Below are 171,494 nucleotides of genomic sequence, written 5' to 3'. Positions count from 1 at the left end.
TCGGGGTGAGTATGGGGTCGAGCCGATCTGCCGGGTTCTGCCGATCGCCCCATCAACCTACCACGAGCGTGTCGCACAGCGCCGCGATCCGTCGCGCCTGTCACCACGCGCCCAGCGCGACGAAGCAATGAAGCCCGAGGTTCAGCGCGTGTTCGATGCCAACTTCAAGGTCTACGGGTATCGCAAGGTGTGGCGGCAGATGCAGCGCGAGGGCTTCGATATTGCCCGCTGCACGGTGGAACGGCTGATGCGTGAGCTGGGCCTGCAGGGCGTGATCCGGGGGAAGCCGGTGAAGACGACGATGAGCGACAAGGCAGCGCCATGTCCGCTCGATCAGGTCAACCGCCAGTTCCATGCACCGGCACCCAACATGCTGTGGGTCTCGGACTTCACCTACGTCGCGACGTGGTCCGGGTTCGTCTATGTCGCCTTCGTGATCGACGTTTACGCCCGCTATATCGTGGGCTGGCGGGTGAGCAGAACGGCGCATGCCAGCTTTGTACTCGATGCCCTGGAGCAGGCGATCCATGACCGACGGCCTGTTCACCGTGGCGGCCTGATCCACCACAGTGATCGTGGCAGCCAATATGTCTCGATCAAGTATACCGAGCGTCTTGCCGAAGCCGGGATCGAACCATCGGTCGGCAGTGTTGGCGACAGCTACGACAACGCCTTGGCCGAAACGATCAACGGCCTTTACAAGGCCGAGGTCATCCACCGCCGAGGTCCGTGGCGATCATTTGAAGCCGTGGAATACGCCACGCTCGAATGGGTCGACTGGTTCAACAACCGGCGCCTGCTCGCGCCCATCGGCAATATCCCGCCTGCCGAAGCTGAAGCACGATACTACGCCATGCTGGACGACACGCCCATGGCGGCATAATTTAAACCAAATGGCCTCCGGCAATCCCGGGGCGGTTCACCGCGATCTTTGACATCCATCCTTCAATGTCTCGCACAATCGCAAAGCGGCAGACTATCTCGACAACAAGCTCCTGCAACCAGTCGCGGTATCGCTGCATCTTATCTGCACTGTCTTGATGAAAGTCAGGCGAGTGAGAAATTTCGATATACGACGCTCCTTTGTCCTCGACCAAGCGATGACTGGGAATGGAATCAGGCTCGCCATCGGGCAGCACTACAATCCGAAACTTCTCTTTATGCGGTAGAACGTGACTTTCATCACTTGTGGCCATCAAGCTCTCAAGGCTGCCGAGTATGGTCTCAGCAATGCCTACCGATACCGGATCGGTGTGTGACTTGACCCGGATGTTGCAGCCAAGGACATTTGACTGAAACTCAACTTCGGCTTGATCCAGTAACATTGTTTCGCTTGGCATCTGGTCGCCGCCTGGAACATTGATCCAATTCTGTAGAAAGTCGTTAAGGTCCTTCTCTGTCTGCCCCTCCGGGCAATACCCCTCTTCAATCAGAGCTTGATGCTGACCCAAAGTGAACAGGGTCGCCATTCCCGGAATGACAAGATCGTATTCTTCAAAACTGTCGTGAAGTTGCGAAATGGCCCCAAGTTGCCCGACATCGAGATTCAGAAGCAGCAAGCCAAAAGCAACCTCGATAGATATCAGGTCTTCTTCAACTTGATCTGCAATCTCGCCCTCAGGTTGCAATGCGGCAAGAATGAATTTTGCCAGCATCAGCGTTGCTAGAGCCTGCGGCACACGACCCAACCGCAGCTCGGCCCAAGCCAACTGCTTGACGGCAATCCATGCTAGCCAGTCAATGTCTCCATCTTCGCGGAAGTCCATCATCGCATGGTCAAGCGCAACCAATGCACGATTCCTCGCCGCCCATCGCAAACCAACAATGCCGTAGGCACTGGCGCTTCCCAGCAAGGCTTCGGTCAATTCCTCGCGGTATTCCCGCTTCAATAATAACTCTTCTGCTCGTCCAAACCAACGAATAGCCTCATACGGATTTTCGAGTTCGAGCTTCTGAAATGCGCGCTTGATATTGGCCTGACCTGCCGCACCGTGGCTGCGCCTTTGACCAATCACATCGGTTAGCTCCGCAAATAGATTATCAAAGGCAGGGCTATCAACGACGCTGCCAAGCTCTCCTAAGACGCTTTCGAGCAGATCGACCGGGTAAGAGCCTAGGATTTCTGATGCTTTCAAAATTTCTGAAAAATCAGTCCAGCATTCGTCCAGAGCGTCGGTTGCATCCTGGTGCATTGCATCATGGGTTTTGATGAGGGTCAGATAGGTCTTTGCTTCCAACGCATTGTTTGGACGCGCCTCATTTTTTGCCAAAGGCTCAAGGATTGCGACCAGAGCGCGCCTCTTTTCGGCAATATTTACGCTTTCTGGTTTCAGCCTCCCATTGCTAATTGACGCAACCGTAAGGGAGTAGAGGGTATGGAGATGTTTAGCTTCGGAGCTTTGTTCTGTCCCAGCAAGCCTATCTTCTACTTCGTCGTACAACTTCAAGAATTTGGGCAAATCCTCGAACCACCAAAAGGCTGTCCAAGCATAGTGATATCTGAGTCGCATGGCTTGGGAAGTTGTGCCCAGCTCATCTGCAATCCGTATAGCTTGCTCGAAGCGAGCCTCAACTTCAGCCTGAGGTCGTTCCAACCCCCGCGCTAGAATGGCAGATCGGAAGCAATCAGACGCCAGTTGAAATCGAGCGCCGACATATCGTTCGGGATCGGATGTTTGCCTATCCAATTCAGTCAGTTCAGCCGACCTAGCAGCATCTCTTGGTCCGAATTTCTGGATCGTATCTGACTGAGCGCCTTCGATAGCTAAGGCCGAGATTGCCATGCCCAGGTGTCCATTTTCATAGACTTTTGCGACGATCCAGCTGCGATCAAGAATGACAACTCGAAATGGGTATTCTTCGGAAAGCTGATCTTGAAGCTTTGCCTTATCTTTCTCAGCAGCAAACTGGTTCGTTATGAAATAGACAAGATCATATTCGCGTCCTGTCCCCCCGATCTTTTTCACATCGGATTTTAGCTTTGGCTTCCAGTCCTTCTTCGCGCTGAATGCGAAGGCCCATCGCTCCCTGCCTGCTGATGGGTTGCCCACCCACCATCGCTCTGCAATCTCTGCGGCCACAGGATATGTTTCGGCGTCGGTTTTTCCGTCACCGCCCCCTGTAGGTCCGGTTTGGATTGTGAGGTTGGGGCAAAGTTCTTTCTCTGCCAGCTTTCGGCAAAAGTCCTCGAACTCATACTCTTGCTTGCGGGCAGTTAGCGTTTCCAGATGATACTCGAAACTTGCACGAGGGAACGCCGTCGATTGGTCAATTTCGGTGTCAGAAAATAAATAAGGTCGCTTCTGCCGCATAATTTCGCGCGGCGAAGGAATTGGGTTTAGTGGAGTTTCGGTGCTTTCGGCCATCACGAGCCAATATGGTGAAGGCTTTCCTTTTCAGCAACGGCTCGCCGACCGGCTTCAAATTTGAACCGGATCTTGCTGGGCAGAATGATTGCACTGCGAATCAGCTAGAGCGTTCCAATGGGGATCTGTGTAGGGAAGCCGAAGCACTTTTTGAGGTGGCCCATGGTCAGACTTTTCAATTCCGACAGAAGGACTTAGCTCGTTGACCGGAAATCCAGATTCCAGCCCGCATGGCGGAAGCTCGGCAATATTGGGCTTCCTGTATCAATTGCAGGCGACAGCGACACGCCTACTTGAAGCACGGATTGAACTGAAGCCCTCCGCTAATACGATCGACTCCATCCAAGCAATTCTAGAACCCAATTCCGGAGGTGATGCGATCATTGAGGGAGATGAGCGACACGCCATTCAATTCAAACTTCGCAACCGGCCAATAGATCTTGGCACATTTGCGGATGCGGTATTGCCAGACCTGTTTGGCGCGCACTGCGAACAGGTTTGCGATCGATACGAATTGCAAAGCACCCAGAGATTGACGAAGCCCGCAGCTGAGCTCAGTTCAATTCTCGCGTCTGGCGGAACGCCAACAACGGCAGTCGAGAAAAATTTTCAACGCGCAAGAAGTTCATGTCTAAAAGTCTTCATTGAACAAACGGGAAGCGACAGTGGATTTGACCAGTCGTTCCGTGTTTTTGCGAGCCGCTTGCTGGTCGCTGAGCCTATCGACGAAAACGAAATCTCTACCAAATTGGCGAGCCAACTGTTTCCAAGGCTGCCATACGGCAACCAGCTTGAAACGAAGCTGGACCAATTGACTGGCAACCTGATGAAGCGCGCTCGGCAGAACGATTGCGTTGTTTCAGGGAAAGTGATTGAAGAGATTTTGGGTCTGGCCAGCCTTACCGATGCGCAAGAGACGCTCAGGTTAGCGCTTGAAACTGCGTTGACCGCTCGTCAGTACGATCCTGCATTTGACGTGCGCGCGCCGCTTCCGGCATCGACAACTACTCACCTGGAGCTAGTTTCGGGATCGTCAGGAAACGGCAAGAGTTGGGCTCTTTACCGGCTAGCTCAAGAGGCACTTGAAAATCGCCAACCTGCGGTGCTCATTCGTGCCTCTGATCGGTCCGAACTGGAACGTGAGTTGAAGCGCTTGATCGCAATCGAAGCGCTTGATCACGAGAGTCCGATCGAACCACCTGCGCTCGGAAGGCTGTGGCGTCGCCGCCATGGTGACGACGCTTCTAATGTTCTCGTACTCTGGGAAGGATGTCAAAACCCTGAGGAACTCAAACAGCTATTCTACCAGAGCGGAATAGGTGAGGGCATTCGCGCTGTAGCGGAAGTTCCGCCGGAAGCTGATGCTGAGGTTTTTCGCGAGATTGGCATCGAGCCATTTCAAATCGGGGAATTTGGGGTCTCGGAGCTTTTCGAAGCCCTGAGTAGAAGGGGGGTAAATGCGGGTGCAGTTCCCTCTTCGATCCGACGGATGCTTCGTCATCCGGTCCTTTGCGGCATCTACGCCCAATTGGCGATTGAGGGCGACAAGTGGAATCCTTCAAACGAATATCTTGTCCTGAATAAATTCTGGGAAAGAGCACGACAAAAAGCGGGCCAGGCTGCGGGCGCTCGCCTTAAGGCTTTGGCCGAAAAAATGGTCGAGAAGGGGTCAAGAGAGGCAACGGACTCTGAGGTCCTTGCGCTTAGCTTTACAGATGAACAGCTTGGCAAACTGGCATCGTCTGGGTGGCTCGAGCATCTGTCTGGTAAATGGCGTTTTGCACATGATCGACTGCTAACTTGGGCGATTGCGGAATGGTTGGCGGAGAGGCTTTCGCGACCGAGTGCTGCGGTGGACGAAATCGCCAAGTCCATCGAAGAACTTCAAAACGATTCTCCCGAAGACCGCAATCGCCTCCATGGATTGGGCTTCTTGATGATGGACGTTTTGTGGCTGGCAACCTCTGAAGGCGTCCCGGCAGACAAGCTAGGCGAACTCATGGCGTTACTAGAGGAAGATCGGCTTCACCGATCATCTCAAAGTTTTTATCGCGATCTCTGCCCAACGCTTGGTTCGGGTATTGTCGAAGGTCTGCTTGCGCGTGCAGACCTATTGACAGACGATGAAGGCGAATGCGGGCATATCGGAAATATTGCCGCAGCTATCCGTGCGTTGACGCTTACAGATACCGAGAAGGCATCAATTATTCAGAGGCTTTCAAAGGGCGATGAGAACGCTTGGAGATTGCTGCTCCTATTAGGAAATAGATGGCCCTTGGAAGGTCAGCGCGAAAGGGTCTGGGAAGGGTTGGTGGAAGCCTACCGAACGCTTGGGTCGGAGCAGCGCAAGTTTTCAGAATTCGAGATTTTTCGCGACGCTGCCCTTTGCCTATGTCTTCTAGACCCTCACTGGTTGGAGAACAAGATTCTCTCCACAACTGACCCAAAAGAGCTTGGCATTGCGAGCAGCCTCTTGCGCGAAGTCTCACCGGTTCCTGATGAGCAGACGTGGTCATTGGTATCAAACCACCTGCTCGCGCACATGAGCTCTGACGATCACACCCAGATCATCGGATTTATTCGGCGAACCGAGGATAAAACCAAAATTCCCTTCCTCGTCGAACAGATCGAAGCTGGCTCTCATGGCGGACCCGACGCTCTGGTCGCCCTCGCGATGATCGACCCGTCCGCAGCCTTGGATATTATTGCGAGCAAACCGGTCTTGAAATATGCACCGCATGCTGGCCTCTGGCTTCAACGCGTCCTGGATCACTCGCCAGACCGTGGACGCAATCTCATAGACCAATGGCTCATGCACATCGATCCGACGGGCTGCATGCTGGCTTCACTTTGGGCAGCAGAACCGACAGGCGTCGGGTCCGAAACCGTTGCAATTCTCTTGCGATGTCTAGCTGCGGAAATGGTTCAAGAAGGCGGTGGCGACGAGCGCATCATACGTATCTTGCTGGGAGTACTTGGTAGTAGCAAAATTCGGCCCAGTACCGGAAACTCCTTCCGGTCATTTCATGGAAGTCGCTTGGCAAGCGAATTGCGCATTCGATTGGAAGCCCACGCTCACGGCGCTCGGAATCCGCTTGCCGAAAAAATGTGGAGCGTCTTGCTTCGTATTGATGGTGCCGACTTTGAAACGTATGTTTTGAACTTGCTTGACGGACCGGTCGAAGCTCGTGGGTATGGAGTTGGTTCTGCAATTTTTTCGCCTACACCTTCGGTCATTGATCGGCTAGAGCAGATGGCTCTGGATTGGTCATCGGATTATTCCCAGCAGATGCGAAAACCGATCTGGCGAGCTCTCGTCAGCATAGAGCCTCATAAATGGTATTCACGCATGTTGGCTTTGCTAAGCGCAAGCAGCGAGGTGGAGCGGTCACTTGGCGTCGAATTGTTCGACGATCTCGGCTACGTCGAAGATGCCTACGCTCTGGTAGATTGCGTCCGAATGTCGGAGGTCGGGGGAGACCTTGAGGCGCGAGCGATCAATCTTGCTGTGCATTACGACGTCAAGGATCCGCTTCTGCTTGAGCGGGCACTCCCAAGATTCCGGAAGGAGAAGGACTCAGAGGGCCATCTGGCTGCGTGCAACGTTCTTTTGCAGGAGCGAGGCACACCGGCGAGAGCAGAATTGGACAAATTCTTGATGGAGCTAACTACAAGAAACAGCTGGAATTCGACAGATATGGAGGTGCTCGCGATCCGCCTCCGACAAGACGATGTATCTGAAGAATTGCTTGAAGCTGCTGAACCCTTCATGCGTCGACCATCGTTCTTCGGCGAACGCATAATCGATCCATATTTAGAACGCGGGCATCAGGAGATTGAGGACATAGTGCTGGATCGTGCATTTGCGCCACCCCAAATGCTGACCAGTGAGCTACCGAATATGATCGAGGCATTGGCTCGCATCAACCTTTCGAAAGCTGAGCAAGCATTCGAACAGGCGTGGCTGGAAACGCCCAAACGTCAACGCTACCTGGTCCCCAGCTCTCGAAAGCTCGGAGCATCCGCCCTTCAAGCAATGCTGAGCAATCTCCCATCCAAAGATCATGGGCAGGATAGCGAAATTGCTTTCCGGTTGATGTGTATTGAATGTCGGCGACGACATGCGGAAGCTTTGCCGATGATAGCCACTCGCTACGGCACAGCCTCAAAGAGCGATCGCGAATTATTGGCTAAAGTGATTTCTTGGCTGCCTGATGCCAAGGCTGAATTGGAGAGGCTCGCCGCAAACGAAAATGATCCTGACGTTCGGGATTTGGTGGAAGGACTGCTGAATCTGCATTTGCAGCGCGCTGAAGCAGTGAATGCATATCGCGCTGATCCGGGTTCCGTTCCGAAGCTTCTTCATGTTTTGGAGATTGTCGACCCGGAGGTTCTTTTCCGCATGAGTGACGAATGGAGCATCACGGGGTTAATCCAATCGAGTGGCCAACAAACTGTTGTAGCAGAAGACGTGTTGGTTCGGCGGTTCAATAAGGTCGGCAAGACACGCTACAAAAAAGTTAGAATCAGACCGCGTATCCATAGCGATATAGAGCTGAGCCATTAACTTTCAGCTCTGACATACTCATTTTCCAATCTGAATATGGCAACTGACAGCATCAGTCGTGTTTTCTGCACGCTCACTGCAGTGTTCCAAGGCTTCGCGGTTCGCGTTTAGTATTCTGTGAGTTGCCATTAGCTCTTCGAAGCCCTCTGCATTCTGTGACCGAATCAACCGCATTCCCGCCTCTAGGATAGTTGGTTCACCCACAGCTTTGCGAGCCATCCGTTCGGGCCATTGCCAGCTTTCGGGCATGGCGCGGGCGACGGTGCCGGGAAGAATCGACCAAAGCAGGATACCGGCAGCCAGCCCGATGCCTGCAAAGCGCCAGGTCTGACGCTTCTGCTCGTTCTCGGTGCGGACGCGCCCCACAATTGCCGCAAGCCGGCCGGTTGCATGGTCGAGGTCTTTGCGTCCTTGCCGGAACAGGTCGCTGCTGTCGCGCAGCATGTCGAGCGAGGCGTGCTTGATCTGAACCGCGATGTCTTCCGGCGTCAGCTCGATGGCGGGCTTGTTGCCGATTGCGGTCAGCGTCTTGGAGACCTGTGCCAGCTGATCGGCCATCTGGCCGAGCGTTGCCGTGTAGTCCGGGATAACGATGTCGACTCGTTCCCTGGCCATGTTCTGGACCGTATGGCGCACCATCGCCATTTCGCCTTCGAGACGAGCGAAGGCTTCCGTTGCCGGATCGGACTCTTCCGCCGCGTCCAGTTCCGGTTTCGGCTGCGGTGCAGGCGGTTCCTCAACTTCCATGTCCAGTTGCACTTCTTCGATGTTGTCGTCTTCCATGTCGTTTCTCCTAGATGCCTATGTCGAAAGCGCGGGTGCGTTGGCGGGTGAGGGTTGCTGTGAGTTCATTGGCAATGCTGCGTTCGGGCTTCGGATCGATGCCGAGTTCGCGGGTCTTGCCGCGCAGCAGGCCTTCGACCTGCGGATCGCGTTCAAGCGACTTCGCCAGCTCGCTCTGCTTTTCCGACACGCGGGCTGCGCCTGCCCGGTCGCCTTGCCGCTCAAGCTGCTTGCGCGCCGCGCTCAGCCCCTGCCAATCGCCGACGAAGCGCTCGGATCGTAGCGCCGGATCGGTGCGCACGGCGGCCTCTTGGCTCATGGCGCGCACAGCTTCCTGGCCACGCCCTCCAGCGGCCTCTGCAATCAGCTCAGGACGCCGCTCCAGCGCCTTGGCGAGATCGGCCGCAGCATCGGGCCGGATCGCATCGAGCGCCTTTCCAGCCTTCTCCAGCGCATCCTTTTGGTGCGGGAGAACGGGCAAACCCTTGGCCAGCATCGTGCCGATATCGCCAAGCGCGCGGGCATAGCGTTCGACCGCGCGGCGCTGGTCGTTCTGCGTGCTTGCCTGTGTTGGAAGCGGTTCGAGCTGACGTGCCTGCGGTCGGAAGTTTCCGAAGATCGATTTGGCCTTCTCCGGCACCTGCCGAACCATCTCCACGATCCGCTCGCGGAAGCTGATGCCACGCAGTTCGGCGAAGGCCTGCTCGGGCTGGTAGTCACCCACCATGTCCTTGCCGCGTTCGCGGCTCAGCGTGCGGACAAGTTTCGACCGGTCGGCAAAGTCATCGTGCCCGTAGTGTAGAGCCAGACCGTCGCGATGGCGCGACATGGCGACATAAGTAGAATGGCTATCCATCCCCGGTGTGGCGAGCATATGCGTGCGGTCGACGGTCATGCCCTGCGCCTTGTGGATCGTGGCCGCGTAGCCATGATCGATGTGAGAATAATCCTTGGTGTCGAAGACAACCTCGCGGCCATCATCGGTGCGCACGGCCATGCTCTGCGCGCTGGCCATTTCGACCGTGCCAAGCGTCCCGTTCTTCACTCCAACCCCGCGCTCGTTGCGCAAGAAAATGATGCGGTCGCCGCTTGCAAACTGCCGCTCGCCGCGTGCCGTCTTGATCGTGGCATCTGCCCCAAGCTGCCCAGCCACGCGCATCTTTCCGCGTGCCATCAGGTTTAGCTCGCGCACCTCGTTATTGGTGTGGGTGAGGATGATCCGGCTATTGTCGGGATTGGCCTGCCGATCCTGATCCCAGCGCTCGATCAGTTCTGTTCGCGCGACCTCGCGGTTGTCGGCGGCATGGACCATGCCGCGCTCTTCATAGGTGCGGATCGCTTCGCCGATGCGTCCCGTTGCGAGCTGCCGGGTCGCATCCTGCTGCCATGCCGAAAGCTGACGGCGGACCTCGCTGATCTCAACCCCACCGTGACGCTCGTGGATTGCCCTGAAGGCTGCGCCTGCTTCGATGGCCTGCAATTGCTGCTGGTCGCCGACCAGAACCACCTTCGCTCCGGCCTTGGCGGCATGGGAGAGGACGCGCTCCATCTGGCGGGTGCCGACCATGCCTGCTTCGTCAATCACGAGCACATCGCGCGAAGTGAGTGGCTCGCGTCCTTTGCCCCATTGGTGCTCAAGGCTAGCGATGGTGCGCGATGCGATGCCGGAGCCGTTCTCCAGCCCCTCGGCGGCGATGCCGGAAAGGGCTGCACCGCGCACGTTGTAGCCCGCGTTTCCCCAAGCCTCGCGCGCCACGCCCAGCATCGCGCTTTTGCCGGTCCCGGCGTAGCCAATGACAACCGCAAGACCGCCCTTCTTCGTGACGTGTTCGATAGCAGATTTCTGCTCGCCGGACAGGACCAGGCCGCGCTTAGCAGCGCTGGCGAATGCTGCGTTCCGCTGAACGTCGTTGACCGCGTGACGGTCGCGCTGCGCCATCGTTTCGGCTGCGCGATGCAGGCGCTGTTCGGCCTCGATCATCGTCCGCGAAGTGAAGCGATCCTGCCCACGTCCATCCTTGCCAAGCGCGATTAGGTCGGAGGAACTGCGCACGGCATTGTAGGCCGCGTCGAACTGTTCCTTGCCGTCGCTGTGCCGGTGAACAAATGCGGCAAGTTCGCGCTTGGTGAAGGTGGCTTGCTGGTGCGTGATCGCGTCCAGCGCCAACGCTGGACTAGCAATAATCCGCGCGCCATTGCGTTGGGCAATGGCGCGGTGTTCCTCGATCCGCTCGGCTTCCAGCCCGCGACCGCCAGTGCGCGAGGCAGCGGGGCCGATCTTGTCTTGCGGCTCCAGCGCAATCCCTTGCGCCTCCAGGCTTCGATGATCGATCCGCGCGTCTATGTCGCGTTCCGCAAGCGCGCGGTTGACATGATCGGCCCAGCGCTCGCGCCATTGTTCGATCAGCGCGGTCTTGTTCCAGTCGCGGACCTTTGCGCCAAAGCCATCCTTCGTGACCTCACGCATGGTCAGCATGACATGCGCGTGCGGCTTGGCCTTGCCGTCTTCTCCGATATCCCAATGGACATTGAGATCGGCGATCATGCCTTTCTCGACGAACTCGGCTTTGACGAACTCGCGCGCCAGCCTGATGTTGTCTTTCTTCGACAATTCGCTTGGCAGGGCGAACTCGACTTCGCGGGATAGCTGGGCATCCTTGCGCTTCTCCGCAGCCTCGACCGCGTTCCACAAAGTGGCCCGGTCGGCGAAGGCTTCGGGCGCGCCTCTGGGCAGCATCACTTCGGAATGAAGAACGCCCGCCTTGTTTGTGAAATCATGGGTTCTGTCGATCCGCTCATCGTGCAGCCGCTCGCCTGCGCGATAGGCCGCTGCCGCCACGGCACTGCGTCCGCTCGACCGTCCGATGACCTTTGCGCTGAAGTGAAAGATTGCCATTTCGGCAATCCAGTTACACCGCAATCGCCACGTCGGCACGACGTATAAGCGCGCCCTCTCATGATAAAATCCTGATCGGGACTAGGCGGTATCACACTGTCCCGGCGACCTTACTGCATTGGATTACAAGCACGATTATCATGGCTCCATCACACCAACGATGGAGACAACACATGCGCAAGCCCCGCGATTTTGATTCGGAACTGAAGGCACTTGCCGACAAGGCGAAACAGCTAAAGGAACGCCGCGTGCGCGACCTGGGCGCGCTGGTCACGGCGACCGGTGCCGACGCGCTCGATGCCGATGTGTTGGCGGGCGCGCTGCTCGACGCGGCGACCAATACCGACAAAGCGACCGGGGAGGGCTGGCGCAAGCGCGGCGCAGCCTTCTTTCACGGCAAGTCATGCGACACTGCGAACGGACCTGGCCAGCAGCCGGAAGGCACTCTCCCGCTCGACGGCGGCGCGGCATCGGCTTGAGGCAGCGAAAGCACGAACCGACATGCGCGAGTGGCAGGTGAAACGACGCGAACGGACCCGACAACTGATCGAGCTTGGTGGGCTGGTCGCCAAGGCCGATCTGGTCGAACTGACCGACGATGATCGGGCTGCACTCTACGGCGCGTTCCTCACCGTCGCCGCCAAGCTGCGTGGGCCTGATGGTGCACAGGCGCTGGAGCTGTTCCGGCGCAAGGGAAAGCGGGCGTTCGAGGCTGAACAGCAGACTTGAATTGGACAAGCGTAGCGGGGGAACTTGATGGCTATCCATCTGCTGGCTGATGGCAGCTAAGCGCCATAAAATTCATTCATTCGCAGGCGTCGCATTTGACGCCAAGTGCTGTCGCTGATTATGCACGTCAAGCAAAGCTGTCCGAGTCCTCCGAGCGCAGCTTGAACACCAGCAGAAGCGCGTCGCGGGGATCGCCCTTGAACCAGTGCTCGTTCTTGGACACACGATCCAGCTTGCTCGCGTCGTAGACGAGCACACCGTCCGTCTCCAACAGGCCCTCCGTCAAGTCCCAGTCCTCGGGCTCTCCATCAGGAAGATAGTGCACGCGGTAGCCATTCGTTGTTAGCTCGGCGACATAAGCGTAAATAATGTCGGCAGGGCCTTTGCATGTCGGCGCGCGGTCATGCTCATAGTCATGACCAGTTGCGTTCCACATCGGGCTCGCCGCATCGCGATCGGTACCTGTCCGACGCACTAATTCGAGTCGGTTTGTTTCACCAATTGGCTTCATATCGGCGTCGACATCGCAAGTTACGAGCGCGAAATTTCGTATTATCAAAAGGCCTTCATGTCCAATCGCAGTCACTTCGTTGTGAAGAACGCGAGCGAAATCGCCCCAATCATCCAGCTCAACAACCTTGACTGACCCCACATGCATTCCTTCAAGTTTCTCACCGCTGGAGTTGCTGCATACTACCACCGCCTGGCTTGTCGGCGTTGCGACTTAGTCTCGACTACGAGGGGCTGGCTCGCGGCTCCTCAAACCTACCGTCCGATCAGGTTTCCGTCCTGTTCAATCAAGATGTAGACGAAGCAAGTTGCGCGAGCGGTATGCACTTTTCTCTCACTACGAACTGAGAGTGGCACTCTTCTGATGGCTGCATGTAGAGAATGTGGAGCGGTAAGTTTTGACCTGCGCACTGCATCTCCTTCTTGAGTTGCGCCAGCAGATCGCCGCCTGGGCCGACAATCAGAATATCAATGTCTTGGCCAAAACCGTTAAGGGTCGAGCCGAACATGTAAGCATCGAAATATTCCAGCGAGGTGCAGGTACCCAAGAGGTGAACCGCAATCTCGCTGGCCGTCATTAGGCCTTGCTCAGGCGATCCTTCAGCTCGTCCCATTTCATCACCTCGCATCCGAGTGCACGCCCTGCCTCGCTCGCCTCGGGCTGCGGCGTGCCGTTGGGATTGATGTTCCACACGATGTCGACCGGGCCGAACCGTTCCCAAAGCGTGCGAACCTCGTCGGCCGTTGGTTCATAGTCGGCGATCATGCCGATCCGAAACGTCGCTCCGCTCCGAAGCGTGACGCGGTGGATGCGATCGAACTCCCGATCTACCTCAGCCACACGACCATATTGCCGCAAAAGCCTGTCGGAAAACTTATAGACTTTGTGTGCTGCCGAGTTGGCATCTCCATCCAGAGCCGCTGAACCGAGCGTGCCAAAGTTGCCCCAGCCTACACGGTTCTGCTCGAGATACTGGATTGCCTCACCCTCCCAGACACATGTCGCCCTATAGCCGCAGAGGAAATCGAGCCCTGCGACCTGTTCACGATATTGGGCTGCCGTCGCCTGATTAACCGTCTCCACTGCCGTAATGGCCGCCAGAACGTCCGGTTGATCCTGGGTCATGATCCTAATAACCTCGCCGCGTACATGCTCCGCGGTAGAGCGCCCTGCCTTTGCGAAAGAGGCGAGCGCATATTTTATCTGCCAGTTCACGCGAACATGCCCTCCATTGAACCCGGGAAGCGAATGGCGCGGCCAGCAACGCCGCAGACGTGACGCTCCGATAAACCTCGCACATGCTCCTGATATTCAGCGAAGGTTCGGCGCTCATCCTCTGTGGCAAGCCCCAGGTTCGCTTCAATGATCGCCAGCGCACGGAAATGATTGGGCAGGATCACGCTTCTCACACGCTGCTCCCATGCCGCCGCCGCGCCTGACTCCGGATTATATTCGAATTCCGAGCCATGCTCTGGTGCGAACTTTTCCCAGATAGCCCGGTTTTCGGCCTGAATGTCGGCGATCGCCTCTCTCGCCTGTGCCCGATCTTCATACGCTTTAATCCCTTGTTTGAGCGCTAGCCGTGCATGATGATTAGCTTTCCAATCAAGCAGGGCATTGCGTGGATATGCCTCGGGATCCTTGTCGACCTTAGTATGGCAAGTCGGGCACAGCAGAATTAGGTTCTCGAACGTATCGGCATCGAAGTCATCGGCCGGTCGATCGTTATGGCGTGGCCCAGCGTCACCATGTGGGATGACATGGGCCATTTCAGCTATGTGTTTATCTCCACCCATTTCAGCGGGAAAAAGGGCTTCAAGGCAGTCTGGTTTCTGACAATACCCTGATGCAGCGGCGAAGAGGCGCAGTCGTGTCGCTGTTGGTATCGCCTTGCGATTTGCCATCCGTATCTAGTTCCTCTTTCGCATTAATGTCGCTCACCGTCAGGGCTAAGAACCTAGTGGGGTTATCGCAAGCTGATCCGACGGCTCAACGAAGGTCTTTGCCGCCTAGGCAAGAAAGGTTTCAAGCAGAAACAACCGGTAATAGTTTGGCGAGCTATTGGCGTGAATGGCCAGAGGTGCCGCCTTGTGAACTGCCACTATCCTAGAGTCTCCGATCCGCACCGGACGTTCGCCTATCTGCCCAGTTTAAGCCATTTCAGGCTACCAGGTTCGACAGCAGAAGAATCTTTCGCCTATGCAAATTGGGAAATCAGCAAGGATCGGGCTAGCGGCACATTCTCAACCGGACTCGCGCAAGATCGAGCAGCGTCGGCGGGGAAATCCGTCGTCGCCGTCGCAAATCAGCGCACGTCAGTCGCAGAATCGGGTCGAACGAAAAATTCTTTCGAGCCGAGGGCATTGGAGCGGTTTGTCCGCAAAAGTCCCAAATCGTCCATAGACGGTTCAAAGCGGGCAAATCGTTGAAGAAGTGCTCGAATATCAACTGAAACTGACACTTGTGCCCGCCAAGAAAGTTCTCATTATGTTCCGTAGAGGGGCTGCCAATGTCAATGTGAGAACGCCCAATGTCCAATACAGAACGCATCATTCGACTGAAGACCGTGCTCGACCGCACAGGTCTCTCCCGCTCCACAATCTATCGCAAGATCGCTGAAGGCACTTTCCCCTCGCAGGTGAAGATCAGCGTCCACGGAGCAGGATGGCATGAATCAGCCATCAATCGCTGGATCGCCGATCCCGCTCACTATCGTGAAGAGGAAGCGGCGGAATGAGCGGCCAACAATCCGTTGAGCCGATCTGCGTCAGGGTAAATGATGCTGCACGCATGATCGGCGTCGGGCGCACAAAGCTCTACGAGTTGATCTCCAGGGGCGAACTCGAAACGATCAAGATCGGCAAGGCAACGCGCATCACGACCGCCAGTTTGCATAGGCTGGTTGAGCGGCATCGGGCATTGAACTGACCAGGCCGACAACTCGCAAATGGACAGGGTCAGAACGTGTCATTATGTTGCAATTAGGCGCTCCGCGAACCACCCATTTATTCAGCTTTTTGACCAAAACGCTGAACCGAACCACCGTTAAATGAACGAAAATGTGGGGGAGAGTGTGGGGGAAGGCCTGCATTTGTTCCAAGAACAGGATTGATATCAAAGGGTTATTTTTCCGGTTCGATTCAAGCCCTGCCACCACTTCTTCATCGCAGTGACGAATGGCTTTACGGTGGGCGCGACCCGCACAAGCGCACTGGTTTACGTCCGCGCTATTGGTAGGCGGGCGAATCTCAGTTGTCGGATTTTCCGAGGGCGGGGCGGCAAATCTAATTATTGCCGTAATATTGCAGGTATATACGCTGGGCCAACACCATGTCGTTGCACGGTGGAGCGATAAAGTTCGTCAGGCGCGCCAGTGACGAACTATCGATCGGTTACCTGATGGCAAATTGCCGCAGGTAACCGGTCGGATAGAAATTACTCAGCAGCTTCGCTGGCAGCGTCGCTGGCCGGAGCCATCGAAGCGGCATCGCTCGCGGTGTCGCTGGCAACGTCGCTGGCAACAGCCGAAGCGGTGTCAACCGGAGCTTCTTCCTGCTTGCCGCAGGCCGAGAGAGTCAGGGCCAGAGCCAGGCCCGAAACAGCGAGAATCGACTTCTTCATTAGGTAATCCCCTTGTCTTCACTCGCACGCACAGGCTGCGAGGCGGCGACGGTTTGCCGCCAGTCGCACGATTTGTCGATTGCAAAATTCGCGATCAGACAACTCAAAATTGGCTGAAATTAGGAAAAAGCAAATAAAATCAATGCAGCGTGGATATGGGAATTTAGGCAAAAAAAAGACAGGCTTGCCCCAAAGGTGCCATTTTTCATCATAAGTGGTGCGATTGAATGACAGGTTTGAGGATTTGACGGGTGGATTCGCGATCACATAATCCGGCAGGTGAAGGGCCTTGCTCTAGAATTTTTGCAGGCCTAACCCTCGCGGTATGAACTGGACAAACCGACCTGTTATTGCAGCCACCGGGCTCTACACTCCGCCGGAAAGCATCTCGAACGCCGAACTTGTCGAGAGCTTCAATGAATATGTCGCTCGGTACAACGAAGCACATGCCGCCGCTATTGGCATGGGAGATATTGATCCGCTCCAGCCCAGTTCGGTTGAATTCATCGAAAAGGCGAGTGGGATCAAGGCCCGGCACGTGATCGACAAGGCTTCGATCCTCGACCCGGAGATTATGTGCCCTCGCATCGCGGAGCGCGATAACGATCAGCTTTCGATCATGGCGGAAATTGGCGTTAAGGCGGCGCAACAAGCGTTGGAGGCTGCAGGGCGAGCCCCGGCCGATGTCGATGCGGTGTTATGCGCTGCGTCCAATATGCAGCGCCCCTATCCGGCAATGGCGATTGAGATACAGCAGGCACTGGGTATCGACGGGTTCGGGTTCGATATGAATGTAGCCTGTTCGTCGGCGACGTTCGGCATCCAGACCGCTGCGGATTATGTCCGCGCGGGCAATGCACGCAGTGTTCTGGTGGTCAGCCCGGAAATTACCAGCGGGCATCTCAATTGGCGCGATCGGGACAGCCATTTCATTTTCGGCGATGTGGCGACGGCTGTTCTGGTGGAAGATGCGGCCATCGCACCGGTGAACCATTGGGAAATTCTTGGCACCAAGCTGAAAACGGTGTTTTCGAACAACATCCGCAACAACTTTGGCTTTCTCAACAGAGCCGCTCCTGAAACGGCATCTGATCCAGACAAGCTTTTCGTGCAGGAAGGGCGCAAGGTCTTCAAGGAAGTGGTTCCGATGGTTTCGGCATTGATCCTGGAAGAAGCGGAGCGCGTGCAGATCGATCCGCACTCGTTGCGCCGCCTCTGGTTGCATCAGGCCAATGCGGGGATGAATCGGTTAATCGCGCACCGCGTGCTGGGGCACGAAGCTGATGGCGATGAAAGCCCGACCGTGCTCGATACCTATGCAAATACGTCTAGCGCAGGATCGATTATCGCATTTCACAAACACAATTCCGACCTTGCTGGCGGAGATACCGGACTGATCTGTAGTTTCGGCGCGGGTTATTCCGTTGGGACGGTCTTTGTGAGAAAAACTGACTGATCGCAGGGCGGCGTTTGCGCCGGTTTCGCTTGTGACTGGCGCACGCACCGCCTAAGTGACATCGCATGGCCGGAGATATTCTCGACAATCAGGGCCGGGGTGAAGCAGGCTGGCAATGGCCCTCGATCCATCCCGAAGGACGCAAGTTCGCCCTCATTACCGCTGCCGCGAGTTTGGTGACTGCGTTTCTCGCCTGGGAAACGATCGCCTGGCCGATGGCGTTTTTGACATTGGGTGTGCTTGCCTTTTTCCGCGACCCTGAAAGGGTCGTGCCGCAGGATGACAAATATATTGTCTCCCCTGCCGATGGCATGGTGTCGCTGATCACTCAGGTGGAACCCCCAGCGGAACTGGTGGGTGACGATGGCAGCGGCACTACAGGGCTTCCCGCAGGCCCGGTCACGCGCGTGTCGATTTTCATGAGCGTTTTTGATGTCCACATTAACCGGGCACCGATTGGCGGCATTGTGCGGCGCGTGGTCTATATGCCAGGCAAGTTCATGAATGCCGACCTCGACAAGGCGAGTGAGGAGAACGAGCGGCAGCATCTTTTGATCGAGCGACCTGACGGCGTCAGTATTGGTTTTACGCAGATCGCTGGCTTGGTCGCACGGAGAATTGTACCGTTCGTGAAGCCGGGCGACATGATTGCCGTGGGGCAGCGTGTGGGCTTGATTCGGTTCGGTAGCCGGGTTGATGTATATCTTCCGGCCGGAACTTCACCTCGCGTTGTTTTGGGCCAAACCGTTATTGCGGGTGAAACTGTGCTTGCCGATATTGGTACTCAGCCGCTGATCGAGGGTGTCAGCCAGTAATGGGAGACGATCGTCCCCGCGTTGGCCCGAAGGCGGCTGAGGATGAAATGCCGCTGATGCGTGGGGGGCGGGCATCCGGTTTGGCTTTGCGTGCCGTTGTACCGAACGCCATCACCGCTGCCGCCCTGTGTTCAGGGCTTACCGGTATTCGTTTCGCAATCGCCGGGATGTGGAAGGAAGCGATTCTGGCGGTTCTCGTGGCGGGTCTGCTCGATGGGATCGACGGGCGCATCGCGCGCTTGCTCAAGGCGCAATCGCGCTTCGGCGCAGAACTGGACAGTCTGGCAGATTCGCTGAGTTTCGGCATGGCACCAGCGCTGATTCTATTTCTGTGGTCACTGGAAGACTTGCCGCGACTTGGGTGGTTTGCCAGCCTTGCATTCGCCATTTGCTGTGCACTGCGACTGGCCCGCTTCAACGCCATGATCGATGTCGATGAACAACCGCACAAATCGGCCGGCTTTCTAACAGGTGTGCCAGCGCCGGTTGGGGCAGGGCTGGCCTTTCTGCCGATATATTTATGGATGGCCACCGGTCTGGAGGATTTCCGTCACCCGGTGGCCGTGGCAGGATGGACAGCACTGATCGCCTTTTTGATGATTTCCAATTTGGCAACTTTGAGCTGGACTTCATTAAGGCCGCGGCGAAATGTGCGACTTGAAGTTATCGCAGTCGTCGGGATGGTATTTGCTGCCCTTCTGATGGAACCGTGGTGGACGCTGATTGCAATTTGCACCGGCTATCTCGTGTTGATGCCGTTCACGGTGTTCCGCTATGCCCGTATCAGGCGGCAGCGCGATGCTGAGTCTGCCGTATAACGCGTGTGCCGCGCCGAGCCATTCTTCCGGTATTTCCCATGATGGCCCGTACTGGTTTTGTGTTCTGATTGTTCAGGTCGATTTGAACCTGCTGTTCCAGTCGAACAATCGCAACCTGCCAGGCGTCTGCTGTCTTTAGTTCAGCATGCAAACGATGCCAGGCACTGCGCCCACGCAAAAACCCATCAATCAGGCTGATAGCGGCAAAAGTGGCCGATGCAGCAAACAGAATAGCGAGCAAGCTGGCGATCATGGCGTTTTTCCTTGCTGGTCCACAATGCTGCGGGTAGCCTGTGGATAACGTGTCGATAACAGAGCGAAATGGCTTTCGTTCCGCCGTTGTGGATATATGTTCCTGTTTTGTTCCAGTCGTCAAGCGATTTGAGCGACAGGCGTTCATTTTTTTACGACACAGTGAATGCGCGGCGAGAGGTGTCTCTCCCGCCGCGCTCAGAAAAATCACGCAAATAGAGGTCGTTGGGGCTAGTCGAGATAGTAGTCGATAGTAGTTACGACCCGAACTCGCTGATCCGGGCTGCTCGCGGTCTGGCCGGAACTGCCATATTCCTCGTCTCCACTGGGAGCTTCCCGACTCGAAACGGAGAAATATCCCTGCGTGGCGCTCTTGATTCCACCAACCGACGATCCCGAATCGCTGGCAAACTTTTCGGCTGCGCGACGGGCGTCCTTGGTTGCCTCTGCAATCATTTCGGGCTTAACCTTGTCGAGCTCGGTATATTCATAGCTGACGTTTACATCATCCACTACCAGCCCGCCCTGAGCCAGTTCGTCTTTGTTCGCCTGCACCGCCTGAACTTGTGCCACCTTTGAAGTGGTGAAGGAAATTGTGCGGCGAACCGTATATACTTTGCGGCCCGTATATTTCCCGTCACGATATTCGTCTGTAACAGAGATATTGGCGCTGCTCGGTTTGGTCATCGCGCCGTTGAATCCCTGCTTCGCCAGATATTTGCGAATAGTGGCGGAATCCCGGTCGACGGTGGAAAGAGCCTCTGACAGATCGTAAGCTGCTTCGGAATAATTGACCGACCATGATGCGCGGTTGGCTGTCACATTACGCTGGGCGACACCGCGGACAGTCACTTCCCGGTCTGCACGCTTCATCGCTACCATTCCTTTTGCCAGCGATACCGAGCCGATCGTTATGCCCCCTGCCAGCACCACGCTGGCACAGAGCAATGCGATCCGGTTGTTGTGGGCGATTGCCGAAAGGAATCCATTCGAAGTAGCCATTTAATTCTCCCTGCTATGGTGCGCGCGACCGCTGATCCTACCGAATCACACGGTGAGTTGTGCATTTATATCGATGAACCGATTATGACTGCCGTGACCGAATGTCGCCGTGGCTGCGGTATTTGTCAGAGACGTGAAGAGGGCTGGATTTTGCTCCAACATGGCGGTAAGGGCGCGCGGTCTTCTGGCAGTTCGATCGTTTTCTCGGTCGGGCAGGTCGGGAGCAAATCCACATGGAAGGCGCACATACCGGTGTCTGCAGCGGGCTCTCCGCACAGGTTCCAGCTTTCCAGAGGCACAACCGGAAAGGAAATGACCATGGCGGCTCCTACCGTCACCATGCAGCAACTGATCGAGGCCGGCGCACACTTCGGCCACCAGACCCACCGCTGGAATCCCCGCATGAAGCCGTATATTTTCGGCGCGCGGAACGGCGTTCACATTATCGACCTGTCGCAGACCGTGCCGCTCATGGCTCGTGCACTCGACTTCGTGCAGGACACCGTTCGTTCGGGCGGCAAGGTTCTGTTTGTCGGCACCAAGCGTCAGGCGCAGGAACCGATCGCACATGCAGCGCGCGCCAGTGGCCAGCACTTCGTGAATCACCGCTGGCTGGGCGGCATGCTCACCAACTGGAAGACGATTTCGCAGTCGATCAAACGCCTCAAAACTCTTGAAGAACAGCTTTCGGGCGATACGAGCGGCTTCACCAAGAAAGAAGTTCTTCAGCTTACCCGTGAACGGGACAAGCTGGAAATGTCTCTTGGCGGCATTCGCGACATGGGCGGCATTCCCGATGTCATGATCGTGATCGACGCCAACAAGGAAGATCTCGCGATCAAGGAAGCTGGCGTGCTCGGTATCCCGGTGATTGCCGTGCTCGACACCAACGTCGATCCGTCGGGTATCGCGTTCCCGGTTCCGGGCAACGACGATGCAAGCCGCGCTGTGCGCCTGTATTGCGATGCATTCGCTGAAGCTGCGACGGCGGGCAAGGGTGCGGCCGTGGCCGATTCGGGTGCCGATTTCGGCGCGATGGATACGCCCCCGGCAGAAGCCGCCGCAGAAGCGTAACACGCGCTTCCTATCGCGGAATTGAGGCGCCGGGCGGATCAAAATGGTCCGGCCCGGTGCTCGCTTTTGATTTGCAAAGAAGGAATTGAACATGGCTGCATTCACTGCCGCTGACGTGAAAGCCCTGCGCGAAAAGACCGGCGCGGGCATGATGGATGCCAAAAAGGCTCTCGAAGAAGCCAATGGCGACATCGAAGCTGCTGTCGACGCACTGCGCGCCAAGGGTCTTGCAACCGCTGCCAAGAAATCGAGCCGCACCGCTGCGGAAGGTCTCGTCGGCGTGGCGGTCGAAGGCACCAAGGGCGTTGCCGTCGAAGTCAACTCGGAAACCGACTTCGTCGCCAAGAACGACAAGTTCCAGGATTTCGTGCGTAAGACTACTCAGGTCGCTCTGGAACAGGCCAGCGACGATGTCGAAGCGCTGAAGGCTGCTGCTTACCCTGACGGTGGCACAGTCGCTGAAAAGCTGACTGACAATGTGGCGACCATCGGTGAAAACCAGCAGGTTCGTCGCATGAAGTCGGTTTCCGTCACCAGCGGCGTGATCGTGCCATACATCCATAACGCTGCGGGCGAAGGCCTGGGGAAGATCGGCGTTCTGGTCGCTCTGGAAAGCGAAGCGCCCGCCGATGTGCTTGAACCGCTCGGCAAGCAGTTGGCGATGCACATCGCTGCCGCTTTCCCGCAGGCGCTGGATGCTGACGGGCTCGACCCGGACGTGATCGGGCGTGAGCGCAAGATCGCTGCTGAAAAGGCTGCTGAAAGCGGCAAGCCTGCCGAAGTGCAGGAAAAGATGGTCGATGGCGCTATCAAGAAGTTCGCTAAGGAGAACGCTCTCCTCAGCCAGATCTTCGTGATGGATAACAAGACCGCTATCGCCGATGTTGTTGCCAAGGCGGGGAAGGATGCCGGTAGTGCGATCGTGCTCAAGGACTATGTCCGCTTCCAACTCGGTGAAGGCATCGAGAAGGAAGAGAGCGATTTCGCCGCTGAAGTGGCGGCCGCAGTCGCTGGCTGACCCTTTCAAGATATAATGTGTGGGCCGCTCGATTCTTCTGGATTGGGCGGCCTTCGCATTTGAGCTTTGTTTGAAGCCTTCTCCCTTGCCGCAAGAAGGTGCTGGCCTATAAGGGCGCACCGTTTACCCGATCATTCACGAGAACCTGGTTCCATGCCTCTTCCCAAGCTCAAGCGCGTCCTCCTCAAGCTTTCGGGCGAGGTGCTGATGGGCGATCAGCAATTTGGGATCGATCCTTCGTTTGTTAGTGAGTTGGCGAAAGAAGTGAAGGCGGCGAAGGAAACCGGGCTGGAAATCTGCCTCGTTATCGGTGGCGGCAATATTTTTCGCGGAATGGCCGGGGCTGCACAGGGTATGGATCGCGCGCAAGCCGATTATATGGGGATGCTTGCAACGGTGATGAATGCGCTCGCCATGCAGAGCGCCTTGGAGCAGCTTGGCGTACCCACTCGCGTGCAGTCGGCGATCCAGATGGATCAGGTTTGCGAGCCGGTGATCCGTCGTCGGGCGGAACGTCACCTCGAAAAAGGGCGTGTTGTTATATTTGCCGCCGGTGTCGGCGCGCCATATTTCACCACCGATTCCGGTGCGGCACTCCGCGCGGCAGAAATGCGTTGCGATGCATTGCTGAAGGGCACCAGTGTCGATGGGGTCTATAATTGCGATCCCAAGAAAGATCCCGAAGCAAAGCGTTTTGAAACTGTCGGTTATAGTAAGGTGCTGGCAGATAATCTTAAAGTCATGGATGCGTCCGCCGTTGCTTTGTGCCGCGACAATGGCATCCCGATCGTGGTGTTTTCGATCCGCGAGAAAGGCAACCTTGCGCGTGTGCTGCAAGGCAAGGGCGTTCAGACGATAGTGCAAGAGGAAGCCTGACAATGGCCAAGTACGATAAAGCCGATATCGAGCGCCGCATGAACGGCGCGGTGGAATCATTGAAAAGCGATCTGTCGGGCCTGCGAACCGGGCGCGCCAACGTGGCCCTGCTCGATCCTGTGGTGTGCGAAGTTTACGGCGCGATGATGCCGCTCAATCAGGTTGCGACCGTGTCTGCGCCGGAACCCCGGATGCTAAGCGTGCAGGTGTGGGACAGGTCAAACCTGACCGCGGTCGAGAAGGGTATTGCCCATGCCAACCTTGGGCTGAACCCGATGATCGACGGGCAAACTATTCGACTGCCAATTCCGGATCTGACGGAAGAGCGTCGCCGCGATCTTGCCAAGCTGGCGGGGCAATATGCCGAAAAAGCCAAAGTTGCGATCCGCAACGTTCGGCGCGATGGCATGGAGGCGCTCAAAGATGACGAAAAGAAAAAGGAAATCTCTGAGGACGAGCGCAAGCGGGCTGAAGAAGAGGTTCAGAAGCTGACTGACAAATATGTTGCAGAAACCGATGCGGCGGCCGCTAACAAGGAAAAGGAGATCATGACGCAGTGATTGCGGCATGATCTTCATCCAATGACCTCCGACCAGAAACCCGAAGCGCGCCACGTCGCCATCATTATGGATGGTAACGGGCGCTGGGCAAAACGTCGGCATCTGCCGCGCGCCATCGGGCACCAGCGCGGCGTGGAAGCGGTTCGCAAACTGGTTCGTTCGCTCAAAGACACTTCGGTCGAGTGTCTGACGCTGTATGCTTTCAGTTCCGAAAACTGGAAACGACCTGAAGAAGAGGTCGGTGATTTGATGAACCTGATGCGAAAGTTCATCAGATCGGACCTGCCCGAATTTCTCGCCAACGATGTCAGGCTGCATATTATCGGTGACTGGCGCGGTCTGGCACCCGACATCGTCGAAATGCTGGAAGATGCATTGGCGCGGACTGCAAACGGATCGCGCACATTGGCAGTGGCGCTCAATTATGGGTCGCAACAGGAAATCGCTCGCGCGGCAGCATTGGCGGCGGCTGAAGGTGAAATTACGACCGAGAGTATCGCGGCCCATCTCGATACCGCTCAACTCCCTCCGCTCGATCTGCTTATCCGGACGAGCGGAGAGGTCCGTCTCTCTAACTTCCTGTTATGGCAGTCGGCGTATGCTGAAATGATGTTCGTCGATACTCTTTGGCCGGACTTTACTCCGGAGGATTTGCGGCATGCGCTCGACGAATTTGCCGGGAGGGAGCGTCGATATGGCGGACGGTGAAGCGAATGCGGGCTCACAGGTAAAAAATGCCGACCTCGGAGCGCGGGTCGTTTCAGCCGTAGTGATGGTCGTCATTACCGGGATTGCCCTGATGCTGGGGGGCTGGGTCTGGCTGGTGTTCGTCGCATTGGTTGCGCTGGCCGCATTGTGGGAGTGGAACGGTCTGGTGAAAAGAGCCAGTTGGTCGCCCGCAAGCGAGGTGCTGTGGGTGTTCTTCGGTGTGATTTACATCGGCGTCGCCGCGCTGGGCATGGTGCAGCTTCGGGCCCTTTATCTGCCGATCTTCTTTGCGGCAGGCTTTATCGTGCCGATTATCGCAGTTGATGTCGGGGCTTATTTTATTGGCCGTGCGCTTGGCGGTCCGAAAATAGCGCCGCGGATTAGTCCATCAAAAACATGGGCAGGCTTGGCAGGCGGAATACTAGGGGCGTCGATTGTCTATCTGATCGTTGGCTATATCTGGCCCGATTCCTATTTCGTGAGTAGCGAAGGAATCTTCGGATGGAAAAGTGTGGTCGGCGCGATGATTCTCGGCACATTTGTCGCTGCGCTCGCCCAAGCGGGTGATTTTTTTGAAAGCTGGATGAAACGTCGCGCAGGGATGAAGGATTCCGGGCGTCTTATACCCGGCCACGGTGGTGTGTTAGATCGGATCGACGGGTTGATTGCTGTGTTCTTTGTGTTGACGATCACTCGGAATCTCCTGTGACTCGTTCGATTTCGATTCTGGGGGCAACGGGATCAATCGGCGCATCGACGCTGGATTTGCTTCGGCAGAATCGCGGTTCCTGGAAAGTTTCGGCATTGACGGCCAACAGCCGGGTTTCTGAACTTGCGGCACTGGCGCGCGAATTCGATGCGGATATCGCGATTGTTGCTGATGAGCTCCATCTCCCGCAACTGCGTGAAGCGCTTTCTGGAACAGGCATCGCCACTGCGGGTGGAATAGCGGCCTTGTGCGAGGCTGCTGCGCGACCGGTCGATATCACCGTGGCCGCTATTGTTGGATGTGCGGGGTTGGCACCGGTAATGGCAGCGGTTGAGCGCGGTGGGACAATCGCCCTTGCCAATAAGGAGGCATTGGTTTCTGCGGGCGACATCCTGATGCACGCGGTGGAGAGGTGCAGGGCCACTCTCTTGCCCACCGACAGTGAGCACAACGCCATTTTTCAGTGTCTGGTTGGCAATCGTCCTGACGATATACGATCAGTTACGCTGACTGCGAGCGGCGGCCCCTTCCGCACATGGAGCCACGATCAGCTAGCCACTGCCACGCGCGAGCAGGCTCTTCGTCATCCCAATTGGGACATGGGCGCGAAGATCACCATCGATTCGGCCACGATGATGAACAAAGGTCTCGAATTTATCGAGGCGTATCATTTGTTTCCGGTCGAGCTCGATCAGCTCCGCATATTGGTGCATCCGCAGAGCGTGATCCATTCGATGGTGGAATATCGCGACGGATCAACGCTCGCTCAGCTTGGGCCAAGCGATATGCGCGTACCAATCGCCAATTGTCTGGCTTGGCCTGGGCGGATGGATACACCGATGGCGCCACTCGATCTGGCTGCCATTGGGGAATTGAGCTTTTTCGCCCCGGATGAAGAGCGTTTTCCGGCGACAAGGCTGGCGCGCGAGGCGGCGCAATCGGGTGGTGCGGCGCCCGCCGTTCTCAATGCTGCGAATGAAGCAGCCGTTGCGGCTTTTCTTGCTGGCAAGATTGCGTTCAGCCAGATTGCCGTAGTAGTTGAAAAAACCTTGCAGCGCTCGATGCCTCGCGCGCCCACATCTCTGGAAGAAGTACTGGAGATCGATGGTAATGCGCGGGTATGGGCGAACGAGTTGATGGAGCACGTCTGAATTGATGTCTAGCCCGCCTTTCTGGCTCTATATCGTCGGTTTCCTGCTGCTGTTGGGGCCGCTGGTAACGGTTCATGAATTCGGTCATTATCTGGTGGCACGCTGGCTTGGCGTGAAGGCTGAGGTCTTCTCCGTTGGCTTTGGGCGGGAGATATTGGGATTTACTGATCGAAGCGGAACCCGTTGGCGGCTGTCATTATTGCCCCTCGGGGGTTATGTTCAGTTCAAAGGCGATATGAGTCCGGCGAGCATTCCCGATGCCCGGACATTGTCCGCGATGAGTCCCGATGAACGGAATGGTGCATTTCAGCTTGCTCCATTGCGGCATCGTGCATTGATTGTAGCTGCTGGGCCGATTACTAACCTGTTGGTAGCACTGGCGATATTTGCCGGATTCTTCATGGTTGTTGGGGAGCCGGTGCAAGCCGATCCAAGTCAGACGAATAAGGTTGAGCAATTCTCGCCGGAATCCGCTGCTCAGGCCGCCGGTGTGCGTGTGGGTGACAAGATTGTCAGCATCGATGGCGACGCTGTTGGTCAATTTCGCGATATCACTGACCGAGTGATGATGCATCCTGGAGAGAGTATTGTTCTGGGCGTCCGGCGCGATGGAGATCTGGTTCGGATCCCTGTCACAATCGCTGAAGCGGTTGTAACTGATCGGTTTGGCAATGAATCACGGATTGGTCGTCTGGGTATTTATTCCAGCCCGGTGACCTACCGACCGGTCAGTCCATTTGTAGCTGTCCGACTCGCTGTTAAAGAAAGTGCCAGCATGGTTGGCATGATGGTCACTGGGATTGGCCAGATTTTCACTGGACAGCGCTCTGTTCAGGAACTGGGCGGCCCGGTGAAGATGGCTAAATGGTCAGGCGAACAGCTAAGCCTTGGGCCACAGGCGTTTGTGGCGTTTGTGGCATTCGTCTCGCTTAATTTGGCATTCATCAACTTGTTGCCAATCCCTGCTCTCGACGGAGGGCATCTGGCATTCTACGCGGTTGAAGCAGTCCGTCGGAAGCCGGTGGACGCCCGAGGACAGGAAATGGCGTTTCGTGCCGGTGTTGCGCTGGTGCTCGCCTTGATGCTGTTCGTGACGATAAACGACCTGATCTCGCTTCCAATTTTCGGACGCTAGTAACTGGTCATGCAGGAGTATGCGCGGGTATAGGCTTGTTCCTTTGCTTGATCGAGAACGCGCTATCGGGCACAGGGCGGCGATACCTCGCTGTTCATCCGACGCAAGATTTCGGTGAAGCGGGGGCGGACTGGCCGCGCACAATTTTTATGACGGGAGTTCCACGTTGATGAGTGGACGGGAAGTGGCTGATTCTAAAGTTGGCTCAGGTTTCGGAAAGCTGGCGCTGGCTTTGATGTGTGGCACGGTGTTGGGCGGAATTCCCGCTGCGGCATACGCACAGGATGTGGGGGCGCAGGACGGCCCCTTGATCCCCGCTGATCAATCGACGCCCACGCAATCGATTACGGAGATTAATGTGGTGGGGGCCGAACGGCTCGAACCCAATACGATATTGTCATATATTCGTTTGCGTGTGGGACAGCCATATTCAGCGGCAGCAGCCGACCAGGCGTTGAAGGATCTGGCTGCAACCGAATTGTTCAGTGATTATTCCATTCAGAACAATAACGGTATCGTGACTATCAAGGTCACGGAAAACCCAGTCATCAACCGCATCATTCTTGAAGGCAACAAACGCATCAAGAACGACAAGATTTTGCCTGAAATCAAACTGGCGCCCCGGCAGATTTTCACGCGATCGAAAGTGCGTGCCGATGTGGCCCGTATCATCGAACTGTATAAGCGGCAGGGGCGCTTCGCAGCTTCGGTCGAACCGAAAATGGTGCAGTTGAGCCAGAATCGTGTCGACGTCGTTTTCGAGATCAACGAAGGGCCGAAGTCCAAGGTTCGCCAGATCAACATTATCGGCAACGAAGCGTTCTCCGATGGAGAGCTGCGCAGCGAAATGTTGACGAAGCAGACGCGCTTCACACGATTCTTTAGCTCTAAAACCAGCTACGATCCTGATCGTCTCGCTTTCGATCAACAGAAATTGCGCCAGTTCTATCTTACTGAAGGTTATGCGGATTTCCGGGTGGTTTCTGCCGTTGCAGAGCTAACTCCGGATAAGAAAGACTTTATCATCACATACGTGGTGGAAGAAGGAAAACGCTACAAGTTCGGCGATGTGAAGGTCGAAAGCCAATTGCGCGACTTTGATAGCGAAACCATGACCAAGCGTTTGCCGATGCATACCGGCGATTGGTATAACGCCAAACAAGTCGAAGATACGGTCGATCAGTTTTCGGAACTCGCCGGTACCTTCGGCTATGCCTTTGCCCAGATTGATCCGGAGTTTCGCCGCAATAAAGACGATCTGACGATGGACGTCACATACGTCATCAAAGAGGCACCTCGCGTTTATGTCGAACGGGTTGATGTCAACGGCAATACGCTGACTCAGGATAAAGTTGTGCGCCGCGAATTCCGCGTTGCGGAAGGCGATGCGTTCAACTCGTTGCAGGTCAAGCGTTCGGCTGCGCGTATCAAGTCGCTCGGATATTTTCAGGAAAATTTCGAGATTGATCAGAAGCAGGGAAGCGCTCCTGACAAAATTCTGCTCGAAGCTAACATTGAAGAACAGCCGACTGGACAGTTGCAGTTGTCGGCCGGCTTCTCGTCGATCGAGAGCTTTATCCTTGCCGCTTCGATTCAGCAGCGGAACTTCCGCGGGCGCGGCCAGACGGTGGGTGCCGGGGTCAACTGGTCGCGGTATTCACGCAGTGTCAACCTGAGTTTTACGGAACCTTATGTGTTTGATCGCAATATTTCGACTGGCATAAATATTTACAGAAAGGATTATAATAGCTTCAATTACCTTAGTAGTAATCGTAACACGACCTTTAAGCAGGCGACAACAGGCGCCTCGTTGCGGGTTGGTGTCCCTCTGACTGAATATATGTCGTTGGTTGGCAGCTATACGTTCAACTATGATGACGTTTCACTGGATGAAAATCGGTTCTTTACCGATCGGCAAAACCCACCTGCGTTCGAGTGCGATCCGCTGCTGGCAGGCCGTTATCTTTGTGAGGCACTAGGGACGCGTACGAGTTCCATCGTTGGCTTGACGTTGGGATACAATAACCTCGATAATGGCTATCGTCCCACACGCGGGACCAGTGTTTCGCTTACTGGTGAATATGCAGGGGTGGGCGGTTCGGTCCACTATGCTCGTGTTAGTGGTAAGGCGGCGCGTTACTGGCCTCTTGGCAGTGGTTTTATTTTCTCGCTCTCTGCTGAAGGTGGTGCAATCAAGGGACTGAACGGAGATGAGGTGAATCTGACCGACCGTTTCTTCCTTGGTGAACCTCAAATGCGCGGTTTCGATATTCGTGGCATTGGCCCGCGTGTGTTGCGCCAGCCGATTATTAGCGACGGTAATGGGGGGACGACGGTCGTTACGGATCGCGACAAGGTGTCCGATGATGCGCTGGGCGGTAATGCCTACTACATCGGGCGGGCCGAGTTGGAGATCCCGCTGGGTAGCGGTATGAAGGAAATGGGCCTGCGCCCCTCGATCTTCATGGATATCGGTGCGCTTTGGAGTGTGCGAACCCCGGCGTTGCAAAGCTGCGCCTATCCCGATGGATGTAGTTTCCCGGTGCGCGATTCCGAGGGCAATCAACTTTACCTCCAAACTATCACTAACGCTGACGGTACTAAAACTACGACGTCTGTGACTAGTCCGACGGCACCTGATGGATCACCCAATACGGCCCAAATGACGTCGCCTATTTCACCATTCCGCGAAGTCTTCCTTGGCAATTCATCTAGCCCGCGCATTTCAATCGGTATCGGTGTGAACTGGAATTCCCCCTTCGGTCCGCTGCGGATCGACCTCGCCAAAGTCCTGAGGAAGGTCGATGGCGACGATACCAAGACGTTCTCCTTCAATGTAGGAACTCAATTCTGATGAAAACTCTTCTCAAGCCTCTTCTCGCCATTGGCGTAGCCACTGCCGCAGTTGCCCCGATCGCCGCGGCACCTGCCGCTGCTGACACGATCAAAGGGATCGGTGTCGTCAGCCTGCCCGCCGTTGTTGCCAACTCGAATGCTTTCAAGACCGCTGAACAGCAGCGTGGCACCACATACAAAGCGCAGATCGATCAGGCTGAAGCGCGCCGCAAACAGATTGCCGATCAGCTGAACCCGCTGGTAACGAAGTTCAACACTGACCAGAAGGCGAACCCGAAGAATCCAGCTCTGGCGCAGCAGGCGCAGACCATCCAGCAGATCAATCAATCCGGTCAGCAGGAATTGCAGCAGCTTCTGGCTCCGGTCGCGCTGAGCCGTGCGTATGTGACCGAGCAGATTGAAGACAAGCTGGATCAGGCCGTGAAGAACGCCGCCTCGAAGAAAGGCGTTTCCCTGATCCTCGACCCAACTCAGGGTGCGATCATCTATGCCGATGGTGCTTACAATATCACGCAAGATGTGCTGAACGAACTCAACACCCTCCTGCCGACCGCACAACTCGTGCCGCCTCAGGGCTGGGTGCCGCGCGAAGTGCGTGAACAGCAGGCGCAGCAGCAGGCCGCACAGGGCCAGCAGCAGCAACAGCAGCCGGCCACTACGGGCCGTTAAGGGATCACGGGGCAGCACAATGAGTACTGAAATCGCGCCTGAAACCGCGAGCGAAACTGCTTTCGATATCCGCCGCGTCCTCAATGCGCTGCCTCATCGCTATCCTCTTCTGCTGGTCGATCGGGTAAGGTCGATCATTCTCGGCGAGGAAATTCACGCGGTGAAGGCGGTGAGTTTCAACGAGGAGTATTTCCAGGGGCACTTCCCTGGTCGGCCGATTATGCCAGGTGTGCTTCAGATTGAAGCGCTGGCGCAGGCTGCGGCGATTCTCGGAATAGAAACGCTTGAACTGGCAGGCACCGGGAAGCTGGTTTACTTCATGGGCGTCGATGGCGCGAAATTTCGGGCTCCTGTGGAACCGGGCTGCTTGCTGGATTTGAATGTTTCGTTCCTCCAGAAACGTAGCCGGGTCTATAAATTCAAAGGCATCGCCAGCGTTGAAGGAAAAACGACCTGTGAATGTGAATTCACAGCGATGATTGCCGATCCTCCCGAATGATAACGTTCGCCAGCGAAGGGCTTGCAAATTTGCAGTCTTGTCGTTAGGCGCCCGCTTTTCCCGCATACAGCGTGCCCGGTCGGAACCGGGCCCGAGCTAGCAAGGATTTATGCCATGAAGGCCGATACGCATCCCGACTACCACACGATCACCGTCAAGATGACTGACGGGACCGAGTTCCAGACCCGTTCGACGTGGGGCGCAGAGGGTGATACGCTCACGCTCGATATCGACCCGACCAGCCACCCGGCTTGGACCGGCGGGAAGCAGCAGATTCAGGAAGGCGGTCGTGTGGCGGCATTCAACAAGCGTTTTGGTGGCCTCAGCCTCAAGAAGTAACGCTTGCCAAAGTTTCAGTGGCCTTCGGGCTGCTGGGGAGGGCGGTCCGACGGGGCCGCCCTTTTCCGTTCAGCAGTTCATGCGATTGCATTCATGCATGGTCGATGCAGCGAGTTGCGATCGGGCGTGCTTGCAACCGGGCATGACTAATTGGTTCACCGCATACGGCGCACTTGCCATATGTGCCATTCTCGATCCGGGCGAGGGCAGCGCGCACCTGAGCGATTTCTTCGCGCAATATAGAATCGACACCTTCCAGCGCTTCATCATCCGACAGGTCCACGGCCTGTTCTTCTGAATCGGCGTCGAGTGGGTGGCGCAGATCGTCTTCGATATCGTCTACCCGGTTCAAGAGGACAACAAGACGATCTTCGAGTTGCGTTTTCAATTCGGCAATTTTGTTCACTTCTGCCTCCCTCGGGTTCGCTTTGGTTTTTGGCGCCGGCGGCGGACATCATCCTTGATGTGCATCAAGTTCAGAGCCACGGCTTCTCGCGATACCACTTCGTAATCACATACTTGGTGCCGGCGCGTACTTTCATCCCGTGATGTAAGGTATTGGGGTTGGGGCGCCCGTCGGCGCGTCGATTATTCCAGCACATCAATTTACCGGCTTCGGGCTGAACAGTCTTTTTGATCACGCCGAACCGTGTGCCGCCACCTGCCGTTACATCGTTGAGATAGACCATGAATGTCCAGGTCCGCTGTCCGGCGACGGCACAATATTTCTCCCAATCCGGTCCATTGGGTTCGAAGTAATCGGTGTGGGCTTTGAATTCCTGTCCCACTGCATAGCGTTGACCCTGCACAGGCTCCCCAAAGGCCGGATCGATAGCACTGAGAGAATACAGCCGCGATTCGAGATCTTGTACGGCAGCTTCGTCGGGGTCGAGATCGCACGTCTCGCTGGTTCGGAAATAATCATCGCCATTGGCATCTGCGATTGTGGAAGGGCGGCGATTGGCGTCGATCAGTTCAATCAGGCGATGGCAGAGCGGCAGTGGCAGAAAATCGCGCAACTGGAACAATTCCAGCTTGGGCGAGGGGATGATCTGGACGGGCGCGTTCGCTCGCAAAATTGTAGCAGAAGATTCGCCCTGAGCGGTCATCTGCGAAGGATAGAATAAACCATCAGGCGAAACAATCTTACGTGATGCGCGGCGTAGCGCAGTTTTTGCTTTCAAATCCGTTTCGCCTATGCAACAGGCGCACGCCCGTGCCGGAACCCGCTTGACGGGGCCGCGTACGGCTCTAAGTGGCCCGCTTTACGGCATTGGCCGGGGCATATGGCGATCGTAGCTCAGTTGGTTAGAGCGCCGGTTTGTGGTACCGGAGGTCGGGGGTTCGAGACCCCTCGATCGCCCCATTTCCCCCTCGTTGCCGGGCGCGTAGCAGCGCCAGATTTCTATGGCACGAGCAGGGGCCTGATATGACCGCTTTCTGGACCGAACCCGATTATGACGATCACGAGCTGGTGCAGCTTGTCCGCGATCGGAAGTCGGGGCTTACCGCCATTATTGCGCTGCACTCCACCCATCTTGGCCCCGCTGGCGGTGGAACGCGATTCTGGCATTATACCGAGCCGAAAGCCGCTTTGCGCGATGTTCTGCGGTTGAGCCGTGGAATGAGCTATAAGAACGCGATGGCTGGTCTGCCGATGGGCGGTGGCAAGGCCGTTATTCTGGCGGACGACGCGCGCACGAAGTCGCCCGATTTGATCGCTGCATTCGGTGACGCAGTTGATGCTCTGGGTGGTCGATACGTTACTGCCGAAGACGTGGGTATCACCGAAGCCGACATGGTGGCGGTGAGCAAGCGGACATCGTTCGTGTCGGGCCTTCCGGTCGGTGAAGGGCAGGCGGGTGGCGATCCCGGTCCATTCACGGCGATGGGCATCTACCTCGGCATCAAAGCCGCTGTGGCGCACAAGCTGGGCAAAGATAGCATAGCGGGCGTTCGCGTGGCATTGCAGGGCACCGGATCGGTTGGCGGCGGGGTTGCCCGTTTGCTGGCCGCCGATGGAGCCACGCTGGTGCTGGCGGATGTCGATGCCGCACGGGTGCGAGCCCTCGCCAATGAAATCGGGGCGGACACCGTTGCACCCGATGCGATCATGACCACGCCGTGCGACGTATTCAGCCCTAATGCTCTTGGGGCAATTCTCGATGAGGAGAGCATTGCGAAGCTCGATTGCCCGATCGTGGCGGGGGGCGCGAACAACCAGCTCGCGCGCGCGCATCACGGCGCGTTGCTGGCGGAGCGGGACATCCTCTATGCACCCGATTACGTCATCAACGGTGGCGGGATCATCTCAGTTGCGCTGGAATATTTCGCGCGGGTCGAAGGGCATGCGTGCGATGTGACCGAGGTCAATGCGCGAATCGCTCAAATTCCTGAGCGGCTGCGTGAAATCTGGCGGGAGAGCGAAAACAGCGGAGTTTCGTCCGATGTTGTTGCTGACCGCATGGCGCAAAAGCTGATCGGACGCTGATCCTGTGGCAGGGGGCGTAAGTGCCTCTTGTCGTTAGGGGCAGTGCCTGCCAAAGCATCCGTTCGAGGACAGACTTCATTCGATGCACGGCTTCGCCAATCCCAAGCGCTTCCTGACGATCGCGCGCCCGCTGACACCGGCCTTGCTGGTGCTCGGCTCGCTTTTGCTTTTCGGTTCACTGGCTTATGGTCTATTCGCCGCGCCGGCAGAGCGACTGCAGGGGGAGACGGTCCGCATCCTGTTCGTTCATGTTCCGGCGGCATGGCTGGGCATGGCGGGGTGGAGCGTGATCGCGATGGCCAGCATCGCCGAAATCGTCTGGCGCCATCCGCTGGCGGCCATTGCTGGTAGAGCCGCTGCGGTTCCTGGCGCAATGTTTACAGCTATTTGTCTGGCGACCGGCTCTCTTTGGGGGCGCCCTGCGTGGGGCACCTGGTGGGAGTGGGATGGGCGGTTGACGTCGATGCTGGTCCTTCTGTTCCTGTATTTTGGCTATATCGCTCTGGCGGGAGCGACCGCGCGGGAAGGCGTATCTAGCCGCATTTCCGCGATTTTCGGGATTGTAGGGGTCATCAACGTGCCGGTGATCCACTATTCGGTTCTGTGGTGGTATTCGATCCACCAACCGCCCAGTCTGAGCATGGGCAAGTCTGCGATGGCACCCGAATTCCTGTGGCCTCTGCTTGCCGCGACATTGGGGTTTTCGCTTATTTTTTCAGCAGTTGTGCTGATGCGGATGCGAGCCTTGCTCGCTGACGCGCAGGCTGAGGCGCGGTTGCGGCGCAAGGCGCTCGACAGCGACCGCAGGCCGACGCAAGGAGAGTGGTAATGCGTGCCGGACTGGATCCCTGGCCTTTCGTGATCGCATCGTATGCTCTTGCAATTATTGCGACTTTTGCGCTCGTGTGGTGGTCGTGGCGAGCTATGCGCCGGGCTGAGAAGCGGCGCGAGGAGGTACGGCGCAAATGACCGAGGGAGCCACTTCTCATCCGCTGAAAAAGGCGAAGCATCAACGACTTGCACTAGTTGTCGTGGCGGTTGTGGCATTGGTGGCGGCAGCCCTTATCGCCACCTGGGCGCTCCGCAATCAGGCCAGTTTCTTCTATGTTCCCAGTGAGATAGTGAGCGATCCGCCACCCGCGGGGCAGGCGGTTCGGCTGGGCGGAATGGTCGAGACGGGATCGCTGGTGACCAAGCCCGATGGTGTGACGATCGATTTCGTCGTGGGTGATGGCGATGCGAGAGTTCCGGTTGAATACAAGGGGATAGTGCCCGATCTTTTTCAGGAAGGGTCGGGCGTTGTCGCCGAAGGACGGATGCTGGCGAACGGAACGTTCAGGGCAGACACCCTGCTGGCCAAGCATGACGAAAACTATATTCCGCGTGAATTGCAGGATATGACCGCGGCGCAGAAGCAGGCGGCCATTGAAGAAACCACTAAATGAGTAAGGCATTCAAGTGATTGCAGAACTTGGCCTTGCCGCGCTCTGGCTCGCAGCCGCGCTGGCTGTGCTTCAACTCGTATTTGGCACCATCTTCACCTTCAAAAGTGCGGAGAAAGCCGAGTTTTCGCAGATAGTTAGGCCTGCAGCGGCGATGCAGGGCGTGTTATGTGCGCTTTCTTTCCTGATACTCACCTGGTTATTTGCCCGAACTGACCTGTCAGTGAAACTTGTGGCGATGAATTCGCATTCGATGAAGCCGATGATCTTCAAGATCGCCGGAACATGGGGCAACCATGAAGGATCGATGCTGCTGTGGGTCACGGTGATGGCAATGGCGGGTGCGCTGATCGCATTGATCGAGCGGCGGCTGCCCGAACGCACGATGATGGCGACGCTGGCGGCGCAGGCATTCGTGGGGCTGGGCTTTTATGCCTTCCTGCTGTTCAGTTCGAACCCGTTCGAACGACTGGACCCGCCCGCGCTGGAAGGGATGGGGCTGAACCCGCTGTTGCAGGACATCGGCCTCGCGTTCCATCCGCCGACGCTATATTTCGGATATGTCGGGCTGTCGGTCGCGTTCAGTTTCGCAGTGGGCGCGCTGCTGACCCGGCAGGTGACGCCGGACTTCGCCCGCGCGATGCGCCCGTGGGTCTTGGGAGCGTGGATTTTCCTGACAGTGGGGATCACCGCTGGGTCTTACTGGGCCTATTACGAACTGGGCTGGGGCGGCTGGTGGTTCTGGGATCCGGTCGAGAACGCCAGCCTGATGCCCTGGCTGGCGGCGACGGCATTGCTCCATTCAGTCAGCGTGCTGGCCGCGCGCGACGCATTGCGGGCGTGGACCATCATGCTGGGCGTGGTCGCTTTTTCGATGAGCATGGTGGGCACGTTCCTCGTCCGCTCAGGCATTCTCACCAGTGTTCATGCCTTCGCGGTCGATCCTGAACGTGGCAGCTTTCTGCTGGCTCTGCTGGCGATTTATATCGGCGGCGCGCTGCTGGTGTTCGCAGTGCGGGCGGGCAGCGTGACCGAAGGGGAGCGTTTCTCTCTCGTCAGCCGCGAAGGCGCGCTGGTGGTCAACAACGTGATGCTATCCGCCATTCTCGGCGTGGTCCTGCTCGGCACACTCTATCCGTTGCTGACTGAAGCGTTCGACGTGCGGGTTTCGGTGGGGCCACCGTATTTCAATCCGGTATCCGCGATTTTCGCGCTACCGATGCTGTTGGTGATGGCGGTCGGCCCGCTGCTGCGCTGGCGGCACGACAATGCGAAGCGGATCCGGCCCGAACTGATCCTGATCGCGGTGCTGGGTCTGGTGACACTGGCCGGGGTGGTCGCATTCGCGGGGATCGCTGTGTTGCCCACTCTGGGCATCGCGCTGGCGGTGGTGGTGATCGTGGCCAGTGTTATGCCGTTGCGCGGGCGCAAGCTGCGCCTGTTGCCGCTGGCGACATGGGGCATGGTGATCGCGCACCTGGGCATCGGCGTGTCACTGCTCGGCATGGCGAGCGAAACCGCCTTCACGCAGGAGAAGCTGGCAGCGGTGAAAGTGGGCGATACGACGCAAGTTGGCCCGTGGACGATCAAGCTGGACCGGATCGATCCGGTCGCGGGACCGAACTGGACCGCGCTGGAAGGGGTGCTGGAGGCCAGCTATCGCGGCGGTAAGCCGGTGATTATCGATCCGCAGTCCCGCAATTTCTGGTCCCCACCACAGGAAACCAATGAAAGCGCGCTGATTACCCGCTGGAACGGGCAGCTCTACGCCGTGCTGGGGCGCGAAGCGGGTGAAGGGCGCTGGCAGTTGCGGCTGTGGTGGAAACCGCTCGTCACGCTGATCTGGATCGGCGGGATGATGGTGGCACTGGGCGGCGCACTGGCGCTGATCGGCCGGGTCTATACCGATCTGCGGCGGCGGCGGGTGATGCGTAAGGCGGTCGAGCGCCGGTCGGAGGCGAGCGCATGAAGCACTGGCGCTATTTTCTGCCGCTGGCGGTGTTCGTCGCCTTCATCGGAGTTGCCGCATGGCAGCTAACCCGGCCGAGAGACGATTTCGTGCACAGCGCGATGATCGGCAAGGAAGTGCCCGCGTTCGATTTGCCCTCCGCTGTCGGGGACCGGCCCGGCCTGTCGACCGCCAACCTTAAAGATGGCAAGCCCAAGCTGCTGAATATCTGGGCCAGCTGGTGCATCCCCTGCGCGGCAGAGGCGCCGCAACTGGCGCGTTTGCAGGAAGCGGGGGCGACCATCGTAGGGGTGGCGATTCGCGACCGGCCTGAAGATGTCGCCGCGTTTCTGGACCGTTACGGTAATCCTTATGCCCGCATCGGGCGCGACGATCTGAGCAAAGTGCAGCTTTCCATCGGCAGTTCGGGTGTGCCTGAAACTTTCGTGGTCGATGGCAACGGGGTGATCCGGTATCAGCATATCGGAGACGTGCGCCCTGAAGATGTGAAGCTGCTGCTCAGCAAGCTGGAAGAGGCGAAACGATGATTCGCAAGCTGTCCGCGATTGTGCTTGCGCTGGTGCTGCTGGCTCATCTCGCGCCACTGGCACAGCCAGCGATGGCGCAGGACGATCTGCCACCCGCGCCCTATGCCTATCGCCAGCTCGACGATCCGGCGCAGGAGGCCAAGGCGCAGGCGCTGATGGAAACCTTGCGTTGCCTCAAGTGCCAGAGCCAGTCGATTGCCGATTCGGATGCCTCGATGGCAGGCGATATGCGGAGCGAAGTGCGCCAGCGCATCGCCGCCGGTGAAAGCCCGGAGGCGATTCGCCGCTGGCTGATGGACCGTTATGGCGATTACGTCAGCTATAAACCCGAAGTGAGCGAAACGACCTGGCCGCTGTTTGCCGGGCCGCTGATATTGTTGCTGATCGCTGCTGCGGTGCTGTGGCGGCGGCTGGGGGGCAAGCGCGGATGACTTACCTGCCGATCATATTGCTGGCGGTGCTGGCGCTGGGCTTTGCGATTGTCGTACTGCGCCTGCCGCGTTCGGCATGGACGCTGTTTGCCGCGGCGTTGGTGTTTGGGCTCGCGGGCTATGCTTTGCAGGGTTCGCCCGGTTTCGGCGGGTCGCCGCGCGCTGCCGTCGACGATCCCGACCAGACGGGCGGGGCACTGGTGGAAGCGCGCCGTTCGCTATTCGGGACGAACCCGCCCAGCAGCTATGTCACGATGGCCGATGGTTTTGCCCGTCAGGGGCAATTCACCACCGCGGCAGGCATTCTGCGATCGGGCGTCGATGCCGATCCGAAGGATACGGAGGCGTGGATCGCACTGGGCAATGCTCTGGTGCAACATGCCGACGGGCGACTGACCCCGGCGGCGCTCTATGCCTATGCTCAGGCACGCAAGCTGGAACCCGATAGTCCGGGGCCGGGATTTTTCCTTGGTGTGGCGATGATTCGCGGCGGCGATCTGGCCGATGCACGTGCGCTTTGGGCCGATATGATCGCACGGGCACCCGCCGATGCGGAATGGCGCGAACAGTTGCAACAAAGGCTCAATATGCTCGATGCATTGATTGCGCGGATGAACAGTGGAAAGCCGACGGAGTGATCCGGTCGAAAAATGCTGTCGAGTCGCTGCATTGCGGGCATATGGGAGTGGTGATAAGCGCCGCTCCTTTCGTCATGTATGCATGGCGCGCGGTTAACGGCGAAGGGGTATTACCCGCATGAGTCAGGCGGTCGCAGACAGCGAAGACGGCAGCGGCCAGAGCGGTGATCGTAAGGTCAGTGCCAAGGTCAAGCTGGCGGTCGGTGCTGTCGGTATCGTGTTCGGCGATATCGGCACCAGCCCGATTTACGCCTTTCGCGAAACATTCGTGGGGCCTCACCCGCTCACACTCGATACGCTGCACCTGCTGGGCGTCGTTAGCCTGATTTTCTGGGCGATGACATTCGTGGTGTCGTTGCAATACGTTACCGTGCTGATGCGCGCTGATAACAATGGGCAGGGCGGCACGCTGGCGCTGGTGGCGCTGATTTCGAACAAGCTGGGCCGGTCGAGTTATGGCTGGGTCGCGGTCATGCTGGGAGTGTTCGCGACTGCGCTGTTTTACGGCGATAGTATGATTACGCCTGCAATTTCGGTGCTGTCGGCGGTGGAAGGCCTGACCACGGTGGAGGCGCGGCTGGGCGAATTCGTCATTCCCATCGCGCTGACTTTGCTGATCGCGCTGTTCCTGCTGCAACGGCGCGGGACGACGACCATTGGCAAGCTGTTTTCGCCGGTGATGCTGACTTATTTCTCCGTGCTGGCGTTTCTTGGGATCATCCATATCGTCGATCATCCGGCCGTGCTCGCCGCGCTGAACCCGTGGTACGCCGTGCAGTTCTTTATGACCGACAAGACGCTGGGTTTCCTCGCGCTCGGTTCTGTGGTGCTGGCGGTGACGGGGGCGGAAGCGCTCTATACCGACATGGGGCACTTCGGACGCGGGCCGCTGCGGATCAGTTGGTTCGGCTTTGTCATGCCGTGCCTCCTGCTCAATTATTTCGGGCAGGCCGCGATGATCCTGAATATGGAAGCGGCTGCTGCGGCGGAAGCGATCAAGAACCCGTTCTTCGTGATGGCGCCCGATATGTATCGCCTGCCGCTCGTGCTGCTGGCGACCTGTGCGACGTTCATCGCCAGTCAGGCGGTGATTTCGGGGGCGTTCTCCGTCACGCAACAGGCGATCCAGCTTGGCTTCGTGCCGCGCCTCTCGATCCTGCACACCAGCGAAACCGAACATGGCCAGATCTACATCCCGTTCGTGAACTGGGTACTGATGGTCGCGGTCATCCTGCTGGTGCTGACGTTCCGCAACTCCTCCAACCTCGCCAGCGCTTATGGCATCGCGGTGACAGGGGCGATGCTGATCGATACCTGTCTGATGGCGGTGCTGTTCATCGCAGTGTGGAAATGGCGGTGGTGGATGGCGATCCCGATTGCCGGGGTGTTCTTCCTGGTGGATGGCGCTTTCTTCGGCGCGAACCTGCCCAAGGTGCCCGATGGCGGCTGGTTCCCCCTGCTGGTCGGCGCGATTGCCTTTACCTTCCTCACCACATGGGCGCGCGGGAGGAAGCTGATGCGCGAACGGATGAGCGAAGTGGCGCTGCCAATCGAAATCTTCGCCAAAAGCGCGCGCAATTCCGCCATCCGGGTTCCGGGCACGGCGATCTTCATGGCATCGAATACCGGCGGCGTGCCCAGCGCGCTGCTGCATAATATCAAACACAACAAAGTGCTGCACGAACGCGTGGTGATCCTGACCGTGCAGATTGCGGGCAAGCCTTTCGTCGATCCATCCAAGCGGATCGAAATCAACGAAGTGGGCGACGGCATCTTCCGCATGGTGATGCATTATGGCTTTATGGAAGAAACCGATGTGCCCGCCGCGCTGAAAGGGTGCGAGGCGTGCGGTGGCATGTTCGATATGATGCAGACCAGCTTCTTCCTCAGCCGACAGACGCTGCTGCCGTCGAAGAATCCGGGTATGTCCATCTGGCGGGAAAAGATTTTCGCATGGATGCTGCGTAATGCGGCGACGGCGATGGAATTCTTCCGCCTGCCGACCAATCGCGTGGTCGAACTGGGCAGTCAGGTCGAAATCTAGCTTTCCCGGTTGGCTTTCTCGCGCGGTGGAGAAGCGCGGGTTGTGCTTCCCAGCGGCAGAGGGGGCGGGGTTGCAGGCTGGTTTATAAACCGGGCAACGAAGCTGATACTCTCGTTTTCGTCACCCCGGCCTTGAGCCGGGGGCCCGCTTCTGCTCGCACCGCGCTGGACGAAAAGCTGGGCCCCGGATCAGGTCAGGGGCGACAGGTGAGGAGAATTGTGGTTCCAGTGTCAGTGGAGGGCAGGGCGCATCCAGTTGCGCCCCACATGGGGCATCAACCCACAGGCGGCGGGTTTTCTTCCTCTTCCATCACTCCTTCAGCGCCCAGACCATGCTTCAGCAGCATTGGGATCTGGCTGAACGTGAACAGGAACGTCAGCGGCATGAAGACCCACAGCTTGGCCCACAGCCAGTCGCCAAAGCTGAGGAAATGGACCAGCCCCTGATTGAGCGCGGCGAGGAACAGGAAGAACACCCCCCAGTTCCGGCTCAGCTTGAGCCAGCCCGCTTCGTCCAGCCCTTCGAATGCGGCTTCCAGCAGCCATTGCAGCAAGGCTTTGCCGCGCATCCATCCCGCGATGAGGACAAGGCCGAAAAATACGTAAAGTACCGTCGGTTTGATCTGCACATAGACCGGATCGCGCAACAGGATCGTCAGGCTGCCGAAACCGACGATCAGGACCGTCGACAGCATCAGCATTCGCGAAATCCGGCCAGTGAGCCATTTGGACAGCACCAGCGCCACGACCGCTGCAACGATGAAGGCAGCGGTGCTGTGGACCACAGCCAGCAACACGCCGACCATGTCTTCCTTATCTTCCGGAGCAAAATACCAATAGACCGAGAGGAACACCAGCAGCGGCCCGTAATCGACCGCGACGTTCAGCCAGCCCGAGGGCTTCTTTTCAGGTGGTTGGCCGGTCATCATGCCACTCCAGCAATGACCCGCGCGACCAGATCGGGATCGAACGGACGCAGGTCTTCCAGTTTTTCGCCAACGCCAATGGCGTGGATCGGCAGGCCGAACTGTTCGGCTGCAGCCACCAGCACACCGCCGCGCGCAGTGCCGTCGAGTTTAGTCATAATAAGTCCGGTTACACCGGCCACTTCCATGAATGTTTCAATCTGGTTCAATGCGTTTTGGCCGTTGGTGGCGTCGAGCACGAGGACAACGTCATGCGGCGCCTCTGCGTTCAGGCGGCCCAGCACGCGGCGAATTTTGGCCAGTTCGTCCATCAGTTCGCGCTTGTTCTGCAACCGGCCCGCGGTGTCGACGATCAGCGCGTCGATCCCCTGTTCGGTTGCGGCCTTCACACCGTCGAACACGATTGAAGCCGGATCGCCGCCTTCGGGCCCGCGAACGATTGGCGCACCGATGCGTTCGGCCCACGTGGCCAGCTGGCCAATGGCGGCCGCGCGGAACGTGTCGCCTGCCGCCAGCATCACGCCGTAATCGTCTTCCTGTAGCCAGTGCGCCAGCTTGGCGATCGTGGTGGTTTTGCCGCTGCCGTTGACGCCGATCACCAGAATGACTTGCGGGCGGGGGAAAGCGACGATCTCCAACGGTTTCGCCACCGGGCGCAGGATCGCGGCGATTTCTTCGGCCACCGCTTCGCGCAATTCCTGTTCGCTGATCGCCAGTCCGAAACGCTTTTCCGCCAGCCGATCGCGGATACGGCGCGCAGCGGCGGGGCCGAGATCGGATACGATCAGCGCATCTTCGACATCGTCCAGCGTCGCATCGTCGAGTTTGGCCGTGCCGACCACGCCGGTCAGGTTATTCGACAGCCGTTCGGATGTTTTGCGAAAACCGCCAAACACGCGCTCTGTCCACGAAGGGGAGCTGGGTTCGTTCATGCCAGAAGGCCTTCCTCAACCCGGGTGGGGGTGACGGTTGCGATTGTATCGGGTGCAGTGCCGTGTGGCACACGCACCCGGGCGAAGTCCGGCGCATGGCCGCATCCATCGCGTTCGGCAAGAACTTCTATGGATTTGCCGATCTTTGATGCAAGCCATTTACTGCGGATCAGACCAACTGTTTCGCGCAGTTTGGCCGCGCGTTCTTTTACCACCGCCCGTTCGACTTGCGGCATCCGCGCCGCAGGGGTGCCGGGGCGGGGGGAATAAGGAAAAATATGGCCGTGCACGATATTCAGTTCGCGCACGATGGATAGGTTGGCTGCATGATGAGCCGCCGTTTCGGTGGGGAAGCCAGCGATCAGATCCGCGCCGATGGCGATGTCCGGTCGCTGCGCCTTCAACCGTTCCACCAGAGCCACCGCATCGCGGCGCAAATGGCGGCGCTTCATCCGTTTCAGGATCAGATCGTCGCCGTGCTGCAACGACAGGTGCAGATGCGGCATCACGCGCGCCTCTTGCGCCAGCAGCTCTTCCAGCAGCGGATCGATCTCCACCCCATCGACCGAAGACAGGCGCAGGCGCAGGATTTGCGGAAAGGCATCGAGGATCGCCTGCACCAAAGTGCCAAGGCGGGGGGCATCGGGCAGATCGTGTCCCCAACTCGTCAGGTCCACCCCGGTCAGCACGACTTCGCGCGCGCCCGATGTCAGATCGTGTTCGATCAGGCGCAGGACTTGTGGAACGGCAAGAGACTGGCTTGGCCCGCGTCCCTGCGGGATGACGCAGAATGTGCAGGCATGATCGCAGCCGTTCTGCACTGCGATAAACGCGCGGCTGTGCTGGCGCGGGGTCGGTGCAGTGTCGGCGGGGGCATTCCATGCCCGCGCGTCGAGCTTGGCGGCATTGGCGATCAGGCCGTCCACCTCTGGCATGGCGGCAATCTGATCGCGCTCCACCTCTGCCGCGCAACCGGTCACGATCAGGCGGGCATCGGGCCGTTCGCGGCGCGCACGGCGGATCGCCTGACGTGTTTGCCGCACCGCTTCGCTGGTGACGGCGCAGGAATTGACGACCACTGTTTCACGCGGTTCGTTCGCCAGCAAGGCGCGGATGCGCTCGCTTTCCGAAAGATTCAGGCGGCAGCCAAGCGAGACGACTTCGACTGCGCTCATGCGTAGTCGGTCCATTCGAAACTGCCGATAAAGCTGGTGGTGGCAGGGCCGGTCATCAGAATGCGGCCTGCTTCGGTCCATTCGATGTCGAGTGGGCCGCCCGGCAAGGTAACTGTGACCTGCCGCCCGCTGACCAGCCCCCGGCGGATCGCCGCCACGGCGGTGGCACAGGCACCGGTGCCGCACGCGCGGGTCAGCCCGCTGCCGCGTTCCCACACCCGAAGATCGATCGACGCGGGGCCGGTGACTTGCGCGACGTTGACGTTGATCCGTTCGGGAAACAGCGCATCGCATTCGATTTCCGGTCCCAAACGCTCCAATGGGATCGCCGTGCCGTCTTCGACGAAGAAGATCACATGCGGATTGCCGACGTTCACGGCGCAGGGATTTTCGAGATTTTCCCACGCCACGGGCATAGTGAGTGTATCCATCGCATAGGCCAGCGGAATGGCATCCCACTCGAAACGGGGTGTGCCCATATCGATCCGGGCACCGTCACCCATTGGTTCCACCGCGATGATGCCGCCACCGGTTTCGACGCTGGCTTTGGAGCCATGCAGCAAGGCGACCGCTCGGCTGGCATTGCCGCAGGCTTCCACTTCGCCGCCGTCGGCATTGAAAATCCGCATTTGGAAATCGGCCACGTCGGATGGTTGAAGTACGATCAGCTGATCGCAACCGATGCCGGTACGCCGGTCGGAAATGGCCGCTGCGGTGGCCGGGCCGAGGGGTGGCAGGGCATCGATGCGCGCGTCGAGCACGACGAAGTCATTGCCCAGACCGTGCATCTTGGTGAAAGGAATACGCATGGTTGAGCGCGTTTATGCGCCCCTGCGCCGCCCGTCCAGTGGCACGGGTCACACGGCCCGACGATGTTCGCCTGTGCTGCTGTCGCTCTCGGCATCGTCGGGACGGTTCCTGGGCATCAGAAGGTTCTCGCGTTCAAGACGCTGATGTACGCTCGACGCGTCTTCAGGCTTCCCATACAGATAGCCCTGACCTTTGAGCCGCCCCATCGCTTTCAGGGTATTGAGAATGTTGGTATCCTCGATCCCTTCGGCAGTGATCGGCATTTCCAGCCCGTCACCCAGCGAAATGATCGCGCGAATGATCTTGGCGCTGGCATTCGCATCCTTCAGTTCGGTTACGAAGCTGCGATCGATCTTGATCCGGTCAAACGGCAGAGAGCGAAGCTGGGCCAAACTTGAATAGCCCGTGCCGAAATCGTCCAGACTGATGGTGACGCCCTGATTTTTCAGGCTGGTAATCATCGAGCGCACCACCCCGACATTTTCGTGCAGGCAGCTTTCGGTGATTTCGATATCGAGCCGCTGAGGCGGGAAGTTATGCTTAACCAACAACTTGAGAATGCGTTGGGAAAACCACGGATCGCGTAACTGCACCGGGGAGATGTTGACCGAAAGGGTCAGGCTGGGATCCCACGTTTTGGCATCCTGCAACGCCTGCTCGATGAGCGATTCACTCAGCGGGGAAATCAGGCCGATTTCCTCTGCAATCGGGATGAAGACGTCAGGCCGCACAAGCCCGAATGTCGGGGAATTCCAGCGCGCGAGCATTTCGAACCCGGCCAGCTTCCCGGTTTCCAGATCAATCTGCTGTTCGTAATACGGCACGAATTCGCCCGCGGTTATACCGTGGCGAATGCCGCCCTCCATCTCGCCACGAAACCGCAGTTCGGTTTCCATTACGGGCTCGAACCAGAAGTACCGGTTTTTGCCGTGTTTTTTGGCATGAAACATCGCAATATCGGCGTAGTGCAGCAGATCTGTCGCAGTGGCGGCAGTCTTGTGATGGGCCTGCGGGCCACTCGTGGCTGACAAACCGACCGAAACGGTGATCTCTAACGAGGCGCCTTCGTAATCGATTGGTTGCGCTGTGCGTTCGATCAGCAATGTCGCCATCTGATCGATCTGGTCGGGACTATTGGGATCGAACGGGACGACACATGCAAATTCATCCCCGCCGAGGCGGGCCACAAGGCCGTTGGGAGGAAGCAATGCCTCGATGCGCTTCGCTGTCGTCTGGAGCAGGAGATCGCCTGCCTTGTGCCCGTTGTAATCGTTGATCGATTTGAAGTTATCGAGATCGAGGACGATGAATGCCAGCGCCCGCCCTTCCGCAGCGGTGCTGGCCATCAATTCACTGGTTGCTTTGGCGATGGAGCGCCGGTTGAGTGTGCCTGTCAGCGGATCGATTTCTGCCAGGTGCAGGGCAAGCGTCTCAGCCTTACGGCGCTCTGAAATCTCGGCAGTCAGTTCCGAATATCGCCGCCATCCGAAAATGACCAAAGCGATATTGAGCAGGAGCGTCGACACCAGCATCGGATCGGGCGCTGTGCCCGCACCGTTCCATGAACGCATGACCTGTGGCAGGACCATGCCTCCTGTGGCGACAAACAAAATGATTGCCGATACCGCGATGCCCAGCGCGACCGGATCGCGTTCGGCGCTGGCCACTGTATTGGCCGGTTGATTGACGACCTGAGACATTTACTCCTTCCGGGGTGCAAAGTGCGACCCTCGCGTTGAGGTAGACCACCTATCGCTTATGTGTTTGAAAATAGTGTTAAGCGCCCGGAAAGCAGTTTCCTGCAGTCCGACGGTACGAATGATGGAAAGGAAATGAGCGTGGCCCGATACTGGCTGATGAAGTCCGAACCCGATGCCTACAGTTGGGACGATCTCGTTGCTGAGGGCGAAGGCACCTGGGACGGCGTTCGCAACCATCGTGCGAAAAACAACCTCGCCGCAATGGAAGTGGGCGACCGGGCATTTTTCTATCATTCGAACATCGGCAAAGAGATCGTCGGGATCGTCGAAATTTCCGTGGCCGGGATCACCGATCCGACCGATCCGGAGGGCAAATGGGCGGCTGTGAAAGTGAAGCCGGTGGAGAAACTGCCCAAGCCCGTGACGCTTAAACAGATCAAATCCGAACCAACGCTTGGCGAGACCGAACTGGTCCGTCTTTCGCGCCTGTCCGTGGCTGAGGTGCGGCCAGATGAGTGGGAGAAAATTCTTTCTATGGCAAGCGCTTAAAGCGGGAACTTGCCAATCGGTTTGCCCGTTGGTGAGGTGAAACGACGGCAATTGTGCTGTCGCCAGAACCAACGATGGAGGCACGCCATGGGCGAACTCAAGGACAAGGCAAAAGGCATTGCCAACGAAGCGATCGGTAACGTCAAACAGCAGAGCGGCAATCCCGACACCCGCGCCGAAGGTCGCGCTCAGGAACTGAAGGGCGAAGCCCAGCAGGTGAAGGGCGAAGTGAAGGGTGCGCTCGGCGACAAGGTCTGATTGCGCCTACAGATTTGGAAAGGGCCGCTCTGCAACAGGGCGGCCCTTTTTCTATGTCGCTGACCCTATGCCCTGGCCTTGGCGCGAAGCCCTGAAACGGTCGCACCGCTGGCAGCCAACTGCTCCACCTCGATAAGGCAATGCAGCAAGCGCACACCTTTGCGACCCGTTGCATCGATGAGAGCCGATCTGAATTCCTCTGTGGTTTCGACCCGCGCTGACCAGCAGCCAAAGGCATTTGCCAGAGCGGCAAAGTCGGGATTGACCAGTTTCGTGCCGGAAACGCGACCGGGGAACTCCCGCTCCTGATGCATACGGATCGTGCCGTATGCGCCGTTATCGACGAGGATCACCAGCATATCGCAGCCGTGCTGGACCGCGGTCGCCAGCTCCTGCCCGTTCATCAGGAAGTCGCCGTCGCCAGCCAGCGCAACCACAGTGCGTTCGGGGAAGCGGCGCGCGGCGGCAACGGCGGCTGGCACGCCATAGCCCATCGCCCCGGCAGTGGGGGCCAGTTGCGTGGGGAAGCCATCGTATCGCCAATACCGATGCCACCACCCGGAAAAGTTGCCCGCGCCGTTGCAGATCACCGTATCGCCGGGCAGCGTATCGCGCATGAACCCCACGCAAGTGGCGAGATCGAGTGCATATTCGCCCGGCCTGGGCGTCGACCATTCGACCCATTCGGCGTGGGCATCGGCCCCGGCATCGAACGGGATGGTATCGCCATCGTCCCACAGCGCCGCGCTTTCCGCGAATTCGGCCATATCGGCGCAGATCGCCAGATCGGTGCGATAGACGCGGCCCAGTTCGTTGGGGTCGGGGTGGATGTGAACGAGCAACTGGCCGGGATGTTCTGGTGTGGGTAGGGTATAGCCATCGGTGGTCGCTTCACCCAAACGTGCGCCGACCGCGACGATCAGGTCCGCATTTTTTACCCGTTCGACGAGTTTGGGATTGGGGCCATAGCCAAGATTGCCCGCGTACACCGGGCTGGAAGGCGGAATGGCATCCTGCCGCCGGAATGCTGTAGCCACCGGCAAACCGATCCGTTCGGCCCATTGCGCGAAGTATTCGCGCGCCTTGGCATTCCAGCTTGCACCGCCAACGATTGCCACCGGCGATGCGGCATCGGCAATCAGAGCGTTGAGCGCCTGTAGCGAATCCGGGCAGGGCGGCTGAGCCGGACGCGTGACAGAAGGGCGGGGCGCGGCGGTCGTCTCGTCCCACAACATGTCTTCGGGCAAGGCGAGGACAATCGGGCCGGGGCGGCCCGACATCGCGACTGACCATGCGCGAGCGATATATTCGGGGATGCGCGATGCATCGTCGATCCGCGCGGCCCATTTGCAGATGGGGCCGAAGAATGCCTGAAAATCGACCTCCTGAAATCCCTCCCGGTCGCGCATTCCACGATCGACGTCGCCCACGAACAGGATCATCGGCTGCGAATCCTGATGCGCCACGTGCACCCCGATGCTGGCATTGGTCGCCCCCGGCCCGCGGGTGACGAAGGCCACACCGGGCCGCCCCGTCATCGTGCCATCGGCACAGGCCATGAATGCAACGCCGCCTTCCTGACGGCAGGTGACGAGATCGATCTCTTCGCAATCATGCAGAGCATCGAGCACTTGCAGGAAGCTTTCCCCCGGAACGGTGAAAGCGCGGTCGCACCCCTGCACACGCAGGCAATCGACGAGCAGGCGGGCGGCGGTGGTGGAGGTTTGGCTGGTGGTCATGATCGGGGTTTAGCGAGGGGTGCGGGGTCGGGCAATCGGGCTAATGTCCCAACTCGCGACACCGTTGAATTTACGGGAGCAATATGGTTACTATTTAGTTAAGACAGCATGATGAAGCGGCGCTCTCTTGTCCTGACCAGCGATTTCGCGCGGCACCCGTTCCGGGCCAGCCTGCCACCGCATGTCTTCAGGCAAACCGAATCGGACCCGGTGCGATTGAACCGGACTGAGAGCTGGGCGCTGACACGCGGAGATGTCAGCACGTTCGGAGCCACCTATCTTGCCTGTTTTGCGATGGTGCTCGTCTTCTTCATGTAGGCGGGTCGCCTTCAGGCCTTTACATCGAGCGGAGGCTGTTCCGCCTTGTACAGTTTCCAGCCCAGCCATGCGGAATAGATGCACATCGCCGCGGCCAGCAGCAGATGGTGCAGGATGTCCAGCCCCGCCGCGCTCAGCCCGGTGGCAAGCAGCGATCCAATCACCATTGCCCCTGAATTGACTATGTTGTTCGCCGCGATGGTGCGGGCGGTCTGCGTCTTGGGTACGAAAGTGGTGAGAAACGCATAGAGCGGAACCACGAACATCCCCCCAGCAATGGCAATACCCAACAGGCATAGCAGCAGCGGCACAGCCATCGCATGTGTGACGAACGTGGGCACATCCATCAGCGTGCCCGCAGGTTCGGGTGTCCATGCCTCGCACACGAAGAAGAACGCCAGCACGAACAGGCCCATGACTATCACCGATGCCGGGGAATAGCGCGCCGATACTTTGCCCTTGAGCAGCGCGTTGACCGATACCGAGCCGATGGCCACCCCGACAGAGAAGATCACCAGGAACAGGCTGGCCACTTCCTTGCTGGCGGTCAGCACATTCTTGGCCAATGGCGGGAAAACGATGAACAGCACTGCGCCGATGGTCCAGAAGAAGCTGATCGCCATGATCGCGAGAAACACACGCCGGTCTTGCATGGTCTGGCGCACCAGCGATACCGAACTGCGGATCAGGTGGAAATCGAGCGGTTCGACAGCTCCCTGCGCGGGTGCCGACGGGACTTTGCGCGATACCATATAGCCGACGATAGCTGTCAGCACGACGCCCGCTGCGGCCGCTTCCACCGGTATCCAGCCCGCCAGAATGGTGCCGAACAGGATCGCGATATAGGTGCCGGCCTCGACCAGCCCGGTGCCCGCCAGCACTTCGTTGTCTTTCAGATGCTGCGGCAGGATCGCGTATTTGATCGGGCCGAAGAAGGTTGAATGGACCCCCATCGCGAACAGCGCCGCTAACATCAGCGGGATAGAGAGCGATGCGATCAGCGAAGGAGGCGTGACGAAGCACTGCGCGCTGGCCGCTGCGGCGGTTTTGGCGCATTCCACATCTTGCCACGCGATAACGAGGCCCATCCCGCCCACCAGCATGATGGCAATCTCCGCAGCCTTCACCACGCGGATGATCCGCGCCTTGTCGCGCATATCGGCAAGTTGCCCCGCCAGTGCGGAAAACAGGAAGAACGGCAGGATGAACAGCGCCGATGCCACTGCGGAAAACATCCCTTCCGCTTCGGGGGAGGAATACAGCGAATAGACGACGAACAGGACCATCGCGGTCTTGAACAGGTTGTCGTTGAAAGCATTGAGCAGCTGGGTCACGAACAACGGCAGGAAGCGCCGCGTACGCACGAGATGTGTCGAAACTGTCATCGATCCTGCCGGTTGCTGCCGTGGTCGTTTGCGGCTCTAGCCGATGATGCGAACCGGACAAGGGCAAAGGTGAGGGCGAAGGTGGGTTTTTCCCAACCTGACATTCAGCTAGGGCAGGGGAACTGGTAAGGGGGAACCGATCGCGCCGATGCTTACGCTGCCCAACATCCTCACGCTGTCGCGCATTCTTGCGGTGCCGTTGCTGGCGTTCCTGCTGTGGTGGCCGGACTGGCACTTTGGCTATGCCTTGGGCTTTGTGGTGTACTGCATCATCGCCTTTACCGATTATCTCGATGGCTATCTGGCGCGGGCGCAGGGCACTGTCAGCAAGCTGGGCATCTTCCTCGATCCGATTGCGGACAAGATCATGGTGGCCGCGGTCATTCTGGTGCTGGCGGCGCAGGGATACATGCGCGGGCCGTATGTCGGGGATCTGCATGTGATCGCCGGGCTGATTATCCTGATCCGCGAAATCGCCGTGTCGGGCCTGCGTGAATTCCTTGGTGGGATTCAGGTGTCGGTCCCGGTGTCGAAACTGGCCAAGTGGAAGACGACGTTTCAGCTCATCAGTCTGGGCGCGCTGATACTGGGCGGCGCGGTCAACGGGCCGCCGTGCCATTCGGTGTATGATGTGTGCGGCACGCTGACGAACAACTGGATCCATCTGACCGGCCTGACCTGCCTGTGGGCGGCGGCGGTGCTGACATTGATTACCGGGTGGGATTACCTGCGTGTCGGCCTCAAGCACATGGACTGAATCCTGCCTGTCAGGGCAGAGACATGGACCGCATGTTACACTGTCCAGAGCGAGAAAAACCTGCCTTCCCCGGACGGAATTTTCATAAGATATGCCAAGGGGTTGGGGCCGGTTCATGCGATGATTTGTGGCATAACCGGTGGCCTGTAGGAAAGCGGGGTCCGCCATCACCCGACTGGCGCTTGAAAACCGATAATTAAGACCCCCGCGATAACTCGGCCTGATGAGTTATTCGCGTGCTTCGCTGCTATTCATTTGCCTGTCGCTGGGCTGGCCTTCGCTGGCGCAGGCGGCTGTTATCCGTGGCCCGGCGACGGCGGTCGACGGGGATACTCTGGCGATGACCGGCGCTCGTGTGCGCCTGTTCGGCATCGATGCGCCGGAAAAATCGCAGACCTGCACACGGGCGGGCGAGGCATGGGCTTGCGGTCAGGAAGCGACCGCGGTTCTGGCGCGACTGATCGACGGCAAGGAGGTATCGTGCCGACAAGTCACGATCGACCGATATGGCCGGATGGTGGCGAAATGCACTGTCGGCAATCGCGATCTGGCGGAAATGATAGTCCGGGCCGGAATGGCGATTGCCCTGCCGCAGTTCAGCGATGCTTACACCGCACCTGAAACAGTGGCGAAGGCGATGAAGGCAGGCATCTGGAGCTCTGAATTCCAGACCCCGGCGGATTATCGCGCCGCGCACCCGAGGGAGTTTGCCCCGCCCAAACCGCGCGCGCCTGTCGCGGCAGAACGTCCGGCACGATCACAGGTCTATTATCGCAATTGCCGCGAGGCGTGGGTCGCCGGGGCCGCGCCGATTTATCGCGGGCAACCGGGGTATCGCCCGGAAATGGATGGCGATAACGATGGCATCGCCTGCGAACCCTATCGCGGGCGGCGGCGCTGATCGGATCGATCACGCCGGAACAGCGGGAAGATCAGAAAGCGGGCTCGTAACCCGGCGGCAGATCGCCATCGGTGCCGGGCTGTGCGGGTGAATGAATGCCGCATTCGGTCTTGTCCCACCCTTTCCAGCGGCCCGAACGCGGGTCTTCGCCCGGTGCGACTTTGCTGGTGCAGGGGGAGCAACCGATGGAGGGGTATCCCTGTGCCACCAGCGGGTGCGGCGGCAGATCGTGTTCCGCTATATAGGCGGCCAGCGCATCGGCCCGCCAGTCGATCAGCGGGTTGATCTTCAGCCGCCCCAGCGCATCGGCGGTATCGATTTCGAACCGCGGCAGCATAGCGCGGGTGCTCGACTGAAAGGCCTTGCGCCCGGTCAGCGAGGCATCGAACCGCGCCAGCGCTTTTTCCAGCGGGCGGACTTTGCGGATTTCGCAGCAACCATCGGGGTCGTAAGACCAGCGCAGCCCGGATTCGTCCCGTGCTGCCAGATCGGCCGGATCGGGTTCCAGAATAACCAGATTGGTCAGTCCAAGGCGTGCCACCAGTTCATCGCGATAGGCAATCGTTTCGGGGAAATGTTTGCCCGTGTCGAGGAACAGCACAGGCGTGTTGGGCGCGACTTGCGCCACCTGATGCAACAACACCGCGCTTTCCGCGCCGAAGCTGGAAACCGCTGCAACCCGCCCGGCAATGCCTTCGTTGAGCACGGCATCGAGCAGCGCGCGGGTATCCGCGCCGCGAAACCGGCGATTGAGCGTGATCGCATCTTCATCGGTATAGCGCGCACCTGTGTCGATCCGGTCGCGCAGGCGGATGGGATCGGCTTCAGCCATGACGCAGTTTCCAGATCGGCGCGCGCCCGTCGGCGGCGGTCTGATAGACTTGCGGCCAGGTTGCCAGCGCGGCTTTCGCTTCTTCTTCGTCGAACGGTTTGTCGGGCTCGAACGCATCGAAGCCGCAGCGGCGCATGGCTGAAAGCTGATCGACCAGCACATCGCCCACCGCGCGCATTTCGCCGGTATAACCCGCCTCGCGCAGGATGCGTGCCGCGGAATAGCCGCGCCCGTCGGTGAAGGCGGGGAAATTGATCTCGACCAGTCGCAACCCGTCCAGATGCGGGATCAGCGCACGGGCATCGTCGCCCGGTTCGATCCGTACAGCGGCGGCATTGCTTTGTTCGAGATAGGCATCGACCGTCACCGCCGGGTGATCGACCGGCTCGTCATCGCGAAAACGCAGCAGATCAGCCATAAAGCGCCTCTTTGAAAGGATTGATGCCAATGCGGCGATAGGTGTCGAGGAAGCGTTCGCCGTCGGTGCGTTGCGCCAGATATACTTCGGTGGCCTTTTCCACGGCATCGACAATCCCCGCTTCGTCGAAGCCGGGGCCGGTAATTTTGCCGAGCGACGTATCGTCGGCCTCGCTTCCGCCGAGCAGGAGCTGGTAGTTTTCAACCCCCTTCTTATCGACGCCCAGCACACCGATGTGGCCGGCATGGTGATGGCCGCAGGCGTTGATGCAGCCGCTGATCTTCACTTTCAGTTCGCCCAGTTCCGCCGATCTGGGCGACAGGCGTTCCGAAATCTTCTGCGCGACCGGGATCGAGCGGGCATTGGCAAGGCTGCAATAATCGAGGCCGGGGCAGGCGATGATATCGCCCACGCGGTCGAGGTTGGCAGCGCCAAGCCCGGCCGCCTCCAGCGCGGTCCACAGCGCGTGGAGATCGGCCTTCTTCACATGGGGCAACACGATGTTCTGCGTGTGGGTCACCCGGCATTCGTCGAAGCTGTACTGCTTCGTCAGGTCAGCGATCAGGTGCATCTGTTCGGCACTGGCATCGCCGGGGATGCCGCCCACCGGCTTCAGGCTGATGACCGCGGAGACATAGCCGGGTGCCTTATGCGGCACGGTGTTGGTATCGACCCACAGCGCGAAATCGGGGTCCGACCGGTCGATTTCCTCGCTCAACCCGGTTTCGAACGCGGGCGGGGCGAAATATGTGGAGATACGCTCCAGCTCGGCCAGCGGGGGTTCGATATCCTGTGTTTGCAGGTGGGCGAATTCTTCTTCCACTTGCCGGGTATATTCCGCTGCACCCAGTTCGTGGACGAGGATCTTGATCCGCGCCTTGTACTTGTTGTCGCGGCGGCCATAGCGGTTGTAAACCCGCAGGCACGCCTCGCAATATGTCACCAGCTGATCGAGCGGGACGAACGGGTTGATGCACGGCGCGATCATCGGGGTGCGGCCCATGCCGCCACCGACATAGAATGCCGCGCCGATCTCTCCGCTGTCGTTCTTCACGATGCGGATACCGATATCGTGCAGCTTCATCGCCGCCCGGTCGGCCTCGCTGGCGATCACGCAGATCTTGAACTTGCGCGGCAGAGCGAGGAATTCCGGGTGGAAGCTCGACCATTGGCGCAGCAGTTCGGCATAAGGGCGCGGATCGATCAGCTCGTCCGCCGTGGCGCCCGCGTAATGATCCGAACTGATATTGCGGATGCAGTTGCCGCTGGTCTGGATCGCATGCATTTCCACTTTCGCCAGATCAGCGAGAATGTCGGGCGTGTCTTCCAGCTTGATCCAGTTATATTGAATGTTCTGCCGGGTGGTGAAGTGCCCGTATCCGCGGTCATACTTGTCCGCGATATCGGCCAGCGCATGCATCTGCGCGGAACTGAGCGTGCTATACGGCACCGCCACCCGCAGCATATAGGCGTGGAGCTGGAGATAGAGCCCGTTCTGCAGCCGCAGCGGCTTGAACTGGTCTTCGGTAATGCGGCCTTCGATGCGGCGGCGCACCTGATCGCGGAATTCCGCGACGCGGGCATCCACCATCGCCTGATCGTATTGGTCGTATTTGTACATCAGATCACCCAGTTGCCCGCAGTGGGGTCGGCCGGCTTGAGAGTAAGGTCGGGGCGCACGGTGGGGCCGAGCGCGCGGATGCGGTCCTTGATGTGGGCGGGGCGGACTTTGCCATCGGCATCGGCCACCGCTTCGATCACATAAGGGGAGTTGACGTTGCGCGCGGCTTCTTCGCGTGCGGCGATGGTTTCGGCCTGATCGCCCGCGTCGACGGCATCATCGACATGGATCGACCAGTCGCTGCCGGTCCACCAGGTGACTGCGCCGGTTTTCAGGTCGTTTCCGGTAACGATTTTCATTGCTGCGCCTCCAGCGCGATAGTGGCGAGCGCGCTATCTTCGCGCGCGGTGACTTCCCCGATCACGATCAGCGCCGGGCTTTGCACCCGTTCGCGTTCGACCAGATCGGGCAGAGCGGCCAGCGGCCCGCGCAGCACGCGCATCTGCGGGCGGCAGGCGTTTTCGATAATGGCCAGCGGCATATCGGGGGCGAGACCATCGCCCATCAGCTTTTCCGCGATGGCAGGCGCGGTTTTCACGCCCATGTAGATCACCAGCGTGCGTCCTTTGCCCGCCAGCCCGGCCCAGTCCTGATCGGACAGTCCTTTGCACTGGCCGGCGACGAAGCTGACCACGCTGGCGGCGTCGCGGTGGGTCAGCGCGATCTGCGTTGCCGCTGCGGCACCATTGGCGGCGCTGATGCCGGGCACGACAGACACCGGAACCCCGGCGGCGCGGCAAGCCTCCGCCTCCTCACCACCGCGCCCGAATACGAACGGATCGCCGCCCTTCAGCCGCACGACATCGCGGCCTGCCAGCGCCTCGCGCACCAGCAGGGCGCAGATATCTTCCTGTGGTAGCGTATGATGCGCCCGCCGTTTGGCGACCGATATCCGCTTCGCAGACAGGGGGGCGAGGGCGAGCACGGCGGGTTCGATCAGCCCGTCGTGCACCAGAATTTCCGCCCGTTCGATCAGCCGCGCAGCGCGCACGGTCAACAGGTCGGGATCACCCGGTCCCGCGCCGACGAGATAGACTGTGCCGATTTTTTCCATGCGATGCCAAATGGCTGCGTCGCTTCATACGCGCCACCGAGAAACCATGTCCGGTCGGCAAGCAAAGTTTTTGAAAGCTCCGTTACCCGGTCGCGAAGCGTAACTATGCCAGCATTGAACGTCGTCCCCATCGGAATGGCAGGCGCGCGAGCGCTCTATTCTTTGACGCGCTGGGCGATGGCGGCCACCAGTTGCTGGAACTGTTCGTTGTCCCGCAAATTGAGGTCGCGTTGTGGGAAGGGGATTTCGATCTCGTTATCGGCCAGAAGATTCCAAAGGTTTTTAAGTACTTGCGATCGGATATTGCCAACGCCCTCTTCCGGGTCGGAAATCCAGCAATGGACGATGAAGTTGACCGAACTGTCGCCATAGGCATCCAGCCACACGACGGGCGGAGGGGTCTTGAGAACCCGCGGAACGCTCTTCGCAGCTTCCAGCATCAGCTTTTCCGCCAGTGCGATATCGCAGTTATACGATACGCCGACCGGCACCTGTATCCGCACGTTCTTCGACGAGTAGGACCAGTTTTCCACCTGATTGACCATCAGGTTTTCGTTTGGAATCAGATATTCTTTCTGATCGCGGGTTACCAGAGAGACGGCGCGGATGCCGATCTTGCGGATCTGGCCCGATGTCGAATTGCCCGCAGCATCGGCGATTACGATGACATCGCCCGGTTTGATCGACCGATCCATCAGCAGGATGATCCCGGCGATCAGGTTGCCGAAGGTTTTCTGTAACCCGAAACCAATCGCGAGGCCGAATGCGCCCGAGAATACCGCCAGCGCAGTCAGATCGATGCCGAGGATATCGATCCCAAGCAGGAAGGCGATGCCCCACACCGCGATGGACACCAGCTTTTCCGCCAGCAGCCGCTGCGTCAGGTCGAGGCGGGTCATCCGCCGGAGCATGGCGCGTGCGCCGCGGCTGGAAAACCACGCCAGCATATAGACGCCGACGATCACCATCATCACGACGATGGCGTCCCACAGCGAAAGGTGAAACTTTCCCAGATCGATCGAAATACTGTCGAGCGACTGGATGATGTCCCCGATGGTGCGGCTCTTTTCCCCGACCGCTTCTTTCAGGCCATCGGCGGCCCTTACGCCCGCTTCGTCCAGCTCTGCAGGGCTGGGGGCGCTGCTTGCAACATCGCTCGCTACGTCGCTTGCCGCATCTTTAGCGGCCCCGGTCGCCTTGGCGACCGAACCGGCGGCAGCGGCAAGCAAGTCGATCATCGGTTCTCCATCGCAGCAAATGCCCGCTCAAGGTCGGCGAGCAGGTCGTCGGTATCTTCGAGCCCGATGGATAGCCGGATTCCAAGCGCTTTGTCACCCGCCCATCCGGTTGGCGGCCAGGGGGTAGCACTGCGATTGGGTGCCGGATCGAACGGAATGGCAAGACTTTCAAACCCGCCCCACGAATATCCTATGCCGAACAATTCCAGCGCATCGATGAACCGCGCACGTCCGGCCTCGTCAGCATCGGCCAACAGGAAGCTGAACAAACCGCAGCCACCGGTAAAGTCCCGCTCCCAGATCGCGTGGCCCGGCGATCCGGGTAACATCGGGCACAGAACACGGGCAACCTCGGGGCGGGCGGAGAGCCATGTTGCGATCCGCAGCGCGCTTTCGGTGCCCTGTTTCAGCCGCAGCGCCATAGTACGCAACCCGCGCGCGGCGAGCGCAGCATCGTCGGGCGAGACGACATGGCCCAGTGCCTGTGCGGTCTGACGCAGGCGGCTATGCCACGGCTCAGCTGCGCTGGCGCTCCCCATCATCAGGTCCGAATGGCCACCGACGTGCTTGGTCAGCGCCATGATCGCGATATCGCAGCCGTGTTCGAGTGCGGTAAACCCCAGCGAACTGGCCCATGTGTTATCGATCAGGCTGACCGCGCCCTTGTCCCGCGCAATCGCGGTAAGGGCAGGGACGTCGCAGACCTCCATCGTCAGGCTGCCGGGGCTTTCCAGCATCACCGCGCGGGTGCGGTCGCAGAATGCATCGGGAAAGCCGGCGATATCGAGCGGGTCGAAGAACCGCGCCTCTACCCCGAACCGTTTGAGCAATCCGGTCGCCATCGAACGCGTCGGGTCATAGGCATTGTCGGTCACCAGCAGGACATCGCCGGGTTTCAGCACCGCCATCAGCGCCCCGGCAATCGCGGCCACACCGCTGGGGTAGAGCACTGTGCCCGCTGCGCCCGGCTCAATTTCTGTCAGCGCGTCGGCCAGCGCCCATTGGGTCGGCGCACCGCGACGGCCATAGAAGAACCGCCCGTCGGCGTTGCCTTTCTTACCCTGTTCCAGCGCAGCCGTGTTTTCATACAGGTGCGTGCTGGCGCGCCAGACCGGTGGGCTGACCACGGCACCGGTCCATTCGGCACGGCGCCCCCCGGTGACTACGCGCGTGGCGGGTTTGAGATTGCGTTTCGAGTCTTTGGCCATTGTCAGGCTGCGTACCCTGTTTCCTTGGGAGTGGCGGGGTCAGCGCCCCATTCGCTCCAGCTTCCATCGTAAAGCGCGAAGTCGGTTTTGCCGAGCCGGTCGAGCGCAAACAGCAGCGACGATGCCGTCACCCCGCTGCCGCAACTGGTAATGATCGGGGCATCCAGATCGACACCGGCATTGATAAACCGGGCGCGCAGTTCATCGTCATCGCGCAGGGTTCCGTCTTCGTTATAGAGTTCGGCATAACACAGGTTTCGTGCGCCGGGGATGTGGCCACCGGGCAGATTGTGGACCGTATCGATGGTCTGGGCGGTGAAGCGGCCTGCATCGCGGGCGTCGATCACCTGTTCGGCGTGGCTGGCGCAATTGGCCAGCATGTGGGCTTTGCTTCGCACCTTTTCCGGCGTTTGCACCGGTATAGGATAGTCGCACGATACCGGGGAAACCGCGCCGCTTTCGAGGGGGCGGCCTTCGCAGCGCCATTTCGGCATTCCCCCATCGAGTATCGCGACATTTGCTGTGCCGTTCATATGCATGATGAACCACGCGCGACACGCGGTTTTCGCGGAGCTATCGTCATACAGCACGATCCTGCTGCCGGGCTGGATACCCAGCGCGCCCATCCGTTCGGCAAACTGTTCTGCGCTGGGCACGGCCGATAGTGTGGGCGAAGCGGGATTGGTCAGGCTGCGTAGATCGAGAAACCGCGCACCCGGAATGTGTTCCGCGGCGAATTCCGCAGCCGCGTCCCGCCCGGTAGCCGGGATATGCGCCGAAGCGTCGAGGATAACGAGATCGCCAGCGCCGAGTTCGTGCGCCAGCCAGTCGGTCGAAACAAGACTATCCATATACCGGCAAGGGTAGCGCCCCGTGCGCGATCAGTCGAGCGGCTTGAACCCGATATCGGTGTGAACCTGCGGCATGTCGGACAGCAGGAACGGCAAGACCCGTGTGCGCTGGCTGGGCGAAACTTTGCCGACAACATATGTCCGCGCCATCGGCGCTTCGCCGCCGAGGAGCGCGCGCACCCGCAGCAACGGAATATAGGGCCTGTCAGGCGAATTGCCGAGCGGGCGGATTTGCGGGACCGGCAGGCGCACTTCGCCACGGATCGTGCAGCTTTCGCCTGCGTCGATGGGTCCGGTGCTGTCCAGTGCGACCAGTGGCGTGGCCGGGTCGGCCAGCTGACGTTCCGCCGGTTCGCGCCCGTGCGCGCTGACCAGATCGGCCTCCAGCGAGACACCGTCGATCCGTCGTCCGCTGCGGTTGGTGACGACCAGCTCGAACGTCAGCGTGGCATTCATCATGCTGCGGCTGAGCGAAATCGGCACCGCATCGATTGCGGGCAGAGCGGCGGAGGTCTGTGCGGGCTTCGTGTTGCGTGGGACGGATATTGCGTCTGGCCGGGCCTTGACCGTTTTGGCGACGACTGCGCCAATCGTCGCCTGATCGGACGAAGGCTCTGGCGATGGGGGACTGGGAGCCGGAGGACTGGGCGGTGGAGGGCTGGGCGTTGAAGCGACTTTCGGAGGCTCGATCAGCGGGACCGATTCGGCGCTCTTGCGGCGGCGCAATGCCAAGGCCCCACCCGCTGCCGCAGCCAGCCCGAGAGCGCCGAGCAGCGCGAATAGCCAGACATTGTCGCCGCTGCTTTCACTGTCGGTTTGCTGGGGCGCCACGGAAGGCGATGCGTCGGGCGCCGTAGTCGCTGGCAACGCGCCTATCGTCGTATCGCTGCTGTCGCCCTGATCGGAAATCTCATCGGTCGCGGCGTTGGCGGCGGATCCGGGGATATCGCTCGGCTGCGTAGTCGGTGCCGGGGTGAACCGGGGGGGCAGCGATGTGCCGGTCGGTTCAACCGGAGAGCGAGTCGGTGTCGGCCTGGGTGCCGGAGTCGGGGCAGGCGTCGGGGCCGGTGTCGGGCTGGGCGTCGGAGTGGGTGCGCGCGGCTGGGTGGCGAACGGCGCATCCGGATCGACCGGCCCCTGCACATCGGTCGGCGTCGGAGTCGGCGCGGGAGGCAAGCTGAAATCGCCCGGCGACGGAGGCGGCAGATTCGCCTGCTGCGCCACAGCCGAGGTGGAGACAAGCAGAGCACAAATGCCGGAAAGGAGCGTTTTGGTTTTCATTTCAAGCGATCGCCGCGCGAAATTGCGGGCTGGCGCTGAATAAGGATTGAACCGCACAAGTCCACCGTATGCTTGCCTGTCGCTAAGATTCACGCCAGATGCGCGGCATGAGCGACACACCCGAAACCCTGCATCTGGGCCAGAACAGCCCGCTTCCCGCTTCCCCTGACGAGGCGAACCTCGATTATGTACCCAATCCGCGCCGTGGATCGCTGTATTGCGTGCGCTTTACCGCGCCCGAATTCACGTCGCTGTGCCCGGTCACGGGGCAGCCCGATTTCGCCCACATCGTGATCGATTACGCGCCCGACGAAACGATTGTCGAATCGAAAAGCCTCAAGCTCTATCTCGCCAGCTTTCGCAATCATGCGGGATTTCACGAAGATGTGACTGTCGGCATTGGCCATCGCCTGCGCGGAGAGATGCAGCCCAAATGGCTGCGGATCGGCGGATACTGGTTCCCGCGTGGCGGCATTCCGATTGACGTATTCTGGCAGACCGGCCCTGTTCCAGACGGGCTGTGGGTGCCCGATCAGGGCGTTGCCCCTTATCGCGGGCGGGGATGAGCGTTCGTCTCACACCTGTGCGATAACCGATACTTGCAACTTCGATAACATACCGGATGGGATACACGATGGCTGATTTGAAACTCGAAACGATGACTGTGCATGCCGGATGCGAACCCGATCCGACGACCAATGCGCGGATCACGCCCATCTACCAGACGGCAAGCTATGTGTTCGACAATGCCGAACATGCCGCGGATCTGTTCGCACTCAAGCAGTTCGGCAATATCTATTCGCGGATCATGAACCCCACGAATGACGTGCTGGAGAAGAAGATCGCGGCGCTGGAGGGCGGTGTCGGTGCACTCGGCGTGGCCAGCGGACATGCAGCGCAATTGGTTGCCTTCCACACCCTGATGGAACCGGGGTGCAATATCGTTGCCGCGCGCAAGCTTTATGGCGGCTCGCTCAATCAGATGGGCGAGGCATTTCGCAAGTTCGGCTGGGAAACCCGCTTCGTCGATGTCGATGACCCGGAGAATGTGCGCGCTGCGATCGACGACAAGACCCGCTGTGTCTTCATCGAAAGCCTCGCCAATCCCGGTGGCGTCGTCACCGATATCGCGGCGATTGCGGATATCGCCCATGATGGCGGTGTGCCGCTGATCGTCGACAATACGATGGCCAGCCCGATCCTGTGCCGCCCGTTCGAACACGGCGCGGATATCGTAACGCACTCGACCACCAAGTTCCTCAACGGTCATGGCAATTCGATCGGCGGGGTAATCGTCGATTCGGGCCGGTTCGACTGGAGGGCGCAGGCGCACAAGTTCCCCAGTCTGACGCAACCCAACGGGTCGTATCACGGCGCGGTGCTGGTCGATGCGCTGGAACCGGTCGGGCCGATTGCCTTCATCACCGCCTGCCGGGTTCTGGGACTACGCGATCTGGGGCCGGCGATGGCCCCGCAGAACGCATGGCTCGCGCTCACCGGTATGGAAACGCTGGCCTTGCGGATGGAACGGCATTGCGACAACGCGCTGGCAGTCGCCAAATGGCTGGAACGGCACGAAAAAATTGAATGGGTTTCCTATGCCGGGCTGGAAGGCAATCGCTACAAACCCCTTGCGGACAAATACCTCGGAGGTCGGGGCGGCGCGGTCTTCACCTTCGGGGTGAAAGGCGGCTTCGAAGCGGGTGTGAAGCTGGTGTCCAGCGTGAAACTGTTCAGCCATCTCGCGAATATCGGCGACACCCGCTCGCTCATCATCCACCCCGCCTCCACCACGCACAGCCAGCTTGAAGGCGACGAACTGATCGCCGCCGGGGCAGGGCCGGATGTCGTGCGGATATCCGTCGGTATCGAACATATCGACGACATTATCGCAGACCTCGAAATGGGCCTGAACAACATCTGATCTCGGCACAGTCAGCGCCTTTCCTCGTGCAGAAGAAGGGCGGTGGCCTCGGTGAGCTACCCGATCAGCGGGAGCCTTATCGCCCGGTGAGGTTGGGAGTTCTTCTCACTCCCGCGTGATATTATCGGCAAGGGGCGTGACGGTACGAGGCCGCGCCCCTTGCCCATTTCGTTTAGAATCGCATCCCCACCCCAGCGATGACCTGATTGCGATCGAAGCTGAGCGTCGCCGTTTCGGTGCCGCTGGTGTACGTGTAGTCGGCGTAATCGGTGTATCGGTATTCGATCTTGCCGTAGACATTCTTCCCTAACCGCTGTTCCACGCCCAGACTGACCCGGTATCCGCCGCGATTGTCGGAATAGGCGAAGTTGTCTCCGGGGGCGGCGGGGTCGGAATAGCTTACTTCTCCCTTGCCATTCACATAAGCGATACCGCCATAGGCCAGAGCCGCGCTCGACAGCCGACCGCCTCCGCGAACGCCAACAAAATAGTTCCGCTTCAGCGAAAAGCACGCGGAATCACCGCCATAAACCGCCTCACACCGTTCGTTGTCGGACCATTCGTATCCGCCTTCGATGCCGACATATGTGCCTTGTCCAATGGGGGCGTCATACCCAATGCCAAAGCCGAAGACGGCGCCGTTGGTGTCTTCGGTTACTGCGAAGTTATCAGCCGGAAAAGCCGTGTCTTCATACGCCAGCTTCGCCCCGGTAATGTCGAGACCGCCGACCGCTTCGATCCGCAAGCCGGGAAAGCGGACCTCTTGTGCATTGGCGCTGCCAGCCCACGCCGCCGCGAGGCATGCGGCCAGATAAGTGCATTGCTTGATCATCAGTGAAACCCCCACCCTGTTCTAAGGTGGGTATGGATTAGCCAAGAGTTAACTGACTGGCAATACTGTCATCAATTAGTGAGCACTTACCCTTACTTGTCCGGATATTGTGGTCGTCCCATCACAATTAATATGTTACAGTGATTGCGTGGGTGTAAAACTTCTTGGGGAGGGATGATGCGGGCACTTTCACCGCTCGTTGCGGTATTGGTCATATGGGCCACACCGATAGAGGCGCATCCCGGTGGCCTTGCCGCTGATGGTTGCCATCGTGATCGCAAGAACGGCGGGCGCCACTGCCACCGTGGTCCAAATGCAGGAAAGTCGCAGAAGCCGGTGCAGCGGAAGGGGGACGTGTACTATCCGAACTGCGCCGCCGCTCGTGCTGCAGGGGCGGCACCCGTCCGCCGAGGCGATCCGGGATATGCTCGCCATCTCGATCGCGATAACGACGGGATCGGCTGCGAGTAGCGTGTCGCCAGATTGACTTGTTGAAAATGGTGCCGGCTGCAGGATTCGAACCCGCGGCCCCCTGATTACAAATCAGGTGCTCTACCAACTGAGCTAAGCCGGCGTGCCGTGTAGGCGGTGGGCCTTTGCCGTACTCGTCGGCAAAGGTCCAGAGGGTCTTGCGATCAGAACACGGTCTTTGGCGTTTTTTCTTCCATCATCGACTGGCGCACCAGCGGCACGGGCGGCCCGCCGTAGCTGAGGAAGGTGTCGTGAAACTGCTTCCACGCGGCCCGTCCGCCACGGCTTGCTGTCCAGTCGTCACGCAGTTTGCGGATCAGCAGTTTGTTCAGCGTGTAGTTGAGATATTCGGGATCGTATGTCCCGCGCGCGGCCTGTTGTGCGGCATTGCCTTCATCCTGATAGCATTGATCCATAAACAGTTTCTTCGACTGTTCCTGAGTCATGCCCTGCGTGTGCAGCCCGATGGCGGAAATGAACCGGCAATCGCGCAGCAACGCGTTGCTGAGCTGGCCGATATGCACCTCCGGCTTGCCTGCGCCGAGCCCGGCTTCCCACATCATCTCTTCGGTATAGTGCGCCCATCCTTCGGCAAAGCCATAGCCGACGAACAGCCGCCCGATCAGCGAAGGCGAGCGGTTGGAGTGGAGGAATTGCACGAAATGACCCGGCATCACTTCATGGACCGAGGTGAACAGCAGATCGTCCTTTCCGGGGATATAGGCCTGCTGCACTTCCTTCGACCACGCCGGATCGGGCGGCGAGATGTAGTAGATCGATGGCACGCCTTTCTCGAACGGCCCCGGCGGATCGATATAGGCGCTGTTCTGCCGGTTGTACGGCGGGCTTTCTTCCACCAATGCCTGTTCGGTGCCCGGAATAGTCACGAGATCGTGCTGCTTCACAAAGGCAGTCAGTTCGGGAATTTGCCGACGGGCTTCCGCCACCGGGCCGTCGGCGGGCTTGTCCGCATTCATCTGAGCAAAGCAGTCGGGCACCGATTTGCCGGGGGCATATTCAGCACAGGCGGTTTTCACAGCGGCCCGGTTGCGGGCAAGATCGTCGCGCGCAACTGTTTCCAGTTGATCCAATGGAATATCGACCAGTTCGGTTGCCTTCAGCATTCGGCTGAACTTCGCCGCGCCCAAAGCGAAATCGGTCGTCGCTTTCGGCTTTTCAGCGATCATCCAGTCGCGCAGGGCAGCCATTGCCTGCGATGCCTTTTCGGATGAGGCCCTGAACTGAGCCTGCAATGCCGGATCATCGACATCGGCGAAGGCGGCGCGGGCATCGCCCTTGTAGTAATCGGCGAAGCCGCCAAACCCGGCAATGCCCATCTCGACGAAGCTCTTAGGCAGAGGTGTGCGGAGATTGGCGCGGATATGTGCGGCGGCTTTCGGAATGCCGTCGAAGAACGCGATCATCGCCTTCATCCGCGTCGCCTTGTCGGCATAGTTGCGGCTGACATAGACGTTCGGGTCCAGCCCGCCGCCGATATACCAGGTGGGATTGCTATGCGGCGCATCTGCATCGGTCAGCCAAAACAACTGCCCCCGCAGGACGGAAACGAGATAGTCGCGCTCGAACGCCTGATCCTTGCTCAAACCGGTGAAGGCATTGGCATCGGCAATCGTCTGTTTCAGGAAGGCGGCGCGTGCGTTCAGTCCCGCCTCGCTCCAGTCGGGCAGCTTGCCGTCGTAATCGTGATCGCCCTGATAAACCGCGAAGGCCGGGTCGATTTCGAACATCCGCTTCACCGTTGCCTGAGTGAACCGGTCCCACGATTGCGCGGCATCCGCTTGTACCGGCGGAGTGGTGGCGGTGTCCGCAGGCACAGTGGCACACGCGCCGAGTGCAAGGCTGGCGGTGGCGGCAAGCAGGATGCGTTTCATGGAAGTCTTCTCCGGAGTCGTTCCGGGCAGTCTGGCTTAGCGGGCGCCGAAGGTCCAGCCTTCGGTGCGGGCGATTTTCGGGGTCAGACCCGCCGGATTCCAGTAACCTGGATCGTGCGCCACAGTGCGGAGCCATGCGGCGGTGACCAGTGCATCGGAGGAATGATCGTCAATCGCGCCGCTACCTCGCACCGGCGCGCAGTCGAGCCGCGCCAGCGCTTCGTTGAGCGCCTCCACCGTGCGGATCTTGCTGGCCCCTTTTCGCACTCCGGCACCTTGCGCGGCGATGGAGGTGTACATTTCCACGATCACCGAACCTGTGGCGGGCAGCGGATCGACCGGCCACACCGGTACGTGCCCGCGCAAATGATGGAGCAGGCGCATCCCCGTCAGCGTCGATTTGCCCACTTGCGCCGCGCCGACGAGGTTGAAGTTGCTGACGGGCCGGACCCCTTGCGCGCGCTGGGCATGTTCGGCGCGGCGGAAGCGGCCTTCGCGGGTGGCGGCATCGGGCAAGTGGAACCGGTCGCCCACATGCTCCTTCGAATGGCGGAAATATCGCGCCGCTTCGGGGTGTCGGACGAATGCGCTGGCGGCGAGGTTCTCGTCCTCCGCGCAGATTGCATCCACCAATGCCCACAGCGCCCTGGCGTCGGCCGGGCTATGCTCCCAGCCTGGGAAGAACGCGCCCGCATCGGCAAAGGGCAGGGCGATGCCGAGGTCCATCCCCACCAGTGTATCGGGCGGCAGGGCATCGCGCAGGATCGCCAGCACCTCGCTCCGGCTCCATCCGCGGCCCGGATCGACAAGCACCGGCGGGCCGCCATCGCCGTGGGCAATCGCCAGTGCGATGCCCGGTTGCCGCTTGCCGACCGCACCCGACCAGTCGATTGCGAGGAAGTGTTTGAACCGACCCGGCGCGATCACCGCATTGCTCAGGCCGTCGCTCACCCCTGACGCTCTCGCCGCAGTTTGTCCCAGTAATCGAGTCGTTTCCTGATCTCACGTTCGAAGCCGCGCTCTACCGGGACATAGTACGTTTGCGGCTCCATCTCTTCGGGCCAGTAATTCGCGCCGGAGAAGCCATCTTCGGTATCGGGGTCGTATTGATAGCCTTTGCCGTATCCGACATCTTTCATCAGCTTGGTGGGGGCGTTAAGGATGTTCTGAGGCGGCATCAGGCTGCCGGTTTCCTTCGCGCTTTTCCACGCGGCCTTCTGCGCCTTGTACGCGCCGACCGACTTGGGGGCAGTGGCGAGGTAGATGCAGGCCTGCGCGATGGCCAGTTCCCCCTCCGGCGAGCCGAGGAATTCGTAAGCGTCCTTCGCGGCGAGGCATTGGTGCAGGGCCTGCGGATCGGCCAGCCCGATATCCTCCACCGCCATTCGCACCAGTCGCCGCAGCACGAACAGCGGGTCTTCGCCCGCCACTAGCATTCGGGCCAGATAGTACAGCGCCGCCTGCGGATCGGACCCGCGCACCGATTTGTGCAGTGCCGAGATGAGGTTGTAATGCCCCTCCCGGTTCTTGTCGTACACCGCGACGCGGCGCTGGAGGAACTGGCCGAGGCCCGCCGGATCGAGTGGCTCGGTTATCCGCGCCGAATAGAGCGTTTCCGCCTGATTGAGCAGGAAGCGCCCGTCACCATCGGCGCTGGCGATCAGCGCGCCGCGCGCGTCGTCGGTCAGCGGCAGGGGCCCCTCGAGTTCTTCCGCCCGCGCCAGCAGCTTCTCCAGCGCATTGGCATCGAGCCGGTGGAGGATCAGCACTTGCGCGCGGCTGAGCAACGCGGCGTTGAGTTCGAAGCTGGGGTTCTCGGTGGTCGCGCCCACCAGCGTGACTGTGCCGCGTTCAACAAATGGCAGGAAGCCATCCTGCTGTGCCCTGTTGAAACGATGGATTTCGTCCACGAACAACAGAGTGCGCTGCCCCGCTTCCGCTGCGCGGTCGGCGGCGGCGAAGGCTTTCTTGAGGTCGGCCACCCCGGAAAATACCGCGCTGACCGATTCGAAACGCATCCCCACGGCATCGGCCAGCAGCCGTGCGGTGCTGGTTTTGCCGGTGCCGGGCGGCCCCCACAGGATCATGCTCGACAGTTTGCCCGCTGCGACCATCCGCCCGATCGGCCCTTCCGGCCCGGTCAGGTGCTCCTGCCCGATTACCTGGCTCAGCGAACGCGGGCGCAGGCGATCGGCCAACGGCGCGTCCTCGCGCGGTTCATCGGGGGCGGTGCCTTGGGGCGGATCGGCGGCGAACAGGTCGGACATTGCGAAAGGAGAGATAGGGGCGGGGCGCTTTTTTGGCGAGGGGGTCTTGTATATCGACTTTTCTAAGATATATCGTGATGCATCATGAAAGGAACTTATTCTATGAGACATCATCACAGGTATGGATGCCGACACAATGGTGGCGAATTCGGCCGTATGTTCGGCCCCGGCGGACCGTTCGGGGGTGAGGGGCCGTTCGGTCAGGAAGGTCCATTTGGGCGCGACGGGCCGTTTGGCGGCGGCGGTGGCCGTTTTGGCGGCCGCGGGCGCCACCGGCGCGGGCGCATGTTCGGGCAGGGCGAATTGCGATTGGCATTGCTCAAGCTCCTCGCTGACGAACCGCGTCACGGTTACGAGCTGATAAAGGCTATCGAGGATGTGACTGGCGGCAGCTATGCGCCCAGTCCCGGTGCGGTTTACCCGACATTGCAGATGCTGGCCGATGAAGGCCTGATCGCAGAGCAGGGCGATGACACCCCGCGCAAGGCCTTCCTCGCCACCGACGAAGGGCGCGCCGAACTGGCCGACAAGGCAGACGAAGTTGCCGCGCTGTTCGAACGGCTGGGCAAGCTGGCCGAACAGAGCGAGCAAGGCCGCTCGCCGCAGATATCGCGCGCGATGGGCAATCTGGCCACGGTCCTGAAGAACCGGGCGCGGACCGGGCAACTCGATACGGACACGACCAACCAGATCGTCGATCTGATCGACGAGGTGGCCAAGCGGATCGAGCGCCTGTGAACCGGTCGATCAGCACGGCAGCGGTCCCGACCGAGCATGGGTCGAAGTACCTCCAGCAGCTTTGCAAGCACTGGCAGCACAACCTGACGGTGACCTTCGATAAGGGGCACGGGACGGTGGTGTTTCCCAAGGATGCGCGCGGAGCGAGCTGGGCTGGCGATGCTGTGGTGACCTTCGTCGCCACCGCGCAGACGCTCGACTGCACGGTCGATGCCAGCGAGCCGGGGCAACTGGAGACGCTGAAAGGGGCGGTCGCCCGCCACCTCGACCGTTTCGCATTTCGTGAAGCGCCGCTGGCATTCGACTGGCGCGATAGCTGACATTGCGGGGGGGGAGACATGGACCGCTCCCGCAAGTTTTGAAATGTGTGACTTTTCGCAAGTAGCGGCGCAATCCCAATGGGTTGCGCCGCTTTTGCGGATCGCGTCTGTGGACTTCGAAATGCGTTATCCAAAGGGGGCAGGTGGGGGTGAAACGGGGCGCTCGCATCGCGCGGTTATGGCTGCCGGGACGGGTGTAGGAAACCGGGCGGTCTCTGTGCCGTTACGCGGCAGGGGGAAGTGGGACTCCGGCTCGGTGCCCGGGGTGACGTTTGCCTCTGAAACGCACCAGTCCTTTCGTCATTGCGGACGCAGTGACGCAATCCATTGTGCGACGGTCCCGCTCATCGCGTCGGTTGTGAGGGGGCGAGGTATGGTCCTTGGATTGCCACGTCGCCTACGGCTCCTCGCAATGACGAGGGAGGGGGAGAAGGGGCAGGGGCGATTGGGCAGCCCCCTCCTCCCGAACCAAATCCACTTAGTGTCTTCGCGCCTTCGTGTGACACGCTTTCACCCAGCGGTCCGGCTCATCGCGGCGGCTGTGAGATGGGCGAGGTGCGGCTCATGGATTGCCACGTCGCCTGCAACTCCTCGCAATGACGAGGGAACGGGGGGATGGGTGATAGTATTGGCCGAGCATCGGCAGTGAGACATCTACCTCCAGGCCAAACCCACTCCGTGCCTTCGTGTCTTCGTGTGACGAGCTTCCACCCGGCGTCCCTCCCATTACAACGGTTGCGGGTGGGGCGAGGGCGGCCCATGGATTGCCACGTCGCCTACGGCTCCTCGCAATGACGAGAGGCGGGGCGGTTCGGCAACGAGTTGGCTCTAAGCCGGGTGCCAGCTCACTTACAGCCAGATGGTGCCGCAGAGCCCGCGTTAGCCCGCAACGCCATCTTTCGCTGCCAGCACCCGCAAATAGGTATCGGCCACGGCCTGATTGATCGCGTCCCATTCGAACGCCTCGGCCTTCTTCGCGCCAGCCGCGCCGTGGGCGTGGCGCAGGGCGGGGGCTTCGGCATAAGCTTGCAGCTTGTCGGCATAGGCCGCCACATCGCGCGGGGGAACGAGGTATCCGGTCACACCGTCGTCCACCAGGCTCGATGCACCGGTGGCGTCCGCGGCGACGACAGGCACTCCGCAAGCCATCGCTTCCAGCGTCACGTTACCGAACGTTTCCGTAACCGAAGGGTTGAGCAACACGTCCATCCCCGCCACCGCGCGGCCCAGATCGCTGCCGCTCTGGAAACCGGCGAAGCAGGCATCGGGCACCAGTTCGGCAAACGCCTTGCGCGCAGGGCCGTCACCGATAATCAACACCTTGTGCGGAACGCCGCGCTTTTTCAGTTCGACGATAGTCTCCCCAAAGATGTCGAGCCCCTTTTCAAGCACGAGCCGCCCAAGAAAACCGACCGCCATTTCACCGTCGGCAATGCCGAGTGACTGGCGCCAGCCGTTGTCGCGCCGACCGGCGTTGAATACCGCATGATCGACCCCGCGGGTCCACAGCCCGATATCGTCGTTCATCCCCTGCTGGCGCAACGTGTCGATCATACCTTGCGACGGGGTAATCAGCGCGTCGCAGCGGCGATAGAGTTTCCGCAGCCATCCCTCCACTACCGGCTCCATAAAGCCGAGGTGGTAATAGCGCGGATAGGTTTCGAACCGGGTGTGGACGCTGGCGACGACCGGAATATTCCGGTCGCGTGCCCACTTCGCCGCTTCGCGCGCGCTGAAATCGGGTGACGAGATGTGCAGCACGTTGGGCCTGAACGCATCGAGATCGCGCCGTACCGCCGAGTTGATTCCCATTGGTACACGATATTCGCTGCGGGTGGGAATCGCGAGGGAGGGCAGGGAAACGATATCGCCCTGTGGTTCGAACGGCGGTTCCGCGATTGTCGGGGAATAGACTCGCACTGCCGCCCCCTGGCGCAGCAGGTATTCCACCAGCCGATTCAGCGCCTTGTTGGCGCCGTCCACTGTCATGGCATAGTTGCCGCTGAACAGCGCGATGCGTAGGTCCGTCACGTCCATCGGCGCGCCATAATCGCCCGCGGCACATTTGGCGAGAGCGAGTTCGCCAATGTTTTCAACCGCTCCTTAAACCCATTTACCGCATAACTTTAATGCGTGCTTGACTTGGCTGCGCGCAACTCTAGTGCAGCCAGCGGGCCACGCGGTCCCAACGCCGCGCGAGCTCTCTGCAAGGAGAGAATACATGACTGCACAACCGACGCTCAAGCCTGAGCGCCCTTATTTTTCGTCCGGTCCCACGGCTAAGTTCCCGGGCTGGTCCCTCGACAAGATCAAGACCGAATCGCTCGGGCGTTCGCATCGCTCGTCGCTCGGCAAGTCGCGTCTGAAATATGCGATCGACCTGTCGAAAGAGATGCTCGGCGTGCCCGACGATTATCTCGTCGGCATCATGCCCGCATCGGACACCGGCGCGCTCGAATGCGCGATGTGGACCCTGCTGGGCCATGATCGACCGGTCACTGTCGCTGCATGGGAAAGCTTCGGCAACGTCTGGATTCAGGATGCAGTCAAGCAACTGAAGCTCAGGATGCTGCAGGTGCTTGAGGCGGATTACGGCATGTTGCCCGATTTCGCGCAGGTTCCGCAGGACAACGACGTTGTCTTTACGTGGAACGGCACCACCAGCGGCGCACGCATCCCAAATACCGACTGGCTCGCTGCCGACCGCACCGGTCTGACGATCAACGATGCCACCAGCGCGGTATTTGCGCAGGAAATGGATTGGGCCAAGCTGGATGCCACGACATATTCGTGGCAGAAGGTGATGGGTTCGGAAGCGCAGCACGGGATGCTGATCCTCAGCCCCAAAGCCATCGACCGGATCGAAAGCTACGATCCCGAATGGCCGCTGCCCAAGCTGTTTCGTCTGAAGAAGGGCGGCAAGATCAACCGCGGTATTTTCGAAGGGGCGACGATCAACACCCCGTCGATGCTGGCGACGGAAGATTACATCGCCGCTCTCGAATGGGCGCAGGCACTCGGTGGACGGCAGGCGCTGTTCGCGCGGGCCGATGCCAATGCGAAAGTACTGACCGACTGGATCGAAGCGACCCCGTGGGTCCGCAACATGGTGCCCGATGTGGCGCAGCGGACCAATACCGGCGTGTGTTTCGTGTTTCAGGGCGACTGGTACGAATCGCTGTCGGCCGAAGATCAGGCCGCTCTGCCCAAGAAGATCGCCTCGACGCTGGAAAAGCTCGATGTCGGGTACGATTTCAACGGCTATCGCGATGCCCCGCCGTCGCTGCGCGTATGGTGCGGCGCCACGGTTGAGCAGGAAGACGTGAAACGTCTGCTGCCGTGGATCGAGTGGGCTTACGAACAGGCCAAGGCCGGCGCACTCTGACGTTGCCTTTGCCCCCGGCTCGTGGGTCGGGGGCAGACATCCATGCATTTCTTCGCGCCATATTTGCGCGATTTCCCAGTTGCTTGTGGCACCCCGACGCGGGTGAGCCATTCACAGGAATTGTATCATGACCAAGCCTAAAGTCCTTATCTCCGACAAGATGGACCCCAATGCCGCGCGCATTTTCGAAGAGCGTGGCTGCGATGTCGATGTCATCACCGGTGAAACCCCGGAAGAACTGATCGCCCGCATCGGTGAATACGATGGGCTGGCGATCCGCAGCTCGACCAAAGTGACCAAGGCCGTGCTCGACGCGGCGACCAATCTCAAAGTGATCGGTCGCGCCGGTATCGGCGTGGACAACGTCGATATCCCTTATGCCAGCGGCAAGGGCGTGGTGGTGATGAACACTCCGTTCGGCAACTCGATCACCACCGCCGAACACGCCATCGCGATGATGTTCGCGGTCGCCCGGCAAATCCCCGAAGCCAACACCCGCACGCAAGCGGGCGAATGGCCGAAGAGCGCGTTCATGGGCGTCGAACTGACTGGCAAGACGCTGGGCCTGATCGGTGCGGGCAATATCGGCACGATCGTCGCCAGCCGTGCGCTGGGCCTGAAAATGAAGGTCGTCGCCTACGATCCGTTCCTGACCGAAGAACGCGCGGTGGAAATTGGGGTGGACAAGGTCGATCTGGAAACCCTGCTCCAGCGGGCGGATTTCATCACGCTGCACACTCCGCTGACCGACCAGACGCGCAATATCCTCAGCCGCGAACGATTGGAAAAGACGAAGCCGGGTGTTCGCATCGTCAATTGTGCGCGTGGCGGCCTGATCGATGAAAGCGCGCTGAAAGATCTGCTGGAAAGCGGCCACATCGCGGGCGCCGGGCTGGACGTGTTTGCCGAAGAACCGGCGAAGAACAGCCCGCTGTTCGGGACCAAGAATTTCATCTGCACTCCGCATCTGGGCGCGAGCACGACCGAAGCGCAAGTCAATGTCGCCTTGCAGGTGGCCGAGCAGATGGCCGACTTCCTCGTCAACGGCGGCGTGACCAACGCACTCAACATGCCGAGCCTCAGTGCCGAAGAAGCGCCCAAGCTCAAGCCTTACATGAAGCTGGCCGAAAGCCTCGGCAGTCTGGTGGGGCAACTGGCGCACGGCAATCTGACGCAGATCAGCATCGAACGCGAAGGTGCCGCGGCCGATCTGAACGGCAAGCCGATCGAAGGTGCGGTGCTGGCTGGTCTGATGAAGCAGTATTCCGACACCGTGAACATGGTCAACGCGCCCTATCTCGCCAAGGAACGCGGGCTGGACGTGCGCTCGATCCGTCATCAGCGTGAAGGGGCGTTTAACACTCTGCTGCGGGTCACGGTCGGCACCAGTCAGGGCGATCGCTCGGTTGCCGGTACGCTGTTCGGCAACGATACCCCGCGTCTGGTCGAAATCTTCGGCATCGGGATCGAAGCCGAACTGGCCGGGCACATGCTCTACATCGTCAACGAAGACGCGCCCGGCTTCATCGGCCGTATCGGTACGCTGCTGGGTGAGAGCGGCATCAATATCGGCACGTTCCACCTCGGTCGCCGCGACACGGGCGGTGAAGCGGTGCTGCTGCTGAGCGTCGATACCGCAATCTCGCAGGATGTGATCGACAAGGCTTCCAAACTGGAAGGCGTCAAAACCGTGAAAGCGCTGGAATTCTGAGAGTGTCCCGCCCTCGCAAGGGGGCGGGCACCATGTATTCCGCTCGTTTCTGCGGGTGGGGCGGGCAGGGCCCCGGTGCTATTGTGCGATTGCGCGGCGGGCCCTGTTCAACCGGGCTGCAAGGCCTTAACAGACCCTCCCGCGACCTCTCCCGCTCTAAGGGGAAGGGAAGAAGTTTGTTGTCAGCTACTTTGCGGGGCAGAGCCGAATGACCGATCCGACGACCGACCTGCTGCCCGTGGGGCTGGAAGACCGCCTGCAAAAATCCGCCGCGGCAATCTCGCGCGCCCGGCGGGCCGCGCTCGATGCGATGGACAGCTATGGATACGATCGGGTGATGCCGCCGCTGATCGAATTCGAACGCTCGCTGGCCGAACGGATGGACGGGGTGGCGACCCGGCGGATGTTCCGTTTCGTCGATCCGGCATCGCTGCGGATGCTGGCATTGCGAAGCGATATGACGGTGCAACTGGGCCGCATCGCCGCGACCAGTTTGGCAGATGCGCCGCGTCCGCTGCGCCTTTGTTATGCTGGCGAGACGGCAACGATTTCCTCTGACCAGCTCGATCCGTCGCGCCAGCGCCTGCAACTTGGGGCCGAACTTGTCGGTGCCGATGGCGTTGCGGCTGCGGCGGAAGTGGTGATGGTGGCGATTGTTGCGCTGGAAGCCGCAGGCGCGACCGCAATCAGCGTCGATTTCACGCTGCCTGATCTCGTCGATACGCTGGCGCAGGATGAACTTCCGCTCGATCCGGCGCAAGTCGATGCGGTGCGCCGCGAGCTGGATGGCAAGGATGCCGGCGCGCTGAAGGCGGCGGGCGGCGCGGCGTATCTGCCGCTGCTCTATGCCGCCGGGCCGTTCGACGAAGCGATTGCCCGCCTTTCGGAAATCGACGCGGGCGGGGCGCTCGCCAGCCGGATTGACGGGCTAAAGGCGATTGCCGCGAAAGTAGGCGATCGGGCCCGGATCACACTCGACCCGACAGAGCGCCACGGGTTCGAATATCAGTCGTGGTTCGGGTTCACGCTCTATGCCGATGGGGTGCGCGGCACGTTGGGCCGGGGCGGCACCTATCGCATCGGCGGGACCGAGGAGGTTGCCACCGGGTTCTCGCTCTATCTCGATGCACTGGTTGGCAGTCTCGCCGCACAGCCTGCCCGCGATACGCTATATCTGCCGCTGGGCCATGATATTGCGACGGCTGACCGCCTGCGCGCGATCGGCTGGCGAACCGTGACCGCACTGGAAGAGGGCGAAGACCCCACAGCGCTCGGCTGTACGCACCGGCTGGAAGGGGGCGAGGCGGTTCGTCTGAGTTAATCCGCCAGCACCCGTTCCATATCGTCGATCACGATGTCGCTCGTCATCGACAGGTATCGTTCGTAAAACGGTTTGTGCGAGGCGCCTACGATAGCCAGCACGCGCCCGTTTGGTCCCGCCACTTCGCGAATATTAGCGACCATCCGCAGATTGCGTGTTTCCCAGTAAGCCAGATAGTTCCGTCCCGTTTCGGGGTATTTTGTTGAACCGGCAGCAGCGGCAAAATCGGTTTCGACCGCCATTCTTGCCGATGCAGTGGAATTGAGGAAACGGTACCATTCCACGACCGACCCGCCCGCCAGCATCTGCGATTGTTCCATGTCACGGATTTTCGATGCTGCCGTGAGCGCAGGCGAATCCCAGATCGCCTGCAACTGCTGGCCATAGGCATTGCCGTCTTCGATCCGCGCGGCCCGGTCGCCAGTATGATCGTCCACCGGATAGATGCGGTCAAGGCCGAGCCGCTCGGCCAGCGCCACTGCGATCACGACGTTTTCATTGCGCCACCCTGCGCGCTTGGTGAGGATATCGACCAGTGGTTGCGGCAGTTCGGCACTTGCATGACGCTCGGTTTCGGGGAGACGTTTCCACTGGAGAAGGGCCGAGTCCGCTTCGCCCATTGCCAGAAAGAGGCCCGCCATTCGCCTGCGGTCAGCTGCGGAATGGGTGGGCTGCGCAACCAATTCGAGGACGACCCGCTCCGCATTTGCGCCATCGATCGAGAGGGCGGTTCGTGCCAGAGTCGGATCGAAACAGTAATCCTCCGCCGTTTCCGGGTATGCGAATGCGTAGGCTCGCAAGTAATCGCACTGCGCGCCCGACAGCGACTCTACTGCGATTTGCCGGGGCTTCCAAGCTTCCAACCGGTCGAGCAGCGGAGCGAAGCGTGTGAAATCCATATCTTTCGGCAAATTCGAAAGATGAGCGGTGCCCAGAACCAGCGCATGGCTGCGATCTCCGCGTCGGGCCGCCGCCCGATCGACCAGTGTTACTGGGTCGGGAGGAGGTACGGCTATGGTTGCAGCAGGCGCAGCGGCGGCGAGCAGCGACAACAGAAATGACATGGACTCTCTCCGGACGAAAACATCCAGAGCATGGTGTCATGCAGATATAATACAGTCAAGCACTGGAGGGGTGTGTGAGATGGGTCGTGAGCCTAGCTGAATTTCGAAGGGTCGGGGCCGATGCGTCCGTTGGCATCGTCCAGCGCATCAATGCGAGCTATCTGTTCGGCGCCCAGTTCGAAATCGAACGCTTCGAAATTGGCGGCGATGTGCTCGCGGCTCGATGCTTTGGGGATCGTGCACAGGCCGTGTTGCAGATGCCAGCGCAGGATCACCGCAGCGGCATTGCGCCCGGTCTCGTTTGCAATCGCAGCAATGGTCGGGTTGTCGATACCCTTGCCCTGACCGAGCGGTGACCAGCTTTGCGTGATAATGCCCAGCTCTTCATGCTCGGCCCGCAAGGCGCGCTGCTGAAATGTCGGATGCAGTTCGATCTGGTTGAGCGCCGGGGTCACGCCGGTTGCTTCGATGATGTCATGCAGATCCCGAATGCGGAAGTTGGAGACACCGATCGATTTTGCTTTGCCCGACTTGCGAATGTCGACCAGTGCTTTCCACGTTTCGACTGCCAGCCCCTTGTCCGGGCAGGGCCAGTGGATCAGCACCAGATCGACACTGTCGCGGCCAAGGCGTGACAGGCACTTATCCATTGCCCGCTGCGCGCGGTCATATCCCTGGCTCTCGTTCCAGATTTTGGTGGTCAGCCAGATGTCGTCGCGCCCTTGCAAGCCTTCGCCAACACCTTCCTCATTGCCGTAGATCGCCGCGGTATCGACTAGCCGATATCCCACATCCAGCGCGGTACGCACCGCTTCGGCGGCTTTGTCGTTGTCGATCTGATATGTACCAAAACCAAGCTGCGGAATGGCGCGGCCATCGTTGAACTTCAGCGCGGGCGTGTCGGTCATGAAAGTCTCCTTTGGCAATACAATGGTAAAGCTGCACAATGTTTCCGTCGATGCAGCTTGCCCTTGTTGCGCGGCCAGCCTAACGCCCCGGTCGTTTATTCGGCAGCAATGGATGGATGCCACGTGGCCAATGTAACGGTAATCGGTGCCCAGTGGGGCGATGAAGGCAAAGGCAAAATCGTCGACTGGCTGGCCAGCCGGGCGGATGCCGTGGTCCGTTTTCAGGGTGGCCACAATGCCGGGCATACGCTGGTGGTGGGCGATACCACCTACAAGCTGAGCCTGTTGCCGAGCGGGATCGTCACCGGCACTCTCAGCATTATCGGCAACGGTGTGGTGCTCGACCCGTGGGCGCTCAAGGCCGAGATCGAGAAGCTCGAAGGGCAGGGCGTCACGATCAACGACGACAACTTTGCCATTGCGGACAATTGTCCGCTCATCCTGCCGCTGCATCGCGATCTGGATGGCCTGCGCGAAACCGCCGCCGGGTCGGGCAAGATCGGCACGACCGGGCGCGGGATCGGTCCGGCTTATGAAGACAAAGTTGGCCGTCGCGCGATTCGCGTGTGCGATCTGGCGCATCTTGATGCGCTGGAGCCGCAGCTTGACCGCCTGTGCGCCCACCACGATGCCTTGCGCGCCGGTTTCGATCAGCCCCCGGTCGATCGGGAGGCTTTGCTCGACGAACTGCGCGAAATCGCTCCGTTCGTGCTGCAATATGCTCAGCCGGTGTGGAAACGCCTGAAGAAAGTGCGCAAGGCCGGTGCGCGGGTATTGTTCGAAGGGGCGCAGGGTGTGCTCCTCGATGTCGATCATGGTACATATCCGTTCGTTACCAGCTCCAACACCGTCAGCGGTGCCGCGGCGGCGGGTTCGGGCCTAGGGCCGGGGAGCACGGGATTCGTTCTAGGCATCGTTAAGGCCTACACCACGCGTGTCGGTTCCGGTCCTTTCCCGACCGAGCTGGACGATGACGTGGGGCAGCGGCTGGGCGAAAACGGCCACGAATTCGGCACTGTCACCGGGCGCAAGCGTCGCTGTGGCTGGTTCGATGCCGTTCTGGTGCGCCAGTCCTGTGCGATCAGCGGTGTCACCGGCATCGCGCTGACCAAGCTCGACGTGCTCGACGGGTTCGAGAAAGTGAAGATCTGCACCGGCTATCGCCTCAATGGCAAGATCATGGACTACTTCCCCAGCCATGCCGCCGATCAGGCTGCTGTGGAGCCGATCTACGAAGAAATGGACGGGTGGCAGGAAACCACTGCCGGGGCACGAAGCTGGGCCGACCTGCCCGCGCAGGCGATCAAATATGTCCAACGGGTGCAGGAACTGATCGAAACGCCGGTGGCGCTGATTTCGACCAGCCCCGAACGCGAGGATACCATCCTCGTGCGCGATCCGTTCGTCGATTGATGACTATGTGGCGCGGAGCGATCCTGGCTTCCGCGTTGCTGGCAGGCTTGTCGCTGGCCGCGTCATGCGCGCCGGTTCCGGTAGAGCTACCGCCACAGGCCATGCGCGCCGATTTCGTGCTGGTGGACAAGTCGGACAGGGTGCTGACGCTGTATGCCGCAGGAAAGCCGCTGAAGCGCTATATCGGTCTTCAGTTCGGTGATGCCCCAAGGGGCCACAAGCAGTTCGAAGGTGACGAGCGGACCCCGGAAGGGCTCTATACAATCGACACCCGCAACCCGCGCAGCGCCTATCACCTCAGCTTGCGTGTTTCTTATCCCAATGCGAAAGATCGCGCGTTTGCACAGGCGCACGGGCGATCACCCGGCGGCGACATTTTTATTCATGGGCAGCCCAATTCCCTGCCTGTGGGGAGAATGGCCGATGACTGGACCGACGGCTGCATCGCTGTATCGAACGCGGAAATAGAGGAACTGTGGCGCGCCATCCCCGATGGCACCCCGATACGGATTGATCCCTAGCGCCCTGCTGGTGACTTGACCTCTTTTACAATGTTCTCCATTTGTTCGGATGACGAATGGAGGCTGCGATTGGAACATACCGATTTCAATTATGTAATTCCCGAATCGGGGAAGGGTGGACAGCAATCGGTGGCGGTGGGGCCTGCGCGGCCGCATGTTCGCGCGCAGGTTTATGCCGATGCAGAAGTCGTGGGGGCGCGATTGATCGCATTCGATCCGGGGGTCTGTGCTGCCGATGCATCTGGGTGGACGCTGGCCGATGTGATCGTTCTCGACTGCCCCCGCGCCGATGCCCGAACTCTGGCCGCGTTGGCGCAACTCGATATGGTAGTGGCGGAAGCGGGCAAGCAATTGCTGGTCTGGACGACTGCAGACGCGCTCGATGCGGTGTTCGGATGTCTCGATCAGTCAGGGGCGCAGATACTGCTCGATCCGACTCCGGGCGAACACGTAATTGCCTTGTCGGTCGCCTTGGCCAAAGTTCCGGCCATGCGCGTGTGCGAACTGACTGGCGACGATCGGCTGACCTTGCTCCAGATGTCGGAACAGGTGGCCCGAATTGCTGCGCGTCTGGATAGTCTGAGTGCAGGCAAGCTGCTGCAGACTGCTGGCGTGGCACGTCTTGAATCGCCAAGTGATTCATTCAAGCCGGAAACCCCGCAGAATGACAGGGCGCACCGCATTTCGCGTCCGCCGCTGCCCGATCCCCGTCTCGTTCGCCAGATCATCGCTATGCGAGAGCAGCGCTTCCGTTACTTTGGCGATGATCTGTTCGCGGATCCGGCGTGGGATATTCTGCTCGACCTGACTGCCGCCCGGGCGGAACACAAGCGGGTGTCGGTGACCAGCCTGTGCATCGCAAGCAATGTTCCGCCAACCACCGCCTTGCGCTGGATCGCGCAGATGACGGAGGCGGGGCTGTTGGTGCGGGTACAGGACGATGCCGACCGCAGGCGCGCCTTTATCGCGATTTCCGACCGCGCCGCTGACGCGATGGCGCGTTATTTTGCGGAACTGGGAAAAGCTGCGGCGACGGTTATCTGATCGGCAGGTGCGGTGGCAGCGAGTTGGGTAGTCAGCGGCGGCGCAGTACCACCGTCAATCCGCCATCGCCTGCGGGCAGATCAGCGGCCCCTATCTCTTTTCGTACGGCATCGGCACGTGCTCGTGCGAGTATGTCGGGCGATACCGCCGCATCATGAAGTAGGACGTCCGCCACACCCAGCCAGCGGGCCTGGCGCAAGGTCAGATCATCGGGATCGTCGCTGGTCAAAGCGATTTCCACGCTTCGCGCAGCCACTGCGCTGTGGCTCGCTGCCAGCCAGCTATCCACCCGTTCGGCAGCATCGCCGCGCAATGGGTCGAGTGGGCCACCTTCGGATAACGCGGCATCGATTGCGCGCCGTCGATCGGCCACGGCGGGAAACCGCTGGCGAATGGTATCGCGCGCCGCATTCAGCTTTGCCGCCAGTTGCCCCAGCGCGGGTGGAAGGATCGCTTCGATCCGCAGGCGCAGATGCTTGGCCAGCCCGGCAGAGGCACCGCCGGTGCCGATAGCGATCAGTACCGGATCGCGATCGAGCACGCTCGGCACTGTGAAGTCGCACATTGCGGGGCGGTCGGTCACATTAACCAGCAGACCTTTGGTCCTCAATCGTATGGCGACAGCCGCAGCCTGACGATCATCGTCCAGCGCGATAAAGGCGAGCCGGGCATGGTGCGCTTCCGGTTCGCCGCAGGGGATGCCTCCGGCCCGTTCCACCAGACGGCGCTTGGCATCGGCGGCGTCGCCATTGCCCACCACCACGACCCGCTGGCCGGCGATCCGATGGAAGAGCGGCAAGCTGTTCATGCCAGCCAGTCTGGCACCTTTTCGGCTTCGATCATGGTTTCCGGCGGAATACGTTCTGCCACCACGGCGAATTTGTCGCCATCCACCAGCACTTCTGGCACGAAGCCCCGGCTGTTGTAACCCGATGCCATCGTCGCACCATATGCGCCCGCGGTGCGGAACACGGCCAGGTCACCCGGAGCAAGCGAGTCGATCTCCCGATCCATTGCGAAGGTATCGCCGGTTTCGCAGATTGGCCCGACGACATGCGACGTGATCCGTTCGCCAGTTGGTTCAACCGCCATAAAATCGTGCCACGCACCGTACATCGCAGGACGGGCAAGATCGTTCATCGCGGCATCGACGATCACGAACGGCGGCCCATTTCCGCTCCGCTTGGTACGGACCACGCGCGTAAGCAGGATACCGGCATTGCCAGCAATCACCCGGCCCGGTTCGAAGCTGAGCTGAACATCCCAGCCTGCCGTCACGCGCGCAACCATTGCGCCGTATTCGGCGGGGGAGGGCATGACATCGTCTGCCTTGTACGGCACACCCAGCCCGCCTCCGAGATCGGCGTGCGTGATAGTGTGTCCGGCGGCGCGCAGTTCAGCAATCAGCGCGCCCAGTTTCTCGAACGCGGTTTCCAGCGGTTCGAGAGAGGAAAGCTGGCTGCCGATATGCACTGCCACGCCGCGCAGGTTCAGCCCTTCTTCCTCCGAAAGCGCAGCGAAGATCGCAGCGGTACGGTCGAGCGGAACGCCAAACTTGTTTTCCCGCTTTCCGGTGGAGATTTTCTCGTGGGTTCGGGCGTCGACGTCGGGGTTCACCCGCAGCGCGCAATTGGCGACAAATCCGTGCCGCCGCGCGACCATCGCCAGTTCGTACCCTTCTTCTTCGGATTCGATATTGAACTGACCGATCCCGGCTTCCAGCCCCTGCAGCAATTCTGCATGGGTTTTGCCGACTCCGGAAAATACGATCGTTTCCGGTGCCATTCCGGCGGCCAGCGCACGGGTAAGTTCGCCGCCACTCACCACGTCAGCACCGTACCCCTGCTTCTGCAGCACTTTCAGCACCACAATATTGGGGTTCGACTTCACCGCGAAGGCGATGTGCGGGTTCTTTACGCCGGATAGACCTTCGCGGAATACCTGAGCGTGGCGTTCCAGCGTCGCGCGCGAATAGACATAGACGGGCGTGCCAACTTCCTCCGCAATGCGGGAAAGGGGGACGTCTTCGGCGTACATCGCGCCGTTGCGAAGCTGAAAATGGTCCATCGATCAGCGCCTTTGCCTCGCAAAGCACCGACTGTCTATCAAGTCGTACTATCTTACGGCTTAGCGCCGGTTATTTCCGATCATTGTGGCGGCAGATCGAAGGGATCATCCTGCCGCTCCTCACTCCGCTCGCGCAGTTCGACCGAACGCTTGGGCGCGGCCTGAGCATCGGGTGTCAGCAACTGATCGGCATCGGGTTGCGATTTGGCGCCATATGGGGCGGGAGGCAAAGTCTGCTTCGCCAGCGGCTTCAACGCGGTTTTCTGGCCGCATCCAGAAAACAGGGCCAGCGCGGCGAGCGCGGAAATAGTGGCGAGTTTACGCATTACCCCTCCATCCCCAGCAGCTTGCGAGCAGCGGATACCTGCCGTTGTACCTGTTCGGGCGCTGTCCCGCCATAGCTGGCGCGTGCGGCGACCGAGCTCTCGACCGAGAGGGCGGCATATACCCGTTCGTCGATGCGGCTGTCGATTGCCTGAAGCTCTTCCATCGTCAGCGCTTCCAATGCCACACCCTTGCTTTCCGCCAGCTTGACCGCGGCACCGGTGATGTGGTGCGCCTCGCGGAAGGGGATATCTGCCTGCCGCACCAGCCAGTCAGCCAGATCGGTTGCCGTGGCATAGCCCAGTTCAGCCGCCTGCCGCATACGCGCGGTCACGAATGTGCTGTCGGCCACCATGCCGGTCATTGCCGCAATCGACAGTGCCAGCAATCCGGCGGCTTCGAATACAGGCGGCTTATCGTCCTGCATGTCTTTCGAATAGGCCAGCGGAAGCCCTTTCATCGTCACCGTCAGCGCGGTCAGGCAACCGACGATCCGGCCTGAATGCCCACGTACAAGTTCCGCTGCATCGGGGTTTTTCTTCTGCGGCATGATGCTGCTGCCAGTGCTCAGCGTATCGGGCATCTTCACGAAGCCGAATGGCTGGCTGGCCCACAGGATCATCTCTTCCGCCAGACGGCTGAGGTGGAGCGATGTCTGCGCCGCGGCCTGCAGGTAATCGAGCGCAAAGTCTCGGTCTGACACGGCATCGAGGCTGTTGCCGGTGGGGCGGTCGAAGCCGAGCGCTTTGGCGGTGGCCTCGCGGTCGATGGGGAAGCCGGTGCCCGCCAATGCGGCGGAGCCGAGCGGGCACTCGTTCATCCGCACCCGTGCATCGGCAAACCGGCTGCGATCACGCCGGATCATCTCGTAATAGGCCATCAGATGATGGCCCAGTGTCACCGGCTGAGCGGTTTGCAGGTGGGTGAATCCCGGCATGATCGACGCGGCATGTTCCTCCGCCCGTGTCACCAGCGCGCGTTGCAGCGCGACCAGTCCGGCTTCGGCCTGATCGATGGCCTGCCGCACCCACAGGCGGAAATCGGTTGCCACCTGATCGTTGCGGCTGCGCGCGGTGTGCAGTCGCCCGGCTGCCGGGCCGATCAGTTCGGCAAGTCGGCTTTCGGTGGTCATGTGGATGTCTTCGAGATCCCAGTCTTCTGGAACGCCGTTGTCGGCATATTCCTGCGCGACACGATCCAGCCCGCCGGCGATCGTTTCTGCGTCTGTGGCAGAGACGATGCCTTGCGCCGCCAGCATGGCAACATGCGCCTTGCTGGCGGCGATGTCCTGTTGCCACAACGCCTTGTCGAATGGGATCGAAGCGTTGATTTCGCGCATGATCGCGCTAGGCCCTTCTGCGAAGCGCCCGCCCCACATGGAGTTTGCCCCGTTGTCACTTCCGTTGTCGAAACTGTCGTTCACTCTGCTTCTTTCCACTGCGCTGCTTGGCGCGTGCAGTAAGGAGGAACCGGCTCAGCCGCAAGAACAGCCCGCAAAGAGTGAGGCCGCGCCGCTCACCGGCAAGATCGACCGTACCCGTGCAGGCGAACTGCTGCCTGCGGTGAACCTGATCGATCCGGCGGGCAAGCAACTCAACACCGGCGCACTGTCGGGCCAGCCAGTTCTGATAAACCTGTGGGCGACATGGTGCGCGCCGTGCGTCACTGAAATGCCAATGCTCGACGATCTGGCGGGCGAGTACGAGGGCAAACTAAGGGTGATTACGGTGAGCCAGGATTTGCAGGGTGCGGAAGTCGTCAAACCCTTCTTTGCGAAGGAGAAGTTCAAACATCTTCAGCCTTGGCTGGACACCGAAACCGAACTGTCTACCAAGTTCGGCGGCGGAGTTCTGCCCACCACGGTGCTGTACGATTCGACGGGTACGGAAATCGCCCGTGTCGTGGGCGGCTATGACTGGTCGAGCCCCGAAGCGCATGCATTGGTGGACGAAGCGGTCGAACCGGCCACCTGATAATCTGCCATCGGCAGGCCCAGCGGGGCGAGAGCCGTTATTGATCGTGTTGAATGAGCGAGCGATTCGGCTGCTGTCGGCAGCTCGCTGCTTTCGCTGCGAATCGGAAATGGTGGGCGGTGACGGGCTCGAACCGCCGACCCTCTCGGTGTAAACGAGATGCTCTACCAACTGAGCTAACCGCCCCATCCGGGTTGCGCGCTTCTAGCCGCTTGGCGGCAGAGGTCAATCGGGCTAACCGCCGATCCATGAAAAATCCGTGTATCAGGGTACTGGCGACCGGCGGAACTATCGCTGGAAAGGCGGGTTCGGCCACCCGGCACGACTACCGCCCCGGCCAGATCGGGATCGACGATCTGCTGTCCGAGGCAGAATCGCTGGGCATGGCCGTGACGCTGTCGGGTGTGCAGATCGCCAATATCGGTTCCGAAGACATCGGCCCTGCGGTGTGGTCGCCGCTCCATGCCGCGACCGTGGCGGCGGTGGCGGACCCGGCGGTCGATGGCGTCATCATCACGCATGGCACCGACACGGTGGAGGAGACTGCGCTGCTGCTCGATCTGACATTGCCCACGGCCAAGCCGGTGGTGATGGTCGGTGCGATGCGGCCTGCCGATGCTGTCGGCTCTGACGGGTTGCGCAATCTCGCCAATGCCGTGCGTGTGGCGAGTGATCCTGGCGCGGCCGGGCGCGGGGTGCTGGTGGTGATGGGCGACCGGGTGTTTGCTGCGCGCGATGTGCGTAAGGTGCGGACCCGTGGGACCGATGCATTTCGCGGTTTTCCCCGCGAATCGATCGGGCTGGTCACGCCATCCGCGCTCGACTGGTTCGGCGCGCCCTGGCGCATGGGCGAGGCGGCGCGATTCGTATGGCCGGACCAATGGCCAGAGGTGCCGGTCCTGCCGATCTGGGCCGGGATCGAGCCGGACTATGTCACGCGCCTGACCGGCCCGGATACGCGCGGCGTGGTCGTGGCCGGGGTGGGGGAGGGCAATATGCCCGAACCGGTGCGGCAAGTCCTGCGCGAACTGGCGGTCCGCGGTGTGGCCGTGGTGCGCGCCAGCCGGATCGACGAAGGGCTGGTCGACCGCGAGCCGGAGGACGACGCCAACGGCTTTCTCGCGGCCCGCGCACTCAATCCGCCCAAGGCGCGCATCCTGCTCCAGCTGATGCTGGCCAGCGGGGTGAGTGTCCGGGCGGCGATGCAGGCCGAATTCGACCGGCGCTGATCGCCGCCGCGCAGGCGATTATCCCCACGGGGTGATGAGGTATTTCTCGCCCGTCTTCATCGCGTGGTATTCGACCGCCGCGTCTTTCTGCAACATCTCTTCCAGCGTCACTTTCGCCTTGTAATTGCTGGCAAAGGTGGTGGTGAGGTAGTCGAGCACACGTTTCCGCATCCGCATCACCGTTTCCATCCCCGCCGTGGCGAGGAACGGAGTCAGCAGCCAGCCCGACAGCGTCCAGCCGAACCCATAGGATGGCGTCAGGATCGTCGGGCCGAGGTCGAGACGGCCATAGATGAACATCTGCTTCTGCTGGTTGGAACCATAGCGGTTGTATTCGCTCATCTTCGACACCGCGACCCGCTCCATCGCCTTGAAACAGGCATCGGTCGTGGTCCCGCCGCCGATGGGATCGAAGCCATAGAACGCATCGGTCGCGTCGATTGCCGCGCACAGTTGCTTCATGAAGTCACCGTCGGATGAGTTGACCACCCATTTCGCACCTTGCGATTTGAGCAGATCGACCTGCTCCTGCTTGCGGACGATGTTGACCAGGTCGATCCCGTCTTCCTGACAGATGCGGTTGAGCATCTGGCCAAGGTTCGATGCCGCGGCGGCGTGAATGATCGCCTTCTGCCCATCGCGCTTGGCGCATTCGACGAAGGCGAGCGATGTCATTGGGTTGACGAAGGCGCTTGCGCCATCCTCCGCCGAAACGTCGCCCAGAGGCAGGCACAGGTTGGCGTCGGCGATGGCATATTGCGCGTAAGCGGTCCCCGGAACGCAGGCGACCCGCTGGCCGACCAGTGCTTGCGCCATTTCGCTGTCGCCTGCCGCGACCACAGTGCCGGCCCCTTCGTTGCCCACGGGAAGACGCTGGCCGTGGCGGCCCTTCGCGCCCGACAGGAACGGTTCGGGCATCTTGGCGATCAGCTTGCCAGGGCTGCATTCGGCATTGGCGATATCGGCCGGCCCGAACAGCAGCGCCAGATCGCTGGGGTTGATCGGTGCGGCCTCCATTTTCACCAGCACCTGATTGCCGGTCGGATCGGGGAAGCTGACTTCCGCGACTTCCACCGTCAACGTGCCATCGGCATCGAGGGTGGTGAATAGCTGTTTGCCAGTGGTGGCCATCGAATCTCTCCTCTTGAGTAGCGTATTGAAACCCGTGCTAGGCGGGAGTGCCGCGGAAAGCTAGGGCGGGCGGGTCGCTGTGATGCGCTGATATGGAGCGCACACATGGACCGCTCCTTTGAGTTTTGAAAAGTGTGACGTTCCGCAAATTACGACGCAAACACAAAGGTTTGCGACCATTTCTCCGAAACGCAGTGTGGACTTCGAGAATTCCGCCAATCCGCGCGTGGGTTTGGGGCAAGAGGTGTATGGATTGGCGGGTGTCTGTGCGTTGGTCATGGCGGCCAGATTGCCGATAACTGTCCGTGTAGGACAGAGCGAATACGCGGCGCGCATCCCCATTTTCCGTCACCCCCTTCCCGTCACTCCGGTCCCTGAGCTGATGGTCAGCTTGCGGTGCTCACCTATCTGTTCGCTATTGCGAACGGAGGGGGCAATCCGTGAAGCAAGGATGGCGCTCATCGCAGCGATTGTAGCTTGGGCGAGGTGCGCCCCATGGATTGCCGCGTCGCTGCGCTCCTCGCAATGACGAGGATGTGGTGGCGGGCGAAGCGGTGATACTGTCTGTCTCGTTTCGGTGCCTACCTACCTGTTCGTCATTGCGAACGCAGTGAAGCAATCCATGGCGTGAGGGTGGGGCCCAACGCAACAGTCGTGGCGGGAGGGCGCGCGCTATGGATTGTCGCGTCGCCACGCCCTTGCAATGATGGGGGCAAGGGCGGTCGGGCCCACCCCGATTTCTGCAAAGTCGAAAATTATCCCCGATCACTCCCCTTGAAATCAATGATACATTATATCATTTGCGAGGCGATGACATATCTCGCACTCACACAGGCCGTGTCTCACAAATTATCGAAACGGCTCCGTTCATGAACCTCTGGCTCCCTTATGCGCTGGGGCTTGCCGCCAGCCTGTCCACCTGGCTGGGTGGCATCCTTGCCATGCGGTTCGGCCGACGGCGCGATCTGTTGTTCGGGCTGACCGGGGGCATGGTCATCGGCCTTGCCCTGCTCGATCTATTGCCTGAGGCGTTGGAGCATCGCGGCGGGCTGCATCAGGAGACAATTTTCCTCGCGCTTGTCGCGGGGATGGCACTGTACCTGATCGTCCATCGTCTGCCATTCGGTGGCCATACCGGACGGGCCAGCCTGATCGTACACAGTATGATGGATGGGCTGGGCATCGGGCTGGCTTTCCAGATTTCGGCCGAAACCGGCTGGCTGGTCGCCGTGGCGGTGCTGGCACACGATATGGCCGATGGCGCGAACATGGTCGGCCTGTCGCGCCTGACAGCATCGCCCGCCGTTACGCGCCGCTGGCTGCTCGCCAATGCGATAGCGCCGCTGGCCGGGGTCGCGTTAGGGCAGGCGGTTACGATCGATCCCCACCAGATTGCTTTGCTGCTGGCTCTGTTTGCGGGGGGATTTCTCTATATCGGCGCATCCGAACTTCTCCCACACAGCCGTGTTGCCGGGGCGGGGCGTGGGGCCGGGCTGGCCAGCTTGCTCGGGATCGGGCTGATGGCGGGTGTAGTGCAACTGGCACATTGATGGTGGTGTTGTAGGTTTCACACGAAGACACGAAGACACGAAGACACGAAGACGCGAAGACACGAAGACACGAAGACGCGAAGACACGAAGACACGAAGACACTAAGAAGGAAAAATTGCCTGCGGCGCAGCCGCTTTCATTGTTTCGTTGGTGGTGAGAAAATACGATTGTTACATTGGCACCACCCTTAGTGCCTTCGTGTCTTCGTGTGAGAAAAGCCACCATTAGTGCTTCCCCCAAAAGGCCCAGCAACCCTCGCAAACTGCGCGCCTAAGCCCCATCTTCCGGGTATCGCGCCGCGACGAAAAACAGGCCATGCGGCGGGGCATTGAGGCCCAGCGCCTGCCGATCCTGCGCCGCCAGCGCTTCGGCAACTTGCTGTTCGCGCCAGCGACCCATGCCGACCAGTGCGAGACAGCCCACCATACTGCGGACCTGATGATGCAGGAAACTGCGCGCGGCAGTCTCTACGATCACGTAATCGTCTTCGCGCCGTACCGACAGTCGATCCAGCGTCTTGACCGGGCTGGCCGACTGACACTGAACCGACCGGAATGTCGTGAAATCGTGCAGCCCCACCAGCGCCTGCGCCGCGCGGTGCATCGCCTCCGCATCCAATGGCTTGGCCAGATGCCACGCGCGGTTGCGGTCCAGCGTCAGCGGGGCACGACGGTTGGCGATACGGTATTGATACGACCGCTCGATACAGGAAAACCGGGCGTGCCAGTCGGCGGGCTTCTCCTCACAGGCGATCACTGCGATGGGATCGGGGCGCAAGTGCGCGTTGATCGCTTCCATCAGGCGGAAGGCGTCGATCTGTTTGGCGATATCGACATGGCTCCGCATAGCGTAAGCATGGACGCCGGTGTCGGTGCGCCCGGCGGAATAGAGCACGGCCTGCTCGCCGGTTACACCATGCACCGCGCGTTCGACCGATTCCTGTACACTCGGCCCGTGGGGCTGGCGTTGCAGGCCCATGAACGGGGTGCCATCGAATTCGAGCGTCAGCGCGAAGCGGGTCATTTGCGGATCGTCTCCGCCCATCACCCCACGGATGCCCCGGCAGGAACGGCTTTCCCCCGCAGGAACGCATCGACATCCATCGCCGGTTTTCCGGCACGCTGAATGCGGGTGGGGCGCAATGCGGCATATCCGCAGGCGATGGTCAGCGCATCGTCAAGCGTTGTGCCTGCCTTGCTTTCGCGGGCGATTACTTGCGCCTTCAGCACCTTGATGCGTTCTCCATCGAGTTCGAACCAGGCGCCGGGGAAGGGGGCGAAGGCGCGCACCTGCCGTTCGATAGCTTCTGCACCTTGCGACCAGTCGATTCTGGCTTCGGCCTTGTCGACTTTGGGGGCATAGCTGGCCTCCGCATCGTCCTGCGCTACAGGGTGCAGAACGGTCAGGTCTTCCAGTGTACCCGCCATCAATTGTGCGCCGATTTCGGCCAGTTCCTCGGTCAGTTCGCCTGCGGTCTTATCGTCTGTCGGAGTGCGCGCAGTGGCCAGCATCGGGCCGGTGTCGAGCCCTGCCTCCATCTGCATGATCGTCACCCCGGTCACCATGTCGCCCGCCAATATCGCCCGCTGGATCGGGGCCGCCCCGCGCCAACGCGGCAGCAAGCTGGCGTGGACGTTGAGGCAACCATACTTCGGCGCGTCGAGCACCGCTTGCGGCAGAATGAGGCCATAGGCGGCGACCACCGCCACATCAGCCTCCAGCGCAGCGAACTCAGCCTGCGCTTCGGCGTTTTTCAGCGAAACGGGATGGCGCACTGGAATGTCGCGGTTCTCCGCCTCGCGCTGCACGGGGCTGGGCTGCAGCTTCTTGCCGCGACCGGCAGGGCGGGGTGGCTGGGTGTAAGCGGCCACGATGGTGTGCCCCGCCTCGTGCAGTGCGACGAGCGAGGGGACCGCAAACTCGGGCGTTCCCATGAAGACTATACGCATACTCTCATACTCCTCCCTCCGGCACGGGAAGGGCTAAGGGCAGGCGTGTGCGGCGAACCAGAGGTGCGCCTGGCAAAACCCGCCCGTCTCCCCCCTTGGAAGGGAGAGGGGTTTTCGGTTCTCATTTCTCGCAATCGGCTCTATCTCCGGCAACATGGCATCGCAAGAGATCGAAACCCTCGCCTCGGCCCTCGCTCGTCTTCCGGGGCTTGGCCCGCGTTCGGCGCGGCGGGCGGTGCTGTGGCTGGTAAAGCGGCGCGAAACCGCGTTGCGCCAGATCGTCGATGCGTTGATCGAAGTGCAGGACAAACTGGTCGAATGCCCGATATGCGGCAATGTCGATACGCAGGCGCCCTGCGGCATCTGCGCCGATCCGCGCCGCGATCAGCGCGCGTTGTGCGTGGTGGAAGATGTGGCCGATCTCTGGGCGCTGGACCGCGCGAAGCTATTCACCGGGCGCTATCACGTGCTGGGTGGCAGGCTGTCGGCAATGGACGGGGTGCGACCTGAAGACCTCAACATCGCCGCATTGCTGGCGCGGGTGGAAGAGGGCGGGATCGACGAAATAGTGCTGGCGATGAATGCGACTTTGGAAGGGCAGACTACTGCCCACTATATCGCTGAAAGGCTGGAAGAATTCCCGGTCCGGATGACGCAACTGGCGCACGGCCTGCCAGTGGGAGGAGAGCTGGATTATCTGGACGAGGGAACTCTGGCGCAGGCGCTGCGGGCGCGGCGACCAGTGGGGTAACGGTTAGAGGTTTTCACACGAAGACACGAAGGCGCTAAGGTGTGGTGCCAATGTAACATATGTGGTTTGTCACCACCGACGAGACAATGAAAGCGGCTGCGCCGCAGGCCATTTTTCTTTCTTAGTGCCTTTGTGTCTTCGTGTGAGAAAAAGACGACCCCGAACCGACAGTTGCAGCCTACCGAACAAGCCCCTATCTGACGATCATGGCTATACGCGAAATTCTCGAAGTGCCGGATCCCCGGCTCAAGACCGTATCGACTCCGGTTACTCAGTTCGACGACGAACTGCGCGAACTCGTCTCCGACATGTTCGAAACGATGTACGATGCGCCCGGCATCGGCCTCGCTGCAATTCAGGTAGGCGTACCGCTGCGCGTGCTGGTGATCGATCTGCAGCCGGAAGACCCTGATGCGCCGCCGGTCGAATGCGATCACGATGGTCACAAGCACACCCATCCCGCAACGAAGAAAGATCCGCGGGTATTCATCAACCCCGAAATCCTCGATCCGGCGGATGAACTGGCGACTTATCAGGAAGGCTGCCTCTCCGTCCCCGATATCTACGCCGATGTCGATCGCCCGGCGACTTGCCGTGTGCATTATCAGGATATCGATGGTGTCACCCATGAAGAGGATATGGAGGGGCTTATGGCCACCTGCATCCAGCACGAAATGGACCACCTCGAAGGCATTCTGTTCATCGATCACCTGAGCCGCTTAAAGCGCAATATGGCGTTGAAGAAGTTGCAGAAACTGCGCGCTGCGTAACGCTTCTACTCCATAATTTTCCGCGATGTCCGCCGGTGATTGTGGGTAGACGGATTCAAGTACTGGCGTTCCCGGTCCGTTCCGCATAAGGTACGGCAATGGATCCGACTCTGCTTGCTCTTATCGCTTTGCTGTTCGGCCTTGTCATCGGCGTGGTGGCGGGCTGGTTTTTCGGTTCGCGCCCGGTGACCGAGTGGAAGGCGCGCCATGCGGAGCGCGATGCTGAGGCGCGGGAACTGGATGCAAAACATCTGCGGACGTTCGCCGATCTGGAGGCGGCGCGTGAGCGGGCGAGCCGCGCCGATGCGTTAACCAGCGAACTGCGAGACACTCGCGCCGCTCACGAGGTGGCGATGGACGAACTGCGCCGGGCCAATGGCGCGCTCAATGCCGAACTGGCGACGCTGAAAGAAAAGACCGCCAATTTCGACGAGCAGAAGCGTCTGCTGGTCGAAGCGCGCGATGCGATGTTGAAGGAATTCCAGAACACCGGTTCTGCGGTGCTGACCAAGGCGCAGGAGGCGTTTCTGGAACGGGCCAATGAACGGTTCGGCCATTCGGAAAAATCGTCGGAAGAAAAGCTCCGGGCTTTGCTCGATCCGGTTGGCAAGCGTCTGGAAGCGTATGAGAAACAGGTTGCCGCGCTGGAGGAAAAACGCACTGATGCATTCGGGCGGCTCTATCAGCAGATCACCGAAATGCAGCGTGGTCAGGAAGAGGTGCGGCGTGAAGCGCAGCGGTTGGGCAATTCGCTGACCAATGCGCCCAAGGCGCGTGGGCGCTGGGGTGAGCGGGCGTTGCAGAACGTGCTCGAACAATGCGGCCTGTCTGAACACACCGATTTCATCCTTGAACATTCGATCGATACCGAAGACGGACGACTGCGGCCCGATGCGATCGTCAATGTGCCGGGGCAGAAGAAGCTGGTGATCGATGCAAAGGTATCGCTCAACGCCTATCAGGCCGCATTCGAAGCGGATGACGAGAATGAGCGGGCCCGCCAACTCGACCTTCACGCAAAATCGATGCGCGGCCATGTGCAGACGCTCGGTTCGAAAGGGTATCAGAGCCAGTTCGATGACGCGCCTGATTACGTGGTGATGTTCGTGCCCGGTGAACACTTCGTCGCCGCTGCATTGGAGCACGATCCCGAATTGTGGGATTTCGCATTCCGTAACAAGGTGTTGTTGGCAACACCTACCAATCTTGTGGCGATTGCGCGGACCGTGGCGCAAGTCTGGCGTCAGGATACCATTGCGCGCGAGGCCGTGGAAATCGGCAAAGCCGGGGCGGAATTGTATGACAGGCTGGCGGTGGCCGCTGAACATTTAAAGCGGGTCGGCGGCGGCCTGGAAACCGCGGTCAACAACTACAACAAATTCGTTGGCAGCTTCGAACGCAATGTCCTGTCCGCTGGTAAGCGATTGCAGGAAAAGGGGATCGAGATCGGCAAGCGCGAGATTGACGATGTCCCGCTGGTCGAAGCAGCACCCCGTTATACAGTAGCCGATAGTGACGCAACGGCACAGGACGGCGAAGAATAGGTTGAATCGAGCAGCGATTGGCCGCTAGAGGTCGAACATGAAATACGCTCTGGGCATCGCATCGGTACTGGCTTTGGCACTGGCTGGGTGCAGCCAGCAGAATGCGCCCTCGGACAAGATCAAGAAAGCAGCGACCGACATCGTCAAGAAGGTCGATGGGTCGGCCGCGACGCCCGCACCCAAACTGGCCGAAGGGTCTTTCGCTCCGCAGGATGATTGCACAGACGTGCCCGGCGCGGAAGATTTTCTGAAGCAATTGCGCGCGGCGGTGAAGGCGCGGGACACCAATATGCTGGTCGCGCTGGCGGCGCCCGATGTGCAGCTCAATTTCGGCGGCGGCACCGGCACTGGCCAGTTGCGCGCCGAATTATCGAAGCGCGAATGGAGCCTTTGGGACGAACTCGACAAGCTCGCCGCGCTCGGCTGCGGTGTGAATAAACAGGGTGGTATCACTTTGCCGTGGTTTGCCACGCAGGATCTTGGTCTGGTCGATCCGGTCAAATCGATGATGGTCGTGGGCGAGAAAGTTGAAATCCACGCCGCCGAACCGAACAAGGCCGAAGGCAAGGGCAAAGTGCTCGAAGACATATCGTGGGATGTCGTGACACTGGCCGAGGACCTTCACCCGGAAGACGATTATCAGAAGATCGTCACGCGCGATGGCACCACCGGCTTCATCGCGACCGATTATCTGCGTAGTCTCAACGATTACCGGCTTGTGGCGTCGAGCCGCGATGGGAAGTGGAGCTTCACCAGCCTCAGCGCGAAACGCGATCCGGCGCCCTGAATTCGCGCCGCTGGCCTATTGCGGGTCGAGACAGGCCAGAACTTCATACGCCAGCACTGCACCGGCGACTGCTGCGTTGAGACTGTCCGCCCGGCCGCGCATCGGCATCGTCACGCGCAGATCGCAGGCCATTTCGTATTCTTCAGGCAGGCCGCGCGATTCGTTGCCTACCAGCAGAAAACAGGGTGCAGCATAGGCCGCACCGCGATAGGGCACGGCATCGCGCAGCGACGCGGCGACCAGTTGCCCGCCCTGTTCCGAACCCGGCCCGCCGCATAGCCAGGCAATGAAATCGTCCCACCGGGCCTGTGCGATGGCCTGAGTGAATACCGCGCCCATGCTGGCGCGCACCGCTTCGACTGAAAACGGATCGGCGCAATCGTCGATGAGGATCAGGCCGCCCGCACCGACCGCGTCCGCCGTGCGGAGCATCGTGCCAAGATTGCCGGGATCGCGCAGCGCCTGCGCCACCAGCCATATCGGCGCGGCGCTCCGGTCGATCCGTTCCAGCGTAGTATCGAATTCCGCGAACACCCCGGCCACAGCCTGCGGGTTGTCCTTGCCGGTGATTTTGGAAAGGATATCGACCCCGGTTTCGATCACGTCACCGCCTGCGGCCAGTACGTCCGCTTCCAGCGCGTCGAGCAGGGGATGCGGGTCGCGCCCGGTGGCCATCACCAATGTTTCGGGCAGCCGCCCGCATTCACGCGCATCGGTCAGCAGGCGTAGCCCTTCTGCCAGAAAACGCCCCTCGCGCTTGCGGTGTTTCTTATCGCGCAGGGCGCGCAGCGCCTTGACCGTGGGGTTGGAAAAGCCGGTAATCGTGCGGCGGGTGCCGGGCGTCATCAGTCCTCGCCGAAACCGCTGTCGATCAGAGCGCAGAGGCTATCGAGCACCTGATCGGCCTGTTCCCCTTCCACGATCACATCGACTGTATCGCCACGGGCCGCGCCGAGCATCATCAGGCCAAGGATCGAGCCGCCCGCGGCTTCGTTGCCTTCGCGCGCGACCTTGACTGAGCACCCACCGGGCAATTCGCTGACCGCGTTGACGAATTTGGCACTGGCACGGGCATGGAGACCCCGCTGATTAACGATGGTGCAGGTTCGCCGCACCGCGTTCATCGGCCGCCCCCGGCGGCGGCCCCGGCGGTGCCGCTACGCAGAAATTCGGAGGCGACAGTGATATAGGTTTTGCCGGCGTCGCGCGCGGCGAAAGCGGCATCGATCACGCCCATTTCCTTGCGCGCACCGGCAAGGCGGATCAGCATCGGCAGATTGATCCCTGCGATCACTTCCACCCGCCCGGCATCAAGCAGTGAAATCGCCAGATTGGATGGGGTGCCGCCGAACAGATCGGTCAGGATAATCGCCCCTTCGCCCGAATCGACATCGGCAATCGCCTTGGCGATTTCGCGGCGGCGCATTTCCATATCGTCTGACGGGCCGATGCAGATCGTCGCCACAGCTTCTTGCGGGCCGACGACGTGTTCCATCGCGCTCACAAATTCCTCGGCCAGATGGCCATGCGTTACCAGGATCATTCCGATCATGCGTGAGCTCTGGATTCTTGCCGTGGTGTCCATTGCGGCATCGTGAGTGACGCCGGGTTCCTGCGTTGCGGGATCGTCATGTCTGTGGCGTGCCTTCAATCTGATCGGCAGCCCGCGATCCCAGGTTGCGATGAATGACAGTGGGCGAAAATCCGCTGTCGCGCAAGACCTGAGCGATGGCTTCCGCAGTGTGAACCGAACGATGCCGCCCGCCGGTGCAGCCAAAGGCAAGGTTGACGTGCGCCTTCCCCTGTGCGGCATAGCGCGGCAGCAGCATCAGGATCAGGTCGCGAATGCGAGAGAATGCCTCATCCCACGCGGGATCTGCCATGATGTGCGCCGAGACGTCGTGATCCAGTCCCGTCTTTTCACGCAATCCGTCGACCCAGTGGGGGTTATCGAGAAAGCGCATGTCGAACACCAGATCGGACAGCGGCGGCATCCCGCGGGCAAAGCCGAAGCTGGAGACAGTTATGCTTATCTCGTCGCTTGGTGCGCCGGCAAACCGCTGGCGGATCGCCTGCTGCAAATCGTTGGTGGTCAGCGCGGTGGTGTCGATCACCATGTCCGACCAGCGCCGGAGCGGCGCGAGCAGTTCGCGTTCGGCCCGAATCGCGTCGATCACCGGGCGGCCCATCGCCATCGGATGGCGGCGGCGGGTTTCATTGTATCGCCGCTCCAGTTCGGCGCCGCTGCAATCGAGGAAGAGAGTAGAAATTTCCACCCCGTCCTGAGTGGTAAGCTGTTTAGCCAGATCGATAATTTCTTCGGGATTGAACCCGCGGGTCCGCGAATCGAAACCGATGGCGAGGCGTGATGGCGCCTCTTCCCCCAGACTCTTGCCGATCAGCCGTTCGAGCAGGCGAATGGGGAAGTTGTCGATTGCTTCCCAGCCAAGGTCTTCGAGAACCCGCAAGGTGGTTGTCTTGCCCGCGCCGGAAAGGCCGGTGACAAGCATGACTTCCTGCCCGGACGCAGGGCCTGAGAGATTCGATTCGTTCGTCATCGTTAACTACCTTGCGCGAACGCGCGACGCTTTGGAAGCCGTTGCAGTCAGGCCGTTTCGGTTCGGGGCAATCCATGCAGTGCAAGGGCATATTCGGCGCGAACGGCGCTGGCCGGGCCGCGCGGATCGAACGCCAGATGGGGGATCGGCAGATCGCCACGTGTCGCCTCTCCGGCCCGCTCGATATAACGGGGGGCATCTGTCGTCAGTGTCAGCGCCAGCGCCACTTGTGCGATGACAGTGGGTAGCGTGACAATCCCGACATTGCGGATTTCCAGCAATCCGGCGGTGTGCGGCGGCGGGGCAGCCCACAAAATAGCGCCCTGACGCGACAGGATCACGCCATCGTCCCCCACCAAAACTGCGCCACGATCGATCAGCGACAGGGCCAGACTGCTCTTGCCAATGCCCGGTTCTCCTTCCAGCAGCACAGCGCGCCCGCCAATCGCGACCGCGGTTGCCTGATGGAGCATGGGGGCGTTCATCGCTTGCGCGGTGCCAGCGGCAATTCGAGCACGAGGCGCGCGCCCTGATCGCCATCGATGCGGCTATGGGCCGTCAACGCGCCGTCGTGCGCCTCCGCAATGGTGCGGGCAATCGCGAGGCCGAGGCCTGAGTGCTGACCGAAATCTTCCGCATCGGGGCGCAGCGAGTGGAAGCGGCGGAATACCTTCTCGCGCGATTCTTCCGCGATTCCCGGCCCGTGATCGCTGACCGACAATTGCACAAATCGGTCATGCGTCCGCTCCAGATCGAGTTCGATGGAGGCACCGGGGGGTGAGAACGACACCGCGTTATCGAGCAGGTTTTCGATCACCCGTTCCAGCCTCACGGGCTCACCCATCACAGGTGCGGCCGACATGGAGGTGGAAAAGAGCAATGGGCGTCCGCCATTCTCGTCCCGCGCTTCGCGGCTGCCGATGATGTTGCGGATCAGTTCGACCAGATCGATGCGCTCGAATGTCGCCCGGCTCAATTCGGCATCGATCCGACTGGCTTCGGAAATTTCGGTCACGAGGCGGTCGATCCGCCGCACATCGTGCGCGGCGATATCGCCAAGCTGACGGCGCAGGGCGGGATCGTCCACTGTTTGCATCGATTCCAGCGCACTGCGAAGCGAAGCGAGCGGGTTCTTGATTTCATGCGCCACGTCGGCGGCAAAGTGATCGACCGCGTCAATCCGTTGGCGCAAAGTCTCCGTCATGTCAGCAATCGCGCGGGCAAGCTGGCCGATCTCGTCGCGCCGGGCGGGCATGCGCGGCACATCGACATAGCGTTCGCGCCCCTGTCGCACCCGCGTGGTGGCGCGCGCCAGCAAGCGCAGCGGCAGAACGATCGTGCGCGCCATATAGAGCGACAGCAGGATCGATATAAACAGCGCCAGCGCCACCGCGGTGACCAGTGTGGTACGCGCCTCGCGCACTTCCTGCGTAATATCCACCGCATTGCGGGTGGTCAGAAGTGTCGCACCCAGCAGGCCGACCGGGGCGGCGGTGTTGATGACGGGGGTGCCATCGGGCGCATCGCGCAACTGGATCTGCGTCAGGTTTTCTTCGCGCGCATGTTTGAGTTCGGGCCATGCATCGGCGCTGGGTTCGTCCGGCTCGACATAATCGGGGATCGGGGGCGCGCCGACGATTTTATCCACCGCGCGGTCGAGCCAGCGGGCGAAGTTTTCCTGCCAGGTTTCGTCCCCCGGCTTGTCGAACGCGAAGGAGGGCACATCCAGCGCGAAGCTGTCGGCCCACAGGCGCCCCTGTGCATCGTACATACGCAGCCGCATATGTTGTTCCTTGCCAATCTGGATCAGCAGGGTTTCCTGTCGCTCGCGCGATGCCCCGGCCAGCGCCTCCGCCGTGATCTGCGCTTCGATCCGGGCGAGTTTGTACCGCTCGTTCAGCAACTGCTTGCGATAGGAATCGAGGTAGAACACCCCGCCGCCCAGCAACAGCAGCGGGAGCAGGTTGATAATCAGCAGGCGCGGGGTGAGCGACAGCCGCCGTCCCGGTGTGAACCGGGCGAGGGTGGGCACGACACCGCTGCTTTCGGTATCGTCAGGCATGATATTCAGGCTTGGCGGCAGGCATGGCGATCAGGTGTCGGCAAAGCTGTAACCGGCCCCGTACAGTGTATCGATGGCGGAAAATTCGGGGTCCACTGAACGGAACTTGCGCCGCATCCGTTTGATATGGCTGTCAACCGTGCGGTCATCCACGAACACGTCATCTGGATAGGCCGCGTCCATCAGCTGATTGCGGCTCTTGATTACACCGGGGCGCACGGCCAGCGCTTCGAGGATGAGGAATTCGGTCACTGTAAGCGATACCGGCTCCCCGTCCCACGTCACCTGATGGCGGGCGGGGTCCATCGTCAGTCGCCCGCGTTCGACCACCGGGCCGCTGTCGCCCGAAGGGGGGGGCGCGATTCCTTCAGTGCGGGTGCCGGTGTTTGAGGCGCGGCGAAGGATCGCACGAATGCGCGCCAGCAACAAACGCTGGCTGAACGGTTTGGCGATGTAGTCGTCCGCCCCAAGACCCAGGCCGATCTCTTCGTCCTGTTCATCGTCCTTGCTAGTGAGGAAAATGACCGGGATGTCCGACTGCATGCGGACCTTGCGGAGCAGTTCCAGCCCATCCATCCGCGGCATCTTGATGTCGAACACAGCCAGATCGGGCGGGTTTTCCACCAACGCCTTCAGCGCGGCCTCTCCATCCGAATAGACGCGCGTGGCGAACCCTTCTGCCTGCAACGCGATCGAAACGGTGGTCAGGATATTGCGATCGTCGTCGACCAGAGCAATCGTCTGCCGGTCGTCGGCGGCGTGTTCGGCACTCACCTGTTCGTCAGCGTGCATTGTCCATTCTCCACTGGATACGTGGGTTAGCCGCTTCCGCACACGGAAACAACGCGCGCGATCCATCGGCGGAAAAACACAGCTGGGGAGGTTCGCACAGCAACGGTTTGACGGGAATCGCTTGGGCGACTATTGCCCCCGCCAATGCCTCGATGCATTCGTATGCACGGCCTCCGATACCGGCAGCCGCCGCAGCGTTCAGGAACCGTTTCTTTCGGAGAGAGAATTGACCACCCCGCTTGCCCAGACCCTGTCCGCACAGGGCATCGAAACCAATGCCACGATCAAACCCAATTTCGGTTCGGATCAACTGGTTGATGAAGCGATTGCCAACGGTGAAGGCCGTCTGGCCAAGCATGGGGCGCTGGTGGTTGAAACCGGCAAGCACACCGGGCGCAGCGCGAAGGACAAGTTCATCGTGCGCGATGCCACCACCGAAGATACGGTGCATTGGGGCAGTGTGAACGTGGGCATGACGCCCGAACACTTCGCCAATCTGAAGGCGGACTTCCTGGCTGCTCTGGGTGAGAAGGATACGCTGTACGTCGCTGACCTGTTCGGTGGCTCCCAGCCGGAATATCGCGTGAACGTGCGCGTTATCAACGAACTGGCGTGGCACAACCTGTTCATCCGCACGCTGCTGGTGCGCCCGACAGAAACGGAACTGGCCGGTTTTTCGCCCGAATACACGATCATCGATCTGCCCAGCTTTCGCGCCGATCCGGCGCGCCACGGTTGCCGCAGCGAAACGGTGATCGCGGTCAACTTTACTGAAAAGCTGATCCTGATCGGCGGCACCGCCTATGCCGGTGAAATGAAGAAGAGCGTGTTCGGCATTCTCAACTACTTGCTGCCGCCTCAGGGTGTTATGCCGATGCACTGTTCGGCCAATATCGGTTCCGATGGCAAGACGGCGGTGTTCTTCGGCCTGTCGGGCACTGGCAAGACTACACTGTCAGCGGATGCCAGCCGCACGCTGATTGGCGATGACGAGCATGGCTGGTCCGACACCGCGGTCTTCAATTTCGAAGGTGGCTGCTACGCCAAGATGATCCGCCTGTCGGCAGAGGCTGAGCCGGAAATCTACGCCACCACCCGGATGCGCGGCACCGTGCTGGAAAATGTGGTGATGGATGAAAACGGCGAGCTCGATTTCGACGACGCCTCGCTGGCGGAAAATTCACGCGGGGCGTATCCGATTGAATTCATCCCGAATTCGAGCGAGGACAACCTCGGTCCGGTGCCCTCGAATGTCATTATGCTGACCGCCGACGCATTTGGTGTGCTGCCTCCGATCGCGCGGCTTACGCCTGAGCAGGCGATGTATCACTTCCTGTCGGGCTACACCGCCAAGGTGGCCGGCACCGAAATCGGAGTGACTGAACCGGAAGCGACATTTTCCACCTGTTTCGGCGCACCGTTTATGCCGCGCCATCCCAGCGTTTACGGTAACTTGCTGAAACAGCGGATTGCCAAGGGCGGGGTGCAGTGCTGGTTGCTCAACACCGGATGGACCGGCGGTAAATATGGTGTCGGCAGCCGCATGCCGATCAAGGCGACTCGCGCTCTGCTCAATGCCGCGCTTGATGGCAGCCTGAACGATGTTGAATTCCGTAAGGATCCGAATTTCGGGTTCGAAGTGCCGGTGAGTGTGCCCAGCCTCGATACACTGGGTCTGGACAGCGCGATCCTCGATCCGCGTTCGACATGGGCCGATGGCGAGGAATACGACCGGACTGCACAGAAACTTGTCCAGCTTTTCGTGGACAATTTCGAACAATTCGCCGATCATGTTGATCAAGGCGTGCGCGATGCGGCCCCATCGGGCGCGGAAACTGTTGCGTAATACTGGCTGTCGGGGTTGATCCCCGCGCCGAGAGTTGGAGAGGAGGGCCCCACCCGGGAAACCGGAGTGGGGCCTGTCATTTCAGAGCAATATTGTTCGGCAATCCTGCCGGGCGATCATATTCAGGAGAAAGCACAATGGGTCTTTTCGATTCTATCCTTGGCCATGCGACCAATCACCCGACCGTGACTAACATGGCGGAAAAGCTGGGAATTGACCCTGCTCTGGCGGCGAAGGCCGTTGCCGCGCTGGGTGAAGCGCATCAGATGGAAGGCGATACGGTTGAGCTGGCTTCGGCCAAAACCGGCCTGTCGACCGACATCATGAGCCAGATCAAGGATGCCATCGGCGGCGAAGGTTCGCTGACCGAATTCGCCAACATAATCGACCGCGATGGTGATGGTAACCCCTTGAACGATATCGCGGATATGGCCAGCAAGTTCTTCGGTAAGAAGTAACTTCGCGGCGGCTTGTCCGCCACAAAGGGCGCTTCCTTTCCTCTGTTGAACAATTGGGGGTGGGAAGCGCCCGACTCGCCAAAATGGCGCGCGAGGGCTGACGATGGCGGAGCGCGTTCCGCAAACCTCGTCCGGGTGTTCGGTGCTGCGGGTAAGGCGCTGATGATGCAGCCAAATATGCTGCATCCGCACCCGCTGCAACCGGGACGGAAGCACACCGCTTCACCTACACCTTCACCACGATATCGTTGCGGTAACACGTTGTTTACAGGGCGGAAAACTCTCTAATACGGGCCGCCTTTACGGATAGTGGTGGAATCGCGCCCCACATACCCCGTCAGTCGAGGAATTCCGGCGGGATTTTGCCGCCATTGCTGGCCAGACCCTGCATCACCTTGCGATGCAGCCACACGTTGTCTTCCGCCGATCCCGAATAATCGGGCCGACCCAATTCCTGAGCCAGCAATTTGCGGCTTTCGAAATCGGCATCGATGCCGACCAGTTTCATGAGATCGACAATCGAGGTGCGCCAGTTGAGATGATCGGCACCCGGCATCGAATCGAGCGTGTTTTCGATATCGACCACGCGGCTGCGATCGGGCGGCGGATTGCCCGCGTTGGCAGATGGCGGCGGCGCGGGGGCCGGTGGAGTCGATCCGGGGGGCTGCGTGGTATCGACGGTTGGCGGCGGGGCGGATGTCGGCTGCGATCCGCCTTTCCGCCCGAAGATCACATCGCGAATTTTGCCGAAAATGCCCATGACACTATCTCCCACGCGGAAGCAGACCTGCGCTGACCGCTCTGGGATGAATCGCTCGATGCGCCGGAAGGTTCCGCTGCGCCTTCGACTGCGCCAGGTCCAGGGACCATTACTGACACCGTTGAAGTTTGAAGCAAGATAGCCCGGCGCAAGGACAAAGGGTGCAGGAATATGCCAATATTTCCAAACCTTTCGACGCAGCGATGGGCCATTTCGGCCAAATCCCGCAACCCGGCTTGATGGGTGGGACGTCCAAATGGCTTCCATCTCAACCCAATCTGCCCCTGAAAAGGCAGATAACCTTCCCGGCGAGCAGTTTGGCCGAATATGTTCGCCATTTGGACGCCGCAATGGTGACAGTAAGGGGTCCTGAGCCTAAGGCGGGGGCGATGATGTCGACTGCTCTCTCGCTCGCCATGCTGGTTTCGCTCGCGCTGATTGGCGGGGCGTTTTATCTGTGGCGCAGGCCCGGTTACCGGCGGCAGGCGGTGCTGATGCTGGTCGCGGCGGCGGTCGCGCTGTTCAACGTCGCGATATGGACGCTGCCCGATGGCGAGGGGCGTTCGCCAATCGGGCAGCTTGCAACCGGGCAATAACCTGTCTGCCCTGTTGCGGGGGGATCGGATGGCGATCAGTCGGGAATTTTCCATTCGACCGCGCTGGCGAAAGTGCTCGCCACCGCTTCGCCGTTGCCGTCTTTCGCCGGTTTGAATTTCGCTCTCCGCGAAATCAGCGCGCACGTCGCGTTGTCGAGTTCGCGATGCCCGCTCGATGATGTGATCGTGCAGCCGGTCACTTGCCCGCTGGCGGAAATGTCGAGCCGGAACCGTGCCACCCCGGTCAGTTCCTGCCGGATCCAGTTGGAACGATAATCCGCGTCGGTAATCCATGACCCGGCGTTGTTGCGCGGGGCAGCGGCGACGGGTTTGAAGCGATCGACCTTTGGCCCTGCCGATGCACTGGGCGTCGGCCCCGGAACCAGACTGGGCAGGTCGAGCGGCGGTAGAATGACGTCGCTCGTTTCCATCGGCGTGCGGGGGCCGAGTTCGATGGGGGCTTTGGGAACGAAAGGCGCCGGGGCCGGGGCGATCTGCGGCGCGGTATCCTGCGGTTCCACTTTGGGCTGCGGCGGGGGTTCGACCGGCGGGATTGGCACGGGATCGACGATGGTTTCCCCGACCAGTTTGGGCAGTTTTTCGACAATCCCGGTAAAACTCAGCCCCGTAACCAGCGCGTATCCCAATGCGGCGTGAACCGCGATAACCCCGGCGACCGCGCCGGGCCGGTCTTTCCATGTGGTGTGCGTAGCGTATGCCATGACAATGCTCCTCTCCGGGTATTCCCCTCTGCCGAGGGGGCACCGGCGGGCATTGCTGGCCGGGTCACTCGGGAGAACGGCTACCAAGCAGAATGTTACATCATCACGTCATTCCGGCAAGCGCAATCGCGTTGCGGGATGCAACGTAAGCGATTGGCTTAGTGGGATTTATCCGATCAGCGGATCGGGCAGTCGGGCGAAAGCCGGAAGTCGAGATAGTTGTCGACCGCCGCCATCATCTCGTCATTCTCGTTTTCGAAGAAGTGATTGGCCCGCGGAATCTCGTCGTGGTGGATGGTGATATGCTTCTGCGTCCGCAGTTTCTCCACCAGCTTGGTCACCGCGCCGGGCTGCACCACGGTGTCCGCCGCGCCGTGCACGAAGATGCCGCTGGCCGGGCAGGGGGCGAGGAACGAAAAATCGTACATGCTGGCCGGGGCGGAGATCGAGATGAAGCCGCGCACTTCGGGGCGGCGCATCAGCAACTGCATCCCGATCAGCGATCCGAAGCTGACCCCGGCGACCCATGTCGTCTGCGCTTCGGGATGGATCGACTGCACCCAGTCGAGCGCGCTGGCCGCGTCGCTCAGTTCCCCGATGCCGTTGTCGAAGCTGCCCTGACTGCGCCCGACGCCGCGGAAATTGAACCGCAGCGTGGCAAATCCGCGATCGACGAAAGTCTTGTAAAGCCGCTGAACAATCCGGTCGTTCATCGTGCCGCCGCCCTGCGGGTGCGGGTGGAGGATCATGGCGACGGGTGCGCGGGGGCGCGGTCCGGGGCTGAAACGGCCTTCGAGGCGACCCTCGGGGCCGGGGAAAATCACAGTGGGCATGGTTCGACCTGCTCGAATTTGGATACACGCCAGCGCGCGGGTGGCGCAGCGCAAGGTTGCGGCTATATAGAGTGCTGACGCGAAATCGCAATTGATGACGACATCTCGAATCTATCTCGACCACGCCGCCACCACTCCGCTGCGGCCCGAAGCGCGCCGCGCGATGGAGCACGGCTTTGCCCAATGGGCCAATCCCAGCAGCCCGCACAGCGAAGGGCGCAGGGCGCGCGCTCTGCTGGAAGATGCGCGCGAACGGCTGAAGGCGGCGCTGAATTGGGATGGCGAGGTGATCTTCACCGGCGGCGCGAGCGAAGCGGCGGCGCTGGCGTTCGACACTGCCAATGTGGTGCAGGATATTGCCACGGCGGTGGAACACGACGCGATTCTGCGTGGCGACCATGTCGACTGGACAATCCCGGTGCGTCCCGATGGCACCGCCAACATGCAACTGATCGCCACCCGCAGCGAACGGCCGGTGGAAATCGAAGGGCACCCGGAAAACCGCACACTGGTGGCGGTGCAGCACGTCAATTCCGAAACCGGCAACCGCCAGCACATCGGTTTTGCGGCAGAGCTGGTGCACGACAACGGCGGCCTGTTGCTGGTCGATTGCGCGCAGAGCGCGGGCAAGTTCGCGGTGCCGAAAATGGCCGATATGGCGATTATCTCCGCCCACAAATTCGGCGGGCCGATTGGCGCGGGTGCCTTGCTGGTGCGCGATTATGCCATGCTTCACGCCAGCGGCGGGCAGGAACGCGGTTATCGCCGGGGGACGGAAAACCTGCCGGGCATTCTGGGCATGGTCGCCGCGCTGGAAGCGTGCGAGGAACCCTATGTCGCGCCCGATGTGCTGGCCCCGCTCGATGATTTTGCAGAGGCTGTGCGCGCGGCGGGCGGTGTCTGGCTGTCGGACAGGCTGGCCGATCCCACCCCCTATATCCACGCGGTTGCCATGCCGGGGATTTCCGGTTCGGCGCAACTGATGCGGTTCGATATGGCAGGCATCGCGGTCAGTCAGGGCAGCGCCTGTTCGTCGGGCACGATGAAGCGCAGCCACGTGCTGACCGCGATGGGGCTGGCAGACGATCTGGCCGATCGGATGATCCGCATCAGTTTCGGCTGGACCACCACCCGCGCCGAAGTCGAACGGTTCTGCGAGGTGTGGCTCGACATGGCGCGGACGGGGCAGCGCGCGTGAACGTGCTGTTGCTGCCAATGGCTGCGTTCGAATGCAGCGGGGAGGGGGAGGTTTCCGATTCGTCGCAGAATTTGCTCCGTCGCCCCGGCCCGCGAGCGGGGGGTGCGAAGAATAGCTGGACCCCGGATCAGGTCCGGGGTGACGTTGGAAATTGGGGTGGACGGCTTGCCAAAAACTCCACCGTCACCCCGGACCTGATCCGGGGTCCAGCTTCCTCCGATCCAGCTCCCTCCGACGTAACGCCTGAAGGCGACACATGATCTACCTCGATTATCAGGCCACCACCCCACTCGCGCCAGAGGCACGCGAGGCGATGATGCGCTGGCTCGACGGGCCGGGGGGCGACGGGTTCGGAAATCCGCACAGCCCGCACCGCATGGGCCGCATGGCGCGCGCGGCGATAGAGCTGGCGCGCGAACAGGTCGCCACGCTGATGCCGCCGGGCGGGCGGGTGATCTTCACCAGCGGCGCGACCGAGGCGCTCAATCTCGCCATTCGCGGTACTGGGCGCGGGCTGGGCGGCAGCGTGGCGGTTTCCGCCATCGAACATGCCGCCGTGCTCGATACCGCGCGCGATCTCGGTGGCTGTCACGTGCTCGGCGTGAATGCACGGGGGCAATGCGATCCCGATGGTACGTTGCCCGGCGACACCCGGCTGGTCGCGGTGATGCAGGTCAACAACGAAATCGGGACGATCCAGCCGACCGCCGACTGGTATGTACGGGCGCGGGCGGCAGGCGCGCTCTGTCTGTGCGATGCGGTGCAGGCCTATGGCAAAGTGCCGCTTGCCGCCGCCGATATGATCGCGATCAGCGCGCACAAGTTCCACGGGCCGAAGGGCGTCGGCGCGCTGTGGCTGCGCGACGGGGTCGATCTGGCCGAAGTGCAGACCGGCGGCGGGCAGGAATTCGGGCTGCGTTCGGGCACGCTCAGCCCGGCATTGATTGCCGGGATGGGCGCAGCGGCGCAGCTCGCGCGCGAACGGATGGAGGAGGATGCCGCGCATATCGCCGCGCTGTGGCACCGCGCGCGCGATCTGTTTGCCGACTGGCAATTGAACGGCAGCGCCGATGCGCGCTGGCACGGCAACCTCAATATCCGGCGCGACAGGCTGGATGTCGCCCGGCTGATGAGCGATTGCCGCAACGTGATGTTCAGCGCCGGATCGGCCTGCGCCAGCGGATCGGGGCGGCCCAGCCATGTGTTGAAAGCCATCGGATTGAGCGATGCCGCTGCAAAAAGCTCGATCCGGCTGGGCTTTGGGCGCTATACGACGATGGCAGAGATCGAACAGGCCGCCGAACTGATCGGGGCGGCGGCGAAAGCACAGGATATCTGATGGTCAAGGTCACTTTCGTCACCGCTCTGGGCGATAAAGTTGCGGCAGACGGCGAACCGGGCGAAGAACTGCTGCGCGTGGCACAGGCCGCCGGGATGCCGCTGGAGGGGACATGCGAAGGGCAGATGGCCTGCTCCACCTGCCATGTGGTCGTCCGCCCCGACTGGTTCGACAAACTGCCCCCGGCGAGCGAGGACGAAGAAGACATGCTCGACCTCGCCGCCGGAGTCGCCCGCACCAGCCGCCTGTCCTGCCAGATCGTGCTGACCGCCGAAATGGACGGACTCGAAGTCCGCATTCCGGCGGAAAGCCACGATATGCGGCGGCTGTAGGGGGCGGGGGGCTGAGGCCTACGCCGCTTCGGTCACTTTCGCTTCGTTCAGGGCGGCGATCAGGGCCTGGCTGAAGGCGGGGATGTCGTCCGGGTTGCGGCTGGTGATCAGGTTGCCGTCGCTCGATACTTCGGTGTCGACGACCGTGGCGCCGGCGTTGCGCAGGTCGGTGCGGATCGATGGCCAGCTGGTGACAGTGCGGCCTTTCACGATCCCTGCTTCGGCCAGCAGCCAGGGGCCGTGGCAGATCGCGGCGATCGGTTTGCGCGCGTCGTCGAAATCCTTCACCAGTTGCACCACGCGATCGTCCATCCGCAGGATATCGGGGTTCATCTGTCCGCCGGGCAGCAGCAGCGCGTCGTAATCGGCGGCGGATACTTCGCTGACGTTGAGGTCCACCTTCACCGGCGCGCCCCAGTCCTTGTTATCCCAGCCTTTGATCTCCCCGTCTTCGGGGCTGACGACGACGGTTTCGAAGCCCGCCTGTTCCAGACTGGCCTTGGGTTTTTCCAGTTCCGACTGTTCGAAACCGTTGGTGGCGACAATCATTACGCGTTGGGGCATGTGTGCTCTCCGTTTCATTTGTTCGCTATTGCCCAATCAATGCGTGGGATAAGCTGCACGTTCCGCGTTGAGCGATACGCCGTGGCGGTGATAGGGCGAGTGTCATGGCCGATATTCTCGATACCGATAAAGACCCGTTCGACGCGATCGTCGACGCTCCGTTCGATTCCGCGCTGAGCGAACGATATCTGGTCTATGCCCTGTCCACCATCACCGCGCGGTCGCTGCCCGATCTGCGCGACGGGTTGAAGCCGGTGCATCGCCGCCTGCTGTGGACCATGCGCCAGTTGAAGCTGGACCCGACCAACGGGTTCAAGAAATCCGCCCGCGTGGTGGGCGAAGTGATCGGCAAGTATCACCCCCACGGCGACACCGCGGCTTACGATGCGATGGTGCGTCTGGCGCAGGATTTCAGCCTGCGTTATCCGCTGGTGGAGGGGCAGGGGAACTTCGGCAATATCGACGGCGATAATGCGGCCGCGTACCGTTATACCGAAGCGCGCCTGACCAAAACGGCGATGCAACTGATGGCCGGGCTGGACGAAGGCACGGTCGATTTCATCCCCACCTACAACGGGGAAGAGCACGAGCCGGAGCTGATGCCGGGCCTGTTCCCCAACCTGCTGGCCAACGGGGCGAGCGGGATTGCGGTGGGCATGGCGACCAATATCCCCAGCCACAATGTCGCGGAAATCATCGATGCCACGCTGGAGCTGATCGACAACCCTACGGTCGAGCACAGCCGGTTGATGGAACTGTTCCACGGGCCGGATCTGCCGACCGGCGGCCTGATCGTCGACAGCCCGGACATTATTTCCAGGGCTTACGAAACCGGGCGCGGCAGTTTCCGCATTCGGGGCCGTTTCCACGCGGCGGAGGCCGAGAAGGAAGAAGATCGCACTGCCGGGATAGAGCGGCTGGGCGGCGGGCAGTATCAGCTCGTCATCAGCGAAATCCCCTATCAGGTGCCCAAGGGCAAGTTGATCGAACAGATCGCCCAACTGATCGCGGACAAGAAGCTGCCGATTCTGGAAGACGTGCGCGACGAAAGCGACGAACAGATCCGCATCGTGATCGTGCCGCGCAACCGCAATGTCGATCCCGAACTGCTGAAGGAATCGCTCTATAAACTGACCGATCTGGAAACCCGTTTCGGGCTTAACCTCAACGTGCTCGACGCCACCCGCACACCGCTGGTGATGGGTTTGAAGGAACTGCTGGGCAACTGGGTCGCCAGCCAGATCGATATCCTCCAGCGCCGTGCCCAGCACCGGATGGAGGCGATTGCGCGGCGGCTGGAACTGGTCGAAGGCTATATCATCGCGTTCCTCAACCTCGACCGGGTGATCGAAATCATCCGCACAGAGGACGAGCCGAAGCCGGTGATGATGGCCGAATTCAACCTGACCGACCGGCAGGCCGAAGCGATCCTGAACATGCGGCTGCGTAGCTTGCGTAAGCTGGAGGAAATGCAGCTTCGCGGCGAACGCGACGATTTGCTGAAAGAGCAGGACGATCTGGAAAAACTGCTGGCATCGCCCGCCCGGCAACGCACCCGGCTGAAACGCGATCTGGCCGATCTGCGCAAGGATTATGCCGAAGACACCGCGCTGGGCCGCCGCCGCACGACGATTGCGGAGGCCGCGCCGACGGTGGAGTTCAACCCCGACGCGATGATCGAGAAAGAACCGGTCACGATCATCCTGTCGCAACGCGGCTGGGTCCGCGCGGCCAAGGGGCACGTGGCGCTGGATCAGGAATGGAAATTCAAGGAAGGCGACGGCCCGGCCTTCGCTCTCCACGCGCAGACGACGGACAAGCTGCTGATCGCAGGCGACGACGGGCGGTTTTTCACGCTGGGGGCGGATAAATTGCCCGGCGCGCGCGGGTTCGGTGAACCGGTGCGCGGCATGGTCGATATCGACCCGGAGGCGCACATTGTCGCCGCGCTGGTTTACAAGCCGAAGGGGCAATTGCTGCTGGCGGCGACCAACGGCAAGGGCTTTGCTGCCGAGATGGACGAATTGCTGGCCGAAACCCGCAAGGGGCGGCAGGTGGTCAACCTCAAACCCGGTGTGAAACTGCGCGTCGTGCGCGAGATAGAGGGGCCGCACGATCACGTCGCGGTGGTGGGTGACAACCGCAAGCTGGTGGTGTTCAACCTGGAAGAACTGCCGGTGCTGTCGCGCGGGCAGGGGGTGACGCTGCAACGCTATCGCGATGGCGGGTTGAGCGACGCGATCACTTTCCGGCTGGAAGACGGGCTAAGCTGGGCAATGGGCGGCGAAACCGGCCGCACCCGCACCGAAGAGGAAGTGTGGCAATGGAAAGTGGCGCGCGGCGCCGCCGGCCGGATGCCGCCACGCGGTTTCCCGAAAGACAACCGCTTCTGATTGCTGGGCAGTGGGGGCGCTTCCGGCAACCCGCTCCCACTCGTCATTGCGAACGCAGTGAAGCAATCCATGGCCGGGCGTTCCGCCCATCGCGCCGGTTGTGGTGGGGGCTGACGGCGGTCCATGGATTGCCACGTCGCCTCCGGCTCCTCGCAATGACGAGGAGGGGTGAAGGCACGTTCTCGCTGGGGGGGGGGCGCACCCACCTCTCCGTTCGTCATTGCGAACGCAGTGAAGCAATCCATGGCCCGACGGTTCTGCCCATCGCGGCGGTTGTGGTGGGGGCTGACGGCGGTCCATGGATTGCCACGTCGCCTGCGGCTCCTCGCAATGACGAGGAGGGGTGAAGGCACGTTCTCGCTGGGGGGTTTCGCACCCACCTCTCCGTTCGTCATTGCGAACGCAGTGAAGCAATCCATGGCCCGACGGTTCTGCCCATCGCGGCGGTTGTGGCTGGGGGCGATGGCGCTCCCTGGATTGCCACGTCGCCTGCGGCTCCTCGCAATGACGAGGGGGGGTGGATGGCACTGCGCCCGCTCTCCCGCCGCCCCGGCACTCACCTACCACTTCGTCATTGCAAACGGAGTGAAGCAATCCATGGCCCGACGGTTCTGCCCATCGCGGCGGTTGTGGTGGGGGCGATGGCGCTCCCTGGATTGCCATGTCGCCTGCGGCTCCTCGCAATGACGAGGGGGGTGTGGATGGCATTACGCCCGCTCTCCCCGTCGCCCCGGACTTGATCCGGGGGCCGCTTTTCTTCTGGCGCGGCACTGGCAGAAGTGGGCCCCCGGCTCGTGGGCCGGGGTGACGTTGGGCGGGGTATCGCAATGCGGCTTCCGCCATACAAAACGGGCCGGACGCGCATTCGCATCCGGCCCGCTGTTTGTCGCTGAATGCCTGCGTTATTCAGCTGTGCCCGTATCGGCGGCCGCTTCGGCACCGGCGCCACCCTTCGCCGCGGCGGTAAGCTGTTCTGCGGTATAGCGGGCCATCAGCGCGCCATTGGCATCGACCGCGAAAGTATCGCGCTTGAGAGCCACCGGTCCATCGGTGGTTTCCAGCACGACATCGTCGCCTTCCACCGATTTGACCGTACCGGCGGGCTTGCCGTCGGCGGAATTGACCGCGGCACCGGCGATCAGCGCAGTATCGCGTGCCTGTGCCGCCGCTGCGAGCTGAGCGGAGACCATTTCATCGAGCTGCTGCTTGGTCACAGTGATGGTCGGGCCCTTGTCGCTTTTGCCGAAAGCATTGGCGGGCAGGGGGGCCTTGTGTGTGCCGGTATCGAGCACCACGACGCCGCCCGAAACGCTCGTCACTGTGCCGACGACGTTACCTTCGGGGCCATAGACAGTCGCCCCGGCGGCAACTTCCTGAGCGAAGGCCGCACCCGGCAGGGCGGCGGTGGCAAGGGCGGCGGCAAAGGCCAGCTTGGCAAATTTCATATGGGTACTCCGTTACACTTCAATCACGATGCCGGGCACACGGGTTACCCCGCTTCAACCGGCAAAACTGTAAATGCACACACGGCAGGGCACGGGGCCCTGCAAATGCTTCGCCAGGCGAAGCGGCAACCGCCGGAGCGATTGCAAGCGCGCAATGTTCTGCCAGTAAACGGCAGATAAACGCTCTAGTTCCATCTCAGAACGGAATAGGCAACCGTCTAATCGTATAAGGCGGCGAAGCTGAATTCGCCCTGAAGCCGACACACTGGCCCGGAATCAGCGCGCGGCCAGTTCGTCGTCCAGCAACTGGTGTACCCGCCGTTCCGACGGAAAACCTTCGCTGATCCAACGGCGTTCGACTTCGCGCAGGATGCGGGCGACTTCCGGTCCGGCGGTGACCCCGCGGCTGACGATTTCGCCCCCTTTCAGCGGGAAGTCCGGCACGTCCCACCCGGCCAGCGGAGTGGGATCGCCGCCCAGCATCACGATCCGGTCGATCGCGCAATCGGTGCCCAGTTCGTATGCCAGCGCATGGGCATCGCGCCCGTCCATCGGATTGCGGCCCGCCGCGCAGACCAGCCGTTCGCGCTGCGCCCTCGACAGCCGCAGGCGCGCCGCGACGGTTTCCGCAATCGACGGCACCGGCGGAATCAGCGCGGCAAGGCGGCGCACGGCATTGGGCGCGATGCCGTACATCTGTTCGGTCTCGATCATGATTTCCATGTGTTCGATCTCGCGCCCGCCCGCTTCGGGCAGGACGACTGGCAGCACTCCGCGTGCCTCCATCCGTGCCAGCGTGGGGGATGGATCGCGCAGGCCCAGCAGGGTGAGCAATTCCCAGCCGACCCGTTCGCGGCTCAACCCCATCAGCGTTTCAGCCAGTTCGGCGCAGGCGTCCTCTGCCTCGGCATCCAGTTCCGCGCCGAAACGCGCCTGAAACCGATAGTAGCGCAGGATACGCAAGTGATCTTCGCGGATGCGCGCACGGGCATCGCCGATAAAGCGCACCCGGCGCAGCGTCAGATCGGACAGGCCGCCGAAGTAATCGTAAATCTCCAGCGTTTGCGGATCGGCATAGAGCGCGTTGATCGTAAAATCGCGGCGCGCGGCATCGTCTTGCCACTCGCTGGCATATTCCACCGTCGCGCGGCGGCCATCGGTGCTGACATCCTTGCGTAAAGTGGTCACTTCCACCGGCCCGCCATCCAGCACGGCGGTGACTGTGCCGTGTTCGATCCCGGTGGGGACAACGCGGATGCCCGCTTTCTTCAGGCGTTCGATCACGGTTTCGGGGGGCAGAGTGGTGGCCGCGTCGATATCGTGCACCGGTTCGCCCAGCAGAGTGTCGCGCACCGCGCCGCCGACCCAGCGCACTGTGCCTTCGCCCAGTGCGGCGACAAGCGCAGCCAGATCCTCGCGCCCGGTCCATGCGGCCTTGGGCAGTTCAACCATTGAAAAGCTCCGTCAGTTCTATCCGGCGGGAAAGGTTGCCAATAATCGCGGCGGTAACACCCCAGATGCGGTGCCGGTGCCACATGATTTCGAAATATTCGCGCGGCGCGCCCTCCCATTCGACCGTGCGCTTCACCTGATTGACAGGGTCGAGCACGTAGCCGAGCGGGGGTTCGAACCATTCGCTGACTTCCGCCGGATTGGGCGTCAGCGGCAGATCGGGCGGCACCACGGCCAGGACCGGGGTAATATCGTAGCCGGTGCGGGTGCGGAACGGGTCGGACGTGCCGATGATCTGCACATTGCGCGGGTCGAGCGCGATTTCCTCGTGCGCCTCACGCAAAGCGGCCTGAATGGCGTCTTCGCCGGGGTCGAGCTTGCCACCGGGGAAGGCGGCCTGCCCCGCGTGCTGGCGCATCGTCAGCGGGCGGTGCGTCAGGATCACGCCCGGATCGGGCCGGTCGGTCACGGCGATCAGCACCGCCGCCGGGCGCAGATTGCGTGGCGCGGCCATCGCATCTTCCAGCAGATCAATGTCGCGCGCGTGGCCCGCTTCGAACACGCGGGTCAGCCGGTCGAGAAGTTCGCTCATGCCGGCACCAGCGAGAATGTCGCCCCTTGGCTGGTGACTTCCCAGCTATCGCCCAGTGACAGAGCGTGTTCGGCCAGCTGCGTATATGTCGAACGGTTCAGCCGCGCCTCGCACCCGCGCCGCGCCGCGAGATAGAGCGCAGGGGTTTCCGCATCGCCGCGAGCGATCAACGGGTGATCCGGCCCGGCAATCACAATCTCGTCGGTATTCAGGCGAAAGGCCAGCGCACCGTCCTTCACTGTCATATCGGTAGCGATAAAGGCGGCATCTTCGACCGCGATCGACAGCTTCTGCACCGGAGTGACCAGCCAGTGCTGCCCCGTATCATCGCACATCAGCAGCGAGGCGAATGCGCGCACCATCGCCGGGCGGGTGATCGCACTGCCATCGTGGGTCCAGCTGCCGTCGGCGCGGATCGCCATCCCGCTGTCGCCCGTCGTCTGCGGCGCCCATTGTTCGACCGGCGGCAATTTGCGCGCGGCCACTGCTTCGGCCAGCTCTGCCAGCGACAGTCCGGCGATTTCCGGGGGCGGTTCGTAAGGCATGGTGTCTGGCACCCGATGCCAGAGGAAGCCGAACGCTTCAACCGGGGGCGGGCGATAACCCGCCGTTATCGTTGAATCGAGCTGCCGGATTGACGGCAGAAGCGACCATCGCACCCACTGTGGAACTCATGCCTCATCCGCCCCCCGCCGCATTCAGCATGCAATCCGGTGGTCCGAACAGACCGGCAAGCGACAGGCAGTTCTGGCGGATTTCGCGTGCATCTCCCGTTTGTCAGGGTGGAACGGTATTATTCAGGAGGTGGCCAATGCGAAAATATGCGACGCTCGTCGGGCTTGTCGGTGCCAGCATTTTGACAGGGTGCGGATCATCGGCGGATCAATCCGCGACCGCACCGCAGGTGGAAACGCAAGCTGGCGGGCAGACTGTCAAGCTACCCGCTGATTTTCCATCCGATATCGCGCTGCCGGAGGATACCCGGCTGGTTCTTGCAAGCACGCCAGTGCCGGGAGATGTCTTCATCGAAGGCCGCAGCCGACAAAGCGCGGAGGCGATCATCGAAGGTTTCACAAAGCGTCTCTCCGATGCCGGTTATGTTCTGACGGACCGTGCCGAGATTACCGACCCACTTGAAATCTATTTCGAGGGCAAACAGGTGCAAGGCGGCAATATCCGCGTCCGCGACGACGGCGCGGATCGCGATTTCATGCTCACTTATACGAAGGCGGGGCAGTGATGTCGGGACCTCGCGTGACACGGAACGCGCTGATGCTCGCTCTGGCAATGTCGCTGGCCGGATGCAGCGATGGAGCAGGCGGTGGCGATGTTTCCGAAAAAGGCGCCACCGGCAATCAGGTCGAGGGCGTTCTCACGATTGAGGATGGCGACGAAAGCTTGCTCGGCAGCGTCAATCTGCCCAGACCCGACTGGATGCCGCAGGACATGCCGCTTCCGCAAGACGCGCATATCTATCTGGCAACGCATATCCCGCGTAACGGCGAACCGGACCTGTACATGGTGCAAGCCAAATCTCTGGTAGATGCAAAAGCTTATGCCGATGCCTTTTTTGACTGGGCAAAAAACAGGAACCTCAATCCCGAACTGAACGACAAACCAGGGGCGAAGACAAAGCTTGTCGGTTTTACCGGAGCGGGGGATTCGCCAGCCATGACGCAAGTCATCTCTCGCGATGGATATCGCGATATCATCATCACATTTGCCGGACCGCTATAATCTGGCTCAGCAGCTTAGCGCTGCGTTTCGGTAATCCTGATGAATGTGTCCCAGCCGTCGTCGGGAAAGGGGAGATCGTAAACTCGTAAGACAACGCGGCCCCGCCTGCCGCCCGGCCCGGTATAAGAAAAACCGTGCGCTCCGCCGGGCAACGGGGCGACATTGTCGCGCCCGATATAGGGCAGGGCGCATGCGTAGAATGCAGCAATTTCGTCCGGGGTGCCGAGTGTCTTAAGGGTCACGTCAATCATGCCGGAGGCATCTACACCATCTGCGATGCCACTGGCCGTCACGATCGCCCCCGATGGCGCGGCAAGGCGGACCGGATAATCGGGCACTTCCCACACAGCCATGCCAGCGCAATAGGGTGTGCCCGATGTCATATCGGGCATATCGGGCATATCGGCCATTGGTGCAGCGGGCGGGGTCGCAGAACACGCTGCGGCAAGCAACGTGGCGGCCGCGATGGCGAAACGGCGCATCAGAAGGATGCTGACACGCGCACTGCGCCGCCGATCTGCCAGCTACTGCCATAAACCGGGCTGTTCGCGCTTGCGCCGATCCCGATCGTCAACGGCCCAAGCGGTACGTCGTATCCCGCCCCAAAGCGTGCGCGCAGATCCTTGCGGTGCAGGCTCGATGTCAGGGTGAATGACTCCATACCCGGAATGTCGGAGGTTCCGGCGATCATGATCGGATCGTCGGTCAGGTCGGTTTCCAGCGAAAAGCCGAGGCGCAAGAGATTTTGCCCGACAGGCAGTTCCATATCGATTCCGGCACGGGCAACTGTGCGTTTCGCTTCGATGGCGGCGAAGTGCGCCGGGAAATCGCCGCCTGCTTCGAGAAATGCATCGCGCTCGCTATTGCGCCGCTCAAACGCCGCCCACGGGCGCAAATTCATGCCGCCCGGTAAGGCGAAGCCATATCCAGCGCGCAGGCCGAAGCTGTCGCTGCCAAGCGCTGCGGTTCCGTTCATCGGTTGTACGTCGGCAAAGCCTTCGCCGCGGACAAGCGACAGGCTTTCGCGCGCGTGGGCATACCACAAACGGGCGAACGGCCCTGAAGTCGCCGCCTTGTAATCGAGCGACACCGACCATGCATGGGCGCCACTTTCATGCGTCCGGTCATCCTTGATCGACGGATCGGCCCAGGCGTAGCCGCCGCCGATGCTGAGCCCCTCTGTCAGGCCCACGCCTGCGAAGAGCCGCGCTCCGATGGCTTCACGACGGCCTACTGGTGCGGTGCCTGCCGATGTCCAGCCGTATCCCTCAACCCCCAGACAGAAGCGCCGCCCGGCCGGATCGCAGCCCGGTGCGGCGGCTATTTCGGTGAACTGCTGCTGTTCTTCGATCGCCAGTTCGCCTTCTTCGGCCAGCCCGCTGAACGAGGCGAGCAGATTGGTGAAATCCTGCATGACCGAACGCCAGATGAAGGCCCGGCTCTGCCCTTCGGCATTGTCGGACACACCGACGATTGTGGTGCCGTCTTCGCTCACATCGGTGGCTCTTGAGTTTTTGCCGCCCAGTGTGCCCAACGCGACGATGCCGCCATCGTCGGTCCAGCGAAAGGCAACGGAGCTCCCGCTCGTTTCGCCGCGCGCACTCCCAACGATCACGCCGCCATCGCCGCTGACTGCCTTGGCAACGGTGTAGGCGCCGTTGGGATCGTCAGTCGGCAGATAGCCGATTTCACGCATCACACCGTCGCGCCAGTAAAAGGCTTGCGATGAATTATAGACATCGGGATTGCTATGGTCACTTTGACCGATGATCGTGGACCCGTCGGCGCTGATTGCCGTGGCCGTGACATTGGACCCGCCCAGATCGCCAATGTCTGACATGGTGCCATCCTGCCAGACGAATGTGCGACGAATGTCGCCGCCCGACCCGTCCAATACCCGCGCATAGCCCGCGATGACACTGCCATCGTCGCTGATCAGGTTGGCGCCGCCCGTCGTCTGGCCAGTCAATGCGCCCAGGCTCTGCATAGTGCCGCCAGACCAGCGGAAGGCCTCGCGGCTTCCGCCATCGACGTCGGATATCCCCACCACGATCGAGCCATCGCCGCTGACAGCGAGAGCGGACGAGGTTGTACCGCCAAGCACGCCGATGTCCTGTGCGCCCTCCTCGGTCCAGCGGACAGCGTGCTGATCCCCATCGACGAAGGAAAAGCCCACGAGGGTGGACCCGTCGCGATCGAGCGCGGTCACCGCTTCGATGACCAGTTCTCCCGGCGCAGACGGCTGGTCGATGCGTGATGCGGTGCCATTGCGATAAAGGTAGATTCCGCCCTCTGGCAGATCCACCGTGGCGCGAATGACAACGGTCGATCCGTCACGGCTCATCAGCCCGCGAGAGATGCCGCTGATATCCAACACAGCCTCGCTATAGACGATACCGGGCAAAGTGATGTCGTTCGCCACACCGTTCTGCCACAGGACCATCCGCGCGGCGCCCGCTTCGTTCTGGGCATATCCGAATACAACAGAACCATCGCTGTTAACCTCGGTCGCGATCGAGCGGTCCCCACCCAAATCGCCAAGCTCGACCATCTCCTCTTCGGGAATATCCTGTGCCTGAACGCCAGTTGGGACCAAGGCCGCGCTCAAAGCCATCAGGCTGGTCATACCGATAAGGCGCAAGTTCGCATTCCGCCCGAATGTCTGCGTGGCTGTCATGTAAATCCCCTCGAATGAAGCTGTGGCGGGGCCTCACGGCTCTGCCTGTCATCTTTCATCACGAGAAGCGCGGCGGAATTCCGCCACTATCTGCGGGTTCAGCGCTTTTCAGGAAGAAAAGCGCTGCAGGGCGGCCTGGCAAGGGGTGCGATAGATATCGGGCGTGCCGTCGGCGCCCAACGCGGAAACCGCTTCGCGCAAAGTCGGCAGGGCTTTGCTGTCGCCCTGTTCCAGCCGTGCTGTGGCCACCCGGCATTGGGCGGTGGCGATGGCAAAATGGCCGGCAGGCAGTGCGTTCCGCAAACCGCCCAGCGCCCGCGCTGCTTCGGCCTCCGCCTCACGCCAGCGATGTTGTGCCATCCGCATTTCCGATCGCGTGAGCGCGGGGAACATGCGCCGCGGGTGGCCCGCCGGCAGATTGCGGGCGAACACCCGTTCGGCAATCGCGAGATACTTTTCCGCTTCGTCATATTTGTGTGCTCGGACCAGCGCGGACGCCAGATTTTGAGCGACTTCGCCGGTGGCCAGCGCATCCGCTCCGTCCTGACGAACGCGCAAGGCGTAGATCGCACGCAGTTCGCCCGTCGCGCTCGTCAGGTCGCCTGCCGATTGCAATGCCATTGCGAGGTTGTTGCGATGGGACAGAACCGCCGGTGTATTGGGCCCATAGGCGGCAATGGCGATGTCGCGCGCGCGCCGGTGCCATCGGGCCGCATCTTGCGGCTGGCCGCGATGCTGCGCGATACGCCCCAGATCGGACAACGGCAGCGTCAGGCGCGGATGGTCTGGGCCATATCGCTTTTCCGCCAGATTGAGCACGAACCGCACGTGCCGTTCGGCTTCGTCCAGTTGTCCCAGCCCATCCAGCGCACGGCCAATGCCCGATCCCGCTTCGATCCGCGCGTTATCGATATCGAGCGTTTCCGCCAGTGCGGCGGCACGACGGAACAGCGGCAGTTGCGCTTGCCAGTCCCCCTCTTTCGACCAGGCTGCCAGTAACAGGGTGTCGAGCGATGCCTCGTCGCTGGCGCCGGCGCGATCGATGATTTCAAGCGCGCGCACCATGTCTGCATTGCCGGGCACCGTTGACCCGCGCTCAATCGCCAGCCGCGCACGATAGGCGAGCGCAGCGGCATATTCGCTGCTTTGCGTCCCATCAGCCTGTCGCGCAAACGCTTCCGCGTCCGCGGCCAGCGCGGCGGCCCGGCCATCCTGTCCGGCGCGCTGATGCAACCGCGCCGCCCATCCACTGAGCCGTCCCAGCAGGGCCGGGTCGTCCGCCAGCCGTTTCCTGGCATCGGCCAGCGCTTCATCGATAATTGTAATACTGTTCGACGAAACCGGCCCGGTCGCATCGAGTTCGAGCGGATCGACACGGCGGAACAGGTCAAGCAAGGCTTGCCTCCCACGTTCCGCGCGATCGGCGGCGATCTCGGCAGTCTGCCGCGCGCGATCGATGCGCCAGGCGCCGACCGTTGCCGTGGCACCCCACCCGGCCAGCGCCACAAGGACGAGGGCCCCCAGCGCGCTCGCCAACCGATTCTGCCGCATGATCCGCTTCAGCGCGCGCGGCGCGGTGTCAGGCAGCGCCTCGGTTGCCTGACCTTGCAACAAACGGCGCAAATCGGTGGCCAGCGCGGCCGCCGAACGATAGCGGCTGGTGGGATCGGGGGCAGTCGCACGCGCGATGATGGCGGCAAGTTCAGGGCCAACCCGCTTACCCGCTGTGATCTCGTCCAATATCTTGCCGAGCTGAAATATGTCGCTTGCGGTCGTCAGTCGCTGCCCTTCATATTGTTCAGGCGAAGCGCTGGCCGGGGTCAGGGCGACGACATCATCCGCCGCACCATCTTCCCCCAGCAATTGCGCGATCCCGAAATCGAGCAGCCGGACCATCCCATCGCTTTGCAGGATCAGGTGATCGGGCTTGATATCACCATGCAACACACCGCGTTCATGCGCGGCCTGCAATGCATCGGCGCATTGCGCGACGAGGTCGAGCCGTTCCTGCAACGGCAGTGCCTGTTCACGGGCATATGTGGTGATCGGCTGTCCTTCGACCTGCTCCATCACCAACCACGGCGATCCGGTCGCGGTTTCGCCACCATCGATGATCCGCACCAGCGCCGGATGGCTGAGGCTTGCCAGCGTGCGGCGTTCGCGCATGAACAACGCCTTGGCATCGGTGCCGAAATGGCCGCTACGCAAAATTTTCAGCGCGGCATCCTGCTGATAGCGGCCATCGTCGCGGACCACTGCGTAAACCTCGGAAAGCCCGCCCGATCCCAGATGCCGCATGACGCGCCACGGCCCATAGCGGCGGCCGATCCGTGGGTCGTCGCCCGGTGCACCGGCGATGTCGGGAACGGCGGTTTCCAACATGCAATCGCGTTCGAATTGCAGATTTGCGAACAGTTTTCGACTGCGCCGTTCCGCCGAGATCAGCCGGTGGGTGCGGCGGGCCAGTTCGGGGGCATCGGCAAAATGACGGTCAACCCATGCCGCACGGTCGCCATCGGGCAGATCGAGCACTGCCTCGAACGCGCTATCGACACGCTGTCGGGCATCCGCGCCCGGTTGAGACCCTGTGTTGTGCGGCATTGCCGAAGCCGTTCTCCCACTATCGAAAACCCGCGCGCTCTCCGCTCGCGATCATGGCTCAAATGCGAGCGCCAACCAAGTGCATCCTGATTCTTCAACGCAGAGGATGGCTCATTCCCGCCATACGGGGGGCGGGGGGCTAGCTTGTCGCGCTCCCCCCGCGAAGAAGGGCGGCGCGCAACGCGATTGCGTTGCGCGCCCGTCGCGTATCGGCAACCAGACAATCTGGCCGATTGTACGCCCCGCCAATGGAATCAGAACTCGCCGGCAACACCGATCCGCGCGGCGATGTCCCCTTTACCCGCAAACGAAGCCCCAGCGGTTATGGCAAAGGGATTGTCGCTGTCGACGCGGTGCGCGAGAGACAGACCCGCAGCCTGCGCCCCGCGATAGGTTGCGAGGTTAAAGGTGTAGCTTGTTCGGCCGGTTTGCGAGGGCATCGGTGCTGCCGTCAACGCCAGGGCGACAGCGGTTCCACGCTGCGCCTGACGCCGGTCGTGGTCCGTGATCGCATAGAGATCGTCGATCCGTGCGGTATTGGCTGAAATCCCGGCGATGTTGCTGGCGACTGCGGCCATACTGGCGGCAATATCCGTCGTATTGGTCGCGATGGCCGTTGTGTTGGCAGCAATGCCCGCTGTGTTGCCAGAGATCGCAGTGGCATTGGCAGCGATCCCGGCGGTGTTGGTGTCTATATTGCCCTGCAACGCTGCATCTGCGGCGGTGCGCTGGGTCGTCTCCTTGTTGAGTTGGCCCATATTGGCACTGTCGGTGCTGTTGATGCCGTCAGCAACATTGACGATCCGCCGCTCGGCGTCCTCCCTGCCGACAGAGACAGTATTGTTCTCCCCCGCCAGAGAACCATAACCGATCGCCACCGAATTGGTGGCCAGAGCAGCGGAACCGGCGCCCAAAGCAATGCCATTGCCGAAGGTCGCCGTGGACGCTCTGCCAACTGCGATGGCATTGTTAGCGGTAGCCAAGGCAGTCTGGCCGATGGCGGTCGAACCATCGCCACCAGCGTCAGCTGCAACACCGACTGCAGTTGATTTGTCTCCCGTTGCCTTGGTGAATGCGCCGACGGCAGTGGAAGCAAGGCCGCTGGCAACACTGACAGCACCACATTCGCTAGAGTTGATCCCGGGCCCGACATTGCATTCGACAGTGCTATCGGCATGGGCCGGAGAGGCAGGAAGCAAGCATAACATGCTGCTCATCAGAGTGATGGCAAGCGTAGGCCGTGAGCCTACAGACAGTTCGTATTTCGCCATGAATGAAGTCCTTTAGTTACTGCGTGAAAGATGAATTGCGATTGCCGAGAGTGGCGGCGCGCCGGTGTTCAGCGCGTGGGAGGAGCGAGTGTCATGCAAGGAACAACGCAGCCTGGCTGCCATTCCCGCCACCAGAGCGGGGCGAAGCATGGCGCGACCGAACCAGCGCACGCCCAGGTCAACCGCGCGGCAACATTCTGTCGCTCGACGCAAATGCCGTGCGTATCGTGATTTATGGAGGGACGGGCCGCGACTTATTCAGGGCAGGAATGGCCCGATACCCCATCCTGCCTGTAGCGGTATGTCGGCGTGGGCCGTTTATTCCGGCTGGAATTCCTCGCTCAGATAAGCGCGCGCGCGGGCCCATTGCCGTTCAACGGTACGGACCGATCGGCCCAGCGCATCGGCGGTTTCCTGAGTGGTCAGTCCACCAAAGAAACGGCATTCGACCACCGACTCCAGCTCAGGCGCATGGGCAGACAACGCCTCCAACGCCTCATCCACGGTGAGTACGGCATTCATCGGGGTTGCGTCCGCGACAAAGCAATCGTCGATATCAAGGTGCACCGCGCCAGCGCCGCGCTTGTCGGTCGCCTTGCGCCGGGCATGATCCACCAGAATTTGCCGCATCGCTCTGGCAGCGGTAGCAAGGTAGTGATTTCGGTCGTTGAACCGCCGCTGTTCATCTCCGGCCAGCTTCAGCCATGCCTCGTGGACGATCAGGGTTGTGTTGAGCGATGGCGTACCGGATTGCCGCGACAACTGGCGCGACGCGATCCTGCGTAGCGCATCATACGTTTCGGCAAGCAACTCCTCCGACAGGCTGAGTTGGCCGTCCCTTGCCGGAAGCGGGTTTGCACGACTGGTCATCACCCTATGTTTATTGCGGAATTTGTATCCGTTTCAAGGAATACCTGACAGCAGCACCCCGATGTCAGAGTGCCATCATCAGGTATTCCTGTCGGGCGATGTCGTTTTGGGGCCGCTTTGGTTGCTATATCAAACCCGCGAACGACGCAGCATGATCTATATCCGATAGCGAGTGACGCAGATTACCGGAGACAGCCGGTTCAAAGCGTTCATTCTGCACCAGGCTCTTTTCACAGGCTCACCACAGCCGTGGTCACTGTCATTGCCGCACAAGCATGACACGGCGGTTTTGAGCTCTGCCTTCATCAGTCGCATTGCTGGCGATTGGATCGCGGCTTCCCATGCCGATCGCGTGCAATCGCTGACCATCCACGCCACGCGCTATCAGTGCATCCCGCACAGCTGCGGCGCGTCGAAGGGAGAGCGCCTGATTGTTCGCCATACTGCCGGTGCTGTCGGTATGACCTACGATTTTCATCGTCAGTTGGGGTTGTGACGCCATAAGGGATGCCACGGTATCCAGTTCCGCGCTGGATTCGGGGCGCAATGTGGCGCGCCCGGTGTCGAAGAACACCCCTTTGAGGTTGACTTCGCCACTACGCTCCAGCTCGGCGGCCATTGCTGAAGGATCGACTCCGACCATGCCGGCATCCATCTCGTTGGTTTGCAGGATATGGATATTGGTCCGGCCAAACCCGCTGGCTTCGCGATAGACCAGAATGGAAACGTATGCGGTGCCATCGTTATACCGCAGCTTGCCGGTAAAATAGCGCACATCCGTGCCATAGGCGATCATGCCGTTGGCCTCGCGAATATTGAGAATCCAGCTTTTGGCATTGGGAACTTCGTAATCGACCTTGAAGCCCCGCGCTTCCAGAGCATTACGATAGTTGCGGATCAATTCGAGGGTCGAGCGGCCTTTGGGGTTGTTATACAGCAGGCGGGTCAATGCGCCTTCGAGTACCTGCGTTTCGGCATGGCGGCTCCGGTCCATGCCGATGACACGTGGATAGTCTGTATAGTCCTGATATTCCCGGCTTTGCTCTACAGAGCCGGGGTAGGGCGAAATCAAGGCGCTTGGCCCTGAGGTGAGGTCTGCCGAAGCGGAACTGCCGTTCGCTGATCCATTGTTGTTGCGCTGGCGTTGCTGAGCGGCGCAGTCGGCTTCCCCCAAAACACACCGGGTTGCCTTGCGCGTTTCCTTTTCCGCCTTGTTGGTAACTTCGGACTGGACCGCCTGCTTCACTCTCTTGGTTATCTGTCCGAACAGCCCCTGAGCCGATGCATGGCCGGGTGCCATTGCGATGATTGCCAGCGCTGTGCTTGCTGCGATGATGCGTGCGTGGTGGTTGAATATTCGAATAGCCATGTTGTCGTATCCCCTCCGTCGGATGGAAAATCTCCGTGCATCAGGATCAACGCAGCCGGACGGCGAAGTCCGCCAGTCTGGAAAGTGAGGACGAAAATATCGCGGGAGGTTAGGTGGTTGCGCGGCCAGAGTTTTTATTTTGCGGCGGGCGCGTCGGCGGGTGCGGCGAGTATTGGTGTGGCCCCTGCACGTTGATCCGGTGCCGTTGCTCTGGTTATCAATGCCGCCGGGATTCAGCCGGTCAGCTATTTATCCCATCCACGGGCCGAGCATCCCCTGTTCGGGCAGAACAGCATCGCTGCTGGCCCGGGCGAGCAGGCGGTGTTTCTCATAGGGGCCGGGGCAGTTCCAGCCGCCGGTCATCCGGGCGGAGAAGTCCCACTGGCCGTAATATTCGGCGTCACCGATCAAAACTTGGGGCAATGGCGCCTGCGGATCGATTGCGCCAAGCGCCGCGGCCATCAGTGCCTTGCCGTACCCCTCGCCCTGATGGCCGGGCATCACCGCCACCGGGCCGACCATCAGCATTGGGTGCGCGCGCCCTTGCGGATCGGTCAGCGCCACTGGCCAGAGCTGGATCGTGCCGACAAGAAAATCGTCGTCGTCCATTGCCGCGAAGCTGAGGCCGGGCAGCCAGTCCATTCCGGTGCGGATGCGATATGCGGTGCGCGCAAAACGATCCGGCCCGAATGCCGCGTCGAGCAATTCTTCGGTCAGCTGCGGATCGACCGCTTCAAGTGGAACGATAGTCGCCATAATGGCGCGCCGTTAAGGCCAGCAATGCGTCAAGTCGATGGAGAAAATCTTGTGAGAGGGAGCAGTTCGGCAATGACAGGGCGAAAAGACAGGCCCGTGGCAATTCAGCGCTGGTGTTCGCCCACAAGCTCTTCCTCCGGTTGGTGAGGCTTGGTGTGGGCAGGGGGGCTGGAGTATCCCGACTTGTCGTTAGAGTAATAGCCGAAATACCCGTACCATCGTACGCGTTTGTACATTTTGCGGCCCATCGCTGCCTCAAGAAGTCGAATAAATATTATTTTAATTATTAATAACATCTTTGATGCATAATAAAAAATATTAACGATAATTCTTGCGAAAATAATAAATGGACTGAAAATAACATACCAGATATTCTTTCTGAATATCTTTGATGCGCGGGATTTGGGCAGTGCGCGCACTGTAATAATGGGAACGGCAAGGGCTGCCACGATATATGTTATTATTATATAGGGCAATGTTGTAGAAGAGGCGTCTGCGATCACGCCATATGATAACTGAACCACTGACCATCCCTTCGTGCCACACAAGCGTGCATCGATAGTGGATGGAGAATTCATAAACCCATCCGGTGGGCATTATATCAAAAAATCAATTTTCATCTATCGGTAATGTTGAAACAATTTAACCAAATTGGATGTTTATTTTCAATTAATAAATTAATATTTTGGGCCATTTGGTGCATTGTTCTGGCGGGTTTTGGAAGTATCGTCTGGGCAAAGTTGGAGTGATAACTCCATAGTGGAATATATTTTAGCCACCCGTTGATAATGCGCTGAACTGGCTGCGGCGGGGCATCTATGCGGGCGATCTGCCGCAAGGAGTGGCTGGCATTCCGCGCGGTTTACATGCGATAGGGCCCCGGCGGGGCGGCTTGCACGCACCTGCATGGCAGCGGATTCGAACGGGAAACAACAATGACCATTACGACTTTCAACGGCTTCGGTGGCGTGACGCTGCAAGCCGACGTCGTTGGCGATGGGAACGACCCGGCGATCCTGCTGATCCACGGGATCGGTCAGAGTCGCGTGGTATGGCGCGATGTTTCCGACGCGCTGGTCCGCGCTGGTCGCCGGGTGATCGCACTCGATCTGCGCGGACATGGCGGCAGCGGGGCGCAGGGCGACGGACGCTTCGATTTCGATGCCCATGTTGGCGACCTGCGCGCGGTTCTGGCGCAAGTGGGCACCCGGCCGGTGGTTGTCGCGGCCATGCAGGCGGGCTGGATCGCGACGCGGGCGCTGGCGGAGGATGCCGCTTCGCTGGCGGCCGCACTGGTGCTGGTCGACATGCCCACTCGTTTTGAAGGGGAGCCGTTTGGCGGCCCGCTGTCGGCCGGCATGGCATCGCAGATAGAGGCCGCAGCGCCCAAGCTGGCCTTACCCACTTTGTTCGTGCGCGGGGCATTGAGCCCGCATGACAGTTCGGGCGATGCCGAACAGTTCGCACGGGCATTGCCCGATTGCGAAATGGTGGAAGTGAGCGAAGTCGATCAATTGCTGGCCGCCGATCAGACCGATGATTTCAACGCGTTGCTGGTCGATTTTCTCGAACGCAAGCAACCGCGCGGCCCATCTGAATTTCGCGCCGGGTCGGATGCGCGGACTTTGCGCGATGCGCTGGGGTGTTTCGCCACGGGGATCACGGTCGTCACTGCGATGTCGCCCGATGGCACGCCGATCGGGTTGACCGCCAACAGTTTTACCTCCGTCTCACTCGATCCGCCTCTGCTGCTCGTCTGTATCGCGAACACCGCCAGCAGCGGCCCGATCCTGCAGCAGGCAGAGCACTTCGCGGTCAATGTCCTGCAAATCGGGCAGCAGCCGGTCTCCAATCGCTTTGCCGGCAAGGGCGAAGATCGCTTTGCCGCATCGGACTGGAGCGCAGGGGAAAACGGTGCCCCGGTGCTGGCCGGATCGCTCAGCGCGTTCGAATGCCGCCGCCATGCCGTTCACGAAGGCGGCGATCACTTCATTCTGGTGGGCGAAGTGAAGCGGGCGCAATTCGATGCGCGCCGCGATCCCTTGCTCTATTTCCGCGGGAAGTATCGCCGGTTGCATTTTGCCTGATGGGCGCAGCTGAACAAGTTGCGATCCATATACCGATCCTGGTGGACCCGCTGGCGAAAATCGCGCTACGGTCGGTCATGATAGCGATTATAGAGAGAGCAGCCTGACGATGATTTGCCCCGCACCGCCCGCCATGATCCGGCGATAGCGCGATGTATCAGTTCCTCAGTGGCCTTAGCGTGATCGAAGCGTCCAGCTTCATCGCGTCGCCCAGCGCCGGTCTTTATTGCGCGCAGATGGGTGCCGATGTGATCCGGGTGGACCAGATTGGCGGTGGGCCGGATTTTCATCGCTGGCCGGTGACCGATGGCGGGGATTCGCTGTATTGGGAAAACCTCAACCGGGCGAAACGGTCGGTTGCGCTCGATCTCGGTAGCGAGGAAGGGCGGGCGATCCTGCGGGAACTGGTGCGCGCGACAGGCCAGTTCATCACGAACTTTCCTGCTGACGGCTTCCTGTCTCACGAACGACTGGCGCAGAGGCGCCCCGATCTGGTGACGGTGCGGGTGATGGGTTGGGCCGATGGCTCGCCCGCGCTCGATTATACGGTCAACAACGCGGTCGGATATCCGATGATGACGGGGCCAGGGCCGGAACCGGTCAACCATGTCCTGCCCACGTGGGATCTGCTGTCCGGTGCCTATGCGGCGTTCGCGTTGCTCGCGGCGATGCGGCGGCGTGAACAGACCGGGCAGGGCGGCGAAGTGCGTATTCCGCTGTCCGATGTGGCGATCGGAACGGCGGCCAATCTCGGCGGTATCGCAGAGGTGCTGTATAACGGGGCCAACCGCGAACGGCTTGGCAATTCGGTCTATGGTCTGTTCGGTCGCGATTTCGTGACAGCCGACGGCATGCGGACGATGATCGTGGTGGTGACACCACGCCAGTGGCGCAACTTGCTCGATGTGCTGGGCCTTGCGACAGAGGTGGCGCGGATCGAACAGGCGCGGGGCACCTCTTTCGCGACCGACGATGGCGCACGGTTTACCCACCGCGATGCGCTTTACCCGCTGTTCGAACGGGCGATTGCGATGCGCGATCATGCCGATCTGGCGGCGGCGTTCGATGCGAACGGGATCGTCCATTCTCCCTATCGCACGATGCTGGATGCGGCGAACGATCCGCGTCTGGTAGCGGACAACCCGATCTTCAGCGCTTTCGCCGCCAATCCATCGGGGGTTGCCTATCCGGCAGCGGGGGCGTTCGCGACGGTTCCCGATGCAGAACGGCAACCTGCGCAGGCTGCTCCGCGCAACGGCGAACATACCGAACAGGTGCTGGCCGAAGTGCTCGGCCTTCCGAGCGGCGCAATTGGCGACCTGATCGATCGGGGTATTGCGGCAAGGTCCGGGGGATGACGACGATGAACGAATGGATCGGCCTGTCCGAAGCGGCGGCGCTGGCGGCACGCAGTTATGTCGGCGCAGTGCAGGCGAAGGTCGCGGCGGTGGTGGCTCCGGCGGACAAAATCGATCCGGCGCTGGCCGACCGCCACCAGCATATCCTGCATGGCTTCGCGTGGATCGCAACCACGGCAGAGGCGCTGGCGGCTGTCTCCGCATGGGCGCGGCGATGTGGCGAGGCGGGGCAGTTCGGCACAGTGGAGCAACTGGCGCTGCGCGTGGGTTTCGGGGAATATTGCGCACAACTGATCGGCGGCGTTCCAATGAGCCAGAGCGAATTTGCCCGCCCCGCCGCGCTGGGCGTGGCCGATGATGCGGCCCGGTTCGCGGCCAGTCCCGCGATCGCGCGCTTTATGGCCGATGGCAACACGCCCGATACGCGGGCGGCGCTTGCGGCTCTGTTGGCCGAGGGTGCCGTTCCCGACGAAGGTCTGGGTGACGATACGATGGACATGATCCGCACCCAGTTTCGCACTTTCGCACGTGAACGGATCGCGTCACACGCGCACAAATGGCATCTGGCCGACACACTGATCCCGATAGAGGTGGTGCGGGAAATGGCCGACCTCGGTGTGTTCGGGGTCTGCATTGCGGAACAATACGGTGGCCTTGGCCTTGGCAAGCTGGCGATGTGCCTCGTTTCGGAGGAGCTTTCGCGCGGATGGATTTGCGCCGGCTCGCTCGGCACCCGGTCGGAGATCGCGGGTGAACTGATCGGCGCAGGCGGTACGCAGGCGCAAAAGGCGCACTGGCTACCCCGGCTGGCGAGCGGGGAAGTTCTGCCGACTGCGGTTTTTACAGAGCCTGACACCGGCTCCGACCTCGCCTCCGTCCGTACCCGCGCAACGCGTCAGGCCGATGGGAGCTGGCGGATCGATGGGGCGAAGAACTGGATCACCCACGCCGCTCGCGCCGATCTGATGACCGTGCTGTGCCGTACCGATCCCGATACGCCGGGCTATGCTGGCCTGTCGATGTTGCTCGCCACGAAGACCCGTGGAACCGATGATGTCCCGTTCCCCGATGATGGCATCGACGGCTCCGAAATCGAAGTGCTCGGCTATCGCGGGATGAAGGAATACGCGATCGGCTTCGATGGTTTCGCGGTGGCGGAAAATGGTCTGCTCGGCGGTGAGGAGGGGCAGGGGTTCAAGCAGTTGATGCGGACATTCGAAGGTGCACGCATCCAGACCGCGGCCCGCGCCATCGGGGTGGCATGGAATGCCTATGACCTTGCCCTCAGCTACGCGCTGGAGCGGCGCCAGTTCGCGAAGCCGCTGATCGCCTTCCCCCGCGTGGCGGACAAGCTGGCGCTGATGGTGGCCGAATTGCTGCTGGCGCGCGAGTTGAGCTACGCCGCCGCCCGTTCAAAGGATCAGGGCAAGCGCTGCGATATCGAAGCGGGAATGGCCAAGCTGCTGGCTGCCCGTGTCGCGTGGAGCAATGCCGATCAGGCGGTGCAGATCCACGGCGGCAATGGCTATGCGCTGGAATACGAAGTCAGCCGGGTGCTGTGCGACGCGCGCATTCTCAATATCTTCGAAGGGGCCGGAGAGATTCAGGCGCATGTCGTGGGGCGCGGTTTGATCGGGCGGCAGAACTGACGTGATTCGCATTCAATCTACGGGTTGGGGCGCAATACGGGGCATTTCGCACGCCATTTCATGTCGTTGGTCGATTTATCGATAATTTTTCATGGGTTTGCGCCGGGCGCGGATTAACCGGCTAAGCACCTCTATTGACGGGATAAGTCATGCGAAGTGGCAAAGCGGGTCCGACAAATCTCTAACCCTGAAATTCAACGGTTTACGTCAATCAGGTGTTTAAAATCGGATGATTTGCTGTTCGCGTTGCCCCTCTTGACGAGGGGCATGGGGGCGATAACCAGAACACTGACTTACCCGTTGGAACACGCCCGCTGTCGCTGGTTAGCGGAAAGCGTGATCGATCGGGGAGGTATGGTCGGCACCACGATTGTCGCCAGGCGGCTGCCCCTTCGCCCGCGACACCGAATCGTATCATGGTGCATCCCGGCGAGGCGGGCTTCCCCTTAGCCTCGCCGGGTAGCTCCACCGGACATTTATTGGCGATCAGAGGAATGCGGGATCGACGCTGTCGAAATCGCTCGCCGCATGGCGTTCGCGCAGGGGATCGCGGTTGACGATGCGCCCCCGTCGGACCGCCGGTCGCGCATCGAGTTCGGCCACCCAGCGGCCAAGGTTCGCGTATTCATCGACCGACAGGAATGTAGCGGCATCGTTGTATGCCTCCCCATGAACCAGCGCGCCCAGCCAGGGATAGGCGGCAATGTCGGCAATCGAATAATCGTCTCCACCCAGATAACGGGTTTCCCTAAGTCGTTGATCCGCGACCGACAGGATGCGCTTGGTTTCCATTGCGTAGCGGTTGATGGGATATTCGTATTTCTCCGGCGCGTAGGCATAGAAATGGCCAAACCCGCCGCCGATGAATGGTGCGGTGCCCACTTGCCACATCAGCCAGCTGAATACTTCGGCACGGGCCGGGCTTTCGCGCGGGAGCAGGAAGTCGAACTTTTCCGCCAGATGCAACAGGATCGCGCCGCTTTCGAATACGCGGAACGGGGTGGGGCCGCTGCGGTCTTCCAATGCGGGGATTTTGCCATTGGGGTTGAGTGCGGTGAAACCCGATCCGAACTGATCCTGATTCATGATGTCGATCATCCACGCATCGTATTCCGCGTCCGAATGACCGGCGACGAGCAGTTCTTCGAACATGATCGTCGCTTTCTGCCCATTGGGGGTGCCGAGCGAGTAGAGCTGAAACGGGTGTTCCCCCACCGGCAGTTCCTTGTCGAACCGTGCGCCTGCGGTGGGACGGTTGATCCCGCCGAAGCGACCGCCGTTTTCGGCATCGTGGGTCCAGACTTTGGGCGGGGTGTAAGTGGGATCGGCCATCGCGGGTCTCCGTTTTTCGTTTTCTGCCAGAGAGGTGGGGCGATAGTAAGGAACCGCAAGGCAATGCCCGCCGTTTCCTGCTTCGCGATGACGAAGCTGATCTATGTGGACGATGATTTGCCGGGCATATCCCGCAAGCGGTGCGGCACTGGCTGGGCATACTACGATCCCGAAGGTCGGCTGATCCGTGATAAGGAGGAAAAGCGTCGGCTCAATGCCGTCGCGCTGCCACCGGCCTATCGCGATGCGTGGTTCTGCCCCGCGCCCAATGGCCATATTCTGGCGACCGGGATCGATGCGCGGGGGCGCAAGCAATACCGCTACCATCCTGAATTCCGCACCGCGCGCGAAAGCGACAAATTCGATGGCTGCGTCACATTCGGCAATCTGCTTCCCCTTGTCCGCAAGCGGGTGGAGGAAGATCTGGCATCCCGCCAGCTGACCCGCGAACGCGCCGTGGCCAGCGTGGTCCGCCTGCTCGATCTCGGGGCGGTTCGGGTGGGGAATGACAGTTATGCGCGGCGGAACAAGTCTTTCGGCGCGACCACCCTGCGCCGCCGCCATGCCGAGCTGACCGGTAAAACGCTCAAGCTGCGTTATAAGGGCAAGGGCGGCAAGGATCGCGAAGTGGTGCTGTCGGATGCCAGCCTGGCCAAAGTGGTGCGGGCGATGGAAGACCTGCCGGGGCAGCGTTTGTTCCAGTATCTCGACGATGATGGGGATCATCACGCTGTTTCGTCGAGCGACGTCAATGCCTACCTCTCTGAAACGATGGGGGAACATTTTACGGCCAAGAATTTCCGCACATGGCACGCCAGTGCGATGGCGCTGGCCGAACTGGCGGCGGCACAAGATACTTTGACCATGAAGGAATTGCTTGGTATCGTTTCCGAGCACCTTGGCAATACCCCCGCTGTGGTGCGGCGCAGTTATGTTCATCCCGGCGTTATCGCGCTGATCGAACGACAGGAGGAATGGCGACGGTCACTGGACATGCCAAGAGCGACTAAATGGCTTTCGCGGGAAGAACGGGCGCTGCTTTCCTTGCTCGAAACCGGGCCAAGCGCGGCCGAATTGTTGTCGGCCGCGTGATTGCTTGCAGTCAGTATCCGAAAGGGATACTGACTGTTTATGCACGAAGCAGGTCGAAAAATCCGCGCATGGCGTGAATGTCACGATCCCCCGCTAACGGCGGAGGAGTTCGGGCGTATTTATGGCGACCCGCAACCCTGGCCCAGTCGCACCGTGTATGGCTGGGAAACCAAGGGCAAAATCCCTCGCGCCGCAGTTCAGCGTAAGCTGGCGGAACTTGGGATTGCCAATCCCGCAGACTGGCTGGAACCTTTTCAACACCCCGCGCATTCGCCGGAGAATATCCCCGACATGACCGATCAGACTCATCCGTTTTTCGCGCTGCACACACATGGGTTGGTGCGAATTGCCACATCCACGCCCAAGGTGCGGACGGCGGACGTTACCTTCAATCGCGACGCCATTCTGGGTGAAGCGCGGCGGGCGCACGATGCCCATGTCGATCTGGTGGTCTATCCCGAAATGTGCCTGTCGTCTTATGCGCTTGACGATCTGCACTTGCAAACGGCCTTGCACGAGGCGGTCGAGGCCGCTTTGGCGGTAATTGTCAGCGCCAGCGCGGATATTCAGCCCATGTTGCTGATCGGTGCGCCGCTGCGGCACAACGGGCGAATCTATAACTGCGCGCTGGCAATCCATCGCGGCCGCATCCTGGGCGCGGTGCCGAAGAGTTACCTGCCGAACTATCGCGAATTCTATGAAAAGCGCTGGTTTGCGAACGGGCGTTCGATTGTCGGGTTGGAAACGCAGATCAACGGCGAGACGGTGCCATTCGGGACCGATCTGATCTTCGCTGCCAACGATATTCCCGGTTTCCGGGTGGCGATGGAAATCTGCGAAGATTTCTGGGCACCGATCCCGCCATCGACTTATGCCGCGCTGGCCGGGGCGACCGTGCTGGCGAACCTGTCCGCCTCCAACATCACTATCGGCAAATCCGACGAACGTCACATGCTGTGTAGCGCGCATGCCAGCCGCGCCGTTGCCGCCTATGTCTATTCCGCCGCTGGCCACGGGGAAAGCACCACCGATATGGCGTGGGACGGGCAGGGGATGATATATGAACTGGGCGAACTGATGGCGGAAAGCGAGCGTTTCAGCCTCGAACCCGAACTGTGCATTGCCGATGTCGATTGCGCGCGCATCCTGTCCGAACGGATGCGGATGCAGACCTTCAACGACGCGGCGGAGCAGCACGGGCGGCCAGAGGATCGCTTCCGCACGATCGCGTTCGATCATCCGGTGCCCCAGCACGATATCGGCCTGATCCGGCCTGTGCGGCGGTTCCCTTTTGTCCCCAACCGGCCCGACATGCTCGATGCCGATTGTTTCGAGGCGTTCAATATTCAGGTCGACGGGATCATGCGGCGGATCGAAGCGACGAGTCCGAAATCGCTGGTGATCGGCATTTCCGGCGGCCTCGATTCGACCCACGCACTGGTCGTGGCGGCGAAGGCGTGTGATCGGCTGGGTCTGCCGCGCACGACGATCCGGGGCTATACCATGCCCGGCTTCGCGACTTCCGACGGCACCAAGGCCAACGCCTGGCGGCTGATGGAAACGCTGGGCATTACCGCAGCGGAGATCGATATCCGCCCGGCGGCAACCCGGATGTTGGAAGATATCGGCCACCCGTTCTCCGATGGTCAGCCGGTGTACGACACCACGTTTGAGAACGTGCAGGCGGGTTTGCGAACCGATTACCTCTTCCGGCTGGCGGGGCAGCATGGCGGATGGGTCATCGGCACTGGCGATCTGAGCGAGCTGGCGCTGGGCTGGTGCACATATGGCGTTGGCGATCAGATGAGTCATTATGGCGTCAACGCAGGCGTGCCCAAGACCTTGATCCAGTATCTGATCCGCTGGACCGTGCGAACCGAACAGTTCGATGCCGGTTGCAATGCCGTGCTGGAAGATATCGTTTCGACCGAGATCAGCCCCGAACTGGTGCCGCCCGGCGCAGACGGTGCAATCCAGAGTACAGAGAGCATTATCGGCCCTTACGAACTCAACGACTTCTTCCTCCATCACGTTATCCGTTGGGGGCAGAAGCCAAGTAAAGTGGCGTTTCTGGCCTATCACGCATGGCGCGATGCGAAGCGGGGGCATTGGCCGCTGGCGTTTCCCGATGCCGCCAAACACGCTTACGATCTGCCCACGATCCGGCATTGGCTGGAGAATTTCCTCCGCCGGTTCTTCGGTTTCAGCCAGTTCAAGCGCAGTGCCTTGCCCAACGGGCCCAAGGTGAGCGCTGGCGGTGCGCTCAGCCCGCGTAGCGACTGGCGTGCGCCGAGCGATTCTGTGGCCGATGTCTGGCTCGATGAATTACGTGGGAATGTGCCCGATGAGTGAACACAAGGGTATTGGATTGGGCACGGTCGCAGTACTGGTGCTGTGCAACGTGGTCTGGGCGCTTAACGTCGTCGTCAGCAAGATCGCGGTGGGCGATCTGGGTATGCCGCCGCTGGCGTATGCATTCGGGCGTTCGCTGCTGGTGACGCTGTTTTTGCTGCCTCTGTTGCGCCCCGTACCCAAGCAATTGTGGAAAGTGCTGGCCATCGGCATCGCCATCAGTGGCGGCTCGTTTGCCTTGCTGTCGGTCGGCCTGCGCGATGCCAGCCCGTCGGCATCGGGTATCGTCAGCCTCTCGGGCGCGCCGCTGACGGTGCTGTTCGCTATCCTGTTTCTGGGCGAGCGGGTGCGGTGGAAGCGCGCGTTGGGTATCGCGCTGACATTCCTCGGCGTGATCGTGGCAGTATCATCGCCAGCGGGTGTGGAGAGCGCCGACGGGCTGTGGCTGGTGTTCCTGTCAGCGGTGGTTGGCGCGCTGGGCGCTGTGTTCATTAAGCCGCTGGAGATCAGCTCTATCCGGTTGCAGGCGTGGGCGGGGCTTGGTTCGACGGTTCTGTTGGCGCCGCTATCACTCGCGACTGAGAGCAACCAGTGGGCACCGATCGCGGCCCATCCGGTGGAGCTGATCGGATGCCTGATTTTCGCTTCGCTGCTGGTGTCGGTGGGCGCACACACCGCTTACTATCAGATGTTGCAGCGGCATGAGACGAACGAGGTCGTCCCGCTCACTCTGCTGACGCCGCTGTTCACCATTGCGCTGGGGGCATGGCTGACGGGCGATCCCATCGGCGCACGCCTGCTGATCGGTGCGGGCATCGCGATTACAGGCGTGTCGGTGATCGTCCTGCGGCCGAGCACGACTTTCGCCAAACGCTATCTGGTGCGGAGCCGGTTGTAGTCGATCCTGCCGCCCCTCTCTGTAACCCGGGGGGGCGTTCGCTCAGATGGTGCTGACCCAGCCGTGCGGGTCGGGCACTGTGCCGCGCTGAATGCCGACCAGCGTTTCGCGCAGTTTCTGGGTGAGCTGGCCGGGGCCACCGCTGCCGATGGTGAAGGCACCATCGGGGCCTTCGACTTTGCCGACCGGAGTGACGACGGCCGCAGTTCCGCAGGCCATCGTTTCCACCAGCTTTCCGCTTTCGGCATCGGCGCGCCACTGATCGATCGAGTAACGTTCCTCGCGGATCGTCAGCCCCTGTTCTTTCAGTAATTGAATCAGGCTGTTGCGGGTGATTCCGGGCAGGATCGTGCCGGTCAGCGGCGGGGTGATGACAGTGCCATCGTCCATCACGAAGAACAGGTTCATCCCACCCAGTTCTTCGATCCATTTCCGCTCCACCGCGTCGAGGAACACGACCTGATCGTGCCCTTTGGCGATGGCCTCTGCCTGCGGCACCAGACTGGCGGCATAGTTGCCTCCGGTCTTGGCCGCGCCGGTGCCGCCCGGTGCCGCGCGGACATAATCGCGGCTGACCCAGATGCTGACCGCCGGAACGCCCGATTTAAAGTAATTGCCCGCCGGGCTGGCGATCACGAGATACTTGTATTTCTTTGCCGGACGCACGCCCAAAAAGGCTTCCGATGCGAACATGAAGGGGCGCAGATAGAGCGACCCGCCCTCAACGGTGGGAAACCAGTCGGCATCCTTGCGGACCAGTTCGCGCACCGACTGGACAAACACATCCTCCGGCAGATGCGGCATCGCCATCCGGTCGGCCGAAATGTTGAAACGCCGTGCGTTCGCCTCTGGCCGGAACAGGCCGAGATTGCCATCGGGGTGCTTGTAGGCCTTCAGGCCTTCGAAGATTTCCTGAGCATAATGCAGCACACTGGTCGCCGGATCGAGCGCGATGGGTTCGCGCGGGCCGATCACTGCGTTGTGCCAGCCGCGCTCTTCCTCGTAATCGATTGAAATCATGTGGTCGGTGAAGACCGTGCCGAACCCCGGATCGGCAATCGCCTGTTCACGAACATCGGCGGGAGTGGGCGAGGGGTGGGGAAGCTGCGTAAATTCCATAAATTGCGCCTAGTGCCACCGGCGATTCAGGGCAAGAGGAGAGGATGTTTGCCCGTTTCAAGTCTGAGTGAGCGCCGATGCACCGAAGAAGCGATGTAGGAAAGCCGATAAATGAGAAGGGCAGCTCCGCCCGTCGGGAACTGCCCTTCGCATGGTCAGCGGCCAGTGAAGCCGCTCACGAAGCCTCTATCGGCGAAATGAAGACTACCGATAGTGCTCCGCGCGGGTCGTCACCGACCTCCCTGCTGAACCATGAGACATCGGATCACCTCCTTTCGCGCTAGAAAGCCAAACCCTTCGCGTTTCACCGCCGGGTAGAGAACTGCGTTCACCGTCAGTCTCTGCTTGGCAATGTGAGTCGAAATCGATCACAACACAAGCCTTGCAATAATCTTTTTCCACGTCAGTATCGTTTGTTCCGGCATTCGAATGTGCCGGATATTTCATTTCTGCGACAAATGCTTGGCTGCATTCAGCGGCAATCTTCGATCACCCGCGTTATTTCGGGCCAACTCGGCACATAGAGTGGCGCAAGGCCTGCGGTTTCGATGGCGAAGCGACCTTTGGAAATAGCAATCGCATCGAGGAACGGCGATGCAGTAGGCAGAGCGACAGCAACCGCACCGCGGCCACCGGCGTTCACCGGGGTTCCGCTGAACACACGATCCGCCGTTTCCGTACGAATACGGACGGGGAGCGCGGCGCTGGCGGCACCTTCGCGATAGATGGTGACGGAGCGCGCGCTGCGGTCGCATTGCATCCACACCACAGGTGCAGCGCCTTTCTCCCCGAATTGCGCCAGTCCGCCGTTCGCCAGCGGGCGATAGCTCCAGTCCCCTGGCGTTGCGGGAGCATCCATCCAGTTTTCGAATTTGGGCGCAGGGGCTGGCGCCGGAGTCGGCGCGGGTGCCTGCTCCACCGGTTTCGGTGCCGGTGTGGGCACGATGCGGGGCGCGCTGCAACCGGCCACAACCAGGCACGCAACGGCGATTGAAGAACGAAATGTCAGGCGGATTGGGCGAATCATCGTCTCTCCTGGTTTCACTCTGGCGCAACGCACGCTAGGCGTTTTGGGTCCATGACGAAGAAACGCCGCCTTGACCAGTTGCTCGTGGAACGCGGGCTGGCCGAAAGCCGCACCCGTGCACAGGCGCTGGTGATGGCCGGCCTCGTATTTTCCGGGGAAACCAAGCTGGTAAAACCGGGGCACCAGATCGCCGAGGATGCCGCGCTCGATGTGCGCGGGCGCGACCACCCGTGGGTTTCGCGCGGCGGGATCAAGCTGGCCCATGCCATCGAACACTTCGCGCTCGATCCGACAGGGGCAGTGGCGATGGATATCGGCAGTTCGACCGGCGGGTTTACCGACGTCTTGCTGCAGAACGGGGCGGAGCGGGTGTTCGCGGTCGATTCGGGCACCAACCAGCTGGCGTGGAAACTGCGGCAGGATCCGCGGGTGACGGTGCTGGAGCAGACCAGCGCGCGAATCCTTACGCCGGAGATGATCGACGCGCCGTGCAACTGGGTGGTGTGCGATGCCAGCTTTATCGGCCTTGCCAAAGTGCTGGAGAATCCGCTCCAGCTTGCCGCTCCGCAATGTGGCCTCGTGGCGCTTATCAAGCCGCAATTCGAAGTGGGGCGCGAAGAGGTGGGCAAGGGCGGCGTAGTGCGCGACCCTGCCTTGCGCCAGCGCGTGTGCGATGAAGTGCGGGCATGGATCGAAGGGCTGGGCTGGACAGTACAGGGCATTGTCGAAAGCCCGATCACCGGGCCGGAAGGCAATGTGGAGTTTCTCATCTCGGCACACCGTGGATGAAATGTGCGCCCCGCATGTTGCGGTGCAGTAAGGCTGCGGCCAATATCGGATGAACGAATCACTAACCGGGAGGACACATGACCGGCATTGCATCGCGCGGACAATTGCGCGCCAGCTTCATCCGCTGGACGTTGTTCACTGTTCCGCTCGTCATGCTGCTCGGTTTCCTTTCGGGTCGATTGTCGGGCAGCGGTGCCGACAGTATCTGGTTTCAATCGCTGGATGTGCCCGCCACTTTCCCCGATCCGATCTGGTTCGGTATCGTGTGGACCGTGCTTTATGTGTTGATGGGGCTTTCGCTGGCGGTCGTCTGCACTGCGTGGGGCGCGCGCTGGCGCGCCGCAGCGATTGCGGTGTTTATCGTGCAACTGATCGTCAATCTGGCGTGGTCGCCGGTGTTCTTCCTGTATCATCGGATCGACACTGCGCTGGTGGTGATCGCTGTGCTCGATGTGCTGGTGGTGCTGACCATCGTGCTGTTCTGGCGCGTACGCCGGATGGCGGCACTGCTGTTGCTGCCGTATCTGGCATGGATCGCCTTTGCCACCTTGCTGAACTGGCAGTTTCTGCAGCTTAACCCCGACGGTGGGATTACCGAGCACGGCGGGGCGGCGGTACAGCGGATGAATATCTGACTTGCCGAGCGCGTCGGCTGGGCGCAAATAGCACCCATGCAAAGCGAAAACCCACTGATCGCCGATTTCGTGAAAATGGCCAATGCCGCCGCCGGTACGTTCGCCGGGATGACGCGTGAGGCGCGCGAAGGCGCGCGCGACCGGATGAAGGAGGCGCTGGGCGGCCTCGACTTCGTGAGCCGGGAAGAGTTCGACACAGTCAAGGAAATGGCCTCCCGCGCACGGGAAGAGAACGAGAAGCTGGCCGAACGTATCGCCGCGCTGGAAGCCAAACTGAAGGCATAAGCCAGCGCGGCCCGTGCAGCGGCGCGGCGCGTTTCCCATTGCCGGAATGCGGTCCATGTCTTGCGCTTTCGCGGGCCGTTTCCGCCTGCCGGAGTGAGAGACATGGACCACATGTTACACTGTCCTGAGCGAAAAAAGTCACCTTCCGGCAAAGGGCTGGCACAAGGCGGCTGTCAGCACGGAAGATCAGGGTAGCCATGCAGCCCAAGATGGCAAAGCGGGGGCGTGTAGGACAGGCTAACCTCGTGCCTTAGTGTCTTCGTGTGAACCAGACATACCCGCAGAAATACAAGTTCAGCGGACACCCACCTCGTCATCCTTGCGAACGCAAGTTAGAAATCGATGAGGCGACGTTTCTGCCTAATGCATCGGTTGCGATGGAGGCGCAGTGCCGCCCATGGATTGCCACGTCGCTACGCTCCTCGCAATGACGAGGGGAGAGGGTGCCCTTGTCACAATTCTGCGCAAGCGCGGTGGTGTTGAGCAAGCGTTTGCGGTGCCACACGAGCCCACCAACCAGGGCCACCTCGTGTCTTAGTGTCTTCGTGTGAATCAAAACGGCCACCAACGACACTCACCTCTCTGCTTGTCCTTGCGTACGAAGCGAAGCAATCCGTCGGGGCGGCGCTTCTGCCCAGCGCATCGGTTGCCCTGTCGCCTGCGGCTCCTCGCAATGACGAGGGGCAGGGTGGTCATGTCTGGCCAGCGTCACCTCGCAACCCACCCCTCGTGCTGCACGATCCCGCCATTCACGCGCCACACCGCCGCATCCGCGCCCAGCGCCGCGAACGGTGCGCTCTCGGTGCCGGTGAACCACACTTGCGCGCCCGAATCCGCCAGCCGCGCAAACAACGCCTCGCGCCGCACGGGGTCGAGGTGGGCGGCCACTTCGTCCAGCAGCAGCAAGCTGGCGCGCCCTTGGGCCGCCAGCCCGGCGTGGGCCAGCGTGATGGCGATCAGCATCGCTTTCTGTTCGCCGGTCGAGCAGCGATCGGCGGGTTGTTGCTTGCCCGCCATCCGCACCGCCAGTTCGTCACGATGCGGGCCGGTCAGAGTGCGCCCTGCGGCGCGTTCGCGCGGGCGAGCGGCACGCAGTGCCTCGCGCAAGGCGTCGGACGCGGTCGGGCCGCCGGGTTGATAGGTCAGTTCGGGCCGGGCGAAAGGTTCGCTGGGCAACCGTGCCAGTTCGGCGCGTAAGGCAGCGATCAACCGTTCCCGCCCGCTGGCCAGCGCCGCGCCATACTCCGCCATTTGAGACTCGATCCCTTCCAGCCACGTCGGATCGGGCGCATCGTTGCCGGAAAGCAGGCGATTGCGTTCGCGCAGCGCATTTTCGTAGCGGGCTGCGTTGCGCGCATGGCTGGCGTCGAGCGCCACCGTCAGCCGGTCCATATAGCGCCGCCGCGCGCCCGCACTGTCGGCAAACAGGCGGTCCATCGCCGGGGTCAGCCAGGATATCGCCAGCCATTCGCCTAATGACACCGCGCTCGCTTCCGCGCCGTTGACCCGCACCAGCCGCCGGCCGGGGCGCGCCGCTTCGGCCAGAGTGCCAAGCCGCACGGGTTCTTCGCCCTGTGCGATCAGCGAGGCACCCACGGAGAATCCGCCCGGCCCATCGCTGCCCGCCATTTCGGCCAGCGGTGCGCGGCGCAGGCCGCGGCCGGGCGCGAATAGCGATATCGCTTCCAGTACATTGGTTTTCCCTGCGCCGTTTTCGCCCACCAGCAGATTGAACCGCGCCGTACCGTCGAGCGTGGTCGCGCGGTGGTTGCGGAAGCCGGAGAGGGAGATGCGGTCGAGCGCCATCGGGACGAGGAGCGATAGCCGGGGCGGGCGGGGCAGGCCACCCGGAAAGTGCGATCCCAATAGTTGGTGAAATTTCCAGAACATGAGCGGTTGATGAATGGTCTGTCAGCTAACCAGAAAGCAAAAAGCGCGGAATTCCGCCATTTTTCAAAACTGGCACGGCCCCTGCAATCATTGTGGCATCAGCCGGACACGGTGTTCGGCATCACATTGAAAGGGAAAATATCATGCAAATCTTCAACCGCCTCAGCGACAAAGCCGCCGCCGCCGTGATGTCGCTCGGTCTGACCGTTGCCGTATTCGCATTCGCTATCGTGCCGACGGTGAACCCGGTGCTGACCTCGGCGGTGCTGGTATGAGCCGCTTCGACACCGACAAGCCGATGGTCCAGCCTTCTCGCAAGGGCTTCGCGCTGGACCGGCAACACAGCAAGGTTTTCGGGGTCTGCGGCGGGATCGCCAATTACTTCGGGATCGATCCGCTGATCGTCCGCATCGTGTTTGTTGCAGGCACGATCCTTGGCTTCGGTTCGCTGCTGCTGGTCTATCTGGGGATTGCCCTGATTGCCGACTGAGGGAGCCCGCAGGCTCCCTCACAGCCGCATCACATCGCGCTGATGCCGCCGTCCAGCTTCAGTTCGGCAGCGGTCATGAAGCTGCTTTCGTCACTGGCGAGGAACAGTACCCCATCGGCGATTTCCTGTGGCGCACCCACCCGCTTGAGCGGAATTTGACGCGCCAGTTTGCCCATCACCACGTCTTTTTCGATACCTGCGTTCTTCGATATTCCGTCGAGGATGGGGGTGTCCACGAATGTCGGGTGGACTGAATTGCAGCGGATATTCCACCCCATTTTGGCGCAATAGAGCGCGACCGATTTCGACAGCATCCACACCGCCGCCTTGCTGGCGTTATAGCCCGGCATGGTATCGCTGGCGATCAGCCCGGCAATGGAACTGATATTGACGATCGATCCGGGCTGATGATCCTTCATCAGCGGCAATGCCTTCTGACAGCCAAGGAATACCGAATCGACGTTAATCGCGAAGCCGCGCCGCCATTCTTCCAGCGTGCAGGTTTCGATATTGCCACGCACACCGACCCCGGCATTGTTGACCAGCACCGACAGCCCGCCCAGAAAATCGCGCGCCGCCTCTATCGCTGCGTCCCACTGGGCGGGGTCGGTCACATCGTGTTCGATGGCATAGGCGGTGCCCGCGCCATATTCGGCATCGATCGCAGCGGCCGTTTCCACGGCGCCAGAGCCGTTGATATCGGTGCACAGAACCCGCGCCCCTTCGCGTGCCAGCGTGTGCGCGTGTGCTGCGCCGAGCCCTTGCGCCGCGCCTGTCACCAGCGCCAGCTTGCCCGCTACCCGTCCTGCCATTTCATTCTCCCGCATTCAGCGCGCCTGCCATCAGCAGACCCATTATTCGAACGTCGATCCCAACGCCCGCTTTCCTGCGCTTTTCAACGAAACCGGGTATTTCGGCAAGGGGGATGCGGTGGACAGTGATATCTTCGCTTTCGGTTCCGCCACCGGGGCCGACCTGTGTCAGATCGCTCGCCCGCACCAGCGTGAAGCTTTCGCTGACCATGCCGGGGGAGGAATAGAATTCGCCCAGCGATTCGAGCGTGGCGGCGCGCCAGCCAGTCTCTTCCTCCAGTTCGCGACCGGCAGCGGCCAGCGGGCCTTCCCCGGCGAAGCTCTCGTCATCGCCCACCAGCCCGGCGGGTAGTTCGAGGCAGGGTTTGCCCAGCGGCACGCGATACTGTTCGACCAGCAGGATATGCCCATCCTGCACCGCCAGTATTACTGCGGCGCGGATATTGTTGGGCCGCCCGACATATTCCCATTTCCCCCGCGTTTTGGCGGTAATGTATTTCCCCTGCCACACGATCTGTTCGGGGGCATTGCGGTCGTCCATCGTATGTCCTTGGTTTGGGGTGGGTCAGAACCTGCGGACGGCGTGCCGCTGCCCGCCGATCAGACTTCGATCAGACGGTCGGGCAATTCATTGACATCGTCGTCTGCGCGCGGAAAATGTTCCGCCAGCACGATCCCGACATCGCGGATGCCTGCCGCCAGCCCGTGGGCCACGCGGCCCTGCTTAATTTCCGCCAGCATATCGGCCATCGCTTCGCCCCATACCTCTGCCGGGACGATCGCGGCGATAGCTTCGTCAGCGACGATTTCGGCGCGGTGTTCCTGCATCGACAGGTAGATAAGAATGCCCGTGCGGCCGTGGGTGCGCCGTTCCGCGCCGACCTTGAACAGAGCCACCGCCCGTTCGCGCACCCGTGCACTTTTTACAGGGGAGGGGACCAGCAGCATCCGCAATGGTTGCCACAGCAATATCAGCCAGACGGAGACGAATTTGGCGATGGCGATGATCGCCGCCAGCGTCAGCAGCGCGCGCGGGGTCCATTCATGGTTCCATCCGCCGAGCAGCCAATCGACCTTAGGCAGATAGAAATCGGGGAACATCGCCACCACCGCCAGTGCGGTGATCGCGGCCAGAATTGCCCAGCCCAGCTGAATGTCGCTATACCCATCAGACCGGTTGGCCAGCACGGTCACTATTTCGCCTGCCGTTTCCGATTCCGCTGCGGCGACCGCCTGCGTAATCAGTTCACGTTCGCTGTCGGTCATCGCACCCATTACCAGCCCCCCGATGCGCCGCCGCCGCCGAAGCTGCCGCCGCCGCCAGAAAATCCGCCACCACCGCCGAAGCCGCCACCGCCGCCCCAGCCGGAGTCGCTATCGAACCCGCGCGCCGCAGCCTTGCCCGCTTCCCACAACAGGATATCGCCCATCGTGCTGCCCGTGAGCGATCCATTGTATCGCCGCCCGCCGCGACGGCGGAACAGCGGCAGGACGAAGAATATCAGGACGAAGATCACCCACACGATTGTGCTGGGGGGGATGTCTTTGCTGCTCTGGCGCTTGTCCGCCTCTGCGGCGATCTGCTGCGCCTGATCTGCGGGTAATTGCAGTTGTTTGATGATTGCATCGGTCCCGGCCCCGATCCCGCCGGGCATATCCCCTGCTTTGAAGCGGGGCAGAATATCGTTCTGGATAATCAGGCTGGAAAGCCCGTCGGTCAGCACCGGTTCCAGCCCGTAACCCACTTCGATCCGCACTTTGCGTTCGTTGGGCGCGACCAACAGGATCGCCCCATCGTTGCGCCCTTTATCGCCCAATCCCCAGTGTCGCCCGAGCTGATACCCATAATCCGAAATTTCGTAGCCATTCAGGCTGGGCACTGTGGCAACCACCAGTTGCCGCTGCGACTGGGTTTCGAGCGCAGCCAGCTTCTGGGTCAACTGCGCCTCGACCTCAGGCGGCAGAATATTGGCCGCATCGACCACCCGGCCGGTGAGCGGCGGAAACTCCTGCGCCGATGCCGGCAGCGCGAACAGCGCAAGCATCAGTGCGGCAAAGATAGTGCGAAGAAACGTCATGTGGTTTGTCTCGCTGTAGCGCGCAATTGTGCCGCGATACGATCGACGCCGACTATCGTGCCTGCGGCTATATCGCCGGTTCTGTATCGGGCGACCATTTCTCGCATGATCTGTTCGCAAAACGGGTTGGGCAGCGCTTTCTCCAGCCCGGTCCCGACTTCTATCCGGGCTTGCCGTTCGTTGGGTGCGATCAGGATCATCACTCCGTCGTTGCGTTCGGCGCTGCCAATTCCCCAGTTGTTCGCCAATGCCATGCTGTAGGCTTTTATCGGTTGCCCGTTGAGCGAACGGGTCGAGACAACGACAAACTGGGCCTGGGTATCGCTTTCGACTGCGGCCAGTTTGTCCGTTAACGCCTTTTCCGTGGCGGGGTCGAAGAGATTGGCATCGTCGACGACCCGCCCGGTAAGTGCAATCGCAGGAGCGGCGCGCTCCGCATGGTCTGCCGTATCGCCGCGACAGGCGGCGGCGGGAGCAACTGAGAGCGCAAGCGCGGCAGCCCTCAGGCAGACATGCGCCAGCGCGCGCATCGCAGCGTCAGTTGGTCGCGGCGGTGGCCGCCGGAGCGGGAGTGTTGTCGTTTGCGCCCGTTGCCGGTGCGGCGGTTGCCGAACCGTTCGGGGTCATGTCCAGCGTCGGCGCGACTTCGGCACCGGGCGTTACCGCTTCATAAGGCACCATCGGTTTCGCGCCATGAATGATCTTGGCACCGATGATATCCGGGAACGTGCGGATCGTGGTGTTATAATCGCGCACCGCTTCGTTATAGTCGCGAATGGCGATGCGAATGCGGTTTTCCTGCCCTTCGAGCTGGCTTTGCAGCATCTGGTAATTGGCGATCGACTTGAGATCGGGATAACGCTCGAAATTGGCGAGCAGGCGGCCCAGTCCGGCACCGAGCTGTTCCTGCGCCTGCTGGAACTGGGCCATCTTGGCGGGATCGTTCAGATCATCGGCACTCAGCTGAATGCTGGTCGCTTTCGCGCGGGCTTCCACCACGCCGGTCAGGATTGCTTTTTCCTGTTCCGCCGCACCTTTGGCCACTTCGGCCAGATTGGGCACGAGATTGGCGCGTTCCTGGAACGCGGCCTGCACATCGGCCCACTTGGCCTTGGCAGCTTCTTCCTTGGTCGGGACCGAGTTGATCCCGCATGCGGCGAGACCGAGCGAAGCCAGCGCGACAATCGCGTAGCGGCCGAAAGAACGGATATTCATTTGTCGAACACACTCCTCTGGTCGCACGCCCTTTGCGCGCGCAATCTGTATTGCTAACATAGCACACCGACTGGGCGTTTCAAGGAACTGCCCACTGCTTTTCCGGTTCGGAGAAAGACCCTTTTGACGGAGACATTTGGATGAACCTGTTTGGCGAATTCCGCAAATTCATCGCTCGTGGCAACGTGCTGGACCTTGCGGTTGGCGTGGTGATCGGTGCGGCTTTCGGCAAAATCACCACTTCGCTCACCGAAGCGATTCTGATGCCGACCATCGGCTGGCTGTTTGGAAGTGTGGACTTCAGCAACTGGTTTATCCGCCTTGGACCGATCCCGCCCTCTTACGAGGGTTCGCCGGATAATTACGAAAGACTGCAACAGGCCGGGGTGGCGATGATCGGGTATGGCGATTTTCTGACTCAGGTGGTCAATTTCCTGATCCTTGCTTTCGCATTGTTTTTGTTGGTGAAAGCGGTGAACCGGGTGCTCGATGCTATTGAGGAGGAGAAGAAAAAAGTCACCGACACTTCGAAAAGCGATGCACTACCGACCGATCCGCAACTGGATGTTTTGCGCGATATCCGCGCCGAATTGCAGGCGATGCGAGAGGCGTCCTCCGATTAATCAGCAGTATGTCTGATGGTTCCGCGCTGGCACTGAGCGATCCTGAGCGGGAAAGGTACTTGGCAGCCCGGCATCGCGCTGCCAGAAACCACCGGATTTGCAGCATAGGTTAAACGGGGGGCGTCGTGCTTTCGGAATTCAAGGAATTCATTGCCAAGGGCAATGTCATGCAACTGGCCGTGGCGGTCATTATCGGGGCAGCGTTCGGCAAGATCGTCACGTCGATGACCGACGATCTGATTATGCCGCTGATCGGTGCGCTGGTGGGCGATGTCGATTTTTCGAACAAGTATGTGGTCCTTTCGGGTGAAGTCGCACCGGGCACTTCGCTGGCCGCTGCGCGCGAGGCGGGGGCCAATGTGCTGGCCTGGGGCAACTTCATTTCGATCGGGATCAATTTCCTGATCCTGGCCTTCGTCATCTTCCTGCTGGTCCGCTATACCAACAAGGTGATGGCGCGGTTCGAGAAGGAAGCGGAAGAAGCCGCTCCGGCAGGCCCGACCGAAGTGGAATTGCTGGCGGAAATTCGCGACGCACTGAAAAAGTGATCGCAAGATACTCATCCTGCGGAATTTTTCCGTAGTCACTTCACATTAAGCCCGCATTCCCTATATCGGGACTGCCGGTTTTTGCTGGCTATGGCGATAAATTGCGGTGTGCAATAGGCACAGCGGACCCGGGGGCAGTACCCGGCGGCTCCACCACCGCTCCCCACAGGGGGCACGATGACGGGGCCGAACTAGGATCGACGTGTGTTGAAAAGCATCGTTTTCGCTCGGGCTGAGTAACCCGTTCAAGGCTCAAAACTTATAAGTGCCAACGACAACGAAGCACTTGCTCTCGCTGCGTAACCTGACGGCCTAACGGCCTGATCTTACAAAGCTTTGAGCACGGTTCGGACCGAACCGGGTAACAGAATCGGAAACCGGGGGCCCGGGGGAGCCTAGCAACAGAATCCCCCACTTCCTTTATTGCTGTGTGGTTTGCCGCATGTTTGTGCGTGGTGGGTTTGATTCACACGAAGACACGAAGGCACAAAGATGTTGGTGCCTGAATGATCTGTTGGTGACTTATCCGCACGCGCAGAATCATAATATTATTCCGCGCAAGCGCGGGGGTATTGAACAGCAACCGTGGCGCAGTACCCACATTCACCAAAAGACCACTTTGTGCCTTCGTGTCTTCGTGTGAACAAAAACACCAACCCCAAAAAAACTACTCCCCAGCCGAAACCCGCCGCTCCTGCTCCATCCGCAAACAGTCGAAAATCTTGGCCCCAGCCAGAAACACCGAACCTGTCGCGGCAAGAAACAGCAGCTTTCCGCCATATCCGGGAAACTGGTGCACATAGGCCATGCCGCGTTCGCAAGCCCCCAGCGCCAGCGCGTAAATGATCAGGCACGCTTCGAAGCGTGTCTTGATCACAAACAGGCGGCGGAGCTTGCGAAACATACCTTCCCCGAAATGCTTAACACGACAACAGCAAATCCCGTGCCAATGGCTAATTGCCGCGGGTTACGACGGTTAACGTGTTCTGCATTGTAAGGTGTGTCGACAGGCGGTCCAGCGCGTTAACCAAGTTCTGCGAGGCCGAGTGTTTCGAGAAGGGACAGTCGTGCGGCGATAACATCTTGAGCGAGCGATTCGCTGCCGACATCGGCGGGATCGATCTGTTCGGGCCAATGCGCCGCTATCGTGTTTTCGAGAAGATCGGCCTTTGCCTCGCTAAGCATGAAGCGGGGATCGACCGTCGCCGGATCGGCCACCACCCGCAGGCGCAGGCAGGCCGGGCCGCCGCCGTTGGCCATCGACTGACGGACATCGACCGGCAGAACCTGCCGGATCGGCCCGTTGCTGGCGACCATCCTGTCCAGCCATGCACTGACCGCCGGGCTATCGGTGCATTCGGTCGGCACGACCAATGCCATTTCGCCGGTCGGCAAAGTCAGCAGTTGCGCGTTGAACAGGTATGTCGCAATCGCTTCGTTCAATGATACCGCATCGGCGGGGACTTCGACCACTTCCAGTCCGGGAAATTTGTCCCGGATCGCATTGTATGCGCCCTGCTGATCCGCGAATGCCTCTGCATGGGTGAACAGCACCCGTTCGTTCGCAACGGCAACGACATCGTTATGAAACGCGCCCGCCGCGATGGCCTTGGGCGCCTGTTCGATAAATACCGTGCGCTCCAGGTCCAGCCCATGCAGGCGGGCGATGGCGCGGCTGGCCTGTTCGTGCTGCCGTGCAGGGAACGCACCGCCGCTGCGGCCATATACGAACACTTCCACCCCGGCGGTATCGTGCCGTTCGCACAGTCGCATATGATTGGCCGCGCCTTCATCCCCGAAAGTCGGCGGCACCGGATCGTGCAGCGCGAAATGCGTGCGGTCGGCAAATGCCAGTGCCAGTTGGCGTGCGGTATCGGGCCATTCCTGCGCCCGGTGCGGCATCGTTACCAGATTGGCCGGAGTCAGATGGCATCGCCCATCCGCCGTATCGCCAGCGGGCGAGACCGTGGCGGCATTGGCGGTCCACATCGAACTGGCCGACCATGCTTGCGCGGTCAGCACCGGATCGGTCGTGTTGTCGGCGCCCAACGCCGCAAGATAGCCTGCATTGGGGCGCGGCAACGGCAGTAGAAATCCCTGCGCCAGCCCCAGCGCCATATTGTGCCGCATCTTCGCTATCCCTTGCAGGGCGGCTGCGCGCGGATAGCTGGCATCGCCCGCATGGCGAGTGGCGGCAAGGTTGCCGAGGCTCAATCCGGCATAGTTGTGACTTGGCCCGACAATTCCATCGAAATTGATCTCTACACAGCTCACCGCGCCACGCTCCACACCGTATCGCCTTCGCTTACGTCGAGCAGATCGGCCGCCTGTGCGTCGATCCGCAGATTGCCGTTGTCGTCGAATGCGCGGATGCCGTAACAACTACGGAATTCCTGCAGGCGCCCCGAAGCGAGGATTGCCTTCTCGCCTTTGTCGAGATCGAACCCGGTCACTTTCGCTGCCTTCGCATCCCTGATCGATACGACATCGTCGGTCTGCGCGGTCATCGTTGGGCCACCGTCGAAAATGTCGACGTAGCCTGCGGCGCGGAAACCTTCGTTTTCCAGCATCCGCATGGCGGCCCGTCCGGTGGGGTGTGGCACGCCGATAGCGGTGCGCGCATCGTCGTCCAGCATCGCGATATAGACCGGGTGCTTGGGCATCAGGTCAGCGATGAACTGATTGCCGTGAATTGCGTTGAAATAATCCGCATCCTGAAAACTCATGCCGAAGAAGCGGCCCGCGACACCATCCCAGAACGGGCTGCCGCCGCGTTCGTCGATAATCCCGCGCAGTTCGGCCAGAATGCGATCGGCAAAGCGCGCCCGGTGCATGGCAATGAACAGATAGCGGCTGCGCGCCAGCAACAGGCCAAGCCCACCTGCACGTTCCCCCGGATGGAGGAACAGGCCGCCGACTTCGCTGGCGCCTTCCAGATCGGTGACGAGGCTGAGCATTTCGGCCCGCACCGTGCGGTCCAGCTCTTTCGAGTGCTGAGTCAGGGTGGTCAGGCGATAGGAATAGAACGGCCAGCGCTGGCCGACCTGCGTCATCAACTGGCACGTGCCGCGGACCGCGCCGGTCTCACCATTTTCCAGCACCAGCACGAACTGTTCGTCGCGCAAGTCGTCTTCCGGGCGGGCAAAGGCATCGGCGGCGCGTTCGAGCTTGGTGGTCAACGCATTGCGGTCGGGCGGTAAGTTGGTGAAACCGCCGCCGGTCAGTTTGGCCATTTCATACAGCGGTTCGAGATCGGCGGGGCGCGCGGCGCGCAGGAGGAAGCTCACAGCGTATCTCCACTGGAAAGACGGGACAGGACGAGCGCGGACAGCGCCGCACGTCCGGATAGGGATGGGACGATCATAAATTCGTCCGGCGAATGAATCTTGCCGCCGCGCACGCCCATCGTATCGACCACGGGAACGCCGGTGGCGGCGATATTGTTGCCGTCGCACACCCCGCCGCTGGCTTGCCAGTCGATATGCTGGCCCAGCACGGCACCGCAGTCGCGCACAAGATCGAACAGCTTTTGCGCCCGTGCACCGACGGGTTTGGGCGGGCGGGTGATGCCGCCGTGGACAGATATGTCCACTTCCTGCGACTGGCGCACTTCGCCCAGCAGGGCGTTCATTTCGGCCACGAAGCGTTCGGCGGCATCGGGTGCCTTGGGGCGGATGTTGAACCGCAGGATCGCGTGATCGGGCACGACGTTGTTGGCCGCACCGCCTTCGATCTTGGCCGGGTTCACGCTGATATCGCTGCGCTGCAATTCCTTCAGCCGTACCGCCAGCGTCGCGGCAGCGACAATCGCATTGCGCCCGTCAAGCGGATTGCGGCCGGCATGGGCCGATTTTCCCGTGACGGTGAGGGAATAATTGCCGCTGCCCCCGCGCGCATGGGCCAGCGTGCCATCGGGCAGAGCGCTCGGTTCGTAGGTCAGCGCGGCATATTTGCCCTGCGCCAGCGCGTCGATCAGTGGGGCGGAGGAAAGCGAGCCGGTTTCTTCATCCGAATTGATCAGCACATCATAGCCCACCTGTGCCGCATCGGGCAAAGTTTCGAACGCGGTCAGCGCGTGGAGGATGACCGACAGGCCACCCTTCATATCGGCAAGACCGGGGCCATTCAGAGTATCGTCGTCGATCCACGTCTGATTCTGAAACGGGTGGTCGGCGGGGAACACCGTGTCCATGTGCCCGGTGAGCAGGAAACGCCGCGGGGCGTCGGGGCGCACCCGCAGCACCATATGCCGACCGTGCGCCTTTTCGAATTCGCGCCCGTCTGCGGCGATGGCGGTCACTGGTGCGGGATCGACCAGTTCGACAGCCCCGGGCAGCGCAGAGAATGCATCGGCCAGCATCGCAGCCTGCGTTGCCAGACCGTCGAGGTTGGCGGTGCCGGTGTTTACTGAAGCCCACGCTTGCACTTGCGCCAGCATTGCTGACTGATCGATCTGCTCTGCGAGGGTTTCGGCAAGTTGTTTCATCGGCAACTTCTCTAGAGGGATAGGCTTGGCTGTCTACCCCAGCGTGCCAAGTGTACGGGCGAGCACGACAAACTCGTCGACCGAAAGAGTTTCGGCGCGGCGCTGCGGATCGATTCCCACGATATCCAGCGCATCGAGCGCGTGTGGCACGCCTTTCAGGCTCTGCCGCAGCATCTTGCGCCGCTGGCCGAAGGCGGCTTCGGTCACACGCTCCAGCAAACGGGCCGATACGCCTTCGGGCTGAGCCTTCGGCGTTACGTGGACGATCGCGCTCATCACTTTGGGGGGAGGGGTGAAGGCACTGCGATGGACCTTCATCGCCAGCTTTGCATCGGACCGCCACTGCGCCAGCACGGCCAGCCTGCCGTATGCGCCGGTGCCGGGCTGGGCGACAATCCGCTGCGCCACTTCGAGCTGGAACATCAGCGTTAGCGAAGTCCACTGCGGTGGCCACTGTTCCCCGCTCAGCCAGCGGACGAACAGCGCGGTGCCCACGTTATAAGGCAGGTTGGCAATCACAGCATAAGGCGCGCCCATCGTCTGCGCGTGATCGATCTTCATCGCGTCGCCTTCGATCACGGAAAGCTGGCCGGGGAACGCTGCGCTCAGTTCCTCCAGCGCGGGCAGGCAGCGGCGATCCATTTCGATGGCGGTGACTTTGCCTCCGGCGCGCAAGATGGCGCGGGTCAGCCCGCCAGGACCGGGGCCGACCTCCAGCACGGGGTGGCCTGCCAGATCGCCGGGAATCGCGGCGATCCGGTCAAGCAGTTGTTCGTCGAGCAGGAAGTTCTGCCCCAGTGCTTTGCTTGCGCTCAGGCCGTGGCGATTGATGACGTCGCGAATGGGGGGCAGGGGTGGGTTTGGATTCACCTGACTGTCTTACGCGCGATTGCGGACGATGCGAAGTCGCGGGCGGGAATTTTCAGGGGGTGAAGGGAATGGAGTGGGAGTAGCTGGTCATATTGAGTCCTATGCGGGAGCGCTGCGTCCAGCGCTCACTTACCATTGCGACATTGCCCGCGCAGCGAAGTAACCCATGATGCGACGGTTCCGCCTGTCGCATCGGTTGTTGGTGAGGCGAGGTGCGGTCCATGGATTGCCACGTCGCCTGCGGCTCCTCGCAATGACGAGGGGAGATGGTGGGGTTAAGGCCAACAGCTTGGCTACCTCCATTACCTCGTTACCCCGTCACTCCGGCCTCCGAGCCGGGGGCCAACTTCCCCCTGCATCGCGCCGTCGAAGAAAAGCGGGGGCCCCGGATCAGGTCCGGGGGATGGATGCGCTTCTCCCCACTCGTCATTGCGAACGCAGTGAAGCAATCCATGACCTGACGTTTCCGCCCATCGCATCGGCTGTGGTTGAGGCGAGGTATGGTTCATGGATTGCCACGTCGCCTGTGGCTACTCGCAATGACGAAGGAAGAGACGGTTGGGTGCCGTTGTGCGCCTGAGGCATGTATTATGAGGCGAACTTCGCTTCTACTTTATAACTTGCCCGTCGCGTGGCGCATTCGCCTGCCATGCGGATCGCGGCAATGGTGGCGCCGGGATCGGCCTTGCCGGTGCCCGCGATGGCGAATGCGGTGCCGTGATCGGGGCTGGTGCGGATAATCGGCAGGCCGAGCGTCACATTGACCCCGGCATCGAAATCCAGCGCCTTGATCGGGATCAGTGCCTGATCGTGATACATACACAGCGCCACGTCATAATCACCGCGCGCATGTGGAGCGAACAGCGCGTCGGCAGGATGCGGGCCAGTCACAGCGAACCCTTCCGCCACCAGCGCGGCAATCGCGGGGGCGATGACTGCGCTGTCTTCATGGCCCATGCGCCCGTGTTCCCCGGCATGTGGGTTGAGCGCGGCAATCGCGATGCGCGGGCTGGCAAGGCCGAAATCGCGTTGCAAGGCGGCAGCAGCGATCCGGGTGCGGCGCCGGATCAGATCGGCGGTGATCAGCGCGGGCACTTGCGACAGTGCGACGTGCACGGTAAGCGGGATAGTCCGCAACTGGGGGCCCGCCAGCATCATCACCGCGTCACCCGCGGCAACACCGCTCGCGGCAGCGACGAATTCGGTCTGCCCCGGATAATCGAAGCCGACTTCGGCCAGCAGAGCCTTGGCAATCGGGCCGGTCACGATGGCCGCTGCGGCCCCCGAAACGGTCAGTTCGGCGGCTGTGCGGAGAGAGGCAAGGGCCAGTCGCGCGCCGTCCCTGTCGGGATTGCCGGGGTTCCACGCTGCATCGATCTCTCCCAGCACGGGCAGGGCATGGGGAAATACGTCTGCCGCCTGCGCCGGGCTGTCGATCCGCTCTACCGGAATATCCAGCCCGCGCGCTTTGGCGGCGCTGGCCAGCAGACTGGCACCCCCGACAGCGAAGAACGGCGGTAGCACAGCGGCGTCGCGTTGCTCCCAGCTTGCGGCGATCAGTTCAGGGCCAATGCCAGCCGGATCCCCCAGCGACAGGGCGAGGGGGGCGGGCATCGCGATCAGTTGTAAACGATGTAAGCGTCGTTACGCAGGTCGCGCAGGTAACGCTGAGCACGCTTGTCGATGCGTTCGTTTTCGAGCTGGCTCATCACCTGATCGAACGACGGTGCATCGCCGGTCTGCGGATCGTCACGCCCGCACAGCATTAGCACACGCACGCCTTCTTCCACCGAACCAAACGGCGGAGTGGACTGCCCGATTTGCAGGTTCAGCATGATCTGTTGCAATTGTTCCGGCAAGGCGCGCACACGGATGTTGTCGTTGCTGACGATATCGGCACCGATTTTGGCGGCACTGGCTTCGGCATCGCCGCAACCCTTGATCGCCTGAACCTGCTGCGTGAAAGTTTCCAGCCGCTTGGTCGCGTCGGCCTTGCTGGTCCCCTTGGGGAAATTGAGCGAAATCTGCTTGAGGCTGAGCGTCGCGTCGCGCGGGTCGGCCGAAAGGATCGCCTTCTTGTCGATCAGGTAAAGGATCGAATATCCGCCAGAGTTGGCAATCGGACCGATCACCTGCCCCGGTTGCATTTCGCGCGCCGCAGCCGCCAGTTCGGCGGGCAGGGTTTCGAGACGGACAAAGCCAAGGTCGCCACCCACTGCGGCGGTCGATGCCTCCGAAAACTGGCGCGCATAGGCGACGAAGCTGCCGCCCGAACGCAGTTGCTCGATGATTTTACGCATGTTCGCTTCGACTTGCGCCTGCGTTGTCGGAGTGGCTGCCATGTAAATTTCGCCGAGGCGATACTCTTCCGTCCCGCGCGAAGCATTCAGGCGCGCGAGCATTTCGTTCACTTCTTCGCTCGACACGTTGACGAACGGCGACACATTGCGACGCAGCAGTTGCTGCCACGCCATTTCGCCCAGGATCTGGCGTTTCAGCGAAGCGGGAGAGGAACCGATCGATTCCAGATGTGCGTCCAGCGCTGCGGGCGATTGCCCAAAATTCTGTTGTGCGACGCGTTTGTACGTTTCATCGACCTGAGCGGCGCTGACTTCGATTTCCTGCGCCTTGGCCGCCTGAATTTCCAGCGTTTCGTCGATCAGGTTCCGCAGGACCTGCGCCCGCAGGCGCTGCATTTCTTCCTCGGAAATCTTGCCCTTGTTCGCCGCGACTACGAGAGCGACACGCTGGTCCACGTCTGTGCCTGTGATAACCTGTCCATTGACCACGGCGGTTGGCTTGCGTTCGTTCGGGTTGCTGTTCCCCAGCAGCGATATGTTTGCCGGCAGATCGAGCCCGCTCGTATCGTTGTTCGCTTCGTCCATCGCCTGTGCCTGCTGTGCAGTCGCGGTGATGGGGGCGGCGATCAGGCCGAACGCGGCGATGCCGCAAATCAGTTTGGAAACAGTCTTTTCGATCACGCGTAAAGTCCGATTGCAGCGCCGGTTTTCGGCTACTTCGTAATAATGAGCCAGTGCGGCCAGACGGCTTAACCCAAGCTGAGTGCAGCCGGATAGCGGTTTTGCCCCGTGCTGCCAACGCCCGCCGTGCAACCAATCCCCGCAACCGGCAAAAGTAATCAGCGGAATCCCAGATTACGTAGCGCGAAATATATCTGGAAAGTATTGCCGCGCCGGGCATCGCCGGTATCGACATAGTCGCGCCGCCAGGTCAGCCCGAGTTCGAGGCATTCGTCTTCGTAAGCGACGCCTAGCCGGGTGCGAACCGGGTCGAATCCGCTGGACGTCAGTGTCGGGTCCTCCTCCCGATCGGTCAGGTTGAACACACCCGAACCGAATACCGACCAATATCGGGCGAATGCGATACGCGTCGCCGCGCGCAGTTCTTCGCGGTCGCGCAAATCCTCTATCGTGCTGGAAATATTGCGGTTCAGGCGTAGATAGCCGATTTCCGCATATGTCTTGCTCGAACCGATCGTCGCATCCAGTTCGTTGCGTCGAACGCCCAGATTGTCTTTATCCAGCCGGAAACGGTGGGTCAGCTTGAGGAAATCTTTATAGCGCACTTCCGTGCGACCCACGAAATCGGACACCTGTTCGGCAAGGCCGGTGCCGTCGGGCAGAATCGAACGCTGATCCGACAGGCGATAGGATTGCCCCACTGTGCTGCGGATGCGCCAGTCGGGAAACTGTAAATCGTAATCGACGCCGTAAGTAACACGCGCCCCGTCTTCCACCCGATCGTATCCGGGAAAGCGGTTGAGTGCGAACAGGTTGGAATCTTCCAGATCCACCGCGCGGGCATCTTCGTTCGGCACGGCCAGATTGCGGATCGGCGGGCTGGCGACGAATTGCACACGGGGCGTAATCACTTGCGTGCCACCGAACGCCCGACCGACGAACGGCCACTGGATATCGAGCGCAGCCAGCGCGACCCCGCGCGTTTCCCAGCCGGGATTGCCGCGGTATATCGCCGTGTCGGTCAGTCCATTGTCCGACGAATGATAGACGTCGCCGCGTACCAGACCGGTCAGCGTGACGAGCTGGCCCATTCCGGTCACCCGGCGCAGATCCCACCGGGCGCCGGCAAATGCGCGCTGGGTATCCTGCCCGGTGTCGCGCATCAGGGCCAGCGAGTTGGCCTGAAATTCGATCTTGCCGCCCAGAACGGGGTCGTCGATCCGCTTGCGCCAGTCGATCAGCGGCAAGGCAACAGGGACTTGCCCCTGATCGGCATTCAGCTGCAGCGTTTGCGTGGCATAACCGGCCAGCTGGAAATAACTGGTATCGCCCACCCGCTCCAGCTTGATGAGCGAACGCAGGCGATCATCGTAACTGATGTCGTAGCGGCGCAGGAATGTGCGGTCGCTGGCCCGGCGGATCGAGTAATCGAGGCTCCAGTTAGGGTCGAACTGGAACCGGCCATTGGTGAACAGATATCCGCGCACGTCACGCTCTGTCGAGCCGGTTGTCACATCGGTGCTGCGGCGGCTGGTCGTGAGGTAGCCGGTAATCTGATAGGCGCCGATATCGGTCAGATGGCGCCATTGGCCCGAAATCATCGGCGGTGCATCGGTGAACAGATGCCCGGTCAGTTCCAGATCCTTGTTATCGTCCACCCGGAAATAGTATTTGCCGCTGACCTGAACCCCGTTGTTTTCCGAAAACTGGATTTCGGGGATCAGGAAACCGGACACCGCGCTGCCATCGGTGCGGACACTGAGGCCCGGCATAGGCAGCAGACGCATCCCGAACAGTTCGAGGTATGCCCCCTTGAACCGGACATTGCTGGTCTTCGGATCGTAGAGAACTTTTTCCGAAGTGATCCGCCAGCTGGGTTTTTTCGGGCAGCCATCTGTGGTTTCGACAGGGCATCCGCTATAGGCGGCCTTGTCCAGCTCGACCGTGCCATCGGCCATTCGTTCGCCGCGAACCGCCGCCAGACGGCCCCCTTCGCGCAGTGCGAGCAGGACATCTTCCATCGATCCGGCTTCGAATGTGTCGGTCAGTTCGAGCTTGTCGGTGTAAAGCTGGTTTCCGTTTTCATCGACCAGACGGACATTGCCGTTGGCCACGATCAGCCCGCTCTTGCGGTTCCATGTCACCGTGTCGGCGCGGACCGATCGCTGTTCGCTGCGGAGCACGACATTGCCGGTGGCGGTCGCGTTTTCGCCGTTGGAATCGTATGCGACCTCGTCCGCTTCGAATTGCACCACCCGCTCCACTCCTGTCAGCGGAGCATTGGTGGGCGGGGGCGTAGTTTTTGCCGCCGATTCGAGGGCTTCGGCTGTTTCCCCTGTCGCATCCTGCGCGCTGGCCGGTGCAGCCAGCAAAGCGAAAACAAGCGCGGATGCGCCGGCAAATCGGTAGGGCAAGCGAGGCGCCGCAGCTTGCACAAATGCTGTCGGAATGGGGGGCATCCCTTGCCTATCGCATCGTCGCGGCCTAATCGCAATCGCCATCAGCGTGCCAGCCGGGCTTTCCCGGTTCTGGCCCCAAATAACGATTACTTTCCGGAGCTTTCATGCAGATCGAATTCGCCCCCTCGCTTCCTGACGATGCACGGCTCGTCGCTCGTATCATCGATCAGGGTGATGACCTCGCCAGCCTCGAACCGATGATCGCACAGGGCGCATCGGTCGCCCGGTTCAAAGGAAGTGCGGGGCAGATATTCGAAGTGTTCGCCGACAGAAAGGGCCATGTCGTGCGGGTCGCGCTTGCCGGCGCGGGTAAGGCCGACGATGCCGAACGTCTTGCAAATTGTGAGAAGGCAGGGGCCGCTCTGGCCGCCAAATATCTGCGTTCGGGCGCTGAATCGATTGCTATCGAACTGACCGATCTGACAGCGGAAGAGGCGGCGTCGGTGCTGTTGGGATTCCGCCTGCGTTCCTGGCGCTACGATATCTATCGCACCAAGCTGAAAGACGATCAGAAGGCGACACTCGATTCCGTCGTCGTCGTTGGCGTGGCTGATGGTGCGAAGGAAGCGTGGGAAGAGGCTGCTGCGGTGGCGAAGGGCGTGGAACTGGCGCGCGAACTGGTCACAGAGCCCGCCAATATCCTCTACCCGGAAAGCTACGTCGCGCGGTGCACCGAACGCTTTGCCGATACCGGTGCGGAACTGATCGTACTCGACGAAGCGACGATGAAGAACCTTGGCATGGGCGCTCTGCTCGGCGTCGGGCAGGGCTCGATCCGCGAATCGCGGGTGCTTGCCATCAAATGGATGGGCGGCAACCCCGACGATGCACCTATCGCATTTGTCGGCAAAGGGGTGACGTTCGATACCGGCGGTATATCGCTCAAGCCCGGACCGGGCATGGAAGATATGAAGTGGGACATGGGCGGATCGGCCGCAGTGGTTGGTGCGATGATGACGCTGGTCACACGCAAGGCACCGGTCAACGTCGTCGGCGTTATCGGGCTGGTCGAAAACATGCCCGATGGCAACGCGCAGCGTCCGGGCGATGTCGTCACGACGATGTCGGGACAGACGGTGGAAGTGCTCAACACCGATGCCGAAGGGCGGCTGGTGCTGGCCGATGCGCTGACGTGGACGCAGAAACAGTTCAAGCCCGCCAAAATCGTCGATCTGGCCACGCTGACCGGGGCGATGATGATTGCGCTGGGCACCGAACACGGCGGCTGCTTCTCCAACTCCGACGAACTGGCCGACGATCTGATCGGTGCGGGCAAGGCGACCGGCGACAAGCTGTGGCGCTTCCCGCTGGCACCGGCATACGACAAGCTGCTGGACAGCCCGATTGCCGATATGAAAAACATCGGCCCGCGGTTCGCCGGTTCGATCACCGCCGCGCAGTTCCTGCAACGCTATATTGAAAACGACACCCCTTGGGCGCATCTCGACATTGCGGGCATGGTCTGGTCCGAAAAGCCGGGGCATAGCTGGGACAAGGGCGCAACCGGCTTCGGCGTGCGTCTGCTCGACCGGTTTGTGAAAGCCACTGCAGAGAGCTGATGCAACTCGATTTCTGGCAGCTTTCGCGCGACCCTGTCGAACACGTCGTGGCACTGATCGCCGCGCGCACACGGCAGGCGGGCGAACGGCTGCTGGTGATCGACAGCGACGCCGATCGCCGCGTCGGTTTGAGCCGGGCGATGTGGGAAGGCGATCCGCAGGCCTTCCTCGCCAATGGGGAAGCCAGCGCCCCACACGCCGCGCGCCAGCCTATTCTGCTCTCCGCCGACTGTGCTGCGCCCAACGACGCACGCTATTGCGTGATCGCCGATGGCGAATGGCGGGCGGAGGCAGAGGGGTTTGCGCGCGTGTTTCTGTTGTTTGGCGATGCGGACATTCAGGCCGCGCGCGCGACGTGGCGGCAGTTTGATGGTCGCGACGACGTAACGCGCAGCTATTACGCGCAGGAAAACGGGAAATGGGCGAAGAAAGCGTGACACTTGCGCCGCGTGCAACCCGGCGCTAGGGGCGCGCGCAACAATCCCACTTCCACTCTAAAAATGTTCGCAAGGAACCCAGACAATGGCGGTTACCCGTACCTTTTCGATTATTAAGCCCGATGCCACCCGCCGCAACCTGACCGGCGCGGTCACCAAAATGCTGGAAGAAGCCGGCCTGCGCGTCGTCGCGTCCAAGCGCATCCAGATGAGCAAGGAACAGGCCGAAGGATTCTACGCCGTTCACAAGGAACGCCCTTTCTTCGGTGAACTGGTCGATTTCATGATTAGCGGCCCGGTCGTGGTGCAGGTGCTCGAAGGCGAAGATGCCGTGAAGCGCAATCGCGACGTGATGGGCGCGACCAACCCCGCCGACGCCGCCGAAGGCACGATCCGCAAGGCGTTTGCCGAAAGCATCGAAGCCAATTCGGTCCACGGTTCGGACAGCGACGAGAACGCGAAAATCGAAATCGCATTCTTCTTCGACGAGTCTGAAATCGTTGGCTGATTTTTAACAGGTTGGTTCGATCCAATTTAACCTGTGACAATATCAATTCCCCTGAAAGGGGGCTAGAACGGGGGAATGCGCCGCTTGCGCCTTCTCCCGTTTTTCGAGCGAAAGCCCTCGAAAGTCGCGCTGACGCGTGCGTTTGTCGATGCGCTCAACGCACGCGACTTCGCTGCGGTGGAGCGTATGCTCACGCCCACGATGACCTATCGTGACACAGCCAATTATCCGATCGGCCCGCGTGACCGCTATCTGGAAGCGCTGCGGCGGATATTTGAAATTGTACCGGACATGAAAATCGTGTTCGATTCCGTCACGCCCAAGGGCAGTGACGTCCTCTGCCGCGGACGGATCGTATCCGACGATCCTGCCGAGTGCGTGGAAGGGCTTTGGAAGGTGACGTTTCACGGCGATCAGCTTTGCGAGATACACTCCTATCGCGAAGGTAATGCCCGCCCGCTTCGCCGGGTGCTGGAGCACTAGGCGGCCACGCGAAGAGGGCGCGTCCGGCTGAGTTTCGGTTTCTGATTACGGGCCTTGCAATGACGAAGGTGGCGGGTGGTGGGGCGCACGGGCCGCTCCGGTGCCTGCCTCCCTGTTCGTCATTGAACGGAGTGAAGCAATCCCTGGACTGACGGTTCTGTCCATCGCGGCGGTTGTGGCCGGGCGAGGGCGGGCCATGGGTTGCCACGTCGCCTGCGGCTCCTCGCAATGACGAAGGTGGTGGTTGAGCGGGGTTGTGCTTTCGCCGCGCTGCGACAGTCCGGGGGCGAGTGTGCCAGGCAACACGGCCGCTTCATTCCTCTCCCACTGATACTGACGCGCATCACCATTCATGGAAATATAACATTGCCCCAAAACATTCTTGTAAATGCGACTTATTCTCATTAGCGAGCGATTCGCATCAACATACTTCTCTCCATAACGCCGATACGAAAGATATTATCGATGGCCGCTATTGCCCCGCTCCTTCTCACTGCTGCTGCAGCGAACGTTGTGTCCCCGTCAGCCGGAATGCCTTTGGTGGCTGCCGCTGCGGCGGCCGACGCTGGCGAGGATCAGGCGCGTGATCCGACGATTGTCGTGACGGGCAAGCGCACCGAAGGGAGCGACGATTACGGTGTAAAGGAACAACGCACCGCTACACGCCTGCCGTTGAGCCAGAAAGAAACGCCTCAATCGGTCAGCGTGATCCCGCGCGCAGTGATCGAAGATTTTCAGCTCAACGATGTGAATCAGCTGCTGGCGGCGGTGCCCGGGATCAGCGTGCTCACGGCCGAAACCGACCGCGTGTATTTCTCCGCGCGGGGATATGACATTCAGACGTTCCAGCTCGATGGCGTGGGTATGCCGTTTGCTTTCGGCATCCAGACGGGTTCGCTCGACACGGCGATTTACGACCGGATCGAAGTGGTGCGCGGCGCGCCGGGTCTGCTCTCGCCTACGGGTAATCCATCGGCACTCGTGAACTTTGTCCGCAAGCGGCCCTATCGCGACATGCAGGCCACCGTTTCCGCGCAATATGGATCGTACAACCACCTCCGCCTCGATGGAGACGTGAGCGTTCCGCTGACATCGGATGGTGCCGTGCGGGCCCGTGCGGTGGGGGCATACCTTAATGCCGACAGCTATCTCGACCGGTACGAACTCGACCGGTGGACCGGATATGGCATTGTCGAAGCCGATCTGGGGCCGGACACGGTGGTGAGTGCAGGCTACGCCCACCAGAATCACCAGAGCCGGGGCGCGCAATGGGGGGCGGTGCCGCTTTACTATACCGATGGTACGCGGATCGATTTCGGCCGTTCGGATAATACCGGCCCCGAATGGGCGGGATGGGGCGTGACCGAGCGCCAGATCTTCGGAGATATGACGCATCATTTCAGCCCCGACTGGAGCGCCACGCTGACAGTGCTGCGTCGTGCCAACGATGAAAACGACAAGCTGTTTTATGTCTATGGCAACCCTGATCGGGCGACGGGGGATGGCATCTTCAGCTATCCCGGCGCGTTTCAGGGGGCCACGCGAAATCTGACCATCGACGCACATGTCGAAGGAAAGCTGTCAGTCGGAGGCCGCACCCACGATGTGATGTTCGGCGTTGTCCGCAGTGCGGAACGCTACATCCAGAATTCGTCGTACGACAATAGCGCAATTGGTGTGCCGGTGTCGCTTGACGATCTGTTCGCAGGCACCTTTCCCGAACCGGATTTCCCGGCCTTTACGGAAAGCCTGAATATCACGCGCAAGCAGGAGACGGCGTATGGCCTGATCCGGCTTAACCCCGCCGATCCGTTCAAGATCATGCTGGGCGGCAATTACACCCGCGCGCGCAGCGATGGCACGTCTTACGGCGACATCCAGAATTATGACCGCAAGAAATTCCTGCCGTTTGTCGGGGTGACGTTCGATGTCACGCCCAATGTGACGATGTACGCCAGCTATGCATCGATCTTCAATCCGCAGACCCAGTTCGACGCGGACAATCGCCTGCTCGACCCGATCGAGGGGGATAATATCGAAGCGGGCGTGAAGGGGGAATTGTTCAACGGGCAACTGCTGGCGACAGCGGCAATCTTCCGGGCGCGGCAGAACAATACAGCTCAGTCGGCTGGCTTCGACACAACGCTGGGCCGGACGATTTACGTAGGCGTGGATTCGCATTCGGAAGGGGTGGAACTCGAACTGGCCGGCTCCCCCGCCGATGGGCTGCAAGTGATCGCTGGTTTCACAACGATGCGTATTCGTGACGAGAATGGCGATCCCGCGCGGACATTCGTGCCGCGCACGACGGCCAAGCTCAACGCGACATACTCGCCGCCATCCCTGAAGGCGTTCACCATTGGCGCTTCGGTGCAGTACAACAGCGATTTCTATGTCGTTACCGGCGCGCTTTCGCCGGTGAGTGGTGATCCCATCGTGCTGAGGCAAGGGGACTATGCCGTGGTCGATCTGTTGGCGAGTTACGACATCACGCCGAACGTGTCGCTCAGCGCCAATCTGCGGAACGTGACCAATGCGAAGTATCTCTCGTCGCTCACTTTCGACCAGAGTTTCTATGCCGCCCCGCGGACTGTGCTGGGCACCCTGACTGTCAAATACTGATAATCCGACACTGAAGGGGCATTCATGACTGAGGCAATTATCACTGGCTGGATACTGGCGGGCCTGTCGGTCGTACTGATCCGTATGGGTTGGGGCGCTCGACGGTCCGTTGCCGGGGCGGGCTGGGCGCTTGCTGTTGTCTCTCTGGTGCTGCTGGCGCGGCAGGCGGGGGCATGGGGAATGGCGACGGGTTTCACCGTCGGGATGATCGTGGCGCTGCTGATCGTTCTCTATGCCGCCTGGCGTTCCCCCGCGAAGCTGCGCCGGGTCGGCAGGCAAGTGGATGCCGCCGTGGTATTACCCGGTTCCGCCCATCTGGGGCGTCGCTTCGCGGTGTTTGTGCTGGTGGTGCCGGTGGCCTTCGCCGCTGCCCAATGGCTGGCATTTGCGATTCAGGCATATGTGCGGGGCGGGGCACCGCTCGATGCCAACAGCTTTGCACTGATGCTGATACTGCAACCTGTGATCTGGACTATATTGATGACCTGGCAGATGACCCTTTCCAACCCGGTTCGGATGATTGGCCCACCCTTGATTGCTGCCGTTCTGGGCGCGCTGGCATGGGGGCTGTCATGAGCCAGACGCGCACCGAACAGCCCGGACTGGTGAAGCGGGCGCTGGCCGGGCACGGCTCGATTGCCCTGCTGGCCTGCGCGCTGATCTATATCATCGCGATAAGCGGCACGATCGTGGTGGTAGCGGAGCGCTGGCAGCGGTGGGAACAGCCCAATGTTGCCGAATACGACGCTATCGCTCCGTCGGCGGTACAAAACGCGATGGTGGCGACGCTGGCGCTGGAAAAGGGCAAGGCCCCCACCGAACACCTCTATGTCCGTATGCCGAGCGAAGATCTGCCGCGCGCGGTTGTGACGACCGACAATGCCGCGTGGTATGTCGATCAGGCGGGCAAGCCGGTCGCGCGGGAAGCGCATAGCTGGACCGAATTTCTCCTCGCGCTGCATATCAATCTGACGCTGCCGGTGCTCTGGGGCATGTTGCTGGTGGGCGTCATCGGGGTGGCGCTGGCGGCGATCACGCTGACTGGCGTGCTGGCCTTGCCCAAGATATTCAAGGACGCGTTCCGTCTGCGGTCGCGCCACGATCCGCAGATTGCGCGGGCGGACTGGCACAACAGGCTGGGTGCGTGGTCATTGCCGTTCGCACTGGTCATCGCATTGACCGGGGCGTTTATCGGGCTGAGCTTTGCCGGGGCGGCCTTGCTCGCGCAGACCGACGCGAATGGCGATATGGAGGCGGTGTACGGAACGATATTCGGCGGAGAGCCAGAGGCCGATCCGGCCCCGGCCCCGCTGGCGAATGTCGCCCGTGCGCTGGCCACCGTGCAATCGCGTTTCCCCGATGTCGAGCCGATCTATGCGATTGTCGAACATCCGGGCACACGCAGCCAGCTGGTGATGATCCTGGCCGAACATCCGCGTCGATTGATCTATGGCGAGTCATACAGGTTCAACGGCGCAGGCGACTATCTGGGCAAAGTGGGCCTGTCGGATGGCGAACTCGGCAAGCAGGCCGCGGCATCGACTTACAACCTCCATTTCGGGAATTATGCGGGGCTGCCGGTCGAACTGGCCTATATCGCGATGGGGCTGGCGATGTGCGTCATTACCTCCACCGGCACGACCTTGTGGCTGCTGAAACGGCGGCGGAAGGGGATCGACACCTCGCGGCTTTCGGCGGGGTGGAGCGTGGTGATCTGGGGCACTCCGCTGGCGATAGTGCTGGCGGTGTGGGTGCGCTGGCTGTTCGGGCCTGAGGCTCTGCTGGCGGCGATCTTCTGGCTGGCGTTGCTGGCGGGCATCGCGGTGGCCGCGTTACGGCCCACACTGATCGGGGATCGCTGGCTGAAAATCGCTCTGGCGGGAAGTCTCGCGGTTACGGCGGTGGCGCACGTGGTCCTGTTCCGCCCGGCGCAACCGGCTGTGCTGGCGCTGGATATCATTCTGCTGGCGATGGCTGCCGCTGTCGGGTTGCTGGCCATGCGCGTGCGATCGGGCGCTGGAGCCAAAGCCAGCACCGCGTCGCTCGAACCGTTACGCGAACAAGCTTCTTAGGGTGGTGGTCGGGATGAGTGGCCCGATCACCGCCACCTATCGCGGGCGCAGTTCCAGCAGGCGGCCACCCGCCTTGTCCTCCAGCAGCCAGATCGCGCCGTCCGGTCCCTGCACGACTTCGCGGATACGCTTGTCAAAGGGGTAGCGGGCGACTTCTTTCGCGGTATCGCCTTCGGTCTGGACTACTACCAGCCCGGCGGGCTTCATCGCCGCGATCACGGCGGCCCCTTTCCACTGTGGGAACAGGTCTCCGGAATAGAAGATGAAATCGCCGGGCGCGATCACCGGGTTCCAGCTTATCGCCGGGGCAGCGAATTCGGGGCGGGTGTCGTGGCGTGGGATCGGTGTCCCGTTGTAATGGTCTCCGTTCGATACCACCGGCCAGCCATAGTTCTTGCCCGCGACCACCCGGTTGAGCTCGTCCCCACCTGCCGGGCCGTGTTCCAGATCCCACAACTGCCCGCTGGCATCGAATTGCAGGCCCAGAATATTGCGATGGCCTAAAGACCATATCTCTGGCCGGGCGACGTTGTCTTCCGCTAACGGATTGACCGCCGCCGGTGTCCCGTCGAGGTTGAGGTGGACGATCTTGCCCAGATCGCTCTGCGGGTCTTGCGCCGGTTCGCCTTTCTGCCGTTCGCCGCTGGCGACGAACATCGTCTGGCCATTGGGGGCAATCGCGATGCGGTGCGAATAATGTCCGCGCCCGGTGACTTTCGGTTTCTGTTCCCAAATCACCTTCAACCCGTCGATGCGGCAGCTTTCCGGTTTGTCGCAAACCAGCGTTCCTTTGCCGAGCGCCGCGCCACGGGTATCGCCGGGGCCTGCCTTTGCCCATGTCAGGTAGATTGTCCGCTGGCCAACGGTGGCGGCACTTTCGCCGGGAAGGAACGCGACATCGCCCAGACCGCCCTGACCGCCATAATCGACTGTGGGCAGGCCGCTGACAGTGCCGCGTTTGCCAGTGGAGACATCGACGAATTGCATCGTCCCCGGTTTTTCGGTCACGAACAGAACGCTGGTGCCCGGCGCAAAGGCGGCGGCCCACGGTTCGTTGAAGCTGCCATGCGCGGTCACCGCAAACGGGCGTTCGGCGGCATCGCTGGCGGCAGTGGCCGCGCTGTCCCCCACGGTCTGCGCGCCGCAACTTGCGAGCGGCAGAGCGGCAGTGAATAGGAAGGCGGCAAGGAATTTGGTCATGGTCATACTATCAGGAACTCCTCATCCCGGATTCGGGTCCGCATCGCTGATCGCCGGGGTGGACGAGGCCGGTCGCGGACCATTGGCCGGCCCAGTGGTAGCAGCGGCCGTCGTCCTGTGCGAGCCATGTCCCGAAGGGATCGGAGATTCCAAGAAACTGAGCGCGAAGGCTCGCGCGCGGCTCGATCCGGTGGTGCGCGAACGCTGTGCATGGGGGGTGGGTATCGTCTCCCCGGAAGAGATCGACCGGATCAATATCTTCGCGGCAACGATGCTGGCGATGACGCTCGCCACTGCGCGACTGGCGGAGGCGCTGGGGCGCGATCCGGGCGAAGTGCTGATCGATGGCAACAAGACCCCGGCAGGGCGGCAGGCCGAATGGCGCTGGCCCGCACGCGCGATTGTGGGGGGCGACGGGCTGGAACCGGCCATTGGTGCGGCCAGCATTGTTGCGAAGGAATGGCGCGACCGGCTGATGCTGGATGCCGCCCGGCAATATCCGCATTATGGCTGGGAACGAAACAAGGGGTACGGCACCAAAGATCACATCGCGGCGCTGCGCGAATACGGCCCGTGCCCGCTGCATCGCCGCAGCTTCGCCCCGGTCGCGCAAATGATGCTGATTTGAGTCTTCGCCGCCACACCCCACGATGTCGAGTCTGCAGATTCTACTGTGACTCAATATCTTGTGGCGGGCACCTTATGTTCCGCCTCAACTGATTCCAGCCGATTCGCGGCCCCGCAAACCTTTCGCTTGACGTGGAGTCGCGAAGGACTCACCCTGTGGATAACTCTGACAGGGGAATGATTACGATGGGGGTCATCGAGACCACGAAAGTCCGCGCGCGGCGCGTTGCGGAAGTTGCCAAAAATGACGTGCGCGAGCTGCCGCTGGGGCAGATCCTCGCGGGCGATTGCGTGGAAGCGATGCGGCGTCTGCCCACCGCCAGCGTCGATCTGGTATTTGCCGATCCGCCGTACAATCTCCAGCTCGGCGGCGATCTGAACAGGCCCGATGGCAGCCAGGTCGATGCCGTGACCGATGACTGGGACCGGTTCGACAGTTTCAAGACCTATGACGATTTCACCCGCGCCTGGCTGACCGAGGCGAAGCGCGTGCTGAAACCCGATGGCGCGCTGTGGGTGATCGGCAGTTATCACAATATCTACCGCGTCGGCGCGATCCTGCAGGATCTGGGGTTCTGGATCCTCAACGATATCGTCTGGCGCAAAACCAACCCGATGCCCAATTTCAAGGGCACCCGGTTCACCAACGCGCACGAAACCCTGCTGTGGGCCAGCATGGGGGAGAAGGCGAAGTACCACTTCAACTATCGCGCCATGAAGACGCTGAACGACGAGCTTCAGATGCGCAGCGACTGGGTGCTGCCAATTTGCAGCGGCAACGAACGGCTCAAACACGATGGGCACAAAGCGCACCCGACGCAGAAACCGGAATCGCTGCTCTACCGCGTGCTGCTGTCCACGACGGAAAAAGGCGATGTCGTGCTCGATCCGTTCTTCGGCACCGGCACCACCGGCGCTGTGGCCAAGCGGCTGGGCCGCCAATGGATCGGCTGCGAACGCGAGAGTTTCTATCGCGGCGTTGCCCGCGAACGTATCGCCAAAGAACTGCCGCTGGATGAAAGCGCGCTGGCGACGATGCAAAGCCGCAAGTCCGCGCCCAAGGTTGCGTTCGGCGCATTGGTGGAAGCCGGGCTGATCCCGCCTGGAACGGCGGTGTTCGACAAGAAACGCCGCTGGACCGCGACGGTGCGCGCCGATGGCTCGCTGGTATTCGAAAAACAGGTCGGGTCGATCCACGGCCTCGGCAAAGACCTGCAAGGTGCACCAAGCTGCAACGGCTGGACATTCTGGCACATGGAACAAAGCGGTGAAGTGAAACCGATCGACGCCGCGCGGCAGCTTTACCTGCTGAGCGTGGAAGACTGAGGCTGAGGGGGAGAGGTTGATCCGTTCCCCCGCGCGTCTTTCGCTCCGTCCGATTATCACACTCGTCACCCCGGCCTTCGAGCCGGGGGGCAGCATCTGCCAGTGTCGCGCAGGAAGAATAGCGGGGCCCCGGATCAGGTCCGGGGCGACCTTGTGGGGTGGTCAGGCTTCTCCGCAAGCTATGGCGCGACGGTGGTGCCCATCACGGCGGTTGTAAGAGGGGCGAGGTACGGTCCTTGGATTGCCACGTCGCCTTCGGCTCCTCGCAATGACGAGGGGCGGGGATGGATCGGGTGAGGCTACGTTCTTGCCCGCCCCCTCTCGCCGCCGCACCGGTTCCGTCACCCCGGCCTTTGAGCCGGGGTCCAGCTTCTGCCAGTGCCGCGCAGGAAGAATAGCGGGGCCCCGGATCAGGTCCGGGGCGACCTTGTGGGGTGGTCAGGCTTCTCCGCAAGCTATGGCGCGATGGTGCTGCCCATCACGGCGGTCGTGAGAGGGGCGAGGTGCGGTCGATGGACTGCCACGTCGCCTGCGGCTTCTCGCGATGACGGATGGCGAGGTGGGGCGAGGCT

At 60.9% G+C, this 171,494-nt stretch carries 167 protein-coding genes, 3 tRNA genes and 1 other RNA gene; 85 read left to right on the top strand and 86 right to left on the bottom strand.

What is annotated here, in order from left to right:
- The coding region (locus tag D6858_RS14070) for an IS3 family transposase (protein WP_120106458.1) at positions 1-883 on the top strand (883 nt) is incomplete at its 5' end.
- 1 nt (position 884) lies between these two features.
- On the opposite strand, the gene D6858_RS14065 is transcribed toward D6858_RS14070, so the two are convergent.
- Entirely contained in the window at positions 885-3,365 is a 2,481-nt protein-coding gene (locus D6858_RS14065; protein ID WP_133305302.1) for a hypothetical protein, read from the bottom strand.
- A 202-nt stretch (positions 3,366-3,567) separates the two neighbouring features.
- Between D6858_RS14065 and D6858_RS14055 the strand changes: the two genes are divergently transcribed.
- The gene (locus D6858_RS14055; RefSeq protein WP_133305301.1) at positions 3,568-7,932 is read left to right on the top strand and encodes an NACHT domain-containing protein; all 4,365 of its coding nucleotides are present in this window, start codon (positions 3,568-3,570) and stop codon (positions 7,930-7,932) included.
- An 18-nt stretch (positions 7,933-7,950) separates the two neighbouring features.
- Here D6858_RS14055 and D6858_RS14050 read toward each other — a convergent pair whose 3' ends face one another.
- Positions 7,951-8,715: a DUF6118 family protein gene (locus D6858_RS14050; protein ID WP_120111896.1), complete on the bottom strand. Its 765-nt coding sequence runs from the start codon at positions 8,713-8,715 to the stop codon at positions 7,951-7,953.
- 10 nt (positions 8,716-8,725) lie between these two features.
- On the bottom strand, positions 8,726-11,611 hold the full coding sequence (traA, locus tag D6858_RS14045) for a Ti-type conjugative transfer relaxase TraA (RefSeq protein WP_120111892.1): 2,886 nt from the start codon (positions 11,609-11,611) through the stop codon (positions 8,726-8,728).
- A 173-nt stretch (positions 11,612-11,784) separates the two neighbouring features.
- Between traA and D6858_RS14040 the strand changes: the two genes are divergently transcribed.
- Positions 11,785-12,090 (top strand): conjugal transfer protein TraD, encoded by a 306-nt coding sequence (locus tag D6858_RS14040; RefSeq protein ID WP_120111889.1) that lies wholly within the window; start codon positions 11,785-11,787, stop codon positions 12,088-12,090.
- Between the two features lie 22 nt (positions 12,091-12,112).
- Positions 12,113-12,340: a conjugal transfer protein TraD gene (locus tag D6858_RS14035; RefSeq protein ID WP_120111885.1), complete on the top strand. Its 228-nt coding sequence runs from the start codon at positions 12,113-12,115 to the stop codon at positions 12,338-12,340.
- Positions 12,341-12,467: 127 nt separating this feature from the next.
- Here the strand turns inward: D6858_RS14035 and D6858_RS14030 are convergent, their stop codons facing one another.
- From D6858_RS14030 to D6858_RS14015, 4 genes are all read right to left on the bottom strand, one after another.
- The gene (locus D6858_RS14030; protein WP_133305300.1) at positions 12,468-12,992 is read right to left on the bottom strand and encodes a hypothetical protein; all 525 of its coding nucleotides are present in this window, start codon (positions 12,990-12,992) and stop codon (positions 12,468-12,470) included.
- A 145-nt stretch (positions 12,993-13,137) separates the two neighbouring features.
- Positions 13,138-13,428, bottom strand: coding sequence for a nucleotidyltransferase family protein (locus D6858_RS14025; RefSeq protein WP_120111877.1), 291 nt, complete (start codon positions 13,426-13,428; stop codon positions 13,138-13,140).
- Positions 13,428-13,976: a hypothetical protein gene (locus tag D6858_RS15985; protein WP_205664950.1), complete on the bottom strand. Its 549-nt coding sequence runs from the start codon at positions 13,974-13,976 to the stop codon at positions 13,428-13,430. The genes D6858_RS14025 and D6858_RS15985 overlap by 1 nt, the downstream gene beginning before the upstream one ends.
- Before the next feature lie 86 nt (positions 13,977-14,062).
- Positions 14,063-14,755, bottom strand: a complete 693-nt coding sequence (locus D6858_RS14015) for an HNH endonuclease (protein ID WP_120111875.1) — start codon at positions 14,753-14,755, stop codon at positions 14,063-14,065.
- A 626-nt stretch (positions 14,756-15,381) separates the two neighbouring features.
- On the opposite strand from D6858_RS14015, the gene D6858_RS14010 reads away from it, so the two are divergent.
- The gene (locus D6858_RS14010; protein ID WP_047821402.1) at positions 15,382-15,588 is read left to right on the top strand and encodes a helix-turn-helix transcriptional regulator; all 207 of its coding nucleotides are present in this window, start codon (positions 15,382-15,384) and stop codon (positions 15,586-15,588) included.
- A complete protein-coding gene (locus D6858_RS14005; RefSeq protein ID WP_120111872.1) occupies positions 15,585-15,779 on the top strand; it encodes a helix-turn-helix domain-containing protein in 195 nt (64 codons plus the stop codon). The genes D6858_RS14010 and D6858_RS14005 overlap by 4 nt, the downstream gene beginning before the upstream one ends.
- Positions 15,780-16,286: 507 nt before the next feature.
- Here the strand turns inward: D6858_RS14005 and D6858_RS14000 are convergent.
- Positions 16,287-16,472 carry a hypothetical protein gene (locus D6858_RS14000; RefSeq protein WP_120111868.1) on the bottom strand — a complete coding sequence of 62 codons (186 nt, stop codon included), beginning with the start codon at positions 16,470-16,472 and terminating at the stop codon, positions 16,287-16,289.
- Positions 16,473-16,797: 325 nt separating this feature from the next.
- Here D6858_RS14000 and D6858_RS13995 point away from each other — a divergent pair, with 325 nt between their 5' ends.
- From D6858_RS13995 to D6858_RS13985, 3 genes are all read left to right on the top strand, one after another.
- Complete coding sequence (locus tag D6858_RS13995) at positions 16,798-17,928, top strand: beta-ketoacyl-ACP synthase III (RefSeq protein WP_120111864.1); 1,131 nt, start codon at positions 16,798-16,800, stop codon at positions 17,926-17,928.
- A gap of 65 nt (positions 17,929-17,993) precedes the next feature.
- Complete coding sequence (locus tag D6858_RS13990) at positions 17,994-18,743, top strand: phosphatidylserine decarboxylase (RefSeq protein WP_120111860.1); 750 nt, start codon at positions 17,994-17,996, stop codon at positions 18,741-18,743.
- Positions 18,743-19,561 carry a CDP-alcohol phosphatidyltransferase family protein gene (locus tag D6858_RS13985; RefSeq protein WP_120111856.1) on the top strand — a complete coding sequence of 273 codons (819 nt, stop codon included), beginning with the start codon at positions 18,743-18,745 and terminating at the stop codon, positions 19,559-19,561. The genes D6858_RS13990 and D6858_RS13985 overlap by 1 nt, the downstream gene beginning before the upstream one ends.
- On the opposite strand, the gene D6858_RS13980 is transcribed toward D6858_RS13985, so the two are convergent.
- Together D6858_RS13980 and D6858_RS13975 are read right to left on the bottom strand one after the other, a co-directional pair.
- Positions 19,527-19,814: a hypothetical protein gene (locus tag D6858_RS13980; protein ID WP_120111853.1), complete on the bottom strand. Its 288-nt coding sequence runs from the start codon at positions 19,812-19,814 to the stop codon at positions 19,527-19,529. The genes D6858_RS13985 and D6858_RS13980 overlap by 35 nt on opposite strands.
- Positions 19,815-20,044: 230 nt before the next feature.
- A complete protein-coding gene (locus tag D6858_RS13975) occupies positions 20,045-20,815 on the bottom strand; it encodes an SIMPL domain-containing protein (RefSeq protein WP_120111850.1) in 771 nt (256 codons plus the stop codon).
- Between the two features lie 318 nt (positions 20,816-21,133).
- On the opposite strand from D6858_RS13975, the gene rpsB reads away from it, so the two are divergent.
- From rpsB to rpmE, 12 genes are all read left to right on the top strand, one after another.
- On the top strand, positions 21,134-21,889 hold the full coding sequence (gene rpsB, locus D6858_RS13970) for a 30S ribosomal protein S2 (protein ID WP_120111977.1): 756 nt from the start codon (positions 21,134-21,136) through the stop codon (positions 21,887-21,889).
- A gap of 91 nt (positions 21,890-21,980) precedes the next feature.
- A complete protein-coding gene (gene tsf, locus D6858_RS13965; protein WP_120111846.1) occupies positions 21,981-22,907 on the top strand; it encodes a translation elongation factor Ts in 927 nt (308 codons plus the stop codon).
- Positions 22,908-23,060: 153 nt separating this feature from the next.
- Positions 23,061-23,783 carry a UMP kinase gene (gene pyrH, locus D6858_RS13960; RefSeq protein WP_120111843.1) on the top strand — a complete coding sequence of 241 codons (723 nt, stop codon included), beginning with the start codon at positions 23,061-23,063 and terminating at the stop codon, positions 23,781-23,783.
- A 2-nt stretch (positions 23,784-23,785) separates the two neighbouring features.
- A complete protein-coding gene (gene frr, locus D6858_RS13955) occupies positions 23,786-24,343 on the top strand; it encodes a ribosome recycling factor (protein ID WP_102154470.1) in 558 nt (185 codons plus the stop codon).
- 21 nt (positions 24,344-24,364) lie between these two features.
- Complete coding sequence (uppS, locus tag D6858_RS13950; protein ID WP_120111840.1) at positions 24,365-25,051, top strand: polyprenyl diphosphate synthase; 687 nt, start codon at positions 24,365-24,367, stop codon at positions 25,049-25,051.
- Complete coding sequence (locus D6858_RS13945; RefSeq protein ID WP_120111836.1) at positions 25,038-25,760, top strand: phosphatidate cytidylyltransferase; 723 nt, start codon at positions 25,038-25,040, stop codon at positions 25,758-25,760. The genes uppS and D6858_RS13945 overlap by 14 nt, the downstream gene beginning before the upstream one ends.
- A complete protein-coding gene (dxr, locus tag D6858_RS13940) occupies positions 25,757-26,911 on the top strand; it encodes a 1-deoxy-D-xylulose-5-phosphate reductoisomerase (RefSeq protein ID WP_120111832.1) in 1,155 nt (384 codons plus the stop codon). Before D6858_RS13945 ends, dxr begins: the two co-directional genes overlap by 4 nt.
- 4 nt (positions 26,912-26,915) lie before the next feature.
- On the top strand, positions 26,916-28,046 hold the full coding sequence (gene rseP, locus D6858_RS13935; protein ID WP_120111828.1) for an RIP metalloprotease RseP: 1,131 nt from the start codon (positions 26,916-26,918) through the stop codon (positions 28,044-28,046).
- Between the two features lie 169 nt (positions 28,047-28,215).
- The gene (bamA, locus tag D6858_RS13930) at positions 28,216-30,900 is read left to right on the top strand and encodes an outer membrane protein assembly factor BamA (protein ID WP_120111825.1); all 2,685 of its coding nucleotides are present in this window, start codon (positions 28,216-28,218) and stop codon (positions 30,898-30,900) included.
- A complete protein-coding gene (locus D6858_RS13925) occupies positions 30,900-31,571 on the top strand; it encodes an OmpH family outer membrane protein (protein ID WP_120111822.1) in 672 nt (223 codons plus the stop codon). The genes bamA and D6858_RS13925 overlap by 1 nt, the downstream gene beginning before the upstream one ends.
- Positions 31,572-31,590: 19 nt before the next feature.
- Entirely contained in the window at positions 31,591-32,070 is a 480-nt protein-coding gene (gene fabZ, locus D6858_RS13920) for a 3-hydroxyacyl-ACP dehydratase FabZ (RefSeq protein ID WP_120111819.1), read from the top strand.
- Positions 32,071-32,184: 114 nt separating this feature from the next.
- Complete coding sequence (gene rpmE, locus D6858_RS13915; protein WP_095011872.1) at positions 32,185-32,409, top strand: 50S ribosomal protein L31; 225 nt, start codon at positions 32,185-32,187, stop codon at positions 32,407-32,409.
- Positions 32,410-32,500: 91 nt separating this feature from the next.
- On the opposite strand, the gene D6858_RS13910 is transcribed toward rpmE, so the two are convergent.
- Both D6858_RS13910 and D6858_RS13905 read right to left on the bottom strand, forming a co-directional pair.
- The gene (locus D6858_RS13910; protein ID WP_120111815.1) at positions 32,501-32,815 is read right to left on the bottom strand and encodes a TraR/DksA family transcriptional regulator; all 315 of its coding nucleotides are present in this window, start codon (positions 32,813-32,815) and stop codon (positions 32,501-32,503) included.
- Positions 32,816-32,885: 70 nt separating this feature from the next.
- Entirely contained in the window at positions 32,886-33,518 is a 633-nt protein-coding gene (locus D6858_RS13905) for a prolyl hydroxylase family protein (RefSeq protein ID WP_120111812.1), read from the bottom strand.
- A gap of 180 nt (positions 33,519-33,698) precedes the next feature.
- Between D6858_RS13905 and D6858_RS13900 the strand changes: the two genes are divergently transcribed.
- From D6858_RS13900 to D6858_RS13855, 9 genes are all read left to right on the top strand, one after another.
- Positions 33,699-33,775 (top strand) — tRNA-His (locus D6858_RS13900).
- A 63-nt stretch (positions 33,776-33,838) separates the two neighbouring features.
- Positions 33,839-34,900 carry a Glu/Leu/Phe/Val family dehydrogenase gene (locus tag D6858_RS13895; protein ID WP_120111809.1) on the top strand — a complete coding sequence of 354 codons (1,062 nt, stop codon included), beginning with the start codon at positions 33,839-33,841 and terminating at the stop codon, positions 34,898-34,900.
- 82 nt (positions 34,901-34,982) lie between these two features.
- Positions 34,983-35,729, top strand: coding sequence for a heme ABC transporter permease CcmC (ccmC, locus tag D6858_RS13890; protein ID WP_120111805.1), 747 nt, complete (start codon positions 34,983-34,985; stop codon positions 35,727-35,729).
- A gap of 136 nt (positions 35,730-35,865) precedes the next feature.
- Positions 35,866-36,345, top strand: coding sequence for a cytochrome c maturation protein CcmE (gene ccmE, locus D6858_RS13880; RefSeq protein WP_120111802.1), 480 nt, complete (start codon positions 35,866-35,868; stop codon positions 36,343-36,345).
- A 13-nt stretch (positions 36,346-36,358) separates the two neighbouring features.
- Complete coding sequence (locus tag D6858_RS13875; RefSeq protein ID WP_120111799.1) at positions 36,359-38,311, top strand: heme lyase CcmF/NrfE family subunit; 1,953 nt, start codon at positions 36,359-36,361, stop codon at positions 38,309-38,311.
- Positions 38,308-38,838 carry a DsbE family thiol:disulfide interchange protein gene (locus tag D6858_RS13870; RefSeq protein WP_120111796.1) on the top strand — a complete coding sequence of 177 codons (531 nt, stop codon included), beginning with the start codon at positions 38,308-38,310 and terminating at the stop codon, positions 38,836-38,838. Before D6858_RS13875 ends, D6858_RS13870 begins: the two co-directional genes overlap by 4 nt.
- Positions 38,835-39,269, top strand: a complete 435-nt coding sequence (locus D6858_RS13865; protein WP_120111794.1) for a cytochrome c-type biogenesis protein — start codon at positions 38,835-38,837, stop codon at positions 39,267-39,269. Before D6858_RS13870 ends, D6858_RS13865 begins: the two co-directional genes overlap by 4 nt.
- The gene (locus D6858_RS13860) at positions 39,266-39,907 is read left to right on the top strand and encodes a tetratricopeptide repeat protein (protein WP_133305299.1); all 642 of its coding nucleotides are present in this window, start codon (positions 39,266-39,268) and stop codon (positions 39,905-39,907) included. The genes D6858_RS13865 and D6858_RS13860 overlap by 4 nt, the downstream gene beginning before the upstream one ends.
- A 109-nt stretch (positions 39,908-40,016) precedes the next feature.
- Positions 40,017-41,951, top strand: a complete 1,935-nt coding sequence (locus tag D6858_RS13855; RefSeq protein WP_420823839.1) for a potassium transporter Kup — start codon at positions 40,017-40,019, stop codon at positions 41,949-41,951.
- A gap of 274 nt (positions 41,952-42,225) precedes the next feature.
- Here D6858_RS13855 and D6858_RS13850 read toward each other — a convergent pair whose 3' ends face one another.
- The 5 genes from D6858_RS13850 to D6858_RS13830 are packed head-to-tail and all read right to left on the bottom strand — an operon-like array spanning position 42,226 to position 47,493.
- On the bottom strand, positions 42,226-42,876 hold the full coding sequence (locus tag D6858_RS13850) for an inner membrane-spanning protein YciB (RefSeq protein WP_120111973.1): 651 nt from the start codon (positions 42,874-42,876) through the stop codon (positions 42,226-42,228).
- Entirely contained in the window at positions 42,876-43,808 is a 933-nt protein-coding gene (gene ftsY, locus D6858_RS13845) for a signal recognition particle-docking protein FtsY (protein ID WP_120111785.1), read from the bottom strand. Before ftsY ends, D6858_RS13850 begins: the two co-directional genes overlap by 1 nt.
- On the bottom strand, positions 43,805-44,983 hold the full coding sequence (locus D6858_RS13840) for a MiaB/RimO family radical SAM methylthiotransferase (RefSeq protein WP_120111781.1): 1,179 nt from the start codon (positions 44,981-44,983) through the stop codon (positions 43,805-43,807). Before D6858_RS13840 ends, ftsY begins: the two co-directional genes overlap by 4 nt.
- Complete coding sequence (gene dapF / locus D6858_RS13835; protein WP_120111777.1) at positions 44,980-45,792, bottom strand: diaminopimelate epimerase; 813 nt, start codon at positions 45,790-45,792, stop codon at positions 44,980-44,982. Before dapF ends, D6858_RS13840 begins: the two co-directional genes overlap by 4 nt.
- A gap of 48 nt (positions 45,793-45,840) precedes the next feature.
- A complete protein-coding gene (locus D6858_RS13830; protein ID WP_120111772.1) occupies positions 45,841-47,493 on the bottom strand; it encodes a putative bifunctional diguanylate cyclase/phosphodiesterase in 1,653 nt (550 codons plus the stop codon).
- 132 nt (positions 47,494-47,625) lie between these two features.
- On the opposite strand from D6858_RS13830, the gene D6858_RS13825 reads away from it, so the two are divergent.
- Entirely contained in the window at positions 47,626-48,042 is a 417-nt protein-coding gene (locus tag D6858_RS13825) for an EVE domain-containing protein (RefSeq protein ID WP_120111969.1), read from the top strand.
- Positions 48,043-48,129: 87 nt separating this feature from the next.
- Entirely contained in the window at positions 48,130-48,300 is a 171-nt protein-coding gene (locus D6858_RS13820) for a CsbD family protein (protein WP_120111769.1), read from the top strand.
- A 65-nt stretch (positions 48,301-48,365) separates the two neighbouring features.
- Here D6858_RS13820 and D6858_RS13815 read toward each other — a convergent pair whose 3' ends face one another.
- Complete coding sequence (locus D6858_RS13815) at positions 48,366-50,039, bottom strand: thiamine pyrophosphate-binding protein (RefSeq protein ID WP_120111765.1); 1,674 nt, start codon at positions 50,037-50,039, stop codon at positions 48,366-48,368.
- Positions 50,040-50,147: 108 nt separating this feature from the next.
- Here D6858_RS13815 and D6858_RS13810 point away from each other — a divergent pair, with 108 nt between their 5' ends.
- On the top strand, positions 50,148-50,357 hold the full coding sequence (locus D6858_RS13810; protein ID WP_120111762.1) for a hypothetical protein: 210 nt from the start codon (positions 50,148-50,150) through the stop codon (positions 50,355-50,357).
- A gap of 11 nt (positions 50,358-50,368) precedes the next feature.
- Here the strand turns inward: D6858_RS13810 and D6858_RS13805 are convergent, their stop codons facing one another.
- Positions 50,369-51,742 (bottom strand): MFS transporter, encoded by a 1,374-nt coding sequence (locus tag D6858_RS13805; protein ID WP_120111759.1) that lies wholly within the window; start codon positions 51,740-51,742, stop codon positions 50,369-50,371.
- 148 nt (positions 51,743-51,890) lie between these two features.
- Here D6858_RS13805 and pgsA point away from each other — a divergent pair, with 148 nt between their 5' ends.
- Both pgsA and D6858_RS13795 read left to right on the top strand, forming a co-directional pair.
- Positions 51,891-52,499, top strand: a complete 609-nt coding sequence (pgsA, locus tag D6858_RS13800; RefSeq protein WP_120111756.1) for a CDP-diacylglycerol--glycerol-3-phosphate 3-phosphatidyltransferase — start codon at positions 51,891-51,893, stop codon at positions 52,497-52,499.
- Between the two features lie 223 nt (positions 52,500-52,722).
- The gene (locus D6858_RS13795) at positions 52,723-53,400 is read left to right on the top strand and encodes a thermonuclease family protein (protein ID WP_120111752.1); all 678 of its coding nucleotides are present in this window, start codon (positions 52,723-52,725) and stop codon (positions 53,398-53,400) included.
- Between the two features lie 31 nt (positions 53,401-53,431).
- Here D6858_RS13795 and D6858_RS13790 read toward each other — a convergent pair whose 3' ends face one another.
- From D6858_RS13790 to D6858_RS15980, 9 genes are all read right to left on the bottom strand, one after another.
- Positions 53,432-54,232 (bottom strand): phosphoadenylyl-sulfate reductase, encoded by an 801-nt coding sequence (locus D6858_RS13790; protein WP_120111748.1) that lies wholly within the window; start codon positions 54,230-54,232, stop codon positions 53,432-53,434.
- A complete protein-coding gene (locus tag D6858_RS13785; RefSeq protein ID WP_120111745.1) occupies positions 54,225-54,650 on the bottom strand; it encodes a DUF934 domain-containing protein in 426 nt (141 codons plus the stop codon). The genes D6858_RS13790 and D6858_RS13785 overlap by 8 nt, the downstream gene beginning before the upstream one ends.
- Positions 54,643-56,271, bottom strand: coding sequence for a nitrite/sulfite reductase (locus D6858_RS13780; RefSeq protein WP_120111742.1), 1,629 nt, complete (start codon positions 56,269-56,271; stop codon positions 54,643-54,645). The genes D6858_RS13785 and D6858_RS13780 overlap by 8 nt, the downstream gene beginning before the upstream one ends.
- Positions 56,271-56,570, bottom strand: a complete 300-nt coding sequence (locus tag D6858_RS13775; protein WP_120111738.1) for a DUF2849 domain-containing protein — start codon at positions 56,568-56,570, stop codon at positions 56,271-56,273. The genes D6858_RS13780 and D6858_RS13775 overlap by 1 nt, the downstream gene beginning before the upstream one ends.
- A complete protein-coding gene (cobA, locus tag D6858_RS13770) occupies positions 56,567-57,325 on the bottom strand; it encodes a uroporphyrinogen-III C-methyltransferase (protein WP_120111735.1) in 759 nt (252 codons plus the stop codon). Before cobA ends, D6858_RS13775 begins: the two co-directional genes overlap by 4 nt.
- Positions 57,326-57,480: 155 nt before the next feature.
- Positions 57,481-58,563 (bottom strand): mechanosensitive ion channel family protein, encoded by a 1,083-nt coding sequence (locus tag D6858_RS13765; RefSeq protein ID WP_120111733.1) that lies wholly within the window; start codon positions 58,561-58,563, stop codon positions 57,481-57,483.
- The gene (gene metC / locus D6858_RS13760; RefSeq protein WP_120111729.1) at positions 58,560-59,771 is read right to left on the bottom strand and encodes a cystathionine beta-lyase; all 1,212 of its coding nucleotides are present in this window, start codon (positions 59,769-59,771) and stop codon (positions 58,560-58,562) included. The genes D6858_RS13765 and metC overlap by 4 nt, the downstream gene beginning before the upstream one ends.
- A 2-nt stretch (positions 59,772-59,773) precedes the next feature.
- Positions 59,774-60,622 carry a sulfurtransferase gene (locus tag D6858_RS13755; RefSeq protein ID WP_120111726.1) on the bottom strand — a complete coding sequence of 283 codons (849 nt, stop codon included), beginning with the start codon at positions 60,620-60,622 and terminating at the stop codon, positions 59,774-59,776.
- A gap of 30 nt (positions 60,623-60,652) precedes the next feature.
- Positions 60,653-61,903: a hypothetical protein gene (locus D6858_RS15980; protein WP_120111722.1), complete on the bottom strand. Its 1,251-nt coding sequence runs from the start codon at positions 61,901-61,903 to the stop codon at positions 60,653-60,655.
- A gap of 107 nt (positions 61,904-62,010) precedes the next feature.
- Here D6858_RS15980 and queF point away from each other — a divergent pair, with 107 nt between their 5' ends.
- Together queF and D6858_RS13740 are read left to right on the top strand one after the other, a co-directional pair.
- Complete coding sequence (queF, locus tag D6858_RS13745) at positions 62,011-62,469, top strand: preQ(1) synthase (RefSeq protein WP_120111965.1); 459 nt, start codon at positions 62,011-62,013, stop codon at positions 62,467-62,469.
- A gap of 68 nt (positions 62,470-62,537) precedes the next feature.
- The gene (locus tag D6858_RS13740) at positions 62,538-63,827 is read left to right on the top strand and encodes an O-acetylhomoserine aminocarboxypropyltransferase (RefSeq protein WP_120111962.1); all 1,290 of its coding nucleotides are present in this window, start codon (positions 62,538-62,540) and stop codon (positions 63,825-63,827) included.
- A 172-nt stretch (positions 63,828-63,999) separates the two neighbouring features.
- Here D6858_RS13740 and D6858_RS13735 read toward each other — a convergent pair whose 3' ends face one another.
- Entirely contained in the window at positions 64,000-64,659 is a 660-nt protein-coding gene (locus tag D6858_RS13735; protein WP_120111718.1) for an outer membrane protein, read from the bottom strand.
- A gap of 174 nt (positions 64,660-64,833) precedes the next feature.
- On the opposite strand from D6858_RS13735, the gene D6858_RS13730 reads away from it, so the two are divergent.
- Positions 64,834-65,130 carry an excalibur calcium-binding domain-containing protein gene (locus D6858_RS13730; RefSeq protein WP_198591829.1) on the top strand — a complete coding sequence of 99 codons (297 nt, stop codon included), beginning with the start codon at positions 64,834-64,836 and terminating at the stop codon, positions 65,128-65,130.
- Positions 65,131-65,157: 27 nt separating this feature from the next.
- Here the strand turns inward: D6858_RS13730 and D6858_RS13725 are convergent.
- The 4 genes from D6858_RS13725 to D6858_RS13710 form a co-directional block, all read right to left on the bottom strand.
- Positions 65,158-65,233: transfer RNA gene (locus D6858_RS13725), tRNA-Thr, on the bottom strand.
- Between the two features lie 61 nt (positions 65,234-65,294).
- The gene (locus tag D6858_RS13720; RefSeq protein ID WP_120111714.1) at positions 65,295-67,022 is read right to left on the bottom strand and encodes a DUF885 domain-containing protein; all 1,728 of its coding nucleotides are present in this window, start codon (positions 67,020-67,022) and stop codon (positions 65,295-65,297) included.
- A gap of 36 nt (positions 67,023-67,058) precedes the next feature.
- Positions 67,059-67,973, bottom strand: a complete 915-nt coding sequence (locus D6858_RS13715; protein WP_420823838.1) for a hypothetical protein — start codon at positions 67,971-67,973, stop codon at positions 67,059-67,061.
- Positions 67,970-69,289, bottom strand: coding sequence for a replication-associated recombination protein A (locus D6858_RS13710; RefSeq protein WP_120111710.1), 1,320 nt, complete (start codon positions 69,287-69,289; stop codon positions 67,970-67,972). The genes D6858_RS13715 and D6858_RS13710 overlap by 4 nt, the downstream gene beginning before the upstream one ends.
- 102 nt (positions 69,290-69,391) lie before the next feature.
- On the opposite strand from D6858_RS13710, the gene D6858_RS13705 reads away from it, so the two are divergent.
- Entirely contained in the window at positions 69,392-70,027 is a 636-nt protein-coding gene (locus D6858_RS13705) for a PadR family transcriptional regulator (protein ID WP_225081709.1), read from the top strand.
- Positions 70,024-70,347, top strand: a complete 324-nt coding sequence (locus D6858_RS13700) for a DUF2218 domain-containing protein (RefSeq protein WP_120111702.1) — start codon at positions 70,024-70,026, stop codon at positions 70,345-70,347. The genes D6858_RS13705 and D6858_RS13700 overlap by 4 nt, the downstream gene beginning before the upstream one ends.
- Positions 70,348-71,226: 879 nt before the next feature.
- On the opposite strand, the gene D6858_RS13695 is transcribed toward D6858_RS13700, so the two are convergent.
- Complete coding sequence (locus tag D6858_RS13695; RefSeq protein WP_120111700.1) at positions 71,227-72,384, bottom strand: glycosyltransferase family 4 protein; 1,158 nt, start codon at positions 72,382-72,384, stop codon at positions 71,227-71,229.
- Between the two features lie 184 nt (positions 72,385-72,568).
- Here D6858_RS13695 and D6858_RS13690 point away from each other — a divergent pair, with 184 nt between their 5' ends.
- The 3 genes from D6858_RS13690 (at position 72,569) to D6858_RS13680 (ending at position 76,764) form a co-directional block, all read left to right on the top strand.
- Positions 72,569-73,732 carry a phosphoserine transaminase gene (locus D6858_RS13690; protein WP_120111697.1) on the top strand — a complete coding sequence of 388 codons (1,164 nt, stop codon included), beginning with the start codon at positions 72,569-72,571 and terminating at the stop codon, positions 73,730-73,732.
- 127 nt (positions 73,733-73,859) lie between these two features.
- Entirely contained in the window at positions 73,860-75,443 is a 1,584-nt protein-coding gene (gene serA / locus D6858_RS13685; RefSeq protein WP_120111693.1) for a phosphoglycerate dehydrogenase, read from the top strand.
- A 208-nt stretch (positions 75,444-75,651) separates the two neighbouring features.
- Positions 75,652-76,764: an ATP phosphoribosyltransferase regulatory subunit gene (locus D6858_RS13680; RefSeq protein ID WP_120111689.1), complete on the top strand. Its 1,113-nt coding sequence runs from the start codon at positions 75,652-75,654 to the stop codon at positions 76,762-76,764.
- On the opposite strand, the gene D6858_RS13675 is transcribed toward D6858_RS13680, so the two are convergent.
- Positions 76,761-77,828, bottom strand: coding sequence for a DUF5694 domain-containing protein (locus tag D6858_RS13675; RefSeq protein WP_120111685.1), 1,068 nt, complete (start codon positions 77,826-77,828; stop codon positions 76,761-76,763). The two genes, D6858_RS13680 and D6858_RS13675, sit on opposite strands and share 4 nt — an antisense overlap.
- A 92-nt stretch (positions 77,829-77,920) precedes the next feature.
- Complete coding sequence (locus tag D6858_RS13670; RefSeq protein ID WP_120111681.1) at positions 77,921-78,736, bottom strand: aldo/keto reductase; 816 nt, start codon at positions 78,734-78,736, stop codon at positions 77,921-77,923.
- A 123-nt stretch (positions 78,737-78,859) separates the two neighbouring features.
- Here D6858_RS13670 and D6858_RS13665 point away from each other — a divergent pair, with 123 nt between their 5' ends.
- The 3 genes from D6858_RS13665 (at position 78,860) to D6858_RS13655 (ending at position 81,714) form a co-directional block, all read left to right on the top strand.
- Positions 78,860-80,149 (top strand): adenylosuccinate synthase, encoded by a 1,290-nt coding sequence (locus D6858_RS13665; RefSeq protein WP_120111678.1) that lies wholly within the window; start codon positions 78,860-78,862, stop codon positions 80,147-80,149.
- A complete protein-coding gene (locus D6858_RS13660; protein ID WP_318286445.1) occupies positions 80,149-80,670 on the top strand; it encodes a L,D-transpeptidase family protein in 522 nt (173 codons plus the stop codon). The genes D6858_RS13665 and D6858_RS13660 overlap by 1 nt, the downstream gene beginning before the upstream one ends.
- 69 nt (positions 80,671-80,739) lie before the next feature.
- A complete protein-coding gene (locus D6858_RS13655) occupies positions 80,740-81,714 on the top strand; it encodes a winged helix DNA-binding protein (RefSeq protein ID WP_225081705.1) in 975 nt (324 codons plus the stop codon).
- Between the two features lie 31 nt (positions 81,715-81,745).
- Here D6858_RS13655 and D6858_RS13650 read toward each other — a convergent pair whose 3' ends face one another.
- The 4 genes from D6858_RS13650 to argH form a co-directional block, all read right to left on the bottom strand.
- Positions 81,746-82,522, bottom strand: coding sequence for a precorrin-2 dehydrogenase/sirohydrochlorin ferrochelatase family protein (locus D6858_RS13650; protein WP_120111670.1), 777 nt, complete (start codon positions 82,520-82,522; stop codon positions 81,746-81,748).
- A complete protein-coding gene (gene lysA, locus D6858_RS13645) occupies positions 82,519-83,781 on the bottom strand; it encodes a diaminopimelate decarboxylase (protein ID WP_120111666.1) in 1,263 nt (420 codons plus the stop codon). The genes D6858_RS13650 and lysA overlap by 4 nt, the downstream gene beginning before the upstream one ends.
- 80 nt (positions 83,782-83,861) lie before the next feature.
- The gene (locus D6858_RS13640) at positions 83,862-84,107 is read right to left on the bottom strand and encodes a lipoprotein (RefSeq protein ID WP_120111660.1); all 246 of its coding nucleotides are present in this window, start codon (positions 84,105-84,107) and stop codon (positions 83,862-83,864) included.
- Complete coding sequence (gene argH, locus D6858_RS13635) at positions 84,107-85,483, bottom strand: argininosuccinate lyase (protein ID WP_120111657.1); 1,377 nt, start codon at positions 85,481-85,483, stop codon at positions 84,107-84,109. Before argH ends, D6858_RS13640 begins: the two co-directional genes overlap by 1 nt.
- A 13-nt stretch (positions 85,484-85,496) precedes the next feature.
- Here argH and D6858_RS13630 point away from each other — a divergent pair, with 13 nt between their 5' ends.
- Positions 85,497-86,078, top strand: a complete 582-nt coding sequence (locus D6858_RS13630) for a TlpA family protein disulfide reductase (protein WP_240623850.1) — start codon at positions 85,497-85,499, stop codon at positions 86,076-86,078.
- A gap of 110 nt (positions 86,079-86,188) precedes the next feature.
- On the opposite strand, the gene D6858_RS13625 is transcribed toward D6858_RS13630, so the two are convergent.
- A tRNA-Val gene (locus D6858_RS13625) sits at positions 86,189-86,264 on the bottom strand.
- A 62-nt stretch (positions 86,265-86,326) separates the two neighbouring features.
- Here D6858_RS13625 and D6858_RS13620 point away from each other — a divergent pair.
- A complete protein-coding gene (locus D6858_RS13620) occupies positions 86,327-87,307 on the top strand; it encodes an asparaginase (RefSeq protein ID WP_120111652.1) in 981 nt (326 codons plus the stop codon).
- 18 nt (positions 87,308-87,325) lie between these two features.
- Here the strand turns inward: D6858_RS13620 and D6858_RS13615 are convergent, their stop codons facing one another.
- Positions 87,326-88,438: a zinc-binding dehydrogenase gene (locus D6858_RS13615; RefSeq protein WP_120111648.1), complete on the bottom strand. Its 1,113-nt coding sequence runs from the start codon at positions 88,436-88,438 to the stop codon at positions 87,326-87,328.
- 869 nt (positions 88,439-89,307) lie between these two features.
- Here D6858_RS13615 and D6858_RS13610 point away from each other — a divergent pair.
- A complete protein-coding gene (locus tag D6858_RS13610; RefSeq protein WP_120111645.1) occupies positions 89,308-89,988 on the top strand; it encodes a ZIP family metal transporter in 681 nt (226 codons plus the stop codon).
- Positions 89,989-90,259: 271 nt separating this feature from the next.
- Here D6858_RS13610 and truA read toward each other — a convergent pair whose 3' ends face one another.
- Both truA and fmt read right to left on the bottom strand, forming a co-directional pair.
- On the bottom strand, positions 90,260-91,012 hold the full coding sequence (truA, locus tag D6858_RS13605; RefSeq protein WP_120111956.1) for a tRNA pseudouridine(38-40) synthase TruA: 753 nt from the start codon (positions 91,010-91,012) through the stop codon (positions 90,260-90,262).
- A gap of 20 nt (positions 91,013-91,032) precedes the next feature.
- Positions 91,033-91,938 (bottom strand): methionyl-tRNA formyltransferase, encoded by a 906-nt coding sequence (gene fmt, locus D6858_RS13600; RefSeq protein ID WP_120111643.1) that lies wholly within the window; start codon positions 91,936-91,938, stop codon positions 91,033-91,035.
- A gap of 154 nt (positions 91,939-92,092) precedes the next feature.
- Between fmt and recR the strand changes: the two genes are divergently transcribed.
- From recR to D6858_RS13580, 4 genes are all read left to right on the top strand, one after another.
- On the top strand, positions 92,093-92,689 hold the full coding sequence (recR, locus tag D6858_RS13595; protein ID WP_120111640.1) for a recombination mediator RecR: 597 nt from the start codon (positions 92,093-92,095) through the stop codon (positions 92,687-92,689).
- Positions 92,690-92,895: 206 nt separating this feature from the next.
- Positions 92,896-93,459: a peptide deformylase gene (locus tag D6858_RS13590; RefSeq protein WP_120111637.1), complete on the top strand. Its 564-nt coding sequence runs from the start codon at positions 92,896-92,898 to the stop codon at positions 93,457-93,459.
- 98 nt (positions 93,460-93,557) lie between these two features.
- Positions 93,558-95,003 carry a DNA recombination protein RmuC gene (locus tag D6858_RS13585; protein WP_120111634.1) on the top strand — a complete coding sequence of 482 codons (1,446 nt, stop codon included), beginning with the start codon at positions 93,558-93,560 and terminating at the stop codon, positions 95,001-95,003.
- Between the two features lie 37 nt (positions 95,004-95,040).
- Positions 95,041-95,790, top strand: coding sequence for a hypothetical protein (locus D6858_RS13580; protein WP_120111631.1), 750 nt, complete (start codon positions 95,041-95,043; stop codon positions 95,788-95,790).
- Between the two features lie 15 nt (positions 95,791-95,805).
- Here the strand turns inward: D6858_RS13580 and D6858_RS13575 are convergent, their stop codons facing one another.
- The 7 genes from D6858_RS13575 to D6858_RS13545 all read right to left on the bottom strand — a co-directional run bounded on the left by D6858_RS13575 (position 95,806) and on the right by D6858_RS13545 (position 101,202).
- The gene (locus D6858_RS13575) at positions 95,806-96,636 is read right to left on the bottom strand and encodes a TrmH family RNA methyltransferase (RefSeq protein ID WP_120111629.1); all 831 of its coding nucleotides are present in this window, start codon (positions 96,634-96,636) and stop codon (positions 95,806-95,808) included.
- Positions 96,636-96,914 (bottom strand): HPr family phosphocarrier protein, encoded by a 279-nt coding sequence (locus D6858_RS13570; RefSeq protein WP_120111627.1) that lies wholly within the window; start codon positions 96,912-96,914, stop codon positions 96,636-96,638. Before D6858_RS13570 ends, D6858_RS13575 begins: the two co-directional genes overlap by 1 nt.
- Entirely contained in the window at positions 96,911-97,342 is a 432-nt protein-coding gene (locus D6858_RS13565; protein WP_120111624.1) for a PTS sugar transporter subunit IIA, read from the bottom strand. Before D6858_RS13565 ends, D6858_RS13570 begins: the two co-directional genes overlap by 4 nt.
- Before the next feature lie 76 nt (positions 97,343-97,418).
- Complete coding sequence (rapZ, locus tag D6858_RS13560) at positions 97,419-98,348, bottom strand: RNase adapter RapZ (RefSeq protein ID WP_120111620.1); 930 nt, start codon at positions 98,346-98,348, stop codon at positions 97,419-97,421.
- Between the two features lie 47 nt (positions 98,349-98,395).
- On the bottom strand, positions 98,396-98,821 hold the full coding sequence (locus D6858_RS13555) for an HPr kinase/phosphorylase (RefSeq protein WP_120111953.1): 426 nt from the start codon (positions 98,819-98,821) through the stop codon (positions 98,396-98,398).
- An 8-nt stretch (positions 98,822-98,829) separates the two neighbouring features.
- Entirely contained in the window at positions 98,830-100,410 is a 1,581-nt protein-coding gene (locus tag D6858_RS13550) for a sensor histidine kinase (protein ID WP_120111617.1), read from the bottom strand.
- Positions 100,411-100,440: 30 nt separating this feature from the next.
- Positions 100,441-101,202 (bottom strand): response regulator transcription factor, encoded by a 762-nt coding sequence (locus D6858_RS13545; protein WP_120111614.1) that lies wholly within the window; start codon positions 101,200-101,202, stop codon positions 100,441-100,443.
- A 226-nt stretch (positions 101,203-101,428) separates the two neighbouring features.
- Between D6858_RS13545 and D6858_RS13540 the strand changes: the two genes are divergently transcribed.
- Together D6858_RS13540 and D6858_RS13535 are read left to right on the top strand one after the other, a co-directional pair.
- Positions 101,429-103,048, top strand: coding sequence for a phosphoenolpyruvate carboxykinase (locus D6858_RS13540; RefSeq protein WP_120111950.1), 1,620 nt, complete (start codon positions 101,429-101,431; stop codon positions 103,046-103,048).
- 137 nt (positions 103,049-103,185) lie between these two features.
- Positions 103,186-103,506, top strand: coding sequence for a hypothetical protein (locus D6858_RS13535; RefSeq protein WP_120111610.1), 321 nt, complete (start codon positions 103,186-103,188; stop codon positions 103,504-103,506).
- Between the two features lie 337 nt (positions 103,507-103,843).
- Here D6858_RS13535 and D6858_RS13530 read toward each other — a convergent pair whose 3' ends face one another.
- Positions 103,844-104,281: a DUF3597 domain-containing protein gene (locus D6858_RS13530; RefSeq protein ID WP_338067316.1), complete on the bottom strand. Its 438-nt coding sequence runs from the start codon at positions 104,279-104,281 to the stop codon at positions 103,844-103,846.
- Between the two features lie 374 nt (positions 104,282-104,655).
- On the opposite strand from D6858_RS13530, the gene D6858_RS13525 reads away from it, so the two are divergent.
- Complete coding sequence (locus D6858_RS13525) at positions 104,656-104,862, top strand: hypothetical protein (RefSeq protein ID WP_338067315.1); 207 nt, start codon at positions 104,656-104,658, stop codon at positions 104,860-104,862.
- Between the two features lie 35 nt (positions 104,863-104,897).
- On the opposite strand, the gene D6858_RS13520 is transcribed toward D6858_RS13525, so the two are convergent.
- Together D6858_RS13520 and D6858_RS13515 are read right to left on the bottom strand one after the other, a co-directional pair.
- A complete protein-coding gene (locus tag D6858_RS13520; protein ID WP_120111602.1) occupies positions 104,898-105,584 on the bottom strand; it encodes an energy transducer TonB in 687 nt (228 codons plus the stop codon).
- 176 nt (positions 105,585-105,760) lie between these two features.
- Positions 105,761-106,417, bottom strand: coding sequence for an alpha/beta hydrolase (locus tag D6858_RS13515; protein ID WP_102154380.1), 657 nt, complete (start codon positions 106,415-106,417; stop codon positions 105,761-105,763).
- 94 nt (positions 106,418-106,511) lie between these two features.
- Between D6858_RS13515 and D6858_RS13510 the strand changes: the two genes are divergently transcribed.
- The 3 genes from D6858_RS13510 to D6858_RS13500 all read left to right on the top strand — a co-directional run bounded on the left by D6858_RS13510 (position 106,512) and on the right by D6858_RS13500 (position 109,286).
- The gene (locus tag D6858_RS13510) at positions 106,512-107,615 is read left to right on the top strand and encodes a cysteine desulfurase family protein (protein ID WP_120111599.1); all 1,104 of its coding nucleotides are present in this window, start codon (positions 106,512-106,514) and stop codon (positions 107,613-107,615) included.
- 256 nt (positions 107,616-107,871) lie between these two features.
- On the top strand, positions 107,872-108,954 hold the full coding sequence (locus tag D6858_RS13505; protein WP_120111595.1) for a cysteine desulfurase family protein: 1,083 nt from the start codon (positions 107,872-107,874) through the stop codon (positions 108,952-108,954).
- The gene (locus D6858_RS13500; protein WP_120111591.1) at positions 108,954-109,286 is read left to right on the top strand and encodes a 2Fe-2S iron-sulfur cluster-binding protein; all 333 of its coding nucleotides are present in this window, start codon (positions 108,954-108,956) and stop codon (positions 109,284-109,286) included. The genes D6858_RS13505 and D6858_RS13500 overlap by 1 nt, the downstream gene beginning before the upstream one ends.
- A gap of 18 nt (positions 109,287-109,304) precedes the next feature.
- On the opposite strand, the gene D6858_RS13495 is transcribed toward D6858_RS13500, so the two are convergent.
- A complete protein-coding gene (locus D6858_RS13495; protein WP_120111587.1) occupies positions 109,305-109,850 on the bottom strand; it encodes a type 1 glutamine amidotransferase domain-containing protein in 546 nt (181 codons plus the stop codon).
- A 104-nt stretch (positions 109,851-109,954) separates the two neighbouring features.
- On the opposite strand from D6858_RS13495, the gene parC reads away from it, so the two are divergent.
- Positions 109,955-112,243, top strand: coding sequence for a DNA topoisomerase IV subunit A (gene parC, locus D6858_RS13490; RefSeq protein WP_120111584.1), 2,289 nt, complete (start codon positions 109,955-109,957; stop codon positions 112,241-112,243).
- Between the two features lie 902 nt (positions 112,244-113,145).
- Here the strand turns inward: parC and D6858_RS13485 are convergent.
- From D6858_RS13485 to D6858_RS13470, 4 genes are all read right to left on the bottom strand, one after another.
- Complete coding sequence (locus D6858_RS13485; RefSeq protein ID WP_120111581.1) at positions 113,146-113,688, bottom strand: hypothetical protein; 543 nt, start codon at positions 113,686-113,688, stop codon at positions 113,146-113,148.
- 276 nt (positions 113,689-113,964) lie between these two features.
- Entirely contained in the window at positions 113,965-115,140 is a 1,176-nt protein-coding gene (locus D6858_RS13480; RefSeq protein ID WP_120111577.1) for a CCA tRNA nucleotidyltransferase, read from the bottom strand.
- Entirely contained in the window at positions 115,133-115,732 is a 600-nt protein-coding gene (locus tag D6858_RS13475; RefSeq protein ID WP_120111574.1) for a CoA pyrophosphatase, read from the bottom strand. The genes D6858_RS13480 and D6858_RS13475 overlap by 8 nt, the downstream gene beginning before the upstream one ends.
- Complete coding sequence (locus tag D6858_RS13470) at positions 115,729-116,277, bottom strand: DUF1285 domain-containing protein (RefSeq protein ID WP_120111571.1); 549 nt, start codon at positions 116,275-116,277, stop codon at positions 115,729-115,731. Before D6858_RS13470 ends, D6858_RS13475 begins: the two co-directional genes overlap by 4 nt.
- 266 nt (positions 116,278-116,543) lie before the next feature.
- On the opposite strand from D6858_RS13470, the gene D6858_RS13465 reads away from it, so the two are divergent.
- Both D6858_RS13465 and D6858_RS13460 read left to right on the top strand, forming a co-directional pair.
- On the top strand, positions 116,544-116,972 hold the full coding sequence (locus D6858_RS13465; RefSeq protein WP_120111567.1) for a hypothetical protein: 429 nt from the start codon (positions 116,544-116,546) through the stop codon (positions 116,970-116,972).
- Positions 116,972-117,469, top strand: a complete 498-nt coding sequence (locus D6858_RS13460; RefSeq protein WP_120111564.1) for a hypothetical protein — start codon at positions 116,972-116,974, stop codon at positions 117,467-117,469. Before D6858_RS13465 ends, D6858_RS13460 begins: the two co-directional genes overlap by 1 nt.
- Positions 117,470-117,483: 14 nt before the next feature.
- Here D6858_RS13460 and D6858_RS13455 read toward each other — a convergent pair whose 3' ends face one another.
- The 8 genes from D6858_RS13455 to D6858_RS15665 all read right to left on the bottom strand — a co-directional run bounded on the left by D6858_RS13455 (position 117,484) and on the right by D6858_RS15665 (position 127,591).
- Complete coding sequence (locus D6858_RS13455; RefSeq protein WP_120111560.1) at positions 117,484-117,951, bottom strand: hypothetical protein; 468 nt, start codon at positions 117,949-117,951, stop codon at positions 117,484-117,486.
- Positions 117,951-120,146: an autotransporter domain-containing protein gene (locus D6858_RS13450; RefSeq protein WP_120111557.1), complete on the bottom strand. Its 2,196-nt coding sequence runs from the start codon at positions 120,144-120,146 to the stop codon at positions 117,951-117,953. The genes D6858_RS13455 and D6858_RS13450 overlap by 1 nt, the downstream gene beginning before the upstream one ends.
- Positions 120,147-120,254: 108 nt before the next feature.
- Positions 120,255-122,747 (bottom strand): serine/threonine-protein kinase, encoded by a 2,493-nt coding sequence (locus tag D6858_RS13445; RefSeq protein WP_120111554.1) that lies wholly within the window; start codon positions 122,745-122,747, stop codon positions 120,255-120,257.
- Positions 122,748-123,001: 254 nt separating this feature from the next.
- Positions 123,002-124,018 carry a YadA-like family protein gene (locus D6858_RS13440; RefSeq protein WP_120111551.1) on the bottom strand — a complete coding sequence of 339 codons (1,017 nt, stop codon included), beginning with the start codon at positions 124,016-124,018 and terminating at the stop codon, positions 123,002-123,004.
- Positions 124,019-124,336: 318 nt separating this feature from the next.
- On the bottom strand, positions 124,337-124,888 hold the full coding sequence (locus D6858_RS13435) for an ECF-type sigma factor (protein WP_120111548.1): 552 nt from the start codon (positions 124,886-124,888) through the stop codon (positions 124,337-124,339).
- A 259-nt stretch (positions 124,889-125,147) separates the two neighbouring features.
- Positions 125,148-126,257: an OmpA family protein gene (locus tag D6858_RS13430; protein ID WP_120111545.1), complete on the bottom strand. Its 1,110-nt coding sequence runs from the start codon at positions 126,255-126,257 to the stop codon at positions 125,148-125,150.
- A gap of 249 nt (positions 126,258-126,506) precedes the next feature.
- A complete protein-coding gene (locus D6858_RS13425; protein WP_120111541.1) occupies positions 126,507-127,013 on the bottom strand; it encodes a GNAT family N-acetyltransferase in 507 nt (168 codons plus the stop codon).
- 104 nt (positions 127,014-127,117) lie between these two features.
- A complete protein-coding gene (locus D6858_RS15665) occupies positions 127,118-127,591 on the bottom strand; it encodes a hypothetical protein (RefSeq protein WP_165859707.1) in 474 nt (157 codons plus the stop codon).
- Positions 127,592-127,948: 357 nt separating this feature from the next.
- Between D6858_RS15665 and D6858_RS13415 the strand changes: the two genes are divergently transcribed.
- From D6858_RS13415 to D6858_RS13405, 3 genes are all read left to right on the top strand, one after another.
- On the top strand, positions 127,949-129,100 hold the full coding sequence (locus tag D6858_RS13415) for an alpha/beta fold hydrolase (RefSeq protein WP_120111535.1): 1,152 nt from the start codon (positions 127,949-127,951) through the stop codon (positions 129,098-129,100).
- 152 nt (positions 129,101-129,252) lie between these two features.
- On the top strand, positions 129,253-130,458 hold the full coding sequence (locus D6858_RS13410; protein ID WP_120111533.1) for a CoA transferase: 1,206 nt from the start codon (positions 129,253-129,255) through the stop codon (positions 130,456-130,458).
- Between the two features lie 5 nt (positions 130,459-130,463).
- A complete protein-coding gene (locus D6858_RS13405) occupies positions 130,464-132,107 on the top strand; it encodes an acyl-CoA dehydrogenase family protein (protein ID WP_120111945.1) in 1,644 nt (547 codons plus the stop codon).
- A 486-nt stretch (positions 132,108-132,593) separates the two neighbouring features.
- Here the strand turns inward: D6858_RS13405 and yghU are convergent, their stop codons facing one another.
- Positions 132,594-133,439, bottom strand: coding sequence for a glutathione-dependent disulfide-bond oxidoreductase (yghU, locus tag D6858_RS13400; RefSeq protein ID WP_120111530.1), 846 nt, complete (start codon positions 133,437-133,439; stop codon positions 132,594-132,596).
- Positions 133,440-133,502: 63 nt separating this feature from the next.
- Here yghU and D6858_RS13395 point away from each other — a divergent pair, with 63 nt between their 5' ends.
- From D6858_RS13395 to D6858_RS13385, 3 genes are all read left to right on the top strand, one after another.
- On the top strand, positions 133,503-134,531 hold the full coding sequence (locus D6858_RS13395; RefSeq protein ID WP_240623849.1) for a DNA topoisomerase IB: 1,029 nt from the start codon (positions 133,503-133,505) through the stop codon (positions 134,529-134,531).
- Between the two features lie 291 nt (positions 134,532-134,822).
- A complete protein-coding gene (locus D6858_RS13390) occupies positions 134,823-136,883 on the top strand; it encodes an NAD(+) synthase (RefSeq protein WP_120111942.1) in 2,061 nt (686 codons plus the stop codon).
- Positions 136,876-137,781: a DMT family transporter gene (locus D6858_RS13385; protein ID WP_225081680.1), complete on the top strand. Its 906-nt coding sequence runs from the start codon at positions 136,876-136,878 to the stop codon at positions 137,779-137,781. Before D6858_RS13390 ends, D6858_RS13385 begins: the two co-directional genes overlap by 8 nt.
- Before the next feature lie 42 nt (positions 137,782-137,823).
- Here D6858_RS13385 and D6858_RS13380 read toward each other — a convergent pair whose 3' ends face one another.
- Positions 137,824-138,900, bottom strand: coding sequence for a branched-chain amino acid aminotransferase (locus tag D6858_RS13380; RefSeq protein WP_120111524.1), 1,077 nt, complete (start codon positions 138,898-138,900; stop codon positions 137,824-137,826).
- Positions 138,901-139,372: 472 nt separating this feature from the next.
- Positions 139,373-139,927, bottom strand: a complete 555-nt coding sequence (locus D6858_RS13375; protein WP_120111521.1) for a hypothetical protein — start codon at positions 139,925-139,927, stop codon at positions 139,373-139,375.
- A 51-nt stretch (positions 139,928-139,978) separates the two neighbouring features.
- On the opposite strand from D6858_RS13375, the gene D6858_RS13370 reads away from it, so the two are divergent.
- The 3 genes from D6858_RS13370 (at position 139,979) to D6858_RS13360 (ending at position 141,636) form a co-directional block, all read left to right on the top strand.
- Positions 139,979-140,716: a TlyA family RNA methyltransferase gene (locus D6858_RS13370; protein ID WP_120111518.1), complete on the top strand. Its 738-nt coding sequence runs from the start codon at positions 139,979-139,981 to the stop codon at positions 140,714-140,716.
- 77 nt (positions 140,717-140,793) lie between these two features.
- Complete coding sequence (locus D6858_RS13365; protein WP_120111515.1) at positions 140,794-141,351, top strand: TspO/MBR family protein; 558 nt, start codon at positions 140,794-140,796, stop codon at positions 141,349-141,351.
- Between the two features lie 36 nt (positions 141,352-141,387).
- On the top strand, positions 141,388-141,636 hold the full coding sequence (locus D6858_RS13360; RefSeq protein WP_120111512.1) for an accessory factor UbiK family protein: 249 nt from the start codon (positions 141,388-141,390) through the stop codon (positions 141,634-141,636).
- A 708-nt stretch (positions 141,637-142,344) separates the two neighbouring features.
- Here D6858_RS13360 and recF read toward each other — a convergent pair.
- On the bottom strand, positions 142,345-143,442 hold the full coding sequence (gene recF / locus D6858_RS13355; RefSeq protein WP_120111509.1) for a DNA replication/repair protein RecF: 1,098 nt from the start codon (positions 143,440-143,442) through the stop codon (positions 142,345-142,347).
- 227 nt (positions 143,443-143,669) lie between these two features.
- On the opposite strand from recF, the gene D6858_RS16225 reads away from it, so the two are divergent.
- Positions 143,670-143,801, top strand: coding sequence for a hypothetical protein (locus D6858_RS16225; RefSeq protein WP_276308692.1), 132 nt, complete (start codon positions 143,670-143,672; stop codon positions 143,799-143,801).
- The gene (locus D6858_RS13350; RefSeq protein ID WP_102154351.1) at positions 143,798-144,016 is read left to right on the top strand and encodes a PspC domain-containing protein; all 219 of its coding nucleotides are present in this window, start codon (positions 143,798-143,800) and stop codon (positions 144,014-144,016) included. Before D6858_RS16225 ends, D6858_RS13350 begins: the two co-directional genes overlap by 4 nt.
- Before the next feature lie 29 nt (positions 144,017-144,045).
- Here the strand turns inward: D6858_RS13350 and D6858_RS13345 are convergent, their stop codons facing one another.
- Genes D6858_RS13345 through D6858_RS13320 form a run of 6 tightly spaced genes read right to left on the bottom strand, consistent with a single transcriptional unit; the run spans position 144,046 to position 148,121 of the window.
- Positions 144,046-144,828, bottom strand: a complete 783-nt coding sequence (locus D6858_RS13345) for an SDR family oxidoreductase (RefSeq protein WP_120111506.1) — start codon at positions 144,826-144,828, stop codon at positions 144,046-144,048.
- Between the two features lies 1 nt (position 144,829).
- Complete coding sequence (locus tag D6858_RS13340) at positions 144,830-145,369, bottom strand: NUDIX hydrolase (protein ID WP_120111503.1); 540 nt, start codon at positions 145,367-145,369, stop codon at positions 144,830-144,832.
- Between the two features lie 59 nt (positions 145,370-145,428).
- Positions 145,429-146,103, bottom strand: coding sequence for a TPM domain-containing protein (locus D6858_RS13335; RefSeq protein ID WP_120111500.1), 675 nt, complete (start codon positions 146,101-146,103; stop codon positions 145,429-145,431).
- Complete coding sequence (locus D6858_RS13330) at positions 146,103-146,906, bottom strand: TPM domain-containing protein (RefSeq protein ID WP_120111496.1); 804 nt, start codon at positions 146,904-146,906, stop codon at positions 146,103-146,105. Before D6858_RS13330 ends, D6858_RS13335 begins: the two co-directional genes overlap by 1 nt.
- Entirely contained in the window at positions 146,903-147,436 is a 534-nt protein-coding gene (locus tag D6858_RS13325; RefSeq protein WP_120111492.1) for a TPM domain-containing protein, read from the bottom strand. The genes D6858_RS13330 and D6858_RS13325 overlap by 4 nt, the downstream gene beginning before the upstream one ends.
- Positions 147,437-147,443: 7 nt before the next feature.
- On the bottom strand, positions 147,444-148,121 hold the full coding sequence (locus D6858_RS13320) for a LemA family protein (protein WP_120111489.1): 678 nt from the start codon (positions 148,119-148,121) through the stop codon (positions 147,444-147,446).
- Positions 148,122-148,261: 140 nt separating this feature from the next.
- Here D6858_RS13320 and mscL (D6858_RS13315) point away from each other — a divergent pair, with 140 nt between their 5' ends.
- The 3 genes from mscL (D6858_RS13315) (at position 148,262) to ssrA (ending at position 149,671) form a co-directional block, all read left to right on the top strand.
- Positions 148,262-148,744, top strand: coding sequence for a large conductance mechanosensitive channel protein MscL (gene mscL / locus D6858_RS13315; RefSeq protein ID WP_120111486.1), 483 nt, complete (start codon positions 148,262-148,264; stop codon positions 148,742-148,744).
- A 125-nt stretch (positions 148,745-148,869) separates the two neighbouring features.
- Complete coding sequence (mscL, locus tag D6858_RS13310; protein ID WP_120111483.1) at positions 148,870-149,292, top strand: large conductance mechanosensitive channel protein MscL; 423 nt, start codon at positions 148,870-148,872, stop codon at positions 149,290-149,292.
- Positions 149,293-149,327: 35 nt separating this feature from the next.
- Positions 149,328-149,671, top strand: a transfer-messenger RNA (tmRNA) gene (ssrA, locus tag D6858_RS13305).
- Positions 149,672-149,959: 288 nt separating this feature from the next.
- On the opposite strand, the gene D6858_RS13300 is transcribed toward ssrA, so the two are convergent.
- The 8 genes from D6858_RS13300 to D6858_RS13265 all read right to left on the bottom strand — a co-directional run bounded on the left by D6858_RS13300 (position 149,960) and on the right by D6858_RS13265 (position 160,088).
- Entirely contained in the window at positions 149,960-150,196 is a 237-nt protein-coding gene (locus tag D6858_RS13300) for a hypothetical protein (RefSeq protein ID WP_120111481.1), read from the bottom strand.
- Positions 150,197-150,315: 119 nt separating this feature from the next.
- Positions 150,316-151,566: an N-succinylarginine dihydrolase gene (locus tag D6858_RS13295; protein WP_120111937.1), complete on the bottom strand. Its 1,251-nt coding sequence runs from the start codon at positions 151,564-151,566 to the stop codon at positions 150,316-150,318.
- Entirely contained in the window at positions 151,563-152,579 is a 1,017-nt protein-coding gene (locus D6858_RS13290) for an arginine N-succinyltransferase (RefSeq protein WP_120111478.1), read from the bottom strand. The genes D6858_RS13295 and D6858_RS13290 overlap by 4 nt, the downstream gene beginning before the upstream one ends.
- On the bottom strand, positions 152,576-153,778 hold the full coding sequence (locus D6858_RS13285; RefSeq protein ID WP_120111474.1) for a hydrolase: 1,203 nt from the start codon (positions 153,776-153,778) through the stop codon (positions 152,576-152,578). The genes D6858_RS13290 and D6858_RS13285 overlap by 4 nt, the downstream gene beginning before the upstream one ends.
- A gap of 33 nt (positions 153,779-153,811) precedes the next feature.
- On the bottom strand, positions 153,812-154,648 hold the full coding sequence (gene rsmA / locus D6858_RS13280; RefSeq protein WP_120111471.1) for a 16S rRNA (adenine(1518)-N(6)/adenine(1519)-N(6))-dimethyltransferase RsmA: 837 nt from the start codon (positions 154,646-154,648) through the stop codon (positions 153,812-153,814).
- Positions 154,649-155,236: 588 nt separating this feature from the next.
- Positions 155,237-156,262, bottom strand: a complete 1,026-nt coding sequence (gene pdxA / locus D6858_RS13275) for a 4-hydroxythreonine-4-phosphate dehydrogenase PdxA (protein ID WP_205664946.1) — start codon at positions 156,260-156,262, stop codon at positions 155,237-155,239.
- Between the two features lie 5 nt (positions 156,263-156,267).
- Positions 156,268-157,629 carry a peptidylprolyl isomerase gene (locus D6858_RS13270; RefSeq protein WP_420823837.1) on the bottom strand — a complete coding sequence of 454 codons (1,362 nt, stop codon included), beginning with the start codon at positions 157,627-157,629 and terminating at the stop codon, positions 156,268-156,270.
- A 158-nt stretch (positions 157,630-157,787) separates the two neighbouring features.
- A complete protein-coding gene (locus tag D6858_RS13265; RefSeq protein WP_120111465.1) occupies positions 157,788-160,088 on the bottom strand; it encodes an LPS-assembly protein LptD in 2,301 nt (766 codons plus the stop codon).
- Positions 160,089-160,192: 104 nt separating this feature from the next.
- Between D6858_RS13265 and D6858_RS13260 the strand changes: the two genes are divergently transcribed.
- The 7 genes from D6858_RS13260 (at position 160,193) to D6858_RS13230 (ending at position 167,769) form a co-directional block, all read left to right on the top strand.
- Positions 160,193-161,647, top strand: a complete 1,455-nt coding sequence (locus D6858_RS13260; protein WP_120111463.1) for a leucyl aminopeptidase — start codon at positions 160,193-160,195, stop codon at positions 161,645-161,647.
- A complete protein-coding gene (locus D6858_RS13255; RefSeq protein ID WP_120111460.1) occupies positions 161,647-162,084 on the top strand; it encodes a DNA polymerase III subunit chi in 438 nt (145 codons plus the stop codon). Before D6858_RS13260 ends, D6858_RS13255 begins: the two co-directional genes overlap by 1 nt.
- An 85-nt stretch (positions 162,085-162,169) precedes the next feature.
- Entirely contained in the window at positions 162,170-162,592 is a 423-nt protein-coding gene (gene ndk / locus D6858_RS13250) for a nucleoside-diphosphate kinase (protein ID WP_120111457.1), read from the top strand.
- A gap of 75 nt (positions 162,593-162,667) precedes the next feature.
- Positions 162,668-163,075, top strand: a complete 408-nt coding sequence (locus tag D6858_RS13245) for a nuclear transport factor 2 family protein (protein ID WP_120111454.1) — start codon at positions 162,668-162,670, stop codon at positions 163,073-163,075.
- 465 nt (positions 163,076-163,540) lie between these two features.
- Positions 163,541-165,697 (top strand): TonB-dependent siderophore receptor, encoded by a 2,157-nt coding sequence (locus D6858_RS13240; protein ID WP_120111450.1) that lies wholly within the window; start codon positions 163,541-163,543, stop codon positions 165,695-165,697.
- Between the two features lie 24 nt (positions 165,698-165,721).
- Positions 165,722-166,273 (top strand): hypothetical protein, encoded by a 552-nt coding sequence (locus D6858_RS13235; RefSeq protein WP_120111447.1) that lies wholly within the window; start codon positions 165,722-165,724, stop codon positions 166,271-166,273.
- Positions 166,270-167,769: a PepSY-associated TM helix domain-containing protein gene (locus D6858_RS13230; protein WP_120111445.1), complete on the top strand. Its 1,500-nt coding sequence runs from the start codon at positions 166,270-166,272 to the stop codon at positions 167,767-167,769. Before D6858_RS13235 ends, D6858_RS13230 begins: the two co-directional genes overlap by 4 nt.
- Before the next feature lie 36 nt (positions 167,770-167,805).
- Here D6858_RS13230 and D6858_RS13225 read toward each other — a convergent pair whose 3' ends face one another.
- Positions 167,806-168,975 (bottom strand): PQQ-dependent sugar dehydrogenase, encoded by a 1,170-nt coding sequence (locus D6858_RS13225; protein WP_120111442.1) that lies wholly within the window; start codon positions 168,973-168,975, stop codon positions 167,806-167,808.
- Between D6858_RS13225 and D6858_RS13220 the strand changes: the two genes are divergently transcribed.
- Positions 168,968-169,597 (top strand): ribonuclease HII, encoded by a 630-nt coding sequence (locus D6858_RS13220; RefSeq protein ID WP_120111439.1) that lies wholly within the window; start codon positions 168,968-168,970, stop codon positions 169,595-169,597. The two genes, D6858_RS13225 and D6858_RS13220, sit on opposite strands and share 8 nt — an antisense overlap.
- A gap of 185 nt (positions 169,598-169,782) precedes the next feature.
- Positions 169,783-170,922, top strand: coding sequence for a site-specific DNA-methyltransferase (locus tag D6858_RS13215; RefSeq protein ID WP_120111437.1), 1,140 nt, complete (start codon positions 169,783-169,785; stop codon positions 170,920-170,922).
- Positions 170,923-171,494 lie beyond the last annotated feature (572 nt).

This window comes from Tsuneonella suprasediminis (assembly GCF_003605755.1).
Classification (GTDB): Bacteria; Pseudomonadota; Alphaproteobacteria; order Sphingomonadales; family Sphingomonadaceae; genus Tsuneonella; species Tsuneonella suprasediminis.
Note: the sequence above shows the minus strand (reverse complement) of the source record. Positions and strands in the feature narration are given on the sequence as shown.

Excerpts from the sequence above, each read along its gene's own strand:
- D6858_RS13640 (WP_120111660.1), bottom strand. The coding sequence starts at position 84,107 with ATGCGTAAACTCGCCACTATTTCCGCGCTCGCCGCGCTGGCCCTGTTT.
- D6858_RS13550 (WP_120111617.1), bottom strand. The coding sequence starts at position 100,410 with ATGCCTGACGATACCGAAAGCAGCGGTGTCGTGCCCACCCTCGCCCGG.
- D6858_RS13535 (WP_120111610.1), top strand. The coding sequence starts at position 103,186 with ATGGGTCTTTTCGATTCTATCCTTGGCCATGCGACCAATCACCCGACC.
- dapF (WP_120111777.1), bottom strand. The coding sequence starts at position 45,792 with ATGCGTATTCCTTTCACCAAGATGCACGGTCTGGGCAATGACTTCGTC.
- recF (WP_120111509.1), bottom strand. The coding sequence starts at position 143,442 with ATGGCGCTCGACCGCATCTCCCTCTCCGGCTTCCGCAACCACCGCGCG.
- D6858_RS13765 (WP_120111733.1), bottom strand. The coding sequence starts at position 58,563 with ATGATCGACTTGCTTGCCGCTGCCGCCGGTTCGGTCGCCAAGGCGACC.
- D6858_RS13905 (WP_120111812.1), bottom strand. The coding sequence starts at position 33,518 with ATGACCGCTCAGGGCGAATCTTCTGCTACAATTTTGCGAGCGAACGCG.
- D6858_RS13795 (WP_120111752.1), top strand. The coding sequence starts at position 52,723 with ATGAGTTATTCGCGTGCTTCGCTGCTATTCATTTGCCTGTCGCTGGGC.
- D6858_RS13340 (WP_120111503.1), bottom strand. The coding sequence starts at position 145,369 with ATGGACGACCGCAATGCCCCCGAACAGATCGTGTGGCAGGGGAAATAC.
- D6858_RS13265 (WP_120111465.1), bottom strand. The coding sequence starts at position 160,088 with ATGCCCCCCATTCCGACAGCATTTGTGCAAGCTGCGGCGCCTCGCTTG.
- D6858_RS13365 (WP_120111515.1), top strand. The coding sequence starts at position 140,794 with ATGACCGGCATTGCATCGCGCGGACAATTGCGCGCCAGCTTCATCCGC.
- D6858_RS13820 (WP_120111769.1), top strand. The coding sequence starts at position 48,130 with ATGGGCGAACTCAAGGACAAGGCAAAAGGCATTGCCAACGAAGCGATC.
- D6858_RS13335 (WP_120111500.1), bottom strand. The coding sequence starts at position 146,103 with ATGGGTGCGATGACCGACAGCGAACGTGAACTGATTACGCAGGCGGTC.
- D6858_RS13360 (WP_120111512.1), top strand. The coding sequence starts at position 141,388 with ATGCAAAGCGAAAACCCACTGATCGCCGATTTCGTGAAAATGGCCAAT.
- D6858_RS13520 (WP_120111602.1), bottom strand. The coding sequence starts at position 105,584 with ATGGCATACGCTACGCACACCACATGGAAAGACCGGCCCGGCGCGGTC.
- queF (WP_120111965.1), top strand. The coding sequence starts at position 62,011 with ATGAGCGACACACCCGAAACCCTGCATCTGGGCCAGAACAGCCCGCTT.
- D6858_RS14050 (WP_120111896.1), bottom strand. The coding sequence starts at position 8,715 with ATGGAAGACGACAACATCGAAGAAGTGCAACTGGACATGGAAGTTGAG.
- pyrH (WP_120111843.1), top strand. The coding sequence starts at position 23,061 with ATGCCTCTTCCCAAGCTCAAGCGCGTCCTCCTCAAGCTTTCGGGCGAG.
- lysA (WP_120111666.1), bottom strand. The coding sequence starts at position 83,781 with ATGGACCATTTTCAGCTTCGCAACGGCGCGATGTACGCCGAAGACGTC.
- D6858_RS13790 (WP_120111748.1), bottom strand. The coding sequence starts at position 54,232 with ATGGCTGAAGCCGATCCCATCCGCCTGCGCGACCGGATCGACACAGGT.
- D6858_RS13895 (WP_120111809.1), top strand. The coding sequence starts at position 33,839 with ATGACCGCTTTCTGGACCGAACCCGATTATGACGATCACGAGCTGGTG.
- D6858_RS13690 (WP_120111697.1), top strand. The coding sequence starts at position 72,569 with ATGACTGCACAACCGACGCTCAAGCCTGAGCGCCCTTATTTTTCGTCC.
- D6858_RS13980 (WP_120111853.1), bottom strand. The coding sequence starts at position 19,814 with ATGATCGCCAGCTTGCTCGCTATTCTGTTTGCTGCATCGGCCACTTTT.
- D6858_RS13405 (WP_120111945.1), top strand. The coding sequence starts at position 130,464 with ATGAACGAATGGATCGGCCTGTCCGAAGCGGCGGCGCTGGCGGCACGC.
- D6858_RS13620 (WP_120111652.1), top strand. The coding sequence starts at position 86,327 with ATGAAAAATCCGTGTATCAGGGTACTGGCGACCGGCGGAACTATCGCT.
- D6858_RS13545 (WP_120111614.1), bottom strand. The coding sequence starts at position 101,202 with ATGCACGCTGACGAACAGGTGAGTGCCGAACACGCCGCCGACGACCGG.
- D6858_RS13425 (WP_120111541.1), bottom strand. The coding sequence starts at position 127,013 with ATGGCGACTATCGTTCCACTTGAAGCGGTCGATCCGCAGCTGACCGAA.
- D6858_RS13995 (WP_120111864.1), top strand. The coding sequence starts at position 16,798 with ATGAACTGGACAAACCGACCTGTTATTGCAGCCACCGGGCTCTACACT.
- D6858_RS13570 (WP_120111627.1), bottom strand. The coding sequence starts at position 96,914 with ATGAACGCGGTGCGGCGAACCTGCACCATCGTTAATCAGCGGGGTCTC.
- D6858_RS13390 (WP_120111942.1), top strand. The coding sequence starts at position 134,823 with ATGACCGATCAGACTCATCCGTTTTTCGCGCTGCACACACATGGGTTG.
- D6858_RS13720 (WP_120111714.1), bottom strand. The coding sequence starts at position 67,022 with ATGAAACGCATCCTGCTTGCCGCCACCGCCAGCCTTGCACTCGGCGCG.
- D6858_RS13615 (WP_120111648.1), bottom strand. The coding sequence starts at position 88,438 with ATGGCCACCACTGGCAAACAGCTATTCACCACCCTCGATGCCGATGGC.
- parC (WP_120111584.1), top strand. The coding sequence starts at position 109,955 with ATGGCCGATATTCTCGATACCGATAAAGACCCGTTCGACGCGATCGTC.
- ccmE (WP_120111802.1), top strand. The coding sequence starts at position 35,866 with ATGACCGAGGGAGCCACTTCTCATCCGCTGAAAAAGGCGAAGCATCAA.
- D6858_RS13860 (WP_133305299.1), top strand. The coding sequence starts at position 39,266 with ATGACTTACCTGCCGATCATATTGCTGGCGGTGCTGGCGCTGGGCTTT.
- D6858_RS13330 (WP_120111496.1), bottom strand. The coding sequence starts at position 146,906 with ATGACGTTTCTTCGCACTATCTTTGCCGCACTGATGCTTGCGCTGTTC.
- D6858_RS13435 (WP_120111548.1), bottom strand. The coding sequence starts at position 124,888 with ATGACCAGTCGTGCAAACCCGCTTCCGGCAAGGGACGGCCAACTCAGC.
- D6858_RS13370 (WP_120111518.1), top strand. The coding sequence starts at position 139,979 with ATGACGAAGAAACGCCGCCTTGACCAGTTGCTCGTGGAACGCGGGCTG.
- serA (WP_120111693.1), top strand. The coding sequence starts at position 73,860 with ATGACCAAGCCTAAAGTCCTTATCTCCGACAAGATGGACCCCAATGCC.
- D6858_RS13755 (WP_120111726.1), bottom strand. The coding sequence starts at position 60,622 with ATGGATAGTCTTGTTTCGACCGACTGGCTGGCGCACGAACTCGGCGCT.
- ndk (WP_120111457.1), top strand. The coding sequence starts at position 162,170 with ATGGCGGTTACCCGTACCTTTTCGATTATTAAGCCCGATGCCACCCGC.
- D6858_RS13870 (WP_120111796.1), top strand. The coding sequence starts at position 38,308 with ATGAAGCACTGGCGCTATTTTCTGCCGCTGGCGGTGTTCGTCGCCTTC.
- D6858_RS13345 (WP_120111506.1), bottom strand. The coding sequence starts at position 144,828 with ATGGCAGGACGGGTAGCGGGCAAGCTGGCGCTGGTGACAGGCGCGGCG.
- D6858_RS13585 (WP_120111634.1), top strand. The coding sequence starts at position 93,558 with ATGGATCCGACTCTGCTTGCTCTTATCGCTTTGCTGTTCGGCCTTGTC.
- D6858_RS13825 (WP_120111969.1), top strand. The coding sequence starts at position 47,626 with ATGAGCGTGGCCCGATACTGGCTGATGAAGTCCGAACCCGATGCCTAC.
- traA (WP_120111892.1), bottom strand. The coding sequence starts at position 11,611 with ATGGCAATCTTTCACTTCAGCGCAAAGGTCATCGGACGGTCGAGCGGA.
- D6858_RS13215 (WP_120111437.1), top strand. The coding sequence starts at position 169,783 with ATGGGGGTCATCGAGACCACGAAAGTCCGCGCGCGGCGCGTTGCGGAA.
- D6858_RS13495 (WP_120111587.1), bottom strand. The coding sequence starts at position 109,850 with ATGCCCCAACGCGTAATGATTGTCGCCACCAACGGTTTCGAACAGTCG.
- D6858_RS13235 (WP_120111447.1), top strand. The coding sequence starts at position 165,722 with ATGACTGAGGCAATTATCACTGGCTGGATACTGGCGGGCCTGTCGGTC.
- D6858_RS13735 (WP_120111718.1), bottom strand. The coding sequence starts at position 64,659 with ATGATCAAGCAATGCACTTATCTGGCCGCATGCCTCGCGGCGGCGTGG.
- D6858_RS13450 (WP_120111557.1), bottom strand. The coding sequence starts at position 120,146 with ATGACAGCCACGCAGACATTCGGGCGGAATGCGAACTTGCGCCTTATC.
- rpmE (WP_095011872.1), top strand. The coding sequence starts at position 32,185 with ATGAAGGCCGATACGCATCCCGACTACCACACGATCACCGTCAAGATG.
- D6858_RS13815 (WP_120111765.1), bottom strand. The coding sequence starts at position 50,039 with ATGACCACCAGCCAAACCTCCACCACCGCCGCCCGCCTGCTCGTCGAT.
- D6858_RS13705 (WP_225081709.1), top strand. The coding sequence starts at position 69,392 with ATGAGACATCATCACAGGTATGGATGCCGACACAATGGTGGCGAATTC.
- D6858_RS13945 (WP_120111836.1), top strand. The coding sequence starts at position 25,038 with ATGGCGGACGGTGAAGCGAATGCGGGCTCACAGGTAAAAAATGCCGAC.
- D6858_RS13580 (WP_120111631.1), top strand. The coding sequence starts at position 95,041 with ATGAAATACGCTCTGGGCATCGCATCGGTACTGGCTTTGGCACTGGCT.
- D6858_RS13925 (WP_120111822.1), top strand. The coding sequence starts at position 30,900 with ATGAAAACTCTTCTCAAGCCTCTTCTCGCCATTGGCGTAGCCACTGCC.
- truA (WP_120111956.1), bottom strand. The coding sequence starts at position 91,012 with ATGACCCGCTTCGCGCTGACGCTCGAATTCGATGGCACCCCGTTCATG.
- D6858_RS13990 (WP_120111860.1), top strand. The coding sequence starts at position 17,994 with ATGGCCGGAGATATTCTCGACAATCAGGGCCGGGGTGAAGCAGGCTGG.
- D6858_RS13555 (WP_120111953.1), bottom strand. The coding sequence starts at position 98,821 with ATGCTCCATCAGGCAACCGCGGTCGCGATTGGCGGGCGCGCTGTGCTG.
- D6858_RS13240 (WP_120111450.1), top strand. The coding sequence starts at position 163,541 with ATGGCCGCTATTGCCCCGCTCCTTCTCACTGCTGCTGCAGCGAACGTT.
- D6858_RS14000 (WP_120111868.1), bottom strand. The coding sequence starts at position 16,472 with ATGAAGAAGTCGATTCTCGCTGTTTCGGGCCTGGCTCTGGCCCTGACT.
- D6858_RS13805 (WP_120111759.1), bottom strand. The coding sequence starts at position 51,742 with ATGACAGTTTCGACACATCTCGTGCGTACGCGGCGCTTCCTGCCGTTG.
- mscL (WP_120111486.1), top strand. The coding sequence starts at position 148,262 with ATGAACCTGTTTGGCGAATTCCGCAAATTCATCGCTCGTGGCAACGTG.
- D6858_RS13225 (WP_120111442.1), bottom strand. The coding sequence starts at position 168,975 with ATGACCATGACCAAATTCCTTGCCGCCTTCCTATTCACTGCCGCTCTG.
- D6858_RS13610 (WP_120111645.1), top strand. The coding sequence starts at position 89,308 with ATGAACCTCTGGCTCCCTTATGCGCTGGGGCTTGCCGCCAGCCTGTCC.
- yghU (WP_120111530.1), bottom strand. The coding sequence starts at position 133,439 with ATGGCCGATCCCACTTACACCCCGCCCAAAGTCTGGACCCACGATGCC.
- cobA (WP_120111735.1), bottom strand. The coding sequence starts at position 57,325 with ATGGAAAAAATCGGCACAGTCTATCTCGTCGGCGCGGGACCGGGTGAT.
- D6858_RS16225 (WP_276308692.1), top strand. The coding sequence starts at position 143,670 with ATGCAAATCTTCAACCGCCTCAGCGACAAAGCCGCCGCCGCCGTGATG.
- D6858_RS13710 (WP_120111710.1), bottom strand. The coding sequence starts at position 69,289 with ATGTCCGACCTGTTCGCCGCCGATCCGCCCCAAGGCACCGCCCCCGAT.
- D6858_RS13285 (WP_120111474.1), bottom strand. The coding sequence starts at position 153,778 with ATGAAACAACTTGCCGAAACCCTCGCAGAGCAGATCGATCAGTCAGCA.
- D6858_RS13865 (WP_120111794.1), top strand. The coding sequence starts at position 38,835 with ATGATTCGCAAGCTGTCCGCGATTGTGCTTGCGCTGGTGCTGCTGGCT.
- D6858_RS13975 (WP_120111850.1), bottom strand. The coding sequence starts at position 20,815 with ATGGCTACTTCGAATGGATTCCTTTCGGCAATCGCCCACAACAACCGG.
- pdxA (WP_205664946.1), bottom strand. The coding sequence starts at position 156,262 with ATGCCCGCCCCCCTCGCCCTGTCGCTGGGGGATCCGGCTGGCATTGGC.
- D6858_RS13320 (WP_120111489.1), bottom strand. The coding sequence starts at position 148,121 with ATGAATATCCGTTCTTTCGGCCGCTACGCGATTGTCGCGCTGGCTTCG.
- D6858_RS13505 (WP_120111595.1), top strand. The coding sequence starts at position 107,872 with ATGATCTACCTCGATTATCAGGCCACCACCCCACTCGCGCCAGAGGCA.
- D6858_RS13255 (WP_120111460.1), top strand. The coding sequence starts at position 161,647 with ATGCAACTCGATTTCTGGCAGCTTTCGCGCGACCCTGTCGAACACGTC.
- D6858_RS14065 (WP_133305302.1), bottom strand. The coding sequence starts at position 3,365 with ATGGCCGAAAGCACCGAAACTCCACTAAACCCAATTCCTTCGCCGCGC.
- ftsY (WP_120111785.1), bottom strand. The coding sequence starts at position 43,808 with ATGAACGAACCCAGCTCCCCTTCGTGGACAGAGCGCGTGTTTGGCGGT.
- D6858_RS13395 (WP_240623849.1), top strand. The coding sequence starts at position 133,503 with ATGCCCGCCGTTTCCTGCTTCGCGATGACGAAGCTGATCTATGTGGAC.
- D6858_RS13525 (WP_338067315.1), top strand. The coding sequence starts at position 104,656 with ATGATGTCGACTGCTCTCTCGCTCGCCATGCTGGTTTCGCTCGCGCTG.
- D6858_RS13510 (WP_120111599.1), top strand. The coding sequence starts at position 106,512 with ATGACGACATCTCGAATCTATCTCGACCACGCCGCCACCACTCCGCTG.
- D6858_RS13740 (WP_120111962.1), top strand. The coding sequence starts at position 62,538 with ATGGCTGATTTGAAACTCGAAACGATGACTGTGCATGCCGGATGCGAA.
- D6858_RS13780 (WP_120111742.1), bottom strand. The coding sequence starts at position 56,271 with ATGTACAAATACGACCAATACGATCAGGCGATGGTGGATGCCCGCGTC.
- D6858_RS15980 (WP_120111722.1), bottom strand. The coding sequence starts at position 61,903 with ATGAAAACCAAAACGCTCCTTTCCGGCATTTGTGCTCTGCTTGTCTCC.
- D6858_RS13455 (WP_120111560.1), bottom strand. The coding sequence starts at position 117,951 with ATGCGCCGTTTCGCCATCGCGGCCGCCACGTTGCTTGCCGCAGCGTGT.
- D6858_RS13415 (WP_120111535.1), top strand. The coding sequence starts at position 127,949 with ATGACCATTACGACTTTCAACGGCTTCGGTGGCGTGACGCTGCAAGCC.
- rapZ (WP_120111620.1), bottom strand. The coding sequence starts at position 98,348 with ATGACGAACGAATCGAATCTCTCAGGCCCTGCGTCCGGGCAGGAAGTC.
- D6858_RS15665 (WP_165859707.1), bottom strand. The coding sequence starts at position 127,591 with ATGAATTCTCCATCCACTATCGATGCACGCTTGTGTGGCACGAAGGGA.
- recR (WP_120111640.1), top strand. The coding sequence starts at position 92,093 with ATGGCATCGCAAGAGATCGAAACCCTCGCCTCGGCCCTCGCTCGTCTT.
- D6858_RS13440 (WP_120111551.1), bottom strand. The coding sequence starts at position 124,018 with ATGGCGAAATACGAACTGTCTGTAGGCTCACGGCCTACGCTTGCCATC.
- tsf (WP_120111846.1), top strand. The coding sequence starts at position 21,981 with ATGGCTGCATTCACTGCCGCTGACGTGAAAGCCCTGCGCGAAAAGACC.
- D6858_RS13475 (WP_120111574.1), bottom strand. The coding sequence starts at position 115,732 with ATGAGCGAACTTCTCGACCGGCTGACCCGCGTGTTCGAAGCGGGCCAC.
- D6858_RS13565 (WP_120111624.1), bottom strand. The coding sequence starts at position 97,342 with ATGATCGGAATGATCCTGGTAACGCATGGCCATCTGGCCGAGGAATTT.
- D6858_RS14010 (WP_047821402.1), top strand. The coding sequence starts at position 15,382 with ATGTCCAATACAGAACGCATCATTCGACTGAAGACCGTGCTCGACCGC.
- D6858_RS13385 (WP_225081680.1), top strand. The coding sequence starts at position 136,876 with ATGAGTGAACACAAGGGTATTGGATTGGGCACGGTCGCAGTACTGGTG.
- ccmC (WP_120111805.1), top strand. The coding sequence starts at position 34,983 with ATGCACGGCTTCGCCAATCCCAAGCGCTTCCTGACGATCGCGCGCCCG.
- rpsB (WP_120111977.1), top strand. The coding sequence starts at position 21,134 with ATGGCGGCTCCTACCGTCACCATGCAGCAACTGATCGAGGCCGGCGCA.
- D6858_RS13300 (WP_120111481.1), bottom strand. The coding sequence starts at position 150,196 with ATGTTTCGCAAGCTCCGCCGCCTGTTTGTGATCAAGACACGCTTCGAA.
- D6858_RS13465 (WP_120111567.1), top strand. The coding sequence starts at position 116,544 with ATGCGAAAATATGCGACGCTCGTCGGGCTTGTCGGTGCCAGCATTTTG.
- D6858_RS13660 (WP_318286445.1), top strand. The coding sequence starts at position 80,149 with ATGACTATGTGGCGCGGAGCGATCCTGGCTTCCGCGTTGCTGGCAGGC.
- D6858_RS13485 (WP_120111581.1), bottom strand. The coding sequence starts at position 113,688 with ATGAAATTTGCCAAGCTGGCCTTTGCCGCCGCCCTTGCCACCGCCGCC.
- D6858_RS13260 (WP_120111463.1), top strand. The coding sequence starts at position 160,193 with ATGCAGATCGAATTCGCCCCCTCGCTTCCTGACGATGCACGGCTCGTC.
- D6858_RS13480 (WP_120111577.1), bottom strand. The coding sequence starts at position 115,140 with ATGGTTGAACTGCCCAAGGCCGCATGGACCGGGCGCGAGGATCTGGCT.
- metC (WP_120111729.1), bottom strand. The coding sequence starts at position 59,771 with ATGGCCAAAGACTCGAAACGCAATCTCAAACCCGCCACGCGCGTAGTC.
- D6858_RS13985 (WP_120111856.1), top strand. The coding sequence starts at position 18,743 with ATGGGAGACGATCGTCCCCGCGTTGGCCCGAAGGCGGCTGAGGATGAA.
- D6858_RS13775 (WP_120111738.1), bottom strand. The coding sequence starts at position 56,570 with ATGAAAATCGTTACCGGAAACGACCTGAAAACCGGCGCAGTCACCTGG.
- D6858_RS13220 (WP_120111439.1), top strand. The coding sequence starts at position 168,968 with ATGGTCATACTATCAGGAACTCCTCATCCCGGATTCGGGTCCGCATCG.
- frr (WP_102154470.1), top strand. The coding sequence starts at position 23,786 with ATGGCCAAGTACGATAAAGCCGATATCGAGCGCCGCATGAACGGCGCG.
- bamA (WP_120111825.1), top strand. The coding sequence starts at position 28,216 with ATGAGTGGACGGGAAGTGGCTGATTCTAAAGTTGGCTCAGGTTTCGGA.
- D6858_RS13410 (WP_120111533.1), top strand. The coding sequence starts at position 129,253 with ATGTATCAGTTCCTCAGTGGCCTTAGCGTGATCGAAGCGTCCAGCTTC.
- D6858_RS13650 (WP_120111670.1), bottom strand. The coding sequence starts at position 82,522 with ATGAACAGCTTGCCGCTCTTCCATCGGATCGCCGGCCAGCGGGTCGTG.
- D6858_RS13245 (WP_120111454.1), top strand. The coding sequence starts at position 162,668 with ATGCGCCGCTTGCGCCTTCTCCCGTTTTTCGAGCGAAAGCCCTCGAAA.
- D6858_RS14015 (WP_120111875.1), bottom strand. The coding sequence starts at position 14,755 with ATGGCAAATCGCAAGGCGATACCAACAGCGACACGACTGCGCCTCTTC.
- D6858_RS13675 (WP_120111685.1), bottom strand. The coding sequence starts at position 77,828 with ATGTCATTTCTGTTGTCGCTGCTCGCCGCCGCTGCGCCTGCTGCAACC.
- D6858_RS13445 (WP_120111554.1), bottom strand. The coding sequence starts at position 122,747 with ATGCCGCACAACACAGGGTCTCAACCGGGCGCGGATGCCCGACAGCGT.
- D6858_RS13840 (WP_120111781.1), bottom strand. The coding sequence starts at position 44,983 with ATGAGCGCAGTCGAAGTCGTCTCGCTTGGCTGCCGCCTGAATCTTTCG.
- D6858_RS13590 (WP_120111637.1), top strand. The coding sequence starts at position 92,896 with ATGGCTATACGCGAAATTCTCGAAGTGCCGGATCCCCGGCTCAAGACC.
- uppS (WP_120111840.1), top strand. The coding sequence starts at position 24,365 with ATGACCTCCGACCAGAAACCCGAAGCGCGCCACGTCGCCATCATTATG.
- D6858_RS13515 (WP_102154380.1), bottom strand. The coding sequence starts at position 106,417 with ATGCCCACTGTGATTTTCCCCGGCCCCGAGGGTCGCCTCGAAGGCCGT.
- argH (WP_120111657.1), bottom strand. The coding sequence starts at position 85,483 with ATGTGGGGCGGGCGCTTCGCAGAAGGGCCTAGCGCGATCATGCGCGAA.
- D6858_RS13670 (WP_120111681.1), bottom strand. The coding sequence starts at position 78,736 with ATGACCGACACGCCCGCGCTGAAGTTCAACGATGGCCGCGCCATTCCG.
- pgsA (WP_120111756.1), top strand. The coding sequence starts at position 51,891 with ATGCTTACGCTGCCCAACATCCTCACGCTGTCGCGCATTCTTGCGGTG.
- D6858_RS14040 (WP_120111889.1), top strand. The coding sequence starts at position 11,785 with ATGCGCAAGCCCCGCGATTTTGATTCGGAACTGAAGGCACTTGCCGAC.
- D6858_RS14005 (WP_120111872.1), top strand. The coding sequence starts at position 15,585 with ATGAGCGGCCAACAATCCGTTGAGCCGATCTGCGTCAGGGTAAATGAT.
- D6858_RS13375 (WP_120111521.1), bottom strand. The coding sequence starts at position 139,927 with ATGATTCGCCCAATCCGCCTGACATTTCGTTCTTCAATCGCCGTTGCG.
- D6858_RS13500 (WP_120111591.1), top strand. The coding sequence starts at position 108,954 with ATGGTCAAGGTCACTTTCGTCACCGCTCTGGGCGATAAAGTTGCGGCA.
- D6858_RS13810 (WP_120111762.1), top strand. The coding sequence starts at position 50,148 with ATGATGAAGCGGCGCTCTCTTGTCCTGACCAGCGATTTCGCGCGGCAC.
- D6858_RS13380 (WP_120111524.1), bottom strand. The coding sequence starts at position 138,900 with ATGGAATTTACGCAGCTTCCCCACCCCTCGCCCACTCCCGCCGATGTT.
- fabZ (WP_120111819.1), top strand. The coding sequence starts at position 31,591 with ATGAGTACTGAAATCGCGCCTGAAACCGCGAGCGAAACTGCTTTCGAT.
- D6858_RS14025 (WP_120111877.1), bottom strand. The coding sequence starts at position 13,428 with ATGACGGCCAGCGAGATTGCGGTTCACCTCTTGGGTACCTGCACCTCG.
- D6858_RS13830 (WP_120111772.1), bottom strand. The coding sequence starts at position 47,493 with ATGTCTCAGGTCGTCAATCAACCGGCCAATACAGTGGCCAGCGCCGAA.
- D6858_RS13695 (WP_120111700.1), bottom strand. The coding sequence starts at position 72,384 with ATGGACGTGACGGACCTACGCATCGCGCTGTTCAGCGGCAACTATGCC.
- D6858_RS14035 (WP_120111885.1), top strand. The coding sequence starts at position 12,113 with ATGCGCGAGTGGCAGGTGAAACGACGCGAACGGACCCGACAACTGATC.
- D6858_RS13350 (WP_102154351.1), top strand. The coding sequence starts at position 143,798 with ATGAGCCGCTTCGACACCGACAAGCCGATGGTCCAGCCTTCTCGCAAG.
- D6858_RS13680 (WP_120111689.1), top strand. The coding sequence starts at position 75,652 with ATGACCGATCCGACGACCGACCTGCTGCCCGTGGGGCTGGAAGACCGC.
- fmt (WP_120111643.1), bottom strand. The coding sequence starts at position 91,938 with ATGCGTATAGTCTTCATGGGAACGCCCGAGTTTGCGGTCCCCTCGCTC.
- D6858_RS13575 (WP_120111629.1), bottom strand. The coding sequence starts at position 96,636 with ATGACGCCCGGCACCCGCCGCACGATTACCGGCTTTTCCAACCCCACG.
- D6858_RS13850 (WP_120111973.1), bottom strand. The coding sequence starts at position 42,876 with ATGACCGGCCAACCACCTGAAAAGAAGCCCTCGGGCTGGCTGAACGTC.
- D6858_RS13470 (WP_120111571.1), bottom strand. The coding sequence starts at position 116,277 with ATGCCTTACGAACCGCCCCCGGAAATCGCCGGACTGTCGCTGGCAGAG.
- D6858_RS15985 (WP_205664950.1), bottom strand. The coding sequence starts at position 13,976 with ATGACCCAGGATCAACCGGACGTTCTGGCGGCCATTACGGCAGTGGAG.
- D6858_RS13460 (WP_120111564.1), top strand. The coding sequence starts at position 116,972 with ATGTCGGGACCTCGCGTGACACGGAACGCGCTGATGCTCGCTCTGGCA.
- D6858_RS13785 (WP_120111745.1), bottom strand. The coding sequence starts at position 54,650 with ATGGCTGATCTGCTGCGTTTTCGCGATGACGAGCCGGTCGATCACCCG.
- D6858_RS13730 (WP_198591829.1), top strand. The coding sequence starts at position 64,834 with ATGATGCGGGCACTTTCACCGCTCGTTGCGGTATTGGTCATATGGGCC.
- D6858_RS13430 (WP_120111545.1), bottom strand. The coding sequence starts at position 126,257 with ATGGCTATTCGAATATTCAACCACCACGCACGCATCATCGCAGCAAGC.
- D6858_RS13230 (WP_120111445.1), top strand. The coding sequence starts at position 166,270 with ATGAGCCAGACGCGCACCGAACAGCCCGGACTGGTGAAGCGGGCGCTG.
- D6858_RS13325 (WP_120111492.1), bottom strand. The coding sequence starts at position 147,436 with ATGCGCGCGCTGGCGCATGTCTGCCTGAGGGCTGCCGCGCTTGCGCTC.
- rseP (WP_120111828.1), top strand. The coding sequence starts at position 26,916 with ATGTCTAGCCCGCCTTTCTGGCTCTATATCGTCGGTTTCCTGCTGCTG.